The sequence below is a fragment of the Plantibacter sp. RU18 genome (assembly GCF_050613355.1).
In the GTDB taxonomy this organism is placed as follows: domain Bacteria; phylum Actinomycetota; class Actinomycetes; order Actinomycetales; family Microbacteriaceae; genus Plantibacter.
Window position 1 is genome coordinate 1,304,521 of record NZ_CP159618.1, and the last position, 222,420, is coordinate 1,526,940.

Sequence of the window (222,420 nt, forward strand, 5' to 3'; positions counted from 1 at the left end):
GTTCGCATCGTTCGTCGTCAGATGCACCTGCGCCTGCTGGGGGTCGTCTCCCGATGCCGAAGTCAGAGAGGTGGAGAAGTCCGCTGGGATCGTCACGCTGAAGTCGAAGGTGCCATCGTTCACACCACGTGCGGCGTCGGAAGCGCTCACCTCGTGCCAGGCGAACGAACCGTCCTCGATGAGCTGTTCGGCGATGTCGTCGCCATAGTTGTCGGTGGCGCCGGTCGCGTCTCCGGTGTCGTCCGTCGCCGGGGCACCGGTGTCCTCGACGACGAGCGCGACGGGGACCTGGTCGAGCTTCGCGTACGGGTCCTGGTTCGCCCAGAGGTACAGGCCGCCGTACAGCAACGGCACGCACATCAGCGCGATCAGGGCGAGCCGCGACATGGGCGTCGCCCACAACCGTGACAATTCGGCGCGGATCATGGCGAAGATCTTCACAGGAGGTCCTTCTCGGGACGGGTGGTGCTGGGGTGGATGGCAGGAACGGCGTCGCGCTGCATCGATCGGGGAACATGGCCGGCGCGGATCATGGCGAAGATCTTCACAGGAGGTCCTTCTCGGGACGGGTGGTGCTGGACGGGACGGCAGGAGCGGTGTGGCGCACTGTGCGGCGCATCACGACCAGTCCTGCTGGAAGAGGGGGACGAGTTCGTCCGTGGCGTTCTCCGAGACGGGCTCGTCGGCGGTGGCGTTGATCGCCGTGGCGGAGGCGTCGCCGGCGATCACGAGGATGCCGTAGCCGCGCACGGCGAGCTTCCGAGCGATCGTCCACCATTCGAGCGGGTTGCCGCCGTGGCGGTCGGGGGAGACGAGGACGAGGGCGGTGACGCCCTCGCGGAGGATGGCGAGCTCCGTGAGGAGCCGCACCCGGTCGGTCGGGGCCACCGTCGAGATGGGCTGCTTCGACAGGTGTGAGAGGTCGAGCGAGTCGAGCAGCCGTGCCACGGCGAACGGATGGCTCGCGCGACCGGCGAACATGAGTTCCTCGGCGACGACGCCTGCGACGGCGACGCCGCTGGCTGGTTCTGACACGTCGGGAGCGTCGATGAGTGCGATGGAACGACGCATGGTGCGACGGTCTGCCGCCCCGTCGACGAGGACCGTGCCCGTGTCGGGCTGCATCCGACCGGACGCGATGAGGCCGAGGACCGTTGGCCGTTGCTCGGTCTCGGCGCGTGCGAAGGTCGCTTCACCGGTCCGGAAGGAGAGGGAGGTCGGTTCGAGGACGATGCCGCCCTTGCCCTTCGAGACCCCGTTGAGTTCAACGCGCATGGGAGGGCTCCTCATCGGTGGTGGTCGTCGTGGCGACGGCTGTGGCTTGGGAGGCGGCTCGGGTGATGGCGTCGGCTCGCTCGGCGACAGCCGTGGCGTCCTGCCAGGAGAGTCCGACGGCGCCGAGCGTTGCGAGCATGACGAGTCGGCGCCCGGCGCCGGTGGAGAGCTCGGAACGAGTGGCCTCCTCGAGGACGCCGACCGCCGTGCTCTCGACGAGACGGGCGAGGACACCCGCGTCGATGTCGGGGCGGATGGAGCCATTGGCGATGCCTGCCTCGACGGTGTGGAGCAGAAGCGTGCGGACGGGCTGCAGCGCGGCGGCCGTGACCGGGCGGAGCGGGCCGCGGACGGCGAGCGGTGCCATGATGCGGATGTGATCCACCCGTGCCCACAGGACGTCGCCGATGAGGGCGATCGTCGTGAGCGGATCCTCGCCACGGACGGCGGTGATCGAGGATGCGACGCGCTCGGCTCCGGCGACGACGACGGCGTTCACGAGTTCGTCGCGGTTGGCGAAATGCCCGTACACGGCGCGGCGGGTGAGGCCGGCGGTCGCGGCGATGGTCTCGAGGCTTGCGTCCGGGTCGCTGCGCAGCGCCGACTGAGCCGCTTCGAGGAGCGCGACGCGGTTCTCGGTGGCGTCCCGGCGCGGCGCGCGCGAGGCGGTCGAGGGCGGCATGGTGGTGGTCATGGAATCGATCGTACTATCTTGCACACGGCTGTGCAAGATAGTGATCGGAGATGCAGTGAGCTCCCAGCGACCGCTGTCAGCTTCCTCCCACGCCGCTTCCGGACAACGGAGCTATGGTTGAAGGATGACCGGTGAGAATCTGATGGGCGTCCCCCCGACACTGCTGCCGGACGACAGCGCGACCGATGCCGAGTTCCACGCGGCGATCGGATCCATCGAAGCGCTCGCCGAACTCCTCGCCGCGCACCCGCGCTCCTCGCTCGGCTGGGCACTCCTCGCCGACGCCGTCCACGACCCGCAGTCGCCCATCCCCGGCTACGCCGCGGCTCGCGTCGGATACCACCGCGGCCTCGACGCCCTCCGCGCCGCCGGCTGGCGCGGCCAGGGGCCCGTGCCGTGGTCGCACGCGCCGAACCGAGGCGTGCTGCGCTCGCTCTACGCGCTGCGCCGTTCAGCGAAGGCCATCGGCGAGACCGAGGAGGTCGAGCGACTCAACACCTTCCTCACGGAAGCCGACCCGACGGCGTCCGAAGAGATCGAGTACCTCATCGCCGCAGCGGCGCCGCCCACCTCGGCGATCGTCATCCTCGGCTCCGACTGACCACCGGGTCCGCCCGCTCACCGGGTTCCCGCTCGGTCGCCGAGCTTGTCGAGGTGCTACAGCCCGAGCGACTCCAGGTATGCGGCCGTGTCCTGCCAGCCGTGCACGGCGACCGACGGGACCCCGAGCGCGAGCACCGGGTAGTCGTTGCCACCCTCGTCGAGCCGGTCGCCCACGAACACCATCTCGGCCAGCGGGATACCCGTGTGCTCCTCGAGCCGCGTCATGCCGAACGCCTTGTCGACCCCGGCCATCGTGATGTCGACGGAGGTCGAACCGCCCGAGCGCACCTCGAGGTCGGGCAGGAGCGCCTGCACGGCCGCGCGCAGCGATTCCTTCTTGGCGCCGTCGGCGTCCCAAGAGGCCTTCTCGGCGACGGGTGCCGCCTGCCCGAGCGCGGAGAAGGTGATCTGCGAGCCGCGGTCCTCGAGGATCGGGCCCCACGTCTGCTCGGCCCAGAGGCCCAGCCGCTTGGCCTCCGTCTCGAGCGCGCCCATCGCTCGTGACTTCTGATCTTCGGTGAGGTCGTGCTTGTAGACGGTCGTCCAGCCCGTTCCGTCGTACCGGTCGTAGCGTGTGCCGCACGTGGGCATCAGGTGCAGGCGGCCGAGTGCGTCGGCGGAGGCTGCTCCGAGATGGTCGAGCACCTGGTTCTGGAACTGCACGATCTGACCGCCGGAGATGATGCACACCGAGGTGCGCTCCAGGAGGGCGACGAGCAGTTCGGCCATGCGCGGGTCGAGTGCGGATTTCGACTCGGCGAGGGTGTCGTCGAGATCGAAGGCGACGAGGCGTGGCAAGGAGGTCATGGAGTCCGTTCGGTCGGGCGACGATGTCACGGCGGTGATCGGCCTGGAATACCAGCCTCAGCCTGAGCGTCCTCTCATCGTACAGATCGGTCGACACCATCCGCTCCTCCCCTCCACAGCTCTCGATGCCGGTCACACGCCTCCGGTACGATGGACGAGTGCGTGCACGTGACGCCCGCCCGAAGAGGGTGGGCGTCCGGCCTGTCAGGGCGTCGGTTCCAGAGGACCCCGCCTGGCGCACGGGAATCCGGAAGGGGTGGCATCCAGATGCCAGCAATCGTGATCGTCGGCGCCCAGTGGGGCGACGAAGGCAAGGGGAAGGCCACCGACCTGCTCGGTGACCGCATCGACTACGTCGTGAAGTTCAACGGCGGCAACAACGCCGGGCACACGGTCGTCATCGGCGACGAGAAGTACGCACTCCACCTGTTGCCATCGGGCATCCTCACCGACGGCGTCGTACCCGTCATCTCCAACGGTGTCGTCATCGACATCGAGGTACTGTTCCACGAGCTCGAGGCGCTGCAGGCCCGCGGCATCGACGTCTCCCGTCTGCTCGTGAGCGCCAATGCGCACGTCATCACGCAGTACCACCGCACGATCGACAAGGTGACGGAGCGCTTCCTCGGCAAGCGACAGATCGGCACCACCGGCCGTGGGATCGGTCCGGCGTACGCCGACAAGATCAACCGCGTCGGCATCCGCATCCAGGACCTCTTCGACGAGAACATCCTGCGCCAGAAGGTCGAGGGCGCGCTCGACCAGAAGAACCACCTCCTCGTGAAGGTGTTCAACCGCCGCGCGATCACGGTCGACGAGATCGTGAACGACCTCCTCTCCTACGCCGAGCGACTGCGGCCGATGGTGTCCGACACCGCCCTCGTGCTGAACCAGGCGCTCGACGCCGGGAAGATCGTCCTCTTCGAGGGTGGTCAGGCCACGATGCTCGACGTCGATCACGGCACCTACCCGTTCGTCACCTCCTCCAACGCCACCTCGGGTGGAGCGGCCACCGGTTCCGGTGTCGCCCCGAACCGTCTCGAGCGCGTGATCGGCATCGTCAAGGCGTACACGACCCGTGTCGGCGCCGGTCCCTTCCCGACCGAGCTGTTCGACGAATCCGGCGACTACCTGCGCTCGAAGGGCTTCGAGTTCGGCACGACCACCGGCCGTCCGCGTCGTGTCGGCTGGTACGACGCCCCGATCGCCCGGTACTCGGCACGCATCAACGGTGTCACCGACTTCGTCCTCACCAAGCTCGACATCCTCGACGAGCTCGCCACCATCCCCGTGTGCGTCGCGTACGAGGTCGACGGCGTGCGCGTCGACGAGGTGCCGGTGTCGCAGAGCGACTTCCACCACGCCGTTCCCATCTACGAGGAGTTCCCCGGCTGGCAGGAGGACATCACCGGTGTTCGTCGCTTCGAGGACCTCCCGAAGAACGCGCAGGACTACGTGCTCGCGCTCGAGGCGATCAGCGGGTCGCGTATCTCCGCGATCGGTGTGGGGCCGGGCCGCGACGCCATCGTGGTGCGTCACGACCTCGTCGACTGAGGCGCGGCTCGGTGTCGTCGTGAGCGCGGTGCCCGGGTGAACGAGTGGGAGCAGCCGGCGTTGCCGGGCCTGCCTCCGGTGGAGGAACTCTCCACCGGCGACACCCGGCCTCGGGTGGCGAGTCGTGCCGCGCGGGATCCCGCCGCGCTCGACCCGCGTGTCCGGCGTGCGCTCGCGACCCTCGACGAAGACCCGGACCTCTCGCTCGTGACCCTGGCGAACGCGCTCGGGATCACGCGCGCCACGCTCATCCGGATCGTCCGCGAGGCCATCGGCATGTCCCCGAAGGACTACGCCGCAACCGTCCGCTCCCGCCCACCCTCCTGATGGTGGCTCCGGCCAGCGCGGTGCGCTGGTCCGAGCGCGGGGCATTGGCGCGAGCGCTAGTCTCCGGAGGGGCGCGCTCGCGCCAGTAGGGAGCGGCGGACGCTATTGGAGCGCGCTGGGTTCAGCGCACCGCGCTGGCGCAACACGACAGGGGAGGCTTGGACAGGTGTCGGTTAGACGACGCTGAAGCCCGCCGGCAGGGGATCTCGTCCGGTGAGGGCGAGCAGCACCCGCTCACCATCGCCACGGAGCGCAGCGATCCCGGCGGCCAAGGACGCGGCCTCCTCGACGAGCGCCGGCGGGATGGCGGCTTGCTGACCAGTAGCCCTCGCGATGTCGAGCGTGTGCACGACCAGCTCGAAGATCCGAGTGCGCAGATACTCGTCGAGGGGGATACCCATACCGCCGAGGGACACGATGCGACCGGGCTCCTGCGCTGTGATCGCCTCGATCGCGCGTCGGCGCAGCTCCGTGACGTGCCCGACCGGGTCCTCGCCGAGCGCCACGCCGGCGTCGACCCCGCGGAGCGCGATCGCCTCGGGATTCGTGTACGTCAGGTAGATCTGCCCGTAGTAGTCGGCCGCGCTCTCCATCGACACGGTGACCGGTGCATCGAGCTCGAGGTAGTCGATGACCGTGATGATCGCGCGGCTCGTATGCCCGACGAGGGAGCGGACGTCCCACACGCCGAGCCCGGGCTGCGTCCACTGCGGGGTCCGGATGGCTTCGATCGTGCTGATGAACGCACCGCAGGCCTGGTCGTATCGCGCGAGCTGGGTCATGCTCCATCGTGGCACGGCGCTCGGCGCGGGGGAATGCCCGTTCACGATCGGCCGCCCGAACCGTCGTCGTCACCGCGCCGCTCGGCGGGTGCGCACCGCGAGCCGAGCGCAGGTGGGAGACTGTGGAGGTGAGCGACGACAACCCCTACCTCCTGCTCGGCTCGTACACCGAAGAGGCCGACGGCACCGGTGCCGGCATCAGCCTCCTCCGGCAGGACGACTCTGGAACCCTCCGCCTCGTGCAGGCCTCCGAGGCGCAGTCGCCGTCGTTCATCACCCTGCACCCAACGCTCCCGATCGTCTACGCGGCGAGCGAGTCGACCGGCGCCGTCGAAGCCTTCAGACGCTCGGGCGAGTTCGGCCTGGCACCGTTCGGCAAGCCCATCGAGGCCGGCGACTCCGTCTGCCACGTGATGAGCGTGCCAGGGGGCGCGGCACTCATCGCGAGTTGTTACGGCGACGGCCGTGTCGTCTCAGTGCCGCTCGCGGAGAACGCCGCATTCGGCGGAGACCCGAGACTCGGAGAAGCGTCGGTCGACCCCTGGGCGTCGCCCACCGCGCTCGACGCCGAGGCGGCAGACGCCGGCGAGGACGCGCTCACCCTGCTCGCCCTCGAGGCCGCTGTCGGTGAGGCCCTGCCGTCGAGGCCGTCTCGAGCCCACGCCTCCGCCCTCTTGCCCGACGGCCGCATCGCGACGACGGATCTCGGCCATGACTCGGTCCGGATCTGGCAACTGCGCGGCACCCGGCTCGTGCTCGACCACACGGTCGTCTTCCCGCGCGGAACTGGTCCGCGCCACCTGGTCGTGCACCCGAGCGGGCACCTCCACGTCATCACGGAGTACTCGGTCGAGGTGTTCACGCTCGGTATCGACGGAACCGATGGCCACTGGCACCTGCTGTCGGCGGTCGTCGCGCCGTCGGAAGGGGTGTCGGAGGGTGACACCGGGGCGGAGATTAGCCTCGCCGCATCGCGCGAGCAGCTGCACGTCGGGGTCCGCGGGAGCAACCGGATCGCGACGCTGCGGGTGCTCGGAGACGGTTCCCGCGTCGAGGGCGTCGCCGATGTCGAGAGCGGCGGTTCGTGGCCGCGGCATCACCTCGAGTCCGGGCGGTTCCTGCACGTGGCGAATCAGCTGTCCGACGACATCGCGAGCTTCCGTCTCGATGAGCGCACCGGTGTCCCGACGAGCTTCCTCGGCACCCTCGACGCTGGCTCGCCCACCTGTCTCGTCCTGGCGTGAGTCGTCGCAGCACGTGCGGGGGCGAGGAGGAGCGGATACGGTGGAGGGGTGACCGCACGACGCCCTGAACCCAAGCCGATCGACGGCCGGACCATCCGCCTCGAACCCCTCGATCGCGCGCACTTCTCGGAGCTCTTCACGGCGATCGCGCACCCCGAGGTCTTCGCCGGCGGGTACGGCGGCGGAATCGAGGCGCTCCCGACCACGCAGTCGGAGTTCGACGTCTTCGCCCAGGCGTACTTCTTCACGGGGTTCAGGAACACGTATGTGGTCCGGCTCGTCGGCGGCGACCACGACGGACTGCTCGTCGGCACCTCCACCCTTGGCGACTTCGACGAGGCCGGGGAGGCTGCCCACCTCGGCTGGACCGCCTACGACCCACGTGTCTGGGGCACCGCTGTGAACGCCGAGGCGAAGCTCCTGCTCCTCGGCCTGGCCTTCGACGCCGGGTTCGGCCGCGTGAAGATCCAGGCCGACGAGCGCAATGAGCGCTCCCGTACGGCGATCCTGCGTCTCGGGGCGACGTTCGAGGGGCTGGTCCGGCGCGACAAGCGACGCGCGGACGGCACCTGGCGCACTACAGCGCTCTTCTCGGTCATCGCCGACGAGTGGCCCGAGGTGCGCTCCGGCCTCGAGGAGCGCCTCGCCCGGACGCCCGGCCCGGTAGCGCTCCGCAACTGAGTCAAAACGCGATTTCCAGAATTCAGGGAAATCCGGACTGTCGCGGGAGGGATGTCCGTTTCCCGCCAGCGCATGCGGCGTGTCCGTTGCCCGCGACGAACAATCCCTGAATTCTGAATAGGGCACGGAAGGGGTGAGACGGGCGCGGGGCGGACAGTGTTCACCTGTGGGACACCGGGCAGCCGCGATCGCGTTACGCGGCGACCCTAGCTTGTCCTCCAGACGACGGACGCGGTACCACTCAGCCCGACAGCACGGGCGACCGCCGACGTCACTGGAGGAACCGTGAACACCAGGCGCATGACCGCCCTCGCCATCGTCGCGCTCGCAGCGACGGCGCTCACCGCATGCTCGGCCGAGGCGGATACCGCTGGCGGCTCGAGCGTGGACGCGGCAGCCGCGACGTCCGCAGAGGACTTCGGTGGCCTCGACGCCCTGGTGACCGCCGCCCAGGCCGAGGGCGAGCTCAACGTCATCGCGCTCCCCGAGAACTGGGCGAACTACGGCGCGATCATCACCGCGTTCGAGGAGAAGTACGACATCACGGTCAACTCGGCCGACCCTGACGTCTCGAGCGCCGAAGAGATCACGGCTGCCCAGAACCAGAAGGGCCAGGACACCGCTCCCGACGTCTTCGACCTCGGTTCTGCCGTCGCCCTCGCCAACCTCGACCAGTTCGCGCCGTACCAGGTGGAGAACTGGGACGAGATCCCCGCCGACTACAAGGAGAAGACGGGGCTCTGGGTGAACGACTACACCGGCCTCGTCTCGATCGGGTATGACGCCGACGCAGTCAGCGCCCCCAAGTCCATCGACGACCTGCTCGGTTCCGACTACGCCGGCAACGTCGCGCTGAACGGCGACCCGACCCAGGCCGGAGCAGCTGCAGCCGGTGTGTACATGGCAGCCCTGCAGTCGGGTGGTGACGCCTCCGACATCCAGCCCGGCATCGACTTCTTCCAGAAGCTGAACGCCGCCGGCAACTTCCTGCCGCTCGACCCGACCCCGGCGACCATCGCCTCGGGTGAGACCCCGGTCGTCATCGACTGGAGCTACAACAACCTCGCAGCGGCGACCGAGAACGAGGGTCAGCGCAACTGGAAGACGACCATCCTCCCGGGTACGGCCGTCGGCAGCTACTACAACCAGGCCGTGAACGTGGACGCACCGCACCCCGCGGCCGCACGCCTCTGGCAGGAGTTCATCTTCAGCGCCGACGCGCAGAACCTGTACCTCGCCGCCGGTGCGTACCCGGTGACGCTGGCCGCGATGGTCGACGCGGGAACCGTCGACCAGGACGCCCTCGACACCGTCGGTGAGATGCCCGCTGACCTCGTGCAGTTCACGCCGGAGCAGACCGAGCAGGCGACCGCGCTGCTCGCCGAGAAGTGGGCGGCAGCGATCTCCTGATGAGCGTTCCCGCCACCGGGCGGAGCGGGGTCGGCAGTCGCCGGCCCCGCCGTCTCGCTTCCCGCCGCCAGCCCCTCGGAGGGTTCGATCGTCTCAGGGACCTCGCACGCGCCATCCGCCCGCCCGCGTCGGCGCCCGAGCTGGGCACTCCTCGGGCTCACCCCGTTCGCGGCGTACACCATCCTCTTCCTCGCGGTGCCGACGGTCCTCGCGCTCGCCACGGGTTTCTTCGATGGTGACGGCGCCTTCACACTCGACAACCTCACCGCACTCGGCGAACCCGCCGTGCTCGGAGCGTTCGTCAGCTCGTTCTGGGTCTCAGCGGTCACCGCGGTCGCCGGAGCCGTGATCGGTTCGCTCGTCTGTTACGCCCTGCTCGCGGTGCGGCCCGACGGTGTCGTCCGGACGATCGTCGACGCCGCCTCCAGTGTGCTCGCGCAGTTCGGTGGGGTCATGCTCGCCTTCGCGTTCATCGCGACGATCGGTATCCAAGGGCTCGTCACCGTGTTCCTCAAGGACCGACTCGGCGTCGACATCTTCGCGGACGGCGTGTGGCTGTACCAGGTCCCGGGGCTCCTCCTGCCGTACCTGTACTTCCAGGTGCCACTCATGGTGATCACCTTCATGCCTGCGATGGAGGGCCTGAAGCGCACGTGGTCGGAGGCGAACGCGACGCTCGGCGGCACCCGCTTCACCTACTGGACGCGTATCGCGATGCCGGTACTGGCCCCCTCCTTCTTCGGTTCGCTGCTGCTGCTGTTCGCGAACGCGTTCTCCAGCTACGCGACAGCCGCAGCCCTCATCAGCCAGGGTGCGCAGATCGTGCCGCTGCAGATCCGCGGTGCGCTCATCAGCGAGACCGTGCTCGGCCGTGAGAACCTCGCCGGATCGCTCGCGATCGGGATGATCATCGTCATGGTCGTCATGATGACTGGATACTCCGCGCTGCAGGCCCGCACGGAACGGTGGCAGCGATGAGCGCGACGACGATGACTGGGCGGTGCGAGACGACGGCCGCGCCGCAGGCCCGCACGGAACGGTGGCAGCGATGAGCGCGACCGACACCGACGTCACTGACCCTGCCGGACCGGTCGGCCCCCGCCCGACGGTGACGAAGACCGAAGCGCTCGTGCAGGGTGCCGCCTCGGCACCCGGAGGGAAGCAGCAGCGGGTGCGCCCGGCCGTGCGTCGCGACGCTGCGACGCCCTCGAAGCTCACGAGCCGGATCATCCTCGGCGTCGTCGCCCTCGTGTTCGCAGTGCCGATCCTCTCGATGGTCGAGTTCACCCTCCGCGCCGGCATCGACGGCGGCCACGATCTCGGCCACTGGGCGGCGATCTTCGACCCGGAGAACTCCCGCAAGTACCGGGTGCTGTTCCAGGGCATCGGCAACTCCGTCATCCTCGCCGCAGTCACGGTCGTCATCGTCGTCGTGCTGCTGCTGCCGACGATGATCCTCGTGAAACTTCGCTTCCCGAAGCTGCAGCGCGTGCTGGAGTTCGTCTGCATCATCCCCATCACGGTGCCGGCCATCGTGCTCGTCGTGGGTCTCGCGCCGGTGTACTCGGTGGTCGCGCGCGTGCTCGGGAGTTCGCCGTGGACGCTCGCGTTCGCCTACGGGATCACCGTGTTGCCCTACGCCTATCGAGCGATCGCCTCGAACCTGCAAGCGGTCGACGTCGGCACGCTCGCCGAGGCGGCACGCACGCTCGGTGCCGGTTGGGGGACCGTGCTCATCCGGGTACTGCTGCCCAACCTGCGTCGTGGGGTGCTGTCTGCGTCGGTGATCTCGGTCGCCGTCGTGCTCGGCGAGTACACGATCGCGTCGCTGCTCGGCCGGAACACGCTCCAGACCTCGCTCGTGCAGGTCTCGAAGAGCGACCCGTTCGTCGCGGTGATCTTCGCACTGCTGGCGCTCGCGTTCGCGTTCGTCCTGCTCTTCATCATCGGCTGCGTCGGCTCGGGCCGCCGCATCAGGGAGACACCATGACCATCATCGACCAGCAGGGCGCTGCCAGCCCGTCGGACGCGGCACGGGCCGGTGCCGAGGTGCAGTTCCGGAGCGTCGTCAAGGACTACGGCTCCGGCGCCCGCGCGCTCGACGGCGTGAGCCTCACGCTCGCAGCCGGCGAGTTCGTCGCGTTGCTCGGCCCCTCCGGGTGCGGCAAGACCACGGCGCTCCGCAGTCTCGCTGGCCTCGAGGACATCACCTCGGGCAGCGTGCTCATCGACGGCGTCGACGTCGTCCGCGTGCCGACGAACAAGCGCGACCTCGGCATGGTGTTCCAGTCGTACTCGCTGTTCCCGCACCTCACCGTGCTGGAGAACGTCGAGTTCGGACTGCGCATGCGGAAGGTGCGTCCCGCCGAGCGTCGGACGCGCGCAGAGGAGAGCCTCGAACTCGTGGGCCTCGGTCACCTCGGTGCCCGGTACGCCCACCAGCTGTCGGGCGGACAGCAGCAGCGTGTGGCTCTCGCCCGTGCGCTCGTCACCCGACCTCGCGTGCTACTGCTCGACGAGCCGCTCAGCGCGCTCGATGCGAAGGTGCGTGTGCAGCTGCGCGACGAGATCCGCCGCATCCAATCGGAGCTGCGGATCACGACGCTGTTCGTCACGCACGACCAGGAGGAGGCGCTCGCCGTCGCCGACCGCGTCGCCGTCATGCGTGCCGGTGTGATCGAGCAGATCGGGACGCCGGAGGAGCTGTACTCGCGGCCGACATCGTCGTTCGTGGCAGAGTTCATCGGCCTGAGCAACCGCATCGCAGGCGAGCTCGTCGCCGGCGGGGTCGACGTGCTGGGACAGCGTCTGCCGGTGCTCGGGCAGCATGCAGACCGTGGTGCGGTCACGGCGCTCGTGCGTCCCGAGGACATCGTGTTCGTCGATACGCCGCAGGGCGGTGCGGACGCGGTCGTCGTCACCTCGAGTTTCCTCGGCCCGGTGCGTCGCACGACGATCGAGCTGCGGGACGGCACCCTCGTCGCCGTCCAGCACGGTGCGACGGAGCGGATGGACGCCGGTGACGTGGTCCGCATCCGCTTCGCCGGTCGTCCGGTCCCGGTCCAGCCCATGGCCGAGCACTGACGCCGTTCCGCGCGGACGGTGGAACACACCTCGACAAGCTCGGTGACCGGCTGCTGCTCGGTGACCGGGCGCTCGGGCGGCCGCGGTGGTGCTCCGGCGTGCGGCTACGACTTCGCGTTCTGCCTGGGGACGACGACCTGCTTGATGATGAGCAGGATCGACGCTGTCACCGGGATGGAGACGAGTGCGCCGAGCAAGCCGAGCAGTGTGCCACCGACCATCGCGCCGATGACGACGAGCGCTCCAGGCACGGCGACGGCCTTGTTCATCACGCGGGGGGTCAGTACGTACGACTCGATCTGCATGTAGATCAGGTAGTAGACGACGACGATCAGCGCTGTCGCCGGTGAATTGAACAGCCCGACGATCGCGACGATGACGGTGGCGATGATCGACCCCACGAGCGGGATGAGGGTGACGAAGAAGATCACCACAGCCAGGATGCCGGCGTACGGTACACCCACGATCAACATCATGATGAGTCCGAGCACGGCATTGATCCCCGCCAGGATCACCATGCCGTTGACGTACCCACCGATGGACCCGGTGATCTGATCGGTGATCGAGATGACGCGCGGGCGGGCCGGCCGGGGGACGAGCGAGTAGAACGCGTTCTTCATCGCCTGCATCGACGCCAGGAAGTAGAGCGCCAGCACGAGGGCGATGAACCCGCCGAAGAAACCGTTGGCGATGCTCACGCCGATGTTGAGCACACCGCCGGCGAGGACGACCCAGTTCTTCGGATCGGCGGCGAGCCCGTACAGCCAGTCGAGCGCGCCTTCGAGATCGACGCCTGGACCGAGGTAGCTGTTCAGACCGGTGAACCACTCCTGGTCCTGGATGTCGGTGAGGAAGAGCGGCGCATTCGTGACGAGTTCGACCGCCTGCCGGGTGACGATCGGGATGATGATCGCGAGCAGCACCCCCAGCAGCACGGCGAACAGGGCGAAGACGATCGCGATCGCGAGGGGGCGCTTGATGCCCCGCGCCTCGAGTCGGGCCACCACGGGGTCGAGGCCGAGGGCGACGAACAGACCGACCGCGATGTACACGAGGATCGTCGACAGCGAGCCGATCGTCAGGCCCACGACGATCGCCGCGAGGGCACCCAGCGCACCGATGAACCCGATCGCGAACGGTTGCTGCAGCGTCGTCTTCACGATGGACGTGCGCGGCACGGGTCGTCCGCCGCGGAACATGATGCGCGGCGTGCGGGATCCGGCGCGGAGTGCAGCGGTGTTGCGGGGTGCTGTGGGCATGGGCTTAGCGTATTGGTCCGGCGGTCAGCGTGGAATGATCGCCGGGTGGCGGGGTCGTGTACCGCGAACGGACGACGGCTGGAGTGGTACTGCAGGATGACACGGGCGTCGGAGGATCACCCGGCTGCGGGATGCGTGCTCCGGCCTCGGCGAGCACGATTGAACCATGTCATCGATCAGCCGCTCGCACGCCGTCCACCCGTCGGTCACCACGCCCGTCCTGGTCGCGTCGTTGCCGCAGCCGGTCCGTTCGCCCCAGCCTGAGGTCGCCGAGCGCGTGCCGGCCTCGGCGCATGTCGCAGCCGGAGCCGCCGGTGTCGACCTCACGACGTCCGCCGTCCCGCTGCCGGTCGGCGAGCCTGGGCAGTCCGCCTCCGGTATCCGGTTCCTCGGCGCCGGCTGGGCGGCCGACGCCGCCCTCTTCGCGCAGTACCGCCGTCGCGGCAACTGACCACCCGTCGAACCAGCCCGTTCCGCCCCGCGTGCAGCAGACGACAGGACGGGCATTCTCGGCCGCGGCTCAGCCCGTGACGGTCTTCGACGCCGACCGTCGCGCCGGCCGGTGACCCAGGGCCCACGTCGACGTCAGCCTCCGGGATGACGGAGGCCCGCAGGGTTGCATCGTCCGCCCGATGCGGAGGCGGCAGCCCGACGCGGACCATGGAGTCATGACCACATCCCTCCTCTCCGCCCGTTCGCTGACGAAGCAGTACGGGTCGACCTTCGCGCTCGCGGGTGTCGACCTCGACATCGTCGCCGGCGAGTCCATCGCCATCATGGGGGCCTCCGGCTCCGGCAAGACGACCCTGCTGCACACCCTCGCCGGGATCGTCCGGCCCGACTCCGGCGCGATCTCGCTCAGCACACCGACCGGCGTCGTGCGGGTGGACGAGCTCGACGAACGCGGCCGGTCGAAGCTCCGACGCGAGGCCTTCGGCTTCGTGTTCCAGCAGGGCCTCCTCATCCCCGAACTGACCGCCGTCGAGAACGTCGCCGTCGCGCTCATGCTGAACGGTGTCGCGCGGCCCGCCGCTGAGGCGAGCGCTGCTGCCTGGCTCGCCGCACTCGGTCTCGCCGGGCTCGAGGGTCGACGCATCGGCGAACTGAGCGGCGGGCAGGCCCAGCGGGTCGCCATCGCGCGGGCGCAGGTCACCGGTGCCGCGATCGTCTTCGCCGACGAGCCGACCGGTGCGCTGGACTCGCGGACCTCTGCCGACGTGATGGGTGCGCTGCTCCACACCACGACGGGTCAGGGACGGACACTCGTGCTCGTGACCCACGATGAGACGGTGGCCGCGCAGTGCTCCCGGGTGGTCCGCCTCGCCGACGGTCGGGTGATCGGCCAGCAGGCCTCGCCGTCGCCGTCGCCCGCCGCAGCTCCGGTGCCGTTCCAGGCTGCGGCTCCGGCGCTGTTCCAGGCTCCCGCTCCGCAGACCTCGGCCGGGACGCAGGCATGAGCGCCGCCGCCGGCGTTGCACCCGCCTCGCTCTCGATACCGTCGGGTTCCGGACGCAGCCCGGCCCTGCGCCTCACCTGGATGCTCTCGCGTCCCGGGGCGCAGAGCCCGGCGACCATCGTCCTCCCTGCCGTCGCGTTCGCGGTCACGACCGCGCTGGTGCTCACCGTCCTCGGCGGTGCGCTCATGTTCTGGCGCTGGACCGACGAGACGGCCGCGCTCTACCAGATGCTCAGCGTGCTCGCCCTCGCCCTCCTGCTCGTCCCGCTCGGCTCCCTCGGCGGGGCTGCCGCGCGACTCTCCGCGAGGCGCCGCGACGATCGGCTGGCCACCCTCCGACTGCTCGGCGCGACACCCCGGACGGTCACGGCGATGACGGTCCTGGAGTCCGCCGCGGTCGCCCTCCTCGGCGCGCTCGCTGGCGTCGTGCTGTACCTCGGACTCCTTCCACTCGTCGGACTGATCTCGTTCGGCGGCTCGCCGATCGGCGTCGAGGGCGTCTGGGTCGGCGTCCCCGTCATCCTCGGTGTCGTCGTGGGTGTCGCACTGCTCGCGGCGGCGAGTGCGGCGATCGGGCTGCGCGCGGTGAACGTGACGCCGCTCGGCGTGCGCACCAAGCAGCAGGCGCCGACGGTGCACTGGATGCGCATCCTCATCGGCGTGGGCGTTGTGCTCGTCGCCTACGGCGCGCTCTCGGTCCTGACCGGACTGCAGAGTGTGGCGCTGATCCTCGTCGTGCTCGGTCTCGCCTTCGCCGCCGGTGTCGGTGTGCTCGGCCTCATCGGACCGTGGGTGGTAGCGCTCATCGGGCGCGGCTCGGTCAAGCGTGCGAAGACCACCGAGCGTCTGCTCGCTGCCAGGAGCATCCTCGAGTCGCCGAAGGCCGCCTGGCGTCAGGTGAGCGGTGTCGCGATGACGAGCTTCGTGGCCGTGGTGGCCGGGACCGGCGTGGCGCTCATGGACGTCGCGGCCTCCGGTGACATCGACCAGGAGAGCCTCGTACTCGTGGCGGACATCCGCACCGGGGTCATCATCACCCTCGTCGCGTCCTTCCTCATGGTGGCCTGCTCCGTCGGGGTGAACCAGGCGTCGGCGATCCTCGACCGTCGGGACCTCTACGTCAGCCTCGACCGCCTGGGTGTGCCGCGCGAGACGATGGAGCGTGCCCGCACGCGGGCCGTCATGCTGCCGCTGCGGGTCGTCGCGCTCGGCTCGGCCGCGCTCGGTGTCCTGCTCGTGCTGCCGCTCGCAGGGCTCAGCATGATCTTCGCGCCGCTGTCGGTGCTCGTCATCGTCGGGTGCTTCGCGGGTGGGATCGCCCTCGTCTGGGCGGCGCTGCGTGCGACCCGTCCCGTCATGGGCGCCGTGCTCCGTGCGCCGGAACGTGCGTGACGGGCATCAATCGTCCATGACCGTGCCCGCCCGGCGCTCTGGGAATCGCTCCCAGGACCGGACGGGCACGCTCGATGGCCCGGTCTAGCCGGTGACGACGGCGATCTCGTTCGGAACGCCGGGCAGCTCGCCCGTGACGACGTCGCCGGTGGCGAGGTCGACGGCGTGGATCGAGCTGGTCGCGGGGTCCGTCACATAGGCGATGCCGTCGGCGACGACGAGCGCCGGGTGGGCGTCCTGCCACTCGGCCGGCGGCTCCCAGGCGTCGATGACCTCGATGGTGTCGGTGACCTCACCGGTCTGCTCGTCCAGGATGTGGAGCGAACCGTCGTTGCCGAGCACGATCACCTCGTCGCCCGGGCCGCGGGCGACGTCGCGCCAGGTGTAGCCGACGCCATCGGGCAGGTCGGCGATCTTCATCGTCTTGGCGACCGTGTCGATGAGCGCGAGCTGGGTGAGGTCGTATCCCTCGGAGTCCGGGTCGCTGTTGTAGTCGCCGACCGCGATGGTCGAGGTCTCGCTCACGTACTGGTTGCCCGTGCGGCCGTAGGTGTCGGGCGCCTGGATCTTCGTGAAGACGCCGTCGTCGTAGACGAGCACGCCGTCGCTGCAGCCGAAGACGGCGATCTCGCCCTTCGCCGCGCCCTCGCCGTGCACCGAGGGGCACTGCTCGTTGCGGGCGATCTCGGCGCGCGACTCATCGAGCACGCGGACACCAGTGCGGGCATCCGGTGTGCCGAGCGTGGACAGCAGGGTGCCGTCCTCGAGTTCGATCGCGACGCCGTGGTGTGCCGCTTCGGAGGGGATGGTCTCGGTGTCCGGCAGCTCGTCGGTGGCCTCGAGGAGGTCGGCGCTGTCGAAGACCGTCGTGTCACCGGAGCCGTCGGCGAACAGGATCGTCTTGCCGGCGTGGCGGACGACATGGCCGGCGGTGTCGGCCTCGAACACCAGGTCGGTGAGCTTCGGCTCCGCCTGCTGGGAGGCGCCGTCCGCGTCCGTCCACGTCCCGGTGTCGAGCACCTGGAAGCCCGCCGTCGTCGTGACGAGCACGTGACGCCCGTCGCCCGCCGGGTTCACGCGATTGAAGCCGTCGAGTGGGAGGTCGCCCACGACCTCGAGGGTCGCGGCGTCGACCACGAGGAGGCCGCCGTCATATGTGAGTGCGATCCGGCTCTGGGGTCCGTCCGTCGTGCCCGTGCTCGCGTCGGGAGCGGAACCGCTCGCGGTCGCGCACCCGGTGAGGAGGAGGGCGGACGCAGCGCCGACGGCCAGGAACGGGGCCCATCGTCGGCGGGTGGTGCTGCGTGCGGTGCTGGTTCGCACGGTGCTGCTGCGGTGCTGGTGCATGTGTTTCCTTCGGTGTCGTGGACGCCCGCTCAGGGCGAGAGTCCGGTGGCGATGCGCTCGGTGTTCGCGCGCATCATGGAGAGGTAGGTGGGGGCTTCGCCGTCGGCATCGGTCAGCGATTCGGTGAAGAGCGCCACGACGGCGACATCGACACCGGCTTCGTCAGCCAGCACCTGCACGAGGCGGTCCGACTGCGACGAGTCGGCGAAGATCGTGCGGACCCCGGCGTCCTCGATGGCACTCGACAGCTCGTCGAGGTCGGAGGCGCTCGGAGCCGCGAGCGTCGTGCCGCTCGGGATGACCGCACCGATCACCTCGAAGTCGTAGCGTTCCGCCAGATAGCCGAACACGTGGTGGTTGGTGACGAGCTTGCGGTGCTCGGCTGGAATCGCCGCGAAGGCCGAGGCCATCTCCGCGTCCAGGGTCTCGAGATCGGACAGGTACTGCTCGACATTGGTCTCGAGTGTCGACCCGTCGATCCCCGGCACCTCCTCGCGCAGAGCGACGGCGACGCCCTTGACGACCGACACCATCTGCCGCGGATCGGTCCAGAAATGCGGGTCGTCGGTGCCGGACGTCGTCTGCAGGACGTCCACGAGCGATCCGGCCTCGACGATCGGCACGCCTTCGGCCGAAGCCGTCTCGAGATGCTGCGTGAGCCCTTCCTCGAGTCCGACCCCGTTCGACACGACGAGTTCGGCATCGATGATCCGAGCCGCCTCCCGAGCGGAGATCTCGAAGGAGTGCGGGTCGGCGTTCGGTGCCATGAGCGTCATCACGCGCGCTTCGTCGCCGACGAGCTCACCGACGACGTCCCCGAGGATGTTCGTGGTCACGACGATCAGCGGGCGGTCGTCGGCGCTCGCCGCACAGGCGGTGAGGCCGCTGCCGAACACGAGGCCGGCGGTGATGATGGACAGGGCGCGGAGCGGTCGTGCTCGTCGAGCCGGCTGCGTGGTCCGGGAGTGCATGCTCAGCGTCCCGTCTCGGCAAGGAACGCCGGTTCGGTGTCGAAGTCGAAGGTGCGGGCGATGCGGGCGGCGTCCCCGTAGTCGATCTCGGAGACGGTCCGTGCCGTCGGGGAGTTCAGATAGGCGCGGTTCTGGTCCACTTCGAGCTGCACACCGGATTGGAGGTCTGCCGGTGTCACGATCGGGGCTGTGGCGCCCGTGACCGCACCGGTCGTGCCGTCGAGGACGAGGACGCTGCCGTCCGTGGCGAGTGCGACGACGTGGTGGTCGCGGTCGTCGACGGCGGCCACGAGCTGGAGGGGCGAGGGGGTCGGAAGCAGTGACCAGCTCCGCTCCCTGGTGTCGAGCAGCCAGGCGCCCGTCGTCCCGGCCACGGCTGCGACCGTCGGCCGACCTGGTCGTGCATGGAAGGACGTCGCGCGGTCTGTCTCATCGACCGCTTGCGGATACGGGATCGCCTCGAACGAGGGCACCGGGTCTGCGTCGCTCGCCGAGCGGTCGACGACGGCCAGGAGTGCACCCTCTGCGCAGCCGATGACGACCCCGACGTTCGTGGTGATCGCTCCGGCCGCCGCGGTGCAGCCGCCGAGGATGGCGTTCGCCGCAACGACGGAGGAGGAAGCGGCGTCGAGTGGTTCGCCATCGGTGCCGGACAGGACGAGGGAGCCGCCCGCGCCCGTCGCGGCGATCGTCTCGCCGATCGGCACGGCGACGCCGGGGCTGCCCGATACAGCGGCGATCCGGCCGGTCTCGTCGACCTCGCCGGTGCCGAGGGCAGCGGTGTCGAGCAGGATCGTCTCGCCGGAGTCGGCGAAGCGCACCGTGGTGATCACGGACCCCTCGACGATCGTGGCAGCCCCCTGGCCCTCGACCGTGCCGACCACACGGGCGTCGGCCCGGTAGTAGTGCTGGTGGTCCTCGTGGTCGACCGTCCACACGCCCGTGTCGACGACCGTGACGGTCCCGGGCGGCTCGGACTGCGCCGCGACGAATCGACCGGCACCCGACAGCGCCGAGAGCGGACCGAGCGTGGCGACCGTGCTCCGCTGTTCGCTCAGAAGGTCGAGGAGTCGGACCGTCCCGTCGGTGTCGGCTGTCGCGAGATGCAGCTGTGGTTCGGGGAGCTCGGCCGCTCCTTCGACGTACCCGTGGCCGCGCGTGCCCTCGGAAGCCGTCTCACCGGCGGTGTCGGCGGGTGACGCGCACGCGGCGAGGGTCAGTGTGAGGGCTGCGAGGGAGAGTGCGGTGATGCTGGTGCCGCGGCGGCTGCGGGGTCGACGGATGGTTGGCTGGGGGAGTGGGGGCACGGTGCGCTTTCTCGGTGGCTGGGGTGGGTCTGGTCGGTGTGGTGCTGCCGCTGGGGCCCCGTCGGGGGCCGGACAGCGGTGACGAGCGAGCGGACGGCCCAGGAGGTCGCTGCGAGCAGGATCGAGCTCGCGGCGATCGAGGCCCCGGCAGCGGCGTCGCCGTACCAGGAGACGAGCAGTCCGAGGAGGACGGCAAGGCTGCCGAAAGCGGCGGCGACCAGCATGGTGAGCGGGATCCGCTTCGCCCAGTGCGAGGCCGCGACGGCCGGGCCGAGGAGTAACGCGACGACGAGGAGCGTGCCGACCGCGCTGTACGACGCGACGACGGCGAGCGTGACGAGGCCGACGAGGGCGGCATGGGCGAGCCGGGGACGCAGGCCCATCGTCGCACTGATCCGGGCGTCGAAGGCGAGCGCGACGAACGGACGGTGGAACGCCGAGGCCACGAGGACGGTGACCGCGAGAGCGATGGCGAGACCGATCAGGTCCGCCGTCCGGATGGCGAGCACGTCGCCGAAGAGCATCGCCGTGAGGTCGGTTGCGAACGATCTGCTCGCGGAGACGATGATCACTCCGAGGGCGAGCATTCCGACGAAGAGGAGACCGATGGAGGTGTCGTGCGACAGCGTGCCACGTCGCGAGACGAGGCTGATGCCCGCACTCATCACGACGGCGCTGACAGCGGCCCCTGCGACGGGCGGCAGGCCGAGCAACGAGGCTGCGGCGACGCCCGGCAGCATCCCGTGAGCCATCGCCTCGCCGAGGAACGCGAAACCACGGAGCACGACCCACGTGCCGACGACACCGCAGATGCCTGCCACGAGCACGCCGCCGATGAGGGCACGCACGAGGAAGGCCGCGGTGAACGGCTCGGTGATCCAGGTCATGGTCGAGCACTCTACATGAAAATGATTCTCAATATTGATAGGGTCACAGCATGAGCCGTCCTTCGATGCCCGCGACCGCGACCCCGGTCGGAGTGCCCGCCACGACGGCGATCAGCCTGCGACACGTGACGGCTCAGTACGCCGGGCGTCGCGTGTTACACGGGATCTCAGTCGACCTGCCGCGCTCCGCTGTCACCGTCATCGTCGGTCCGAACGGAGCAGGGAAGTCGACGCTCCTCGCCGTGATCGCGGGCCTCCAGGCTCCGTCGAGTGGTCATGTCGACCGACTCGCAGGCCGCTCCCTGGCGTATGTCCCGCAGCGCAGCGCCGTGCCGGAACATTTCCCGGTGACGGCGCACGACGTCGTGTCGATGGGGCGCTGGCCGACCCTCCGCACCTGGTGGTCGAGGGTCGGCTGTGATGACCGGCGGATCGTCGACGAGAGCCTTGCGCGGCTCGGTGTCACCGGCCTCGCCCAGCGCTCGTTCGGTGAGTTGTCGGGCGGGCAGCGGCAGCGGGTGCTCGTCGCGCAGGCGCTGGCCCGGCAGGCCGACGTCCTCCTCCTCGACGAGCCGACCGTCGGCCTGGACCGCGCGTCCGGCGTGGCGATCCGCGGAGTCCTGCGCGCCGAGGCCGAGTGTGGTGCGACGGTCGTCGAAGTGAGTCACGACGCCGTCGCGATCGCCGAGGCGGACGCATGGATCCATCTCGACGCCGGTCGTCTGATCACCGCCCCGAGCGTCGGAGCTGCGGAACGCTAGTCGGCCGGCGCGATCCCTGCCGCGAGGACGTGCTCGATCCCGTCGAGGGTGACGCTCAGTTTGCGGGCGAACCACGCGGAGGGATCGCCGTGCATGGCATCGTGCATGACGGCACGGAGCTCGCCGTCGAAGTGCTCGTGCCAGGCGTCGATCGTGGGCGTCTCGGAGGAATGCGCCGCAAGCACTTCGCGCATGTGGAGGCTGTCGATCGCGAGGTCGATGACCAGGTCGGTCGCGAGCCCGGCGTCCGGAGTGGAGAAGCCGGCTGCGATGAGGTCGAGGCACACGCGGTTGAAGAGGCGCATGAGTGCGCGGTTGGTCATGCCGACCGTCGGCGACGCCGAGGCGAGCCCTGGGTGTGCGCGGACGACATCCCAGAGCGTCCAGGTGGTGCGCTCGAGGAAGTCGCGCCAGCCGTCGTCCATGGACGGCCAGGTGGTCGCGTTCACGAGGTGGGTGACGGCGATGTCGACGAGCTGTTCGTGGCCGGCCGCGTGGCGGTAGAGGGTCGCCGGGTTGACCCCGAGTCTCGCGGCGACCGCAGGAGCGCGCAGGTCGAGGAAGCCGCAGGCGATGACGGCCTCGGCGACACGCTCGTCACTGAGGGATCTCGGTCGGCCGACCGCGCGCTGGACTGCTTCCACCATGCCAACAGTATGGCGGATCGGCCAATTTTGCGAATGGACTTGCAAAACTCTGGCCGCCGATCCTAACCTGGCGTTCCGACCCTGAGAGGACCCCATGCTCCACCCCGAACCGCCGACAGCGACACCCACCGGTACTCCCGCCGCCAGGCCACAGATCGGCCTCGCGCTGGTCGCCGTGCTGCTCATGTACACCGGTCAGATGATTCTCAACCCGCTCATCGCTCCGCTCTCGCGGGAGGTCGGCCTCGCCGAATGGCAGGTGGGGCTCATGATCTCGAGCGCCGCGATCACCATCGTGCTCGCAAGCCAGTTCTGGGGTCGGCGCTCCCAGTCGTGGGGCCGCAAACGCGTCCTCGTCACGACGATGACGAGCGGCGCCGTCGCGATGGCGGTCTTCGCCGTCCTCGCGCAGCTCGGCCTCGCCGGGATCCTCACCGGAGTGGCGCTGTTCGTGCTCTTCGTGCTCAGTCGGGGCCTGCTCTTCGGCCTGTCGATCGCCGCGACGATCCCCACCGTGCAGGTCTACATCGCCGACGTCACCGTCACCGAGCAGTCGCGTGTCAGGGGGATGGCCGGGATCGGCGCCATGCAGGGCCTGGCGATGATCGGCGGGTCCGTCGCGGGCGGTCTGCTCGCCGGTCTCGGACTGATGGTGCCCATCTGGATCGTGCCCGTCGTGCTCGCGGTCGGTGCCGTCGTGATCGGTGTCCGTCTCCGGCCGGAGTCGCGTCACTCGCTCGTCGCGAACCCGCCGAGCGTCAGTCCGTTCGACACCCGCGTCTGGCCGTTCCTCCTCGCTGGTTTCGGTATGTTCACCGCGCTCGGCTTCATCCAGATCATCACAGGCTTCGTCATCCAGGACCGGTTCGCGCTCGGCGCCGAGGCCACCGCGATCGCGTCCGGTGGCTCGCTGCTCGCCGCCGGTGTCGGCATGGTCCTCGCCCAGACGGTGCTCGTGCCGCGGGTGCACTGGCGTCCCCGTCGACTGCTGCGGGTCGGGTCGCTCGTCGCGCTGCTCGGTCTCGTCCTGTTCGTGTTCGACTGGGGGATGCCGCTGCTCATCCTCGCGATCTTCCTCGTCGGACTCGGTCTCGGTATCGCGATGCCCGGGTACTCCGCCGGTGCGTCGCTCGCCGTGTGTTCCGAGGAGCAGGGCGGGGTCGCGGGCCTCCTCGGGGCGAACAATGCGCTCACCTTCGTGGTGGCACCCACCGCCGCCACGGCGCTGTACGCGCTGTCTCCGGTTGCGCCGCTCATCGTCGCTGCGGCCGTGATGGCGGTCGTCGCCGTGTTCCTCATCGTGCACCCGCGCTTCCGCGGAGCAAGCGTGGTCGTGGACGGCGATGTGTTGCTCGCCGCCGAGGCGGCGGACGTCCCGTTGGAGTGAGGCGGTGCCGTCCCGATGGGTACCGGCCGCCACTGCGCTGCCGGTGTCCGGCGCCTCTCCGATTGCTAGAGTTTTCGCATGAGCGCCGCCGAGCAGACCCCAGAGTCCACCGATCGCACCGTTGCGACGGATGTCCCAGCGCCGGCCGAGCGACTCGGTAGCCTGCGCAGCAGTATCGACAACATCGACGCGGCGCTCATCCACCTGCTGGCTGAGCGGTTCAAGTGCACCCAGGAGGTCGGTCGGCTGAAGGCCGAGCACGAGATGCCTGCCAGCGACCCGGCGCGCGAGCAGCGTCAGATCACCCGGCTGCGTGCGCTCGCGGAGGAGTCGCACCTCGACCCGGCGTTCGCCGAGAAGTGGTTCAACTTCGTCGTCGCCGAGGTCATCCACCACCACGAACGTCTCGCGAACAACCACTGACCCCTCCCTCTCGGGCCAGCGCGGTGCGCTGGACCGGCCGCGGGGTATTGGCGCGAGCGCGGGTCTCCGGAGGGTAGCGCTCGCGCCAATGGGCCGCGCTCGTGGCCGCGCGGGCAGACGGGACGCCGGGGCGGCGGGCGTCGGATCAGGGCGGCGGATGTCGAGGAACCGTCCAGCGCCGTGCGCGAAGATGGGACCATGACCTGGAACGCCGACTCCCTGCCCGATCAGACCGGACGGGTCGTGCTCGTCACCGGAGCGAACGCCGGACTCGGCTTCTGGACGAGTCTCGGCCTGGCGGGGGCCGGGGCGGAGGTGATCCTCGGTTGCCGCAGCGCGACGAAGGCGCAGTCGGCGATGCGGGCCATCCGTGTGAAGGTGCCCGAAGCGAAGCTCCGCCACCTGGCGCTCGACACCTCGTCCCTGGACTCGGTGCGTGCAGCCGGCGAGGAGCTCGCATCCTTCGATCGCCTCGACGGGTTGGTCGCCAACGCAGGTATCGTGCATTACCCGAAGGACCGACGCGAGTCCGTCGACCGCAACGAACTGGTCTTCGCGACCAACGTCCTCGGCCACGCGGCTCTCCTCGCTGAGGCTCTGCCGGTGCTGGAGCGGACCGCGACGACGCACGACACCGCCCCGCGCGTCGTACTGCTCGGCAGCCTGGCGACGCTCCTCGTCCGCTTCCGTCTCGACGACCTCCAGCTGCGCGACGACTACAGCGGATGGCAGGCGTACGGGCAGTCGAAGATCGCGCTGTCCTCACTCGGCTTCGAGCTGGACCGACGCCTGACAGCCGCTCACAGCACGGTGCGATCGCTCGTCGCGCATCCGGGCTACTCGGTGAACGGCCTCGACCGTCGGGTGCCAGGTGTGAACGAGCCGACTCGTCAGCGTCGCTTCAACGACACGCTGCAGTCGGTGTACGCGCAGAGCAAGCAGCGTGGCGCGGAGCCGATCCTCCGCGCGATGACCGACGTCGGTGCTGATGGCGGCTGGTTCTTCGGGCCCAGATGGGTGACGAAGGGTGATGCGGTGCGCGCGACGCCCGCCGCCGTGACGACAGACCCGGACATCGCCGCCGGACTGTGGACGCAGCTCGAGATGCTCGTCGGCAAACCGCTCCTGCCGAACGAGGCCTGAGCCAGCCGATCGAGGCCTGAGCCAGCGCGGTGCTGCCGACCGAGCGCGCGCGCATCGCCGCCATCGCGATGCGCTGACCCGAGCGCGGTCCGGTAGCCGCAGCCGCGCGTCATTGGCGCGAGCGCGCCCCTCCGGAGGCCCGCGCTCGCGCCAATGGGGTGCGCTCGGTCCAGCGCACCGCGCTGGCCGGGCCCGGACGGCGGCGGGGGGTCAGGCCGTTCGGCTGGCGGGCGGCTGCAGGACGCGCAACCACTCCTCGGTCTGGGCGACGTGGGCTGAAGCCGCACCGGCCGCACCGACCGGATCGCGCGCGATGATCGCCTCGGTCATCGAACGGTGACCCCGATTGCTGACCCGACGCAGGTCGTCGCCGTCGGGCAGACTGAAGACGTCGTACGCACGCGACCTCGACCGGAACACCTGCAGCAGTGCCGTCAGCGTCGCGTTGCCGGCAGTGCGTGCGATGAGCTCGTGGAAACGATGGTCGAGTTCGCTCGATTCGGCCGGATCCGTCGTCCGCTCCATCGCCTCGACGAGTCCGAGCAGCTCAGCGTGGACCTCGTCGCTCGCCCGCGCTGCAGCCTGCGAGGCGGCATGCGTCTCGAGCACCCGACGCAGCTCGTACATCTGCAGCAGCCCGTCGAGGGGGAGCAGGTCGACGGTCAGCGACAGGCTCCCGATGATCTCCTCTGGCCGCAGCATCGACACGTAGGTGCCGGAGCCGTGCCGCGATTCGATGATGCCGAGTGCGGCGAGCATCCGGACGGCTTCGCGGAGTGAGCCGCGCGAGACGCCGAGTTCATCGCAGAGCTCACTCTCGGCGGGAAAGCGCTGACCGGCCACCAGTCGCCCTGAGGCGATCATGTGCCGCAGCCCGTGGAACGCGGTGTCGACTGCCGACATTCGGCTCCTCCTCAGGACTCTTCCCGCCATCGTAGCGGCTGACCGGGCGTGATCTTGAAGATGACGCCCGGCATCAGACATCCGATGAGTTCGGGGTGTATGACCAAGTCATCCAATGAATCGGGCGGATTACGGTGCTTTCGATCAGTTGTAACACCTCAGAAACCAAAGTCATCAAACGTTGCCCCTATGGTTATCGGACAATCCACTGCATAATCGACTCGGAGGAACGTCACTGTGGACACTCGCACCATCGCATGGCCCGCGCCGCTCACGCTCGGCGACGGCCGCCCGGCTGCTGCTGCCTGGACGCTGGATCCGACCAAGCGTCACATCAACCACGGTTCGTTCGGGGCCGTCCCGATCCTCGCTCAGGAGCATCAGCAGGAGCTGCGTCGCGAGATGGAGGCGGCGCCACTCACCTGGTTCCCCGCCCTGCCGGCCAAGGTCGGTGCGGCACGCATCGGGATCGCCGAGTTCCTCGGAGCGGCCGTCGACCAGCTCGCTCTCGTGCCCAACGCGAGCGCCGGCGCGAGCGTCGTGTTCTCGAGCCTGCCGGTGACGACCGGCCTCGAGATCGTGGTCACCGACCACGGCTACGGCGCTGTCACGATGGGGGCGGAGCGCCTCGCACGTCGATGGGGCGGCACGGTCCGCACCGCACGCGTCCCGCTCGACGCCGACGCGCAGACCGCGCACGACGCCGTCGTCGCCGAGTTCAGCGACCGCACCGCCCTCGTCGTGATGGACCAGATCACCTCGCCGACCGCGCGCCTGCTCCCCGTGCAGCGGATCGCCGCGACGGCCCGTGCCGCAGGCATCCCCACCCTCGTCGACGCCGCGCACGTCCCGGGCCTGTACGCGGACCCCATGGCCGACCTCGACTGCGACTTCTGGGTCGGTAACCTCCACAAGTTCGGTTGCGCCCCTCGAGGTGCCGCGGTGCTCGTCGCCCGCAGCCCCCTCGCGCAGGAGCTGTACCCGCTCATCGACTCCTGGGGCGCCCCGGCACCGTTCCCCGAGCGCTTCGACACCCAGGGCACGGTCGATGTGACGAGCTATCTCGCTGCGTCCACGTCGCTCGGCTTCATCGAGGAGACCTGGGGTTGGGACGCCGCACGCGCCTACATGACCGACCTCGCCGACTCTGCGGTCGAGGTCGTCGCCGACGCCGTCTCCGCGATCACCGGTGAGGACAGCCATGTCGACGTCGGCATGCCGGTCAACGCGCTCCGGCTCGTCAAGCTGCCCACCGGGCTCGCGACGAGCCATGCCACGGCCGACGGACTCCGCGACCGGGTGTCCGCCGAGCTCGGCATCGAGGGCGCGTTCACGAGTCTCGACGGCGTCGGCTACGTCCGACTGTCCACCCACGTCTACAACACCCCCGAGGACTTCGAGTACTTCGCCGAGCACGCCGTACCGGTGCTCGCGCGTTGGGCCGAGGCGGAGCGTGCGGCCACGAGCTGAGCACCCCGCGATCGTCCTACCCGAACAGATCGACCACCACACCACCCCCACCAGCACCACGCCACCCCCACCAGCACCACTCAAAGGAGAAGCGAGCATGAGGAAGTCACGTGCAACGGCCGCCATCGGCCTGTCCGTCGTCACCGGCCTCGCCCTGTCGGCCTGCGCCGGCGGAGCGAGCGACGGCACCGTCACCCTGCAGATGGTCGAGAGCCTGACCAATCCTGCTCGGACCGAGGTCCTGAAGTCGCTCATCGCCGACTTCGAGGCCGAGAACCCGAAGATCACGGTCGAACTGATCTCCCCGCCCACCGACCAGGCCGACCAGAAGATCACCCAGATGCTGCAGTCCGGCTCCGGGGTCGACGTGCTCGAGGTCCGCGACATCACCGTCGGCCCGTTCTCCACCAACGGCTGGCTCGACGACATGAGCGGCGAGCTCGAGGACTGGGCGGGCTGGGACGACCTCACCGACAACGCGACGAAGTACGCGAAGGGCGAGGACGGCAAGGTCTACTACGTGCCATACGGCTTCTACGGGCTGAGCCTCTTCTACCGCACCGACCTCGTGAAGGATGCCGGCTTCGACGGACCGCCCGCGAGCTGGGAGGACCTCCTCGAGCAGGCATCGGCCATCCAGGACCCGTCGAAGAACCAGTTCGGTTACGCCTTCCGTGGCGGTACCAACGCGAACAGCAACGTCGTCGCCGCCATCGAGGCGTACGTCGCCGACGACCTCGACACCGAGAACGCGTTCAAGCTGAAGAACGGCGACACGATCTTCTCCGCGCCCGAGGCGCTCGACGCGTTGAACACCTACTTCGACATCTTCGCGGAGGCCTCGCCGCCGTCGTCCGTCGCCTGGGGCTACCCCGAGATGGTCGAGGGCTTCTCCAACGGCTCGACCGCGTTCCTCCTGCAGGACCCCGAGGTCATCGCCACCGTCGAGCAGTCCGAGGCGATCACCGCTGAGCAGTGGAGCACCGCCCCGCTGCTGACGGGACCGACCGGTAAGGCCGCGCAGCCCATGGCGACCGCCGGCTGGGGGACCGCCGCATCGAGCGAGCACAAGGCCGAAGCGGCGAAGCTCATCGAGTTCCTCTCCGAGGACAAGCAGGCGACGACGTTCGCGCAGGAGAACAGCCTCGTCCCGATCGTGAAGAGCGCCGCCGAGAGCGACTTCTACAAGACCGGACCGTGGGCCAGCTACGTCACGATGAACGAGAACCCGGACACCTACCTGAGCGTCACGCAGCCGCGCGGCTCCTCGTGGTGGACCGAGTGGATTCAGAAGTCCGACTCCGAGATCCAGCAGGTCCTCATCGGACAGCTGACTCCGGAGCAGCTCCTCGAGGGCTGGGACGAGTACTGGACCGAGAAGTGGAAGAGCGAGTAGGGCCCTTCCATGACCACCACCACTGACGAGGCGGGTCGCGGGCAGCAGCTCGCGACCCCGACACCCCCGGCCGGTCCGTCGCGGACCGCCGGCGGGCATCGACGGCGAACCTTCACGGTGCGCCGCGGCTTCGGCCTCCTCGGATTCCTCGCACCCGCCTTCATCTTCGTCGCGATCTTCATCTACTACCCGATGATCGCCGGTTCGCAGATGGCGTTCCGCAACTGGAACCTCGCGAACCTCACCGACACGTCCTGGGTCGGCTTCGGCAACTTCCTCGCGGTGTTCGCCGATCCCGCCTTCGGGAAGGTCGTGTTGAACACGGTCGTCTGGGTGGTCGCCTCGATCGTCCCGCAGTTCGTCATCGGCTTCGGCATCGCCCTGTGGCTGCGCCGCAAGTTCCGGTTCCGTGGCCTCTACCAGGCGATGATCTTCTTCCCGTGGGCCATCTCCGGCTTCCTCATCGGCATCCTGTTCCGTTGGATGTTCAACAGCGAGTTCGGGGTCATCAACGACCTGCTCCAGAAGGTCGGCCTGATCGACACCCCGATCCCATGGCTCGCGGATCCGAACACCGCCATGTTCGCCGTAATCGTCGCGAACGTCTGGTACGGCGTGACCTTCTTCGCGATCATGATCCTCGCCGCCCTGCAGTCCGTGCCGGAGGACCTCTTCGAAGCCGCGGCACTCGACGGCGCAGGCAAGGCGCGCATGCTGTTCCAGATCACCATCCCGTACATCCGCACCACGCTCGCCCTGACGGTGCTGCTGCGCGTCATCTGGATCTTCAACTTCCCCGACATCATCTACGGCATGACCGGTGGTGGGCCCGCGAACCAGACCCACATCCTGACCACGTGGATGATCGCGACAACTCAGCGGGGCGACTACGGACGGGCGTCAGCGATCGGGCTCATCGTCGTCGCGATCCTGCTCGTGTTCACCGCGTTCTACCTCCTGTCCATGCGTGAGAAGAAGGTGAAGGCATGATCGACAAGGAGACCTCCCGCGCCAAGGCGGTCAAGTTCCTGTTCCTCGGGCTCTGGCTCGTCATCACGGTGTTCCCGCTGTACTGGATCGTCGTCACCTCGTTCAAGAAGCCCGGCGCGATCTTCTCCTACCCGCTGACGTACTGGCCGGAGGTGTTCTCGATCGAGAACTACCTCGGACTGTTCGCGAAGGCGCAGTTCGGGACGTACGTGGTGAACAGTCTGATCGTCGCGACCGTTGCCGCGGTGATCGCGACCTTCATCTCGATGCTGTCGGCGTACGTGTTGGCACGCTTCGAGTTCCGCAGTAAGGGCGCGATCCTGCTGGCCTTCCTGGCGACGCAGATGATCCCGTCGTTCATCGCCCTCGGGCCGCTGTACCTGCTGATGACGCAGCTGAAGCTCGTCGACAACCGGTTCGGGCTCATCCTGATCTACATCGCCGTGTGCATCCCGTTCTGCACGGTCATGCTGCGGGGCTTCTTCGAGAACATCCCCGACGCGCTCGAGGAGGCGGCCATGATCGACGGCTGCTCGCGGTTCGGCGCCCTGTTCCGGGTGCTCGTCCCGGTGCTGAAGCCCGGCATCGTCGCGGCGTTCATCTTCAACTTCGTGAACTGTTGGAACGAGCTGTTCCTCTCGGTGACACTCATCAACAGTGACGCGAACAAGACGATCCCGACGGCACTCAACGGCTTCATCACGAGCTACAACATCGACTGGGGTTCCATGTCGGCGGCCGCCGTGCTGACGATCATCCCGACGATGGTGCTGTTCGCCTTCGCGAGCCGGTACATCGTGCAGGGCCTGACCGCCGGAGCGGTGAAGGGCTGAGGATCGCCGCGCCGTCCGGGGTGTTCCGGACGGTTCAGTGTCCGCCCGCCCGCGAACGAACGGGCGGGCACTCTCTGCTGGGGCTGTCAGGTTACGCAAACGAACGCTGGGTAGCGTCGTGAGGTCATCAACCGAGGAGACCTCCCCATGAACTGTCCCATCGACGGCGCCCAGCTCGTCATGTCCGAGCGCAGCGGCATCGAGATCGACTACTGCCCGAGCTGCCGGGGCGTCTGGCTGGATCGCGGCGAGCTCGACAAGATCATCGACCGTTCGATGGCGCTGGCCCCGACCGCGCCTGCAGCCCCGAACCCGCCTGTGCATCCTGCCGCCGCGGCGGGCTTCCCCGGCCGTCCGGTGGCTCCGGGCTCTGGCGAGCAGCGCTACGGCGAGGATCGGTCCCGTGGCGGCTATGGTGACCGCGGGTACGGCGACGACCGCTCGCGGAAGCGGAAGAAGGACAACTGGCTCAGCGAACTCTTCGACTGATCCGGCCGCGGCACCGCCGCTGACGCGACTCCTCGATCCGGCGGGGTCCGGGGCTGCTCTCGTGAAGCTGGAAGCTCGCTGATAGTTAGCTTGTCTAGAGAACGGTTCATCGGCGTCCGGGAGGATGATGAACCATGTTCGGTTCGAAGCAGACGATGAAGTCCATTCGCTACGCACGCTATGGCGGCCCCGACGTGCTCGAGTACGTGGAGTCCGAGATCCCGCGTCCACGATGGGGAGAGGTCGTCGTCGACGTCCTCGCGAGCGGGATCAACCACATCGAGGCGTTCGTCCGCGAGGGGCACCTCGCCGAGACCGTACCGATCGACCTGCCCGCTGGGCAGGGGAGTGACTTCGCGGGCCTCGTCCGCGAGGTCGGTACCGGCGTCGAGGGCTGGAAACGCGGCGACGAGGTCATCGGTCACGCGGTGCGTGGTGCGCATGCGACGCACGTGGTCGTCCCGGCAGCCTCACTCGTCCGGAAGCCGAAGCGGGTGAGCTGGGAGGAGGCCGGAGGGCTGTACCTCGCGGGCATCACGGCGCTCGACACGCTCGACGGCCTGCATCTCGGGGCGGGGGACACGCTCGTCATCTCGGCTGCTGCCGGCGGGGTCGGCAACATCGAGGCGCAGTTGGCGAAGTTCGCAGGCGTGAAGGTGATCGGAACATGCGGCGAACGGAACCACGACTTCCTCCGCGAACAGGGCATCACCCCCGTCGTGTACGGCGACGGCATGGCTGCCCGGATCCGCAAGCTCGCACCGAACGGCGTGACGGCCTTCATCGACAACTTCGGGCAGGACGGGCAGGAGCTCGCGTTCGAACTCGGTGTCGAGCCGAACCGGTATCGCTCGAGCGAGGACCGGAAGGTGATCGAACTCGCGGCGCTCGCCCCCGATGAGGACTTCGCCGAGCACGCGACGAAGCAGCTGCAACGTCTGGCCGAGCTCACTGCGGATCACGCGCTGCACGTCGTCGTCTCGGCGTTCTACCCGTTCGACCTGCTGATCGACGCCTTCGAGGACCTCGAACGGTTGCATGCCCGGGGCAAGATCATCGTCGGTATGCGTCCGGCCAACCCCGAGAAGATCATCAAGCAGCGCGATCTCCACGACGCACGCCCCTGAGCCGCCTCGTCCCGACCCGACACCTGTCTGCTCTGTTGACTCCGTGGGCCAGCGCGGTGCGCTGGACCGAGCGCGCCTGATGAGCCCCGGCCGCGGGGCATCGGCGCGAGCGCGGGCCTCCGGAGACCCGCCCTCGCGCCGGAGGGGCGCGCTGCGTCGAGCGCACCGCGCTGGCTGCGGCCCCGACGGGTGGGTTAGACGGCGGGTGTTGCGTAGGTGTGGGTGCCGGGGCCGACCTCGACCTCGGGGACGCCGGGAAGCGCGACGATGGCGGTCGCCCCGAACGGTACCGTCACCGACGTGGACATCACGCTGTCGGCGATCGACCAGTCGATGGAGGCCTCGCCGTACGGGGTCAGGTGCGTCGCACCCGCCGAGGTGAGGCCACCTCCGGGACGCGGTTCGAACCGGATCGATCGATAGCCCGGAGCCGCTGGCGCGAGACCGGCGACGACCCGATGCAGCCAGTCGGAGACAGCACCCAGCGCGTAGTGGTTGAAGCTCGTCATGTCGCCCGGATTCACCGTGCCGTCCGGCAGCATGCTGTCCCACCGCTCCCAGATCGTCGTCGCGCCCATCGACACCGGGTACAACCACGACGGATTGCCGCCCTGGAGCAACTGCAGGTACGCCTCGACGAGGTTGCCGCCGCGGGTGAGCGCGTCGGAGACGACGGGGGTGCCTGCGAACCCGGTCGCGATGTGCCCGTTCGATTCGCGCACGAGCTCCGCCAGGCGAGCATCGCCGAGCGCGCGGCTGCGGGCATCCGGGTACAGCTCGAGCATGGAGATGAGCGAATACGCCGTCTGCGTGTCGCTCGTCGCGCGGCCGTCCGGCAGCAGGTACCGGGCGACGAACCGCTCGCGCACCTCAGCCGCGAGCTCGGTGTAGCGCGCGGCGTCGTCGGTCTCGCCGAGCAGCCGGGCGATGGCGGCGAGCCGACCGGCGGAGAAGGCGAAGTAGGCGGTCGCCACGAGGTCGGGTGCGGTGAGCGCCTCGAAGGGCTTGTCAGCGGGCGCGGCCGGGTCGAGCCAATCGCCGAGCTGCATCGAGTTGTCGACGATTCGGCTCGGACCGGTCGCCGCCTCCACCTCCTGGAGCCAGGCCACCGCGCTCGTGTACTGCCGCCGGAGCACCCCGACATCGCCGGTGCGCTGGTGCAGTACGTCCGGCGTCAGCACGGCTGCATCGCCCCAGACGGCCATCGGCTGCTTGACCTGCTCGCCCCAGAACCCGAGGGCGATGTACGGCACGAAGACCGGAACGGTGCCGAGGGCGCGTTGTTCCGCCTCGACATCCTGCAACCACGAGCCGAGGAACCCGGACACGTCGTAGAGGAATGACGCCGTCGGTGCGAAGACCTGGATGTCTCCAGTCCATCCGAGTCGTTCGTCGCGCTGCGGGCAGTCGGTCGGAAGGTCGACGAAGTTCCCCCGCAGGCTCCAGACCGTGTTCTCGTGCAGGCGGTTCACCGGGGCGTTCGAACTGCGGAACCAGCCGCGTCGCTCCATGTCCGAGTGGTACACCCGCGAGACGACGTCGCCCTCGGTGAGCTCGTCCGGCCAGTTGTCGACCTCGGCATACCGGTAACCGTGGATGGTGAAGCGCGGTTCCCATTCGATCGGTCCGCCTCCGCTGACGAGCACGTCGGTCGCAGCCGCCTGACGCAGCGTGCGCGTGTACAGCTCGCCGTCCTGCAGGGCCTCGGCATGACGCAGGGTGACGGTGTGGCCCGCTGGTGCGTCGAGCCGGAGCCGCAGCCGACCAGAGTGGTTCTGCCCGAAGTCGAGCACGTACCGGCCGCCGCCCTTCGAAACGACCTCGATCGGCGCGATCTCCTCGATGGCACGCACCGGTGGCCCCATGGGAGTGACGAGGACCGAGGCGTCCACGTCGATCGTGCGGACAGGCGTCCAGCCGGCCGTGTCGAAGCCGACCGTCGACCAGGAGGGGTCGTGGAGCCGGGCGTCGAACGACTCGCCGTCGTAGAGCCCGGTGATCGTGATGGGACCGAACCCTGCCGACCACGACGCGTCGCTCGCGATGACCGTGCGCTCGCCGTCAGCGTTCGTGACCTCGAGCTGCACGAGGGCGGACAGGTCGTCCCCGTACACGTTCCGCTCGCCGCCCTCGAATCCGATGCGTCCGCGATACCAGCCGTCGCCCAGCCAGACGCCGATGGCGTTCGTGCCGACGACGAGGTGTTCGGTGACGTCGAACGCCGCGTACCGCAGCCGATGGTCGTAGCTCGTCCACCCGGGGGTGAGTGCTTCATCGCCGACGCGTTCGCCGTTGAGTTCTGCCTCGGCGACGCCGTGCGCCGTGAGGTAGAGCCGCGCTGAGCGGACGCCCGCCGGGACGTCGAACTCGGCGCGGACACGGCTCGGGCGGCGGTCGGTGTCCCGATCCTCGGGCCAGGCGGCGCCGACGAAGGATGCCTGCCAGTCGTGCGCGTCGAGCAGGCCGAGCTCTGCCCTCGCCGGCGCGCTCCACTCGCCCCAGCCTCCTCCGTCGTCGACGGCGACGCGGACTCGGACACGCTCCCGCGAGGCCAGGGTGCGACCTGGCCAGGGCACGAGGACCTGTTCTCCGCCGGCCGTGCCGACCACCTCGTGCAGGCTGACCTCGGGATCGCCTCCCGGCCGGTCGATGGAGACCTCGACGCGGTACGCCTGCTGCGTGTATCCAGCCTCTGCCGACGTCACGCGCCAGGACAGCCGCGGTGTGGGCTCGCCGATTCCGAGTCGGCCGTCCTCGTGGTGTTCGATGCGCGGGCGGGTGGGCGTGGGCGAGGTGGTCATGTAGTGGTCCTGTTCTCTGCGTCGTTGCGGGGACGAGGGTGCGACTGGATGGTGCGAGGTCGTGGATCAGTGCCGAGGTCTGACGCCCTGGTCGAGTCCGTCCGGAACGGCGGCGGTGGCATCGGCCGATGTGGGGATGGAGGTGGTGGTCGGTGCTCGCTTGATCCGAGCCAACCACAGGATGCCGATGAGGCTCGATGCGATCGTGGTCGTGATGAGGAATGCGAACAGCGCCTGCGGTCCACCGAGGATGATCTGCGGCGTGACGAGTGCGATCGCCGTGGCCACGAGGCGCGTGAAGGCGATCGTGATGCCCTGGGCGCTCGAGCGGAACGCCGTCGGGAACAGCTCCTGAGACCACACCTTGTACATCGGCTCACCGGCGAGTGCGCCGCCGATCGAGTAGAGGATCGACATCAGTACGAGCGTCCAGCTCACGACTCCCAGGCTTGCGGGAACGGCGAACGCGGCGACGGAGATCGCCGACGCGACGATGAACGCTGGCATGCGGTACCTGGTGTCGACGATGCGCATGGTGATGAAGGTCCCACCGAAACTGAACGCGAAGGCGATGAGGTTGAACGTCGACGCGGTCGAGACGTCGACACCGGCGACGTTGACGTACAGGTACGTGCTGAACTGCCCGTTGGTGTTCGCGGCGATGTTCGCGATCGCGTAGAACAGCCCGGTGCCGATGAGCGGCACGACGTAGCGCGAGGTGAAGAGGCTCTTCAAGGACCCGAAGGTCTCGCCGGTCGCGATGCTCTCGGTGCGCGCCTGGGTCCATTCCTTCGATTCCGGGAGGCCGGTGCGCAGGATGAGGACGATGATCGCGACGATGAAGAGGAACCCGTACAGGATGCGGGCGCCGAGGGCGCCGAGGCCGCCGGCGAAGATGCCGATGAGGATCACCGCGAACACTCCGGTCATCCAGAGGACGTGCGAGAAGGTGATCATCTTCCCGCGCTGTCCCTCGGGGGCGCTCTCGGCGATCATCGCCATGGAGACGGGCAGGTCTGCGCCGGCAGCGAAGCCCAGCATGAGGATGCCGACGTAGATCATCGGCGTCGTCACGGCCAGTGCCAGGACGAGTGCGCCGAGCGCGAAGAGGATCATGGTGACTGTGAACACGCGGCGGCGCCCGTAGCGGTCGCCGAGTCGCCCGCCGGTGAACGCACCGACGGCGATCATGACCGTGAGGAGCGCGGAGAGCTGACCGATCTCGACCGGCCCGAGCGCGAACTTCTCTTGGTAGAGCACGAGGGCGGTGGAGGTTCCGGCGATCGCGCCGGCGTCGAGGAAGGATGCCATTCCCGCGACGGTTGTGACGAACCAGGGGCTCCTGGTGCGCTGGGCAAGGGGGGATGCTGACACGTCTTGACTCTCCTATGAATCGTTTCATCTGACCGCGTCGTCAGTGACGTCGCTACGCATCGATGGGGTTCGGGAAGGGGATCCCGGTGATGAAAACCGAGTGTAGTTCGGCATTACGGTTTCCGCAATTCGCCTGCGGCCAGCGCACCGCGCTGACCGGTCCCGCGGGTCACTGGCGCGAGCGCTGCCTTCTGGAGACCCGCGCTCGCGCCAATCGGGTGCGCTCGGTCCAGCGCACCGCGCTGGCAGCAGGGTGGGCAGCAGGGCAGGGCAGGGGCAGGCGGGTCAGTTGAGGATGAGGCCCAGGACGGTGGCTCCGCCGGCACCGAGCACCAGGGCGATCACGAGCACCCAAGCGATCAAGCGCTGACGCCGCTTACGCTGTTCGCCCCACTCGGCCAGTTCGCGGTCTTCGCTCATGGGAGCCAGCCTATCCGTTCACGATTCCCGACGTCTCCGACCGGAGCGACCCTGGTCAGGCGAGGGCCGACGTTCGCACCGGAGCCAGCGCCGGAGCGAGCGCCGGAGCGAGCGCTTTCACCGAGGTCGTGCGCGCACGCGCGACGGCGAACGTGGTCGCCGCGAGCGAACCGACAAGCCAGGCGACGAGCCCGACCACTCCGGCTGCCGCGCCGGTGTCCCCGATCGCGATCGATTGCAGCCCCCCGAGGGCCGGGGCGATCGGGAGGAAGGTGAGCAGCTGATCGAGCACCGGCGGCGTGGTCGCGATGATCCCGGTCGCGAGTCCGACGAGCGCGACGATCATCGAGACGAACCGCCCGGCACCGCCGAACAGTGCGGTGAGTGCCTGGTTGGCGGCGGCGAACGTCGCACCCGCCAAGACGGCGATCCCGGCGAAGCCGAGCCAGCCTGCCGCGTCGAGGTCCAGGAGCGGCGCGGTGATCACGGCGACGAGCAGCCCCTGCAGCATGCCCACGGCGCCGGCCGGGACGAACGCGCCGAGCGCGAGCCGCAGCGAAGACCGGGTCGACCCGAACGTGCGCACCGGTACCGGCCGCAGCACGAGGAAGCTGGCGAGTGCGCCCAACCACAGGGCGAGCACCGCGTAGAACGGCGCACTGTTGGCACCGAAGGAGACCGTCGTCGCATCGCCTGCCGACACCGGATCGGCGACGACGTCGGCGAGGGTCTGGCGGTCCGCCGAGGTGTAGCTCGGCAAACCGTCCACCGCCGTCTGCAGGCCGGAGGCGAGCGAGGTGATGCCGCCCGACAGCGTTCCAGCGCCGGCCGAGAGCGTGGTCGCACCGGCCGCGAGCTGCGTGGTCCCGGCGGAGGCCTGCGTTGCTCCGTCGGCGAGCGACGCTGCGCCGGTCGCGAGCTGGGCCGTGCCGGCGGAGGCCTGCGTTGCTCCGTCTGCGAGTGACGCGGCACCCGCGGCGACCTGAGCCGCTGCTGCGTTGATCTGGGCGATACCCTCGACGAGCGTCGGCATCTGAGCCGAGAACGTCGCGGCTCCCGCAGCGAGCTCGGTCAGGCCGCCTGTACCCGGCCGCCCGGTTCCGTCGCCGCTGCCGATCCCGACGACGGTGTACGCAGCGACCGCGAGCCGGCCACAGAAGTCTGCACCGGAGACGGCCGGGTCGCAGTCCGCGAGGATCTCGAGGAGTTCGGCGCCCTGGGCGTCGACGGCGGTCTTGACCGCGGAGACGCCGGTGGAGAGTCCGTTCGCACCGGCGACGAGCCCTGGATTGCCCGCCGTTCCGTCGCCCTGCGTCCCTGCGTACAGCGCCGATGTCCCGTCGCTGATCCGCGTCGTCCCGTCGCTCAGCTGCGCTGCACCGTCCGCCAGCTGCGCCGCGCCGCCGGCGAGAGCGCTCGTCCCGTCGCTCAGCTGCGTGGCTCCGTCGGCGAGTTGTTTCGCGCCGTCGCCGAGCTGCGTCGTCCCGTTCGCGAGGTCTTGCGCGCCCTGAGCGAGCGAGAGCCCTCCGGCGGCGAGCTGCGTCGCGCCGTCGGCGGCCTCGCCGAGCTGATCGTTCAGGGTGTTGAAGCCCACGTAGACGTTCTCGAGGTAGGTGGTCGTCAGCTGTCGGCCGAGCAGGGTCGCGGCCGTCTGCGTGATCGTCTGCGTGATGGCGTCGTCGACGAGTTTGCTGCGGTCGCTCGTCGTGACGTCGAGGCGGGCCCGCTCGGCGTCGGTCGCGTCGCCGGAGAACGAGGTCGCTGCGGCGGAGAAGTTCTCCGGGATGGTGACGACCGCGGTGTACGAACCGTCGGCGAGGCCGGCCTTCGCATCCGAGGCATCGGTGATGACCCAGGTGTAGTTGATCTGCTGATCGCCGTCGACGAGGCCGGCGGAGAGCTGTCGACCGAGCGGCACCGTCTGGCCGTCGATCTCGACCGGCTCGTCGTTGTTGACGATCGCCGCGGTCACCTGGCCGAGCCGGTCCGCGGGGTTCCACAACGCCCAGACCAGGCCGCCCGCGATGACGAGCGGCACCAGGATCAGGCCGATGATCGACACGAGGGTGACGCGCTTGGAGGAGCGGGCACGCTCCAGTCGGTTGAGGATGGTGCTCATGCGTCGACCTGCGTTTCTGCGATGGCGGGGGATGCGGCGGTGGTGGGGGACGGCTCCGCGATGAGCCGGGTGGCCTGGTTCGTGGCGTCGAGATCGAGGACCTCCGGGGAGGATGTCGGGAGGACGTCCGCGAGGGACGCGGCGTCGTCCGTGCCGATGACGACTGTGAGTGGACGGCCGGCCCGCTCGGCCCCTCGGGTGGCCGTCACGAGGCGTTCGTAGACCGTGCGCCTCGTCGCTTCGTCCGGGACGGTGTCGACGCCGTCGAGCACGACGATCGCCGGGCGTTCGGCGAGGGCGGCGGTGAGCGTCTCTGTCGGGTCGCCGTGGTCGAGTCGGACGTACGCGACTCGTGAGCGGACGGCTCCGGCGCGGACGGGGAGCACCATCCCGGCGACCTTGAGGCGTCCTGCGTCGGGTTCCAGACGTCCGGCGAGCGTGAGGAGGAGCGCGGTGACCTCGATCGGCCGCGCACCCTGTACGGCGAGGACGCCTCCCGCGGCGACCGTCGTCTCCACCTCGGCGTAGAGCGCACCGTCCGGCCCGTCGAGGACGAGTCCGGAGGCCGCGATCGCGACGTCTTTCCCGGCGCGCCAGTCGCGCAGCGCCAGCTCGTGCTGCAGGCCTTCGCCCTCCACGTCGAACGACGGCAGCAGGCGGTCGAGCCACTTCGGCATGTACCAGGCGCGGTCGCCGAGGAGGGCGAGGACGGCAGGGACGAGTGTCATCCGGACGATGAAGGCGTCGACGAACACGCCGACGGCGAGGCCGAGTGCGATGGGTTTGATGTTCGTGTCGCCCTCGGGGACGAACGCGGCGAACACCGCGAACATGATGATCGCTGCGGCGGTCACGACCTTGGCCGAACCGAGGAAGCCTGTCTCGATCGACCGCCTCGCGAGCTTCGTGTGGACGTAGTCCTCCCGCATCCGAGAGACGAGGAACACCTCGTAGTCCATGGCGAGACCGAACAGCACGCCCATGAGGATGATCGGCATGAAGCTGATCACCGGCCCGGTCCGGGCGACGTGCAGTGCCTCGGCGAACACTCCGTGCTCGAACACGAGGGCGACGACGCCGAACGACGCCGCGACCGACAGCAGGTACCCGAGCGTGGCCTTGACCGGCACCCAGATGGAGCGGAACACCATGGTGAGGAGGATGAGCGACAGGCCGACGACGATGAGACCGAATGGCAGGAGCGCCCCGCCGAGCCGGTCGGAGATGTCGATGCCGATCGCGGTGAAGCCGGTGACCTGGAGGTCCACGTCGTACTCGTCGAGGAAGTACTGGTGCAGGCCGCGGATCTCGGCGACCAGGTCCTTGGTCTCCTGCGAATCGGGGCTGCCGGTCGGGATGACCTGGATGATGCCGGTGTCAGCGGTGGCGTTCGGCGTGGCGAGCGGGACTGCAGCGACACCGTCGAGACCCTCGATCTCGGTCTTCAGCTCGGCCATGAGCCCCAGCGGATCCGTACTGCCGACGATGCTGCCGGTGACGATGAGCGGACCGTTGAACCCCTCGCCGAAGTGCTCCGACACGAGGTCGTAGGTGGTGCGTGCGCCGTCGCCCTCGGGGAGCGAGCCGGCGTCGGGCAGTGCCAGGCGGAGCGAGAGCGCAGGTATCGCGAGCGCGCCGAGGACGGCGACGACGGCGATGATGGTGACGATCGGGAGCCGGGTCACACCGCGCACCCAGCCGAGGAAGAAGCGGTTGCCGTGCGCGGCTGCGTGCCCCTCGACAGGCTCGGGGGTCGGCTCTGGGACCGGGGTCTGCTCGGGGGCCGGGGCCTCCCGTGCATCGCGTTCCGCCCGACGCCCGGCGCGACGCGGCTTCGGGCGCAGGCGCTCGCCGGCGAAGCCGAGCATGGCGGGGATGAGGGTGAGGGAGATCAGGACGGCGACCGCGACGCCGACGGCCGCGGCGACGCCCATGGTCGTGAGGAACGGGATGTTCGCGACGGCGAGGCCCAGCAGGGCGATGATGACCGTGAGCCCGGCGAAGATGACCGCGGACCCGGCGGTGGCGGTCGCGCGCGCAGTCGACTCCTCGGGGTCGAGACCCTGCCGGAGTTGGTCCTGGTGTCTGGAGATGATGAACAGCGCGTAGTCGATACCGACCGCGAGACCGAGCATGAGCGCGAGCATCGGGGTGGTCGACGAGATCGGCCCGAAGATCGTCGCGACGAAAATGAGTGCCATGGAGATCGCGACTCCGAGGAGCGCCGTGATGAGCGGCATCCCCGCCGCGAGGAACGACCCGAAGGTCAGGACCAGGACGACGAGGGCGACGACGACGCCGACCAGTTCGACGATGCTGAGCGCGGGCAGACTGTTGCTGAAGAGCTCGCCGCCGAGCGACGACTGCGCGCCGCTCGGGAGGTCGTCGGCCAGTCGGGTGGCGACCTCCTCGACGTCGGAGACGGTGCTGGCCGAGGTGTCGGTCATGGCACCGTCGAACTGGATGGAGATGAGTGCAGCCTGCCGGTCGTCGGAGACCGCTCCGGTGATGTCCTCGTCGAACGGCGAGACGGCCTGCTGGACCTGCGCGATGTCGCCGAGGCTCGCGACCGCGTCGTCGATGGCCGTGCGGGTCGCGCCGTCCTCCACGCTGTCGCCCGTCGGCGCGACCACGATGAGCTGGGCCGACGCCCCGCTCACCTGCGGGAAGGTGTGGTTCAGGGTGTCGAGTGCTTCCTGCGACTCGGTGCCCGGGATCGAGAACGCGTTGTCGGTGCCCTGGTTGAAGAGCAATGCGCCACCCCCGGCGAGCGCGAGGACGGCGATCCAGAGGATCAGCACGAGCTTGCGGGCGCGGAACGCCCACCGGCCGAGGGTGTAGAGCAGTGAGGACACGCGTCGCTCCTTGAAGGATGTCGGGCTCGCTGCGGGCAGACGGGCCGACCATGTGAGAACGGACAGAATCGATACAGCGATGTATCCGATACATGACTGTATTGGATACAGTGGTGTATCGCCAAGGTGGTTCCCAGGGCTTTCAGTAAGGTGTCAGGATGCGCGTTCGAGAAGAGACCGACGTCGACAACGACGACGGACCGGTCGAGTCGGTTAGGCGCCAGCGCACCCGCGAGCGGCTCATCGACTCCGCCTACGAGGTTTTCGCCGAGTACGGTGTCCACGCGGCGTCCGTCGAGCAGATCAGTGAGCGGGCCGGATTCACCCGCGGCGCCTTCTACTCCAACTTCGATTCGAAGGAGGAGCTGTTCTTCGCCCTCGAGTCGCGCGAGAACGCACTGCGCCTCGACCGCCTCGAGACCGGCCTGCAGTCGATCACACCCTCGCTCATCGACGCCGAAGGCAACTACACGGACGGCTCGCTCGAAGCCCTCATCCTCGCCTTCCTCGACCTCCAGCCCGACGATCGCCGCTGGTGCCTCGTCCAGTCCGAGTTCCGGATGCTCGCGATGCGGAATGCCGTGGCCGCCGCGCGGTATCTCGAGCACCAGGAGGGCGCCGGGCGGCAGCTCGCGGCCTGGCTCGATCAGGCCGCCGCTCTCGCCCACCTGCGCTTCACGATCCCGACTCCGGACGTCGCGCACATCGTCGTCGCGCTCTACGAATCGGCCATCCAGACGGCGGTGCTCATGGACCCGGACGGCGACGACGGCTCTCCACGGGACCTCGCGATGCGCACGCTGCCGGCGATCGTGAACGCGCTCACGGAGTCGATCGCCCGCTAGCGAGACCCCGGCGCCCGCCGGTGCCTGGCGGTGCTCAGCTCCGCAGTGCGAGCCGGGTCTGGGAGTGCGCGACGCCGGCGTCCTGCTTGAGGCGACGCAGGAACCGGTCGAGGTCTGCGGAATCCTGGACCCAGAGGTGCACGAGCGAGTCGTAGGGGCCGGTCAGGTGCACGGCGTCGTCGACCTGTCTGATCGCCGACAGCTGCGTCAGGAACGTCTCGTGGTCGGTGCCAGGAGCCAGCCTGATGTCGATGAAGACCTCCAGTCCGCCGCGGCCGGGCAGCTCGTCCTCCGCGAGGCGGGCGGTGTAGCCGAGGATGATCCCGGTCTGTTCGAGCTTGCGGACGCGTGCTGCTGCGGCGTTCGTGCTGAGCCCGATGGTCCGTCCCAGTGCGCTGAAGGAAATCCTCGCGTGATCGCGGAGGATGCCGAGGATTTGTTCGTCCAGCTCGTCCATGCCGCACACTCTACTGCCGCGACGGCGAATCCGGCAGTGGATCTTTCGTCGCGCGGCACACTCGTGGGCATGGAATCCATCAGTCCCTCCGTGCTCGCCGTCGGTGCCGCGGGGATGGCCGCCGGAGTGGCGATCGCCCTCCCGCTCGGCGCTGTCGGCGTACTCGTGATCCGTCGTGGCGTCGTGGCGGGTTGGCGTCCGGCAGCGGCGGCCGCGGGAGGCGTCGCGCTCGTCGACACGGTGTACTGCGCGCTCGCCGTCCTGCTCGGCGCATCGATCGCTCCGGTGATCGATGCGTGGGGTGCTTGGCCGCGCATCGTCGGGGGAGTCGTACTCATCGTGCTCGGCGCGCGATCACTGCTGCGAGCCGTGCGACCGACGCCCCGGGTGGTCCTTGCAGCGCCCGGAGTGGACGGAGCCCTGATCACGGCTCGACGCAGCCTCGCGGAGTTCGTCGGGCTCACGGCGATCAACCCGTTGACGCTGCTGTACTTCGCAGGTGTCGCCGCGGCGCTGGGTGGTGCGCTCGGCAATCCGATCGACGCGCTCGTGTTCACCGCCGGCGTCGGTCTCGCGTCGCTCGGCTGGCAGCTCGTGCTCGCGGCGGTCGGCTCACATCTCGGCCGGGGTCTCGGCCCGCGCGGAGTCCTCGGATTGTCGATCGCGGGCGCCGGCATCGTGCTCGTGCTCGGCATCGCCGCCCTGGCGACGGCCGTACCGGACGTCTGGGACGTCGGCACGGCCGTCTGAGGGCGCGTCAGCCGCTGAGGGCGGAAGTCGGCGGGGTGCGAGCGGCCCGGATCGCCGGGTAGAGACCCGCGATCGCGCCGATCACGAGTGTCGCACCGACTCCCGCGAGCAACACCTCGGGCGGGACGGCCGTCGGCCAGTCGTTCAGGCCGGCGACGACGCTGGTCACGCCCGTCCCGATGATGGCGCCGGCGATCCCGCCCAGGGCGGAGAGCAGCAGTGCCTCCGTCAGGAACTGAGACCGGATGTGGCCCCTCGTCGCTCCCAGCGCACGGCGCAGGCCGATCTCGCGCCGCCGCTCCAGCACCGAGATCACCATGGTGTTGGCCACGCCGATCCCGCCCACGAGGAGTGCGACGGAACCGAGTCCGAGCAGCAGGCCGGTGAACGCCTGGTCCGCAGCGTTCTTGGCGGCGAGTGCGTCGGACGGTCGTGACACACTGACCTCTTCCGGCGCCGACGGGTTCACGGTGCGGGGGAGCAACGCGCGCACGTCGGCGACGCTCTCCTCGGTCGACCGTTCGTAGACGATCGTCGGCTTCCCGTTGAAGCCGAACCGGTCGGTCGCGACCGCCGCCCCGATCATGGCGCTCGTGTCGAGCTCCGGAGCGAGCGGCACGGGATCGAGGATGCCGACGACCGTGAACTGCTGCTCACCGAGCCAGATGATTGAACCGATGGAGACGATGCCGAGGCGCTCGGCGGCCTTCGACCCGAGCACGACGGTCGGGTAGCCGGCGGTGGCGGCGTTCAGCCAGTCACCGGCCGCGAGCGTGCCGCCCACGACGTCGAGCAGCCCCTCGGTGACGACCTCGACCCCCAGGCCACCACTTTGCGCCGGGTCGATGAGGCTGCTGCGGTACACCGCGAGACCTTCCAGGACGGCCGTCGATCCGGCCTGCTCGACGCCGTCGATGAGACCGACCTTCCCCACCGTGTTCTCCGGCAGTGCGGCGTCCTGTCCGAAGAGGTTCTTCCCCGCCTGCACGGTCAGGAGGTTCGTCCCGAGTTCGGCGAGCTGAGCGTTGAGTTTCGCCTGGCTCGACGAGGAGATGCCGACGACGGCGATCATCGCGGCGATGCCGATCGCGATGCCCAGGGCGGAGAGGATCGCCCTGGTGGGGCGTGCCCGGAGCCCGGTCGTGCCGAGATGCAGGACGTCACGACCGAGGAGACGTGACCGGCGCTCGCTCCCGGTGGTGTCGCGCAGCATGTCCGCATTGCGAACCGTACGTGCAGTGCCCATCAGACAGCCCGCCCGGAATCGCTCACGACGAGACCGTCTCGGATGGACACCTGTCGCGGCAGCCGCTGAGCGAGCTCGGCGTCGTGCGTGATGACGACGACGGTCGTCCCCCCACGGTGCAGCTCGTGCAGGAGTTCCACGATGCTCGCGCCGGAGACGGAGTCGAGGTTACCCGTCGGCTCGTCAGCGAGGAGCAATGGAGGATTGCCGACCACCGCACGCGCGATCGCGACCCGCTGGCGTTCACCGCCCGAGAGTTGCGAAGGGCGATGGTCGAGGCGATGCGCGAGCCCGACCCGCTCGAGCGCGAGGACCGCGCGCCGACGTCGCTCGGACCGAGGCACACCGGTGTAGATGAGTCCGTCCGCGACGTTGTCGACTGCGCTGATGCCGTCCGCGAGATGGAACTGCTGGAACACGAAGCCGATCCGGTAGGCCCGAAGTGCCGACAGCCGGGCATCCGACAGGCGTCCGACATCCGCCCCGGCGATGCGGGCGGTCCCGCTCGTCGGCCGGTCGAGCGTACCGATGAGGTTCAGCATCGTCGACTTCCCCGAACCGCTCGGGCCGACGATCGCCACGAACTCGCCCTCGTCGATCACGAGGTCGACCCCGGCGAGCGCGAGCGTCGGTGGTTCGCCGTACTCGCGGGTCACGGCGTCCAGGTGCACGATCGGTTCTGTCTCCGTCCGCGCCGGAACGGGCTGTATCGTCACGAGGTCGGTCATGATGCAGGCACCACGACATCGAGTCCTGCACGGATGCCGTCGCCCGAGATCTCCACCCGACCGTCTGCGAAGAGCCCGGTGGTGACCGGGACCTTCGCGTGCTTGCCCTTCGCATCGACCGTCTCGACGCCGAAGGTCTCATCGTCCAGGGCGATGAGGGCTTCCACCGGAACCGACAGCACGTTCTCGCGCTGCTCCGTCGGGAAGCCGACCGTGACCGTCGCCTGTTGCAGCTCGGCCACAGCGGCCGGGTCATCGACCGCGATGCCGACCGGTACGGTGACCGACTTCTGCCCGTTCGACTCCTGTTCCGTGGGGACGCCGACGTCGGTGATCGTCCCGGTCGTCGTTGCGCCGCCGGGAAGCCGCACCTGGACCTGCGTGCCGACGACGCCGAGGCGCTGGTCGGCGAGCTTCAGTTGCACTTGGATACGCTTCACGAGCGAGGAGACCGTCACGATCGCGGGTCCGGCCGCCGTCCCGACCGCGGTCTCGACGGTCGCGATCCGGACGTCGCCCGGGAGGAACACGACGGAGCCGAGTTCGAGTCGTCCCGTCTGCTCGACGCCGAGCGCTTTCTGCCAGCGCTCGATCGCGCGCTCGGTCGACGAGGCGAACTCCTCATCGGGTTCGCGGTCGAAGTAACCGAGGGCTGCGAGGCTCTGTTCGAGCTGCAGCACGTCGGGTCCGTCGCTCATGCCGGGCGCGAATGCGCGCCAGGCCGGCAGCGTTCCGTGAAGGAGCACCACTGGGACGTTGTCGACCGAGTACAGGGTGCCGCCGAGCGACACTGTGCTCCCGGGGGTGGGCGTGGCGGTCACGATCCCGGCCCCGCCGCCGATGGTGCGCTGGTCGGCGTAGTCGAGGGTGCCGCTGACCTGCGTGGTTCCGGAGAGGTTCCCTGCCGTGATCGGTGTGGTGCCCGTACGGATGCTGCTGCGCAGGTCCTCCTGGCTCGTGTCGGTGCCGCCCGCGAACGCGAATGCGGCCGCGGTGCCCCCGCCAGCGACGAGGAGCGCGCCGACGCAGACGCTGGCGATGATGAGTCGTCGTCTCGTGATCATCGGGTGACCGTGGCGCCGCCGCTGGTCATACCGGCTGGCAGGCCGCAGGCCTCGAGGACGTCTTCAGGGACGTCCGCGGGGATGGTCATGCCTTGTCCCTTGACGGGGTCGGGCGTGTCGATGCCGTTCTCGCGGAAGCACTCGGCCATCTTGAGCTGCTCCTCGAAGAACTCGGCCTCGGTCTTCGTCCCTTCGGGAGGTGCCGGCGGCTCGCCGAGGCGTTCGATACAGGTGTCGGACGCGGTCTGGAAGGCTTCGGCGTTCTCCTCGTCGATCCTCAACGCTGCGCTCGAGCCGTCCTTGCCGGGGTCGGGCATGTCGACGCCCTCGCCTCGCATGCAGGAGGCGAAGTCGACCTGCCAGTCCTCGAAGGTCTGTTCCGCGCCGGACGATGACTTCGGGTCCGGCGTGTTCCCGCTGCACGCGGCGAGGGAGCCGACGAGGAGCGGGAGGGCGAGCAGGACGGCGAACCGGGCGGCGGTGCGACGGCGTGGCCGGGTGGTGGTGGTGGTGAACACGATGACTCCTCGGTGCTGCTGGTCGGGGTGAGAGCTGATGCGATCAGTCCAGTGGGTTCGCCGTTAACCGGTCGTCAATGAAAACGCAGACGTTTTGTTAACGTGGTTCACCGGTTCTCTCCAGCGGACGTTCGGGATCCTCCCCGCTCGCATCAGTACGCTTCGGCCGTCACCGGGTCCCGGACGGCGGCAGAGGTCGACGTTCTTTACGACGTGGTTACCTGTGCTGTGCTGTGCTGGACCGGTACACCGTCGTGGTCGCTCGACCCGGCCCATCGAGAGGGAGACATGCGCGTCCTGGTTGCTGAGGATGAGATCTATCTGGCTGAGGCGATCCGCGCCGGCCTCAGGCAGGAGGCGATCGCCGCCGACCTCGTCCACGACGGCGATGCCGCGCTGGAAGCACTCACGATCACGGACTACGACGTGATCCTGCTCGATCGCGACCTGCCGGGTACCCATGGCGACGAGGTGTGCCGGACCGTCGTGGCCGAGCACCCGGGTGTGCGCGTCATGATGCTCACGGCGGCGAGGCGCCTCGACGACACGATCTCCGGCCTCGGACTCGGCGCCGACGACTACCTCGTGAAGCCGTTCGAGTTTCCTGAACTGGTCGCGAGGCTGCGCGCCCTCGTCCGACGCACGGCCGACGGCCGGCCGCCCGTCCTCGAGCGGGCGGGCGTGAAGCTCGATCCGTTCCGTCGGGAGGTGTACCGCGACGGCGCCTACGTGAAGCTCTCGCGGAAGGAGTTCGCGGTGCTCGAGCAGCTCATGCTCGCCGGTGGGGGTGTGGTCAGCGCCGAGACCCTGCTCGAGAAGGCCTGGGACGAGAACGTGGACCCCTTCACGAACACGATCCGGGTGACCATCTCGAACTTGCGCCGTCGCCTCGGCTCTCCATGGGTCATCACGACCGTCGCGGGTTCCGGCTACCGCATCGAGGGCGACTGATGGCCGCGCGCGTCGATGCGGCAGGTCTCCTCGCCCGGCCGAATCGGCTGACGGTCCGCACGCGACTCACGCTCACCTATGCGGCGCTCTTCACGGGCGCGGGTGCGGTCATGATCGCGCTCATCTACGTCTTCATGCGCTACGTGCCGACGTACGCCATCACGGCCGTCCGGGCCACGTCGGCGGGCGTGGTGCCAGCAGCCACCGAACCCTTGGGCTACGCCACGTCGCCGGACGGAAGCGCGTCGTTCCAGAGGACGGAGGGGCTGACCTCAGCGTCTGGGTCTGCGGCTCTCGTGGTCTCCGATCAGAACGACATCCTCAACACACTGCTCATCTGGTCCCTCATCGTCCTCGTCGTCCTCGCCGGCGTCAGCGCCTGGGTCGGCTGGATCCTGTCGGGCAGGCTGCTGCGACCCCTGCACGAGATCAACCTCGCCGCTCAGCGCGCGGCGACGGGTACCTTCGACCATCGGGTCGCGCTCTCCGGTCCGCGTGACGAGATCACCGAACTCTCCGACACCTTCGACCACATGCTCGAGCGCTTGGGTCGGTCCTTCCGGGCACATCAACGGTTCGCTGCGAACGCGTCGCATGAGCTGCGCACGCCGCTCGCGACGACCCAGGCGATGCTCGACGTGGCAGCGCACACCGACCACCTCGACGATGAGGCGACGCAGCTGCTGATCTCGCGCCTGCGCGAGACGAACACCCGCAGCATCCTGACGGTCGAGGCCATGCTGGATCTTGCCGACGCCGACCGGCTCGACGTCGTCGGTGTCCCGGTGGATCTCGCCCTCATCGTCGAGGAGGCTGTCGATCAACTCGAGCCCGAGCGGCGGTCTCGCGGCATCGAGCTGACGAGCGAGCTGCGGAGTACCCTGGTGGCCGGTGACGCGGCGCTGCTGTCACAGGTGGTCGTGAACCTGCTGGGCAATGCGATCCGCCACAATCACGACGACGGAACGATCTCCGTGCACCTCCGGCAGGCCGGCGGTCCAGCCGGCGGAGGCGCGGTGCTCGTCGTCGAGAATACTGGACCGGTCATCGAGCACGAGGTCGTCCCACGGCTCACGGAGCCGTTCTATCGGGACCGTGGACGGGTGTCGACGGGGGCGGACGGTTCCAGAGGGCTCGGGCTCGCGATCGTCGACGGCATCGTCGCGGCGCACGCCGGTGAGCTGGAACTCCGGCCGCGAGCCGGTGGAGGGCTGCGGGCGACGGTGTCGTTCGCCCGCGTGGAGCGCTGAGGACGGACAGGCCGAAGAACGGGCCGTGTCGATGCTTCATGGCCACGGCTCATCGGGTGTGGTGCGCCGACTACTCGGCGGGAACCGAACCGCCGGCGGCGATGACCTGCTCGAGGAAGGCGTCCGTGGCGAGCGCCTGCTTGCGCACGACGCGCTCTGCATCCTCGGCGCTGCGCTTCTCGGCGGCAGCGACGAGGCCGTCGACGTACGCGGCGAACATGTCCCACTGGAAGTATTCGATCGTCGGCAGAGCGCTGTAGACGACGCGGGTGTTCATCTGGCGGGCCATCTGCTGCAGGAGCGAGTTGCCGGAGCGTTCGACGAGGAAGTCCGCGAAGGCGGCGGAGGAGAGCAGGACTCCCTTGTCGCGTGCCTCGATGTCGGCGAGTACGGCGTCGCCGAGCTCGCGGAAGCCTGCGACGTCCGCGTCGGTGAAGTGGGGAATGCTCCAGCGAGTGCTGAGTTCATGGAAACCGTTGAGCAGTTGCAGTGCCTCTGCGTACTGTTCCGGGGTCGGCTTGGCCACGCGGGTGTACCTCTGCGGCGCGGTCTCGACGAGGCCGATGTCGGCGAGTCTGCTGATGGCTTCGCGGATCGGCGTGCGTGAGACACCGAGCCACTTCTCGAGTTCATCGTCGTTGAGGCGCTCTCCGGGCTCGAGCGTGCCGTCCTCGATCGCCGTCAGCAGCTGCTCGAACACGACGTCGCGGAGGAGCTTCCTCGGGCACGTCTCCACGGTATGAGGAACAGGCATTGAACTCCGATCGTCGAGCTGGGAAATGACCTGTTCAGGATGTCGATCCAAGAAGCGTCGGACACGTTCGCCCGTCATCCGTTGGAGAAGAACGTGGAAAGCCTCGACAGCTACACAGGTATTTGATATATTTCATGCAAGCCTACGTCATCGACCCGAGAAGACGAAGAGCGCAACCCGTGCGTCGCCAGAACCTCCGAGTCGTGCCCGTCTCCTCGGAGCGACTGAGCTCGCCCAATTCGAGGAGTCGTCACCCATGTCCATCGGTCTCGCTGTCAGCGTGCTCGAATGCCCGTCCGTTCCCGAGGTCGCCGGCTTCCACTCCATGCTGGGTGCCCGGATCACCCGGGTGGACACGGCGACTGAGCGGCGGCTCCACGTGGCGATCGGCGGTGGAGAGGTCCTCTATGTCGAGCGGCGCGGGATGACTCCCCGGCCAGTCGACGACACTCGTCTCACCGTCTGCATCCTGGTGGCCGTCAGCCCGCAGGCGCTTTACGTGGAGTTCGCTCGGCGGATGCGTGTCAGCTGCGGTGAGGTGTTCGAGCGCGGGGTGCCATCGCTGCATCCCGAGGATCGGACCGCGACGAGCGGCGATCGCTATCCGGGCGTCGCGCTCGTCGACCCGGCCGGGAACGTCATCCGGTTCGTCCGCATGGGGTACTTCGACCGCTTCCGCCCGGACCTCGACGCCGCGCAGCTGAGCGCGTGAGCCGCGTAGGCTCTGCTGTGGAACGCCAGTGCCTTCTTCGCCTGGCGCGCGGACACTCATTGCATCCACGGCTCCAGGAAAGCAGGCACGATGCCGGTCCCAACGGTGGACACGAGCGCGACCGCGCGTCCCTCGCCGCGACAGAGGGCGATGGATCGGATCCGCTCCGCCATCTATGACGGAACGCTGCAGCCGGGGGAACCGCTCCTCGATCATGAGCTCCAGGCCTGGCTCGGCTGCTCGCGGAAGCCGATCCGTGAAGCGCTGAACGACCTCGAGCGGCTCGGGCTGGTCGAGATGGAGCCGCAGCGGTTCACTCGCGTCGCGACACCGGACGGCGATGACCGCACCTTCGTCTTCCAGACCCTCGGTGCGCTTGTCGGTGGCATCACCCGCGTCCTGGTCCCGAGCCTCGGTGATGCCGATCGTGCAACGCTCGTGAGTGAGGTGGACCGGGTCGTCCGGGTCCTTCCGTCCCGCGATCCGGAACGGTACAACGCGCTCGTGTGGCCGCTCGTCGATCTGTTCGTGGCGCTCTGCCCGAACCGCATCCTCGTCGACACGACGCGGGACATGATCGGTTCGTTGTCGCACCAGCTCCGGATGACCGCCGCGACGGACTGGCTCCGCTGGGAGGAACTGGACGCAGACTTCCCCGTGCTACGGGATGCTGTCGCAGAGGGTGACTCGATCGCGGCCGAGCTGGCGGTCGAGCGGCTCTTCCGATTGGCCGAACCGCTGCGATGACGACGTCGTCCGATCAGTGATCCACGCATGATCCTGATGAATGTCAAATTCTGATATGCTGATCGTGTCGCTTGCGACCACCACTGGAGACGCCGGTCCGGACATTCGGGTTTCGGCCTTGAGCGCCCAGTGGTCAGCCGGGTGGGTGGGTTTCGGGTATCCGCCCACCCGGCGAACACCTCGCACGCCACGCGTCCTGCATTCGCTGCGCCTGCCGGCGTGTGCAACACGTGACGAAGCCCTCCGCCGGATCCGGCAGAGGGCTTCTCCTGTCAGGGGCTTCCCCGGTCAGGGCGCTCAGCCGATGACCGCTCCGAAACGGTCGGGCAGGACGCTCTTCGAGATGCGGCGCAGCTCGGACACCGGGACCGTCAGCACGTCCTGGATCTCGAGGGCCGGCTCGGTGGCATCGCCGACTGCGGAGGCGTCGGTCACGCCGATGCGGAGCACCGGGTAGCCGCGACCCTCGCACAAGCCCTGGAACTTCACGTCGTCCTCGCGCGGCACCGAGACGATGACCCGCCCGGTGGACTCGGAGAACAGCGCCGTCGTGAGGTCGATGTCGTCGCGGACGAGCATCTCGCCGAGGAAGACGCGGGCACCGACGCCGAAACGCATGACGCTCTCGGCGAGAGCCTGCGCGAGGCCACCGTCCGAGAGGTCGTGTGCTGAGGAGACGAGCCCCTCCTTCGCCGCAGCGTGCAGGATCTCGGCGAGCGTCTTCTCGCCGGCGAGGTCGACCTTGGGTGGGAGGCCGCCGAGGTGGTCGTGGATGGTGCCGGCCCACGCGGAGCCGTCGAGCTCGAGCGACGTGGTGCCGAGCAGGTACAGGTTGTCGCCTTCGTCCTGCCAGCCGCTCGGGACGCGGCGTGCGACGTCGTCGATGACGCCGAGGACGCCGACCACCGGCGTCGGGAAGATCGGGACGTCGCCCGTCTGGTTGTAGAACGACACGTTGCCGCCCGTGACGGGGACTCCGAGCTCGAGGCATGCGTCGGACAGACCGGCGACGGCCTCCGAGAACTGCCACATGACCTCGGGGTTCTCCGGGGAGCCGAAGTTCAAGCAGTCCGTGACGGCGGCTGAGACGGCGCCGGTGACGGCGACGTTGCGGTACGCCTCGGCGAGCGCGAGCTGCGCGCCCTGACGCGGGTCGAGCTGGCAGTAGCGGCCGTTGGCGTCGGTCGCGATGGCGAAACCGAGGCCGGACTCCTCGTCGACGCGGATCATGCCGCCGTCGTCGGGGAAGGACAGGGCCGTGTTGCCCATGACGTAGTAGTCGTACTGGTTCGTGATCCAGCTCTTGTCCGCGAGGTTCGCCGAACCCAGCAGTGAGCGGAACTGCGCCTCGAGCTCCGCGGGCGCGTCGGTGCGGGGGAGTGCTGCCGCGGTGTCCGCCTGGAGGGCGTCGATCCAGGTCGGGTATGCGACGGGTCGCTCGTACACCGGGCCGTCGACGGCGACGGTGGAGGGATCGACGTTCACGATCTCTTCGCCGTGCCAGTTGATGACGAGGCGGCCGGTGTCGGTGACCTCACCGAGCACGGAGGTCTCGACGTCCCACTTGTCGGTGACGGCGAGGAAGGCGTCGAGCTTGCTCGGCTCGACGACCGCCATCATGCGCTCCTGCGACTCCGACATGAGGATCTCCTCCGGCGTGAGCGAGGGATCGCGGAGCAGCACGTGGGAGAGCTCGACGAACATGCCGCCGTCGCCGTTCGCGGCGAGCTCGCTCGTCGCGCAGGAGATGCCGGCCGCGCCGAGGTCCTGGATGCCCTCGACGAGGCTGTCGCGGTAGAGCTCGAGGCAGCACTCGATGAGCACCTTCTCGGCGAAGGGGTCGCCGACCTGGACGGCAGGACGCTTGGTCGGGCCGTTCGCGTCGAAGGAGTCGGAGGCGAGGATGGACGCGCCACCGATGCCGTCGCCGCCCGTGCGGGCACCGAAGAGCACGATCTTGTTGCCGACGCCGGAAGCGTTCGCGAGGCGGAGGTCCTCGTGGCGCAGGACGCCCACCGAGAGGGCGTTGACGAGCGGGTTGCCCTGGTACACCTTGTCGAAGTAGGTCTCGCCGCCGATGTTCGGCAGGCCGAGGCAGTTGCCGTACGAGGAGATGCCGGCCGTGACACCGTGCACGACGCGTGCCGTGTCCGGGTGGTCGATGTCGCCGAAGCGGAGCTGGTCCATGATCGCGACGGGACGTGCTCCCATGGAGATGATGTCGCGGACGATGCCGCCGACGCCTGTGGCCGCACCCTGGAAGGGCTCGATGTAGGAGGGGTGGTTGTGGCTCTCCACCTTGAAGGTGACGGCCCAGCCCTCGCCGACGTCGATGACGCCCGCGTTCTCGCCCATGCCGACCATGAGGTTCTTCTTCATGTCGTCGGTGACCTTCTGCCCGAACTGGCGCAGGTAGATCTTGCTCGACTTGTACGAGCAGTGCTCGCTCCACATGACCGAGTACATCGCCAGCTCGCCACTCGTCGGGCGGCGGCCCAGGATCTCGCGGATCTTCGCGTACTCGTCCGCCTTCAACCCGAGAGCGCCGTACGGCTGCTCACGGTCCGGGGTGGCGATCGCGTTGTCGACGGTATCGGCGACGGAAGTGGTGGGATTGGTGGTCGTCACGAGGGCAGGACTCCAAAGGAAGAGGGGGGATGCCGGACCCACCAATCTTAGCGGCGTCCTCGGGCCGGGAGAGCGCTCGGTGCGAGGATGCCGCCGCTCAGGTGAGCGAGACGCGCGGGCGGCGGATGGCGTAGGCCGTGACGGCGCTCAACACGAGCGCGACGGCCACCATGACGGCGAAGCTCGGCGCCCACCGTCCGGTGCCGCTGTGCAGCAGTCCGATGAGCAGGGAACCGATGCCGGCGACGGCGTACCCAGCGCCCTGGGCGATGGCCGACACGACGCCGGCGGTGACCGGATCGGCCGACATCGAGACGATGAGCGCGATCGCCAGTCCGAACGCGGCGCTCTGCACGGCACCCAGCCCGCCGACCACCCAGACGACCTCCGAGGGCTGCGCGAGGAAGAGTGCACAGAGCCCGGCCGCGATGAGCGCACCCAGCGCCGGGGCGACCCAGCGGAGCACTTGCGGTCGACTCGTGAGCAACGGGATCAGCAGGGTCGGCACGAAGCCGGCGACGCTGAACCAGGAGAGCAGCCCGCCGCGCTCGGCTGTACCGTGGCCGTGGCTCGCGAGGAACTGCGGCATCCAGGCGGTCACGGCGAAGTACAGCATCGCCTGCAGCGAGAACACCGCCGTCAGCAGCACGATCGTGGTGACGCTTGCCCGGGTGAACCGCAGCGTGGGCTTCGATCCGGTCCGGGCGTCGCGGCCTCGGACCTGCAAGCGCACGAGCAGCGGCACGGCGGCGAGGACCGCGAGACCCGCCCACAACCCCCAGGGCACTCGGACGTCACCGCCCGTCAGGGTGGAGACCGGCACGACGACGGCCGCGCCGAGCGCTGCACCGACCCCGAACGACATGCTGCTGAGCCCCACCTGCAGCCCCGTCGCTCGGATGGACTTCAGATATTGGGGGAGCAGCGTGCCGGCGGCCATGATCGCCGCACCCGCGAGGAACGTACCGGGCAGGAGCAGGACGGGAACGAGCACTCGCAGGAGCAGGACGGGAACGAGCACTCGCAGGAGCAGTGCGACGGCCAGCGTCAGCATCGACCACAGCAGCACGCGTTCGGCGCCGAAGCTCCGGGCGAGGCGCGGGCCGATCGGTGCCGAAGCGCCGAACGCGATGACCGGCAACGCGGCGAGCACCGTCACCTCGATGGGGCCGAGCCCGAGGACGCGCGCGGCGTCGTCGAGCACGGCAGCGACAGAGGTGACCGCCGGCCGCATGTTGAGTGCCACGAGGATCGCAGCCACCATGGCCACCGCGCGCAACGGGACTGAGGTCCCGAACGGTTCCCGTGCCGGTGCGGGAGCCTCAGCCCGCGAGGACACGGAGGCCGTCGGCGACGACGCGACCGTCGTGGAGCACCGTGCGGTCGGTGCCGCGGTCCATGACCGTGCTGGCGATCGTCTCACCGTCCACGAGCACGAGGTCGGCACGGTCGCCGATCGCGAGGCCCGGTCGGTCATCGACCCCGGCGAGACGCGCGACGCCGTGGTCCATGATGCTCGCACCGCCCATCGTGGCGACCGCGAGCGCGAGGCCGACGTGCTCGTCACGACGGAAGTTGTTGGTGAACGCGAGCTGCCACGTGCGGTCGAGGAGGTCGCAGTTGCCGTAGGGGCTCCAGTAGTCGCGCATGCCGTCCTCACCGAGCCCGACGCGCACGCCAGCTTCGGTGAGAGCGAGGAGCGAGAGCTGGTTCCGCGATGACGGGGCGACCGTGGCCATGGCGACGTCGAGTTCGGCGAACTCGTCGATGAGTCGGCGGCTCACGGCCTCCGACACCCCACCGAGTTCGTAGGCGTGCGACATCGTGACCTTGCCCTGCATCCCGAGGGCCCGTGTCCGTTCGAGGACGAGCTCGGTACTGAAGACGCCGAGTTCACCCGACTCGTGCAGGTGGATGTCGATCTCGACGCCGTACCGGTCGGCGAGGTCGAAGACGATGTCGAGGTGCTTCGCCGGGTCGCGGTCGAGTTGGCTGGGGTCGATGCCGCCCATGACATCGGCGCCCTGTTTGAGTGACTCCTCGAGCAGTTCGACCGTTCCCTCCTCGCGGAGGATGCCCGCCTGCGGGAAGGTCATGATCTGGACCTCGGCGAGATCTGCGAACCGTTCCTTCGCGGCGAGCACGGCATCGAACTTCTCGAGCCGGCAGTCGACGTCGACCTGCGCGTAGCTGCGCACCCGGGTCGTCCCACGAGCGATCATCCGCTCAAGGGTTCCGGCCACCCGTTCGGGAAGCGGCACCTCGGCGTCGCGCCAATTGTCGCGGTCGTTCATCATCATGCCCCACACGCCGGGAGCCCCGGTGTGCTCACGGAACGGCAGACCGATACGCGTCGAGTCGAGGTGCACATGGACGTCGCTGAAGGACGGGATGAGGATGCGGCCGCGGCCGTCGACGACCTCGGTGCTCGCCTTCGGCCGCGTGTCGGCGTCGTGCGTGGTGATCGCGGAGATGACGGCGCCCTCGACGGTGATGTCTGAGGGGGATCCGCCCCAGGGGCGTGCGTTACGGATGAGCAAGGAGTGTCCTTTCTGTGCGGGCTGCGGGCGGCAGCCCGAGGTCCTGCGGCTTTCGCCGGATGGTGGCAGGCGACGCGTCCGGTCGGGATGACATCGATGCACCGCTGTCGCTCGCCGTCCGAGAGGGCGGCGAAGATGGGGCAACGAGTACGGAAGACGCACCCGCTCGGTGGATCGGTGGGTTTCGGCAGGTCCCCGCTCAGCCGGATACGGCCGGCGCGGGAGGCCGTTGGATCGGGGGTCGGTACCGAGGAGAGCAGCGCCTTGGTGTACGGGTGCTGCGGGGCGCCGAAGACCTCATCCCGGGTGCCCTGCTCCATCACCTTGCCGAGGTACATGACCGCGATGGAGTCGGCGAAGTGCTTGACGACGCTCAGGTCGTGGGCGATGAACACGTAGGAGATGCCGGTGTCCGCCTGGATGTCCTGCAGCAGGTTGATCACCTGGGCCTGCACCGAGACGTCCAGCGCGGAGACCGGCTCGTCGCAGATGACGACCTCTGGTTCGAGCGCGAGGGCCCGGGCGATGCCGACGCGCTGCTTCTGCCCGCCGGAGAACTCGTGGGGGAATCGGTTGTAGTGCTCGGGACGGAGTCCGACGCGATCCATGAGGGAGCCGACGCGGCGCTTCATGCCCTCCTTCGGGCTGATGCCCTGCGCGAGCAGCGGCGCAGCGATCGCTGCGCCGACCGACTGACGCGGATTGAGCGAGGAGGAAGGATTCTGGAACACCATCTGCACGCGGCGTCGGAACGCGCTCAGCTCGCGGCGCTTGAGGCTTGCGACGTCGACTCCGTCGAGGAGGATCCGCCCCGCCGTCGGTTCCAGCAGGCGCATGAGCAGTCGGCCGGTCGTCGACTTTCCGCAGCCGGATTCGCCGACGAGACCGAGGGTCTGACCCCGCCTGAGCGTGAACGAGACGCCGTCGACCGCCTTCACGACCGAGGCGGAACGCCCGAGGATCCCGCGGCCGACAGAGAAGTGCTTCCCGAGATCCTGGACGTCGAGCAATGGCGCGGTGGACAGGCTCATGCGGTCGCTCCGATCGTGGTGGGGGAGGGGAGCTCATCAAGGTGGCAGCGGGAGCGGTGCGCACCGGTGCCACGCAGCTCGGGGCGCTCGGTGCGGCAGCGGTCACCTGGCACGAGTGAGGCGACCGGGCATCGATCGGCGAAGAGGCACCCGGCCGGCAGGTCGAGGAGCGACGGCGGGAAACCGGGGATCGGGGTGAGCCGGCCGCTCTCGTCGGCCATCGACGGCATGGAGGCGAGGAGCCCGCGCGTGTACGGGTGCGCCGTGTCGGCGAACAGCTCCCCGACGGGCGCCTGCTCGACGCACTGGCCGCCGTACATCACGACGACCTGCTCGCACACTTCGGCGACGACTCCGAGGTCGTGGGTGACGAGGATGACCGCCGAGTTCGTCTCGGCCTGCAAGGAGGCGATGAGGTCGAGGATCTGGGCCTGCACGGTCACGTCGAGCGCGGTCGTCGGTTCATCGGCGATGAGGAGTTCCGGTTCGCAGATCAGTGCCATGGCGATCATCGCCCGCTGCCGCATGCCGCCGGAGAACTCGTGCGGGTAAGCGTCGTAGCGGCCGACCGGGTCGGGGATGCCGACGCGGGCGAGCATGTCGGTCGCTGCTGTCCGTGCCGCCTTCGCGCCGACGCGGTTGTGCACACGGTACGCCTCGGCGATCTGTCTGCCCACCGTGTAGAAGGGGTGCATCGCGGAGAGCGGGTCTTGGAAGATCATCCCGATCCGCCTCCCGCGGTAGGCGCGCATCCGCTGCTCCGTCAGACCGACGAGGTCGACGCCCTCGAAGCGGATCTCGCCGCTGATCGTGGCGCTCGTGCCCTTCAACAGGCCCATGATCGCCTGGCTCGTGACGGTCTTGCCGGAGCCCGACTCACCCACGATGCCGACGGTCGAACCGCGCTCGAGACGCAGGTCCATGCCGTTGACCGCGCTCACGAGGCCGTCGTCGGTGGGGAAGGTCACACCGAGGCCTCGGATGTCGAGGAAGGGGGTGGTGGTGTCCATCAGCTGACTCTCACTCTCGGGTCGACGGCGGCGTAGAGCAGGTCGACGACGACGTTCGCTGTGATGATGAAGAAGGCGGCGAGCATGGTGAGGGCCATCGTCACGGGGAGGTCACCGGACATGGCGGCGCGGACGGCCGTGAAGCCGAGTCCGGGGACGGAGAAGATCTGCTCGGTGAGCACCGCTCCGCCGAGGAGGGCGCCGATGTCGAGGCCGAGCATCGTGATCACCGGGGTGATCCCTGCGCGGACACCGTGACGGAAGATGATGCTGCGCTGGTCGAGCCCCTTCGCGCGCGCGGTGCGCATGAAGTCCTCACCGAAGGTCTCGATCATCGTGTTGCGAGTGACCCGGATGTATTGGGCGCTGAACAGCACCGCCAGTGCCACCCACGGCAGGAGGTAGTTGAGGAACCAGGCGCCAGGACCGGCGGGTCCGAACGGCGAGGAGATCGAGTTGCTCGTGAACGGGAGCCAGTGCAAGGTGCTCACGAAGATGAGCAAGAGCAGCAGGCCCGTGACAGGGATCGGCATGGAGACACCGACGGAGGCCGCCCCGACGATGAGCTTGTCCGCCCCGCGCCCCTTGCGGAGCGCAGCGAGGAGCCCGAAGCCGACGCCCGCCACCGTCCAGAGGAGCACGGCACCGACGGCCATCGAGAGTGTGTAGGGGAGCGCCCGCATGATGACGTCGGTGACGTTCTCATTCGTTTGGAACGACTTGCCGAGGCACGGCCAGGAACAGAGTGTCTCGGCGCCAGGGGCACCGATCTGTCGCGAGGTGAAGAACCCGCTGAGGTAGTTGAGGTACTGGGCGAAGAACGGCTGGTCCATCCCGAGGGCGACACGGGCCTGGGCGACGCGGTCCGGCGTGCACTCCTGGCCGCACGCTGCGGCGGCCGGGTCGGCCGGGCCGAACTGGAACAGGGTGAAGGTGATGAAGCTGACGACGAGCAGCAGCGCGAGCATCGCGAGCAGCCTGCGGGCCAGGAAGCCGACCATGGGCCGATCCGTCCTCTCGGTGGTTGGGGTGCTGGTCGGCCGTCGTCAGGGGAGGCGACGGCCGACCGGCCTCCGTCGGCAGACGGAGGAGTGCTGGTTACTGCTCGACGGCGACGGTCGAGAGGTCGATCCCGCCGAAGAAGTAGCCCATCTGCGCGTTGTGGATCTTCGATCCGACGACACTGTTCGTGAACGTGCGGATGAGCGGCACGATCGGGTACGTCTGCATGGCCTCGTCGAACAGGGTGGCCCACTGGGTGCCGAGCTCGTCCGAGGAGCCGAGGGTGCCGCGCAGCTCGTACATCTGCTTCGACAGCTCAGGGTCGAAGTATCGCGGGATGTTGCTGAATCCGAAGCTCGTCCCGTCGAGACTCGGGCCGAGGACCGGGTCCGCCGTCGTGCGGACCGAGCTGCTGTCGGCGCCGCCGCACCATCCGGAACGGGCGATGTCGGGCATCTGGTCGCTGGCGAGCACTGTGTAGTAGTTCGCTGCCGGGATCGGGACGAGCTCCAGGTCGATGCCGATCGCCTTCAGGTTCTGCTGGAGCACCGTGCCGACGTTCTTGTACCGCTCGGTCGCGTTGGAGTAACCATAGGTGAGCCTCGCCGGGACGTCCTTGCCCTCGAGCAGTGCCTTCGCCTCGTCGAGCTTGGGCTTGCCGGCCGGGTCGAGGTCGCTGGTCTGCTCCACGTAGCCCGTCATGTCCTCGTTGAGGTACGAGTTCGTGAGCTTGCCGAAACGGAGCCCGCCGTACTGCACCTGGATCGCCTCGCGGTCCATGGCCAGCGCGATGGCCTTCCGGATGTCGGGGTCGGTCACCGTCTCGGTGTTGATGTCGAGCACGTCGGTGCAGCCGAGGAGACCCGCCGCCGTCCGATCCTGGATGCCCGGTTCACTCAGTCGCTTCGTGTCGGAGGCCTGCAGGGCGCCGTTCGAGTCGAGCGTGATCGCCGTCGGGTCGGCATCGGAGAGCAACTGTTGGGAGATGGTGGCTTGCGAGGTTGACAGCGAGAACGTGAAGGTGTCCGGCAGAGCGGTGCGGTTGGGGTCGGTCGTGGCAGTCCAGTTCGGGTTGCGGACGAGCTTCAACTGGCGACCGCGCTCGTAGCTCTCGATCATGTACGGACCAGAGGAGACCGGGTGATTCGTGTAGTCGAGCTTCGTGTCGGCTGCTGCGGGCACCGGTGCGGTGTTCGAGCGCGAGACGAGGGCGGGGAACTCCGCGAACGGCTGCTTCAGGTGGAAGACGATCGTCCGGTCGTCCGGGGTCTCGACGGCGTCGAGCTCACCGCCGGCGTAGGGACCGCGGTAGTCGTCGGCGGCGAGGGCTGAGTTGAGCTCTTGCGGTGCCTGCGTGTACACGTCGCGGGCGAAGGTCCGGGCGACCCCGTACTTCACGTCCGACGAGGTGATGGGCGAGCCGTCCTCGAAGGCGAGCCCGTCCTGGAGCGTGAACGTCCAGGTGAGTCCGTCCTCGGAGGGCGTGCCCGTGTCGGTCGCGAGGTCCGGCACGATCTCGGGTGGCTGGCCCGCGGTCTCCTTGGCCATCGTGAGCGTCCGGTAGTAGAGCTGGCCGACGTTGGCCGTCTGGACGTAGTTGCTGTTGCCAGGGTCGAGCGTCATGAAGTCGGAGGACATCAGGACGTTGACGTTGCCGCCGGGGGTGTCATAGCCGGCTTTCACGACGACCGGCGCGTACGGGTCGGTGCCGCTGGCCTGGCCGGGGGCCTGACCTCCCGCGGTGCAGCCGCTGACGACGAGCGCCAGGACGACGGTGGCCGAGACGGCGAGGGTGGTGCGCAACTTCATGTCTCTCCTTAGAGGCGTGGTGGTGCGGTGGGGTGCAGGTGGTGATGCGGGTGGGACAGCGGTGGACGGCTCAGCCGCGCGAAGCCTTCGGATCGAGCGCATCGCGCACGGCATCACCGAGCAGGTTGAAGGCGAGGACGGTGATGACGAGGAAGAAGCCGGGGACAGCGAGGAACCACGGGTCGCTCAGGTACCAGTTGCCAGCCTGGGCGGCGTTCAACATCTGGCCCCACGACGGTGTCGGGTCCTTGACGCCGACGCCGAGGAAGGAGATCGCGGCCTCCGCGGTGATGTTGGTGGGGATGAGCATCGTCGCGTAGACGAGCACGACACCCGCCACGTTCGGGATGATCTGCTTGAAGATGATCGTGCGGTGCGAGGCGCCGTAGGCTTTCGCCGCCTCGACGTACTCCTGCTCGCGGATGCTGAGCACCTGGCCGCGGACGACACGGGCAAGGTACGCCCAGCCGAAGAAGCCGAGGATGAGGACGAGGGAGGCGATCGGGACGAAACTGCCGCTGCCGAGCGGGGTGTCGCGGAGTCTCGACTGCAGGATCGGCGTGAGCGAGAGCACGAGCAGGAGGTGCGGGAACGCGAGGAACAGGTCCATGATGCGGCTGATGATCATGTCGGTGCGGCCGCCGAAGTACCCCGCCGCCGCGCCGAGGATGGTCCCGAGCACGACCGAGACCACGGTGGAGAGCAGGGCGATGACGAGCGAGACCTGCGCACCGTAGGCGATCCGGGCGAACAGGTCGCGACCGAGACCGGGTTCGATGCCGAGCCAGTGTTCGGCGGACGGGTACATGTACCCGGGCAAGGGCAGACCGGGCGTCATGAAGTTGTCGAGCACGTCCGGGCCGGTGTTCGTCGTGAACGGATCGGTGCCGGCGATGGCTACGAGCACCGGCGCGAGGATGGCGAACAGCATGATCGCGATGACGACGGCGAACGAGGCCAGAGCGATCCGGCTTCGGCGGATGCGCAGCCAAGCGGTTCCGATGAGTGACCTGCCCCCGGCGAGCGGCGCTGGCACTGCGTCCGCCTGTGCCGGAGTGGCGCGGTGCTGCACGGCGTGGTCGGTCTGGAGATCCGTCACGAACGTCCTCGTCTGCTCTGGGGGAAGGTTGGACGAAACTGTATACCAAACTGAAACGATGGCAAGAGGCGGCCCGAAACCCGCTCCGAAGGCGCAGCCCTAAGAGGTGTGCTGAAAGCTGTTCTGATCAGGATGAATAGCCTGATGTTTCCGACGGGTAACAGTTTTTTCGAGAAGGGCCACTTGAGGTGGTCCATGGCCGACCGCTACATTTTGGATACCAAACCCGACGAAGGGACGGACCATCCGCACAGTGATCACCGCAGACCATGTCCTCGCCTTCGACGGCGCATCCCACGTCGAGTTGCGGGCAGGGGCCGTCCTCGTCGTCGACGAGGTCATCGAGTGGGTCGGATCGGCGGCGGCCGCGCCGGTTGACGGCATCGACGAACGAATCGCGCTGGGGGAGGCGGTGCTGCTGCCAGGGCTCATCGACCTCGACGCGCTGGCGGACGTCGACCACCTCATCCTCGACGCCTGGGGCACGCCCGAGCATGCCAGCCGGCTGCAGTGGTCCGAGGACTACTTCGACCGACGACACCACGTCTTCAGCGCGGAAGAGCGTCTCGACGTCCGGGAGTACGCCCTCGTGCAGCTGGCGCTCCACGGCATCACGAGCTACATGCCCATCGCCTCCGAGGTGCACTCGGCTTGGGCGGAGGACTTCGACGACCTCGCCGCCATGGCCGCGCGTTCGAGCGAGCTGGGTCTGCGGGGGTTCCTCGGCCCCTCCTACCGCTCCGGGGTGAACGTCGTCGCCGCTGACGGTACTCGGTCCGTGCACTTCGACGAGGAGGAGGGCCGGCGTGGTCTTGCCGGGGCAGTCCGGTTCCTCGACCATCTCGCTGCGCTCGGCGACCCGCTGCTGACGGGGGTGCTCCTGCCGTGCCGTATCGAGACGCTCACAGAGGAGATCCTCGTCGAGACGGCGCGACTCTCCGCCGAGCGTGATGTGCTCGTCCGGCTCCACGCGTTGCAGGGCGTCTTCGAGCGGGACGACATCGAGCGACGGTTCGACCGGACCCCGCTCGAACACCTGACCGCCTCAGGCCTGTTGACCAACCGCCTCATCGTGCCGCACGGCGTCCTCCTCGACGTGAACCCGCGGGTGCACGGGGAGGACCGCGGTGACCTGGGCCTGCTCGCCGAGGCCGGGGTGTCGCTCGTCCACTGCCCGCTGACGAACGCCCGCTACGGATCCAACCTCGAGACCTTCTCCCGATACCGCGACGCGGGTGTCCGGATCGCCCTCGGCAGCGACTCGTTCCCGCCAGACCTCATCCGCGGGATCGACATCGGCGTACAGGTGGCGAAGGTGCAATACGGCGACCTCTCGAAGGGAGACATCGCCGGCTATCTCGACGCAGCGACGCTCGGCGGTGCTGCCGCGCTGCACCGTACGGACCTCGGACGGATCGCCGTCGGCGCCCAAGCCGACCTCGCGGCGTTCAGGCTCGACGATCTCCGCACCGGTCCGCTCGAGGACCCCCTGCGCACGCTCGTACTGGGCGGCAGCGGACGGGAGGCCTGCCTCACGATGGTCGCCGGACGCGTCGTCATGCGCGATGGCGAGCTGCCCGGGGTCGACAGCGAGACGCTGCGTCGTCAGGGGCAACGACTGTTCGAGCGTCTGCGCGACGCCTATCCCGAGCGTGACCACCGTGGCGGCTCGGTCGCCGAGCTCTTCCCGCCCGTCTACCCGGTCGTCACCGACCTCACGCCCTACAGTTGAACGAGCGCGTCTGGCGCAGGGGAGGACTGCTGTGGAGCTGAGCGGCGAAGGCGTGGCCTCCGAGGCGGAGCGCGAGGCCCTCGCAGAGGGTGTCTATCGTCGCCTGTTGCGCGCGATCGTCGCCGGGGATCCGGCTCCGGGGACCCGGCTGAAGGAACGCGAACTGTCCGAACGGTACGCGGTCTCGCGAGTGCCCGTCCGCCAGGCGATCCAGCGGCTCGAGGCCGAGGGGTTCGTGATGACCGAACCGCACAGGGGTGCCGTGGTCCGCGGTACGACCACGGATGACATCCACGAACTCTTCGACGCTCGCCTGTGCGTCGAGCCGTTCGCGACACGTATCGCCGCCGAACGGCTTGGAACGGGGGTCGGTGACCCGACACGACTCGCCGAGATCCTCGAGGGCTCGCGCGAGGCGTTCGCCGCCGGAGACGAGCCGGAGGGCATCTCGATGAACCTCGCCTTCCACGCCGAGATCGTCCGGCTGAGCGGCAACCGCACCCTCGTGCACTGGCTGCGCCCCATGCTCGGTCGCATGGAGTGGATCTTCCGACTCACCCACGAGGCCCGCGAGGAGGACCAGATCCTCGAGCACCAGCAGCTCTACGATGCGCTCGTCACCGGCAAGGGGGAGCTCGCCTCAGCGCAGGCATACTCGCACATCGAGCTCGGGCGCGACCCGATCCTGCGCTCGCTCGCACCCTACCTGGACTGATCCCGTTCCCGGCCCGGTCGGGCTGCGTCAACAGAGCAATCCCCGTAGCGGGCGGTACCGAAGAGACCCGCAAGGGACGCGTCGGTCGTCGAGTCGCATTCGTCACGCTCCGATGGTGGATTCGCGGCAGCTTCACGAGCTTCGGGATCGACCGTGACGAACGCGCAGACGGTTGCGTCCTATCACCAACGAACCGATCGAATCGCTCGACCGGACAAGCCGAGAAAGGGTCACCCCATGTCGAACACCTCGAACACCCCGAAGCCCACCACCGTCGCCAAGGGCTCGCCCGCCGACGGCAACATCGTCGCCGACTCGACCTCGCACGGGAAGACCGTCATCGACAACGGCGTGATCGCGAAGATCGCCGGCATCGCAGCCCGCGAGGTCCGCGGAGTGCACGCACTCGGTGGTGGAGCAGCCCGTGCCTTCGGCGCCATCCGCGACGCCATCGGCTCGTCGGACCTGTCGCAGGGTATCCGCGTCGAGGTCGGCGAGACCCAGGTCGCCGTCGACGTCGTGATCGTCGCCGATTACCCCGTCGACCTGCAGCTCGTCGCGAGCGAGGTCCGTGCCTCCATCATCCGTGCCATCGAGCAGTTCGTCGGCATGGAGGTCCCCGAGGTCAACGTGACCGTCAGCGACGTCTTCATCCCGTCCGACGACGAGGACCAGGACGCTGAGGCGCGAGTCCAGTGACCACCACCACCACCGGCATCCTCGTCGGAGCCGTCCTGGCCATCAGCTGGGTGGCCTTCGGCTTCTGGGCCTTCGTCTTCGTCGCACTCGCGATGGGCGTCGGAGCGGTCATCGGCCGGATCGTCTCCGGCCAGACCGACTTCAAGGCCATCGTCGACGCGGTCCGTGGGAAGCGCGTGTCGTCATGACCACCGCCGTCCTCGATCGGACAGGGTCGCTGAGGGGCGACTCGCCGGTCGCCGATGCACCCGCCGTGCCCGAGCACGGCGGGCCGGGCCGGACGCGCATCGCCGCGAAGGCCCTCGAGCATGTCGCGGTCGCCATCGCGGCCGAGACGCTCGGGGTCCCGGCGGGACGCGTCTCGGTCCAGCTCGTCGACGACCGGGGCGCTCTCGCCCTCGTCGTCACCTCGCCCATCCGAGCCGTCCCCCTCGCCCGCGTCACCGCCGCCCCGGACGCGCTCGTGCGTTCCGGCGGCACCATCCTGGACCGTGCCTCGGCCGCGACCGCGACCATCGGTACGAAGCTCGAACAGCTGTCCGGTTCGCGTGTCTCCAGGGTGTCCATCCGCGTCAGCGGACTCGAGATCGCACAGGAAGGACGCGTCTCATGACCACGACGACCACTCCGTCTGCCGTCGCGTCACCCAGCACGCGACCGCCGAGCACGGGTCCCTCGGGACTGCTCCGCCGACTCGCCCGCCGAGAGCTGCACTCGCCGCGTTCGACCACCGCGATCACCCTCGCGGTGATCCTCGTGCTCGTTGCGATCTGGATCGCCGTGGAGACGGTGCTCGCCCTCATCGGTGTGCGCCCGCTCCTCGTCGCGCCGGGGGAGATCCCGTCGGCGGCAGCGAGCCTGCCGACCACCCAGCCCGTGTTCCTCGGCGTCGCCGGGGCCGTCGTGCTCGTGCTCGGGATCGTGTTGCTCGCCATCGCGATCGCTCCGGGGCGTCGACACCGGCACCTCCTCGCCACCGACCGCGTCCTGGCGGTCGTCGACGACGAGGTCATCGCGTCGGCGCTGGCGCAGCAGGCGTCGGCCACCGCGTCGACACACCCCGACGGCACGGTCGTCGCCGTCGGACGACGGTCCGCGAACATCCGTATCACGCCGGCGAGCGGCATCGCCGTCGACCGTGAGGCCGTCGATCGCGCGGTCGCCGCAGAGCTCGAGACCTACGCGCTCCAGCCCGGGGTGCGCGCCGTCACCACGATCTCGACGAACGGGAAGGTCGGACAGTGAACTCCACCAATCGCGGACTGAATCGTCTGCTCATCCTCGTCATCGGGCTCGTGCTCACGGGCCTCGGTGCCGCGGCGCTCGCCGCCGTCACTGTGCCGTTCGTCGCCGACTGGTGGCGGGACAACCGCGCCGCAGTGCTCGACACGGTCGCCGGCTGGTTCGCCTGGAACCCGTTCGCGGCCGTCCCCGGCGTCGAGACGGACCGGGGTGCTGCGCCGATCGTCGTTCCGATCGTCGGCATCGTCCTGCTCGTCGTCGCCGCAGCGCTCCTGCTCGCGTTCGTCCTGCGCCAGGGGCGGGGCCGCACGGACGTCGTGCACCGCGCTCCGGCCGACCACGGCGACGTGGTCCTCGAAGCCGACGTCGCGGCCCATGCGCTCGGGGATGCCCTGAACGGCACAGCCGCGTTCTCCGCGGTCCGCGTCTCGGCGTGGCAGGTCGGCCGCGAGCGTGCCCTGAAGGTCGCGGTGACCTGTGCGCGCGGGGTCTCGCCCCGCACGGCGGTGGAGACCGTCAGCGCGGCCGCACGGTCACTCGACAGTCTGCTCGGCGTCGAACTCCCGATCCTCGTCGAGGTGGGTGGCGGCTTCCGTGCGGCGAAACCGAAGCGCGCGCTGCAGTGACCGTCACCCGTTCGGACGGAGGGCGCGAATATCAAGCCCCCGCCCGAATCGGGTGATCCGCAGGCTGCACTTGCAGAATGCAGAAGACAGGTGAACGCCCCACGGCGAATCCGTGGGAGAGGGAGCAGCATCATGGGTAAGAAGATCCTCCTCGTCATCGTCGGCCTCATCGCCTTCGGTGCATACGTCCTCGGCGCGAAGGCCGGCCGGACCCGCTATCGCGAGATCAAGCATGCGGCCGACGAGTTCTGGAACGACCCCCGCGTCGCGAAGGCTCGCAAGAAGGCCGTGAAGAACGCGAAGAAGGCCACCGCGAAGGCTCAGAAGGAAGTCCAGAAGAAGCTCCACTGAGCACATTCGCTCGGAGCGGCCGGTGGCTGATGCGCGCACAACTCCTGCTGGAGGGACCGCGCGGAGCCGAGCAGACGCGGACAGGCCCGGAGCTGATGCTCCGGGCCTGTCGCATGGCAGGAGTTGTGGACGAGTCGTCGGCGCTACAGCACCTTCGACAGGAACGCCCTCGTCCTCGCGTGCTGCGGGTTGGACAGCACCTCGCGTGGATCTCCGGCCTCGACGACCACGCCTCCGTCCATGAACACGAGTGAGTCCGCGACCTCACGGGCGAACCCCATCTCGTGCGTCACCACGATCATGGTCATGCCGTCCTTCGCGAGACCCTTCATGACGTCGAGCACCTCACCGACGAGCTCCGGGTCGAGCGCCGAGGTCGGCTCGTCGAACAGCATGAGCTTCGGATCCATCGCGAGCGCCCGAGCGATCGCGACCCGCTGCTGCTGCCCGCCCGAGAGGTGACCCGGGTACGCGCCGGCCTTGTCGGACAGTCCGACGCGATCGAGCAGTTCCTTCGCACGCTGTTCAGCGGCCGCGCGCCGTTGCCCCTTCACCTGCATGGGTGCCTCGATGATGTTCTCGAGTGCCGTCATGTGTGGGAAGAGGTTGAAGCGCTGGAACACCATGCCGATGTCCCGGCGCTGTTTCGCGGCCTCCTTGGGCTTCAACTCGTAGAGCGTGCCGCCGCGCTCGCGGTAGCCGATCAAGTCGCCCTCGACGAGCAGGCGCCCGCCGTCGACGCGCTCCAGGTGGTTGATGCAGCGGAGGAACGTCGACTTGCCGGAACCCGACGGTCCGACCAGACACATCACCTCGCCGCGCTGCACCGTCAGCGAGATGTCCTTCAGGACGGTGTTCGATCCGAAGGACTTCACGACGCGCTCCGCGCGGACCATCGGCATCGTCGAGCTGTCGGCCGTCATCGTCGTTCTCCACTCGTGCCGTCGACGTCGTCGCCGAGGTGTGCAGCTTGTTCGCGACGCTGTTGTGCTTCCTGCGTCTGGATGGCCTCGGTCGTGGCGGGCGCTCCGGCGTCGATGCGGGTGAGTCCGCGCGCGAAGCGTTTCTCGAGGAAGTACTGCCCGACCATCAGGATCGACGTGAAGAGCAGGTACCAGAGCGACGCGACGATCAGCAGCGGGATCGGGTTGAACGTCTCGGACGAGATGTCCCGCGACCTCGTGTACAGCTCCTGCGTGAACGGCACCGCCGTCACGAGCGAGGTCGTCTTGAGCATGGAGATCACCTCGTTGCCCGTCGGCGGGATGATGATGCGCATCGACTGCGGGAGGATGACCCGTCGCATCGTCTGCGCCCAGCTCATACCGAGGGCTGTGGACGCCTCCTCCTGGCCGCGGTCGACGGAGAGGAGACCGGCACGCACGATCTCCGACATGTAGGCGGCCTCGTTGAGTGCCAGCCCGATGACCGCGATCCAGAACGTGTTCAGTGCGGCATCCGTCGGCAGCTGCGCGATCGGCGGCAGGAACGGGAGCCCGATGTTCAGCGTCGGGTAGATGGTGGCGAGCAGTCCCCAGAAGACGAGCTGCACGTACACCGGAGTGCCACGGAACAACCACACGAATCCCCACGCGATGGCCTTGAGCACCGGGTTCGGCGACAGCCGCATGATCGCGAGCACCACACCGAGGACGATCGCGCCGATCATCGAGTACACCGTCAGCTGGAGGGTGATGAGGGCGGCCATCGTGATCCGTCGGTCGAAGACGTACTTGCCGACGGCAGCCCAGTCGTACGCCGGGCGGGTGGCGGCATCGGCGACGAACGCGACGAGGAGCAGCAGGATGATGACCGCGAACACGTTCCGCCAGGGGTGGCGGAGCTTCACGACCTTGAGCGGTACGGGCGCTCCGGGTTCGCCCGGCGTCCGAGCACTCTCGGACGCCGGGGTGTTGGTGCGGGGATCGCTCATCGTCAGCTCGTCGCGCCGTTGACGTCGATCTTGTCGATGGCGCCGGACTCGACGCCCCACTTGCTGAGGATGTCGCCGTACGTCCCGTCGTCGAGGAGTGACTGCAGCGCGGCCTGCAGCGCCTTGCCGAGGTCGCCGCGGTCCTTCGCGATCGGCATGCCGTAGAGGAACGTCGAGTAGATGTCGCCGGAGAGTTCCAGCTTGCCGTCGCTCTGCTGCACCGCGTACTGCACGACGGGGGAGTCGGCCGTCATCGCATCCGCGCGACCGAGCGTGAGCGCTGCCGTGGCCTCGTCCTGTGTGTCGTAGCCGAGCGCCTCGATGGCCGGCTTCCCCGCGTCGATGCACGCCTGCGACTTCGCCGGTACGTCGTCGAGCGCCTCGGTCGTCCCGTTCTGCACGGCGACCTTCAGCCCGCAGGCGTTGTCGGGATCGACGGTCTTCCCCGCGAGCGTCGCCCACTGGATGCCCGCGGTGAAGTAGTCGACCATGTCGACCTGCTGCTGACGCTCCTTGGTGTCGAAGAACGACGAGAGGCCGACGTCGTACTTCCCGCCGGTGATGCTCGGGATGATGTTGTCGAACTTCGCGACCTGGTAGTCGGTGGTGAGTCCGAGCTTGCCGGCCATCGCGTCGGCGAGCTCGATCTCCCAACCGATCGGGTCACCGTTCGCGTCCTTGAACTCGTTCGGCGCATAGGTGGCGTCGGTGCCGAGGATGAGCTTGCCGGCCTCGCGGATGTCGTCCGGAAGCAGCGCCTCGGCGGCCTTGTCGACGGTGACCGCGGCAGCTGAACCGGTGGCGTCCGGCGTGGCGACCTCGTTGTTGACGCAGCCGGTGAGGAGCAACGCGGCAGTCGCCGTGAGCGCCGCCGGGAGCAGGTATCGGTTCTTCTTCATGGTGTTCCTTGCTCGATCGATGTGGTGTTGGTGGTGGAGGTGAAGACTCGGCGTCCGGCGATCCAGGTGCTGACGGTCCTGGTGCTCACGATCTGGTCTGCGGGACGGGCGAAGGGGTCGCGGTCGACGACGACGAGGTCGGCGATCGCGCCGACCTCGATGCGGCCGGCGTCGTCGCGGTGGTTGATCCGGTTCGAGCCGTCCGTGTAGGCGGCGACGGCCTGACCGAGCGTGAGCGCCTGCCCAGGGTTGAGCGGCACTGGCGAGTGGTCCGGGTCGTCGGCCGGCAGTGTGCGGTTGACGGCGACGTGCAGGGCCTCCCACGGGTCCGGTGTGGTGACCGGCCAATCGGAGCCCGCGCCGAGCATCGCGCCGAGCCTCAGCGCGCCGCCGAACGGGTACTGCCAGCCCGCGCGCTCATCGCCGAGGAGCGGCAGGTTCAGCTCCAGCATCTGAGGCTCCCAGGTCGCCCAGAGCGCCTGGATGTTCATCGCGACATCCAGCTCGGCGAAGCGGGGGAGGTCGTCGGGGTGCACGATCTGGACATGCGCGATGTGGTGGCGGTTCGTCGAGACGCCGTTGCGGGCTCTGGCAGCCTCGAGCGCGTCGAGGCACTCGCGGACCGCACGGTCGCCGATCGCGTGGAAGTGCAGTTGGAAACCGGCGGCGTCGAGCCGGACGACCGCTTCGGTGAGCGCCGCGGGGTCGATGAAGGAGATCCCGCGGTCCTGCACTGCGGCTTCGCCACAGTCGCAGGTGCGCAGGTAGGGGTCGATCATCGCGGCGGTCCGGTTCTCGGGGATGCCGTCCTGCATGATCTTGATCGTGCCGGCGGTGAAGCTCCCAGGCCGGTCGACCGTCGCCGCCTGGCGCTCGGCGATCGTCGCCCGACGTGCGATGAGTTCGTCGATCTGCTCGAGCCCGCGTTCGCGATCCCACCAGAGCGCGCCGACGACCGTGCTCGTGAGCGTGCCGTCCTCGACCGCGGCCAGGTAGGTGGGGCTCGTGTCGGTGTGGCTGCCGTAGTCGCCCACGATGGCGTCCTGCCAACCCGTGACCCCGAACGAATGCAGCGTGTGCTGGGCGGCGAGCAGGGCGGCCGCGACCTCCGCGGTCGTGTCCACCGGGACGAGCTTCGACACGAGGGCTCTCGCCCCCTCGTGGAGCGAGCCGTTCGGGGTGCCGTCGACGCCCCGTTCGATGCGTCCGTCGACCGGGTCGGGCGTCGTGCTGTCGATGCCGGCGAGGTGGAGCGCGGTCGAGTTCACCCAGGCGCCGTGATGGTCCCGGTTCTGCAGGAAGACGGGTCGATCCGGCACGATGCGGTCGAGATCGGCAGCGAGTGGTGTGCCGCCGGGGAACGCCGCCTGCTGCCACCCGCCGCCGACGATCCAACGTCGTTCAGGGTGGGCTGCGGCGTAGGCCGAGATGGCGGCGAGGTAGCCCGCCGGCGTGCGCTCTGCGGAGAGGTCGCACGCCAACTGTTCGAGCCCGGCCTCGACGGGGTGCACGTGCGCGTCGACGAATCCTGGGAGCAGGAGGCCACCGTCGAGGTCGACGAGTTCGGTGTCGGGGCCGATTGAGGCGAGGGCATCGTCGTCGAGGGCGGTGATACGGCCGGCGGTGACGGCGACGGCACCCGGTCGGGGAGCGAGCAGGGCGCTGCGGAAGACGGTGCCCTCTACGAAGACCGTGTCCGCATTGCTCGTCATGTCACCTGCTCGAAGCGTCGGTGGTGCCGTCTGGCCCGCGCGGCGTCCTTGCCGCGCTGGCGGTATCGAGAGCATAACCCGGATCGCGATACCGGATTCGTCCGCCGGATCGCATTTCTGCAACGGAATCCACGGGCCGCCCGTGCTCACAACTCCTGCTCAGCGTGAGTTGAGCGGCCCGGACGTGCGGACGGGCCCGGAGCAGATGCCCCGGACCCGGCGAATTGCAGGAGTTACGAACGTGGACTACGCGGCGAGGGGGCTCAGTCCCTCGACGAGTGGGGTCGTCGGACGACCGATGAGGCGGCTGAGGTCGCCGCTCGTGTCGCCGAGCAGACCGTCACGCGTGTTGCCGTCGAGCGCGACGACGAAGCCGACCGTGCCCTCGTCGAGCCCGGCTGCCGTGAGTGCGGCGGCGTGGTCCTCGGGGGAGAGGTCCTGGTAGACGACCTCGCGGCCGGCGAGTTCACCGATGGTCTGGGCGAGCTGTTCGTGGGTCCAGGCGACGTCACCGGACAGCTCGTAGACCGCGCCCTCGTGGCCCTCGGTGACGAGGACGACGGCTGCAGCCTCGGCGTAGTCGGTGCGCGAGGCGCTCGACACGCGGCCGTTGCCGACACTGCCGACGAACGAGCCGGTCGCAGTCGCCTGCTGGACGGTCTGCGCGTAGTTCTCGGTGTACCAGCCGTTGCGGAGGAAGGTGAACGGGATGCCGGAAGCGCGGATGAGCTCCTCGGTCGCCTTGTGCTCCGGAGCGAGGACGAGCGCGGAGGTGTCGGCCTTGGGAGCGCTCGTGTAGACGATGCGGGCGACGCCGGCACGCTTTGCGGCGTCGATCACGTTGGCGTGCTGGGCGACCCGCTGGCCGACCTCGCTGCCGGAGACGAGCAGCAGCACGTCGCCGCTCTCGAGGACGGCGTCGAGCGTCGCGGGCTCGGTGAAGTCGACCGTGGCGGTCCGGACGCCCTGCTCTGCGAGGTCGGCGAGCGCCTCGGCGCGGCGACCGGTGGCGACGATGGAGGAGGGGTCGGTTCCACGGGCGAGGAGGTGCTCGACGACGAGGTGACCGAGGTGGCCGGTTGCTCCGGTGACGACGACAGACATGTGGTGGTCCTTTCGATGGGTTCGCTCAGGAGGAACCCGCTCCGCGACACATTACTTCCCGATCCGCAGTACCCACTTTCAGGTAAGGTACTTTCATGACGATCAGTTACGCGGAATCCCGGCGCCCCGGCTTCACAGACGGCGTCCTGCCGGCAGCCTGCCCGACGCGCACCGTGCTCGATCACGTGACGAGCAAATGGGGGGTCCTCGTCCTCCTCGCGCTGTCGGACGGGACGCACCGCTGGGGTGAGCTGCGCCGGGTGGTGCAGGGCATCAGCGAGAAGATGCTGGCCCAGACGCTCCGCACCCTCGAGCAGGACGGGCTCGTGGTCCGGGTCGCCTACCCGGAGATCCCGCCGCGCGTCGAATACAGCCTGAGTGACCGTGGGCGCGCGCTCAACGAGCACCTGCTGCCGCTCATGTCCTGGATCGACGACAACGCTGCAGCGATCACCGGCCGCTAGCACCTCGCCCGAGGGCTGCCAGGACGTCGACGAGGGTCGACGGATCGCCCACGTTGCCCGGGACCACGACGTAGAGTTTGTCCTCGCCCTCCGGCGTCACGAGGCTCCAGACCGAGACGCCGGGCAGGACCTGCCCCAACACCCGAGCGCGTCGCGCTCCGAGTCCGAGGCGCGCGACCTCGGCGGAGGTGATGCCGCCCTTCGAGACGACGACCTCGACCGATCCGCGCAGGGCTGCCGTCGCGGTGGTGAGTGCGACCATGACGCGCTCGCCGTGTTCCAGCGTGTTGTGTGCGGCGTCGCGGACACGCTCGGAGGAGATCGACACGAAGCCCGTCTCCAGGAGTCGTCCGCGGGCGGTTGCAGCGACCTCGAGGCCGGTCGTCGCCGCGTCTCGCAGTGCCTCGTCCGTCGCGACGTGGACGGCGGTGCCGAATGCGGCCTCGACCGGTTCGAGCTGCCGTGTCGCCCCGATCGTGTGCGAGCCGCAGACGAGCAGGGTGTTCACGGCCCCGCTGAGCAGCGGACGCTCGAGCAGGCCGACGCTTTCGACGCCGGCGATCGCAGCCGCCAGCGGGGAGGCGGAGCGGACGACGACGTCGGCATCGTCGGCCCAGGCGTCGGTGATCGCGCTCGCGAGAGCGCGGATGTCGGCGGCGGTCTCGGCGTCTGGAAGGAGCACGGTGCCGCGGTGTGCTTCCCGGAGGGCCGCCCGGAACGCGGGGGCGCCGGCACGCACGTCGTCGAGACCGAAGCGCAACGAATCGAGTCCTGCCTGCTCGCGGACGTAGTCGGGCAGGTACCCGGACCGGAACGGGAACACCGGATCCAGGGCGTACTCGGTCTCATGCGCCGGTACCGTCTCGTCGCCGATCCGCACGAGGTGGGTGCCGTCGACCGTCGTACGCCCGCCCTCCGGGAAAGCGGGAACGAACACGACGACGCTGTCCTCGCCCGCGAACACCGCGGTCTCCGGGAACACATGCCCGCGCAGTGTGGAGTCGCCGCGGAGCACGACGTGGATGCGCTCGCCGAGTCGACGTCCGGCCTCTCCGGCCTCATCGCGAGTGCGCTCCAGGAGGCCCACCGCCGCAGACTCCGACACCGCCCGTGTGTTCGTCAGCAGGTAGACGGTGTCTGCCGCGCGAAGGGTGGACTCGAGCAGGTCGGCGTCCCACTCGAGCAGGACGTCCACGCCTGAGGCCGACTGCGTGCCGGTCGGGTCGTCGTCCAGGATGATCGTCTTCACGCGCCGACCCCCTGGTAGGTCTCGATGACCCTGGAATCGTCGCGAGACCCGAGGCCGGCGGTCGCCGCCGCCAGGAACCGCTCGCGCGCCGCGTCGAGGACGGGGGTCGTGGCGCCGGCGGCGCTCGCCGCTTCGGCGACCAGGCCGGTGTCCTTGACGAAGATGTCGACGCGGCTCATGACGGGCGCATCGGTGCCCTCGAGCATCCGTGGGCCGCGGTCCGAGAGCATCCAGGAGGCGGCTGCACCGGACTCGACGAGGGGCAGGACGGTGGCGGGATCGAGGCCGAGCGATGACGCGAGTGCGAGGGCTTCGGCCGCTGCGGCGATGTGCACGGCGCAGAGGTGCTGATTGACGACCTTGATGGCCTGACCGTCGCCGATCGCTTCGCCGACGAGCTTCACCGTGCCGAGCGCCGCGAGCGGTGTCGCAGCCGAGGTGGTGCTCTCGGGTGCACCCGAGACGAACATGGTGAGTTCACCGGTGCTCGCACGGGCGACGCCGCCGGTGACGGGGGCGTCGACGACGGCGGCGCCGGCGCCTTCGAGGCGGGCCGCCTGCTCGATGACGGAGGCGGGCCCGACGGTACTCATGATGATCCAGGTCTGGCTGTCGACAGTGGTGCGCTCGAGAGCGAGGTCGACGAGCGTTGCGAGCTGCTCGGGGGTCGCGACCATCACGACGACGGTTTCGGCCCCTGGTGCGTCGGCGATGGAGTCGACCGCTGGGATGCCGAGTTCGCTCGCCCGCTCGTGCGCTGCGGGGAAGGGGTCGACGCCGGTCACTGCGAACCCGGCCGCAGCGAGCTGTACCGCCATCGGAAGCCCGATCGCGCCGATGCCGACGAAGGTGAGCTTGGGTGCGGGCTGTGGCGTCGATGCCATGGCGTCCTCCAGTACATTGGTTGGACCAATCGTATCCGTCGGGGTGCACCACGACAAGCGGTCTCGCCCCGGTGCGGGCGCGGACCCAGCCCCTCGACAAGCTCGGTGAGCCGGGTCGGGCCTGCGGGCGGGAATGGTCCGCTCGCGGGCGCGCTCCGGTCGCTGAGCTTGTCGAAGAGCCCGCGGGCCGTGTCGGCCATCGCGTCCGCGAACGCCGCCGACCGCGCCAACAACCGCGCCTCCCGAGCATCCGACACCGCACGCTCCCGCGCAATCACCACGAACTCATCCGACAACGCAGCCAACCCCGCCGCGAACACCTCACTCGGATGCGGAAGGCAGGGCTGCTCGGTCATGACACCAGTCCACCATCGACCACTGACATTCAAGATGCTCAGACAAGGGCCCCTCGACAAGCTCGGGGACGGCGTGGACGCGGCGATTGAACGTGGGCCTTCGACAAGCTCGGGGAGCGGGACTGGTCGTCGCAGTCGGATGGCTGCGTGGATCAGCGCGGGTCGTCTTCGCCGAGCCGCAACCAGTCCTCGAAGTGCTGGTGCATCGCGGCGCGGGCGGCGTCCGGGTCGCGGGCCGCGAGTGCGTCGACAACCGCGTGGTGCACGCTGTCGGTCTTCCGTACGCCGTCCATATCCGGCCGCTCGACCTCGATCGCCTGCAGACGCCTTGCCCTGATCGTCTCGCGCAGGACGTGACTGAAACCCTCGTGCATGAGTCTGAGGATCGGATCGTCGACGATGGTGTTCAGTCGGCTGTGGAAGGTGACATCGGCTTCAAGCGCCGCCTCGTGATCCCCCGCGAGCGTGGCGGCGATCATCCGGTCGACATCGTCGCGGAGCAGAGCGATCTCGTCGTCGGTGACCAGCCCGGCGGCGGCCTCCGCGACGGTCACCTCGACCATCATCCGCGATCGCGCGAACTGCTCGTCCGTGAGGTAGCCGAGCTGGCGGGAGACCGTGAACCAGCTGCGGACGAAGCCGTCACCCGGAGCATCGAGGTATGTGCCGCGGCCCTGGGTGCGATACAGGAAGCCGAGCCGTTCCAAGACGGCGAGTTGTTCGCGCAGCGCCCCGCGACTCATCTCGAGTGCTTCGCCGAGTTCGCGCTCCGGTGGCAGCCGCCGCGCAGTCGTGCCGGGTTCCGGGGTGGCGAGCTCGAGGAGTTTGCCGACGAGCGCCTCGAGCGGTTCCGCCATGCTGCCCCCTCGATTGGTCTGACCGGTTTCGATGGTATCCCGTGGGCACCTCGGTCGGCTCAGTGCGTGGCAACCATGCCCATGGGTATGCAGAACGCCCGCCCCGACGGATCGGGACGGGCGTCGAGCACTGCGCGCGGGTCAGACCGCCTGGAGGGCCTGCACGGCGCTCGTGAAGAACGCGAGGCCGTCGACGCCGGAGCGCATGGCATCGCGGGTGTCGGGTCCGAAGCCGGGCTCGATGGCGTGCTCAGGGTGCGGCATGAGACCGACGACGTTTCCAGCCGGGTTGGTGAGGCCGGCGATGTCGTCCAGCGAGCCGTTGGGGTTGACGCCCGCGTAACGGAAGGCGACCAGACCCTCTGCTTCGACGCGCTTGAGCGTCTCGGCATCGGCAATGTAGCCGCCGTCGGCGTTCTTCAGCGGGATGGTGATCTCCTGGCCCTTGGAGAACTGGTGCGTCCAGGCGGTGTCCGCGTTCTCGACGGTGAGGAGCTGGTCGCGACGGATGAACTGCTGGTGCGCGTTGCGGATCAGGCCGCCGGGCAGCAGGTGCGCCTCGACGAGCATCTGGAAGCCGTTGCAGATGCCGAGGATGGGCATGCCCTTGGCAGCGGCTTCCTTCAGCTCCGTCATGATGGGGGCGACGGCCGCGATCGCGCCGGCACGCAGGTAGTCGCCGTAGCTGAAACCGCCGGGGAGGATCACCGCGTCGACACCCTGGAGGTCGTGGTCACCGTGCCAGAGTGCGACCGCCTCGGCGCCTGCCATCGTCACCGCGCGCTGGGCGTCGCGGTCGTCGAGGGAACCGGGGAAGGTGATGACACCGATACGGGTCGTCATGCCTCGGAGCCCTCGGGGTAGTGGATCGCGACGACGTCCTCGATCACGGCGTTCGAGAGGATGTCGTCGGCGATCTGCTGCATCGTGGCGCGGGTGGCGTCGGTGATGGGTCCTTCGACAGTGAGCTCGAAGCGCTTCCCGATGCGGACGTCGGTGAACTCGCTCTGCCCGAGACGGGCGAGGGCGCCGGCGACGGCCTTGCCCTGCGGGTCCAGCAGTTCGGCTTTCGGCATGACTTCTACGACGATGGTCGGCACGGAGATCTCTTTCGTTGCGACGCGGCGGGGACCCGAACAGTCTAGCGGTGAGCGCGCGACGCCCGTCCGACGGGAACGTACGGACGGGCGTCGCGCGATGCGCGCTACTCGGGGAGAGCGGCGTCCGCTTCGTTCGCGTCTCCGGCGATGCCGCGGGCGAGCGTCTTGTTCCGGAAGAAGTCCGGCCGCAACTTCGCCTGGATGAGCATGATGACGATGCCCGCGACGATGATGATCATGCCGAGGATGAACACGAGCCCCACGCCGCCGATGTTCGATCCGCTGCCGTAGTCGGGGTTCGCGCTCTCGATGATCGTGGTGAAGAACAGCACGCCCAAAATGAGCCCGCCGACGAGCGGGGAGAAGAACTGGAAGAAGAAGTTCCGCGCGCTCGAGAACCACTGCTTCCGGAAGTACCAGACGCACGCGAACGCGGTGGGGCCGTAGTAGAAGCAGATCATCATGCCGAGGGTCGTGATCGTGTCCCACAGGACGTCCTCGGAGATGAATCGCATGACCGCGTAGAACACGGATGCGACGATGCTCGAGACGATCGTCGCGTATCCCGGGGTGAAGAACTTCGGGTGCACCTTGGAGAACTTCGGCGACAGCGCACCGTAGTGACCCATTGCGAGCAGGGTGCGCGCGGGCGAGACGAAGGTCGACTGCAGCGAGGCCGCGGAGGACGACAGGACCGCGATCGACACCAGGATGGCGAGCGGCCCGAGGATGGGGCCGGCGAGCGAGAAGAACACGTTGCCCTGGATGTCCTCGTTGCCGAGTCCGAACTCGCCGTCGCCGACACCCGCGTAGTTGATGAGCGCGACCGACAGGAACAGGTAGAGGATGACGATGATGACGACGGTGGCGGTTGCCGCCTTGCCCGGCGTGGAGTTCGAGCCCTTCGTCTCCTCGCTCATCGTCAGCGTCACGTCCCAGCCCCAGAAGATGAAGATGGAGAGCGAGAGCCCGGCTGCGAAGGCGCTGAAGGAGCCGACGGCGAACGGGTTGAACCAGTCGAGCGAGATCGGCAGGGCGTCGAACGCGTCACCACCTGCGACGTGGGCGAACGCGACGATGCCGAACAGCACCATCACGAGGAGCTGGAAGCCGACGAGCACGTACTGCAGCTTCTGCGTCGTCTGCATGTCGCGGTACGAGATGAGCGTCGCGCCGAGCATGAACGCCAGACAGGTGACGACGTTGATGAACGGGTTCGACGTCAGGTTCGCGATGTCGGGGTTCTGGAAGATCTGCGACAGCATCAGGTAGAAGAAGTCCACCGCGATGCCCGCGAGGTTCGACAACACGACGATCGTGGCGGCGATGAGTCCCCACCCGGCCATCCAGCCGACCCACGGCCCGAAGGCACGAGTGGCCCAGGTGAACGAGGTGCCGGAGTCCGGCATGCGGCTGTTGAGCTCGCGGTAACCGAACGCGACGAGCAGCATCGGGATGAAACCGACGAGGAAGATCGCCGGTACATGCGTGCCGACCTCTGCGACCGTCGGGCCGAGCGCGCCCGTCAGCGTGTACGCAGGGGCGATGCAGGAGATGCCGATGACGATCGCACCGACGAGGCCGACGGTCCCGGCGCCGAGTCCCTTCTTGGAGAGCGCGCCGGTTGCGGTCGTCTCGGGGTGCGCGATGTCTCGGGCCGGGGTGGTTTCTGGAGGGGTCATGACGGGTCTCCGATGGTCAGCACGGAGTCGCGGGGTACGACGACCATGGGTACGGGTAGCTCGCGCAGCATCTTCGCTGCGGTGGAGCCGAGGAAGAGGTGCTTCGGGGCTGCCAATCGGCTGGAGCCGACGAGCACGATCTCCGCAGGCTTCCACTCGAGGGTCGCGACAGCGTCCTCGATGCGGGTGCCGCCGGCGATCTCGGTGGTGACGGTGACGTCGTTCGGGAGGTGTTCGCTCGCATAGGCGAGGACTTCGGCTGCGTGCGCCTCGGCGCGTGCCGTCGCTTCGGGGTGCTCTGCGCCTTCGGGCTGGTCGAGTGCGACGAGGGAGACGAGTCGGAGTGGGATGCCGGCGTTCTTCGCAACGACGATCGCGGCATCGAGCAACTGGTGCGCACCGGCCCTGGTGCCGATCGCGCACGTGATGCGGCTGATGGTGCCGCCGGTCGGCTGGGCCTCGAGGAGGTCGCGGCTGCCGACCGGGGCGAGGGCGACGGGGACGACGGCCGAGTGCAGGAGCGTGTTCGCGACACTGCCGAGGGTGAACCGCCCGAGGAAGCCGCCGCGGGCGGCTCCGATGATGATGAGGCCCCCCTCGAGGATGCGGGACGCCTCGAGCAGACCCTCCGCGAAGGACTCGTCGTAGACGAGGTGTGACTTGGCGGTGATGTCGTCGGGGACGGCAGCAAGTGCTTCATCGAGCCAGCGGTCTGCGGTCTCGCGCAGGAAGCGTTCGTAGCCGGGGTCGGCCGGCGTGATCGTCGGGCGCTCCTCGTTGGCGAGCACGAGGACGATGTCGAGTCTGGCGCCGGTGGTCCTCGCGATCCGGATGCCGAGCGCGAGGGCGTCGCGCCCTGCCGAGGTGTCGGTGTAGCCAACGATGTATCTCATCTGATGTTCGCTTTCGATCGGGTGCGACCCTTCGGCACGCGGTTCCTGAGCTGGTCGACGGGCAGGACGGCGGAGCGGAGCGCACAGCGGTGTGCGTAGTTCGTTGGTGCAGGGTATCGACGGGTGGGGGCCCTCGACAAGCTCGGGGAGCGACGCGGGAGCCTCGACAAGCTCGGGGAGCGGCGTCCGGTCACCGAGCTTGTCGAGGTGTGATGCTGGTGCTGCTTACGCCTGGTGGCGGCTGACGATGGCGGCGGCGGTGTCGGCGCCCTTGCGGATCGCGCCGTCGACGTGCTGGTAGCCCTCGGCGGCGAGGTCGCTGGTGGACCAGTAGAGGGGACCGACCGGCGTCGACTGCATCGCACCATAGCGCGAGAGCCCACCGAGGTCGAAGCTCGCAGCGTACGCGCCACGTGTCCATTCCTCGCTGCCCCAGTCGCTCTCGTAGTACACGACCGGGGAGAGCGCCTGCTCGCCGTAGTAGTGCGACAGCGAGGTCAGGATGCGTTCGCGACGCTCCTCGACGCTGAGCTTGAAGACCTCGTCGGCGCGTTCGTCGGAGATGAAACCGACCAGCGTGCCGCGCGGGTCCTCGTGGTTGGTGTTGTCGTATGCCTCGTGGACGATCTCGTACGGGCTGAACGAGGTGCCGGAGAGGCCGTCCTCTCGCCAGAAGGGCGTCTCGTAGACCGCGTGCACCTTGATGACGAGCCCGAGCGACATGTGCTGGTGCATCTGGTGGCTGAGGCGTGGCAGGGGCGGCTGGAAGTCGATGCGCGTGTAGAGGTTCGGCGGGACGGCGACGATCGCGTAGCGGGCGTTCACGGTGACGCCGTCCGCCTCGGCCGAGACGCCGGCGTCGGACCATTCGAGGCGGCGTACCGGTGACGACAGGTGGACGTCGTCGCCGAGGGCTTCCGCGAGCTTGATCGGGACCTGCTGCAGGCCGCCGACGACGCGCTTGTCGAGGATGAAGTCGGCCTCCACGAGGTGCGTGAAGCTGCCGGCCGACGCCGCCATGAGCAGCGCCTGCAGGAGCGAGAAGGAGTGGGAGGGCTTCGTCAGCATCGCAGCACCGATGAAGAGCGCGATGTTGTCGCGGGCCTCCTGATCGTCGGTCTGCTCCAGGAGCCACTGGCTCCAGGAGATGTGGTCGTACTCCTTCGCGCGGGCGTGCGCCCAGGGCTCCTCGACTCCGACCTCTGCGACGAGTTTGTCGAGGAGGACGATGAGTCGCTCCATCTCGGCTGCGGTCGACTCCGCGACAGGGAAGATGTCGCCGGTGAAGCGGGTGCGCTCGCCATCGCCGTTGATGTAGACGCTGTCGCCGTCGCGATAGCGCGAGTAGGTGTCGAGGCCGAGCTCGGCGAGGGTGTCGATGAGGGCGGTCTGGTCGGGGGAGACCCACTGCCCGCCGATCTCGAGCATCGCGCCCTCGATGTCGTTCGTCCAGAGGCGGCCGCCGACGCGGTCGCGTGCTTCGAGGACGGCGACGGACAAGCCGGCCGCTTTCAGTTTCGTCGCGGCCGTCAGGCCCGACGCTCCGGCGCCGATGATGACGACGTCGCGTTCGATGACGCTCATGGTGTGCTCCTGTTCAGGGCCCTTCAGCTCGCCTGGCTCACGACGAGCGACGAGCTGGGGGACCGGGTCATGCGGTTGTCGGTTGTGCCGGATGGTTCAGACGTCGAGGCTCGACATCACGTGCTTGATACGGGTGTAGTCCTCGACGCCGTAGGACGAGAGGTCCTTGCCGTAGCCGGACTTCTTGAAGCCGCCGTGGGGCATCTCGGCCGCGAGGATGATGTGGGTGTTGATCCAGACGCAGCCGAAGTCGAGGTCGCGGGAGACGCGGAGCGCCTGACCGTGGTCTTTCGTCCAGACGCTGGCGGCGAGGGCGAAGTCGACGCCGTTCGCCAGTTCGATCGCCTCCTCCTCGGTGCTGAACGGCTGCACCGTCAGCACGGGGCCGAAGGTCTCCTCCTGGACGCACGCGTCGGTCTGACGCACACCGGTGATGACGGTCGGCGCGAAGAAGAAGCCCTGGTCGCCGACACGCTTCCCGCCGGTCGCGATCGTGGCGTGATCCGGCAGGGCGGCGATGACGCGCTCGACCTGACCGAAGTGGTTCACGTTGTTGAGCGGGCCGTAGAACGCGTCGTCGACGGGCCCCGTGACGGTGGCCTCGGCTGCCGCGACGAGCTCGGTGACGAACTCGTCGTGGATGCTCTCGTGCACGATGACGCGAGTCGCTGCCGTGCAGTCCTGGCCGCCGTTGAAGTAGCCGGCTTCCGCGATCGCGGCTGCCGTCGCGGCGAGGTCGGAACCCGGGAACACGATGACGGGAGCCTTCCCGCCGAGTTCGAGGTGCGCGCGGTGCAGCTGCTTGGCGGCGGAGGTGGCGACGGCCTGACCGGCACGGACAGAACCCGTGATGGCGACAAGGCCGGGCGTCGGGTGCTCGGTGAGCAGCGCCCCCGTCGAGGCGTCGCCCAGGACGACGTTGAACACGCCGTCGGGCAGGATGCCGCGCGTCAGCCCGGCGAGGACGAGCGTCGACTCCGGCGTGGTGTCGCTCGGCTTCAGGACGATCGTGTTGCCGGCGGCGAGCGCCGGACCGATCTTCCAGATGGCCATCATGAACGGATAGTTCCAGGGAGTGACCTGGCCGACGACGCCGATGGGCTCGCGACGCACGTAGGAGGTGAAGCCCTCCACGTATTCACCGGCGGACTTGCCCTCGAGCACGCGTGCGGCTCCCGCGAAGAAGCGGATCTGATCGGCGCCGGCGATGACCTCTTCGGCTTTGACGGTCGGTTTGGGCTGGCCGGTGTTGCGGTGCTGGGCCTCCACGAGGTCGTCCGCCGCGGCCTCGATGGCGTCCGCGAGCTGCAGCAGGGCGGCTTGGCGCTGGCCGGGCGTCGAGCGGTTCCAGCTCTTCGCGGCCGCTGCGGCTGCGGCATAGGCGGCGTCGACGTCCGCCTCGTTCGAGATGGGGGAGACCGCGACGACGGTTTCCGTGGCCGGGTTCACGACCTCGAGGGTGTCGGTTCCCGAGGCGTCGACGAATGCTCCACCGATGAAGTTCTGGAGGATCGAGTCTGGCATGGCCATTCCTTTCGCAGAGATGTGTCGATTATGGCGGTTTCATCAGCGCGATGAAACCGCAGGTGTCGATTTCGTCGGTGAAATCTGCGAAATGCGACGTTTTCGGTTGTTCGGCCCCTCGGGGAGTTCGGGGAACGATGGTGGGACTGATACCCCTCGACAGGCTCGGGGATCGGGACGGCCCGGCGCCGGTGTGCCGGTCGCCGAGCCGGCCGAGGCGCGCTAGCCGATGGGCGTCATCGTGTACTTCGTGTAGAGGTACTCGTGGATGCCCTCGAGACCGCCTTCGCGGCCGATACCGGACTGCTTGACGCCGCCGAACGGAGCCGCCGCGTTCGAGATGACGCCGACGTTCAAGCCCATCATGCCCGTCTGGAGGCGTCCGATCATGCGCTGACCGCGTGCCAGGTCTGTCGTGAACACGTACGAGACGAGGCCGTATTCGGTGTCGTTCGCGAGGCGGACGGCGTCGTCCTCGTCGTCGAACGGGACGATTGCGAGGACCGGACCGAAGATCTCCTCACGGAGGATCTCCGAGCCGGGTGCGACACCCGTGATGACGGTCGGCTCGAAGAAGGCGCCGGGGCCGTCCACGGCGGCACCGCCGGTGAGGACCTCTGCGCCACGCTCGACGGCATCGCCGACGAGCGTCGTCGCCTTGGAGACGGCCCGGTCGTCGATGAGGGGCCCGATCGTCACGCCGTCCTCCGTGCCGCGACCGATCCGGAAGGCGTTCACCCGTTCGGTGACCCGCTTCGCGAACTCGTCGGCGACGTCGCGGTGGACGATGAACCGGTTCGCTGCGGTGCAGGCCTGGCCGATGTTCCGGAACTTCGCCGCGATCGCGCCGTCGACGGCCTTGTCCAGGTCGGCGTCCTCGAAGACGACGAACGGGGCGTTGCCGCCGAGTTCCATCGAGGTGCGCAGGACGTTCTTTGCGGACTGCTCGATGAGCTTCTGGCCGACGGGTGTCGACCCGGTGAAGCTCAGCTTGCGCAGCCGGGAGTCGGCGATGATCGGGCCGGAGACGGCGGACGACGTCGAGGTCGTGATGACGTTGACCACACCCTTCGGCAAGCCCGCCTCTTCGAGCAGCTGCACGAAGTACAGCGTCGTGAGCGGGGTGAGCTCGGCAGGCTTGATGACCACGGTGCAGCCGGCGGCGAGGGCTGGAGCGATCTTGCGGGTGGCCATGGCGAGGGGGAAGTTCCAGGGCGTGATGAGGAAGCATGGGCCGACGGGGTGCTGCGACACGGTCATGACGCCGGTGCCCTCGGGGTTCGTGCCGTACCGACCCGAGATGCGCACGGCCTCCTCGGAGAACCAGCGGAGGAACTCCCCGCCGTAGGTGACCTCACCGTTCGCCTCGGCCAGCGGCTTGCCCATCTCGAGCGTCATGAGCAGTGCGAACTCCTCGCGGCGCTCCTGCAGGAGGTCGAAGGCCTTCCGCAGGATGTCCGAGCGTGTGCGCGGAGCCGTCGCGGCCCAGTCGTCCTGCGCAGCGACGGCGGCGTCGAGGGCGGCAGCACCATCGGCGACCGAGGCGTCCGCGATGGTCTTGATGACATCGCCCGTGGAGGGGTCGCTCACCGTGAGGGTCTTGCCACCCTCGGCGTCACGCCATTCGCCTCCGATGAAGAGGCCGGAGGGGACCTTCGTGAGCAGTTCGGTTTCGCGTGCATCGGTCATGGGTGGTGCTCCTTGCTGGTGTCGGTGACGTCGGTGACAGTGTTTCAGCGGTGCCGCCCCTCGACAAGCTCGGGGAGCAGGGTTGTGCATGCCACACCCCGCTCCCGGGCCTGTGGAGCGGGGTCGACGGTTCAGTTCGTGGCGAGGGCCTCGAGGACGACGTCGAGTCCTTCCTCGAGCAGCTCGAGCGGGATGGTGAGCGGCGGGAGGAAGCGGACGACGTTGCCGTAGGTGCCGCAGGTGAGCACGATCACGCCAGCCTGGTGCGACGCCTTCGCGACGCGCGCCGTGAGGGCGGCATCGGGCTCTCCGGTCGTCGGGTCGACGAACTCGACGGCCATCATGGCGCCGCGGCCGCGGATGTCGCCGATGCGTGGGTCGTTCGCCTGCGCGGCGGTGAACCGATCGACGATGTGCTGTTCGATGGTGCGGGCGGAGGCCGCGAGGTCTTCCTCCTCGTATGCCTCGATGGCGGCGAGCGCGGCGACACACGCGAGCGGGTTGCCGCCGTAGGTGCCGCCGAGGCCGCCCGCGTGCGGGGCGTCCATGATCTCGGCGCGGCCCGTCACGGCGGACAACGGCAGGCCGCCGGCGATGCCCTTCGCGGTGATGATGACGTCGGGGACGATACCGAAGTGCTCGGAGGCGAACATCGCTCCGGTGCGCGCGAAGCCGGTCTGCACTTCGTCGGCGATGAAGACGACATCGTTCGCGCGTGCCCAGTCGAGCAGGGTGGGGAGGAACCCCTCGGCCGGGACGATGAACCCGCCCTCGCCCTGGATGGGCTCGATGATGATCGCGGCGAGGTTGTCGGCGCCGATCTGCTTCTCGATCTGGGTGATGGCGCGCTGAGCTGCGTCGACACCGGAGAGCCCGCCGTCGCGGAAGGGGTAGGAGAGCGGCGCGCGGTACACCTCCGACGCGAACGGGCCGAAGCCGCTCTTGTACGGCATCGACTTCGCGGTGAGCGCCATCGTGAGGTTGGTGCGACCGTGGTACGCGTGGTCGAACGCGACGACAGCCTGCTTCTTCGTGTGGCTGCGAGCGATCTTCACGGCGTTCTCGACGGCCTCGGCGCCCGAATTGAACAGCGCGGTGCGCTTCGCGTGGTCGCCGGGGGTCAGGCGGTTGAGGGCTTCGGCCACCTCGACATAGGAGTCGTACGGCGTGATGGTGAAGCAGGTGTGGGTGAACTCCTGCAACTGACGGGTGACGGCTTCGACGACCCTCGGGTTGCTGTTTCCCACGCCCGTCACGGCGATGCCGGAACCGAGGTCGATGAGCGAGTTGCCGTCGACGTCGACCAGCACGCCTCCACCGGCACCGGCCGCGAAGACGGGCATGGTCGTACCGACACCGGAGGCGACCGCGGCGTGCTTGCGGGCCATGAGTTCTTCCGAGATCGGGCCGGGAATGGCAGTGACGAGGCGTCGCTCCTGCGGGAGCGACGGACCGCCGAGGACGGGATGCGAGCCCTGCGCACGCTCCGCGGTCGGGGTGGCGGTGGCCGTGCTACTGCTGCTCGTCATCGATGCTCCGTCTGTCTGGGGGAGGGTCCTGCGGCGCTCGCCGGGGATCCCTCGCACGTCGTTGGAGCCATGCTAGGCAGGAGCCCCGACCACAACACCCGACAGAATGTCCACCATGCGAGGTATTGATGGACGATCTGGCAGATCGTCGTAGACTCACGCCATGGCTCCATCGCTGCAGCAGCTCCTCGACCACCACGCCCTCGGCCTGAAGCTCGTCGTCGCGGGCGCAGCCGGTGCACTCGCCCGACCCGTCGCCTGGGTGTCGGGCTCCGATCTGCCGGACCCCACGCCGTTCCTCATCGGACAGCAGATCGTCCTCACGACGGGTACCCAGTTCGGCACGGCGGTCTCGGCGACCCAGGTGGAGGCGTACGTGGCACGGCTGGCGGCTGCGGGGGTGTCCGGTATCGGCTTCGGGACCGAGGTCATCACGGCCGGTACCCCGGCGGAGCTCGCCGAGGCATGCGCGGCGCACGGAGTCCCGCTGTTCGAGGTGCCGTACCGCACACCGTTCATCGCCGTCATCCGCTATGCGGCAGATCTCATCGCGGAAGCGGCGAGGGCAAGGGACGCATGGGCACTCGGAGCGCAGCGCGCCATCGCCTTCGCCGCCCTCCGACCCGACGCGACTGCCGCCGTCGTGACCGAACTCGGACGTGCGCTCGGAGCGTGGGTCGTCCTGTTCGATGCGCACGCAGCGATCGTCGCGCGTGGTGGGGCAGCGGTCGCCGACCCCGCGGAGGCCGATCCGATCGCCGCACGCGTGGCGTCGGAGGCGACGCGGCTGCTGCAACGTGGACAGCGGTCGGGGGCCACGCTGGCTGGACGCAGCGGCACGGTCTCCCTGCAGACCCTCGGCCGACGAGGCGACCTCCGCGGGGTGCTCGCGATCGGGGGGACCGACGGGCCGCTCGACGCTGCGGCTCAGAGCGTCGTGACCTCCGTCGTCGCGATCGCCGGGCTCACCCTCGAACAGCGGGGAGCGCTCGGGCGGGCCGGCCGCTCGCTCCGATCCGGCGTCTGGCGACTGCTGCTCGCCGGTCAGGGGCAGGCCGCACGTGGCGTCGCCGACGAGCTGGGCACGCCACTGCCGACCGGCGCCGTCAGGGTGGGCGTCTGCTCCGCTCCCGGTGAAGCCCGGGAATCGCTGTTGACCGAGCTGGAACGCGCCGACCCTCCGCCTGCCGGCGCACTGTTCGTCGCCGAACACGACGGCCGCATCGTGCTGCTCACGGCCGACGCCGGTGACGGATCAGGTGGGAGCGACGATCCATGGACGACACTGGACGCGATGATCGGCTCAGTCCCCGACCGTCGTCTCGGCCTTTCCCGACCGATCGCGCTCGCCGAACTCAGCGTCGGCCTGGACCAGGCGGTCTCCGCCCATGAACAGGCGACGGCCTCCGGACAGGCAGTGGTGCGGTTCGGTGCGCTCGCCGCAGCAGGGATGGCCGGCCTGCTCGATCCGGTCCGGGCAGCCGCGGTGGCCGAGGAACTCCTGCAACCGGTGCTCCGCGTCGATCGGGAGGAGGGCACGGCGCTGGTCGAGAGCCTGCTCGGATGGCTCGAGTCGAACGGGCAGTGGGACCCGGCGGCGAAACGCCTCGGCATCCATCGGCACACGCTTCGCAACCGGATCACGCGTGTCGAGCAGCTGCTGGGGCGTCCGCTCGACACCTTCGCCGCTCGCGCAGAGCTGTGGCTCGCGCTCGGTGCGCTTCGACAGGCTCAGTGAGCGGGAGGAATCTCCTCGTGGAGGGAGCGCAGCGCGGTGACCACGTCATCGTGCCAACGGCGTGAGGCGGGCAGGACCCCGCCGAAGATCGGGGTGTCATGGGTCGCGCCGAGGTACATCACGCCGCTCGCGTCGACACCGTCGGCGCGGAGGGCCGCGAGGTAGGCGGCCCCGTCACCGCGGAGGGGGTCGTATTCGGCCGTGAGGATCACCGCGCGCGGCAGGCCGGCGTGCGACCGAGCCAGCAGGGGGGACGCGTGAGCCTCCTTCGCCTGCCGACGATCGAGCAGGTAGGTCTTCGCGACGGAGCGCAGCTCCCTGATCGCGAAGATGCGGGGGATCCCCATCTCGCGCACCGGGCGGAGGTCGATGTGTCCACCGGTCAGGTCGGTGACGGGGACCTCGAGCAGCTGGAGGCTGATCGGGAGACCGTTGCGCTCGCGGTTCACGATCGTCAGTGCCGCAGCGATGCTTCCACCCGCGGACACCCCGGCGACGGCGATCCGCCCGCGATCGACTCCGAGCGTCGCGGCCTCGGCGAACAACCACTCCAGCGCGGCATGTGCCTGTTCCAGTTGGGTCGGGTAGCGGTGTTCGGGGGCGAGGGCGTAGTCGACGGCGGCGATGACGACACCGGCGTCGGCCGCACGGCGTCTGAAGCCCGCGTCCGTCGTCGGATAGTCGATGCCGCCGATGCGATAGGCGCCGCCGAAGAACGACAGGACCGCGGGTACCGGCGCATCCGAGGTGTCGGACGGCGGGTAGTAGAGCCGCACGCGGACGTCCGGGAACTGGTCGACCGGGACCGTGTGCTCCTCGATGCGCAGCTCCGGTCCCGCGACACCGACGGTCGTCAGCTCCTTCTTGTCCCAGTTGAGCGCAGCCTTCCGGTGCTGCGCACGGGTCTTCTTCCTCCGAGGCGCTCCCGTGGTCGCCTTCGCCGTCGGCTTCGCGGTCGTCTTGGACGCAGTCGTCGTCGCGCTCCCGCCCGACGGTTTCGGCCGGGGCACCGTCTTCGTCCGCGGGCGCAGGAAGAACGCCTTCGCCTGCTCGAGTGCCGTGGAGATGAGATAGGCGCGGTGCGTCCGTGCTCGTTCGGCGAAGATCGGGTCGAGGGGCAAACGACTCACCTGCTCTGCTACTCGGATGGGCGGTTCACAGCAGTCTAGGCGCGTGCGCAGAGCACCAGCTGTCGGGCAGATGCCGCATCCTTCCGCGGCGCTTCACCCGCTGTTCACCGACCGGCCCAGCCCCGTTCGAGTGCCGCTCGTAGCGTGATCGCACGTACGGCACACAGCAGTGCCCGCGTCGATCACCCGCTGCACTCCGGGGGGAGCGGGCGGGTGCATCGATCCTTCTGAAAGGTACGTCCCAGCACATGAACCTCTCCCTGACCCGCGTCGCAGCGCTCGGCGCCGCAGCGCTCCTCTCGATCGGCCTCGCCGCCTGCTCGAGCGCCACCGCCAGTGACACCGGTTCCGCTGGGTCCGGCACGTTCGCCGTCGACGACCAGACGCTCGTCTTCGGGGTCGTGCCCGACAGCGTCGACACCCAGACCAACTACCAGCCGCTCATGGACTACATCGCTCAGGAGACCGGCAAGACCGTCGAGTACCACGAGTCGACCGACTACGCCGCGCTCATCGAGGCGGCTGTCGCCGGGAAGATCGACGTCGCGTCCTTCTCCGGATTCACGTACGTGACCGCGCTCAATAACGGCGCGAAGATCACCCCGGTGTCATCGATCATCACCGAGGAGGGGCAGGAGCCCGGCTACTACTCGGAGGCCATCGTCCCGAAGGGGTCCTCGATCAAGACCATCGCGGACATGGCCGGCAAGAAGGTCTGCTTCGTCGATCCGTCATCGACCTCCGGCTACCTGTTCCCGAGCTACAACCTGCTGAACGCCGGCATCGACCCCGAGACCGGCGTGACGCCGGTGTTCGCGGGCAAGCACGATGTGTCCGTGACGAAGGTCGGCGAGGGGGTCGAGTGCGAGGCGGGCTTCGCAGAGGACTCCGAGGTCGAGAAGAGCGACAAGGTCGAGGTCATCGACCGCACGATGGTTCCCGGAGCGCCGATCGTCGTCTCCGACGTCCTGCCGACCGATGTGAAGGACTCGCTGACGAAGGCGCTGTCCGAGGTCACCATCGACCAGATCATCGACTCGGGTGTGAAGAGCGCCGACAGCGACGCCTTCCGCGCCACCTTCTGGGGGACCTCGCCCGTCGACGACGCGTACTACGACACCATCCGCGACATCTGCAAGAAGACCGACGCCAAGCAGTGCCAGGCCTGAGCTGAGGCCGTTGCCTGCACCTCGACAGGCTCGGTGAGCGGTGTTCCGTCCTCCGGTCGCTGAGCCTGTCGAGGTGCCCCACCACCATGATCACCGCCACGGAAGGCAGCCGTCCATGAGCGTCACCGAGCAGCAGGTGCGACGCACCACCGCCGACGGGCGCGAACCACTCGTCCGCCTCCGCGGCGTCACGAAGCGCTTCGATCGCACCGTCGCCCTGCAACGCGTCGACCTCGACATCCGCCGCGGGGAGATCGTCGTGCTCCTCGGTCTGTCCGGCTCCGGCAAGTCGACCCTCCTCCGCCACCTCGACGGTCTCGAACTCCCGACGTCCGGTAGCGTGACCGTGCTCGGCGACGAGGTGCCGACGCTCGGCCAACGAGCGCTCCGTCGCCTGCGTGCGAGGGTCGGCTTCGTGTTCCAACAGTTCGAACTCGTCCCGTCGTTGACGGTCCTCGAGAACGTCCTCACCGGATCGCTGGCAGGGGTCCGCGGTCCTCGCCTCGGTGTCTTCGGCTACGGCCGTGCTCTGAAGCTCGTGGCGCTCGGACACCTCGACCGCGTCGGTCTGCTCGAACGGGCCTACCAGCGTGCGGACACACTCTCCGGGGGCCAGCAGCAGCGGGTGGCCATAGCCCGCGCGCTCATGCAGGACCCGGAGATCCTGCTCGCCGACGAGCCCGTCGCGTCGCTCGACCCGGAGTCGAGCGAGCAGGTCATGGCTCTCATCCGCGAGATCGCAGTGGACCGGGGACTGACCGTCGTCTGCAGCCTGCACCAGGTGGATCTCGCCCTGTCCTGGGGTGACCGCATCGTCGGACTCCGACACGGCGAGGTCGTCCTCGACACCCCGACCACCGGACTGTCGAAGGCGGAGGTCATGGAGATCTACGGCCGCGTCACGACGAGCACGCGAGAGCTGCAGGCCATCGAGGTCGAGCTCGGCCCGGACGAACTGCTCGGTGACCCGGACGACGACCTCCGAGGCCTCCTCGGCATCGAGGAGCGCGTCGGTGACGACGAGCTCCCGGACGACCCGGAGTGGGAGTTCGACGGGGACGACGACGGCCGCGAACCCCGCGACGTGCGGCGCCCCGGCGGGAAGCGCTGATGGCCGTCGCCTCGTCCGGCACGACGCAGACGACCGGTGGTCGAGCGCGGGTGCTCTCCGGGCCGGTCCCGGTCCGCAGGCCACGTCCGCAGATGGTCGCGGCGATCCTCACGCTCGTCGCGCTCCTCGGTTTCTCCGTGTACTCGCTCGTCGAGGTGGACATCTCGCTCCCGAGGATGATCGCGAGCTGGGGGAACGCCGTCAACTTCTTCGGTCGGGTGGGCACCATCACCTTCCCGCCCATGGACGAGCTGCTGTCACTGACCGCACTCACCCTCGGGATCGTCATCACCGGAACCGTCCTCGCCGCCGTGATCTCGATCCCCGTCGCCTACCTCGCTGCCGCGAACACGACGCCGGGACCCGCATGGCGCGCCCTCGGACGGTTCATCGGCGTGCTCAGTCGAGCCGTCCCGGACGTCGTGATCGCGATGATCCTCGTCCTCATGTTCTCGCTCGGCTCGTTGCCCGGCATCATCGCGATCGGGCTGCACTCCATCGGCATGATCTCGAAACTGTTCGCCGACGCGATCGAGCAGATCGACGAGGGGCCCCGGCTCGCGATCCGGGCTGCCGGCGGGTCGAAGCTGCAGCAGTTCGTCTCGGGCGTCCTGCCCCAGGTGATGCCGTCTTGGGTCGCGACGGTGCTCCACCGCGGCGACATCAACCTCCGTGGGTCGGTGCTCCTCGGTTACGTCGGTGTCCTCGGGCTCGGCCGGGAGCTCTCGCTCGCGTTCAAATCGCTCGACTACTCGCTCGGCATCGGGCTGGCGATCGTGATCTTCGCCCTGTGCGTCGTGATGGAGATCGTGTCGAGTGCCGTTCGGACGGGGATGCTCGGCGTCCAACCCACCGGTCGTGGACTCGGTGACCGCGTCGTCCGCCGGGTGAGGGCAGCACGGTACGGTCGTCGCCCGACGACGGCGCGGACCATGCCGACGTCGGTCGCCTCGCCGGACGAGCGCATCGCCGCTGCGGCACGGCGTCCGTGGACACCGGCTCGTCTCCGCGACACCGCCGGTGCGTGGACTGCCGCCGCCGTGGTGGTGTGGGCGATCGTCGTGTCGGACATCCAGTGGGGCGACCTGGTCACCTTCTGGGCCAAAGCGCCCGCTGTCCTCGCGCGCCTCTGGCCGCCCTCGTTCGGCATGCGGACCATGGAGCAGATGCTCGGAGCGATGTTCGAGACGATCGCCATCGCGTTCGCGGCGACATTCATCGCCCTCGTCTGCTCGATCGTCGTCGGCTCGTTCGCCGCCCGCAACGTCGCCCCGAACCAGGCTGTGCGGACGGGGGCCAGGTTCGCGCTCGTCGGCATCCGCGGCATCCCCGAGCTCATCCTCGCCATCCTGCTCATCGTCGTCACCGGCCTGGGGGCGCAAGCGGGCACGCTGGCACTCGGCATCTGCGGTATCGGGCTGTTGGGCAAGTTGATCGCGGACTCCTTGGAGGAGGTCTCGTCCGGCCCCGAACGCGCGCTCACCGCCGTCGGCGCGACGAGGTCCCAGGTCTACGCGTCGGCGACCCTGCCGCAGGGTGCCCGCGCGCTCGTCGGCCACACCTTCTACACGCTCGACACGAACATCCGGGCGGCGACCATGCTCGGCATCGTCGGCGGAGGCGGGATCGGCTACTACCTGATCCAGGCCGATCAGGGCGGCAACTACGACCAGGTGACGGCCATCGTGCTGATGATCCTCGCCGTGGTGCTGATCGTCGAGGGCATCGCGATGTGGATGCGGAAGGTGTTCGGATGAGCATGGATCGGATGAGCATGGGGCGTGTGAGCCAGGGGCGGCCGGACGGTGGTGCCGCGAGTGCGCTCGGCCTCGGCGTCAGCGCTCTGGGGGCCTCGGCCGATCGCGCGGACGTCGTGGTCGTCGGCGCGGGCATCGTCGGCCTGTCGGCGGCTCTCGCGGCTGTCGACGCCGGGGCCGAGGTCATCGTGGTCGATCGTTCGGCCGAGGCGCAGGGGGCGTCGATCCGCAACTTCGGACACCTCGCCGCGACGCCGCAGGCGGGCCTCGCCGGTCGCCTCGCGATCCGGTCGTCGGAGATCTGGCAACGGCTCGAGCAGGACGCGGGGATCTGGTTGCGGCGCTCGGGGACCCATGTCGTCGCCCGCCACGACGACGAGCTGCGGGTGCTCACGGACTTCGCCGAAGCCCGCGCGGGGGCGGGAGCGTCGGAGGATGTCCGGCTGCTCGATGCCGCCGAGTTCCTGCAGCAGGTACCGATCCGACCGGACGACGTCGTCGGCGGCGCCTGGCTCCCGAGGGACCTGCAGGTCAATCCGCGGCAAGCGACCGCGGCGATCACCGCGTACCTCCAGCGCCGAGGGGTCGAGTTCCGGCTCCGCACCGCGGTCACGGGACTCCGCACCGGGTTCGTCGAGACGAGCCGCGGACTGATCGCCGCCGGACTGACCGTTGTGGCGGTGAACCACGACATCGATCAACTCCTGCCGGACGTCGCCGAGCGCGCAAAGGTCCGCCGCTGCGCCCTCGACATGCTGCGGGTCCGCGCCGAGTTGCCCAGACCGCTCCCGGCACCCGTCCTCACCGGCTGGTCGCTGTTGCGCTATGCGGGTTTCGCGTCCTCGACCGCCATCCCGGCCCTCCGCGAGCGGCTGCACCACGATCATCCGGGGCTCGCGTCACTGGACGTCAACCTCATGGCGACGCAGCTTCCAGACGGCTCGATCATCCTCGGCGACACGCACAGCCGCGGTGAGGCCGTCTCACCCTTCCAACCGGAGCACGCGTTCGACGAGCTGCTGCGGGCGGGCCGAGACCTCTTCGGCTCGCGCCTCGATGTGCTCGAGCGCTGGCAGGGCGTCTATGCCAGCGCGCCGGAGGAGCTGCTCATCGACGAACCGACGCCTGGCGTCCGTGTCGTCGCGGCGACCACGGGCATCGGGATGACCACCGGGCCGGCGCTCGGCGAACTCGCCGTCGCGCAGCACCTCGGTCCGACCTTCTCGCCGGCTCAGCCGGCTCTCGTCCGCACGACATCAGCCCATCGCCAGAAAGGTCTCTCGTGACCAGCATCGACCACACCCCCAAGGACAGCACCGAGGCGACGTCGCTCGAGGTCGCGCCCGACGACCGCCCCGAGGACGTGGAGGGCGCGTTCGAGGACCACGAGGACGACCTGCTCCTCGAGCTGGTGGTCCTCGACCTCGCAGGCACCACGGTGTCGGACGACGGCGTGGTGGAGGACGCGTTCAGAGCTGCGGCTGCCACGATCGGCATCGACACCGAGGACGCGCTCGAAGCAGCCATCGGGCTCGTCCGCGACACGATGGGCCAGTCGAAGCTCGACGTCTTCGTCATCCTGACCGATGGAGACGAGGCTCGCGCCGCGGTCGGCAACGCCGCCTTCGAGGAGGCCTACGAACGGCTCGTCGCCGACGGTCGGGTCGAAGCGATCCCGGGTGCCGAGGACGTCGTCCGTCTGCTCCGTGAGCTCGGCGTCGGCGTCGTCTTCACGACCGGCTTCGCCCCCGCGACCCGCGACGCCCTGCTCGCGAGCCTCGGCTGGTCCGACCTCGCCGACGCCGCACTGTCCCCGGTCGACGCAGGACGTGGTCGTCCGGCTCCCGACCTGCCCCTCACCGCCCTGCTCCGCGTCGGCGCGAGCGCGGTCGACACCGTGGTGGTCGTCGGCGACACCGCGAGTGACATGCTCTCCGGCGTGAACGCCGGCGCGGGTCTCGTCGTCGGCGTGCTCACGGGCGCGCACGACGAGGAGACGCTGCGTGACGCCGGTGCCGACGAGATCATCACGAGCATCGCCGAGCTGCCTGCGCTCCTCGGCCTCGACTGAACCACCACCGGGGGAATCATGCACACCACACTCACCGCGCACGCGGGCAACGACGTCTTCATCAGACCGTCCCCGGTCGCCATGGTCTGGCAGGGTCCTGGCCATCCGCACCAGGCGATGGCGGTTCCTGGAGTGCCCCTCGGGCCAGGTGACGTCCTGGTCGAGGTCGAGCTCGCGACGGTCTGCGGGTCCGACGTGCACACCGTGCTCGGGCATCGCGACGCGACGACCCCGCTGGTGTTCGGTCACGAGCAGGTCGGGCGGGTGGTCGCGGTCGGGGGGCCGGTGACGGCCGTCGACGGGACAGCGCTCGTCGCCGGCATGCGGGTCGTGTGGTCGGTCATCGTCAGTTGTGGCGCGTGCGACCGGTGCGCGGCCGGGCTCGAGCAGAAGCGCCGCAGGCTCGCGAAGTACGGGCACGACCGGGTGCATCGGGGTTGGGAGCTGAGTGGCAGCTTCGCGACGCACGTCGAGCTGCTCGCGGGGACGGCGATCGTGATCGTGGGGGAGACGCCTCCGGCGGCCGTGTTCGCCCCTGCTTCATGCGCGACCGCGACTGCCGTGGCGGCACTCGACGTCGCCGGGTGCGAGCTCGCGGGGACGGCGATCATGGTCACTGGTGCCGGAATGCTGGGCCTCACCGTGGCAGCGATGGCTGCGGATGCGGGCGCCCGCGTCGTCGTCAGCGACCCCGATCCTGCACGGCGGGCACTCGCCACGCGCTTCGGGGCCATCGCCGCGGTGGATCCGGGACTCGGCGCCGCCGAGCATCTGGAGGCCGCACACCTGGCCGCGGGCGTCGAAGGCTTCCCCGTCGCGATCGAGATGTCCGGCAACGCCCAGGCCGTCGACGCCGCGATCGGTTCCCTGTCCGTCGGCGGGACGGCGGTGCTCGTCGGCAGCGTCTCACCGGGGGTCCCCCTCGGCATCGATGCCGAGCGGATCGTCCGCGGTCTGCTCACCGTGCGGGGTGTGCACAACTATCGGCCACGGGACCTCGCCCGGGCCGTCGACTTCCTGACGGGCGCCTGGCGTCGGTATCCGTTCACCGAGCTCGTCGGCCCGGAGTTCCGGCTCGCCGACGTCGACGATGCGCTCGCCGCAGCCGCATCGGGGGCGTTTCCACGAGTGGCCGTGCGCCCGTGAGGGGTCCTCGGAGGTGTCGGCGGATCGACGAGGCGCCTGGCGCGGAATGGTCGTCGCCGCGAGGCCACCGGACCACCAGTGATGTCACCCCTTCGAGCGCCCCCCATTACGGGGGTCAGCGCCCCTGGTTTTCCGCGGAATTCGGGCGATCCTCCGAATTCATTCCTGCCAAATGACCCACCTTGTGGGGTATCCTCGGGCCATGACGGTCACGACTCGCCACCCGGGGGTGGTTCGTGTGGGTGGCCGCCTCATGGTCGTGGATCCATTCGCGGACCGAGGCGTGCTCACCGAGGGGCAACAGCGCGTCCACCGTCTGCGGCGGAGGATCGCGGTCCTGCTCGGCGGGTTCCTGCTCCTCGCAGGCTTCGTCATCGGTGCGTTCGCCGGCGTACTCGTGCAATGGGCAATGTCGCCCGAACGTACCGGGGAGGTCTCGCTCCCCGTGATCGACCGCGATTGGACACCGGGGCTCGACGTCGCCGGAGCGGTCCTCGGCGTCATCCTCGTCGTGGTATTCCTCGTCGTGTCGGCCGAACGCCGCAATCGCCGTCGGCGACTGGACGGCCGGCATCAGCCGTCGCGCTGGATCGACCCCGTGAACGACCATCTGATCGGCGTGGACGACGACACCTCCTGGCCGGCGCTCTGGACACTGACGCGCATGTATGCGTCGGCGGAGCGCGCGCAGCGGGAACTCGTGCATCGCAGTGCCGCCCGCGGCGAGGTCGGTAGCGGCGACGAGTGCGAGCTCGCTGAGCTTCGCTTCGCCGCCGACGATGCCCGTGAAGCACTCGAGAAGACCGCACAGGCGATGGGTGTCAGCGTGCCGGAGGGGCCGTTGCCCGATGCGCAGGCGATCCTCGCCAGCTCCGCTCGCCAGCGGGTCCGCCGGAAGACGCTCTAGCTGGAGTTCCCTGTCAGCTCGTGAGACGCTCGAGCAGCTCGCGGTATCGGGCGGCCGTCTGCGTCACGATCTCCGACGGCAGGGTGGGCGGAACAGGAGTCGCCTCGTCGCCCTGGTCCCAGTTGCGCGCGAGCCAGTCGCGGACGATCTGCTTGTCGAAGCTCGCCATGCGCTCGCGGTCGCTGCTACCCGCCAGATAGACGTCGCGGTCCCAGTAGCGGCTGGAGTCGGAGGTGAGGACCTCGTCCCCGAGCGTGATGACGCCCGTCGAGGGGTTCCGCCCGAACTCGAACTTCGTGTCGGCGAGGATGACGCCGTGGCGTTCGGCGATCGCCGACGCGGTCTCGTAGATGCTGAGCGACAGGTCCTTGAGCGCGATCGCGTCGTCCTCGCCGATCAGCTCCATCATGCGGCCGAAGGTGATGTTCTCGTCGTGCTCGCCGAGGGGTGCCTTGTACGCCGGGGTGAACAGCGGTTCGGGGAGGCGGTCGCCGTCGCGGAGCCCAGCGGGGAGGGGGATGCCGCAGACCGTACGGTGCGCGACATACTCCTTCCAGCCGGATCCCGTCAGATAGCCGCGCACGACGCATTCGACGGGGAACATGTCGAGCTTGCGGACGAGCATGGCGCGACCGGCGAACTCGTCCGGGATGCTCCGGACGACGGTGCCGTCGGCTGCGAGCTCGTGGTCGGGCACGAGATGGTTCGGAACCGCGCGCAGTTGGTCGAACCACCAGAGGCTGAGGCTCGTGAGCAGTTCGCCCTTGCCGGGGATGCCGGGCTCGAGCACGTGGTCGAAGGCGCTGACCCGGTCGCTCGCGACGACGAGCAGGCGGTCGTCCTCACCCGCGGCGGATTCGTACAGGTCGCGGACCTTGCCTGAGTAGACGTGGTTCCAGGCGTTGGTCTCCGAGGATGCGCTCACCGGATCATTATCCCGTATGCCGGCGCACGAGGGTGGTGGACTGACGTTGCGCCGTTGCATTCCGCATTGTATATTCCATGTGGAATAGTTCGGAAGGAGGATCCAGATGCGCGCCACCAAACCGCTCGGCAAGCTCGGTGTCGGGGCACTCGGGTTCCTCATCGAACGACCCATGCACCCCTACGAGATGTACCAGCTCGCGGTCCAACGCGGGGAGGACCGGGTGGTCAAGGCGAGCCCCGGTTCCCTGTACCGAGCCGTGTACTCGCTCGAGGCCGAGGGACTCGTCAGAGCCACCGGCACCGATCGGGACGGCGCACGACCGGAGCGCACCACCTTCGAGATCACCGAGGCGGGCCGCGATCGGCTCGTCGACCGCATCGTCGACATGCTCCGCACCCCGATCAACGAGTTCCCCGAGTTCGCGCTGGCCATCTCCGAGGCGCACAACCTCCAGGTGGGGCAGGCCTGCGACCTCCTGCGCGAGCGGGTCGTCGCGCTCCGCGCGCAACTGGACGAGCTCGACGAGATCAAGCGCGGTGTCGCCGAACGCGGAGTCCCTCGCATCTATTGGATCAACGCCGACTACACCTCCGCCATGACGACGGCCGAGATCCGCTGGATCGAGACGACCGTCGCCGAACTCGAGTCGGGCGAGTTGCCCTGGCACGACCCCGGCTGGAAGGCCCGCAAACAGGCTCAGCACCTCGCCGCACAACAGCACCATCACACAACGAGCGTCACGACGCCCGGCCAGTAGACCCCATCGTCCGTCGACGCTCGTCGACCAACTCATCTCGGTCCACCCGCAGTCCTCGATCCACCCACGCTTCGACGCGGCATCGCGCGCCGGCCCCCACGCAGAAAGCCTCCTCATGTCCAACATCACCAGTACCGTCCGTCCGTGGCCGGCCCTCTGGTCGCTCGTCATCGGGTTCTTCATGATCCTGATCGACACGACCATCGTGTCCGTCGCCAACCCCGCCATCATGCGCGGACTCGATACCGACATCAACAACGTCATCTGGGTGACGAGCGCCTACCTGCTCGCCTACGCGGTGCCGCTGCTCATCACCGGGCGTCTCGGCGACCGGTTCGGTCCGAAGAACCTGTACCTGATCGGCCTCGTCATCTTCACCCTCGCCTCGCTGTGGTGCGGCCTGTCCGGCACGATCGAGATGCTGATCGTCGCGCGCGTCGTGCAGGGCATCGGTGCAGCACTCATGACACCGCAGACGATGGCTGTCATCACCCGCATCTTCCCGCCCGATCGTCGCGGTGCGGCGATGGGGCTCTGGGGTGCGACGGCCGGCGTCGCCACGCTCGTCGGCCCGATCCTCGGCGGTGTGCTCGTCGACGGCTTCGGCTGGGAGTGGATCTTCTTCATCAACGTCCCGGTCGGTATCGTCGGGTTCATCATGGTCTGGCGGAACGTCCCGTCCCTGGCCACGCATCCGCACCGGTTCGACATCCTCGGCGTCGTCCTGAGCGGCGTCGGCATGTTCCTGCTCGTGTTCGGCATCCAGGAGGGCCAGAGCTACGACTGGGGAACCATCACCGGCCCCATCACCGTGTGGGGCCTGATCGTCGCCGGAGTGGTCGTGCTGGCACTGTTCGTCGTCTGGCAGGCGGTCATGAAGGGCGAGCCGCTGCTGCCGCTCGCGCTGTTCCGCGACCGGAACTTCTCCGTCGGCAACCTCGCGATCTCCACGATCGGCTTCACCGTCACGAGCATGTCGTTGCCCCTGGTGTTCTTCTATCAGACGGTCCGCGGTCTCACCCCGACGCAGTCGGCGCTCATGCTCGTGCCGATGGCCGTGCTGTCGGCTGGACTCGCACCGGTCGTCGGCCGCGCCATCGACCGCGTCAACCCGAAGTGGTTCGCGCTCGCCGGTCTCGTGCTGCTGTCGGCGTCCCTCGGGTGGTACTCGGTCCTCCTCACGCCGGATCAGCCGATCCTCATGCTGCTGCTCCCGAGCGCCGTGCTCGGTCTCGCCAACGGGTTCATGTGGGGGCCGGTCTCGAACCTCACCACGCGTGGTCTCCCGCAGCACCAGGCCGGCGCCGGCTCAGGTGTCTTCAACACGACCCGTCAGATCGGTGCCGTGCTCGGCAGCGCGGCGATCGCGGCGCTCATCCAGTCGCGCCTCGCAGCTGAGCTGCCCGCTGCTCCCGGAGGGTCCGCGGGTGGCGTCAGCGAGGTGACGGGTGGCGAGCTGCCAGAGGCGCTCCACGCCGGCTTCACCGCAGCCATGTCGCAGTCCCTGCTGCTTCCGGCGGGGCTCGCGCTTGTCGGAGCGATCGTCGTGCTCTTCTTCCAGAAGCCGAAGGCCGCGGCCTGGTCGAGCCCCGAGACGCGCCACGGACAGGCAGCCGCGGCGGCAGCCGCGACCACGTCCGAAAGCGCCTAGCCGCGGGAGGGAATCTGCACGAGGGCGGGAGATATTCGAGGGAGGTCTCCTGCCCTCGTTCGGCTCTCCTGCCCTGGCGCCCGAAGGCCCAGTGCGTGGGGGCGTCAGCTGGCGGGGAAGAACGGCGTCACCGCAGCGGCGAACGACGCCGGTGCCTCGACCCAGGGGTAGTGTCCGCAGCCGTCGAGCACCACGGCCTGGCCGAGTGGGAAGCGCCTCGCGAGGTCGACGACCGGGGCGAGACCCGTGAGGCCGTCCTCCGCGCCTGCGATCACCAGGACCGGAGCGGTGAGCATGCGGAGTGCGTCGCGGATGTCCTCGACCTCGTCGATCGACGGGGCGTGCACGAAGGCGTCCTGCGCGGCGGGGTGCCAGGCGCCGAGCCGCTCGTGCTCACGGGCCGTATCGTCCCAGCGGGCCCATGCGATCGGTGCGACGAACGGAAACTGCCGGTTGCCGCTCGCGGAGTCCGGGGCTGCGAGGAGTGCCGGTACGGCCTCGAGGAACCCCTGGTACCAGTCCTCGCCCGCGTGACGCGCGATGATCCCAGCGCTGTCGTCGTCCGCATCGACGAGCCAGGTCGCCGGGGGTGTCACCAGGCACAGGCGGTCGAGTCGTTGCGGGTACCGAGCGGCGTAGCTGATCGCGACCCTGGTGCCGGCGGAGTGCGCGAGCAGTTCGATGCGTTCGCTGCCGAGCCACTGTCGGAGCGATTCGACGTCCTCGGCCAGTGCCGGCCAGCTCGCTGCCGCCTCGGTGGCGCCTTCGTCGGATTCGCCCACGCCGCGCTGGTGCAGGATGACGAGGCGTCGCCTGCTGCTCAGCCCGCCGAGGTCACCGAGGTACACCGGATGGCGTGCGGGGCCTCCGGCGAGGACGACGAGGTCCGGCAACGAGTCGTCGCCGCGGAGGTCGACATGCAGGCGTGTGCCGTCGTGGCTGGTGAAGCTCGTCATCGCGGCGTCGAGGACCGGTCGTCAGGAGACGCGGGCGGCGATGTCGGTGCGGTACTGGCCGCCCTCGAGTTCGATGCGGGACAGTGCCTCGTACGCGCGGCTGCGCGCCTCCGTGAAGGTCGTGCCGAGAGCGACGACGTTGAGGACCCGGCCGCCGGTGGCGACGAGGCCTCCGTCGACGTCCGCCGTCGCAGCATGGACGACGTGAACGCCTTCGACGGCCACGGCAGCGTCGAGGCCGGTGATGCCTCGGCCGGTGACCGGCGTCTCGGGGTAGTTCTGGCTTGCGAGGACGACCGTCACCGCGCTCGCCTCGGCGAACGCCGGTCGTGGCTGTTCGGCGAGCGTCCCCGTGGCCGAGCCCAGCAGGAGGGCGGACAGGGGCGTGAGGAGACGCGGGAGGACCACCTGGGTCTCGGGGTCGCCGAAGCGGGCGTTGAACTCGATCACGCGGACGCCGCGCTCGGTCAGGATGAGGCCCGCGTACAGCAGACCCTGGAAGGGATTGCCCTCAGCGGCGAGCTGGCGGACGACGGGGATCGCGACCGACTCGAGCACCTCGTCGACGAAGGCCCTCTCGCTGCCGAAGCGGTTGTCGAGCCATGGGAGCGGCGAGTACGCGCCCATGCCACCGGTGTTCGGACCGGCGTCGCCGTCGAGCAGCCGCTTGTAGTCCTGGGCGGGGGAGAGGGGGAGGACCGTCTCGCCGTCGGTGATGAAGAAGAGGGAGACCTCGGGTCCGTCGAGGAACTCCTCGACGAGGACGCCGCCGTACCCGAGCCAGTACGTGGCGTGCTGGATGGCGGCCTCGCGGTCGTGGGTGACGAGGACGCCCTTCCCGGCGGCGAGACCGTCGGCCTTGACGACGTAGGGGGCGCCGAACTCGTCGAGCGCGCTGATGGCGGCGTCGAGCTCTTCGGCGCGGACGGCGCGACCGGTCGGGACGCCGGCCTCGTCCATGATGCGCTTGGCGAAGGACTTCGAGCCCTCGAGTGCCGCGGCTGCACGGTTCGGGCCGAAGACGGGGATACCCGCCGCTCGCAGCTTGTCGGCGACGCCGGCGACGAGTGGCGCTTCGGGGCCGATGACGACGAGGTCGACGGCTTCGTCGCGGGCGAAGTCGCGCACGATCGACGGGTTCTCCTGGTCGATGCCGACCGTGGTCACCTCGCCGGCGATCCCCGCGTTGCCGGGAGCGGCGATGATGTGGTGCCCGGCCTCCTCGGACAGGAGGGCCTTGACGATGGCGTGCTCGCGGGCACCGGAACCGAGGACGAGGATCTTCACACCGTCTAGCCTAAGGTGCGCGGCCCTGCTGCGGATCGCAGATGTGGATGACGGTCCGTCGTGCACGAGGATCCGGATCCGAGCAGATGGCCTACCCTCGATGCATGGCCAGACCGAGGATCACCGACGCCGTCGGGCGTGCAGCCCTCACCGAGGCGCTGGGCGATGCACCGGCATCACGGTCGGACACCGCAACCGCCGTCCGCTACCTCCTGGAGCTCCTCGTCGAGCGGGCGCCGGGCAACACCGTCGAGGTGCGCGTTCCGCCGTTCGGCGCCGTGCAGTGCATCGAGGGCCCCCGGCACACCCGGGGCACGCCGCCGAACGTCGTGGAGATGGACGCGGCCACCTGGCTCGCCCTCGCCTCCGGGCGCCTCGACTGGAGTGCTGCGATGGCGGGTGGCACCGTGCACGCCTCCGGCCAGCGGGCAGACCTCTCGAACCTCGTCCCGCTCCTGCTGCCGCGCTGAGCCTCGCGGTCGGGCTCCGATCAGTACGCCCGCAGCACGCTCCGGGTACATTGGTGCGGTGACCTCCAGCGCGAACGCCTCCTCACCCAGCACCGAGCCGTCGGCCGCACAGCCGCTCGACACCCCGGAGGAGACGACGCTCGACGCGACGATCGTCATCCCGACCTTCAACGGCGAGATCTACCTCGAGCAGATCCTGGCCGCGATCGAGGCGCAGGACTACGACGGGACCTTCGAGACGCTCGTCATCGACTCCGGCTCCACCGACCGGACGCTCGCGATCGTCGCCGCGCACCCGGACGTCCGCCTGCACGTCATCCCGAACAGCGAGTTCGGGCACGGCAGGACGCGGCAGCTCGCGGCGAGGCTCGCGCGCGGCAAGTACGTCGTCTACCTGACGCACGACGCGATCCCCGGCGACTCCCGTTGGCTGCACGAGATCACCGCTCCGCTCGACCCGGACGGCATGGACGTCGTCGCCGTCATGGGCAAGCAGATCGCGCGTCCCACCTGCTTCCCGCTGCTGAAGTACGAGATCCACGACGTCTTCCACAACTTCGGTCCCGACTTCGGGACGACGGTGTTCGCGAACGACGGCTTCGCCGACGGCAACGGTGGCCTGCTCGATGCGCTCGCCTTCTACTCCGACGTCAACTCGGCCACGCGTCGTGAACTCCTCCTCGGCGACATCCCGTACCGCGATCTCCCGTACTCCGAGGACATGGCGTTCGGGGCCGACATCATCGCTGCGGGGCTGCGCAAGGCGTATGCGCCGCGCGGTTGGGTCATCCACTCCAACGACCTCACGCTCGACGAGTACCGGAAGCGCATCTTCGACGAGACGACGGCCCTGCGCCGTATCGGTAAGCCCGTCGCCCGGCTGCGTCGTTCGCGCCAGATCGGCTACACGGTCTTCGGAGCCCTCCGCGACGCCAAGCGGATCGTGCGCGACCGTCAGTACGGCTGGAAGCGTCGCCTCTACTGGTTCGTGGTGAACCCCGCGTACCACGCGGCGAAGTGGAGCAGCTACTACGTCGCGTCCCGCGTCGATCTGAACGACGAGGCCGCGATGCGCGCCGGCTCCCTGGAACACAGCCGCAAGTAGGCGAGCGGCGTCCTTCCCTCTGCTTTCGGCGAACGCACTGGTGGATCACGGCCGGCTGCGCTGTGATGGAGGTATGAGCGCGAACAGGGTGTTGGTCCTCGGCGGCAGCGAGTTCGTCGGACGTGCGGTGGTCGACGAGGCGGTCGCCGCGGGCTGGGACGTCACCGTCTTCAACCGCGGGACGAGCCGCGCGGTCCCGTCCGACGGCATCACCGTGCTGCACGGAGACCGGACGCTGCCGGGTGGCCTCGACGCATTGCGCCTCGGTTCCTGGGATGTGGTCGTCGACACCTGGTCCTGGGCACCGTCGGCAGTGCGGGATACGGCGACCCTGCTCGCCGACCGTGTCGCGCGGTACGTGTACGTGTCGAGTCGCTCGGTCTACAGCTACCCGTCGGCCGCCGGAGCCGCAGAGGACGCCGCCCTGGTGGACGGGTCACCGCACGACGACGGGTTCGATGACTATGCGCGGGCGAAGCGTGGCGGCGAACTCGCTGCGGTCCAGGCCTTCGGCGACCGGGCCGTCCTCGCACGTGCCGGGCTCATCCTCGGGCCGCACGAGAACATCGGACGCCTCCCGTGGTGGCTGACCCGCATCGCCGAGGGTGGCGACGTCCTCGCGCCAGGCGCACCGACGGACCCCATCCAGTACATCGATGCGCGTGACCTCGCCGCGTTCCTCCTCACTGCGGGCTCGATCGGCGCAAGTGGTCCGTTCAACGTCGTCGGCGAGCGCGGTGCGGTCTCGCTGGGTGACCTCCTCGACGCCTGCATCGCCGCCACAGCCTCGGATGCCGTCCTGCGGTGGACCGACCAGGACCGGGTCCTCGCCGCCGGCATCGAACCGTGGACGCAGCTGCCGGTGTGGCTGCCGACCGGTGAGGCGGCCGACTCGATGCATCACGGGGACGTCTCGCGGGCGATCGAGGCAGGACTGCAGCGGCGTCCCGTGACCGAGACGGTCGTCGACACGTGGAGCTGGTTGCAGAGCATCGGCGGTGTCGCACCGCAGCGTCCGGACCGACCGATCCTCGGCCTTCACCGTGACGTCGAGCGGGACTTCCTCGCGCGGAGCTGAGGCTCCGGCGTCATCCGATGGTCCGCAGCAGGGCCAGCCTGCTCCGCGTCCGGAACGCGTCGCGGGCGAAACCGGTCCGGCCGACTGCCTCTGCGCTCATGAAGGTGTCCCGGTCGGTCGCGGCGATCACATGCAATTCGACGTCGAGGTCGCACAGCGCGTCGACCAGGTGCACGAAGCGTGCGCGCGCCTCGCGGGTGAGGCGCTCGGGCGTGGGAAGGGCGTCGAGTACCCAGCGGTCGTAGTCGGCGGCCCAGGCGAGGTAGTCGCCCACCGATGTCGGGCGCTCCAGCAGTTCCGCGCTGGTGAACCAGAGCGTGCCCTCACCTGCTGCGACCGCGTGGAACTCGTGCCCGCTGATCGCCATCGTGACCGCGTCGGAGGAGGCTGGGCGGGGGAGTCCCAACGCCGCCAGCTCGTCGTCGGCGCCCGGGCCGGCGAGCAGCCAGCTCCCGCGCGAGAATCCCTGACGTTGCCGCACCGCGGAACTCCGGCGGTGGTCGGTGTCGCCGGCGAGTTCGACGACAGTCATGTTCGCCTCGATGATCGTGATGCCCGGCACGAAGATGTGGTGGTAGACGGGATCGGGGAGGAGTCCGCTCGGCGGATAGTTCGAACTCGTGATGAGCGACACCTCGCGGGAGAACAGCGCCTGGAGGAGTCGGATCATGAGCGTGCCGTCGCCGGGGTCGTGCACGTGGAACTCGTCGAACAGCACCAGGTCGACGCCGTCGAGCAGATCGTCGACGGCCCGGTCGACCGCGTTCGTGACCGCACCGGCGGCAGCCCTCGCGCCGGCGCCCGGCTCGCCCGTCGCCCGTGCAGACTCGGCTGCCGCCGTCCGGTGTTCGTGGATCGAGCGGTGCAGCTGACGGAAGAAGGAGTGGAAGTGCACCCGACGTTTGCGCTCGGTCGGCAGCGCCTGGAAGTACGCGTCGAGGAGCCAGGTCTTGCCACGCCCGGCGGCTCCCCAGAGGTACAGATGCTCCGCCGGGGCGTCATCGTGTCCGATCGCCAGCGCTGCCAACCGCTCGGCGACGTCGGCCTGTTCGGGCTCGAGGACGAAGCCGGAACGAGCCGCCGCATCCTGCATGGCCTCGACGACCGCAGCGGTGGACGCAGCGCGCCGGGTCTCGTCCGTCAGTTCCCGGGCGTCGATCGAGCTCTCTGTCAGCGTCACGTCCACCGGTCGATCGTACCCTCGCGCGGCGGGGAGCCGTCCGTTCACCGACGGTTCACGGCGCTCAGGATCGTGGGGGAGAATAGAGCCATGACAGACGCCACCGGGCAGCCAGCACCGGAAGCACAGCACCCAGCCGAACCGACGCCGATTCCGCCGGCCGAGGGAGCGCCCGCCGCCCCCGCGGTGCCGGGCAACCCTGAGGTCCCCGGCGCACCTGAAGCCGACACCGAGGTCGCGACCGTGTACACCTCCGGCAAGGTCTCCGTCCGGCGCTCGCCGCGGTACTGGCGCTTCCTCATCATCGGCGTGTTCGTCGGCATCGTCGCGGCCCTCATCCTCACCTTCGCCTTCCCCGCGAACCCCGACTACTCGCTGACGCAGGTGTTCGGCTTCCTCCTGCTCGTGAGCGGCGTGTTCTTCGGCGCGCTCGCGCTGTTCATCGGCCTCATCATCGACCGCTCGATGACGAAGCGGATGAAGATCGTCGCAGCGGATAGAGTTGACGTGCATCCAGCCGGTCCCCACCCGACGGACGCGGCCCCGGCAGACGCCGATGCCGCCGAACCAGGCGAATCCGGCCCCCCGAATCCACCCCTCGCAGAAGGTTCAGGACGGTCATGACCTCATCCACCAGCTACCGGGAAGCGGGCGTCGACACGGCCGCCGGTGATCGCGCCGTCGACCTGATGAAGGCCGCAGTCGCCGACACACACGGGCCCGAGGTGTTCGGTGGTTTCGGTGGCTTCGCCGGCCTGTTCGACGCTTCCGCGCTCACGTCCTTCCGGCGCCCGCTGCTCGCGACCTCGACCGACGGGGTCGGAACGAAGGTCGCCATCGCCCAGGCCATCGACAAGCACGACACCATCGGCCAGGACCTCGTCGGCATGGTCGTCGACGACATCGTCGTGGTCGGCGCGAAGCCGCTCTTCATGACCGACTACATCGCCTGCGGGAAGGTGCATCCCGAGCGCATCGCGTCGATCGTCTCAGGCATCGCGCGCGCCTGCTCCGACACCGGTACGGCGCTCATCGGCGGCGAGACGGCGGAGCACCCGGGCCTCCTCGGTGTCGACGACTACGACGTCGCGGGTGCCTGCACCGGTGCGGTCGAAGCCGACGCGATCCTCGGCGAGCACCGTGTCGAGGACGGCGACGTCATCCTCGCGCTCGCCTCCTCGGGGCTGCACTCCAACGGCTTCTCGCTCGTCCGTCACATCCTCGCGCAGGCGGGCGTCGAGTACGGCGACCACAGCGAAGAACTGGGTACCACCTTCGGCGAGGCGCTCCTCGAGCCGACGCGTCTGTACACCCTCCCGCTGCTGCGACTGCTCGACGACCCGGCCTTCGCCGGCGCGGTGCACTCCCTCAGCCATGTCACCGGCGGCGGCATCGCCGCGAACCTTGCCCGGGTGCTCCCCAAGGGGTCCTGGGCGGAGGTCGACCGCTCGACCTGGAGCCCGTCCCCGGTGTTCCGCACGCTGAGTGAACTCGCAGGCTCCTCGCTGGAGTCGAGCGAGGGCACCTGGAACCTCGGTGTCGGCTTCTTCGCCGTCGTGGCCCCGTCGGTCGCCGTGAGCATCACCGCTGCCCTCGAAGCCGACGGCATCGCCACCTGGCAGGTCGGCACCGTCCACCACGATGCCACCGCTTCGAGCCACGACCTCGCCGGCTTCGAGCAGGGTGCCAAGGGGGTCGACGGCGGTGCCGTCCGCCTCGTCGGTGCCTACCGCGACTGACCCACCTCAGCGCTCCCCGCTTCGCCCGTTTCCTGTTTCGTCATTCGCCCAGCACGAACCACAAGGAGTTCCCACGCATGTGCGGCATCGTCGGCATCGTCTCAACCGAGCCCGCCAACCAACAGGTCTACGACAGCCTGTTGCTCCTCCAGCACCGCGGTCAGGACTCCACCGGGATCGCCACGGCCGACGGCAGCACGTTCCACATGGTCAAGGCCAAGGGACAGGTCCGCGAGGCCTTCCGCACTCGCGACATGCGCTCACTGCTTGGCAACATGGGGCTCGGCCACGTCCGATACGCCACGAAGGGTGATGCGGGCAACGAGAGCGAAGCGCAGCCGTTCTACGTGAACGCGCCCTACGGCATCACCCTGATCCACAACGGCAATCTCACCAACACCCGTGAGCTCAGCAAGGACCTCTTCCACGTCGACCGCCGCCACGTGAACTCCACGAGCGACACCGAACTGCTGCTCAACGTGCTCGCCACCGAGTTGCAAGGCCAGATCAGTGGGCTGGAGCTCGACCCCGACCAGGTGTTCAACGCCGTGGAGCACGTCCACGAGCGAGTCGAAGGCTCGTACGCGACGATCGCCCTCATCGCGGGTCATGGACTGCTCGCGTTCCGAGACCCCTTCGGCATCCGCCCGCTCATCCTCGGCAAGCGCCAGACGGGCATGGTCGGCAACGACTGGATCGTCGCATCAGAGTCACTCGTCCTCGAGGCCGGCGGGTATGAGATCGTCCGCGAGATCGCGCCGGGCGAAGCCGTCTTCATCACGACCTCGGGCGAGCTGTACTCGCGTCAGTGCGCGAAGAACCCGCGTCTCGTTCCGTGCTCGTTCGAGTACGTGTACCTCGCCCGCCCCGACTCGGTCATGAACGGCATCTCCGTCTACGAGGCCCGTCTGCGTCTCGGCAACCGCCTCGCGGACACGATCGCGGAGTACACGCCCATGGGCGACATCGACGTGGTCATGCCCATCCCGGACTCCTCGCGCCCGGCGGCCATGCAGGTCGCGCAGAAGCTCGGTATCGAGTACCGCGAAGGCTTCTACAAGAACCGCTACGTCGGCCGCACGTTCATCATGCCGGGCCAGGCGCAGCGCAAGAAGAGCGTGCGCCAGAAGCTCAATGCGATGGGCTCGGAGTTCAAGGGCAAGAACATCCTCATCGTCGACGACTCGATCGTGCGCGGCACCACCTCGAAGGAGATCGTCGACATGGCTCGCGCCGCCGGTGCGAACAAGGTCACCTTCACCTCGGCGGCGCCGCCGGTCCGCTTCCCGCACGTGTACGGCATCAACATGCCTTCCCGGCAGGAGCTCGTCGCCCACGGCAAGAAGATCCCCGACATCGCACGCGAGCTCGGTGCGGACAACCTGATCTACCAGGAGGTCGCCGACATGAAGGCCGCGATCCTCGAAGGCTCTGGGATCAGTGAGCTCGAGATGAGCTGCTTCACCGGTGAGTACGTGACGGGCACGGTCACGCCGGAGTACCTCGAGTGGGTGGAGCGCTCGCAGCTGTCCTGAGCCTGCCTCGGCCCCGACCGCAGGCGCATCTCGCGAACCACCATCCGTCTCCCTCACTCAGGAGTGGCGCGGCGTGTCGTGCGGCCCGGTCGTGGGTCAGCGGCGACACGCCGACGCCCTCCTGAGTCAGGGCGGGTGTTACGGGTGTTGCGGGAGATTCGGGCTACTCGGTGGGGGTGTCCGTCGTCGGAGCAGCCTTCGGCGTGCGCGGCTTGGCCGGAGCCTTGACCGTCGGAGCCTTGACCGCCGAGGCCTTGACGGTCGGTGCCTTCGGAGCCGCAGCGACCTTCGGCGCAACCGGAGTCTTCGGGGCCGCGGCGACCTTCGGCGCAACCGGAGTCTTCGCCGCGGCGGGCTTCCTCCCAGCCGCCGCCCGCGGAGCAGCTGCCTTGGCCGCTGGGGTCTTCGCGGAAGCCGGTGCCTTCGTGGCGGGTGTCGCACCAGTAGTGCGGGTCGCTGTCGTCTTCGCAGTGGAGGGCTTCGCCGCGGCGGTCTTCGCGGTCGTGGCCGTCGTCGTCGATGCCTTGGCCGTACTGGCCTTGGCCTTCGTGGTGCTGCGCGGCGCCGTGAGCACGGCGTCGGACTGGGCCGCTGGCGCGGACGCCTCAGCGCGCTTCGCCTCGGTCACGTCGGCAGCGGTGGCCTCTGCGGCCGTCACTGGCGCGTCGAGCTTCGCCTGCGTCTCGTCGGCCGCAGCGGCGATCGTCACGGCGTCACCCTGAGCAGTCGAATCGAGGACGAGCGACTCTGCGGCTTCCGTCGACGGTTCGGTGACCGGTGCCTGCTCGGCGACCGGTGCCTGCTCGCCGGTGGTCGGCTGGGCCTGCTGCTGGTCCTGCCAGTAGGCGCCGGGCTCGTAGGCCGGCTGCTGCTGGGCATAGCCGCCCGCGGGGTACTGCGTGGTCGGCTGTGCGTAGCCACCGGTCGGGTAGGACCCCGTCGCCTGCTGCTCGTACCCGGGAGCCTGCTGGTAGCCGGCTTGGTACGCGCCCGGGTCGTAGGTACCCGGCTGAGCTGTCGGCTGCTGTGCTGCGGCCTTCGCTGCCGCACGCTGCTCCTGCTGGCCGGCGAGACGTGCGACCTCCGCGTCGATAGCGTCCTCGGTGATGTGCTTCGACGGGCCGTACGCATCGAGGCCGACGAACAACGCGGCGATACCCATGCCGAAGATGGGCCAGATCGGCCAGAAGTACCCCCACGCGCCGGTCAGGAGCCAGATGACGATCAGGAGCACGGAGACCGCGCCCCAGACGCCGAGGTACTGCTTGAAATCGTGCTGGGCTTTCAGGCGCTTCTTAGCGGCAGCGCGGAGCTCGTCGGTGTTCATCCGTCCAGGGTAGTCTCCGGTCCGCGAGAACACCATTTGCAGACCGCTGTCGTCGATCCGGCGTGAGCCGGTTGTGGAGGATGGCAGAGGAAGGAAGCGACTACGCTCCCTTCGCCTCGCCATCGGCGTATTTGTCGGCGTACTCAGCCCACTTGGCGATCTCGTCGTCGTAGCTCTCGTCGACGCCCGAACCCGGAGCGTCGCCGGAGTGCCCTGTGAGCTCGCGCTCGAGCGCGTTGTAGTTCACATCGGGGCTGAATGACTTGAGCTCACGAGCGATCTTCGTGTGCTTTGCCTTCTGACGGCCACGACCCATGCGAGACCCCCTCATGATTTTCTGACCGGCCGCACTTGCGGGGCGTCCGGGGCTTTCGCCTACCAGGGAACGATAAAGACTAGCGTTCAGCTTACCATGCTGGTCGTGCGCCAGGCGCGTCCAGGGTGCGAGCCGCGTCGATTGCGATGGGACCGGTCTGGACGCAAGGGCTGGGCGTCGCGGACGAGTGGTGGGACGATGGGGACATGATCGGAACCCTGCACATCACCGGAGATCCGAACGCCGACGAGCTGTTGTCGTCAGACCCGCTCGCCCTGCTGATCGGCATGCTGCTCGACCAACAGGTCCCCATGGAGACGGCGTTCGCGGGTCCGCTGAAGATCCGTGAGCGACTCGGTGCCTTCGATGCCGCGACCATCGCGAAGGAATCCCCTGAGGCGTTCGTCGAGATCTTCAAGACGTCTCCGGCCGTGCATCGGTTCCCGGGCTCGATGGCGGAACGCGTGCAGGGGTTGTGCGCGGCGCTCGTCGAGCGGTGGGACGGCGATGCGGCAGCGGTCTGGACGCGCGACGCTCCGGACGGCCCCGAGATCCTGACGCGGCTGCTCGCACTCCCGGGTTTCGGCGCCCAGAAGGCGAAGATCTTCCTGGCGCTCCTGGGCAAGCAGTACGGTCTCGATGCCACGGGCTGGCGTGAGGCGGCGGGTCCCTACGGCGAGGAGGGCAGCCTCCGATCGGTCGCCGACATCGTGGATCCGGAGTCGCTCGCGCAGGTGCGTGCGGCGAAGCAGGCCGTCAAAGCGGCGGCCAAGCGCGCGAAAGCGGGATGACGATGAGTGACCAGGACCCCGGAGACGTGAAGCCTGAACGCAGCGAACCACACGGCGCGATCGTCGTCGGGGTGACACCGCGTCAACCCGACGCCGTCCTCCTCGAAGCGATCTCGTTCGCGCGGGCGTTCGGATGCTCGCTCCTGCTCGCCCACGTCGACGCGAGCCGTTTCGTCGTCGTGGAGAATGCCGACGGCTCGGTCACCTCCCTGCCCTTCGACGCCGATCTGCACGACTTCGAACCCGAGCCACCCGACCCGACCATCGAGACGACGGCGCATCGTCTGCTCGACGACGCGGATGTCTCGTGGGAGCTCCTGCAGTTGGCCGGTGATCCGGCGCGTGCCCTCGGCCGACTCGCGGACTCCGTCTCCGCCCGCGCGATCATCGTCGGGACCCGTGAACGCGGGCTGCGGAAGGGGATCCTCGAGTTCTTCAACGGCTCGGTCGCCGCGTCGCTCGCGCACCGGCAGGCACGACCGGTGATCGTCGTCCCGCTCGCCCCGACCGGGTCCGACGGACCGCTCTGGGACGCGCCCGCGGATGAAGCCCGGTGACGGCCGCACCCTCTGCGCCTCCCGCGCCGCATCTCCGACCGTCGACGATCGCCATGGTCGCCCTCGGCGGCGCGCTGGGAACCGCAGCGCGTGAAGCGGTCTCCTTCCTGATCCCGCCGGTCGGCGGCGTGCCGATCGCGATCCTCGGGATCAACGTCCTCGGCGCGTTCCTCCTCGGAGTGCTGCTCGAATCGTTGCTGCTCCGCGGACCGGACGCCGGTCGCCGCCGGTCGATGCGGCTCCTCCTCGGCACGGGCATCCTCGGCGGATTCACGACCTATAGCGCGCTTGCGGCCGACAGCGGCGTGCTCCTGCTCGACGGGCGAGCGGTGATCGGTGTCGCGTACGCCCTCGGCACGGTCCTGCTCGGTGGTGCGGCCAGCTGGCTGGGCATCCTGGTGGCTCGGCGGATCCGCGGTGCGCAGTGGGCCGAGGGCCCCGAGCTTCCCGACGTGGGCGGTGGCGCTGCATGACGCCGGTGCTGTTCCTCATGATCGCCGTCGCCGGGGGTGTCGGTGCCGCGGCCCGTTTCGTCCTCGACGGTGTCATCCGTGCCCGGCTCGGCGGTCGCTACCCGTTGGGGACGACGATCATCAACGTCAGCGGTTCGCTCCTGCTCGGCTTCGTGACGGCGCTCGCGCTCTCGGGTGTCGTCGACGACTCCTGGCGGTTGGTGCTCGGCGGTGGATTCCTCGGCGGGTACACGACCTTCAGCACCGCGAGCATCGAGACGGTGCGACTCCTGCACGAGGGGAGATCCCGGGCCGGGCTGGCGAACGCCTTCGGCATGCTCGTCGCGTCCGTGCTGGCGGCGATCCTCGGCTACTGGCTCGGCGCGCTCGTCGGCTAGCACGACCGCTCGACCGAAGATGGGTGGGCCGCTAGCCCTCGTCGCTGAACCGGCGATTGTGCCTGAGGTTCAGGACGATGGGGATGCCGAGGGCGACGACGAGGAGGAGTACGCTCCAGTACCGGATCTCGGACCACAGGAGGAAGACGCCGAAGACGCCGAGGCCGCCGGAGAGTCCGCGGAGGATGATGGTGAAGAACGGGAGATGCTGCGGTCGCCCACGCCACATCGGCAGCGGTGTGTCGGGGTTCGCCGAGATCAGTCGGACCATCGACAGCGTGCCGAAGACGGCGGCGATGAACAGCAGCGACAGACCCCAGGTGAGCATGACCCCAGTCTGTCAGGCCACCTGCGTCCCTCAGGCTGCAGGTGCCCCCGAGCGCTCCTCAGCCGGCTCCGTCGGCGCAGCTCCCGACGACGACTGCTCTGCGGCCCACTCGGCTACGCGCGAGGCGCTCTCCTCCTCTGAGAGGTCCTCGACGCGGGACATGACCGACCAGCGCACGCCGAAGGGGTCGCGGATCGACGCGAAGCGATCACCCGAGACGAAGTCGGTCACCGCTTCGCGAATCGTGGACCCGGCCAGCTCGGCTCGTGAGACGACAGCGTCGACATCGGCGCAGTAGAGACCCATCGAGTAGCAGTCGGACTCGCCTCCGGGCGATTCGATGAGGCCGTAGTCGGGGTTGGGTTCGCCCAGCTGCAGCCGACCCTGTCCGAATTCGAGTTCGGCATGCACGACCACGCCGCCCATCTCGGTCGCATCGACGAGCCGTGCGCCGAACACCGATCGGTAGAATTCGATCGCCTCCGCTGCGCGCGGTACGACGAGGAACGGCGTCAAGCTCGTGGAGCCGTGCGGGACGCCGTCGGTGGTGTGTGCGCCGGTGATTCCTGGTCTGGGTGTCGTCGTGTCGTTCATGCTTCGACGCTACGCACACCGATGCCAGGTGTCTTGAAGATTCACGACGAGGACGAGGGAGACGATGCCGATGACCGTTGGTCCCGACGCCACACCAGACCCTCGTGGCGTCCTCTATCCCGCGCGTCTGCCGAGCTTCCATCGCGAGGCTGCTCCCGCCGCGCTGGACGGTCTCGTGCGATGGTTCTGGATCCCCCGCTGGCAGCTCGGTGCGGGCCGGACGTCGCGCCAGGAGATCCTGCCCTTCCCCGCGTCGAACCTCGTGGTCGCCTCCTCCGGGGTATCGCTCGCCGGACCGACGAGCGCGGCCTCCCACCGCGACCTCCGCGGGAGCGGCTGGGCGGTCGGCATGCTGCTGCGCCCTGCGGCGCTTTCGTCACTCGGCCACGATCCGCAGACCATCCGGGACACGGAGGTGCCCGTCGACGCACCCGATCTGCTGTAAGCGGTCGCCGGTGCGATGGCGGACGACGACGAGGCGGCCGGACGCCGGGAGGCGGTCGCGCTCTGCGCGGCATGGTGCGCGGAGCATCTCGACCGGCCGGACGAGGACGGTCTGCTGGCGAACGCGCTCGAAGACCTCGTCGCAGCCGATCGCGACATCATCCGGGTCGAGCAGCTGGCCGAGCGCCTCGGCCTGACGGTCCGCGGCGTGCAACGGCTCGCCCAGCGGCACATCGGTCTGCCTCCCCTCGCGGTCATCCGTCGCTACCGGCTGCAGGAGGCCGCACAGCGTTTGCGCGCCGACCCCCGGATCACGATCGCGCAGGTGGCTGCGGAACTCGGCTATGCCGACCACGCCCACCTGGACGCCGACTTCCGCACGGTGCTCGGGCTCACCCCGAACCGGTATCGGCATGACCCCGACAACCGCGTCGTGGAGTGACGGCATCGGAGCGGTACCCACCGCTCGTGAACCGTCGTCAGTTGCGCGTTCGCTCCGTGTTGCGGTCGATGTGCGGCTTGCGCTCGACCGGCTTCTTGACGCGGACGATCTCACCGCGGCGGTCCTGCCCGGGCAGCGGCCGCGACCGGCGTCCGTAGATGAGCTCGGAGGAATCGAGCAGCCACGGCACGAGCGCGACGGTGACCCCGTGGACGAGCATGATCTGATTTCGGATGCGTGATGCCCGACGGTTGTGGAGGAGGCTCTCCCACCAGTGACCGACGATGTACTGCGGCATGTAGACCGTGACGACCTCGGACCCGTGCGCCGCGCGGTGCGCCTTGATGTACTTCGCGAGTGGCAGCGCGAATTCGCGGTAGGGCGACTCGAGGATCACGAGCGGCACGTGGATGTTCTGCTCGATCCATTGCTGCTCGAGCAGTTTCGTCGATTCGGCGTCGATCGACATGTGCACCGCTTCGAGGCTGTCGTGCTTCGCAGCGATGGCGTAGTCGAGGGCCTTGAGGATCGGCTTCTGCATCTTGCCGACGAGCACGATGGCGTGGTCACCCGTCGCGCCGAAGGTCGTGGTCGGGTCGACCTCGACCTCCTTCTCGACGTCGCGGTAGTACCGGTTCACCCCGAGCATGAGGACGAAGAGGATCGGCATGAGCACGAACACGAGCCAGGCACCGTGGGTGAACTTCGTGATCGTGACGACGATGAGGACGCTGGCCGTCAGCACGGCGCCGAAGGCGTTGATCGCGAGCCCTCGCCAGACCGCCCCGCGGTCGTCGCAGCCCTCACGCAACATCCGCAGCCAGTGCTTCACCATGCCCGTCTGCCCGAGTGTGAAGGAGACGAAGACGCCGATGATGTACAGCTGGATGAGCTGTGTCAGGTTTGCCTGGTACACGACGAGGATCGCGCAGGCGGCCAGCCCGAGGATGATCATGCCGTTCGAGAACACGAGGCGGTCGCCTCGGGTGTTGAGCGACTTCGGCGCGTAGGAGTCGCGGGCGAGCACGGCACCGAGCAGCGGGAAGCCGTTGAACGCCGTGTTCGCGGCGAGGAGGAGGACACAGGCCGTCCCCGCCTGGATGAGGAAGAACGGGATGCTGTTCGCACCGAAGACGGCTGTCGCGACCTGGGCCATGAGGCTCGGTTGCGGCGTCGTCTCGCAGTTCGCGAAGCCCTCGAGATGACAGGCGTTCTCGGCGTAGTGCACCTGTGAGATCAGCGCGAGGGCGACGAGTCCGACGAACAGGACGATGGCGGTGCCGCCCATGAGGACGAGCGTCTTCTGCGCGTTCTTGATCTGCGGACGACGGAACGCAGGCACGCCGTTCGACACGGCCTCGACTCCGGTCAGCGCGGAACACCCCGAGGAGAACGCACGGAGGAGGAGCAGGATGAACGCCGCCTGCGTGAGACTCTCACCCTGCACGGTGAACTCGGCGCTCGAGGCGACTGGAGCGTCGCCCATGAACGTCCGTACGAGACCGGCGACGATCATGACGAGCACGCTCGCGATGAAGAAGTAGGTGGGGATCGCGAAGGCCTTGCTCGACTCGCGGACCCCTCGCAGGTTCACGGCCATGAGCACGAGGACGAAGCCGACGGCGAGCTCGACGCGCCACGGGTTCAGGCCGGGGATCGCGGAGATGATGTTGTCCACGCCCGATGCGACCGACACGGCGACGGTGAGGACGTAGTCGACGAGCAGTGCGGAGGCGACGACGAGGCCGGCCTTCTCGCCGAGGTTGCGGTGCGCGACCTCGTAGTCCCCGCCGCCGGACGGGTAGGCCTTGATCAGCTGACGGTACGACGCGACGACGACGACGAGCAGGATCACGACGCACGCCGCGACCCACGGAGCGAAGCTCAGGAACGCGAGTCCGCCGAGCGTCAGGATCATCAGCAGCTCCTGCGGCGCGTACGCGACACTCGACAGCGCGTCGCTCGCGAAGATGGGGAGCGCGAGGCGCTTGGGGAGGAGCTGGCCCTCTAGGTTCTCGGTCGGCAGCGGGTCCCCGATCAACCAGCGTTTTGCCGATCGTGGTTCTGTCCCGGGCTCTCGACCCTCAGTTGTCACGAGCGGCGATATTACTCCTTCGATACCCGGAGTCAAGCCGGTAGCGGTGGGCGCGATCCGCATCGTCATCCGACCGTGATGAGCTCTGTTCACCGATTGGGGAGTGGCGAAACGAGACGGTTGACCAATATCCTGATCGGCGACTGTCCGACAACTGTTCGTTGGGCGCCCCACTCATGACCGACCACCCACGCCAAGGACACCCATCGTGACTGCTCGTCGCCTGTATCCACTCGCCATCGCCGCTGTCGTCGCCGCGCTCACCCTGTCGGGGTGCAGTCTCATCGGCGACATCCTGCCGAAGCCGTCGGAGACCCGTGACTCGCAGTCGGGCGAGATCGTCGGCGGGGGCACCACCGACGTGTTCACGCTCGCGGTCGGCGACTGCCTGAACGATGAATCCTCCTCAGAGGAGGTCTCGGAGGTACCGACCATCCCATGCACCGAGGCGCACCAGTACGAGGTCTACGGCGAGGTCACGATCCCGGGCGACGAGTGGCCGGGCGACGAGTCACTCACGCAACAGGCCGACGACGGCTGCTACGCGCAGTTCCAGCCCTTCGCGGGCATCGCCTACGAGGACTCGACGCTCGAGTTCAACTACTACACGCCGACGCAGGGCAGCTGGGAGGAGATGGGCGACCGCCTCGTCACCTGCGTGATCTATGACTCCGGAGCGACCACCGGCTCCCTCGCGGGCGCCGCGCGGTAGCCGCATACACGTCGGACCGCCCACCTCCCTCGCGGGTGGCGGGCGGTCCGACGGTCGCGAGCTGCGACCGTGCCGCGTCAGACCTGCAGTCGCTCGCGGAGGCGGTCGCGCACGGCCACGAGGTCCGCACGGAGTGTCGAGACCGCGTCGTCGTCGAGCACGCCGCCCTGGGAGACGTGCTCACGCAGCTCGGCGCGGATCGCCTGACGGAACTCGTTGATCGAGACGTCCGCCTCGTGGAGGGCGAGTCGTCCCTGCACCTTCGCATCGACCGACGCCTCGGCGCTCGCGGTCCAGCTCGGGCCGGGCTTCGACGACTGCTTCGCCTCGCGGGCGGCCGACGCGAGATCGGCCCGCAGGCTCTTCATGGCGGCGGTCACGCCACTGCGGACCTCGTCGGCGATGCGTCGGACGGAGTCGGTGAGCTGGTCCTCGATGCCGTCGAGCTCGTCGGCACGTGCCGCGAGTTCCGCCCGACCGGCCTCGGTGATCTCGTAGACCGTCTTCCGGCCGTCGCTCGTCTTCGTGACGAGGCCCTCCTCCTCGAGCTTCGCGAGGCGTGGGTAGATGGTGCCGGCGCTGGGGCTGTAGGTACCGCCGCTGCGATCGGTGAGTGCCTGGATGAGCTCGTAGCCGTGCTTCGGCGACTCGTCGAGCAGGCTCAGCAGATACAGTCGCAGGCTGCCGTGCGCGAAGACGGGGCTCATGCGCCTGCCTCGCTCCCGGTGGTCGGGGCGCCGGCTGTGGTGGCCGAGTCCGCAGCTGCGGTCGCCGGACGACGCAGCACGGTGACGGCGCCGCCGACGGTGTTGATGCGTACCTCCGCGAACTGTCCGGAGAGTGCCCCGGTGTGGGAGGTGTAGCCGCCGCCACGGAGTCCCTTCAGGACGACGCCGTCGATGGTGAGGCGGCCGCCGACGGAGTTCGCCGTGTACCGTGCGGCGAGGTCCTCGTCGAAACGGACCGTCACGGCGCCGCTCACGGTGTTGAGGTCGAGCTGGTCGCACGGGCCGTGGACGTCGAGGGTGACGTCCGAGGAGACGCCGTCGACCGAGGCCCGCGAGATCGTGCCGGAGGCGGTGACGTCGCCCGAGACCGTGTGGGCGGCGATGCGCCCCGTGTGGTTCTGGACGGTGATCTCGCCGCTGACGGAGTTGAGCTCGAGTCGACCGGTCATGTGGTCTGCGACCAGGTCGCCCGAGACGGTGTTGAGCTTCGCGTCGTTCGTGAGCCCCGATACGAGACCGCTCGCGCTCACCACGCCGAAGGTGAGCGCGACGTCGCGGGGGACGAGGACGCTGACCTGTGCCGTCGCGCGGTTCGAACCGAAGTTCGAGAAGACCTCGAGGAAGTTGTCCCAGCGCAGCTGTGGGTGATCGATCTCGGCGACGTCGCCGTCGATGGTGATCTTGAGGTCTTTGCCGGTGACGGCACCGACCTCGATACGGGCGCCGGGCTCGTCGTGGCCGATGATGTCGACCTGGCCACCGATGAGACCGACCTTCAGTCGTCTGACCAGCTCGAGGTCGATGATGCGGCTCTCGCCGGGAGCGATGATCCACTTCTCCTGTGCCATGGTGCGTTTCCTTTCGGGGTGAACACGATATATCGCGTTGAAGTGGTATTCACGATATATCGCGTTCCGGACCGTGGCAACCGCAGAACCTCCGGGATCACCCTGAGTCGACCCTGAGATCGCGCTTGACCTTGACGCAACGTCAAGTTCTACGCTGAATCCAGCACCGGGAACGTCCCGGACGAGGAGGTGGACACGATGGACTGGTCGATCCAGGAGATCGCGAAGCTGGCCGGCACGACGAGTCGCACGCTGCGTCACTACGACGCCGTCGGCCTCCTGCCGGTGACGCGGGTGGGCGTCAACGGCTACCGCTACTACGACGAGCACGCGCTCGTCCGCCTGCAACGCATCCTGCTGCTCCGCGAGTTGGGCCTCAGCCTGCCCGCGGTGGGCGAGGTCCTGGCGGCTCAGGAGGCCGCCGGGCACGGTGCGACGGACGCACTCCGCGAGCACCTCGTGTGGCTGCGGGCCGAGCAGGACCGACTCGAAGCGCAGATCGCATCCGTCGAGGACACGATCACGAACATGGAAGGAGGCGGACCCCTCATGGCGGAGCACATGTTCGACGGGTTCGATCACACGCAGCACCAAGCAGAGGTCGAGGAACGCTGGGGCGAACACGCCTTCGCGTCGGGCGATCGCTGGTGGCGGGGCAAGACCCCGGCAGAACGCGCGGACTGGCAGGCGAGGGCTGCGGCGCTCGCAGCCGACTGGGCCGACGCGGCGTCACGCGGCGTCGACGCATCCGGCGAGGAGGCGCAGGTGCTCGCCCGGCGGCAGTACGACTGGCTGTCCGGCATCCCCGGCACCCCGCAGACGGCCGACGGGCATCCGACGCGCGAATACTTCACCGGACTCGGCGAGATGTACGTCGGCGACCGCCGGTTCAGCGCGAACTACGGCGGAGAGACCGGGGCGCGCTTCGTCAGCGACGCGATGGCGCTGTTCGCCGAGCGCGAGCTGTAACGCGGCCCGCGCGACCGCAGGACGTCCGCGCGAGGGGAGGAGATCCCCCTCGCGCGTCCTGCTGCCGGCCTGATCTCCTGCTGCAGGGCGGACGGATCAGTACCAGCGCTCGACGCGGAGATCGTCAGGCAACGGCACGTCGTCGCTCGGCGGGCCGTCGCCGTCCAAGCAGCTCTCACCCGGCCCGATCACAACAGACGGCGTCCAGGGGGACGGGTCCTCGGCATGGAACGGGACGTAGCCGACGAGGCTCGAATCGCTGACCGAGACCCGCGACTCGAGTGCTGCCGTGAAACCGCCGAAGTCCTTCGTCGCGTAGACGACCGCCTCGCCGAGCGACCCTGCTTGTTCGAGCTCGCAACCGACGGCGATCGGCTCCCACCCCGTATCGCGCAGTGTGGCGAGCATCGACCGCGCGGTGGACCAGGTGGTGTCGGATGCCGCGGCCGCCTCGTCCGGCGACCCGGTCGGCCACGGATCGGCGAGCGAGACCGAGCCTCGCTCCACGGTCACGTTCGCCGAGGTGTCAGGGGACCTCGCCTCGGTCGCGGTCCCGCCGGCGAGCACCGGGTCCGACGACAACGACACCAGACGAGCGTCATCCACGGCGTTCGGTTCGACCGCCGGTTTCGGCGCGCACGCCGTGCAGAGGGCTGCGACAGCCAGGCCCGCCAGGAGCGCGCGCAGACCCCGCGTTCTGGTCGACGGCATGCGGCCTCCTCTGGCAGGGTCTGGCAGGTCCCTGCAACGGTAGCCGACCTCGGGCACCGACGCCTCGATCCGGGCACGGCAGCTCATGGGGAGCGCTGCCCATCGCCAACCGGGCGACACCAGGCCACCCTGGGGGAGACGGTCGCCGACGAGCGACCACGGAGGGTGGACGATGAGCGGGGATCTCCAGGTCGACGACGCGGGATTGGCCAGCGTCATCCAGACGGTCGCACAAGCGGCGACGAGTGGTCGGGGCGTGTTCACGAGTTGCGCCGACACCTCGTTCCTCGACGAGCAGGTGTCGACCCAAGCCGGGACCTTCGAATCGACCTGGCGACAGGAACTCACTGCAGCGGCCACGACGATCGACGAGTTCGCCGCATGGATGCAGCAGGTCGCCGACACCATGACGGCGACCGACACCGACCTCGCCGGAGGTGCTTCGTGACCGCGCCGACCCAGACCAGGTCCGCTGCATCGGGACGACGCATCGCCGAACTCGCGGCCGAGCTCCGCGGCGCCGGTGTCCCGGCGGGCGTGACCGACCAGCTGGCCGGCGTCGTCCGCACCGCAGGACTCGCGGCCGTCATCGGACTCGGTCCCGGCATGCTGAGTGACGAACAAGCCGGAGCCGTCGTGCTCGCCGCCCTTCGCGACGCCGACCGACGCGGCGCCACCGCTTCAGACGTCGCCGACGAGCTGCACGCCGTCGCCAGACTCCAGACCATCGTCCTCGACCTGCTCTCAGGGCTCCGACGACAGGAAGGCGCATCATGACGCTCTCGGAATTGCGTGCGAAGAGCTCCGCCGAGCTCGATGTGCTGGCGACCTTCCTCGACTCCCTCGGCGGCAACCCGCTGGCGCTCGCCGCATCGATCGGGTCCTTCGTCGAACGCGCCCTCGGCCTCCTCCCACGCTCGGGCATCTTCGCCGATTCGCCGCCGCCCGGTGATCCGGACGCCATCGACGCCTTCGCCGACACCTACGACGACGCCGCACTGGTCGCCGACGACATCGAGACGACGCTGTCCACCGTGTCGGCGTCGAGTCTGCCTGCGGCGCTCGCCGGAGTGACCGGCGCAAGCGCGACGCACGTGCTCACCGCGGTGAAGACGCTCGTCTCCAGCGAGGCGGAAGGACTGCGCACCGGCGGCACCGCGTTCCACGCCTATGCGGAGGGCATCCGCGACGCCCGATCAGCGCACGAGCCCGGAGCGGGAACGATCCGGGACGGGCACCGCACGCTGGGCAGCATCTCGGTCGACCCGTGGCGGATGCTCAATCCGCTCACCACGGCGGATGAGGTCGCGGGGGTCGTCACCGCGCTCGGGAGTGGCGTGCGACAGATCCTCGACGGCGTCTCGGTCTGCCACGCGTCATACGACTCGGCCTGGGAGGCGGGGGAGGCGTTGCGGCGGGCGATCTCGGACTCCGAGGGGTACGCGCGGCTGGCCGGTGTCGAGGTCCCGGTCGGGCAGACCAGGATCGACGTGCTCGTGGCGAGGGTCGCCTACGCCGGAGACGGCCCCGATTCCGCGGTGCTCTCGGAGCACGAGTGGGCCGCATACCAGCAGCAGTGGGCGACGCTCGACGACGACGAGCGCGAGCGTATCCTCGCCGCCATGCAGGATGCGAACGACCCGCAGGTCAGTGCGCTCCTCATGAGCGCCCTCGCGACCGGTGCCGGGGCAGCGGCAGTCCTCGCGCTGGCCGCGGCCATCGCGAACGCGTCGGACGGGGACCGTCCACAGCTCATCGAGGAACTCTCGGGTCTCGGTGTCGGTGGCTACGGCACGGCGACCGTGAACGGCGAGATCTTCGACCAGTACAACAACAAGACCTGCGGAACCACGACGCTCATCACCCTCGCTGCCCAGTCGGACCCCTTCCTCGCCTACTGGCTCCGGACGGGCGAGATCCTCGACGGGCATGTGCCCGCCTACCTGAGCGGCATCGACCCGTCGGGTGGCGGGTCGTCGACCGAGGACCGCATGACCTACCTCCAGCAGGAGGTCCAGGATCGTGCGAACGACCTGCCTGGCGTGCTCGACTATCCGAACGTCGCAGGCACCGCCCCCGGCGGGGCGGGGCGGGACGCCGGGTTGAGCGGCACCGACTACCGGCTCGACTGGACCAACCTGCTCGGAGGCGACAGCGGCCGCGGCGAAGCCCTCACGGCCGCCGCCGAAGCGGCCAACGACGGCACACCCGTGCCGCTGCTCGTCGGCGACAACGACAACACCATCCCGCAGCACTACGTCCTCATCATCGGCTTCCACGACGGGGAGTACGAGATCTACGACCCGTCGACCGGCGAGACGAACCAGGTCACCGAGGACATCATGCTGAACGGCTCCGACGAACAGGTGGAGGGGTTCGCGTACTGGAAGCAGGTCTACGCGGTCGTCAACCCCAACTGACCGCCCTTCGACAGGCTCAGGGACCGGGTGGTGGCTCAGGGACGGGGTGGTGGCTCAGGGATCGGTCGGGCCGAGGGGCCGCGGTCAGGGACCGCGGGCTCGGACCGTCGGGCTCATCGCCAGCGGTACTCGAGTTCCGGCCTGCCCGGGGCGCCGTACCGGGGAGAACGCTCGACCACACCGGTCTCGGCGAGGTACTCCAGGTAACGCCTCGCCGTCACCCTGGACAGCGAACCTGCGGCAGCGGCCTCACTCGCCGACAGCGGTCCGGGCGCTCGGCGCAGCAGCTCCGAGACGAGCCGTAGCGTGTCCTCCGAGAGCCCCTTCGCGAGCTGCGGCCGCGACGAGGGAGTGCGGAGCGTGGCGAGGGTCAGGTCGACCTCGTGCTGGCTCGCGACCGCGCCGTCGGCCGTCATGGTGCGTCGGAACGACCGGTACGCCTCAAGCTTGTCCGCGAACGCCGGGAAGGCGAACGGCTTGATGAGGTACTGGACGACACCAGCCGAGACCGCGGCACGGACGATGCTGAGGTCCCGGGCGGCGGTGATCGCGATGACGTCGACGTCGATCCCGGCGGTCCTGATGCGCCTGCACAGCTCGAGCCCGTGCGCGTCCGGCAGGTTCAGGTCGAGGAGGACGAGGTCGATGTGATCGACGGGGGAGCGATGCGCCTCCGCAGCGCGGAGGGCGTGCATCGCGCTCGCTGCGTCGCCGGCGACCGCGGCGAGCTCGAAGCCCTCGAGCCGACGCAGGTAGCTCGCGTGGGCCTGCTGGGCGATCGGCTCGTCCTCGACGACCAGCACACGGATGGACTCGCTCATGTCGTCGCACCGTCCCGGATGCCCACCGCGGCCGGCAGTGTCACGACGAAGGCCGACGACGGCTCACGGACGACCTCGATCGTCCCACCGAGGCGCGTCACCGCCTGCTGGACGAGCGCGAGCCCGAACCCCCGGCCGTACCGTCCGGGCTCCTTCGTGGACCAGCCGCGCTCGAACGCGAGGTCGAGCACCCGCGGGTCGAGTCCTGGACCACTGTCGCTGACCTGGAGGACGAGCTCCGTGCGGTCGGATCCGCCCTCGCTCCGGGCACCGCCAGGCAGCCCTTGGCCAAGATAGACCTCCACCCAGGGCTGCTCGCCCGCTGCGGCGTCGATCGCGTTGTCGATGAGGTTGCCGAGGATGGTGACGATCACCGCGGGATCGACCTGCACGCGCCCGAGCCCCGGATCGCTCTCGAGGTGGAGTTCGACGCCGAGCTCTGCCGCCTGCGCGGTCTTGCCGAGGAGCAGTGCGGAGATCACCGGTTCCCGATCGGCCGCGAGCACCCGGTCCGTCAGGCGCTGGCTCGCCCCGAGTCCTTGCGCAGCGAGTTCGAGCGCCTCCTCACGCCGGTCCAGCTCGATGAGCGACACGATCGTGTGCAGCCGGTTCGCGAACTCGTGCGTCTGCGCGCGGAGGGCGTCGCTCATCGTCCGCATCGACTGCAGCTCGCCGCTCAGGTGTTCGACCTCGGTGTGATCGCGCAGGGTCATGACCCATCCGCGTCCCTGCGCGCCACTCGCCTCGCCGGGCGCGATCGCCGACTCCTGGTTGACCACGAGCACGTGGTCGCGGGTGAGATGGATCTCGTCGACCGCTTGTCGGCCGCTCGCGAGGAGGTCGCGGATTCCGTGGTCGATGTCCAGCTCGCCGACCGGCGCAGCGACGGGTGCACGATCGCCGAGCGGGAGTCCGAGCAACTCGGCGGCCTGGTCGTTGACGAGCACGAGCCGGTGCTGCCGGTCGACGAGCACGAGCCCCTCGCGGACCGAGTGCAGGACCGACTCGTAGTAGTCGAACATGCGCGCCAGATCCTCCGGGCCGCGGGATCCGGTGACGCGCTCGAGATACCGGCGGAGTGTCCAGGACGCGATGGCGCCGATCACGAGGACGAGCAGCGCGGTGGCGAGCAACCACGGCACCCGCGCCTCGAACGTCTCGGCGACGTTGCTGACGGTGACCCCGGCGGCGACCAGTGCGACGACGGTTCCCGAGTCGTCGATGATCGGTGCGACGGCGCGCACCGACGGCCCGAGCGTGCCGGCATAGGTCTCGGTGAAGGTCGTCCCGCCCAGAGCCGGGGCGATGGTGCCGATGAACGGTTTGCCGATCTGATCGCGATCGCGATGGGTGTACCTCGTGCGGTCGGTCGCCATGATCGTCACGAAGTCCACGCCGGTGTCACGCATGAGCGCCTCGGCATAGGGCTGCAGAGCGTCGGACGGACGATCGGTGGCGAGCTGCGTCAGGACGAACGGGTTGTCCGCGATGCCGTTCGCGACGTCGAGGCACTTCGCCACCGCGCGGTCCTCCGTCTCGGTGCGCGCTTGGAACCAGAGCAGGACTCCGGCGACGAGGGTCAAGACGACGACCGCGACGAGCTGGACGAGGAAGAGTCGTGAAGCGATGCTCCTGGAGCCACCGGCCACCCGTACCACCTCCGTCTGCTCCGTCGCGTCGACCCCTCCAGTATCGGGGTTGGCGGTCCGGCCGCGCGCCGCTGCCCGCGACCACTACGACCACAAGCGGTCACTACGACCACAACGGTCCCACCGGTCGCAGCCGGTTGCAGGGTTGGCCAATCGACCACCGCTGCCGCACTGACGCGACGCACGACGAAACGGATCCGGCATGGCAATGACGCTCTCCTCCCTCAAACGGTTGGACAAGACCCACTACCTGTACATCGCGGTGATCGTCGCGGTCCTCGCCGGCATCATCGTCGGACTCACGGCGCCCGAGTTCGCCAAGGGGCTGAAGCCCGTCGGTGACGCATTCGTGGCGTTGATCAAGATGATGATCGCACCGGTCATCTTCTGCACGATCGTCATCGGTGTCGGCTCCATCGCCAAGGCTGCGACGGTCGGCAAGGTCGGTGGCCTCGCGATGCTCTACTTCATCGTCATGTCGACCTTCGCGCTCGGTATCGGTCTCGTCGTCGGCAACATCATCCAGCCGGGCGCCGGTCTGAACCTCGCCGAGACGAGCTACCAGGTCGAGGGCGAGGCGAAGAGCACGACCGAGTTCATCCTCGGCATCATCCCGACCACGCTCGTCTCGTCGCTGACCGGCGGGAACATCCTGCAGGTGCTGTTCGTCGCACTGCTCGTCGGGTTCGGGCTGCAGAAGATGGGTGCCACGGGCGAGCCGATCCTCCGCGGCGTGAAGCTGTTGCAGGCGCTCGTCTTCCGCGTGCTCGCGATGATCATGTGGATGGCTCCGATCGGTGCGTTCGGTGCCATCGCGGCAGTGACCGGATCGGCCGGCGCGAGTGCGCTCGTCGGGCTCGCGACCCTCATGGTCGCGTTCTACATCACCTGCGCGTTGTTCATCGTCATCGTCCTCGGCGGCGTCCTGCGGCTGACGACGGGGTTCAACATCTTCGCGCTGATGAAGTACCTCGGCCGCGAGTACCTGCTCATCGTCGGGACCTCGTCGTCCGAGGCGGCGCTGCCCCGACTCATCGCGAAGATGGAGCACCTCGGTGTCTCAAAGCCCGTCGTGGGCATCACCGTCCCGACCGGCTACTCCTTCAACCTCGACGGCACGGCGATCTACCTGACGATGGCGTCCATCTTCATCGCCGACGTCATGGGCGTGCCGATGAACATCGGTGAGCAGATCTCGCTCCTCGCGTTCATGATCATCGCGTCGAAGGGTGCAGCCGGTGTCACGGGTGCAGGACTCGCCACCCTCGCGGGAGGGCTCCAGGCCAACCGGCCCGACCTCGTCGACGGTGTCGGGCTCATCGTCGGCATCGACCGGTTCATGTCGGAGGCGCGCGCGCTCACGAACTTCACCGGCAACGCCGTCGCGACGATCATCATCGGCACGTGGGTGAAGGAGGTCGACCGGACGCAGGTGGTCGAGGTCCTCGCCGGCCGCGACCGGTTCGACGAGGCGACGATGAGCGTCGACGACCACACGGGTGCCGTGGCGGTGCCGGTCCCGGTTGACGCGGACCAGCCGGCGGCATCGGCGGGGCTGAACCGATAACACTTCGACACACCTGGCGACCGCACATCCGTGTGGTCGCCAGGTGTGTCGAGGTGGCTGGCGCACCAGCGAGGTCGGACCGTGGGGCCTCCCAACAAACTCCGAGGGCGGTGAATGATCATGGACGAGCCCTAGAATCGGGGCATTCCCTGCAGGCCCTTCGCACCGCTGACGAGGAGCCTGCACAACCCCTAGGATGAGATGCCCTCTACATCAGTTGTCACGGACATGCTTGTATCTGGTTGCACACGCTGTCACGTCGGAGTGGGAACGGTTCTGGCTGCTTGCGGTCGCCATTTTGAAGATCCTCGCCAGCTGAGGGCGGGTGGTATTGCATCCAGGGGCCAAACTCCTCGTTCGTTGTGGGCGAAACCCTGGGAGATGAGGTCTTCAGTTACACCAAAGGGAGTGCTGTCATGACCGCGATCGAGTTTGCTCTTGGGGTCGTGGCCTTCGTGGTAATCCTGCTGGCCTCCATCGCTCTGCACGAGTTGGGGCACTTCGTGTTCGCGCGGCGATTCCAGGTCCCCGTGCGACAGTTCATGGTGGGCTTCGGTCCCACATTGTGGTCGCGCCGTGTGCGTGGCACGGAATTCGGCGTGAAGCTCTTGCCCCTGGGGGGGTACATCAGCATGAAAGGGATGTACCCGGATGCCGACGACCCGGAGGAGTACCCGTCGATTCCGGAGGAGCCGGCGTTCTGGAAGCTGCGGGCGCTGAAGAAAATCACGATCATGGCGGCAGGGCCGGCCGTCAACCTCGTGCTCGCCGTCGGTCTGATGCTTGGCGCATTCTGGGGAATGGGAGCCACCGCGATAACCGCCGGAAAGATCGCGGAGTGCACTCCGTCGACTTCTTCGCAAGAATGTTCTGCAGCGAACGCGCCATCCCCCGCGAGTGCGGCGGTGCACAAGGGTGACGTCATCGTCGCCATAGACGGGCACAAGATCGCACAGTGGGATCAGGCGGTGGAGATCATCCGATCCCACCCTGACCAGGTCACGACTTTTACGTTGCTCCGTGACGGGAGACAGTTCGAACAAGAGATCACCCTCGCCAGCATCGACTCTGATGGCATCGAGGTCGGATACCTGGGGGTGACGCCGGGAGTGACACTCATTCCTCAGTCGCTCGCTGATGCATCGGGCCAGGCGCTTGCGACGATCGGTACCACGGTCACGACTCTGGTGAAGCTGCCCGTATCCGCGGTGACGACGGTGACTGGATTGTTCACAGGTACAGCGGTGCCGGACCGGCCTGTCAGCCTTGTCGGCGTGGGGCAGGTCGCTGGAACGATCTCGTCTTCGGAGCAGCTCTCTGGAGACCTGAAGCTACAGGCGCTGCTACTTCTGGGAGCGCAGTTGAATCTTGCCCTGTTCCTCATCAACATGGTCCCGCTGCCACCATTCGACGGCGGGCATATTGCTGTCAGCGTGTACCAGTCGGTGCGAGATCGGATCGCATCGTCGCGGGGGAAGGCTGTGTCGCCGCCAGTGAGTGTCGCGCGGCTGATTCCGGTGACGTTGGCAACCTTCGCCACATTGGCCGCGATCTCGCTCGTATTCATCGTCGCGGACATTTTCGCACCGGTGCTCTAAATGATGAGAGAGGAGAAGTGATCATGGCCGAACGCGCGGCCGACGGGTACTCCTTGGCGCCGTTGACCGCTGTGCTACAAGGGCAACTTGTAGAGCGCCTCAACGACCCTGAGACGTGGAAGCCGTACAACTGGTTCGGTTACGAGTACGGCGGCACCCCTGGCGGCAGTCTTCAAGGGATTCCATTCGGTGAGGGTGGGATGCTCGCGGTTCTCGACGAGAGATCGAATTTCGTCGGCCAGGTGCAATGGATGCCGGGCTTCTGGTACGGAGGCGCCAATCGGAACCGCGCCTGGAATTTCGGACTCATCATCTTTCCGGAATACCAGCGCACGCGCGCAACTCGAGCAGCGATGCTTCTCCTCTTCGACTATCTGTTCACACACACCACCGCCCACCGTATTGAGGCAACAACGCCCGCAGCAGCGGTGAAACATCCCCAAGGAATCGAATCAACCGGGCTTCGCCAAGAGGGTGTGATGGACAGGCGCAGTGGCGCGAGGGCAGGTGGCATGATGTGACACTGCTGGCTATCCTGCGGGAGGATTGGGAACACCGACGCTCCGTCGGGCGAGACGCAGTAGGCGACGCCTGAGGAATCGGACAGCCCGGGAGTGCTCCGATTCGAGACGGACGGTCTCGAACCTCGATGACGCTGCGTGACACGCGTCGAGCACGAGCATTCGTTGTGGCACGAGGTCGCAGGACGTGACGCGATGCTCACGACGGGTGAACCGCGATGACGAAGCACAGAGCGCCGACAAAGGGGTAGAAGAACCGTCCTAGCCCCATGAGCACGGCAATCGTCGCATGCATCATCGCCAAAAGGACTCCGGCGACAAGTGCCACCCACCCGCCGAAGAGCAAAGCAGGTGCAGCCGAAAGCTCGAGAAGAATCACGCCCCAGCTTGCGAATGCCGCGAAACGCGGGCGAGAGAGGAGTATTCGAGCCGTGATCTTGTTACCGAATTCCTTCATGTTCAGTGCGAGGGCGAGTTGGCGGCCGGCGCGCCAGCCGCGATGCCGGACCTTCGACAGTCCGCCGTCAAGGTATGCAATCGACAGGAGGATGGTCAAACCAGCCCAGGCCGCCAGCCCGAGCCAGTGCGATTGAAGGTGGAGGTTCGCCCAACACGCCGTCCCGAGCGCGGCACAGAGCAACATCCGGTCGGAGCCGTCGAGTCCCTGAACGATGAAGGTGCGCAGCAAGAGCCCTAGGGCCAGAATCAACAACGCGCCTGCGATGGACGGGGCCTCTGGCTCGCGTGTGAGCCAGGTGACCGCGAGGAGGAGGACGCTCGCGACGAGCAGGAACAACGACGTCGCGATCGTGCACGCAGAACGAGCTCGCGTCTGCGCAAGCACGACCCGGGAGCGCCGGTGAGAGACGAGTTCCTCGATCGAAGACGTCGCTGCGCCGATCGCGACGAGCGTGTAGGAGATGAGGATCCACATCAGCTAGACGGTGAACGGGCCGAGAGAGACCTGTGCTTCGGGCGCGTCCTTCGCGTAGAAACCTCGGTCGACAACGATGTAGAGATGTGCGATGCGCGCCCGGGTATCGCCGGAGTGCTGACGGCGAACTTCATCTCGCGTCGCTCGTTCGAGAAGACTCACGGCAGCCGTGGTTGCCGGGTCCGATGAACGTTGACGCATGTAACGGTACATCGTGGACTGCATGAGTTCACGATGGAGATAGCGGTACCGGCTGTACGGGTTGATGAACGGGTGAAACCAACGACGGGTATTTCCGTATGAGGAGTGGAAGTGCTCCTCGTCGTGATCGTCTAGCCTGTCTCCAATGACCTCATACAGGTCGAATATCGCGCCTTTTTGGCCGAACAATCTCCACGATGGCGCCCGTCTGATCAGTACTGCGAACCACGGAGGTCGGAACTTCGGCCTCAGAACCAGCATTGCGGCGATGAAGGCCCGCGCCGCGATCGCGAGCCAGAGAAGCAGGAGCATTGCGATGCTGAGTGCGATCGCGACGTCGGTCATGTCTGATAGCTCAGGTCATGGAGGGAGAACGTCGCGCCGTCCCGGAACGCACACAGCGATACGAGAACACCGGCGACCCCGGTGAACAAGCCCGCGTCTCGGGCGAACAGGGGCGCATTCGCGCGAGCCCTGGGTCGCGCACGCAACGAGCTCGCCCAGGATGGGACACTCGCTGCATCCCTGTTCCCAAACCGTCGCGTATACGCGGATGCTCGCAGGAGGAGCGCGGGCCCGGCAACGCCGTGGCAGATGCCGACCTGATCGCTCCGTGTCGTTCGGACGATGTCGCGCAGAGCATCGATACGAGGTGAATCTGGATCGCATGCCAGCCGTGCGGTCAGTTGACCTGTGGCGCCCCAGCACCAGGAACTGGAGGAGCCGGCTTCCCGTGCCCTGCCGGATGCCATCAACTCGTCCTCCAGTTCGAGGCACAACTGTGCGCTCACGTGGAGATCCGGGAGGTCGAGATCAGTCGCGGCGTGATGCAGTGCCAGGGCGAATCCTGATAAGCCGTGCGCCAGCCCAACGGCGGGCGTCTCCTCGGTCAGCACTTCCGGCATCGCCTCGACGAGGTCCTCCACGGCACGTGACTGGGCGGCCAGGTATCCGTCTCCCCGAGTGAGTGTGGCGAGACGTCTCATCCCGATGGCCACACCGCTTGCCCCGTCGATGAGATCCAGTCCGCGAGGGGGAGCGGCAGCAGCGGACAGCGGTCCGGCTAGGGCCGATATCGCGTCCAGTGTCCCATGATCACCTTCGAGCGCCGCGATGGAGGCGAGGGCGACGAGCGGTCCAAGACACCCGGGGCCGGTGAGTGTCAGCGGATCACCGCTCCCGGGTTGCCGGCGCTCCTTCAGGGTCTCATGGATACTCTCCAGGAATCGGCCGGACAGCGTTCGAAAGGCTCGTTCGGCGCTCGTGTGTGCAAGTCCGGCGATTCCGAGCGCAAAGGTTGCTCCGATAGGACCCGCGTACAAGCCTGCGGGAGCACTGTGGAGGGTGAAGAAGTCCGGATCAGGTTCCGTGGAGGTGACCATCCATGGCGCACCCTCGTGATCATGCACCGCACCGGAAACGGTCGAAACCAGATCGTCGATCTGGTTGGAAAGTGCACCTGTCGCCGGCATTGCGAGAGCGACGGTTCGCGCATCGCGAGGGTTGAACGCACCCAGCTCGAGGCTCAGCGAGAGCAGCCCCGCCTGGTCGTTTTTGTCGGCTGAAGAGAGCCCCGACAGGTGTTCGGTGAGTTTCGTGAGCGGCGAAGAGCTCGGGCTGTCAAGAATTCTTCCGTTGTCGAGGACAAGCGCACCATCGCCGATTCGCTGCTCGATCAGAGGCACCACACCATGGTCGAGAGCGAACTGTTCGCTGTCGAAAAGTTCCTTCTGAGTTCGGGAGACTGCTGACGATGAAGGTGGAGATGAGGTTCGAGTCGACTGCAACAACGTGTCGTATGCCGCCGAGTCTGCGATCACGATACGGGTCCGGGCATCGGCGTTCGCCTCGACCAGGCTCACAACTTCGGCGACAATATCGTCCTCCAGCAAGACGTCATAGGTGGCGTGAAAACCTCGCTTCACGTCGTCCAGGTACGGTCCGGCTGGGAAAGAACCGAACGTCTCGTGGGGCTGATGGGGCATGGAGCCCGGCTTCGACTCTCGCTCGTGGACATATCGGGGGTCGCCATCGACGCTCTGGATGGATCTCACCGTCGGCAACCGATCTGGATGCGCATAGTACCCGAGAGCAGTCACCTCTCTCGGTGTTGCAGAACGAAACGTCTTCCGCCAATTGGGCAAGAGTCCGGAATCCAACACCTGGGGCCGTGCTCCGTGTAGGAGATCGACATGTGCTGGATGGGTGGATACCGTGGAGAAGTTGAGCAAGCATTCCGCGTCGAGCACGATTGGCCCCTGCGCTGTAGAGAGTAGGTTCTCGCAATGCAGGTCGTTGATGTTGACGCCGAAGTAGAACGGACCCTGTAGCGCCAGGTTGGATTGGACCCCCTAGCTCAAGCTAGGAGGATGATTTCAGTGGATACGTGGGCAGAGATTCGGCGGTTGCATCGTTCTGAGAAGGTTCCGATCAAGCAGATCGCGAGGGATCTTGGGATCGGGCGGAACACGGTCCGTCGGGCGTTGCGGGGTGAGGATCCGCCGGATCGGTCGCGGGGTCCGCGGGGTTCGAAGATCGATGTCTTCGTGCCGCAGATCCGTGCGCTGTTGATGGAGTATCCGAAGATGCCGGCGACGGTGATCGCGGAGCGTGTCGGTTGGACGTTCTCGCCGTCGTTGTTTCGGGAGCGGGTGTCTGAGCTGCGGCCGGAGTATCAAGGCATCGATCCCGCGGATCGGCTCTCGTATCAGGCGGGTGAGGTGATCCAGTGTGATCTGTGGTTCCCTGAGGCGCGAGTTCCCGTCGGCGGGGGCCAGGATCGTGTCTTGCCGGTGTTGGTGATGGTGTCCGGCTTCTCCAGGCGGATCGAGGCGATTATGCTGCCGTCTCGGCAGGGCGGTGATCTCACTGCGGGTATGTGGTCGCTGCTGCAGAGGTTCGGCGGGGTGCCGAAATCGTTGCTCTGGGATCGAGAGGCTGCGATCGGCGGGTTGGGCAAGCCCACCGTCCTCGCGGCGACGTTCGTGGGGACGCTGGCGACCAGGCTGCGTTTGGCCCCGCCACGAGACCCGGAGACGAAGGGCATCGTCGAGCGCGCGAACCGCTTTCTGGAGACCTCGTTCCTGCCCGGCCGGATTTTCCAAGACCGAGATGACTTCAACGCCCAGATGACGACCTGGTTGGAGACCAGAGCGAATCAGCGGAAGGTCCGTGCGATCGCTGCCCGTCCCGTCGAGCTCGCTGTCCCTGACCGGGCGGCGATGCTCCCACTTCCGGCGAAGCCCCCTGTCACTGGTCTCACGCATCGGATCAGACTGGCCCGGGATTATTACGTCCGTCTCGATGGGAACGACTATTCCGTCGATCCTCGGTTCATCGGCCGATTCGTCGATGTTCGCGCGACGCTTGATGACGTCACGATCTCCTGCGCCGGACAGGCCGCGGGACGGCATGCCCGGTCGTTGCGCAACGGGATGACGATCACCGATCCCGGGCACGTCACCGCGGCGGCGAAGCTACGCGCCCACTACCAACGGCCCAAGCCCTCCGGGGTTCGTGAGCACCCGGACGGGCATCGGGTCCAACTTCGGGCGCTGTCCGACTACGACGCCTTATTCGGCGTCGATTTCACCACCAAAACCGAATACGAGAAAGAAGCACGATGACCTCCAAGAGCAGCACGATCGACGCTCCTATTCCGAAGACCACCGAGCAGGTTGCATCCAAGATCGCCTATCTCGCCAGAGCTCTCAAGACCCCGACGATCGGGCGGGTCTGGGAAGACCTCGCGGACCGCGCCAGGGTCGAGAACTGGGCGCATGAGGAATATCTCGCAGCCGTCCTTGAACGCCAGCTCGCGGACCGTGAATCCGCCGGGACGACGATGCGGATCCGGACCGCGCACTTCCCCGCAGTCAAGACCCTCGAGGACTTCAATCTCGATCACCTCCCGTCTCTGCGTAAAGACGTCCTCGCGCACCTCGCGACGTCGACGTTCGTCGCGAAAGCAGAGAACGTGATCCTGCTCGGCCCGCCCGGGATCGGGAAGACGCACCTCGCGATCGGGCTCGGCGTCAAAGCCACCCACGCCGGATACTCCGTCCTCTTCGACACCGCGAACAACTGGATCGCGAGACTCGCGGCCGCCCACCACCAGGGGCAGCTCGAGGCCGAGCTGAAGAAGATCCGCCGCTACAAACTCATCATCATCGACGAAATTGGCTACATCCCCTTCGACCAGGACGCCGCGAACCTGTTCTTCCAACTCGTCGCATCTCGCTACGAGCAAGGCTCGATCATGGTCACCTCGAACCTCCCGTTCAGCCGCTGGGGTGAGACGTTCGGCGACGACGTCGTCGCGGCAGCGATGATCGACCGCCTCGTCCACCACTCCGAAGTCCTTACCCTCTCCGGCGACTCCTACCGCACCCACGGCCGCCGCGACCTCATCAAGCAGACAGAGAAGAACTAAGCTCAACCAACGAAGAGGGGTCCACCCCAGACCGGCGCAAAGGGGTCCGTTCTAGCTCGGCGCTAACACGTCGCGGGAAGCTTGGAAGAGGTCTTGATCAGGCACCCGCAGAGTGTACCGGAGCACGGGCCGACCCCGTATGGCACGTGCGCCTGCTATCAGGCCACGTGTGGTTGGGCGCGGGCTGCCGAGTCGGACGGACGCAGCGCGTGACTGTGAACACTCGTCCCCGTCCCGTCCGCACAGCCGCCCCGGACGCCAGTGTGCTGCCGAAGTGGCGCGTGTACCGGTCTGGTGCGTCCACAGGCCAGTACGGCCGGGGATGGATCGCGCAGCGCGGGTCTGGTCTGACGGCTACCGGTGCCTGGTTGCCGTCCTGGTCCGCCGCGCTCATGGTCGCGTTGACAGCTACTGCACGCGAGCGTGCCGCAGCGCATGCCACCACGGAACTGCTCGTCGGGACGGAGCCGAGCGCATGAGTCGCCTATTGGCCGGACGCACGCTGTCGGAGGTCGAAGTCGTGTTGCCGCAGCGCGGACAGCACGGCGGAGCGCATGAGCGCCCACAGCACCCACAGCACGATCACGAGGCCAAGGATGTAGCTGCACGCGAGGACGAGCAGCACGCCCATCGCCCACGTCTCATTGATAGTCATATCGGTCACGCTACTGAACGTGTCATGACGAGACGACTTGTCGCGTCCGGGTGGGTGCATCCAGGTCGCCCCGCGATCGGGGTGGGTGACCATGCCGACCGGTGATGTGGGGGAGGTGTGGGGTGGTCGGAAGGCGCAGGAGTACGTCGCTGGGACGCTTGAACGGTACGGGACGATCTGCCGGTTGTGTGGCTTGCCTGGTGCTGATTCGGCTGATCACATCATCGCTCGAAGTCATGGTGGTGCGGTGTATGACTACGCGAATCTTCGTCCTGCTCATCAGCGGTGTAACGAGTCGCGAGGGAACCGCGATCTGACCGCCCCGGTGGAGTCCGGTCTCGGGTTTTTTGTTTCGGGCTAGGCCAGGACACCCCGCGCCAGCATGTCCATATCTCCCCCATCTCTCACAAAAAAAGTGCGGAATTCCGCACCCGATTGGAGCCACGACCGTGACCGCACTTGACGCTGAGAACGTCGCCTTTCTGCCCGGAATGGGACCATCCGAGCCGAATGCGGACAAGGCCGGCTATGTGGAGCGGGAAACCCGGAAACAGATCGAGGCGTTGCGCACGCAGGGGTTCATCGAGGACCACCACGCCGGTCAGGTCGCCCTCGCGATCGTCACCGCCCAATCGTTGGACCGTGCCTCAACTCGGGATGCGGCGTCGGGGCGGGCGAACTTGACGCGGGCGATGAAGGAAGTGTTCGAGATGCTCCCGCAGCCTGCCGCAGTGTCCGCGTCGTTGCTCGAGAAGGCTCTCGCGGTGATCCTCGACCCTGACGATGTTTGAATTCGCACCGCCACCGCATCCGGCGACGACGAAGCGCGACCCGTCGTGGCGGACCGAGGGATGCGAGGTGGCTCGGGTTGCCCGGCTGATGGGCATCGAGCTGATGCCCTGGCAGCAGTACGTGGTGGACGTCGCGACCGAGTACCGGATCTTCGGGCCGGGGGAATCGGAGAACGACATCCACCTCGGGAAACGCTGCTACCACTACGCATCGGTGGTCATCACGGTGCCGCGTCAGTCGGGGAAAACGACGGTGCTTGGGCCTGTGCGGGTGCACCGCATGATGACCCGCCCTGGGCTGAGCGCGTTCTCGACCGCTCAGACCGGCAATGACGCTGGGAAGCGGATGAAGGCGCTGATCGAGCAGGTGACAATGTCACCCCTGTCGGGCATGTTCCGCCCTCGCTACTCCATTGGTTCGGAGGGTTTGTTGTTGCCCGCGAATGGGGCATCGCTGACCCGGTTCAGCCCGCTGCCGTCCGCGATCCACGGCGAGACCCCGCACTGGGTCGACTACGACGAAATCTGGAAGTACTCCAAAGCCCTCGGGGACTCCCTCGTCGGCGCGGTGTCGCCCGCGATGATCACCCTCGCAGGGGTCGCGCAGAAGTGGTTCGTCAGCACCCAGGGCACCGCCCTGTCGGGGTTCATGAACGACCTTGTGGAGCGCGGCCGGAACGGCGAAGCAGGCATTGCGTATTTCGAGTGGTCGATGCCCGACGGCCTCGACCCCTATGACCCCCTCACCTGGTGGGCGTTTCATCCGGCGCTGGGGAACACGATCGGTGAAGACGCACTGCGCGCCGAAATCAACATTCCGTATGCGGAGTGGATGCGCGGCTACATGAACCGCCGCACCATGTCCGTCGACGCCCTGATCGAGGCCGAAGCATTCGCCGCGCTCACCGCACAGTTCGATCCGGCACCGAAGCGCTCGGAGGTGGTCCTGGCGTACGAGGTCGCTGCAGGTAACGAGTCCGCTGTCGTGTATGGGGTGTGGCGTGACGCGGACGGGAACCCGTGCACCCATGTCGTGCACGCAGCCCCCGGCGTGGTCTGGCTCGCCGACCTCATCGAACACCTCCACACGGCGTGGAAGCCCCTCGCGATTGCCGCGGATGACGGTGGGGACACCCGGGTCATCAACGACGAGTTGGAACGCCGCGGCGTGCCGCTGTACAAGATCGGGATGCGTGACTTCGGCACCGCATGCATGGGCCTGCTGAACGCCGCCCGCGACGACAAAACCCTCCGGCACGACGGCTCCCAAACTCTCACCCTCGCCGTCATGCACGCGGTCCTGCGGCCCTCGGGCGACATGTGGCGATTCAGCCGCAAACACTCCACCGGCCCCATCGCCGCACTCATCGCGGTCGCCGTGGGCCTCTGGGCATACGACCACCGCGAAACACCCATCGGTTCCCCGTTCGTCTACTGAAAGGCCCCACCTATGAGCATCCACCTGGACGCGTCCACGTCACGAACTGTCAAGCCCCGGGTTTGGTAGAGGCTCGGTTAGACCCGTTCCATCACGGTGATGGTGGGTAGTTGCGTGTAGAAGTTGTTCTCGGCTTCGACGGGTGGGATGTGTCCGATCTCGCCGTGGAGTCGGCGGTGGTTGTACCAGTCGATGTATTCCGCGACCGCGATCTCGAGCTCGTCGATCCCCTTCCACGGGCCGAGGTTGCGGATCAGTTCGGCCTTGAATAGAGAGTTCAGCGCCTCGGCCATCGCGTTGTCGTAGCTGTCGCCCTTGGACCCAACCGAGGCGACTGCTTCTGCCTCAGCGAGGCGGTCGGTGTAGCGCACGGCACGATATTGGACTCCGCGATCCGAGTGGTGGACAAGTTGTGACAGGTCCCGGCCGGCACGCTGCCGCGTCCAGACGCCCATCTCGAGAGCATCGAGGGCAAGCTCGGTGTGCATGGTTGTGGAGAGCTGCCAGCCCACGATCCGGCGGGAGAACACGTCCAATACGAACGCGGCATACACCCAGCCGGAGAACGTCCGAATGTAGGTGATGTCCGCAACCCAGAGGCAGTCCGGTGCAGGTGCGGTGAACCGTCGGTCAACGAGGTCCCCCGGACGATCCGTGAATGGCCCAGGGATCGTCGTGCGTGGCCCCTTGGCCCGCGAGATCCCGCGGAGACCCTCCCGACGCATGAGCCGCTCGATCGTGCACCTGGCCACCCGGTGGCCATCGCGACGCAGCTGCGCATGGACCTTCCGGACGCCATAGACGCCATAGTTCGCTTGGTGCACGGCACGGACCTTCACCACGGTGTCCTCGTCACTGACGGACCGCTGCGAGGGCGGCCGAGACCGCGCGGCATAGTACGTCTGCGGGGCAATCGGCAGTTCCCTGCAGATCGGCTCGACCCCGAACTCTTCCTTGTGTTCATCGATGTAGGCGATCATCTGCTGTGTGGGCGGTCGAGCTCCGCCGCGAAGAAAACCGACGCGCTCCGCAAAATCGCGTTCGCCCGCCGCAACTCCCTCACCTCACGCTCCACCTCGACCAGGCGAACCGCAGTATCAGTGGACGTCCCCGAACGCAGACCCCCATCGACCTCGGCGCGCTGGACCCAGCCACGCAACGTGTCCGACGGGACACCAAGCTGCCGGCCGATCCTGGTACACACACCACGGCGGCCCCCATCCGCATCACGCGCCTCGAACACAAGGCGCACTGCACGCTCTCTCAATTCCGCCGGGTACTTCCTCAAAGCTGGCATACTCCTCATCCTTTCAGGACGATCAGAGTCTCCATCAAACCAAGGGCAAGACACAGTCGATGACGAAGTGGTTCCCGCCGGAGAAGAAGGACGGCTCCTATTGGGTGTTCCCGAAACTCTCCGACGCAACCGTCGCGAATGACTTCCCCGTCCCGGGTGTTGCGGACAAGCGCCGCACCCTGTCGGTGCGCACCAGCCACCGCAGGTCTGCTGCGGATCAGGTGTCCGGGATGGCGGTGCATGATTCCGGGGTGAACGCCCTCGGGGCAGCGCTTCGCCCGCTGGTCGCAGCGTTGAACGGCCGCACCGTCCCCGAGGGCCTCTTATGACATCGAACGCCACCCGCAACTCACGCCAGCGCAGGTGCGGGTGTTGTTCACCACGTTCGACACCCCCGCCCCGGTGTTCTTCCCCGGCGCATACACGGCAGGGCTCCCGAACCACGGGCCGCTGTTCCAGATCATCGGCGGCACCCTGACCTTCGACAGCGGGTGGATCATCACCCCAACCCTTGCCCCCGCGCGGACCTCGCCCGGGGAGCCGGTGACGTTCACCACCTGGGTGAGCAACGACACCGCCACCTATGCGGATTTCGACGATGCCATCACGTGGGCTGATTTCGCAGCCGTGACCCAAGGAGCAGCATGACCATCCAACGAACACCCATCTTCGGCATCAAGTGGCCCGACAGTCGGGAGAAGCCCAAAGACCACGGCACGAACCAGGAGGCCATGGCGCTGTCGATCGAGGCCGCGCTGCTGGCGGCGTCGATCCCGCCCACCAGTAACCCGGACGTACGGGTCGCACCGTCGGAGGCTGCACGTGATGCGCACTTCGGTAAACCCGCCACCGCAGCGGCGCAGCTTGCGTTGCAAGCGCGCGGGCCGATGGTGATCCGCACGGACACCGGCCACACCGAACGGTACTTCGCCGCATACAACGCCGCCACGAACAAGGCAGGCCGTGCGGTTGCCGGTTGGTATCCCGCGGGACAGATGAGCGCGCAGTATGCGGTCGCGTTCTCGTCCTCCGGCACCGGCGTGGACCCCATCGGTGCACTCACCCTGAAACCTGCCGTGTCGTCCTCTCGTGCGGCCGACCTGTTCGCCCCGATCCCGGCAGGATTGACGCTCCGAAACCCCGGCGTGTACCGGTTCGGGTTCGACCTCCTCGCCTCCCCGGCCAAGCTCGGCACCCGCTCGTTCGTGGACCTCACCGTCGGCGGTGAAGCGTTCCGGTTCGGCCTCGCCGCCGGTGCCGGTACCGAAGACCACGGCGCAGCCACCACGCCGGACGTGGTCATCGCAACCCCGGGGCCGGTGACGTTCGGGTTCTACCGCAACGTCGGAGCAGCCGCACCGATCACCGGCCGCATCTTCGCCACCTATCTCGGACCCAACACCTAGGAGCACATCATGCAGATCATTCGCGCGGCTCGCGGCCGCATCACCACCCGCCACGGCGAAGACATCGGCCGACCCTTCCTGCACGTCGGCATCGACATCGGCCACGGGGACAAGACCCCCGCGGACCTCGAAGTGCTCGCCCCGGCTGACGGCACGGTTACCGCGTCCGGTTGGTACGGGTCCTACGGGTACCGGGTCCTCATCGACCATGCAGGCGGCTGGTGGTCACTCCTCGCCCATCTGAAGGACGGCACCGCACCCCGCACGGGCACCGCTGTCGCCATCGGCCGCCCCATCGCGGTCATGGGCGACACAGGCACCCAGTTCGTGCACCTGCACCAAGAACTCCACCAGCCCGACGGAACCGCCGTCGATCCCCTCACCCATCTCATCACCAGTCTGGAAGGAATCACCATGCCCAAAATCCTCAGCGTCCCCCGAGGCACCATCGCGTTCGTGTCTGAAACCCACGGCTACACCTACAACCACCCCGGCGACTTCTCCCTCGCAGCCAACCGCCTCGTCTATGGCGAAATCCCAAACCTCACCGAAGACATCGTGACAACCCTCGTCGGCGAGGCAAACCATCGCGGTGATCTCCTCGCGGACAAGGTCGCAAAGCGTGTGGGGCGGTAGGGCCTGGTGGCGGCGGGCGCGGTGCGCGCTCGGCCGCTGCCCACGGGCGCGTGCGGGCTGGTACTGCGACGGCCGCCCAGGGAGGTGCGGGTGGTGATGCCTGAATGGATACCCGAAGCGCTCCTCGCGCTCATCGCGGCCGCATGCACGTGGATCGTCGCCCGCACCGCTTCCCTCGAACGACGCATCCACGCCGTCGAACGACGCGAACGCTCGTTGTGGCTGTACTGCCGCACCCTCATCGACCACATCTACCGCGGCCGGGGCGCACCCCCACCCCCACCACCGGCAGGCCTGTTCAAGGAAGACACATGACCATCAGCAAACCATCCCGCAACGCCCGCGCCTACCTCTACCGCATCCTCCTCGCAGCAACACCCCTCGCCACCGGATACGGACTCCTCACCCACGAACAAGCCGCCCTCTGGCTCGGCCTCGCCACCGCGATCCTCGGACTCAGCCTCGCAGCCGCCAACACCACACCCACACACGGCAGACACGCAAAACGATGACACACGAAAGGGCGTCCGACCGAGATGATCGGACGCCCCTCGAGCGTCATGGCTTTAGACGTGCTGTCAGTCAGCCCCCAGGCGGGGCGACTCGATTGGCACATCTTCACCGTTGAATTCGATGTCGAATCCAGCTTCGGAGCACTGGCGAGCGATGTAGTCTCGCCCGTTGATCCACGACTGTTGGTAGGCCTTGCGATCGAAACTGGAACTTGCGGTCCAGGCCGACATGAAACTCGACTCAGCTATGCCCACCATGTTGCGGGCGTATGAGGGTACGTCTTCGTCGGCGGAGAGCTTGGCCCATCGATCCCGCATTGTCTTGCTTGCATCGATCACCTCCTGAGCCGTGGCTGAGCTGCCGTCGCGCACTTCCGCGAAGTCGTTCCATGCCGATGCGTATTCGTTGCAGAAGGAGTCATCGATCTGCGCGCAAGCGGTGAGAGCCAGCATGGAGGTTGCGAGAATCGTTCCCAGGAGGACGGTGCTCCGGGAGCTGCGCGCTTCCATCAGGGCCAGACTGTGACGATCCCGACCGTGGCGTAGATCGAGCACGCCTTGCGCTTCTCATAGTTAGTGGTGATCTGGAAGATGTTCTTGCAGGTGTAGTCGTTCGTCACCCAGGTCACGCATCGTGAGCCGTACTCGTACAGGCATGGCTTGCGCTCGTCGGGTTGCACGTCTGTCGAATTCGCAGAGGCAGGCGTTCCCGATGCGACGTTGCGTCCGTCAGATTGACTCTGAGAGACGGAAACGGTCGCGACCTGGTCCGCATGGGCGGCTGCCGGGATTCCAGCGGTCAGGAGCAACGCGAGAAGCCCGGAAGCGAATACGGATTTGAGCATTTTGGACATCGTTGTCGCCTTCTCTTGGTTGAGGACACCGTTTGGGCCTCTTGTGGTGACGATATTGAATGCCGGGAGGGTCGCGTCTATTGATGTTGGATTAAGCGTTCTTTCGGAGACAAGCCGGGATCCGGTAGCCGGAGGGGCGGAGCGCGACGGCGCGTTCCGCCCGAGCGGTTACGCGGCGCGGGGCAGTTCGAGCATGTTGATGCCCTCGCGTTCCTTGCGGAGGCTGACCTCCGTATAGATAGCTGTGGTATCGAGCGACTGATGGCGCATCAGGCGTTGAACGACGCGAACGTCGACGCCGCAGTCGAGCAGGCTTGTTCCGTACCAGTGCCGCAACTGGTGTGGTGTCCCTTCCACCCCAGCCCGATCCATGACGCCTTTGATCGCGGCATACACACCCTGCCGTGTTACGTGCTCGCTGCTGGTCTGTGCGGCGTACGCGGGGAACCAGAAGTCATTCTCCGGGTATGAGAGAGCCTCAGCGACGAGTTCGTCATGGAGGGGGACCATTTGTGTGAGTCCGCCCTTGCCAGTGATTCGAAGGACGCCGTTGGCGCGGTCGATGTGACTGCCATGGATTTTCGCGATCTCGTGCACGCGCATACCGGCAAGGGCCGCGAGGAGGATCATCGTGCGAGTGCGCCGACGGTTGACGATCGCCAGCATGAGCAGCAGTTGATTGCTGAACACGGGACGCGGCTTGCCCTTCACTCGTTTAGGTGTCGGGGTCTTCGTGGACGGGTCATCGACGCGCTGGTCGGTCTTCACGAGCCAGCTACAGTAGGCGCGAATCGACGCATGGTAGGTGCCGCGCGTATTCGTCGACAGTGTCTTGCGAGCCACGAACGTCATGATCGCCATGGGCGTTAACGCCAACGGCTCGACGTTTGCATGCTCCATCAGTCGGGTGACGACATCAGCGCGCTCTTGGATCGTGCGTTCAGAAAGTCCTTGGGACTCCTGCCACACCCGCCAGTAAGCGAGGACGGACTGCAAGTCTGGTGTTTCATGGTTCATATTCACGCAGAAGACCCTATTTTGGGTCACCTTGTCGCAGGACGCGGCGCGCGCCACCGGTCGCCTGAGCGATGATGCAGCCGATCAGCAGGTACCCGGCCTCCAGCGAACCCTGAACCTTGTAATGAGAAGGTCAAGGGTTCGATTCCCTTGGGCGGCTCCATCTGCATCACCCGGCCGTTGCCCTGGAAAACCCAGGTCAGCGGCTATTTTTCGGCCTGCTGACCTCATTGTGATGACGCAGGAACCGCGCGATAAATGTCGCATGGCGTCGAAAGTACAGCAACGCATACAGCAACGGCCCCACGAGCGGCCCTGAATCTCAGCGGACGACAGTGCACGATTCCGGTTCACGCCATCCCTTCGTGCGGTCCACTCAGCGCGCTGTTCATCGCTTCCGAGGCCTTCTCAGAGTCGTCGGCGCGACGTGTGAGTAGATGTCTGAGGTGATGGCCATGTTCGCGTGCCCGAGGACCTCCATGACGACTCGCATCTGGACGCCCTCGGCGAGGAGGAGCGATGCGCAGGTGTGTCTCATATCGTGGAATCGGATGCGCCTGACGTTTGCAGTAAGGATGTCGCGGTCGAAGCTGCGGCGGAGGTGCTCGGCTCGATGGGAGTGCCGAGGGTCGTATTGAAGACGAGTCCGCTGTCCACCATGTGTCGCCCGCCGCACGCGTGTCGGCGCGCTGTGACGATTACCGCCTCCGAAAGGCATCCACCGTGCGCTGGGGCAGGGGGAGTGTCCGCTTGGATCGAGCCGTCTTAGTGGGGCAGATGGTGATTCCTTGCCCCACACCGGCCCTGGGGGCTGTCTGTCGGACGCGCAGCGGAGTTCGTTCTGCGCTGATATCGGACCAGCGGAGCCCGAGGAGCTCGCTGCGTCGGAGCCCGAGGGTGAGGGCGACGGTGTACAACTCGGCGAATTGGGATCCCTTGCTCGAATCGACGAAGGTCGAGGCCTCGGTTGCGGTCCAGGGTTCGACCTCGTGATGCTCGATCTTTGGTGTGCGCACCAGGGACGCGACGTTGCGTGCGATGTGCTGCTCGCGCGCCGCCTCGCTGAGCACGCTCCGCAGTACGGCGTGTGCAAGTCGAACGGTGTGTGCCGAGACGCCGGTGCGACCGATCAACGTATGCATCTCCCGCACGTGTTGCGGCGTCAGTTGTTCGAGCTTCTTCGAGCCCACGGCGGGCAGAATGTGCTTCCTCAGTACTCATTCGTAGTTCGTGCGGGTTGTTGGGCGCAGACTGCTCGGCGCGATGTGCTCGAGCCAATAGCCCGCATAGGACTGCACCGTCCAACCCGATACCGCTGCGGGAACTCCGCTCTCGGTCTGAGAGATGAGGTCTCGGAGCTTACCCGTCACTTCGGCTTTCGTATGCCCGTAGACGGTCCGCCGCTTACGTGCTCCGTCGGCGGCGAGCACGAACGCAACTCCGCACCATTTGCCGTTGCTCCGTTTGTAGATCGAACCCTCACCATTGGCTCGCTGCGTCATCACGGAGTGGAGTCGGTGAGACGCTCGGCGAACTCGCGAAGTGCTGTCGCGGGGATGCGGCGAGACCGCCCGATCCTGACGCTGTTGAGCCGCTTCAGCCGCATGAGGTCGTAGATCGTGGAGCGTCCGACGCCGAGCGACTCCGCCGCTTCCTCCGGGGTGAACATGAGTTCCTCGATAGGCATTTTGGTCCGTTCGGCAATGTGCCCGGGTTGGGCATCCTCAGTTGCTCTTGCAATCGACCTTTCGAACGTGCGGACTTCTGCGGACTGACGGCGTGAGAACTCGTCTCGCGGAGCACCAGAGGCACGCTCACGCGGGATATCGGCTTGGGAAGCTGAAGTTACCAACTGTCGTGCAACGGTGGCTCACTGGAGCGAACTTCCGCGTGATTCCAGGAGGGTGTGTGCCGAGATGACGCATGGTGCACTCGCGTTAGAGTGAAAAAGTGTGAGTCGCTTGGCCTAAGCGAGTCCGCACAGTCTCGGCTGAGCGCCGGGGCGGCATCCTGAGCTAGCGACCTCCGCCTGCGGCAGTTCATGGAGCTGGTGGTCGTGGCGACGGTGCGCTAACGACTGCATCTGAACACCATGACTCCGTCGCGCGGCCTCGAGTGCCGTCTCTCGGACCCAGGCGGATGTCCACCTCGGCAGTCGCCGCGGCTTCCGCTATCAGGTCCGGCTCGGCCCTGGATCGCAGCGGCAGGGCTAGCCCCGTGGACGCTGTCGCTCGCCAGTGTCAGGATGAGCACCTGACTAACGCCAACGCTGCGCCCAACGCAACCGCCGCACGATGAAGGGAAACCCATGTCGAACTCAATCTTTGTAAATCCGGGAGCGCTGTACGAGAAAGCAGCGGAAGCTGCAGAGCGGGCTCTCGTGGTCGATGCTGGCCAGGGGTATGGGCTAGAAGACATTGCCGATGAAGACACGCTCGTGGCGGCATTCAGCAGCTCGCTCGTAGCCCCTCTCCTTGTGGAGGGAACCCTGACAGGGTGCCTGGCCGCCTTCACGCATACGCCCAACGCTGTTATTCCACCACTTGGCCCGAACGCTGTCGGCCCGAACGCTGTCAACCACGACGACATGAGTCACGCACACGCCCTCCTGTCGGCGTCGGTCGGCAAACAGCTCGACGATTCTCAGCGCAGCGGACTGATCCGTGCGCAGCTCCCCAGCGGTTATTTCGGAGATCCCACCCGCATGACCTCAGTCGTTCTCGCACTCGTCACGCTGGCCGATGAAATCGTCACCCACGCCCGTCAGTAGCTGACCCCTTACCGCAACGCCCCCCCGGCTAACCTCTCTCCCTGCCGGGGTGTTGCTAGCAGGTCACTTGACGGTGACCTCTCCACCGTGCATGAGCTCCTCGAGGAGCGGAGGGTCCGTACGGTTACCCTGCGCGAGGGGCGCTGGCCGATCGCGAGCCGCGTCAACCTGCCCCTCAGCAGCGAGCATTGAGCGAAGACTCCGGGTATGCCGCTGATCTCGGCAACCTATGTGGCTCAGATGGCTCGATACTGAGGGCGTCGACGCCTGACCACGGCGATGATGACGGCGGCGAGGAGGCACGCCACTTCTCCTGTGAACAACAGGCCGTCCTGCGCTCGCGCCTGTATCAACCCCACAGTGCGCCAACGCATCAGTGAGCGGTGCGTACATACACCGATCCTGGGTCGATCACGAAGACTGGTCGCGGCCGTCGACGAGAGGGGCGCCAGTGCATCGAGTAACTTCAGATCCTGTGCTTTCCGGCGCCGATCTCGGGAGCTTGATTGACTTCCGTCGACGGTTGCACCGTCTTCCAGAGCTCGCTGGCACAGAGGCAAAGACGGCGTCCGCAGTCGTGGAGTTTCTCGACGGCTCCGCGCCTGACAGCATCGTGACTGGTCTCGGCGGTCACGGAGTTGCCGTGACCTATGGTGCTCATCCCGGACCGACGCTGCTGCTGCGCGCTGAGCTCGACGCCCTTCCGATCATCGAAGTGACCAACGTGTCATACCGCTCAGAAAATAGCGGCATAGGCCATCACTGTGGTCACGACGGGCACATGGCCATCCTTGCGGGGGTGGGGTTGATGTTCGGGCGTCGCCGGCCTAAGCGCGGGCGAGTGGTGCTGATGTTCCAGCCGGCTGAGGAGAACGCGTTGGGTGCTGCCGCCGTCTTGGCGGATCCGGCGTTTGAAAGTATGCGGCCCGATATGGCTCTCGCATTGCATAACCTTTCGTCCCAGCCACTCGGTCGGGTCGTGCTCGACGAGGGGGTGGTCAATTGTGCATCGCGCGGTCTGCGAATCATCCTTGACGGCCAGACTGCGCATGCATCCGCGCCTGAAGACGGTATCTCGCCGACGGCGTCGGTCGCGGCGCTGCTCGATTCGCTCCCCGCCCTGGGGTTCGGGGGTGTGCCTGGTCCTGGTTACCGCCTCGTCACCGTGACACACGCCGTTCTCGGGGAGGAGGCATTCGGTGTCGCGCCCGGGCACGCAGAAGTCTGGGTCACCTTGCGCACGATGAGCGACGACGGAATGGATGCTCTTCGTGTCGACGCCGAGCGTGTGACGCGCAGCGTAGCCGAGCGCGATGGCCTCACCGCATCGTTCGAGGAACACGACGTCTTTCGCCACTGCGAGAATGATCCGGATGCCGTCGCGCTCCTGCGACGCGCCTTCGACAAGGATGGCATCGCCCATACGACGGGTGTAGTTGAGCGCGGGTCGGAGGATTTCGGCCTGTTCCGCGCTGTCGCTCCTTCCGCCATGTTCTTTCTCGGCTCTGACCGCGGCCAGGGTTCACCACAGCTGCACAATCCGGATTTTGATTTCCCTGACGAACTCATCGACATTGGGGTGCGGACGCTCACGAGTGCGGCCACCGAGTTTTTCCGGTGAGGCGTTAGCGCCTCACCGGATCGGCAATGCGCCTCCTCGGCAATGCGCTGGTCCAGGACGGGCTCGACACGTAGGAGGACTCCGTCGTCATCGTCCGCTCCTGACACCCCTACCGGTCCCGATAACCCGCCACGGCCATGGCCCCTACATCACACACTCACGAACCCTCCGAGCCCACTCTCAGCGAACCGGCAGTCCAAGAGTTCGCAGCCCCGGCGGCGACACTCGGGGGAGGGGGGCAGGAGGAGCACCTTCAGGAGAAGGAGCGTCGTCGGCTGGCGCGGTTTCGGATTACGGGGCTCCCAGACCTTCCGAGTACGGTCGCAGGGCGGATCCGGGATAGTGCGAGTACGGGGGGCATTGGGATTAGCTCATGCTGTGGGGGTTCGCAAGAGTCGTGGAGTTTGGCGCTCTATGGCGGTGTTTTGTGATTGCTCTGTGTCGTTTCAATGCCGATAACGAGGATGCGGATGGCGGCTCCGAACAGCCGGTCGCGGGTGGCCGAGCGCACCCCCGTTTTCGTGTAGGAGTCAGAGCAGGGCGATGCTGAAGCTCGTCGGACCCTCGTCGCGGACGCGGACGATCGAATCGCTCGCGCCATTCGCAGTTGACCGTAGGTACCGCACGTCGGCGTCGCGTCCCAAACTCGTGGGTTCGCGCCGGCCTGGCGGCCTCAATTACAGAGAGCGTTGGTACGCAGTAGGAGTGTGGCCGGTTAGGCGGGCGAAGGTGGTGCTGAATGCGCTGGGTGTTGCCCACCCGTAGGCAATTGCAGTCTCGGTTATTGTTCGCCCCTCGGTCAGCGCGATGGAGGCGTGGAACACTCTGCAAACCGACCGCCACTGTGGGTAGGTCAAGCAGAACTGGGTGTGAAAGAGGCGACTGAGAGTGCGTTCACTTGCACCGCACCGCGCTGCCAGCTCGCTCAGGGAAGGGCTTTCGCTGAGGTTCGCCTCGACGATGGAGCAGGCTCTGGCCAGGCGGGCATCCGTGGGTTTGGGGAGGTGGAGCCCTTTCGTCGAGGATCCCGCAGCGAGGATGACGAGTAGAGACTTCGCTATTACGCTCGCGTCCGGGTGGAGTTCTTTCCTTGTGAGTGCGAGTAGCAACTCGCGGTGCAGGGCGGGCATGTGGAGGATGACAGGAGTACCACCGTGTGCAGAGGCGGGGGTGCCGCTGCCAAGGCCTAGAGTGTGCACGCTGCTCCGCCCGAGCACGCGGTGTTCGTGCCAGGCACCGGCGGGGATGAGTACTGCCCGCTCCGGGGTCACCGCCCACGCTCCCAGCCGTGTCGTCACTGCGAGAACGCCCGAGTTTACATAGACGATCTGGTCGTCGTCGTGCACGTGCGCCGGGATCAGGGCCCCGCCCTCGTGCTGTTCCACGCCGGTGCCCGCAATTGGTTCGTGGCTGATTTCCCGCATAGTGCATCAGATTATCGGAAGCCGTCACCGGGCAAGACTGCGAACGTCGGAGTATGAGTAAATTCCAGCGCCCTAGGCGGGGCCTTCTAATGCGTACCGCGGGCGGGTTCCTGGTCGATGTGAGCCCGCTGCGCGAGTCTCCCGCTTTCGCTCGTCTGTGGTCCGGGATGCTGGTGTCCGGCCTCGGTGTCCAGCTGACCGTGATCGCGGTCGGCTTGCAGGTATGGGAGCTGAGTCATTCCACCCTCGCAGTGTCACTTGTGGGCGTCCTGGGGTTGGCACCCTTGATCGTCGCCGGCCTCTACGGCGGAATGCTCGTGGATGCCTTCGACCGGCGGCGGGTTCTGCTTGCTGCGTCGCTTGTGGCGTGGGCATCCACGATCGGGCTCGCGGTGTTCGCGTGGATGGGCGGGCAGTCGTTGTGGGTGCTGTACATGCTTACGGTCGTGAATTCCGTCGCGGGAGCGGTGGTGAACATTGCCCGCACCTCTGTGATTGCGCAACTCGTGCGGCCAGAGCTTCTCCCCGCCGCTGCGGCACTTGGCGGCATCTCGGCCGGGTTGTTTGTCACAGCAGGTCCCGCCCTCGCCGGGGTCCTCGTCGCGACCGTCGGGTTCAATTGGACCTACACGATCGATGCCGTCCTGTTTTTGGGCGCGTTGGCTGCCGCTTACACCCTCCCCGCACTGATTCCCGAAGGCGAACGGCATGCCCCCGGCATCCGGTCGATCAAAGCAGGGTTCGCCTTCCTCCGAGGCTCTCCCGTCGTCCGTGCGTCGTTTCTCGTCGATATCGCGGCCATGACACTGGCCAGACCGAATGCCCTCTTCCCTGCCGTGGGCGCGACGATCATCGGAGGAGGGGCCGCGACCGTGGGTGCTTTCACGGCAGCGTTCGCCGTCGGAGCTCTCCTCCTTAGCGTGCTGAGCGGCCGGCTAGTGCGGATCTCTCGGCAGGGCCTCGCAGTCAGCTGGTCCATCGCCATCTACGCGGCCAGCATCGGTGCGTTCGGGCTCGTACTCCTTGCAACGGGCCACCGCGGCATGGACGCCGCAGTCGCTCCCTCCTCCCTCGTCTTCGCACTGCTGTTCCTCGCGGTGGCCGGAGCGAGTGATGAGACCAGCGCCATATTCCGCACCACGATCCTGCAGAGCGCAGCGCCGGACAACATGCGTGGTCGCCTCCAAGGTGTCTTCACCGTTGTCATCAACGGCGGTCCCCGCCTTGGAGACCTCTTCGTCGGAACGCTTGCCACCGTCGGTGCCCTCTGGTTGCCGCCCGTGCTCGGCGGCGTCCTCCTGCTCGTCACCATCGCCGTCCTCGCCCGCAGCTACAGCTCTTTCACCAACTATCGATCTTCTCGTTCGCACCTTTCGCGACCGCCGCAATGCGACCAGGAGTGACAGGGGTCGAGGATTCTCGATGTCATTTCTCGACTGCCAGGTGATCCACCGCAGAGATCCGACTTGCTGCACATCTGTAGAAACCCTCCAACTCATGAAAGCAATCCCCGACTGGTTGGGGCTGGTTATTAGCGGCCAAGTCTCCCAGACGAAGCTTGCGACCATTAGACGGGCACCGAGATGTCTCGAAAATCTAAAGTTTTCGAGACATGGGAAGCCTCCCTCGCGCCTCAGGAAAACGGCGGAATTTGGGGACGCGATCTGTCTTGGACACTCGTCTCACCGCGAAGTGAGTTCGCTCCGACGCTTCTAGCCATTTCCAAGACGGAATGGATCCGTGAGACATCTTGGATATACGCGGGTCAGCATCAGGAGCCAAGACGCGAGGTTGCAGGTTGAGGCTCCGGTCGATCGGGCGTGCATGGGCGGGACTTTTTCGCCGACGTCACCTCAAGCAGTCGGACCGCGATCTCACGCCCCGGGATGAAGAAGCTCCTCGAGCAGGCCCAGCCTGGTGACACCGTCGTCGTGTGGCGGGTCGATCGCCTCGGAAGATCCTTGATCGATGTGCTGAACAATGTGAAGCTGCTCCGGGAGCGTGACATACCGGTGAAGAGCATCTCGGACGGGATCGACCCGTCGACGACGTCGGGCCGGCTGATGCTGAATATGCTCGCCACCTTGGCCGAGTATGAACGCGAGCTGATCACCGAGCGGGTGAACGCAGGGATCACAGCTGATCGACCGCCTGCGGTTCCGGTACGTGTTCGGACCGGCCAATAACCAGCTCAAGGCGACCAGCCAGGGCGAGGAGGAGCGTCTCGCGCGCCGACTCGCTGAGCGCGCATCCCCTTCCAGACCGAACGGTGGCACAACACCGCCGGGGTTAGGAGCGCCGCCGAGGAATACGCCTGGGGTGCCGGCGCATCGCAGGAACGGCTGCGTGAGACCATCGAACGGACCGTCCCCACCCGGACAAGCGAGAACCCGGAGCAAGCGGCGCTGCGAGGAATCACACCTACCGAGAGCGCCTACCGAAGCTCCGCAGAGGCCATCTACGGTCGTAACGTGGGCTGAGTCGCCGACCAGAAGTCGTGGGCGATCTCGTTTCGGATTGCCCATCCCGCTTCGCGGCCGTCGCCCCGACGGAGTGCCGAAGCCGAGGCCGCGGGTGATCTTATCGACGGCATGCCGACGAGGACTTCCAAGCCGGGATGTCACCGTGACATCAAGCTGCTGTTCGCTCGTGGCTCGAATCGCAGGTCGAAGTGATGTCGTCGCACGATTGTGGCGTCGATCGCGAGACCGCTTGTGGCCGGCAAACGCTTGTCTAGAGCGAGCACGTTGTCCGCGCGTTCTGTTGCCATCCAAGATCGTGCGTGACGGCCAACGCCGCCAATCGCTCACTCTCGCTCAGGTAGCCGATAGCGTCTCGGTCATCCGCGGGTCGGGCGCGAGGTGCTGCGCTCGGGTTCTCGCCACCTTGTCGAGTGGCGCTTCCAGACCGGCGCGGGCTTGGGCGAGGTGATTTGACATGGCCTGTGAGGCGTCGGATGCGTTTCCGGCGCGGATGGCTTCCAGGATGATGGTGTGGGCGTCGATGATGCTGTCCAGGCTTCCGCCGGCTGCGACCCACCCGCTCCACACCCTGCGGCGAAGTCGCCACAGGACGGGCTCGAGCGCCTCGAGCGTGAGTTCGCAGAGATCGTTGGCTGTGGCGCGGGCCATAGCTGCGTGAAAGTCGACGTCTGCGGCATGCAGGTCTTCTGCGGTCGTGACCGTGCGCATCTGGTCCATTGCCGCGTCCATCGAGGCGAGGTCGTCGGGCGTTCGGTGGAGGGCGGCGAGGCGAGCATTGCCCACCTCGACGATCTCGCGGAACTGCTGCAGACGTTCGTCTTCGACCTCGGCTCCGACGACTCGGAGTGTCAGGAGTCTGGCCATGTGAGACGAATCGGGAACGGAGACTGTGCTCTCGCGGCCCTGGTGGCGCTTGAGTAGGCCGATGGCGGCGAGTCCCGCTACCGCCTCTCTGATGACGGGGATGCTGACGTCGAGCATCTCGGCGAGATCCGCAGTTGCGGGGAGGGGGTCTCCATCGCGGAGTTGCTGGTCATCGATGATCTCGATGATTGCTTCGGCAGCTTGCTCGGCGAGAGAGTTGCGCTTGAGCGAGATCGGCATGGGTCCCCTTTGCACTCGACTCGTCAGACTATAGCGAACTCGTCATCATGTTGACTACCTCATTACTTCTATTATAAGTTAGAGCCGCCGCTCCGAGCGGCACGCAAGGAGGCGTGTAATGTCCAGAATCAGGTCAGTATCGACGGCCGTGGTTGCAGCGAACTTTGATTGGACAATCGTCCGGATCGAAGCAGAGTCAGGTGCGGTCGGGTGGGGCGAGGCGTTCTTCGCTCCGGGCCTCCCGGAGATCATCGGCGAGATGGGTCGCCTAATCGAGGGTGATGACGCGACAGATGTCGAGGTCATCGGCGCCAGGCTTCGCGCGGCGACGTCAGGCGCGGGATCGGTGGGCGGAATCGTGCACAACGCCCTGTCGGCAATCGACGGCGCCCTCTGGGACCTGAACGCCCGCGAGCTCGGCGTTCCACTCTGGCGGCTGCTTGGTGGCGCGTTCCACCGATCCGTCCGCGTCTACGCCGACTGCCATGGAGGGGCGGGACTGATGAGCCTCGGGCCGATGCTCGACATCCGTCCCGTTCCCTGGTTGGACGCCAGCGGCCAGGTGGCTGACGGGACGGTGGGCAAGAGCCTCTTCGACATCGACGCCGAGACCGAACCGGTCGACCTCGACCTGCTCGCCGAGCGCGCCCGCGCTGCGGTCGATGCGGGGTTCGACGCGCTCAAATTCGATCTCGACGTGCCGGGTCTGGTTCCGACGAAACGGGGGTCACGGACTCTGCCGCCAGGCGCTGAATCGCTTGCGCATGATATGGCCGACGCGATCGCTGAGGGTGCTGGGCCGGGTGTCGAGCTCTCCTTCGACCTGCATTGGCGCTACGACATGGCTTCGGCTGTGCGACTTGCCGCGGCCGTCGAGCATCAGCCGATCATGTGGCTTGAAGACCCCTTGCCGCCTGAAAACGTGAGCGGGCTCATCGCTCTGTCGCAGTCCACCCGTGTCCCGCTTGGCGGGGGCGAGAACCTCATCGGTCATCGCTCGTTCGAGCCTGTGATCTCGGCGGGAGCGCTTGCGGTCGTCACACCCGACCTCGGTAAGGTCGGTGGCGTTTCCGAGGCCAGGCGGATCGCGGCGAGTAGTGCGGATCGTGGCCTCTCGATCGCGCCCCACAACATCGCTGGTCCTATCGGCACGGCGTTCGCCGCGCAGGTGTCGGCGACCTGGCCGAACTTCCTCGCTCTCGAGTACCACGCGCAGGACGTTCCCTTCTTCGCCGACCTTGTCGATGTCCCCCTCATCGAGCACGGACAGATTGCTATGACCGATCGACCGGGCATCGGAGTCGAACCGGTGCTCGAGGTCGTCGAGCGCTGGGCGAAGCCCGGCACCACGGTCTTCGCCCGCTGAAGTGACCCGACCGAGAATGAGAGAGAACATGACCAGCCCCGACGCACGAGCCTCCGACCTGGTTGAGGCGATGACCCTCGACGAGAAGATCCAGCTCGTCACTGGCTACTTGGGGATGCCGGTCGATTCCGCCGCCCATGTTGTCCCTGGCGGAGTATTCGGTCTGACCGAGGAGATGACCCCACCGCCCGGCGCCGTGGGATCCGACGGCTTCGTGCCGGGCGTGCCGCGGCTCGGCATTCCGGGTCTTCAGCTCGCGGGGGCCGGTATGGGCGTCACGAGCCTCGTCCCCCGTGAAGGAGGTGAAAGCGTCTCGTTTCCGTCCGCCATGGCGCAGGCATCGACATGGGACGTTCCGCTGATCCGGGAGTTCGGTCGTCGAGTGGGGCGGGAGGCGCGCGCCCAGGGCATCAACGTCATGCTGGGTGCCGCCTGCAATCTCACGATCGAGCCTCGTTCCGGACGCGCGTTCGAGTACCACGGAGAGGACCCGATTCTCGCCGGAACCATCACCCGTCAAGAGATGCTCGGCACGCAGGACGAGGGTGTCGTCGCCTCGGTGAAGCACTTTGCAGCGAACTTTCAGGAGACCGGCCGATTCGTCGTCAACTCGGTGGTGGGGGAGCGGGCTCTGCGCGAAGGCGAGCTGCTCGCATTCGAGGTGGCACTCACCGGGCCGGCCGACGAAACCGACGAGGTCGGTGTGGGGGCGGTGATGACGTCGTACAACAAGCTCAACGGGACATATGCCTCGGAGAACCACTACCTTCTCACGGAGGTACTCAAGGACGAATGGGGCTTCAGCGGCTGGGTGATGTCGGACTGGGGTGCCGCGCACAGCACAGTGGCGTCGGCGCTGGCCGGGCTCGACCAGGAGTTTCCGCACGCCCACTGGTATGGATCGCGTCTCAGAACCGCTATCGAGAACGGCGAGGTGCCCGAGTCGCGACTTGACGACATGAACCTCCGCATCCTGAGGAGCCTCATCGCGGTCGGAGCTCTGGACTCGTCCGGACGTCCTGCTCGGGAGATCGACGCCTGTCTGAATACAGCGCAGCGGGTCGCCGAAGAGGGCATTGTGCTGCTGCAGAACGATGGCGTCCTTCCGCTCTCTCGCAGCTTCTCCGGTGTGGTTGGGGTCATCGGGTCGCATGCGGACATCGCGGTCCCATCCGGCGGGGGCTCCGGGGCGGTGCGCCCGATCGGCGGCGACCCTGTCTCCGACGCCCAGGGTAACTTGCCACGATACTGGCTTCCGTCTTCGCCCGTCGGGGCTCTTCGCGAGGCTCTTCCCAAAGCTGAGGTCCGCTTCGACGCAGGGACGGACCATGCCGCAGCTGCGATCCTCGCCGCGGAGTGCGACGTCGTCGTGGTGATTGCGCACCAGCTCACCATGGAGCACTTCGACGTGCCCGACCTGCACCTGCCCGACGCCCAGGACGAACTCATCACAGCCGTCGCGTCCACAGGCACACCGACTGTCGTCGTCCTCGAGACTGGAGGCGTCGTCCTGACCCCGTGGCGGAACGACGTCGCCGCACTGCTCGCCGCATGGTATCCCGGGCATCGGGGAGGAGAGGCGCTGGCGGCCATCCTGTCGGGCGCTGTCGCTCCTTCGGGGAAGCTGCCCGCGACATTCCCCGACAGCGAGGACGACCTTCCCCACCGCGAGGTGTTTCCCCTGCCACCGCTGCGTGGAAAGGGCGGACCGGTGGAACTCACTCTGGTGAACATCCTCGCTGAGAAGCAGGGTGAGTATTTCGATGCCGTCTACGACGAGGGCCTGCTGCTCGGCTACAAGTGGTTTGACGCCACCGGCAAGCGCGTCGCCTTCCCGTTCGGGCATGGACTGTCGTACGCGCGGTTCTCGTATGACGGCGCATCCGTCGTCTCCGAGCGCACAGGAGGGGCCGTCATCACGGTCTCGCTCACCAATACGGGTGTGGTCGCCGGGCGGGAGGTCGCGCAGGTATATGCGACCTTGCCCGAAGCTGCAGCGACCCCGCGTCGGTTGGTGGGCTGGGTGTCGGCGGAGCTCGAGCCGGGCGAGAATCGGGAGGCTATCATCAGGATTCCGGCAATCTATCTGTCCGTCTGGTCGGTTGCGGAGAGTCGGTGGGTCCGCGCGCCGGGTGTCGTTCGCTTCGACATCGCAGCGTCGTCACGCGACGTCCGTCTCGTTCGGGAGCTCGACGCGGAGCAGCCCGTATGATCGAGCCCGAGCTCGCGGGCGCGGCGCTCGTCGCGGCGCTCCGTGGGGCGCGTCCTTCGGAGGGGAGCGCCGTCGTGTGGCGGCTCGGACAGTCCGGGGTCCTCTTGCGCTTCCCTCGCGCCACGGTGCTGGTCGACCCCTACCTCAGCAACCATTGCGAGGCTGTCCTCGGCGACCCGTTCGACCACCGAAGGCTCACGCGCTCTCCACTGGACCCGGTCGATCTGGATATGCTGGATCTTGTCATCTGCAGCCATGACCACCTCGATCACCTCGACCCGCCGACGATTCGATCCCTCGCGAAACAGAGCCCGGGTGCGATGATCGCCGTTCCGAGATCCTGCGCGGGCCTCGTCGGCGAACTCGGCTGGGCGCAAGAACGCATCGTGTCCTGCGACGACGGGACCAGCGCGGAGATCTCCGGTTTGCGGCTGCGCTCGTTCGCGGTGCCGCACGATGACTTCGACGATGGGCCCCGCGGCCACCCCTACCTCGGCTGGCTCGTCGGGGACGGCCGAACCACCGTGGCTCACCTCGGTGATGCTCGCGTACATCCGCGGATCGTCTCGGCTCTCGCAACGGCTTCCGTCGACCTGCTTGCTGTGCCGATCAACGGGCGAAGTCCGAAGCGGGCCGCGGCAGGCTTTGCGGGCAACATGGATGCGGAGGAGGCGGTGCAGCTGGCGCAGTCGAGCGGGGCGCACCTCACGCTCCCCATGCACTACGACATGTTCGCGCAGAACATCGATGCGGATGCGCTGGGGCGCTTCGAGGCCGCGGCCGAGGCATGGGGCGTACCCGCGGTCACACTTCCTGTGGGCCGTGCCCTCACGATTGTCGGCGCCGCCACGTGACGACGACGCTCGAGAAGCTCCGTCAGCCGAAATCATCCCCGTCTTCACGATCGACGATCTGGACGAATTCGACCCGATCGCGGCGGGGTCCGCCGGCGGAGGCCTGCGAGCGATTGAGGTGACGCCGAGGACCGCGCAGGGGAGGGCTAGCGTCGAGACGCCCTCCCCAGACTCCGCGCGATCGCGGTCAAGCTGGGGTCCGGAGGGGCCGTCTCGCTTGTGGATGGCTCGACGGCCTCCTGCCCACGGCGGGGCGCTCGACGGCGCAGACATCGTCTCGCGTGAGCTCGGCGAAGAGCATGTTCTCAGCCGATCCCTTGCTTAACAGCTTTCCATATAGCAACATATCTTATAAGATAAGAACTCGGGGAAACCCGCTCTGCACAACTTCAAGGAGGATGCTGTGTTTTCACGATTTCCGAGATCGCTCATAGGCGGACTCGCAACCGCAGCCATACTGATGGCCGCGCTGACCGGATGCACGACGGGCGGCGGCAGCAGCGACGACCAAGCGTCGCTCGACCTCGGCTCGTTCGTCGACGCTGCGTCACTCGACCCTGCACAGTCAGACGTCGGGCATTACATGCCGTTTCTGCAGCCTGCCTACGACACCCTCATAAAGCTGAATGATCAGGGCGATCTGGTTCCCATGCTCGCGACCAGTTGGGACTACGTCGACGAGGCGAAGACGACCATGGAGTTGAAGCTCCGCGACGACGTGAAGTTCTCGGATGGAACGCCCCTCACCGCCGAGGCCGTGGTCTCCTCCTTGGGGCGCTTCAAGGCGTCGAACGGGCCGCGCTCGACGGCCCTTGCATCGGTGGAGTCAGTGAACGGGCTCGACGACACAACGGTTCAGCTGCACCTCGGCGCCCCCGATCCGGCGCTCGCGCACAATTTGGCCCTGGTCGCCGGCATGATCACCAATCCCGCCGTCGCCGATACCGATCTAGCGAGTGTTCCCGCGGGTACCGGCCCCTACGTCCTCGACACGAAAGCCACGCGACGCGGCGACGTGTACGTATTCGAGCGCAATGAGAACTACTACGACCCCGAGGCGTTCCCGTTCGATTCGATCAGCATTCGGGTGCTGACCGATCCCACCGCGCGTTTGAACGCCGCCAAGACGGGGCAGGTCGATGCGGTCTACGGTGCTCCGTCGCAGCTGTCTGAAGCCCGATCGTCCGGGCTCACGGTCGTCTCGACGCCGGGTGACTGGCAGGGCCTGTTCCTCATCGATCGAAAGGGCGCCGCTACGCCCGCGCTCGGCGACGTCCGCGTTCGTCAGGCTCTGAACTATGCAATCGATGGAGACGCGATCCTGAAGTCGGTCGCGTTCGAGCAGGGGACACCCACCACTCAAGTGTTCTACCCGAACACCCCAGCATTCGAGCCGAAGCTCGACGACAGGTACCCCTACGACCCCGACAAAGCTAAGGAGCTTCTCCAGGAGGCGGGCTACGCGGATGGGTTCACTTTGAGGATGCCATCCTCAGACGCCTTCCTTCCCGAGGTGTATCCGATCATTGAACAGCAGCTGGCGGACGTTGGCATCACCATCGAATACGACCCGCAGACCCCGGCGGCGGGCCTGGGACCATACCTCAGTGGACAGTACTCATCGTTCTTCTTCAGCTGGGGTGCTTCTCAGAACTGGCTCGACGCGAGCCTGCTCCTCAGTGAAGGCGGAGCATGGAACCCGTACCACGTCGCCGATCCGAAGATCACCGAGCTCATGACGAAGATCGCTGCCGCTGACGGGGAGGCACAAGACGCGCTCTACAAGGAGTTGTCCGCCTACATCGTCGATCAGGCATGGTTCGACCCCTTCTACGTCGTCAGCAACCTGATGTTCGTCGGCGCCGACGTGACGGTGACACCCCAACCGCAGCAGATCGTTCCGTCGATCTACAACTACCGGCCCGCCAAATAGGCGGATCGCTCGCGGGGGGCGGCCGACATTCGGCCGCCCCTCGACCCGGAGGTCATCATGTTCCCTTTCTTGCTGAAACGCATCGCCTCAGCGGTCGTGCTCATTATCGTGGTGTCATTCATCTCATTCGCGCTCACCTGGCTCACGCCCGGAGACCCAGCTCGCGCGATCCTGGGGGTCAGCGCGACCGGCGCCCAGGTGGAGGCGAAGCGGACCGCGCTAGGGCTCGACCAAAACGTATTCGCGGCCTACTTCGGCTGGGTCCGCAAGATGCTCACCGGTGACCTCGGTACCTCATGGTTCACGAATCAGTCAGTGGCCGACTCGATAGCCATGCGCCTGCCTGTCACCTTGTCGATCACGATCATCGCCATCGTTCTCGCCGGTGTGGTCGGCGTCGGCATTGGTCTTCTCGCCGCGGCGCGACGTGGCCCCGTCGACAGCGCGATACAGCCGTTCGCCGTACTCGGCTTCGCCGTCCCGAACTTCATCGTCGCGATCCTGCTCATCACGGTGTTCGCGATCAACCTCCGCGTCGTCCCAGCGACCGGATGGGTCGACTTCGGATCCGACCCGGGCCTCTGGGCCAAGTCGATCGTGCTGCCCGTGATCGCACTGGCGATCGCAGCCACCGCCGCGGTGGCACAGCAGACGAGGAACGCGGCCATCGCGACCATGCAGCAGGACTACGTCCGCACACTCCGCAGTCGGGGACTGGGAACGGGGTCCATCTACTTCAAACATGTCCTCCGGAACTCGGCGCCCGTCGCGCTCACCGTCCTGTCTCTCCAGTTCATCGGACTGCTCAGCGGCGCCGTGGTCATCGAGTACATGTTCGCCTTGCCCGGTCTCGGCGCGCTGACCGTCGGGGCCGCGACGCAGCAGGATCAGCCTGTCATCCAGGGCGCAGTGATCACCGTCGTCGTCGCTGTCGTCGTCGTCAACCTCGTCATGGATCTCGCCTATGCATGGCTCAACCCGAAAGTCCGCTCGTGACCGTTCCTCCCACAACTCTCGCTCTGGCGACCGCCACCCTTCTCGATCGACGGTCGACGCTTCACCGTCTGCTTCGCAGCCCCGCCATGCTCATCCCCGCGGTCGTGCTGCTCGTGATCGTGCTGATCTGCGCGCTCGCTCCCGTCTTCGGTCTCCCGTCGCCCGGCTTTGCCGATGTGACGGCCGTACGGCAGCCTCCCGGGGCTGGGCATCTTCTCGGAACGGACTCCTCGGGCCGCGACGTCCTCAGCCGTCTCCTGTTCGGCGGCCAAGTAACCCTGCTCGCCGGCCTCACCGCCACCGCGGTCACGTTCCTGCTCGGCGTGCCGATGGGTCTCGCCGCCGGCTACTACAGCGGCAGGCTCGATTCAGCCGCAAGTTGGTTGTCGGATCTGATCCAAGCGCTCCCCGCGATCGTCGCGTTGCTCGCCGTCTCCGTCCTCATCGGCTCCAACCCCGTCGCCGTGATGGCCGTCTTCGGGATCCTCATGATTCCCGCCATGTTCCGCCCCGTTCGGGCGGCAGTCATCGATGTTCGGCGCGAGCTGTACATCGACGCCGCGAAAGTGTCGGGCATCGGCGACCTCGCGATCATGGGCCGACACATCTTGGGCGTGGTGCTCCCGGTCGCGCTCATCCAGATCGGCTTCATCTTCGGACTCGCGCTCATCGTGCAGGCCGGCCTCGAGTTCATCGGCATCGGCGAACAGGGGGCCGCAAGCTGGGGTGGCATGCTCGGTGACGCGTTCAAGGACATCTACAACACCCCGCTCCTGCTCCTGCCCCCGGCGCTGGCCATCACCCTCACAGTGGTCTGCCTCATCCTGCTCGCCTCGGTGGGGCGCGACCTCATCAGCGACGGAACGACGCCGACGAAGAGGCGCCGCCGCAAGCGCGTCGTCGCCGAGACGGTCGCCGTACGGCCGCCTTCAGAACACTTGCTCGAGGTGACCGACCTCAAGATCGAGTACCGACTCGATGGCCGCGACCGCCGAGTCGTCGACGGCGTGAGCTTCTCTGTCGACCGAGGCCGCGTGCTCGGGCTGGTCGGCGAATCCGGCTCAGGCAAGACCCAGACAGTTCTCGGCGTGCTCGGACTGCTCTCCGCCGGCGGCGCAGTGGTCGCCGGTTCGGCCGTCTTCAACGGTCGAGACCTGGTGCAGCTCGGCGCAGCCGACCTCAAGGGCGTTCTCGGCCGCGAGATCGGCTACATTCCTCAGGAGCCGATGTCGAATCTCGATCCGAGCTTTACGATCGGCAGCCAGCTCATCGAACCGATGCGTCGTCATCTCGGGCTTTCCCGCCGTGAGGCCCGCAGGAGAGCGAACGACTTGCTGGCCCGGGTGGGCATCGCCGACCCCGGCCGCACTCTCGACAGCTTCCCGCACCAGATCTCCGGTGGCATGGCGCAGCGCGTGCTGATCGCCGGCGCGGTCTCCTGCGACCCGAAGCTCATCATCGCCGACGAGCCGACCACCGCTCTCGACGTGACGGTGCAGGCAGAGGTCCTCGATCTGCTTCGCTCGATCATCGTGGAGCGCGATATCGCGGTCGTCCTCGTCACCCACGACTTCGGCGTCGTCGCTGATATCTGCGACGACGTTGCGGTGATGAGGTCCGGGAATGTACTCGAGTCCGCGCCCGTCCGGACCCTCTTCGCCGAGCCAGATCACAGCTACACCCGAGCGCTGCTTGCGGCCGCTCCGGCGCACCTTTCACCCCGCACGCCCACGCAGCTGGACGGCGCAGCAGAGATCCTCCGCGTAGAGAAGCTCAAGGTGACATACCCAGGTCGGCGCGGCCACGAATTCGTCGCGGTGAAGGACGTCTCGTTCTCGATTCGCGAGGGCGAGACCTTAGGCCTCGTCGGCGAGTCCGGTTCAGGCAAGTCGACCATCGGACGTGCCATCCTGGGGCTCGCCCCCGTTACCGAGGGGGACATCCTCTGGGACGGAACGAGCATCGCCTTCGCCTCCAAGAGGACGCGGAGGGCGCTGAGCTCCGACATCCAGGTCGTGTTCCAAGATCCGTACAGCTCGCTCAACCCGGCGATGGCGGTTGAGGACATCCTGGTCGAACCGCTGCTCATCGATCCGACGGTCAGCCGCGCCGGCGCGATCAAGCGGGTTCAGAGCCTTCTCGATGCCGTGCATCTTCCGGCGGATGCGGGACGACGCCGCGCAAACGAGTTCTCTGGCGGCCAGAGGCAGAGGATAGCCATCGCGCGGGCGCTGTCGCGCTCGCCGCGGCTCATCATCTGCGATGAAGCAGTGAGCGCGCTCGACCTCTCGACCCAAGCCAGCGTCCTCGATCTGTTCGCAGAGCTGCAACAGCGCACCCGGGTCGCATACCTGTTCATCTCCCACGACCTCGACGTCGTGCGACATATCGGTGACCGGACAGCCGTTCTCCAACACGGCTCGCTCGTTGAGGTGGGTGCGAGTGAAGTCGTCGCGACAGAGCCCCATGACCCGTACACGCGCCGACTGGCGGCGGCATCTCCTTATCCCGACCCCGTCGTGCAAGCCGAGCGCCGCGAGCGGCGCAGAGCCGAGCCCGCCATCGAGCCTCGACTCCTTAACGGAACACACCCCTCTTCAAGAAAGGCACACCATGACTGAACCCTTCGCCACTGTCACCATCGGCTCGGATGAACCAGGACAGCTCATATCCCCCTTGATCTTCGGGGGGATGATCGAACACTTCGGCCGCACCGTCGACCCCGGCATCTGGGACGCGGAGCATGACATCCCGCGATCGGATACGAAGGCTGCCATCGAGGCGATGGGCGTTCGCGCTCTCCGCTACCCGGGCGGCTGCTTCTCGGATGACTATCACTGGCGCGATGGCGTCGGCCCGAAGTCCGAGCGTCCACTCGTGGAGGAGACGTTCTGGACGACGGTGACCCAGCGGCTCGGCGGATTCGGCACCAACTCGACCTTCGCGTCGACCCCGGAAGACATCGGGCGGCTTATCGGACCTCCCGAACCCAACCTCCTCGGCACCGACGAGTTCCTCCAGTACTGTCTCGACGTCGACGCAGAACCGTTCCTCGTCGTCAACATGGGCACGGGGACTCCCGAAGAGGCTGCGGACTGGGTGCGATACTGCAACGTGGACCGACGCTCGCCCCGCCCGGTGACGTGGTGGTCACTCGGCAATGAAGCCTGGGGGATCCAGGAGTACGCACATGCCGAACCTACGGTGTACGGCCGCCGAGTGGTTGAGTTCGCGCGCGCCATGAGGGCCGTCGACCCGGACATCAAGTTCGTCGCGGTCGGGCTGCCCGTCAACAACACCCACGAGAGCATGCCGGCCGGCATGGCCCCGTATCCCGCCAAGGTGTGGAACGCCGGCGTGCTCCAGGAGTGCAAGGACGACATCGATCTGCTGTCGGTCCACTGGTACTTCCCCGGCATGATCGAGCGACCGCTCCGCACGACGGGCGACCTCCGCCAACTGTCGACTTCCCCGCAGCTTCTCGAGGATGCATTCGCCACAACTATTGGGTTCGTCGACGACCTGACCGGGCCTGACCGCCGCATCGACATCTCCTTCGACGAGTGGAACCGGATGGTGCAGTTCGACGACCACCTCGCGACGAATCATCCGCTGGGCAACGCCGCGTTCTTCGCCGGATGCTACAACGCGATCCTCGCCCATGCCGACCGCATCCCGATGGCGTTCATCAGCCACCTGGTCAACTGTCTGGCGCCGATCCAGACCGACGACAAGCGCCTATTTGTCACCGTGTCCTTCCTCGTCGCGCGCCTGTACTCCCACCATGCCCGTGGCCGCAGCCTCTCGACCAGAGTGGAAAGTCCCTCGATGCACGTCCAGCCCTTCGAAGGTCTCGACCCCGCAGCCATGAGCGGGAGCATCCTCATCGAGCCGCGCGAGGCTCGCGTGATCACGGCGGCAGCAACCCGCGAGGGCGATCGGAGCGCGGTGTTCCTGGTGAACGCCGACCCTGAGGCCGCGCACGACGTCGAGGTGATCAGTTGGGCAGACGGTCCCGCGAAGGTTCAATGGATTGCTGGGCCCGATGTGTGGGCGCAGAATGACTTCGATCACCCGGACGTCCTTCAGCTACGCGAGAAGGTGGTGCACGTCGACGATGGGCGACTGGTCGTGACGGTTCCCCCCGCTGGCGTTGCAGTCGTCAGCCGATGACCATGAATGAGCAGATGACGAGAGGTGGCGCAATGGCCGCATCCAAAGACGCAGAGCGCATGAACGCGATCCGTGGCGAGCTGTACACGCCCGTGGTCGGTGACATTCTGGATGAACTTGGTTATCGGCGGCAGTTCCTTCCGCCGGAGATCCACGGCATCAAGAACGAGATGGTGGTCGTCGGCAGGGCGATGCCCGTGCTCGTCGCCGATGTGACGGGGCCGCAGACGAAGCCGTTCGGCAGGCTCACCGAAGCGCTCGACCAGCTCGAGCCGGGAGAGGTCTACGTCGCGCAGAACGCCACGATCCCGTGCTCCGCATGGGGAGAGATTCTCACCGCCACGGCCCGACAGCGTGGTGCGGTGGGGGCCGTGGTCGATGGCTACCACCGCGATACTCCCCGGGTGCTGCAGCAGGAGTTCCCGGTATTCAGTCGCGGTGGCTACGCGCAGGATGCCGCCGTGCGGTCATCGGTGATCGACTTCCGATGCCAGGTGCGTATCGGCGACGTCGAGATCGCACCTGGCGACCTCATCTTCGGTGATATCGATGGTGTGATCGTCATCCCGGCGGCGGTGGAGGACGAAGTGATCGAACGTGCGCTGGCGAAGGCGCGGACCGAGAACACCGTGCGCAGCGCAATCGAGGCGGGGATGAGTTCGACCGAAGCCCTCCGCACCTACGGAGTACTGTGAGTTCGCCGACGTTCCCGGGCCTGGAAGGTGCAACAGCACTCGTCACAGGTAGCAGCCGGGGAATCGGCGCCGGTATCGCGGATGCGCTGCAGGCTGCGGGTGCCCGGGTGCTCCGGCACGGCTCCCCGGCGCACGCCTCCCAGGTCCAGGACGACTCGATGATCCTGGCCGATCTGTCCACCGAGCAGGGCATCGGTGAGCTGACCGCCGCTGTCCACGCCCGGATCGAGCAGCTCGACATCCTCGTCAACAACGCGGGTGTCGAGCTACCCGCACCGCTCACCGCGATGGACGGGGCCTCGCTGAGGCAAACGTTCGACGTCAACGTCGTCGCTCCGATCCTGATCACTGGATCACTCGTCCCGCTGCTGCGTCAGGGGAGACCAGGGACTGTGATCAACGTTACGAGTATCCACGACAGCGTGCCGTATGCAGGCAACGTCGCCTACGTCGCTTCCAAGGCCGCTCTTGACGCTGCTGGGCGGACGATGGCACTCGAGCTGGCTGCGTCGGGCATCCGCGTCAACTCCATCGCCCCGGGCGCGATCGAGACTGACATCAACCGCGACGTCATCGAAGAGATGGGACGCGACCGATTCGAATCGTGGATCCCGCTCGGACGCGTCGGCGCGATCGACGACCTCGTCGGTGCAGTGCTGTTCCTCGCGTCCGATGCTTCGCGCTACGTGACGGGATCCCGCATCCTGATCGACGGAGGCTACAGTCAGGCGCTGCTTCGCTACGGTCTCACTGGAGAGGAAGTCGCTCGGAATTCGGCGAGGGAGCCGCCGGCTGATCGCCGCTCCTGATGGACTCCTCGAGTCCGATGCGCGCCTGGCCGAGGTTGTCCGCCATCGCCCGTGCTGCTTGGTCCTCGTCTCCGGCGGCGATCGCCGCGAGGATCGCACGGTGCGCTTCGATGACCGGATCGAACTCGCCACCCTGCTGTACCCATCCGCTCCGCACCCGGCGGCGCAGCCGCCACAGCAGCGGCTCGAGCGATTCCAGCGTGAGCTGGCAGAGGTCGTTGTCGGCAGCATCCGCGACCGCCGAGTGGAACGCGACGTCCGCGTCATGCAGCTCTTCTGCGGTTCGGGCGCTCGCCAAGATCGCCATCGCGGCCTCGAGCGCAGCCAGACTCTCGGGATTGCGATTGCGTGCGGCGAGACGCGCGTTCCCCACCTCTACGATCTCGCGGAACTGCTGAACCTGCTCATCATCGACTGCGCTGCCGATCACGCGCAGACTGAACAGTCGACCGAGATGCGATGAGTTGGGAGTGGCAATCGTGCTCTCTCGTCCCTGCTGCCGTTCTACGAGCCCGATGGCCGCTAGACCGGCTACCGCCTCACGGACGACCGGCACGCTCACGTCGAGCATCTTCGCCAGCTCGCCGCTGGCGGGAAGTCGATCGCCAGGCTTCAGGCTCCGTTCCGAGATCAATTCGATGATGGCCTCGGTGACCTGATCAGTAAGCGACGTCCTCTTCAGGGAACGTGGCATAGACACTCTCCGGTTTCCTTGCTGCGACCGACGGCCATCGTTAAAAGGCTATCAACTAATCGAAGAAGTGGATGACTGACAAGAGAAAGAGGTGGGCCTCGGCGCTACTGAATCTTCGTGCGGGTGGGGCCGAGCAGTGTGAGAGCGAGGGAGGCCACGCCGAGCAGTTCCTCGCGACTTGCCCCGAGATCCGCGCGTGCCGAAAGCCCTTGCCAGAGGGTCTGCACCAGTTCTGTCAGCACTGTGACGTTCGTCGTTGCGGCAAGATCGCCCTCCACGACCGCGCGCTGAAGGCGGGCGCCGAGGCGCGCCTCGTCAGCGTCTTGCAGGTCAGCGACATACTTTCGGACGTTGAGAGTGGCGGAAGTGTCGGCCATGACGGCACTGCCCGTCAGGCAGCCGGGATGCCCTTCAGTGGATCGGGTGAACTCAGTGACGGAGTCCATGAGCAGTCGCTCAATCACGCGCTCGACCGTGGGCTCGGCCACCGCACTGTCATAGATCGCGCTGTACCGAAGCGCGTAGGTGCGGATTGCTTCTTCGAACAGGTCGGCCTTCGTTCCGAACGCGGCGTACAGGCTGGAACTCGAGATCCCGAGAGCGGAACTCAGCACCCGTGTGGAGGTGCCCGAGAATCCATGGCGCCAAAACAACCGCGCCGCCTCGCGCAGGGCAATCTCGCGATCGAAGGACGGAGGCCGCCCAGCCCGTTTCGTCTGCATATTGACGATTCTAAATCAGATGGCCCACAATGGCTTGTGGAGCGATCGATTCAGAAAGTTCCCTAAAAGATGTCCGATCCGACGCCACCGCAACTCCGCGGCATAACTCGCCGCAGATCTGCGCCAACACCGTGCCGTGCGCTCACCACTCGCGCCAACTGGAGGTATGCATGCCGCTCGCAGCAGTTCGACGACTCACCGCAACCACCGCCCTCATCCTCGTCAGCCTGTCTGCTCTGGCAGGATGCTCTGTCACCACCGGCGCTGAGCCGCGAACAGCCGCTAGCGCGTCGGCGACGGAGGCAGAGGAAAGACCGCTTGCGCTGGTCTATAACGGGCCGCAGGGATGTGACGATTGCGCCCCGACGATCGCTTCGGTTCTGAGGAAGGCGAAACGACCCTTCCGGGTCTTGTACGTCGGCCCCGGCACTGGTCGGGAGCTGAACGCCGCGATCCTGAAGGAGGCGACGCTCTACGTCCAGCCGGGAGGAGGTTCCGACCTCGAGGCGACGTGGAACGACCTGGAACCGGCTGCGGATGATCTGCGGGCTTGGGTGGAGGCCGGGGGCTCCTACCTCGGTCTCTGCTTCGGCGCCTACCTTGCAGGCTCCAACCCGGGACTCGGTCTCCTGCCCGGCGACACGTTCGGCTGGGCCGGCTCTGAGGGCGCGACCGTGCCCGATGACCGCGACACCGTGATCCCAGTCATCTGGCGAACTCGAGAACGACACCTGTACTTCCAAGACGGCCCCGGATTCACGCTCAAGGAGACCGCCGATGCGACCGTGCTGGCCACCTATCCGAACGGTGTACCTGCCGCGCTCGTGGCCAAGTACGGCAAGGGACGCGTCGGAGTCTCCGGGCCCCACCCCGAAGCGACCCGGACCTGGTATGAGAACGCCGACCTGGAGAACCCCGACGGTTACCAGCTCGATCTCGCCTACGACCTCATCACTGCGACGGTCGGAAAGAGATGACCGGAATCTTCGCGCGGCCATCCGCCGCGTTCGCCCCGCACCCTCGTCAGGGCCGGCCCGGCACCCCGGCCATCCGCAGCACCACGCGAAAGGGACCGCGTCATGAAGTCCGACGATGAACTCCATGCGTTCTTGAACGGTCGCGGTTGGTGGTCCCGGCGCGAACATGCGCGGTCCAACGGTTATCGACCGACTTTCGATGCGTGGGGCTGGGGCGGGCACTACCCCGGAAGCATCGACATCAGGTGCGTCGATACTGAGCAGTACGAGGTGAGTTGGAAACGTGCAAGCACCAACGAGCCGGTGCTCGAGATCGTGTCGGGACGCCGCCAGCTGCAGGATCGGATACCAGCCTTGGAATCGATGCCCGACGTCTTCGTGAACTGACCGAGCCACACCCACTCATGGCGAGACCTGCCGTGGAGAACCACCATGAAGGATGTCATCGGCACCTTACTGATCGCCGCCGCCGCTGCTGTGCCGCCCACCGGCGGTGCAGATCAGTCCGCTCCCGCACCCAGTCTGCCCGCCGGCCACTGGCTCCCGCAGGGGAGGAGTGACGAGCTCGGCGAGGCGAGCCGAACGCGGTTGCGAGCGTCCGATCTGGAGCGATGAGCCGACCACCACAGAGGTTCATAAGGCCCTGACAAACCGGCTTTTGTCACCTCAAATAGACTTGAGGCATGAGCGCACTGACCGAATACATCGAAGCCTGGAAAAGCAACGATACGGATAGCATCCTTGCCGCGGTGACGGCAGATGTGGTGATCACCGAGAGCTTCGGCCCGATTTATCGCGGTCGGGACCGTGTCCGAGAATGGTGCGAGAAGTGGAACGCTCAGGGCTCGCGCGTGCACGACTGGGTCGTCACCAACGAGCTTGCCATCGGAGACACGCTCGTCGCCGAATGGCGTTTCGACTACCACCAGGACGGGCGAGACCGGTCCTTTCTCGGCGCGACGATCGCGACCGTTCGAGACGGCAGGATTGCTGAGCTGCGAGAGTACGCCGTCACTGCTGATCTCTATACGTGGGAAGGCGAATGGCAGGAGCCTCCCCTCATCGCTCAGACGAGCGCGAACCTCGACGACTAGCCTGGAGCCAACCGTTTCGCTCGAGGGGGACCTCTCGAAGGACTGCAGCGAGTCACCTGATCGGGCCGAGCGACCAGCGCGGAACAGCACATTGGAGGATGCAGTGGCGAAATCAGAGTTCAACCACTTCCGCAATACGCGGCACGAACGGTGGACCATCATCGGCGTGGTCGGGGAAGACTCCGATTCGGGCGACGTCGATACGGTCGAGATCTTCGCGGAAGACGCGAATGAACCTATCTTCACGATCGCCGTCCCGGATATTCCGCAGTTCATCGCCGGATTGGTCGCTTCAACGATCCCGGGCGACCTCACGAAAGAGTAGGCGCGCTCGCGGAATGGAGCCGCTGGTGACGGCGAACAGCGACTCGAGTCAAGGTTGGAGTCGCTCGACCTCGAACCGGGCGCCGTCGCCGGAGACGCTCGTCTCGTACGACTGCTCGCCGATAATCTGCTCGGCAACGCAGAGCAAGCGTTCGCACTGACCGAACCGTTCGTCCGTTTACACGGGCGAGCCGCCGTCGAACGAGACCGCGACCGCGGCCACGGGCTCGGCCTCGCCATCGTCGCCGCAATCGCACGACGCCACCGTGCCGAACTCCGCCTCGAGCCCCGAGCGAGCGGCGGGCTCGAGGTGAGTGTGATCTTCCCAGCTTGGACTGCCCCATAGCACGCCCCTGATGCTCTGATGAATACCATGCCGCGTGATCGGCAGGCTCCTCAAGGAGATTCCTGTAGTCCGGCAGATCCCCATGTGGCGCGGGCCAGGTTCCGCTGTGCTGAGCGCATGATTCGCGGCCGAATCTACCGACACTTCCCTCTAAATCAGACCCGCTGCATCAGACTGCGCCAGTGGCTCGGTGAGGATCTTGTCCCACGTTCCGTCACCTCTGAAACGGCGGTGACGCTTCCACGCCGTTTTCCAGGACCCGAACCTCGCGGGCATATCCCGCCACGCGATCCCGGTCCTGCACCGATAGATGATCCCCTCCGTCGCCCCACGGTGATGCTGGAACAGACGCCCGCCTTTCGCCGTCGCCGCGATCCGAGCCCACAGGAAGGCCATAAGTCAAAACAGAAGTATGACCACCTTGAAAGCACCTCAACCGAAAGCACATACCGTTAGGAGATACGCCTTGGGCATATCCGGCCTGCGACGTGGTCCCTATGCCGGCCACCCTCGGCCTGATCGCGGCCACCGTAGCGGACCTTGACCACCCCGCCGTCAGGCGGAGCGAGCTCCGTATCCGCGGATGAACAGATGGACGCCGTCGACGATCGTCTGCCGTACTCGACCGAGGTCGATACTTCCGCGGTTGGGTTGCTGGTTGAAGGCACGCAACATGGTCAGGGCGATGAAGTGATCGGCGGCCAGCCGCGGGTCGTCGGCATCGAGAAGTCCGGCGTCGACGAAATGTGCGATGCGTTCGGCGAAGGCTTCCTCCGTCGCTTCGGTTGACACGTCGCCTTGGGGCTCCGACGAATCCCAGCGTTGCTGAGCGACGAGTGCGAACAGGGCCGCGTAGTCTGCCGAGCCGACCATCGTCGTGCCAAGGTCGACCGTGACCGCCGTGAGCGCTCGCTCCAGCTGCTCGATGTTCCTGATCCCAGCGTCGTCGGCGAGGCGTTCCTCAAGCACCTGCCGCGCGGACGCGTTAAGCGATTCCGAGGCGTCGGCGAGAACGGCGAGAAACAAGCGCTGTTTGTCGCCGAAATAGTCGTAGACGGTGGCCTTCGAGACGTTGGCGCGAGCCGAGACAGCATCCATACTGACCCGGTCCACGCCGTCGCGCACGAACAGGTCCCTGGCTGCACCGAGGATTGCTGCTCTCTTCGCGGCGGAACCCTCTCGGGCAGGTTTGGTGTTGGTCGCGGCGGTCATGGGTTCTTCCTTCCGTGCCAGCAGGACGATTCGTTGAACTATACCGTACAGTCTTGCGGAACTGAACTGAACGGTTTAGTCTGATCCGCATGACTTCGACTGCAACTCACCCGGTGGCCGCTTCCGTGACGGACCGCCACCTGACCTGGCTCAGCCTCGTGTTGGCCCTCGGGATGTTCATCACACTGCTCGACACCACGATCGTGAACATTGCGCTCGACCATTTGCGCATAGCGTTCGACGCCACGGTGACACAGACCCAATGGGTCTCGACCGGCTACCTCCTGGCGTTCGTCGCCGTGATCCCAGTGAGCGGGTGGCTATCGGAGCGGTTCGGTGCCAAACGCATCTGGATGATCGCGATCGCCGTCTTTCTCATCGGATCGGCGCTCTGCGGATTCGCCACGTCTCTACCCGAGCTGATCGGATTCCGCGTCTTCCAAGGCATCGGGGGCGGCATGGTGATGCCGATCACGATGTCGATCGCGCTGCGGGCGGCTGGCCCGGTGCGGGTCCACCGCGCTACGGCGGTCGTTGCGCTGCCAGGCCTGCTCGGCCCGGTACTGGGCTCGGTGGCCGGGGGTGCGATTGTCGAGTTCTGGACCTGGCCGTGGCTGTTCTTCGTGAATGTTCCCGTCTGCGTCGCTGCGCTCGCGTTCGGCGCGATCCTGCTCCCGAAGGTGCCGAGCGTGCGCGTTCATCGCTTCGATGTCCTCGGATTCCTGCTGCTGACACCCGGCGTCGTCGCTATCGCCTACGGCATCAGCGAGGCGGTCGGCGCGAACGGTTTCGCAGCAATAGAGTCATGGTTGCCGGTCGCCGCCGGCGTCGTACTGCTCACGGCATTCACCACGCACTCGCTGGCGACCCGTCGCCCTGCACTCATCGACGTCCGCGTCTTCGCCCGGCGCAGCTTCGGAGTCGGAAGCCTCATCACCTTCATGAGCGGCTTCTCCACCTACGCCCTGGCCTTCCTGCTGCCGTTGTTCTACCAGCAGATCCGCGGTGAGACCGTCTTCCATACCGGCCTGCTACTCATCCCCACCGGCATCGGCACGATGTTCTTCTTCCTCGTCGTGCGCCCCCTCGCCACCCGTTTGGACGGCCGTATCGTTGTCGTCGGCGGCGTCGCCCTGACCATGCTCGGCACCCTCCCGTTCGCCCTCGCCGGCACCACCGGCGACGCGCTCCTCCTGCTGCTCGGGCAGTTCGCTCAGGGCCTCGGGTTCGCCGCCACCACCTTCCCCGTGCTCGCGCTCGCGCTCTCCGGCCTCGGCCATGACGAGGCACCACACGGCAGCGCCGCGTTCAGCGTCGTGCAGCGCGTCGGCGCCCCATTCGGTGTCGCCGTGATCGCCGTCATCCTGCAGCGCCTCGCCTCCGACGCCAGGTCGCCCGAAGACGCCCTCGACGCCTTCACTGGCACGTTCTGGTGGACATTCGGGCTGGCTACAATCCCTCTTCTCCTTGCTTTCCTATTGCCCGGTAAAAAGTCAGCCGAGCCCGAAGCGCAGGCCACCCAGGCTTGAAACACAACATGCCCAAAGCTCCCGCACTCATCGGTAACCTCGTCGAATCAGCCATAGGACGCCGCGGCCATGTGCGCGGCATCACCGAGCCCGCTCTCGGGTTCATCGAGCTGGAACTCCACGCCGCCCCGCCGCTCGGGGGATGGCGTCCGGGACACGAGATACAGTTCCGCGTGGCACCGACCCTCAGCCGTCGCTATAGTGTCCACGCCGTGAGCGGCGACGGGAACAGGATTCGCCTCCTCGCTGCCGTCGACACATCCGGGCCCGGAACTGCCTGGATACGACGTCTGCACGCCGGGGCCGAAGTGACGCTCCTGGCAGGCCCCCATCAACCCCTCCGACAACACGGGACCCGACGGCTCTACCTCGGCGACAGCTCAGCACTAGGAACAATCGACGCCTATGCCGGCACGAGCAACGAATCCATCGTCGCGCTCGAGGTTCACGAGCAAGCCATCCCTGAACTCAGCGCGAACTGGCACGGCTACTGCTTCATTCCTCGCACAGACCGCTCCGGCGACGCCCTGCAAGCCTGGCTCGAATCCCATCTGGACTCACTTCGAAACATTGATGGCGCGCTCCTGCTCGGCCATGCGCAGTCGATCCAACGACAGCGGCACGCACTGATTGAACACCAGGTCCTCATTCGTCGCGAGATCGCGTCAAAACCATACTGGGCAACCGGCAGACAAGGCCTGTGATGACGAATGAGAAGGATCAACGCGTGCCGATTCTCGGATCGATCCGCTTCGAACTCGAATGAATCGCCCCCGGTTCAGTGTAGAGCGAGTTCTCCCAGCACTGACTGGTGCTCGGCGCGACCTCACGGTAGTGCTCGTTTTCCTTCTCGACGGGCGTGAGGTATCCGATCGATGAGTGCAGCCGAACGTACTTGGCCGCACGTGTGGAATCGTCGACCGGATCCATTGACATTTCTGAAGCAAACGATCCATAATGGGATTATGGAGCGATCGATTCAGAAAAGTGTTAGCGGCCGGGGAAGTTGGGTGACAGTGGACGTGTACGGCGACCCGGACGGACCGTCAATCGTGCTCATCCCCGGCGTCCTCTCCGATGCAAATGCGTGGGGAGCAGCGGCTCGGCGCCTCAGCGGATGGGAGACCGTTGCCGTCGTCAACCGGCGTGGACGGCGCCCTTCCGGACCGTTGACCGATACCTACGACCTGGTAGCTGAGGTCGAGGACGCTACCGCGGTCCTCGGCGAATTCGCTGAAGTGCGTACAGTTTTCGGGTGGAGCTATGGTGGCCTGATCGCGCTCCACCTTGCGAACACGGTCGCCGTGCCACATGTGATTGCCTATGAGCCGGTCATAGTGCCGTTCGGAGCGTCAGCCTTGCCCGGCTTGCGGCAGGCACGAGACAACGCTGACTCCGACGCCAGCGTGGAGGTCGCGCTGCGGCAAGCCGCGGGCATGCGGGACAACGGGATCGCCTCGCTGAGATCTGACGACGAGCTGTGGGCAGAGCTGCGGCGCCTGAGTGCTCCGGTTTATGCCGAGACGCTGGCGATCAACGAGGCTTTGCAGCCGGAGCAGCTCGCAGTCGAGGCTGAACGAGTCGACCTAATCGTGGGCGAACTGAACCGAGAGGGGACGCTGTATGGGAAGTCGTTCGATGACGTCGCCCGCCGTGTTCCTGCCGCAGTCGTGCATGAACTCAGCGGCCAAGGTCACCTGGCGCACCTGGAAGCGCCCGAACAGCTCGCGGCACTCGTGACCAGTCTTCAAGTGCCTGCATCCGATTGACTCCACCCGAGGCTGTGATGAATCACCGCTCGTTCGGACGGCGCGGATTGTGGGAGTGCCTTGCAGCGCTCCGTGTGGAAGGCCGCGCCGCGCCGCCTACTGGTAAACGAGGGGCGCTGGGGTGACGCTGACCCCGGAGACCGGTGCGACACTCGGAGCGCAACCCTCCGCATGCACGCCTGCGATGCCGAAGTCTACGTAGCGGTTGTCTGCGAACTCCTCGTTGTCTAGCAAGCAGACAGATTTATTTGCCGGTGACCTCTCCCACGTTTGGCAGCACCACAATCGCCGAGGCCGGGGCCGGGCGGCCCCGTGCCGCAAAGTCGTCAACATCTCCTCCATCGCAGGCCTCGGCGGTAACGCCGGCCAGACGGCCTATGCGACCGCGAGGGCAGGCGTCGTCGGCCTCACCAGGACCCTCGCGAAGGAGTGGGGGCGCTACAATGTGACGGTCAACACCGTGGCGTTCGGGCTCATCACCACCCGGCTGACCGACACCGCGGGCTTTGAACATATCGATGTGGCCGGCCACCGCATCGCGGTTGGGCTCAGTGCCGAACTTCGAGCCATGACCGAGCAGCTGATCCCGCTAGGGCGTCCAGGCACTCCACAAGACGCGGCGCGTGCCGTCTACCTCCTGTGCCCGCCCGAATCTGACTACGCCAGCGGCCAGACCATCGTCTGCGGAGGCGGACTAGAACTCTGACTCCGAAGAGCGGGATCGGCATCATCGCAGTTCTCGCACTCCGGCACTTCTCACAGCCATGTGGGGTGTGGCGGCCAGCGTCTCGATGCCGCTGGTCGGCAAGCTTGGCGACCTTTTGGCGCGAAGCGTACGCTCCTCGCGGCTGTCGCCGTGGCTGCAGGCGGGGCGATCGCCTGCTCTGTCGCCGCTTCCCTTCCCTTGGCACTCATCGGGTTCGCACTGCTCGGTCTCGGTGCGAGCGGAACCGTGACGGCCGCCGTCATCGTGCGGGAGCTGTGTGCGGAGGAATGCCGTCCGTCGGCGACCGAGTACGTGGTCGGAGCGATCGTGGTCGGCGGCGTTGCCGGGACGTTCCTGGCCAGCCCCACAGTGGATGCCTTCTCCCGCTTCGCGATGTACGTCATGCCGGCGGCGGTACTCGCGCTATGTGCTGCGGTCACCGGTTTCCTTGTCCCGAACCGCGCTCCGTCGAAACCCGACACCTCACGGTTCGACCGGATCGGGTTGCTCGCGTTCTGTACCGCCCTGGTCGCCTTGCAACTTGCACTGTTAGCTTGCTGGCAGGCTAGACCTTGCGGATACTGACGAACACTGCGAGTGCGATTGTCGTGAGGACCAGGGCTGCGCCGCCCCAGGCGACGGTCGCGGAGATACCGATCGCAGCTCCGAGGGCGGCGAGGGTGATGCCGTTACCGGTACTGAGGCCGCTCGAGGCCATCCCGTACGCGCCGAGCACGTGCCCGCGCTCCGCTGTCGGTGCCTCCAGCTGCACCACGCTCTGCGCGATCGACGCGGATGCCATGTCCGCGACGCCGCCGAGGAACAGCGCCACGAGTGCGAGGACGTAGTTCTGCGTCAGTGCGAAGACGACGATGGTCGCTCCGAACACCGCGGTGCTGATGAAGGCGGCTCGGGCGTTGGGCCTGATTGCCCCCGTCGCTTCCAGCAAGAACCCGCCGAGAACGCCGCCGGCGCCGTTTGCGAACAGGAGTGCCCCATAGGACAGGCCGCTGTTGCCGGTTCCGAGGATCGCCGCGAAGTGCGGCATCGACGCCTGCAGCGAGCCGCCGACGCACACCGCGCTCGCTCCAGCGAGCAGGATCATGCTGGTGAGGAGCTTGTGTGACCAGAGACGCTTCAGAACACGCAGCGTGTCGAGGAAGGAGGTCCGGCCCCGGGCGACCATGCCGTCACGGACGTGGCCGGTGAACGGTGTGCGCAACAGGAAGACGCTCAGGGGCAAGTAGAAGAGCACGTTCGTGAAAATGCCCGCGACTGGACCAAGGCCGAGCAGGAGTAAGGAGCCGACGACCGGGCCGAAGAGGACGCCGAGGCTGCGGAAGGTCGCGTTCATCCGAACGGTCCCGGGGAGGTTTTCCCGCGCCGCGAAGTCATGCAGCATCATCTGCTCGGCCGGACGCCAGAGTGCGCCCGCGAATCCGTGTGCGAGGAGCAGGATGCAGGCGAGCCAGATCTGGAGCGTGCCGGTCGCGATGAGCACGCCCCAGGTCACAGAGACGAGGATGAAGGTGAGCTGGGCGATTTGAATGAGTCGACGGCAGTCGAATCGTTGGGCGAGTGCGCCGAACTGCACGGAGAACAGCAGCGAGGGAAGCCAATGGCTGATCACCTGGAAACCGACGAGGGCGGGGGAGTGGAAGGTCTCCCAGAGGATCCAATAGGTGATGACGTGCTCGATGTTGTCGCCCATCATCGCGAGGCCCCCGCCGATGAGATACATGCGGGACTGCTTGTTACGGAGCGCTACGAAGCGGGCGGGCCGTGATAGACGGTTCTGGGTGGTGTTCGATGCGGTCATGGGGCTCCTCTGGATAAGAGAGAATGAAGCATAATTGCGAGACACGATGCCCCGTTATACTTCAACCTAATACGAGCCGCCGTGTCTCGCAATTAATTGAAAGTGTTGCGTCGTCTTTACGTCCAGGCGCGCAGTAGCGTGTCGACGTGCTCGGAAAGGAAGTTGTCATCGGGGGGTGACGGCCGCGTCAATACGCGAATGAGAAGCGGGCCGGTGAGCTGGTCGCCCGCCAAGTCGAGGCTCGGCAGGCCGGGTAGTTCGGTCGCGATGGAGTCGAGAAGTCGTCGGGATGCCGTGCCGAGGAGATCTGCATTCTGAATGAGCTCCCTTACGGCAGCGTCGTGCTGTGCCTCGCCAATCAGAGCGCGATACGCCAGCCCTGACGGGCCGTCACAGAGGAAGCTCCGCCACTGTGTCAGGAACCCAAGCAAGGCACTCGGGGCACCTTCGGCAGGGTCGACTTGGAGAGCTTCGGCCGCGTCGATCGTCATTGCCTCCATCAAGATTTCAGCCTTTGTCGTCCACCACCGATACACGGTCTGGCGTCCCACCCCGGCTCGCTCGGAAATGCCCTTCATAGTCATGGCTGCGTAGCCCTCTTCTGCAAGCATGTCGTCAACGGCATGCAGGACCGCGTCGCGTGCTTCGGCGCTGCGCGGCCGCCCCGCCTTCGGGCGATGCGGCGCTGGGTTCGCTGGGCTACTCATTCCCGCACTATATCGAGGCATTTGGCATCGGAATAATGCAGCTGCTCAGTCGCTGTTCCGCGTCTTGAACGGGAGCCAGCGACGAGTTCAGGAGAACACCACTGGGCAGCGCGAATGAGCCATCGGACCGAAGGGGACTGAGCCGCCTCCCGGGAGTGCTGACCTCGCTCACGATGCGGCATGGTATTCATCAGAGCATCAGGGGCGTGCTATGGGGCAGTCCAAGCTGGGAAGATCACACTCACCTCGAGCCCGCCGCTCGCTCGGGGCTCGAGGCGGAGTTCGGCACGGTGGCGTCGTGCGATTGCGGCGACGATGGCGAGGCCGAGCCCGTGGCCGCGGTCGCGGTCTCGTTCGACGGCGGCTCGCCCGTGTAGACGGACGAACGGTTCGGTCAGTGCGAACGCTTGCTCTGGGCTGATCGTCATTCCGCTGTTCTCGATACGCAGAACGACCTGTCCATCCGCTTTGCAAGTGCGTACTGTGATGAACCCTTCTGCAAGGTTGTGCCGCACCGCGTTGCCGAGCAGATTATCGGCGAGCAGTCGTATGAGACGAGCGTCTCCGGCGACAGCGCCCGGTTCGAGGTCGAGCGACATTGTGACCTGACGGTCGGCAGCGGGGTCGGCGAGCTCGCTCGCGCTCGATCTCGCGATGAGCGCGATGTCGCATCGCGCGTCCGTCGCTCCTGATGCTGATTCGATGTCGGCCAGCGCGAGCAGGGCGTCAACAGTGTCTAGGCTGCGTTCATTCATCTCGCGGAGACCGGCGAGAACCTCTCGTCGAGGTGCGCCGCCCGATGCGAGCGCGACGTCGATCAGCGCCCGCGTCGTGGCAAGTGGTGTGCGCAACTCGTGCGAGGCGTTGGCGGCGAAGCGCTGATGGCTGTGGAACGAGGTCTCCAGGCTGCTGAGCATGTCGTCGAACGTGGTGGCGAGTTCGGTGATCTCGTCGTGGGGGTTCCCCAGGCCGATGCGGTGGTCCAGGCGGCCGGTGGCCGCCTGTTTCGCGGCGACGCTCACTTCGTGCAGGGGCCGCAGCATGCGGCCGGCGATCTTCCAACCGATCCCTCCCCCGAGGAGTGCGACGACGAGAAGAAGGATCACTCCGACCACGAGGAAGAGTTGCATGAGGTCGTCGCGGCTGGAGACGACCACCTGCAGTGGCGCCGAGTTCAGGTTGTCCGAGACCGCCGTCTCCGAGGGAGATGCCGTGTCAGTGAGCGGACCAGGGATGCCGGGTACTGTCGGGGCCAGCGCGAAGGTGTAGTCGGGGAGCCAGACGATGACGATTGCCATCAGCGTGAGCAGCAGCGCCCCGGACGCGGTGAGCAAGGCTGCGTAGGTCAGGGCGAGCCGCAACCGGAAGGTCAGGCGGTGGGGCCGACCGGCACTGGTTGTTGCGGGCGCCATCGGGTTGTCGTTCATGGCCTGATCCTCATCGTGTAGCAGGCGCCGGTAATGGTCCGGATGGGCCAGGGGTCGCCGAGCTTGCGGCGAAGGGCGGAGATGGTGACCTTGACGGTGTTGGTGAACGGGTTCGCGTTCTCGTCCCACGCACGAGTCAGCAGCTGCTCGGCGCTGACGACGGCGTTGGGGTCGCGCATGAGCACCTCGAGCACGGCGAATTCCTTCCGAGTCAGGAGCACGAAATGTCCGTCGCGGACGACCTCGTGGCGGATCGGGTCCAGGCGCATGTCTCTGACCTCCAGCACGGCCGGCTGTGCGGCGAAGGGGCGGCGGGCTAGGGCATGCAGTCGCGCGACCAGCTCGGGAAACTCGAACGGCTTCGTGAGGTAGTCGTCTGCTCCGATCGCCAGTCCGTCGACCCTGGACTGTAGCGAGTGCGCGGCCGTAAGCATGATAACCGCGGGGCGGGGCGAGCGCGCGGCGATCCTTCGGCACACCTCGTCGCCGTGCACGACTGGGATGTCGCGGTCGAGTATGACGACGTTGTAGGTGGTGAGGTCGACCGCGATGAGGGCGGACTCGCCGTCGCCCGTCACATCGGCCGCGATCGACTGGAGCGCGAGGCCCGCCCGGATCGCCTCAGCCAGCAGAGGTTCGTCCTCGACAATCAGTACTCGCACCTGGTCCTTGCATCTCTCGTCCGTTCGTGCCGGTTCTACGCGATTCCCATTTCACTCGATGACGGGTAAAGGCGACGTAAAGCACCCGGCTTACCGCAGCGTAACCATATTTGCGATGTCCTCTCTGTGCGTCGTCCAGGCGTTGCAAACGAAAGGAACACCATGATAACTACACGATCGAGGACCGGCCGGTTTATTGTGGCCCTGGTGGGAGCCGCCCTGATGTCTGCCACCGTGCTCACCGCGTGCGCCTCGACTGGCGGCGCGGAGAAGCCGTCCGGCGAGCCGACATCTCTCGAAGGCGGAGGCGGCGTGAGCAACTCCACGTTCGACCAGGAGGTCGCCGCCTGGAATGAGAAGTTCGACTCGTGCTTGCGGGACCAGGGCATCGATGTCCCGAAGCGCACGCCTGGCGAGACGCCCAACTTCGCAGATTTCGGCGTCGACGAGAAGACGTATAAGGCCGCGGCCGCTGTCTGCTCGAAGGAGGTCGGCCCGGTTCCGGTCGACCCCAGCGTCCCAAGCAATGACGAGCAATACCAGATGCAGCTCACCTTCGCGAAGTGTATGCGGGACGCCGGCTACGAGTGGGACGACCCGGCTCCGCCGTCTGAGGCGGGTTCGGCCGGCGTCAAGCCGCTCGATCCGGGCAAGTTCGATCAGAAGGACCTGGATGCGTGTGCCGTCAAGGCGGGGTTGGATTCGGGGTCGGGCAATGGATGATCGCGCCCCCGGTGACGCCTTGGATGCGGTGGCCGCGAGCGAGGAGATGCGAGCAGAGGAGGACACCGGACGGGTTGCTCATCCACGACGTCGTCTGGTGATCGGTATAGCCGCTGTGGCGCTCTTGGCTGTGCTCGGGGGCGTCGCGGCTGTCGTCGTCCCTTCTCTAACACAGCCGCGCGACGAGGAGAGCACGCAGCGCGTTCACACCGCGACCGATGTGGTGAGCCGCGGAGACATCGCGGAACGGGTGCGAACCGCGGGCAAGCTGGGATACGGAAACAGTCGTCCACTCAGATCGACATTGACGGGGACGGTGACCTCGGTCCCCGCCGTCGGCACCGTGATCGGGCGCGGCGAGGAGCTTTTTCGGATCGACGACCAGCCCGTGGCGCTGCTGTTCGGCGTTCTCCCCGCGTGGCGTGGATTCTCGACCGGAATGAGTAACGGGCGCGACGTGCGCCAGTTCGAGGAGAACCTGCGCGACCTCGGTTTGTCAAGCCCCGGGTTTGGTAGAGGCTCGGTTAGACCCGTTCCATCACGGTGATGGTGGGCAGTTGCGTGTAGAAGTTGTTCTCGGCTTCGACGGGTGGGATGTGTCCGATCTCGCCGTGGAGTCGGCGGTGGTTGTACCAGTCGATGTATTCCGCGACCGCGATCTCGAGCTCGTCGATCCCCTTCCACGGGCCGAGGTTGCGGATCAGTTCGGCCTTGAATAGAGAGTTCAGCGCCTCGGCCATCGCGTTGTCGTAGCTGTCGCCCTTGGACCCAACCGAGGCGACTGCTTCTGCCTCAGCGAGGCGGTCGGTGTAGCGCACGGCACGATATTGGACTCCGCGATCCGAGTGGTGGACAAGTTGTGACAGGTCCCGGCCGGCACGCTGCCGCGTCCAGATGCCCATCTCGAGAGCATCGAGGGCAAGCTCGGTGTGCATGGTTGTGGAGAGCTGCCAGCCCACGATCCGGCGGGAGAACACGTCCAATACGAACGCGGCATACACCCAGCCGGAGAACGTCCGAATGTAGGTGATGTCCGCAACCCAGAGGCAGTCCGGTGCCGGTGCGGTGAACCGTCGGTCAACGAGGTCCCCCGGACGATCCGTGAATGGCCCAGGGATCGTCGTGCGTGGCCCCTTGGCCCGCGAGATCCCGCGGAGACCCTCCCGACGCATGAGCCGCTCGATCGTGCACCTGGCCACCCGGTGGCCGTCGCGACGCAGCTGCGCATGGACCTTCCGGACGCCATAGACGCCATAGTTCGCTTGGTGCACGGCACGGACCTTCACCACGGTGTCCTCGTCACTGACGGACCGCTGCGAGGGCGGCCGAGACCGCGCGGCATAGTACGTCTGCGGGGCAATCGGCAGTTCCCTGCAGATCGGCTCGACCCCGAACTCTTCCTTGTGTTCATCGATGTAGGCGATCATCTGCTGTGTGGGCGGTCGAGCTCCGCCGCGAAGAAAGCCGACGCGCTCCGCAAAATCGCGTTCGCCCGCCGCAACTCCCTCACCTCACGCTCCACCTCGACCAGGCGAACCGCAGTATCAGTGGACGTCCCCGAACGCAGACCCCCATCGACCTCGGCGCGCTGGACCCAGCCACGCAACGTGTCCGACGGGACACCAAGCTGCCGGCCGATCCTGGTACACACACCACGGCGGCCCCCATCCGCATCACGCGCCTCGAACACAAGGCGCACTGCACGCTCTCTCAATTCCGCCGGGTACTTCCTCAAAGCTGGCATACTCCTCATCCTTTCAGGACGATCAGAGTCTCCATCAAACCAAGGGCAAGACAGTTTCTTCGACCGAGAACCTGACGAGGAGTTCACCTGGTGGACGGCCGAGGCCATCCGGGACTGGCAGGAAGCCCGAGGACTGCCACGCACCGGGGAGCTGGCTCTGGGGAGTTTCGTGTTCGAGCCTGCTGCCGTGCGGGTGGGATCCGTCGATGCCGGTCCGGGGTCACCGAGCGGCGGTGCGGTGCTGACGGTCACGGACACCGGCAAGCAGATCACGATCGACCTCGATGCCGATATGGCGTCAGTCGCCGCGAAGGATACCAAGGTGCAGGTGTCGGTCCCGGACGGCACGATCATCGATGCGACGGTCACCAGCGTCGGCGCCGCGGTCGAGAAGGAGGACGAAAACAAAGAGAAAATCATGAAGGTGCCGATAGTGCTCACACCTGACGATCCCGCGGCTGGCGGTGACGTCGTCGACGTGACACTATCTGCTACCTTCACTCGAACTCTCGCCACCGGCGTGCTTCGGGTTCCGATCCTCGCTCTGCTCGCCGGTCCTGACGGCATCACTCAGGTCGAGGTCGTCGATGGCAAGAAGTCCCGACTGGTCACCATCGCCACCGGGACATTCGGTGATGGTCTCGTCGAGGTCGTCAAGGTTGTCGATGGCAGGCTGGTCGAGGGCAATGAAGTGGTGGTGGCGCAATGACCTCCGTCCTTGAACTCCACGACGTCACGCGCTCATACGGGTCCCCGCCGACGCAGGCACTCCGAGGCGTCGATCTCCGTGTTGATGAAGGCGAGTTCGTGGCCATTGTCGGCCCTTCGGGGTCGGGAAAGTCCACCCTGCTGAACCTCATCGGCACGCTCGACCGCGCCACCACCGGGGAGGTGCTCATCACGGGAGAGCGGGTGGACGACCTCTCCGACGGCCGACTCAGCGCCCTGCGGGCGCACACCATCGGATTCGTTTTCCAGCAGTTCCATCTCACAGAGGGCGAGACCGCGGTCGACAACGTGGGATCGGGGCTGCTCTACACGGGGATGAGTCGCGGGCTGCGTCGCGAGAGGGCGAGGGAAGCGCTCGTTTCGGTCGGTCTTGGGCACCGTCTGAATCACAAGCCCAAGCAGCTCTCCGGAGGCGAGCGTCAGCGTGTCGCGATCGCCAGGGCGATCGTACGTCGCCCCGCACTCCTTCTGGCAGACGAGCCCACGGGAAGCCTCGATTCCGTGTCGGGGGAAACCGTCGTGCAGCTGCTGCGCGAGCTCAATGAGAACGGGACCACCATCGTGTTGATCACGCACGATCGTGACCTGGCCGAACGGCTGCCGAGGCAGGTCTCGATTCGTGACGGGCTCATCGTGTCGGACTCGCGCGATCCCGCGATCGCTGTGCGGGCGAAATCAGGGGTCACGGCATGAGCGTTCCTCAATCCCGCCTACGGGCGTCAGACCTCATAGGACTGGCTTTTCATGGTGTTCGAGCCCACCCCATGCGCGCCGTCCTGTCGGGATTGGGAATCGCCATCGGCATCGCTGCGATGATCGCGGTGATCGGTATCTCCACTTCGAGTCAGGCGCTCGTGCAGCAGAAGCTCGCAGAGATCGGCACGAACATGCTCACCATCACAGCGGGCAAGGACTTCCTCGGCCAAGAGACCAAGCTCAGCCCTGACGCCTTAGCGCGGATCCGTCATCTCGACGGCGTCGAAGAGGCGTCCTGGACGAGCGACGTGGACAAGCATGTTTACCGCAACCCCAACGTTGCGACAGGTGCGACAGGGGGGCTGGTGGTGCGGGTCGCCGAGGAACGGCTGCCCGAAACCGTGGGTGCCAACGTGGCGCTGGGCTCCTGGTTCACAACCGCGACGCGAGAACTCGACACGGTCGTGCTAGGCAGCACGACGGCGGAGAAGCTGGGTATCACCGAGGTCGGGATGCAGGTGTGGCTGGGGGAGCGCCTGTTCACCGTCGTCGGCATCCTCGACCCTGTGCTGCTTGCACCAGAGCTGAACACATCGGTGATGGTGTCACCGGAACGCGCGACCGCGATTCTCGGATTCGACGGCATCCCCACCACCATCTACGAGAGATCCGAGGATGCCGACGTGCTTCGCATCCGCGACCGACTACCACAGACGGTCAACCCAGCATCGCCAGGCGACGTCAAGATCTCCCGCCCTTCCGATGCGCTTGCAGCGAAGAACACGGTCGATCAAGTGTTCACCGGGCTGTTGGTCGGTGTCGGTTCGATCGCTCTACTGGTCGGTGGGATCGGGGTCGCGAACACTATGGTGATCACGGTTCTCGAACGGCGGCGGGAAATCGGCCTCCGCCGCTCCCTGGGCGCGACGCGCCCGCACATCCGCGCACAGTTCCTCGCGGAAGCCATCCTGCTCGCCTTCCTTGGCGGGCTCGCCGGAGCACTGATCGGAGTCGCCGCCACTGCGGTGGTCGCTGTGGCCAACGGGTGGCCGCTCGCAGTGCCGTTGCTGATCCCCGTCGGCGGGCTCATAGCGACGATCGCTGTCGGTGCGATCGCCGGGGTCCTGCCCGCCGTACGCGCCTCGCATACCCCGCCGACGGCCGCGCTGAGCGCGTGACACACTCGACGGAGCATACTCGTGCGCGACATCGCTCTCGCGCACCTCGGGGTCAGGCGCTGTGGCCATCCTGTGATCCAACCGACCGCGGCGGCGTGACAACTTCTGGAGAACGAATGAAGCGCTCAGTGTTTTTTGAAGTGTTGCCGATCATTGGTGACGACCTCATGCTGCGCCCTCTGGAGGCCCGTGACGCGCAACGATACGTTGAAGGTTCGAAGGATCCCGCAGTGCGGGCGTTCGGGCAGCTCCCTCTGCCGGAGTACACCACTTCGATCGTCCATGACATGTCGCTGACGGAAGTCCCGGAAGGACTTCACGCCGGCAGGCTGGCCATCTTGACAATCGCGGACAAACTTGATGACACCTTCCTCGGGAGTCTCGTGCTGTTCGACGTCGACATGGACGATTCCAGCGCGGAGGTTGGCTTCTGGGTGCACCCGGGAGCAAGAGGGGCCAAAGTCGCCCTTCGTTCCCTGGGGTTGGCGAAGCTCTACGCGTTGAAACTGGACTTGAGCGCGCTGCGGGCCGCGGCGGCGATCGACAACCTCGCATCCCAGGCCGTCCTGCTGTCCGCAGGTTTTTCTGCTGTGGGGCACGAGCCGACCATCGCTCCGAACGGCTTGGAACTGCCGATGCTGAACTACCGGATCGATCTGTCATGAAGTCGTGAGCGGGAGAGTGCTGAAGGGATGACGTCCCAGCGTCCGCGCCGCGAACGAGTGGGCGGGAAGTCTCGCTCCGCGACCACACCGACTTCATGCGATCGACGAGGGCTGCGTTGCAGGAAGGCGTCGCCCGCTCAGATAGAGCACAGAGGCGGCGATGGACGTCATGACGATCAGCAGGCCGTCCAAGACGACAGGGGTGAACTCGCTCGTGGTGCCCGGGCCCGCCAAGAAGACGACATCGAGGCGTCGGCGGGCAGCAACCGACTCGAGGACCGTCAGAGCCCTTCATGACCCTCTTCGGGACTGCTGACGATTCAGTTGACTCGTCTTGTTTGGGATTTTCAGGCCGCGTGAGCGGCCTCTGTGTTGATTGTCTCGAACTCGATCGGTGTGAGTCGTCCGAGGCGTCGTTGTCGGCGTCGGCGGTGATAGCTCCGTTCGATCCAGGTCACGATCTCGAGACGGAGTTCCTGTCTCGAATGCCACCGCTTTTTGTTCAGCACGTTCTTCTGCAGTAGCGCGAAGAACGACTCCATCGCGGCGTTGTCCGCGCACGCTCCGACCCGGCCCATCGATCCGGTGATCCCAGTGTCTCGGAGCAGTTCGACGAACGTCCGAGACCGAAAATGGGACCCTCGATCCGAGTGCAGCGTCGTCCCGACGGGCTCACGGAGCGCGCCCGCGTTGCGCAGCGCCGCGACAGCGAGCTCTGCCGTCATCCGTGAGTCGAGCGAGTAACCGACGATCCGGTTCGAGTGGACGTCCTTGATCGCACAGAGATACAGCTTGCCCTCGTCGGTCCAATGTTCGGTGATAGCGGTCAACCACAGCTGATCCGGCCTTATCGCGGTGAAGTCGCGGAGCACAAGATCGTCATGCACCGGTGGTCCCGCTTTCCGGTTCAAGCCACGCTTCTTCGAGAACACGCTCCAGAGCCGCTGCTCTGAGCACAGCCGCCACACACGCCGCTCCGACGCGGTCAAGCCGGCCTCGGTTTCGATCTCATCGGAGATGAACCGATACCCTGCGACAGATATGCGGCCGCGCGGCGGAGGATCTCGTTCTCCTGCTCGAGCAACCGGATGCGTTTGGGCGCCTCTGTTGACGCCGAAGTAGAACGGACCCTGTAGCGCCAGGTTGGATTGGACCCCCTAGCTCAAGCTAGGAGGATGATTTCAGTGGATACGTGGGCAGAGATTCGGCGGTTGCATCGTTCTGAGAAGGTTCCGATCAAGCAGATCGCGAGGGATCTTGGGATCGGGCGGAACACGGTCCGTCGGGCGTTGCGGGGTGAGGATCCGCCGGATCGGTCGCGGGGTCCGCGGGGTTCGAAGATCGATGTCTTCGTGCCGCAGATCCGTGCGCTGTTGATGGAGTATCCGAAGATGCCGGCGACGGTGATCGCGGAGCGTGTCGGTTGGACGTTCTCGCCGTCGTTGTTTCGGGAGCGGGTGTCTGAGCTGCGGCCGGAGTATCAAGGCATCGATCCCGCGGATCGGCTCTCGTATCAGGCGGGTGAGGTGATCCAGTGTGATCTGTGGTTCCCTGAGGCGCGAGTTCCCGTCGGCGGGGGCCAGGATCGTGTCTTGCCGGTGTTGGTGATGGTGTCCGGCTTCTCCAGGCGGATCGAGGCGATTATGCTGCCGTCTCGGCAGGGCGGTGATCTCACTGCGGGTATGTGGTCGCTGCTGCAGAGGTTCGGCGGGGTGCCGAAATCGTTGCTCTGGGATCGAGAGGCTGCGATCGGCGGGTTGGGCAAGCCCACCGTCCTCGCGGCGACGTTCGTGGGGACGCTGGCGACCAGGCTGCGTTTGGCCCCGCCACGAGACCCGGAGACGAAGGGCATCGTCGAGCGCGCGAACCGCTTTCTGGAGACCTCGTTCCTGCCCGGCCGGATTTTCCAAGACCGAGATGACTTCAACGCCCAGATGACGACCTGGTTGGAGACCAGAGCGAATCAGCGGAAGGTCCGTGCGATCGCTGCCCGTCCCGTCGAGCTCGCTGTCCCTGACCGGGCGGCGATGCTCCCACTTCCGGCGAAGCCCCCTGTCACTGGTCTCACGCATCGGATCAGACTGGCCCGGGATTATTACGTCCGTCTCGATGGGAACGACTATTCCGTCGATCCTCGGTTCATCGGCCGATTCGTCGATGTTCGCGCGACGCTTGATGACGTCACGATCTCCTGCGCCGGACAGGCCGCGGGACGGCATGCCCGGTCGTTGCGCAACGGGATGACGATCACCGATCCCGGGCACGTCACCGCGGCGGCGAAGCTACGCGCCCACTACCAACGGCCCAAGCCCTCCGGGGTTCGTGAGCACCCGGACGGGCATCGGGTCCAACTTCGGGCGCTGTCCGACTACGACGCCTTATTCGGCGTCGATTTCACCACCAAAACCGAATACGAGAAAGAAGCACGATGACCTCCAAGAGCAGCACGATCGACGCTCCTATTCCGAAGACCACCGAGCAGGTTGCATCCAAGATCGCCTATCTCGCCAGAGCTCTCAAGACCCCGACGATCGGGCGGGTCTGGGAAGACCTCGCGGACCGCGCCAGGGTCGAGAACTGGGCGCATGAGGAATATCTCGCAGCCGTCCTTGAACGCCAGCTCGCGGACCGTGAATCCGCCGGGACGACGATGCGGATCCGGACCGCGCACTTCCCCGCAGTCAAGACCCTCGAGGACTTCAATCTCGATCACCTCCCGTCTCTGCGTAAAGACGTCCTCGCGCACCTCGCGACGTCGACGTTCGTCGCGAAAGCAGAGAACGTGATCCTGCTCGGCCCGCCCGGGATCGGGAAGACGCACCTCGCGATCGGGCTCGGCGTCAAAGCCACCCACGCCGGATACTCCGTCCTCTTCGACACCGCGAACAACTGGATCGCGAGACTCGCGGCCGCCCACCACCAGGGGCAGCTCGAGGCCGAGCTGAAGAAGATCCGCCGCTACAAACTCATCATCATCGACGAAATTGGCTACATCCCCTTCGACCAGGACGCCGCGAACCTGTTCTTCCAACTCGTCGCATCTCGCTACGAGCAAGGCTCGATCATGGTCACCTCGAACCTCCCGTTCAGCCGCTGGGGTGAGACGTTCGGCGACGACGTCGTCGCGGCAGCGATGATCGACCGCCTCGTCCACCACTCCGAAGTCCTTACCCTCTCCGGCGACTCCTACCGCACCCACGGCCGCCGCGACCTCATCAAGCAGACAGAGAAGAACTAAGCTCAACCAACGAAGAGGGGTCCACCCCAGACCGGCGCAAAGGGGTCCGTTCTAGCTCGGCGCTAACAGCCTCGCGCAGCTCGGCCGCGTCAGCCCGCGTCACACCGGGTTTGACGCCATCTTCGACGTCCGCGATCTTCAGCCACCGCTGCAGGCACGACTCGGACACACCGAAGTCTTTCGCGATCCGGCTGATCGGGGCCTCGCCCCGACGCGCGACCGCGACGACATCGTTCCGGAACTCTTTGGGAAATGCATCGGGCACGTTGACCATCCTTCCGTGAGAACCGAAATCCTCACAGCGCTGGAGTCAACCAAACCGACAGCAGACCCATGGCATACCTAGGCGCGGTCAATTGCATCGTCGGTTGCACCAACTCCGCGCGAGAAGCTACAGCTAGGGCGTGTCTGACAGAAGGTTCCGTGTCCGAGCTACTGGGCGGAGGAACACCTGTGCGATCCATCAGTGGAAGCTTCAGCAGAGATGAGAAGCTTGACCTGTGATTGAATTTCGGACTGCCGACCCGACTGACGCCGAGGACATGGCTGAGGTGCAGAATGCGATCTATCGCGCGGGACTTCGGGCGAACCCTGTGGATGTCGCACTCATCACAGAGCGTTACCTCGATGTGGAGCACACTGTCGCGTGCACGGTTGCTGATCGGGACGGCCGCATCGTCGGTTTCCAGTCGGTCAAACGGGCGTGGCCGGGCAACCCCTACGACGTACCAGCGGGGTGGGGGATCATCGGCACGCACATCCACGGTTGCGTCCAATAGCGTGGTGTAACCCCGGCCCTGATGGGCGTGTTGCACCGATGTGAGGCGGCCACCGCGTGATTCTTGGAAAGACCGATCAAGTCTTTTCCGAAGGAGTACACGCGATGACCGCACCCCATTTTATTGACCCTGCCCGTTTCCTGTCCGAACAACTCGAGCAAGCCTCGCCGGACCTGATGCGGCAGATGCTGACCACGTTCATCAACGCGCTGATGAGCGCCGAGGCCGAAGCCGTCTGCGGGGCCGAATACGGCCAGATCTCCGCCGACCGGACCAACTCCCGCAACGGCTACCGGCACCGGGATTTCGACACCCGCACCGGCACTCTCGACGTCGCGATCCCGAAGCTGCGCACCGGAACGTACTTCCCGGACTGGCTCCTCGAGCGGCGCCGCCGTGCCGAGGCCGCCCTGACCAGCGTCGTGGCGACCTGCTACCTGCTCGGGGTCTCGACCAGGCGGATGGAGAAACTCGTCGAGTCCCTCGGCATCACTCGTCTGTCCAAGTCGCAGGTGTCGATCATGGCCACCGACCTCGACGAGCAGGTCGAGCAGTTCCGCACCCGGCCCCTCGACGCTGGCCCCTACACGTTCGTCGCCGCCGACGCCCTGGTGCTGAAGGTGCGCGAGGGCGGCCGTGTCGCTAACGTCCACGCGCTCCTCGCGACGGGCGTGAACAAGGACGGGCACCGTGAGATCCTGGGCTTGCAGGTCACCAGCGCCGAAGACGGCGCCGGCTGGCTGGGCTTTTTCCGCGACCTGACTGCCCGCGGCCTCACCGGGGTGAAGCTCGTCACCAGCGACGCTCACGCCGGCCTCGTCGCGGCGATCGGGGCGACGCTGCCCGGCGCGACCTGGCAGCGCTGTCGCACCCACTACGCCGCGAATCTGATGTCCGCGACCCCGAAGTCCAGCTGGCCGTGGGTGAAGACCCTGCTCCACTCGGTCTATGACCAGCCCGACAAGGACGCCGTCCACGCACAGTTCGACCGGGTCCTGAACGCCCTGGAAGAGAAGCTCCCCGCAGTCGCCACCCACCTCGAGACCGCCCGGGCGGACGTGCTCGCGTTCACCGGCTTCCCGAAGGAGATCTGGCGCCAGCTCTGGTCCAACAACCCGCAGGAGCGCCTCAATCGCGAGATCCGCCGCCGCACCGACGTCGTGGGTATCTTCCCCGACCGCGGCTCCCTGATCCGCCTCGTCGGAGCGGTCCTGGCCGAACAACACGACGAGTGGATCGAAGGCCGCCGCTATCTCGGCCTCGACGTCCTCAGCCGCTCACGCCTCACCCTCGTCCCGACCGACAAGGAGGAACAAACAACCGAACTCGGCGCCCTCAGCGCCTAGAAATCCAAGAATCACGCGGCAATCCCGTTACACTGTCTTGCCCTTGGTTTGATGGAGACTCTGATCGTCCTGAAAGGATGAGGAGTATGCCAGCTTTGAGGAAGTACCCGGCGGAATTGAGAGAGCGTGCAGTGCGCCTTGTGTTCGAGGCGCGTGATGCGGATGGGGGCCGCCGTGGTGTGTGTACCAGGATCGGCCGGCAGCTTGGTGTCCCGTCGGACACGTTGCGTGGCTGGGTCCAGCGCGCCGAGGTCGATGGGGGTCTGCGTTCGGGGACGTCCACTGATACTGCGGTTCGCCTGGTCGAGGTGGAGCGTGAGGTGAGGGAGTTGCGGCGGGCGAACGCGATTTTGCGGAGCGCGTCGGCTTTCTTCGCGGCGGAGCTCGACCGCCCACACAGCAGATGATCGCCTACATCGATGAACACAAGGAAGAGTTCGGGGTCGAGCCGATCTGCAGGGAACTGCCGATTGCCCCGCAGACGTACTATGCCGCGCGGTCTCGGCCGCCCTCGCAGCGGTCCGTCAGTGACGAGGACACCGTGGTGAAGGTCCGTGCCGTGCACCAAGCGAACTATGGCGTCTATGGCGTCCGGAAGGTCCATGCGCAGCTGCGTCGCGACGGCCACCGGGTGGCCAGGTGCACGATCGAGCGGCTCATGCGTCGGGAGGGTCTCCGCGGGATCTCGCGGGCCAAGGGGCCACGCACGACGATCCCTGGGCCATTCACGGATCGTCCGGGGGACCTCGTTGACCGACGGTTCACCGCACCGGCACCGGACTGCCTCTGGGTTGCGGACATCACCTACATTCGGACGTTCTCCGGCTGGGTGTATGCCGCGTTCGTATTGGACGTGTTCTCCCGCCGGATCGTGGGCTGGCAGCTCTCCACAACCATGCACACCGAGCTTGCCCTCGATGCTCTCGAGATGGGCATCTGGACGCGGCAGCGTGCCGGCCGGGACCTGTCACAACTTGTCCACCACTCGGATCGCGGAGTCCAATATCGTGCCGTGCGCTACACCGACCGCCTCGCTGAGGCAGAAGCAGTCGCCTCGGTTGGGTCCAAGGGCGACAGCTACGACAACGCGATGGCCGAGGCGCTGAACTCTCTATTCAAGGCCGAACTGATCCGCAACCTCGGCCCGTGGAAGGGGATCGACGAGCTCGAGATCGCGGTCGCGGAATACATCGACTGGTACAACCACCGCCGACTCCACGGCGAGATCGGACACATCCCACCCGTCGAAGCCGAGAACAACTTCTACACGCAACTGCCCACCATCACCGTGATGGAACGGGTCTAACCGAGCCTCTACCAAACCCGGGGCTTGACACACCACGCGTTTGGACTTGACCACATCCACCCCGACGCTGGGCGGAGCGGCATAGGGCGACGACTTTTCGACATCTCGTTGTCAGTCGCGAAGGCCGCGGGATTGCGACACATCGACGCAAGTATCGGTGCCGACAGTGTGGGAGCGCTGGCCTATTACTCGGCCATGGGCTTCACTCCGTACCGAGAGGGAGATGGCGTCATCATCCCGCATCGCTTTGATCTCTAGATGTGCTGACAGTTCCTTCGCCCAAGCGACGATGGTGGGCGACCCACCGCTGGACGGAGCCGAGCGCTACCTCATGGAGATTGACATCCTGCCGACCGACGCGGCGTAGAGACGGCCCAACCCGGCCGTCCGGTCGCTGGGGGGTTCTGGGACTGAATGGCGCGTCGTCTGGACCTGGCCGTCTTCGCCCACACTTCCCCTCCTGGCCTCGTTCATGATCCGCACGCCGACCGCTGAGACGTCCATTCAGCTCGACTGACTGTCGACCGCGCTCCCACCAGCTGGCAATCGGCGAGTCCTCGCCGTGCTGCGCTACCTCGAGAATCAAGCGCGCGCATGACATCGTAGGCGTCGTCGATTCGATCTCGGCATGGCCTTCCTCATTGAGAGCCCCGAGATCATCTGACGCCTCGGCGCGACGTCGTCCTGGGGTTTCAGGCCCGAGGGTCCCGCTCGATTTCGGGGACAGACACCAGGCAGTCACCGAGCAGCATGCAGTCCAAACCGTGTGTTTCGCACGCTTGCGCGGTGAGCCTCGTGGAGCCGCCATCCTTGCGGGTGTGCTCCCGTCTTCCTAGAAATCGTCAGAGGGTCGGCTCGTTCCTTCGTGTCGGAGCGCCGGCAGCGCCCTCCACAGGCGAGCGCCTGCGAGGAATCCGACAGCGACGATGATGAGGGGAACGACGAGCCACGCCCATCCGCCAGTCCAACCGATGCCGAAACCATCCGCCGAAGAGAAGGCTCTGACCTGAATGGACAGGAAGTGCGAGTGTGCTGTCGCAGGGGCAAAACTGTCGACGGCCGCGAGCATCCCGGCCGTGTACGTCAAGAAGACCGCCCAGTAGATGGATAGGGCAAGCCCTCCGATAACAACGCCCAAAGACCATAGGGGGCGACGCACACCTTCGTCGGCGTAGCGCCGCGCGAGCGACCGGGGTGATCCGAGACCGTCGAGCGCCTGGCTTAACTCACGCGGCTCGGTTGCGAGTTCCTGGCGGAGGGATTCGATGATGGCTTTGCGGTCGCTGCCCGGCAGGCTTCCCTCCAAATGCCAGTCAACGCGCAGGAGGAAGGCATCCATTCGAAACCGATCAAGGAGAGATCGATGGGAAAAGGTTGTCGGGGAGGAAGTGTCAGGCATTGTTCTCTCCTTCAGTGGTGAGGGTATGAGCGACGGCCGATGAAACGAGCTGCCACTGATCCAGTGCTGAATTGCGTGCATCCCGCCCGGCGGGAGTGAGGGCGAAGTACTTTCGGGGAGGGCCGTTTGATGACGCCACGGACCACGTTGTCACCAGCGCGTCTCGCTCAAGCCTGCTGAGCACGGGGTAGACGAGACCTGTGCTGACACTCAACCCGAGGTCGGAGAGACGCTCGACGATCTCGTACCCATAGGACTCCCGGTTCCCGATCAAGGTGAGCGTGAGGAGCGGGAGGGCCGCGCGGATGACCTGAGCGTTCTGTTGTGCCTGTATTCGACTCACGGTATTAGTAAACTACGAATAGCGTCACATTGCTACCCGGTCCGTGATGCACGTACTCGACGATGGCCGATGGTGGCTCGGTGAACTGTTCAGGTTGTTCGTGGGGCGACAGCGAACGGCAGCAATCCGTACGCAAGCGAGGCGATCGCGGCCAAGCCGAGAGCGCCGATGGCGCTGGCTCCGCCGTCTGCAGCCGTTCGCGCGATCGAAGCGCTGATGAGCCACCCCGCTGCCGCGATTCCGGCCGCACTGCCGGCAATGAGGAAACTGCGGCGAGGGTGGTCGTCGTCATCGGGCGACAATGCGGCGTGCACAGCGAACGCTGCGGCGCCCAGCGCGATGGTGCCGGTCACGATCGCGAAGAGCAAGGTTGGCTGAGTTGAAACCACTTCATCGCCTGACCACTGGGTCGGCAAGCTTTGCGGCAGAACACGGTGCCACGCGAGCCATGTCACGACGATCAGGACGAACGGGACCGAGACGAGCGTGGCGCTGATACTGCGTCGCAGTGTGCCGGCTGTAGTTCGTGTCGGGCTCATTCTGGGGTTCCTTCCGTGAGCAGTGCGAGCTGCTTGGGCGTGATGTGATGCGTTGCGGCGAGCACACTCGTCATATGCGCGTTGATTTTCGAAGGGAGAAGTATGCGCCTTCCACCCGGATGACCACGAGAGTGATCCCAGTGCGAGTGCCGGCACAGGGAAGGCGCGAGGACTCCGGCGATCTGATCGCCCCTATCGCCGACTGTGAGGCTTGCTTGGTTGCTGATTGAGCTCAGAGGTTTCCCCTTGGTCACAGTCGTGATACGTACAGCGTGAAATCAAGAGGGCCCTCCGAGGAGTTCACCAGCGCTGATGGGCTGGCCTTGAGACCGGAACTTGTCAGGACGTAGGAGATCAGATCGAGGATGTCATCGCGCTTTGACGGGGCCATCACGGAATATGAATCTGCGGCGATAACTGTGTCAGGGCTGTTTGCGAGCAACTCCAGCTCCCAACTCTCCGTCTCTGTGTCAGCTATGACCTGAACGGCTCGGATACGAGTGGCGAGCTCGCGGTCTGCATCCTGGATCAGCGTTATCGGCTTCGTCATCTCCGCGTCCTTCGTCGGGTGTTCTGCACTGTAACCCACTCGTCTATCTCCATGTGGGAAGGGTGTCGTCAACGAGAGGCGATCGCTGATCAATCAGCTCGCCTGCTGGTGAGGATGTAGGCTATCGGCGCGTCGCCTGACCCCGGGTCGGGTTGGCGCTCGACGAAGGCGGATATCGATGAAAGCTCGTACCGACACAGCCGCGTGAGCGACATCCCAAGGCTGGTCGCTTGGCGCCGTCAGCTTCTCGAGGCACACGCACGCCTCCGTCTGGCACTTGCGACCGCCCAGGACGCAGCCCGCGTCGGCGCCGATCTGCCGGGCGCCTCACGAGATCTCCTGCTCTTCTGCCACGGATTCTGCGTGGCCCTCGACGGGCACCATCGGGGCGAGGACGCACTTCTCTTTCCTGCGCTCATCGGGCAGTATCCGAAGGCGGCGGGCGTCGTCAGTATGCTGAGACAGGATCACGAGATGATCTCCACACTCCTGGCGCGCTTCGACGATGCAGTGCAGGCCGCGGAATCGCCCGCGATCCTCGCGCGGCACCTGCAGGGCTTCGCCGCAATCATGGAGTCGCACTTCCGCTTCGAGGAACGCGAGCTGGAGCCTTTGCTCGACCAGCTCGAACTCCAGGCCGACCCCGACGCCGTCTTCGGCCCTCTGTGAGTCCGCCAGACCGAGCTGATTCAGCTCCCGATGACAGGGACGGCGTAACCCGAAGACGTCGTCCCTGTCCACTCATCACACCCGAAGTGAGAGCACCGACTTGTTTCACCCTGGACGCTAGACCTTTGGGCGGGGAATCGCAAGAGGCGATGTACAGGTTCCGTCATTCGTCGCCGGGACGGAGGAGGCGCCCCGCGGTGATGGGTGCTCTGACGGGAGCGTCTGTCGCGTTCAGTGGGGGAAGAAGTCGATGAGGGCGTGGACGAGTTCCGCGGGTGCTTCCTCGGCGATGTGGTGTCCGGAGTCGATGCCGAATCCTCGAAGGTCGGTAGCCCATTCCTTCCAGATCGTCCGTGGGTCGCCGTAGAGCTCTTCGAGGTCGTCGCGGAGTGACCAGAGGAGCAGGAGCGGCACGTCCAGGCGGCGGCCGGCGGCCCTGTCGGCTTCTTCATGGGCACGGTCGATCGTCATTCCCGCCCGGTAGTCCTCGAGCATCGCCCGAACGACTCGCGGATTGTGGACGGCCTGGCGCCACTCGGCGTGATTCTCGGCTCCCATCGCTTCGGGATCGCCCTCGTACCAGCTGTCGGGGTCGGCAGTGATGACACGTTCCGGGGTGTCGGGCTGGGCGAAGAAGAACCAGTGCCACCACATGGTCGCGAAACGGGCGTCCGCGCGAGCCAGGTGCTCACTGATCGGTATGCAGTCGATGAGGACGAGGTGGTCGATCCGGGGTTCGTGGTCGAGCGCCAGGCGAAGCGCGACGTAGCTGCCTCTGTCGTGGCCGACCAGGTGGAACCGCTCATGACCGAGGGCGGTCATCAGCCGAACCATGTCGTCGGCGACCGCCCGCTTCGAGTGGGCGCTGTGGTCAGCTTTCGGCTCCGGGCTGGTGGATCGACCGTATCCACGCAGATCCGGGCAGATCACGGTGAAGCCCGCGTCGACCAACCGGGGTGCGACGCGATGCCAGGTCGCTCCCGTGCGCGGGTGCCCGTGCAGCAAGAGGACGGGCGGTCCCTCACCTCCGAGACGGACGTGCACTGTCTCATCGCCGACGGCGACGTCCTCGATGGTGAAATCCTCGAACATCACCCCATCATGCCGGGCGAGCCGCCCCGAGCACAGCGCTCTGCGGTGTGCTCGGGGAGCCATGGCGTGCGGTCCTTGCCTTCAGGCGATGATGTTCAGCGGTTGTTCCACGAGCTTGGTGAGTGCGGCGAGGAACCGCGCGGCGAGCGCGCCGTCGATGATCCGGTGGTCGGCGGAAAGGGTGTAGCGCATCCTGTGTCGGATCTGCACGGCGCCATCGATGACGACGGGTTCGAGTTGCGCTGCGCCGACGGCGAGGATCGCGCCCTGGGGTGGGTTGATGATGGCGGTGAACTGTTCGACGCCGTACATACCGAGGTTGCTGATCGTGAAGGTACCGCCGCTCATGTCAGCGGTGCCCAAGCTGCGTTCCTTCGCGAGTCCGGCCAGCCTCCTGGATTCGGTGGCGATCTGTGACGCGGTCTTCTGATCCGCGTCGGTGATGACGGGGACGACGAGTCCGGTGTCGGAGGCGACGGCGATGCCGATGTTCACCCGTTCGTGCAGGAGGGTCTGTCCGCGCCCTTCCGGAGAGTAGGACGCATTGACCTCTGGGTGTTCGCGGAGTGCGATCGCGCAGGCACGCACGAGGAGGTCGTTGACGCTGATCTTGGGTCGCTCCGAAGACGCCAGGTGCGCGTTGAGATCGACCCGGAGCGCCAGCAGGTCTTCGACGTCGGCAGCCGCGGTGACAGTGAACTGGGGAGTGGTGGTGGCGCTCTCGGTGAGGCGTCGACTGATCACCTGCCGGCTCTTGTCGAACGGTACTGCGGTGGACTGCCGGCCGTCATCGAGGGCGGTCGGCACGGTGGTCGGCTGCGGCGCGTCGACCCCGGTGGTCGTCGACGCGCCAGCTGTGGAGCTCGGACGGGCTAGTGCGTCGTCGATGTCGGCGCGGACGATCCGGCCGCCGGGTCCCGACCCGGTCACCTCCGTGAGATCGATCGCGTGCTCGCGGGCGAGTCTGCGCACGAGCGGTGTCGCGAGCAGGCGCTGGTCGGCAGCGATGGGAACCTCAGGAGGCGACGTGTGTGTCGCTGCTGCTGCAGTGGATCCGCCTCCTTCCTCCGCTGCTTGTGCTCTCGCCGCTGGGGCTGGTTGGAATGTCGGTTCTGTGGAGCTGCCATCGTCAAGTTGGGCGATGGCCATGCCGATGGTGGCTTGCTCCCCTTCGGGAACAAGGATTGTGTGGAGTACTCCGGCATCGTAGGCCTCGTACTCCATCGTGGTCTTGTCGGTCTCGATCTCGACGAGGATGTCTCCGATTGCGACGGTGTCACCAGGCTTTTTGTGCCAGATGGCGATGGCGCCCTCTTCCATGGTGTCGGAGAGGCGTGGCATGAGGATGTCGATCATGGGGTGTCCTTTCAGGCGCGGCGGGCGACGGCGGCGAGCGTCTGACGGATGGCGGTGGCCGCGTCTTCGGCGGAGGGAAGCGCGGCAGTCTCCAGCGGTTTGGAATAGGGCATGGGGACTTCGGCCATGGCGACGCGGCGCACGGGTGCGTCGAGCCAGTCGAAGGCGCCATCGGAGATCGTCGCGGCGATCTCTGCGCCGATGCCGTAGGTGAGCCAGTCGTCTTCGAGCACGACGGCGCAGTGGGTCTTCTTGACGGAGGCGATGACCGTGTCACGATCGAGCGGCCGTAGGCTCCGCAGATCGACCACCTCGACGTCGATCCCATCGGCCTCGGCGAGCTGCTCTGCGACCTCGAGCGCGATCGCGGCCATGCGGGAGTACGCGACGACAGTGATGTCGGCGCCCTCGCGCGTGATGGCGGCGCGTCCGATCTCAGCTGGGGTGTCGTCGTCGGGGACCTCGCCCTTCGTGTTGTACAGGGCGAGGTTCTCGAGGAACAGGACGGGGTCGTCGTCACGAATAGCCGCCAGCAGGAGTGCTTTGGCGTCAGCGGGGCTGGACGGAGCGACGACCTTCATCCCGGGCACGAAGGCGTAGTACAGCTCGATGTTCTGGGAATGAGTGGCGCCGAGCTGCTGTCCGCCGCCTCCGGGGGTGCGAATGACGAGCGGCACGCGCGCCTGCCCGCCGAACATGCCGTAGATCTTCGCGGCATGGTTCACGATCTGGTCGAGAGCAAGCAACGAGAAGTTGATGGTCATGAGCTCCACAACCGGCCGCAAGCCCAGCATGGCGGCGCCGATCGCGGCTCCGGTGAAGCCCTCCTCGGCGATCGGGGTGTCTCGTACACGCTTCTCGCCGAACTCCGCGAGAAGTCCCGCCGTGATCTTGTACGAGCCCTCGAAGACGCCGATCTCCTCGCCGATGAGCAGGACGTTCTCGTCGCGCAGCATCTCGGAGCGCAGTGTGTCGTTCAGGGCCTGCCGGTAGGTCATGATGCTCATGCTGATGCTCCGATCGTGGGGAAGGGTGCCGGTTCGAACAGCGGCTGCCCGGGGAGGCGTCGGGAGTCGTTGGGCACTGCGGTGGCGTAGGTGTAGTCGAAGAGCGTGTCGACGGAGGGGTGGGGGCTCGCCTCGGCGAAGGCGACCGCTTCCGCCACTTCGTGTCGTGCATCCGCGTCGATCTGGGCGATTGCCTCGTCGGTCAGCAGCCCATCCTCCGCGAGGCGGACGGCGAAGGCCGCGACGGGATCGCCGGCCTTGAGCGCTTCCGCTTCCTCCTTCGTGCGGTACCTCGCAGGGTCGACCACCGAGTGCCCTTTCAGACGTTCACTGACCGCCTCCAAGAGGAAGGGCTTTCCAGCGCGCGCGCTGGCGAGCGCCGCGAGAGCGGCATCGCGGACGGCGACGGGGTCGTTGCCGTCGACTCGGGCGGATGCCATCCGATACGAGGCTGCGCGCTTGTACAGCTCGGGCTCGCCGGAGGCCTTCTCAACGGTCGTACCCATGCCGAGCCCGTTGTTGACGACCAGGTAGACGATCGGCAGATCCCAGAGGGCTGCGATGTTCAGCGACTCGTGTAACGCCCCGATATTGGTCGTGCCGTCACCCATCACGCAGACGACCGCCTCCGGACCCTCCCGGTAGTCGATCGCGAGTGCCGCGCCCGTCGCGAGCGGCACCTGGCCGCCGACGATCCCGTACCCACCGAGCAGCCGGGACTCGAAATCGAACAGGTGCATCGACCCGCCCCAGCCTTTGGAGACACCGCCGCTCCGGCCGTAGAGCTCGGCCATGATCCGCCCGGGCGCGATGCCCCGCCCGATCGCATAGCCGTGCTCTCGATAGTTCGTGAAGAGGTAGTCGGTGGACTCCATCGCCGACATGAGGCCGACGACTGTAGCCTCCTCGCCAAGGTTGAGGTGACAGTATCCGCCGATCTCGGCCTGCGTGTACGAGCGGGCCGCCCGCTCCTCGAATCGGCGGATCATCACCATCTGCCGGTAGAAACCGAGCAGCATCCCGCTATCCGGATTCGCGGTGTTCTCCGGAGGTGAGGCCACCCCGGCCTTCTGAGGCGTTGTGGATCTGCGTGCGGCCATCGGGGCTCCTCACGCCGTGCTCGTGTGGAGCTCGGCTTGCTCGATCGCGTGGCGGGAGGACCACACGAATAATGAAACGTATTCGTGTCATTATAGAATGGTTGTTGCGAGGCGTTGACCCGCGAAGCCAAGCGGCAGGAAGGTCACTTATGAGCGACACGTCGATACGTAAACGGGGCCGTCCGACCGCGGAGGAGCGTGAGGAGCGCAGAGACCAGGTCCTCGACGCTGCGGTGGAACTGTTCGTCTCGAACGGCTACGGACAGGTCACCATCGACGAGATCGCCGCCGCATCCCGGGTCACGAAGCGGACCGTCTACACCTACTTCGGCGATAAAGCAGAGGTCTTCACTGCCGCCATCGAACGATTCCGCGGACGAGACCTTCTGGGCCCGGAGGCGAACGCGAACACCCTTCTCGATGTCTCGACTCGTCTCGTGTCAGTTCTGCACTCAGACGACGCGGTCGGGCTGCACCGTCTCATGATCGGTGAATCAGCGCAGTTCCCCGAGCTGGCAGCTGACTTCTATGCCAGTGGTCCGCGGGGATACATCGCCCTCCTCGCGCAGTACCTCCCCCTCGCGGACGACAATGCGAATGCGGAGGCGCTCTTCGGGCTGCTGCTCGGTGAACCGCACAGACGTCGAATTCTCGGCCTGACGCCGGCGCCGACGCAGGATGCTGCGCAGAAGCACGCCGAGCGCGTCATCACCCTGCTCGGACTGTCGGGATCTTCGCCGGCCCGTACTTGACCTGGCACTGCGTCGCGTCGAGGCTCAGACCCCGCCCTCCCGGATGACGACGACTGCCCCGGCAACGACGTCCACGACGTCGACGAAGATCTTCCCCGTGAGGATGTCCTCGCCGGAGGCCTCTGCCCAGCCGTCTGCGTCCGAGTGATTGATCAGGAAGAGATAGGAGCGATCCCCATCTCGCCGTCGCACTGCTTCGACCCCAGCAGATGTGGCTGCTGTCGCGGTGACTCCCGCCTCCTCGAGGATGCGCCCGAGCAACGCGTCCAGCCCGCTCGTCTCGAGTTCGGTGGACAGATACCACACGGTGCCGTGGCCGACCGATCGACGCGTGATCGCGGGATGCCCCGAATACGGCCCCGTCGAGTACGCGGCGACCACCTCGGCGTCTCCGACGCGCATCAGCTCCGTCCACCGTTTCGCGCGCCAGCCCTGATCGAGCTCAACCGTCTCGTCATCCGTCAGCGGGTGGAGCTGCTCGCTGCTCGCTCCGACCAGCTCGCGGAAGGCACCGGGGTAACCGCCGAGCCGGACGGTGTTGCTCTCGTCCACGATGCCGGAGAACCAGGTGACCAGCACTGACCCGCCGCCGGCAACATAGGCCGCGATCGCTGCGGCGTGTTCGTCCGTCACGAGGAACAGACCCGGGACGATCACACATGCGTACGGATCAAGATCCGCCCAGGGTGGAATCACATCGGCCGTGACGGCGCGATCGAACAACGCACTGTGGATCGCCCGAGCGGTGTCCGCATATTCGATGCGGTTGTTGGGTTTCAACCCGCTTCGCAGAGCCCAGCCCGCTTCGTTGTCATGGAGGAGGGCTACCCGGACATCCGCCACCCGAGTGCCGCGCACCTCGCGCAGTCGCTGCACGATCCCGCCCAATCGGACGACGTCTTCGAAGACCCTCGTCTCGGCTCCGGCGTGCGGCAGCATCGCCGAGTGGAACTGCTCGATGCCGGCACGCGATGCCCGCCACTGGAAGAACATGACGCTGTCGGACCCGCGTGCCACATGTCCGATGGCATGCCGAATCATCTCGCCCGGCAGTTTCGGTTGATTGATCGCGTGCCAGCTCGAGGCGCCGGTCGCGTGCTCCATCAGCATCCACGGCCCGCCGTTCGAGATCCCGCGCATGCGGTCGCCGCTGAATGCCAGCTCCTGGTGTCGGCGCGGATCGGGGCCGTACGTGTAGTGGTCGTTGCCGACGACATCCATCTCCGGCGCCCATCTGGCGTAGTCGACGACATCGGGACCCAGACCGACGATGAAGTTGGTGGTGACGGGGATGTCCGGCGTCCAGCGCTTCAGGACTGCCCGCTCTGCCCGGTACTGATCGAGGAGTTCGTCTGAGGAGAAGCGTTCGTAGTCGAGGAGCTGTCCAGGGTTGTGATTGGTCCCGCCGCGCGGGGTCTGGATCTCGTCGAAGGCGGAGTAGTCGTTACCCCAGAACGCCATGCCCCAGGCGTCGTTCACGGCGCCGATCGTTCCGTACCGTCCAGCGACCCACTCCTGGAATCGTCGGGTCGAATCTGCGCAGTGGCATCGGCCGTTCCCCCCTCCGAGTTCATTGCTCACATGCCAGAGGCGCACCGCGGGGTGTCCGGCGACGTGCTCTGCCAGACGCTCGACGACGCGCATCGCATAGTGCCGGAAGACCGGGGATGACGCGCACCACCCCAGTCGTCCGCCCGGAGCCCGTCGCCTGCCCCACTCGTCTTCGGGGAGGATCTCGGGGTGCGCTCCCTGCAGCCACATCGGAGGGGCGGCCGTCGGGGTGGCGAGGTCGACGACGATGCCGTTCTCATGGAGGAGGTCGAGTATGCGATCGAGCCAGGTGAAGTCGAACTCTCCATCACGGGGTTCATGGACGACCCAGGAGAAGACCCCGAGGGTGACGAGCGTGATGCCGGCGCGCCGCATCAGCTCCATGTCCTCGTGGATGACCTCCCAGCTCCACTGCTCGGGATTGTAATCGCCGCCATAGGACAGCCCATCGGTCGGCCAGGGGACCTCGCTCGCGTGCGCTGCGCCGGTCATCCCTTCAGCCCCCCAGCGAGGAGGTCGGTTCGCCAGTAGCGCTGCAGCCAGAGGAACACGAGGATGAGCGGAACGACGGAGACGGCGGAGCCGATGATGACGAGCGCGTACAGGTCGGTGTCACCCGAGCCCTTCGAGAGGAACGTGTACAGCCCGAGCGTCAGCGGATACTTGTCCTGGTCGGAGAGCATGATGAACGGCAGCAGGAAGTTGTTCCAGATGCCGACGAATTGCAGCACGAACACGGTGACGAGTCCTTGGACCATCATGGGCAGCACCATCGAGACGAAGATGCGCGCCTCGCTCGCGCCGTCGATGCGCGCCGCCTCGATCGTCTCGTCCGGCACCGCTGCAGTCGCGAAGACCCTGCAGAGGAAGATACCGAAGGGGTTGATGATGACGGGGAGCAGCACGGACCAATAGGTGCCCGCGAGTCCCGCCCAGGCGAGGAGCAGGTACTGCGGAACGGCGAGCACGATGCCAGGGACGAGTACCCCGGCGAGCAGGATGCCGAAGAGTGTGTCGCGCCCCCGGAAACGGAACTTCGCCAGTGCGTACCCCGCCATCGCGGAGACGATCGTCGACAGGACGGAGCCGACTCCCGCGTACAGGACGCTGTTGAGACACCACTGCCAGAACTGGCCACCGCCGTAGGCGTTCAGGGCGGCGAGGTTCTCGAGGAAGGCAGTGCCGGGAGCAAACGAGAAGGTGGAGAAGAGCTCGCGCGGCGACTTGGACGAGGCGATGATCACCCAGACGACCGGGACGAGGCAGTACACCGCGCCGAGGAGGAGGACGATGGTCGCCACACGCGATCCCGGCGTGCCACGGCGACCCGCTCCGGATCGGCGTCGGCGAGGGTCAGGAGCCGACAGTGGTCCGGTGTCGCGTTCTGCTGTCGTCAGTGTGGTCGTCGTCATGATCGGCCTCCGAAGGTGCGGCGGTTGAAGAAGGTCAGCACGGCGAGCGAGAAACCGAGGATGCCGAGTGCGAGGACGACGGAGGCGGCTGCCGCTGCACCGAGGTTGTCGTTCATGAAGGCGTCCTGGTAGATCTTCATGAGCGGAACCCACGTGGAGGAGATGGTCGACGTCATCGGGCGCAGCGTCGCGGGCTCGCTGTACAGCTGGAGCGTCCCGATCACCGAGAACAGGCTCGTCAGCACCAGCGCGGGCGCGACGAGAGGCACCTTGATCCGCAGGGCGATCTGCAATTCGCTCGCTCCATCGATCCGGGCGGCCTCGTAGATCTCGGTGGGGATGGCCCGCAGCGAGGTGTAGATGATGATCATGTTGAACCCGACGCCCGACCACAATGCGATGTTCGCCAGCGAGAAGTACAGCACCGGGTAGCTGAAGAAGTCGAGCGAGTCCTGCCCCAGTGACCGTGCGATCGAGCTGATCGGACTCGTGCTGGGGAGATACAGGAATCCCCACAGGAGACTCGCGATCACGCCCGGCACTGCGTACGGGATGAAGATCGCCGTCCGAGAGAAGGCCGTGAACCGCGCTCTCGGCGTGTCGAGCAGGAGCGAGAAGAGCAGGGCGAGTCCGAGGACACTCGGCACCGCGATGGCGCCGTAGGTGAGGGCGCGCCCGAGGCCGGCGAGGAATTCCGCGTCGGTGAGGGCCGCCACGTAGTTCTCGAATCCGATGAACGTCTCCACCCGCCGCCCGAAGGCGCCGCCGCTCTCGACGCGCTGGCCCCGGAAACTCAGATAGATGGCGTAGACGATGGGGATCACCATGAACGCGATGAAGAAGACCATCGCCGGCGCGAGGAAGAACCACGGAGCGCGAGTCGATCGACGCTTCCGTCGGCGGGAATGCGCGGTCGGGGTCGCCGATGGTGCCGCGGCGGGTCCGCGAGGAGCGGTCGCAGTGGGTGTGAGTGACATGTTCCGTCCTGTTCTCGAAGTCGTCCGTGTGGGGTGGGACCGAGCCGGTCCCACCCCGATCGCTACTTCGCGACCGTGTAGCCGGACTTCGCGAGGTCGTCGATGATCGCCTGCTGCGCCGTCGCGAACGCATCGGCGAACGGTGTCCCGTCCAGCGCGGCCTGTTGGAGGGCGTCACCGAGGGCCGTCTGCGCGACGTTGACGTTCGGACCCCACGTCAGCGGGATCGTCGAGTCCGAGATGATCTGGTCCGTCAGCTCATAGAAGTCGGTCTGCTCCGGCATGAGGAGCGGGGGTGCCGCGGACTTCGTCGCCTCGCGACCGGCCGTCGCGCCCGGGTACAGGTCGAGGCCGAGCAACAGCTTCGCTCCCTCATCGGATCCGGCCAGCCAGGAGGCGAACTTCGTGGCTTCCTCGGCGTGCTTCGACTTCTCGGGGATCAGATAGGTCGATCCGCCGAGGAACGGCACCGCGGGATCGCCGGCGCTCCACTGGGGGAGCGGTGCTCCCTGCCACGCCCCGGCGGTGTCCGGGGCGACAGCGTAGATGACGCTCGGAGCCCAGGAAGCGGCCGCCCAGCTGAGGATCTTGCCGTCGTTCACCTGAGCGTTCCACTCGGGCGTGAGCAGGGGCTCCACCTTGACGAGGTCGCGGTCGACCAGGTCCTGCCAGTAGTTCGCGACGGCGATCGATTCGTCATCGTCGACGCCGACTGTCCATTCCTCACCGTCCGACTCCCACCAGCTGGCCCCGGCCTGCGCGGCCTGGCTGGCGAAGAAGGCGAACTCCGTGGGCGCGAACGACGCGATGTAGGCGGTCGGGTCGGCGGCACGGATCTGTTCCGCGGCCGTTGCGTACTCCTCCCAGGTGGTGGGGACGGCGACGCCGAGCTCCGCGAAGCGGTCGGCACGGTACGTGAGCATCATCGGACCGATGTCCTGCGGAAGACCGTAGACCTCGCCGTTCAGGGTTGTGAGATCCCAGATGTTGTCGGCGAAGGCGTCCTTGACCGGCCCGACGCCTTCGGTGATGTCCTTCACCACGCCGGCGACGACGAGCGAGGGCAGCGCGCGGTACTCGACCTGGACGACGTCCGGCACTTCGTTCGCACGATCAGCGGCCAGGAGTTTCGAGGATGTGTCGGCGGTGCCGCCGACCTCGGAGAGTTTGATGGTCACTCCCGGGTTGGCCTTCTCGTAGGCGTCGATGATCGCTTCAGCGCGTTCATCGCCACCCTTGAGGGACCAGGTCCAGAAGTTCAGCGTGACGTCGCCGCCCTCACTCCAGTCGGCGGAGCAGCCGGTGAGGGCACCGACGAGGAGGGCGCTCCCGAGCAGCCCTCCCACAACCGCGCGTCTGGAACGCGGCCCCGTCCGTGAGGTGATTCGTGGTGCGGTCATGTCACATCTCCTTCGACGTGTATCGGCCCGGACGGGTACCGGATCTGGTCCGCCGCCGCGGCTTGTGCTCCAACGGGGGCGATCTCCATGATGATGTTAACGTTGTCATTCGTCAAGTAAAAAGTTGTTCCATCCAACAAAACGGAGTTCGTATGGCCGTCGTCAGCAATCCGATCCTGCCCGGGTTCCATCCCGACCCCTCCGTGTGCCGACGCGGAGACGACTACTTCCTCGTTGTCTCGTCCTTCGCCTACTGGCCGGCGATTCCGGTGTTCCGGTCGACGAACCTTGCAGACTGGACGCTGATCGGGCACGTCGCGGATCGGCTCGAACAACTCGATCTGCACGATGCGGAGTCGTCGGACGGCGTGTGGGCGCCGACGATCAGGTACCACGACGGGGAGTTCTTCGTCGTCGTCTCCATCGCGAGAGGGCGTCGCGGCGAACGCACGCTGCTGTTCACCGCATCGGACCCCGCTGGGCCGTGGAGCACGCCGATCGAACTCGATGCCGAAGGGATCGATCCCTCCCTGTTCTTCGATGATGACGGGCGTGCATGGTTCACGGCCTGCCGGGATGCGCACGAACCGGAGCACGGACCGGCGGAGATCTTCCTCCAGGAGTTCGACCCGCGGACTCGGACCCTGGTCGGACCGATTCGGATGATCTGGCGCGGCTTCGCCCGCGACACGTGGATCGAGGCGCCGCATCTGTACCGAAGCGCGAGCGGCTATCAGCTGGTCGGGGCGGAGGGCGGCACCGAACGACACCATTCGGTGACGGCTGCCTCGGCGGCGCATGTCACCGGCCCATACCGGTCCGACCCCCGAAGCCCGCTGCTCACCCACCGTCACCTGGGGGCGGACGCTCCTATCCAGAACATCGGGCACATGGATCTCGTCGACACCCCGAGCGGTGAGGTCTGGGCGGTCGTCCTCGGCACTCGGCCGATCGATGGTCATCACGTGCTGGGCAGGGAGACGTTCCTGGTTCCGGCGACCTGGGACGAAGGCGGCCTCGTGCTCGCGCCGGGGATCGGCCACGTCACCGACATCGTGAACGTTTCAGGCCCGAGCGGGTCGTCGGCGGCCGTCTGCCAGGATGACCGATTCGACGACGTGGCCCTCGGCTGCGACTGGATCTCCCTGCGTGGCCCGCTCGATTCCATCGCCGCTCCTCGGGCCGTCGCGAACTCCGGCCTGCTCGTGCGAGCCGGCATTGAGCTGCACGCACCCGCAGGCACGCCCTCGTTCCTCGGTCGCCGGCAGCAACACCATCGGTTCACGGCAACGGTCTCGCTCCGCCTCGATCACGTGCGTGACGCCGCCGCGGGGATCGCGATCGTCCAGAGCGAGCATCGGTACGTGAGTGCTCTGTTCGAGCGCCGCACCACCGGCGAATTCCAGCTGCGGGTCACGCTCCGCATCGACGGGGAGCAGCGTGTGCTCTGCGTCGAGCCCCTCGACCCGCGGGCCACCGTCGGTCGCGTCACGGTCGAGGGGGACGCGGGGGGATACCGCATCCGGTTCGACGGTGACGGGCGCGCGGCGGCCCGGGGTGCTGCGCCGTCGGTCGCGATTGCGACCACGACGCTCAGCACCGAAGCAGGTGGAGGCTTCATCGGCGTCGTCATCGGCCCGTATGTCGAAGGGCGGGGGTCGCAGGGTGAGGCGGTGATCGACCGGTTCACCTACCGCGGTGGTACCGCTGGTGTTCCAGCGTTCACCGACGAGGGGTCGATGTACTCCGCCGTATCTTGAGTTCGGGCAGGAGCTTCGTCACCTTCGCGTCCCCGCCGTCGATCCGATCGAGGACGTCGCGGATCGATTCCGTGCCGAGCCTGGTGAAGTCCTGCCGAACCGTCGTCAGCGCCGGCACGGTGAACTCGACACCGGCCTGGTCGTCGTAGCCGACCAGTGAGACGTCCTCCGGTACGCGAACATGATGCTGCGCAAAGGCCGCCAGTGCACCCATCGCGATCTGGTCGTTGGCTGCGAACACGGCCGTCGGCGGCCCTTCGGGCCTCGTGGCCAGAAACGAGCCCCAACGGTAGCCGCTCGTCGCCTGGAAGTCGCCTTCGTAGCGCTCGGTGTCGGTGATGCCGTGACTGCGCAGCTCCTCCTGCCACCCGAGGAGCCGTGCGTTCGCGTCGAACGTGTCGAGGTTGCCCGTGATGTGCGCAACCGAGCGGTGCCCGAGGTCCAACAGATGGCGAACGGCCAGCCGGGCACCGTACACGTGGTCGTACTCGACGTAGCCGAGCCCTTCGGTGCCTTCGACCTGGCCGGACAGCATCATCGTCGTCGGCACCCGGGGGCGGAGCGATGGCAGCTCGGCGACCACGACCGGACGGTCGGCGATGATCAGCACCCCTTGGACCGCGCGGTCGCCCATTCGATCGACGGTCTCGGCGAGCGAGTCACCTGCGATGCCCTGCCAGCTCGCCAGGTTCAACCCGTAGCCGGCTTCGCGCGCAGTGGTCTCGACGCCGAACAACGTGTGTGGCAGCTCGAACAGCTGTGCTCCGGCGAGCACCACGCCGATCGTCAGCGACTTCCGGCTCTTGAGTTCTCTGGCGATCTCGTTGCGCCGGTAGCCCAGTTCTGCGATCGCGTCCTCGACACGCTTCCGAGTCTCCGGTCTGACGAGTTCACGGTTGTTGAGCACTCTCGAGACGGTCACGTGAGAGACGCCGGCCAGTTTGGCGACGTCGACCATGCCGGGCGGACGGGACAAACGATCTCCAGGGAAGACGGGACGAGGTGCAGTCGAATCCTCCCACACTCCTCACGCCGTGTCGGTGACTCGACGGGTTCGCGCCGATGGGGCGCGATGTGTGGGGCGACCGGCTCGCATCTTGAGCTATTAACCTAGTACAAGATTGTGCTAATATCGCAGCACAAAGTGCATCCTGTGTCGACTGACCCGAGGGGTTTCCATGCTGACGTCGTTCCTGGCATTCCTGTTCGCGGTGAAGCAGCTCCTCCCTCTTGAGGTCGCTCTGACATTCGGGGTGGCCCTGTTCGCGCTGTCGTGGTTGCGCCCGCGGCGCATCGTCTCACTGCCGGGACCCGGCCTCCGCCGTACAGTCCTCGTCTGGGTCGGGACAGTGGGAGCCATTGCGGTCGCCGCAGCCGCGACGGTGGCGAGTGCGCTCAACGTCGTGATCTCTGACGCATCTGGATTCGACGGTTGGTGGCGTCGGCCAGCTCCTGTCGCCACTGCTGCGCTGGTACTCGTCGCGGCTGCTCTCATGATGCGTCGAGTCCCGCTGCCCGCCCCGGGTGAGCGTGCCATCTCGCCGCGACGCGGCTGGACCGAATTCGCGCCTCGTATGGCACTCCGGATTGCGGCTGTCGCTGCATCGCTCGTCATCCTCACTGCCGCCTGGCAGATCGCGATCGCGACAACCGCTCCGAGCAGCGGTCCGTTCTTCGGGCACGTCCCTGACTACTCGCCGCTCCCGATCTACACGAGCTTCAACAGCGGATTCGGCTACGTGTCCGGTGCCGGATGGCCGAACCATCTCGCAACCATCGTTGTCGTGGTCCTCGCAGCTCTCGTGCTCGTTCTCGCGCTGCGCGCGGACGCCAACCGTCCGATCCTCGCCCGGCCCACCGCCCCGAGCGTCAGGCCGGAACGGGAATCGACCGCGCGACTCTTCACCCTCGTGATGCTGTCCGGTATCGCGGCGACATTCGGCGCGGTGTGGATGCATGTCGGCTCGTCGGGTACCTCTCTTGTCGGACTCGATGAGTATTGGGTGTCCGAGAACGTCTCGAACACGCGCCTGTTCATCAACGGTGGGTACAGTGCCATTGCGCAACCGATGAACCTTGCGGGCTACGTCCTCCAAGGAACTGGAGTCGCGCTGGCGCTCAGGACCGCGGTGGACACCGTGCGAGCCGTGTTCGCATCCCGGAAGAGTTCGAAGATGAGCGCTGAGTTGACCGGTGCGGCGCGATGAGCCACCCGTCGGCCGACGAGATCACCGCGCTGTTCCGCGGCGCAATCCGCTCCGGTCTGCTGGGAGATGGCGAGCGCCTCCCGACGGTGCGTCAGACTGCCCGGGATTTCGCCGTCGCCCAGGCCACTGCAGCCAAGGCGTACAGAGCTCTCGAGCAGGATGGACTCGTCGTCACTCGCACTGCGGCCGGCACCCGGGTTGCACCGGGAGCTTCCCGTGCGCCTCAGTCCGTCATCGAACGAGCTCGTTCGCTTGTCGAAGCAGGTGAGGCGGCCGGTGTCGACGTCGAGGACCTCCTGGCCATCGTGCGGGCGATCGCTGATCGGCAGATCGACCCGAACACGGTGAGCGACGGCACGTCCGATCCCGCCCGGTGAGGTGCCGTTCGTCGGTTCGTCGGTTCGTCGGTTGTCGGCGCCACGGCGCGCGCTCACCGCACGGCAGAGCTCACTGGCGCTGGTCCAGTGCAGGGTCGTCAGAGAACAGCGGCTTCTGGAAGCGCCGCTCGAAACGGATGATGCAGCCCGTGCCTCGGACCAGCTCGTAGGCCTCGATGCACTCCGGGTCCGTCTCCGCGGTGATGCGGTACTGCTCGTAGGCGGCGAGGGACGGGAAGCTGAACAGCGCGAACGCCTCGTCGTTGTCGCCTTCGGCCGGAAGGAAATACCCGTGGTGTGTGCCGCCGAGGCGATTCACCAGACGGATCCAGCGCTTCCCATACTCGACGAACGTGTCGAGCTGCTCGGGGTCGATCTGATAGCGGAGATGGATGGTGATCATGGGTCAATTGTGGTGGTCAACGCCGCGATTGTCGTCACGCGGGACGCGCCACGGCAACCGAGCCGTCCAGCAGACCTCACCGAGGATCGACGAGACTTGCCCGGATGCCCCACAGCACGGCCTGCAGGCGGTCGCGCGCCCCGATCTTCTGCAGCAGTCCGGCGAGGTGGTACTTGACGGTCGTCGGCTCGACGAAGAGCTGGTTCGCGATCTCGGCGTTCGACAGGCCCTGCGCCAGGAGCTCCAGGACGTCGAACTCACGGTCGGTGAGCGGAGAGTCGGCCGGTGCCGTGGTCGACCTCTCCCGTCGGCGCTCGGAGAACTCCCGGAGGATGCGTCGCGTGAGGCGCTGATCGAGTGTTCCCTCACCGGCTGCGACTGAGCGGATGGCGGCGAGGAGGGTCGCCTCGTCCGCCCCTTTGAGGAGGAAACCGGCCGCGCCGGCCTCGAGCGCGGCGAACACGTCGGCGTCGACGTCGAAGGTGGTGAGGATGAGGACGTCGACGTCGAGTTCCGGGTCGGCCATGAGTGTGCGGGTCGCCGCGATCCCGTCGGTACCCGGCATGCGGATGTCCATGCAGACCAGATCGGGATGCAGCTCCCTCGTCAGCCGCACCGCATCGGCGCCATCGATGGCTTCGCCCACGACGTCGATGTCGTCCTCGGCCCCGAGGATGACCGACAGGCCGGCGCGGACGACGGCCTGGTCATCGGCGATGAGGATGCGGATCATGCGTCGCTCCGGTGATCGTCCGGTATCCGGAGGTGATTGCGCCATCCGCCGTCATCGGTGGCAGCTGTGGTCAGTCGAGCGCCGATCAGCTCAGCGCGCTCCCGCATGCCCCAGAGTCCGTAGCCGTCCCGGGATGCAGCCGCCGGAGGATCAGATGGAGGCTGATGCGGCGGGCGCGCGTTCGCGACGGTCAACTCAAGCCCACTCGCCATGAATCCGACGCTGACCGAGCAACTCGCCCCCGGCGCGTGCCTGCCGGCGTTCGCCAGCGACTCCTGCACCATGCGGTACGCGGCCGTCTCCGCGAGCGGGCCGAGCGTGCGCGGCGCGCCGGTCACGATGTACCCGACCTGCTGACCCCGTGTTCGGGCTGCCTCCACGAGCTCGGGGATCGCCGCGATCGCCGGGACGGTGGTGGGCGAGCCTGCCACACCGCTCTGGGAGTCGGCGTCGTCGCTCCGGAGGAGCCCGACGGTCCGGCGCAGGTCGACGAGGGTGGTGCGCGCGTCGACCTGCACGGTCTGGAGCATCGCGCGGGCACGCTCCGGGTCGCGCTCCATCAACGCGGCGGCCGCTTGCGCGCTGACGATGATGCCGGACAGGTGGTGCCCGGCGATGTCGTGCAGCTCCCGGGCGAGGGCGGTACGTTCGGCGCGGAGATCGTCGAGCGCGCGCGCTCGACGCTCGTTCTCCGCCATACGAGCCTGGTCCTCGATGGCTGACAGGAGGCGCTCGCGTCCGAGCGTGTACTCGGCGATACCTGCCGGCAGCACGTACAGCAGCCCGATGCGGGCGATCACCGCGAGGAGCAGGACGATCACCTGCTCAGACGAGCCGAGGGCCATCGCGACGACGCCGACGATCGTCGTCGCGACGGCACCCGCCACGAGCGCGATCAGCGCCGTCGGCCGAGCCTGACGACGCACGAGAGCGTAGCTCGCGAAGACCACCCCGAGCGCGCCGATCCCGAGTTCGCCTGCTGTGGTGCCGAGGATCACGAGGTCGAGGAGCACGACGATCCCGAACACGATCGTCGGATGCCTGAGACGCTGGAGCAGGGCGAGGGCTTGCAGGACGACCAGCCCTGCGTGGAACCACGGCGGCACAGTGCCGGGCACAGCGTGGGGCACGTCCTCCACCCAGAGGTCGACACCGAGGTAGCCGAGCGCTCCGGCGAACACGAGGGCCGGTGGGAGCGCCGCGCGGAGTCGCTCCACGACGGATTCAGGCCGTGCCGATGGCGTCATGGGTCGAGTCAACCATGTCAGGTGCCGACCCCGGTGGGAGTCGGCACCCGGCGATGCGGGAGAAGAGGTCACTCGTCGCACAACGTCTCGTCCAGCGCGTCGACGACGATGCGGTATTGCTCCAGGAGCTTCTCGTCGTCATCCGGCGAGACGACCGCCCACGGCAGCGAGGTCACTGCGATGGAGACGGCTGTGCCGTCGGGGCCGACCGCGTTGCGCGTCTGCGTCCCGGGGATGTCGCCGCCGTGACCCCAGGCCACGCCACCGCAGCTGAGCGGGTAACTCTGCAACCCGAGCCCGTAGCTCGCTTCCGGCCACAGCTCGTCACCGGCCGGCACTGTGGTCTGCATCTCAGCGAGACTCTGTGCGTTCAGGAGTTCGCCGTCGAGCAACGCCTTCATGAAGACGTTCATCTCGTGCGGCGTCGAGACGAGGGCGCCGGCCGACCAGGCGAAGGAGGTGTCGAGCGCAGTGATGTCCCGGAGGTCACCGACCTTCTTCGCGTGATACCCGTGCGGGTGGTCGCCGCGCAGCTGGCGCTCGCCCGGTGCCGGGAAGTAGGTGTGTTCGAGGTCGAGCGGGTGCACGATCCTCTCGTCGATCTGCTGGGCGAGCGCCCGATCCGTCACGCCCTCGATCAGCAGCCCCAGGACGAGGTAGTTCGTGTTGCTGTACTCCCATCGTTGGCCTGGCGCGAACACGGCAGGCTTCGCGAGTGCGACGTCGAGCATGTCGTGGGGCGAGATGTAGAGCTCCTGAGCGCCGAAGGCATCGGCCGCGATCTGGTCGGCGTACTCGGGGAGCCCGGCGGTGTGCTGCAACAGCTGGCGGACCGTGATGCGGGTGCCGTCGATCCCGTCACCCGTGATGAGCCCCGGGAGATAGGTGTCGACCGGTGCGTCGAGTGCGACCTTCCCCTCCTCGACGAGCTGCAGGACGAGGGTTGCGACGAACATCTTCGTGTTGCTCGCGATCCGCACCTCGCCGTCCACGGGCGGTTTCTCGCCGGTCGAGATGTCGCCCGTTCCCACCGCGATGTCGACGACCGTGCCGTCGGGTTCGGTCACGGAGGCCAGTGCTGCCGGGTAGCCGGCATCGACGAGCGACTGCATTCGCTGCTGCACCGGACGCGCCTCGGAGGACCGTTCGACCGTTCGTGACCAGGCGCCGAGCGAGACGGTCCCGGCGAGGAGCGCGGCGGCGACGGAGACGGCGACCACCGTGCGCGTTCGGCGACGCTTGGCGGGCTGGGGTTGCGTCGTGTCAGAAGGAGATGTGTTCATGACGGGTTGTCCTTTCGGTCGTCGTGGATCAGATGTCACGGCGCGTGAGCGCCGCGGAAGCCGCCGCCGAAGCCACGACGGTGAGAGCAAGGAGGGCGCCGATGGCGACTGATGCGCTGAGCGGACCGGTCCCGGCGTGGATGACGTTCTGTGCGAGCGCGATCGGGAGGAACTGCGTCCACAGCGGCGGGGTGGCGGCGGTCACGAGCTGGACCGACGACACGACGATCGGTTCGAGGACGAGGATTCCAAGCATCGTCAAGACCCCGGCGAGCTGGGTGCGGACGATCAGACCGACAGCCAGACCGATGACGGCGAGGGTCGTGACGGCGAGGATGCCGAGCCCGACACGCGAGGCGATGTCGCCGAAGCCGAGGACGAACGGGGTCCCCGCGGCCACCAGGGTGATCACCAGTGCGGCGAGGCTCGTCAGGGCGAGGATCAGGCCGAGGGTCGCCCCGACCAGCGCGACGGCTCCGGCCTTCCCGATCACGATGCGGGAGCGCTTCGGCGAGGCGAGGGCCGCGCCGACGATACCGCCGTACCGGTCGTCACTGGTGCCCGCGAGCACTCCGAGGAGCGCGACGGCCAGGAGTGCGACACCGATCGACCCGTTCCCCATCGATGCTCCGAGCGGGTTGAGCGCGTCGAGCTGCACAGCCCGGGACGCGAGGTCGACGACGGGGAAGTCGCTTCCGAGTGCTTCGGCGCCAGGGCCGATCTCCCCGCTGGCGAGGGCCGGGATGAGGGTCACGAACGCGAGTTGCGTGATGACGAGTCCGGCGACGGCGACCACCGCGGAGACTTTGGTGGCAGTGGTGGTGACGAGGCTGAGAAGTTCGGCGCGGAACATCAGCGCACCTCCGTGGTTCCGGTGATCTGGAGGTAGTAGGCCTCGAGGTCACCGCTCGACGCGGAGAGCACGTCATCGATCGACGTCTGCGCGAGCACTCGTCCGTCGGTGACGACGACGACGTCGTCCGCGATGTCCTGGACGTCGGACAGGAGGTGCGAGGAGAGCAGCACCGTCCCACCCGCATCGGCGAAGGCGCGCAGTCGGAGTCGCAACCACTGCATGCCAGCGGGGTCCAGTCCGTTGGAGGGTTCGTCGAGGATGAGCACGGTCGGTTCTCCGAGGAGCGCCGCCGCGATCGCGACACGCTGGCGCATTCCGAGCGAGTATCCGTTCGCCCGCCGGTCCGCGTCGCGTGTCATTCCCACCTCGTCGAGGACGACGTCCACGCGGGACGCGTCGACACCGATCCGTGCGGCCGCGATGCGGAGGTGCTGTCGCCCTGTCCGAGCAGGATGCAGTCCACCCGCGTCGAGTACGGCTCCGACCGAGCGGGCGGGGTGCTGGAGGTCGCGGTACCGGCGCCCGAGGATCAGGCCGTCGCCGGCGTCCGCGTGGGCGAGTCCGAGGAGCAACCGGATGGTCGTGGTCTTGCCGGCGCCGTTCGGTCCGAGCAATCCGACCACTCGCCCTGCGGCGACAGTGAACGAGACGTCGTCGACGCGAGGGCGACCATGGAAGGTCTTCCGGAGCCCGCGAGCCTCGATGGGATGAGGGGTTGAGAGGTTCATGACTTCAGCCTCGGCGCAGACCCATCGGAGCGCCCCGGCCCGTCGTACAGTCCTCGACTGACCGAATGGACAGGATCTGGTGATCCTAGGCGTGTCCCGCGGGGTCTCCCTGGGGCGGCAGTGCGGCGACCAGCGGGTGGTCGCGCTGGATGAGGCCCGTTCTGGCCGCGCCGCCGGGTGAACCGATCTCGTCGAAGAACTCGACGTTCGCCTTGTAGTAGTCGGCCCATTCCTCGGGCAGGTCGTCCTCGTAGTAGATCGCCTCGACTGGGCAGACCGGCTCGCATGCACCGCAGTCGACGCATTCGTCGGGGTGGATGTAGAGCGAGCGTTCACCCTCGTAGATGCAGTCGACGGGGCATTCGTCGATGCAGGCACGGTCCTTGAGGTCGACGCAGGGCAGCGCGATGACGTAGGTCATCGGGGACTTCTCGTTCGGGTCATACGCTTCACGGTACGACCTGAACCGTGGTTGAGGTCAAGTCGCGTCCTGGGGCTCGGACCGACAGGTCTGCGCCGCGTGCAGCGCGATGACATCGCTCCAGGACCAGCGCACGTCGATGCCGCGGACAGGTTTCTTCACGCGTGGTTCGGACACCCAGCTGACCGGGACGACGTGCAACGCCAACGACTCCGTGCCCGCGTCGCTCGCGCCCGCCCAGACGAGGGAGACACCGATGGTCTCGGAGTACGTCCAGCAGTCCGTCCTCGTCGCCCCGGCCGTGCGAAGGGCAGCGGCGTATGACCCGATGCTGTCATCCCGTCGCTCCCCGAGATCGAGCACCCTCCAGTTCCCCGCCCACTGCAGTCCCGCGGCCTGCATCTGCGACGCGAACGCGGCGATCTCCTCCGGCGCGACGCCTGAGTCGCTTCCGCCTCGCTGGTCACCCTGCCACGCGAGCGGCAGGATCTTCGCCAGTCCGCGCACGAGGATCGGGTTGTCCGGAGCGAGCAGCCCGTCCTCGGTCGCGTCGAGCGCAGCCTGGGGGAGCCCCTCAGCTCGTCTCATGAGGGACCGGCCTTCGAACGGCAGGATCGAACCCTCGCGTGCGGATGCCGGGCCGAAAGCGACGGCGGCGTTCCTGCGCAGATCCCTGGCGATGTCCATCCGTGAGTCCCCTCGTCGCAGAGATCCTATACGCCGTCGACTGCCTCAGTGGCTGAACGCGTCCTCGCGGATTCGGGTCGCTGCAGCGCGGCCGGAGACGGGCACGATCGCATCGATCGTCAGCTTCCACATCCGGTTCACGGATGCTGCGATGTCCGCACGGCCCGTCGTCGCCTGCGCGGTCAGTTGCACGCCCGTGAAGAATCCGATGAGTGTGCGCGCGAGGTCGGGAGCGGACATCGAGCTCAGGAGTTCGCCGTTCTGCAACGCGCCGTCCAGCTCGGCAGCGGTGCCGGCGATCCAGTCCTCGTAGAAGCTTCCGGTCGGCGCGCTCAGCGAGCCGTCGTCGAGTGCCAGTCGGATGCCGGCACGAACCACCGGGTCATGTTCGAGCTGGTCGGCGATGGCTCTCGACGCACGGATGAGGCGTTCGAGAACGCTGTCGCACTGCTCGATCGCCTGACCCATGACGGGAAGCGACCGGGCGTGCTGCTCATGGACGACCGCGAGCGCGATCTGCTCCTTCGATTGGAAGTGGAAGTACATCGACCCCTGCGAGATTCCGGAGGCCTCGGCGATCATGGACAGGGTCGCGTTCCCGAATCCGACGCGGTCGAACACCTGGGCGGCGCCCTCGACGACCGCCTGTTGTGTCACCTGCCCGCGCTCCTGCGTCGGTGTCCGTCGTGTGGCTTGCATTCCGGCCTCCTTCATCGACGCGCGACTGCTGTCGATGCGGTCCGCTCTGCGCTCCCGGCCATGGTGCGTTGTCGTGGGTCCAGCCTAGGTCTGTCGGTGTCGCTCCGAGCGCACACCCGTCGACGACCCGAGGTAGCGGCCCGAGCGATGGTTCAGCGCGAGGATCAGGTTCAACAGCACGGCGCCGACCCCCGAGACGAGGGCCGTGGCGGGGAGACCACCGCGAGTGCTGAGACGATCACGGCGGTGTCGAGCGCCATGAGGACGTAGCCGGCGCGGAGTCCGAAGCGGTCCTGCAGGATGAGGGCGACGATGTTGAAACCGCCGAGGCTGGAACCGTGGCGGAACAGGATGAGGAGGCCGACGCCGCACAGGATGTTCCCGAGAACTGCCGCGTAGACGGGGGACAGCTCGACCACGCCGAACCCGATCGCTGACGGGTGGAGGGTCGCGAGCGCTGAGACCAGGATGATCGCGGCGGCGCTCTTCAGGGTGAAGCTCCACCCCTTGCCCCGCACCGCGATGATGAAGAACGGCAGGTTCACGGCCCCGAAGAGCACGCCGAACGGTACCGGGAACGCATAGCTCAGGAGGAGGGCGACGCCCGCGGTGCCGCCGGTCACCGCCCCGCCGCTGCGCAGGACGAAGAGGCCGAAGGAGACGACGAGCGCGCCGAGCAGGAGGCTGAAGAGGTCCTCGAAGCGACCATGGCGGAGGATGGTCACGCCTGGCGCGGGTGGTTCCGGAGCGGTCGTGCCGGTCAGGGGTGTGCTGTGGTCGATCACGCCGTCTAGAGTGTGGGTGCAGCGGCGATTGAGCAACCGAGAGCGCGTCAGCTGTGCAGAATGTGGACCATTCTCGATGTAGGGATGCAAAGTGACCAATGAATCAGCCTTCGGTGCTCTCGACGCAGAGATCCTTCGCGCACTCGATGCCGACCCGACCCTGTCGGTGCTCGGCCTCTCCAGGACTCTCGGCGTCTCGCGGAACACCGTGCACGCGCACCTGCGCCGCCTCGAGATGAGCGGCGCGCTCGGCGACGTCAGCCGACGTCTCGACCCCTCCGCGATGGGCTACGACCTGACGGCGTTCGTGCAGATCTCGATCAGCCAGAGCGCTGCGGACGAGGTGTTCGCGGGTCTCGCAGCCATCCCCGAGGTCGTCGAGGTGCATTCGACGACGGGTGACGCGGACCTCCTCGCGAAGGTCGTCGCGCGAGATGCCGCGGGCCTGCGCGATGTCACCAGCCGTCTCCACTCCGTCGGCGGGGTCGTCCGGACGAGTACTGTCGTGTCGCTCGGAGAGGTCGTGGCGTATCGGATGTCGGGGCTGCTGGATCGCGCTCGCAGCAGTGCCGACTGACTGAGACGACTCGCGGAGACGACTCACCGTGACACTAATTGGTGCGATCGCCTTATTTGTGAAACGATGTGCATGTGTGCTCGTCCCGGCACGATTGCGACACCCGATCCGCTCTTCCTGCGTGCAGGAGTGCGCCGGATCCGGGGCTGCGGTCGGGTCTGACGCGATGGGGGTCGCGGCGACGGCCACGCGGATCCGGTGGGTCACGCAGCGGTTGGGGGCAACGGGCTGCGTGACCGCCGGGTCCGGCAGATGGAGCGTCGCCACGAACACATGAGTGCGGCTCGTCGACCAGGTCGACGAGCCGCAACTCATGGTG

General features: G+C 67.2%; 227 protein-coding genes, 4 pseudogenes and 3 other annotated features (2 of these 234 cut by a window edge). Of the genes and pseudogenes, 120 read left to right on the forward strand and 111 right to left on the reverse strand.

The window, feature by feature from the left end; all coding sequences use genetic code 11:
* From ABMA10_RS06355 to ABMA10_RS06365, 3 genes are all read right to left on the reverse strand, one after another.
* A protein-coding gene (locus tag ABMA10_RS06355) for a YhgE/Pip family protein (RefSeq protein WP_347866996.1) crosses the window boundary here: on the reverse strand, positions 1–441 show its beginning. The gene continues 1,422 nt to the left of window position 1, outside the view; 441 of the gene's 1,863 nt are visible here — the first part of the coding sequence; the start codon lies at positions 439–441; its stop codon lies off the left edge, out of view.
* Between the two features lie 177 nt (positions 442–618).
* Complete coding sequence (locus ABMA10_RS06360) at positions 619–1,275, reverse strand: hypothetical protein (RefSeq protein ID WP_347866995.1); 657 nt, start codon at positions 1,273–1,275, stop codon at positions 619–621.
* Complete coding sequence (locus ABMA10_RS06365; protein WP_347866994.1) at positions 1,265–1,969, reverse strand: TetR/AcrR family transcriptional regulator; 705 nt, start codon at positions 1,967–1,969, stop codon at positions 1,265–1,267. The genes ABMA10_RS06360 and ABMA10_RS06365 overlap by 11 nt, the downstream gene beginning before the upstream one ends.
* Before the next feature lie 124 nt (positions 1,970–2,093).
* Between ABMA10_RS06365 and ABMA10_RS06370 the strand changes: the two genes are divergently transcribed.
* Positions 2,094–2,570: a DUF3151 domain-containing protein gene (locus ABMA10_RS06370; RefSeq protein ID WP_347866993.1), complete on the forward strand. Its 477-nt coding sequence runs from the start codon at positions 2,094–2,096 to the stop codon at positions 2,568–2,570.
* 56 nt (positions 2,571–2,626) lie between these two features.
* Here ABMA10_RS06370 and ABMA10_RS06375 read toward each other — a convergent pair whose 3' ends face one another.
* On the reverse strand, positions 2,627–3,379 hold the full coding sequence (locus ABMA10_RS06375; protein ID WP_347866992.1) for an HAD-IIB family hydrolase: 753 nt from the start codon (positions 3,377–3,379) through the stop codon (positions 2,627–2,629).
* A 267-nt stretch (positions 3,380–3,646) separates the two neighbouring features.
* Here ABMA10_RS06375 and ABMA10_RS06380 point away from each other — a divergent pair, with 267 nt between their 5' ends.
* Positions 3,647–4,933, forward strand: a complete 1,287-nt coding sequence (locus ABMA10_RS06380; RefSeq protein ID WP_347866991.1) for an adenylosuccinate synthase — start codon at positions 3,647–3,649, stop codon at positions 4,931–4,933.
* A 36-nt stretch (positions 4,934–4,969) separates the two neighbouring features.
* Positions 4,970–5,260: a winged helix-turn-helix transcriptional regulator gene (locus tag ABMA10_RS06385; RefSeq protein ID WP_347866990.1), complete on the forward strand. Its 291-nt coding sequence runs from the start codon at positions 4,970–4,972 to the stop codon at positions 5,258–5,260.
* Between the two features lie 173 nt (positions 5,261–5,433).
* Here the strand turns inward: ABMA10_RS06385 and ABMA10_RS06390 are convergent, their stop codons facing one another.
* Entirely contained in the window at positions 5,434–6,042 is a 609-nt protein-coding gene (locus ABMA10_RS06390; protein WP_347866989.1) for a maleylpyruvate isomerase family mycothiol-dependent enzyme, read from the reverse strand.
* Between the two features lie 128 nt (positions 6,043–6,170).
* Here ABMA10_RS06390 and ABMA10_RS06395 point away from each other — a divergent pair, with 128 nt between their 5' ends.
* The 6 genes from ABMA10_RS06395 to ABMA10_RS06420 all read left to right on the forward strand — a co-directional run bounded on the left by ABMA10_RS06395 (position 6,171) and on the right by ABMA10_RS06420 (position 12,461).
* The gene (locus tag ABMA10_RS06395; RefSeq protein ID WP_347866988.1) at positions 6,171–7,286 is read left to right on the forward strand and encodes a lactonase family protein; all 1,116 of its coding nucleotides are present in this window, start codon (positions 6,171–6,173) and stop codon (positions 7,284–7,286) included.
* A gap of 48 nt (positions 7,287–7,334) precedes the next feature.
* Entirely contained in the window at positions 7,335–7,967 is a 633-nt protein-coding gene (locus tag ABMA10_RS06400) for a GNAT family N-acetyltransferase (RefSeq protein ID WP_347866987.1), read from the forward strand.
* A 300-nt stretch (positions 7,968–8,267) separates the two neighbouring features.
* Positions 8,268–9,377, forward strand: a complete 1,110-nt coding sequence (locus ABMA10_RS06405) for an ABC transporter substrate-binding protein (protein WP_347867047.1) — start codon at positions 8,268–8,270, stop codon at positions 9,375–9,377.
* Positions 9,378–9,464: 87 nt separating this feature from the next.
* A complete protein-coding gene (locus tag ABMA10_RS06410) occupies positions 9,465–10,355 on the forward strand; it encodes an ABC transporter permease (protein ID WP_347867046.1) in 891 nt (296 codons plus the stop codon).
* A gap of 70 nt (positions 10,356–10,425) precedes the next feature.
* The gene (locus ABMA10_RS06415) at positions 10,426–11,367 is read left to right on the forward strand and encodes an ABC transporter permease subunit (protein WP_431031305.1); all 942 of its coding nucleotides are present in this window, start codon (positions 10,426–10,428) and stop codon (positions 11,365–11,367) included.
* A complete protein-coding gene (locus ABMA10_RS06420; protein WP_347866985.1) occupies positions 11,364–12,461 on the forward strand; it encodes an ABC transporter ATP-binding protein in 1,098 nt (365 codons plus the stop codon). Before ABMA10_RS06415 ends, ABMA10_RS06420 begins: the two co-directional genes overlap by 4 nt.
* 104 nt (positions 12,462–12,565) lie before the next feature.
* Here ABMA10_RS06420 and ABMA10_RS06425 read toward each other — a convergent pair whose 3' ends face one another.
* A complete protein-coding gene (locus ABMA10_RS06425) occupies positions 12,566–13,720 on the reverse strand; it encodes an AI-2E family transporter (protein WP_347866984.1) in 1,155 nt (384 codons plus the stop codon).
* Between the two features lie 166 nt (positions 13,721–13,886).
* On the opposite strand from ABMA10_RS06425, the gene ABMA10_RS06430 reads away from it, so the two are divergent.
* From ABMA10_RS06430 to ABMA10_RS06440, 3 genes are all read left to right on the forward strand, one after another.
* Complete coding sequence (locus ABMA10_RS06430) at positions 13,887–14,171, forward strand: hypothetical protein (protein WP_347866983.1); 285 nt, start codon at positions 13,887–13,889, stop codon at positions 14,169–14,171.
* Between the two features lie 217 nt (positions 14,172–14,388).
* The gene (locus tag ABMA10_RS06435) at positions 14,389–15,177 is read left to right on the forward strand and encodes an ABC transporter ATP-binding protein (protein ID WP_347866982.1); all 789 of its coding nucleotides are present in this window, start codon (positions 14,389–14,391) and stop codon (positions 15,175–15,177) included.
* Complete coding sequence (locus tag ABMA10_RS06440) at positions 15,174–16,568, forward strand: FtsX-like permease family protein (RefSeq protein WP_347866981.1); 1,395 nt, start codon at positions 15,174–15,176, stop codon at positions 16,566–16,568. The genes ABMA10_RS06435 and ABMA10_RS06440 overlap by 4 nt, the downstream gene beginning before the upstream one ends.
* Positions 16,569–16,652: 84 nt before the next feature.
* On the opposite strand, the gene aztD is transcribed toward ABMA10_RS06440, so the two are convergent.
* The 4 genes from aztD to aztB are packed head-to-tail and all read right to left on the reverse strand — an operon-like array spanning position 16,653 to position 21,080.
* On the reverse strand, positions 16,653–17,915 hold the full coding sequence (gene aztD, locus ABMA10_RS06445; protein WP_431031306.1) for a zinc metallochaperone AztD: 1,263 nt from the start codon (positions 17,913–17,915) through the stop codon (positions 16,653–16,655).
* A gap of 29 nt (positions 17,916–17,944) precedes the next feature.
* Entirely contained in the window at positions 17,945–18,886 is a 942-nt protein-coding gene (gene aztC, locus ABMA10_RS06450) for a zinc ABC transporter substrate-binding protein AztC (RefSeq protein WP_347866978.1), read from the reverse strand.
* Between the two features lie 2 nt (positions 18,887–18,888).
* A complete protein-coding gene (locus ABMA10_RS06455; RefSeq protein WP_431031307.1) occupies positions 18,889–20,193 on the reverse strand; it encodes an ABC transporter in 1,305 nt (434 codons plus the stop codon).
* Positions 20,103–21,080 carry a zinc ABC transporter permease AztB gene (gene aztB / locus ABMA10_RS06460; RefSeq protein ID WP_347866976.1) on the reverse strand — a complete coding sequence of 326 codons (978 nt, stop codon included), beginning with the start codon at positions 21,078–21,080 and terminating at the stop codon, positions 20,103–20,105. Before aztB ends, ABMA10_RS06455 begins: the two co-directional genes overlap by 91 nt.
* Positions 21,081–21,130: 50 nt before the next feature.
* On the opposite strand from aztB, the gene aztA reads away from it, so the two are divergent.
* Complete coding sequence (gene aztA, locus ABMA10_RS06465) at positions 21,131–21,841, forward strand: zinc ABC transporter ATP-binding protein AztA (protein ID WP_347866975.1); 711 nt, start codon at positions 21,131–21,133, stop codon at positions 21,839–21,841.
* Here aztA and ABMA10_RS06470 read toward each other — a convergent pair.
* A complete protein-coding gene (locus ABMA10_RS06470) occupies positions 21,838–22,488 on the reverse strand; it encodes a hypothetical protein (RefSeq protein ID WP_347866974.1) in 651 nt (216 codons plus the stop codon). The genes aztA and ABMA10_RS06470 overlap by 4 nt on opposite strands.
* Positions 22,489–22,582: 94 nt before the next feature.
* On the opposite strand from ABMA10_RS06470, the gene ABMA10_RS06475 reads away from it, so the two are divergent.
* The 3 genes from ABMA10_RS06475 (at position 22,583) to ABMA10_RS06485 (ending at position 25,441) form a co-directional block, all read left to right on the forward strand.
* Positions 22,583–23,875: an MFS transporter gene (locus tag ABMA10_RS06475; protein WP_347866973.1), complete on the forward strand. Its 1,293-nt coding sequence runs from the start codon at positions 22,583–22,585 to the stop codon at positions 23,873–23,875.
* 78 nt (positions 23,876–23,953) lie between these two features.
* Positions 23,954–24,298, forward strand: a complete 345-nt coding sequence (locus tag ABMA10_RS06480; protein ID WP_347866972.1) for a chorismate mutase — start codon at positions 23,954–23,956, stop codon at positions 24,296–24,298.
* Positions 24,299–24,496: 198 nt separating this feature from the next.
* Positions 24,497–25,441, forward strand: a complete 945-nt coding sequence (locus ABMA10_RS06485) for an SDR family NAD(P)-dependent oxidoreductase (RefSeq protein WP_347868426.1) — start codon at positions 24,497–24,499, stop codon at positions 25,439–25,441.
* A 210-nt stretch (positions 25,442–25,651) separates the two neighbouring features.
* On the opposite strand, the gene ABMA10_RS06490 is transcribed toward ABMA10_RS06485, so the two are convergent.
* Positions 25,652–26,344, reverse strand: a complete 693-nt coding sequence (locus ABMA10_RS06490; protein ID WP_347868427.1) for a FadR/GntR family transcriptional regulator — start codon at positions 26,342–26,344, stop codon at positions 25,652–25,654.
* A 237-nt stretch (positions 26,345–26,581) separates the two neighbouring features.
* Here ABMA10_RS06490 and ABMA10_RS06495 point away from each other — a divergent pair, with 237 nt between their 5' ends.
* From ABMA10_RS06495 to ABMA10_RS06520, 6 genes are all read left to right on the forward strand, one after another.
* Entirely contained in the window at positions 26,582–27,814 is a 1,233-nt protein-coding gene (locus tag ABMA10_RS06495) for an aminotransferase class V-fold PLP-dependent enzyme (protein ID WP_347868428.1), read from the forward strand.
* 97 nt (positions 27,815–27,911) lie between these two features.
* Entirely contained in the window at positions 27,912–29,210 is a 1,299-nt protein-coding gene (locus tag ABMA10_RS06500; RefSeq protein WP_347868429.1) for an ABC transporter substrate-binding protein, read from the forward strand.
* Positions 29,211–29,219: 9 nt separating this feature from the next.
* Positions 29,220–30,200, forward strand: a complete 981-nt coding sequence (locus ABMA10_RS06505; protein WP_347868430.1) for a carbohydrate ABC transporter permease — start codon at positions 29,220–29,222, stop codon at positions 30,198–30,200.
* Positions 30,197–31,033 carry a carbohydrate ABC transporter permease gene (locus tag ABMA10_RS06510; RefSeq protein ID WP_347868431.1) on the forward strand — a complete coding sequence of 279 codons (837 nt, stop codon included), beginning with the start codon at positions 30,197–30,199 and terminating at the stop codon, positions 31,031–31,033. Before ABMA10_RS06505 ends, ABMA10_RS06510 begins: the two co-directional genes overlap by 4 nt.
* 147 nt (positions 31,034–31,180) lie before the next feature.
* Positions 31,181–31,522, forward strand: a complete 342-nt coding sequence (locus ABMA10_RS06515) for a zf-TFIIB domain-containing protein (protein ID WP_347868432.1) — start codon at positions 31,181–31,183, stop codon at positions 31,520–31,522.
* A 134-nt stretch (positions 31,523–31,656) separates the two neighbouring features.
* A complete protein-coding gene (locus tag ABMA10_RS06520) occupies positions 31,657–32,649 on the forward strand; it encodes an NADP-dependent oxidoreductase (protein WP_347868433.1) in 993 nt (330 codons plus the stop codon).
* Positions 32,650–32,843: 194 nt separating this feature from the next.
* On the opposite strand, the gene ABMA10_RS06525 is transcribed toward ABMA10_RS06520, so the two are convergent.
* The 5 genes from ABMA10_RS06525 to ABMA10_RS06545 form a co-directional block, all read right to left on the reverse strand.
* Positions 32,844–35,450 carry a family 78 glycoside hydrolase catalytic domain gene (locus tag ABMA10_RS06525; RefSeq protein ID WP_431031308.1) on the reverse strand — a complete coding sequence of 869 codons (2,607 nt, stop codon included), beginning with the start codon at positions 35,448–35,450 and terminating at the stop codon, positions 32,844–32,846.
* A gap of 66 nt (positions 35,451–35,516) precedes the next feature.
* The gene (locus ABMA10_RS06530) at positions 35,517–36,824 is read right to left on the reverse strand and encodes an MFS transporter (RefSeq protein WP_431031309.1); all 1,308 of its coding nucleotides are present in this window, start codon (positions 36,822–36,824) and stop codon (positions 35,517–35,519) included.
* A 285-nt stretch (positions 36,825–37,109) separates the two neighbouring features.
* Positions 37,110–37,244: a hypothetical protein gene (locus ABMA10_RS06535; protein WP_347868436.1), complete on the reverse strand. Its 135-nt coding sequence runs from the start codon at positions 37,242–37,244 to the stop codon at positions 37,110–37,112.
* Positions 37,245–37,299: 55 nt separating this feature from the next.
* Positions 37,300–39,363: a YhgE/Pip family protein gene (locus ABMA10_RS06540; protein WP_431031310.1), complete on the reverse strand. Its 2,064-nt coding sequence runs from the start codon at positions 39,361–39,363 to the stop codon at positions 37,300–37,302.
* Positions 39,360–42,218 carry an MMPL family transporter gene (locus ABMA10_RS06545; RefSeq protein ID WP_347868438.1) on the reverse strand — a complete coding sequence of 953 codons (2,859 nt, stop codon included), beginning with the start codon at positions 42,216–42,218 and terminating at the stop codon, positions 39,360–39,362. Before ABMA10_RS06545 ends, ABMA10_RS06540 begins: the two co-directional genes overlap by 4 nt.
* 158 nt (positions 42,219–42,376) lie before the next feature.
* On the opposite strand from ABMA10_RS06545, the gene ABMA10_RS06550 reads away from it, so the two are divergent.
* Positions 42,377–43,063, forward strand: coding sequence for a TetR/AcrR family transcriptional regulator (locus ABMA10_RS06550; RefSeq protein WP_431031311.1), 687 nt, complete (start codon positions 42,377–42,379; stop codon positions 43,061–43,063).
* 34 nt (positions 43,064–43,097) lie between these two features.
* Here ABMA10_RS06550 and ABMA10_RS06555 read toward each other — a convergent pair whose 3' ends face one another.
* Positions 43,098–43,520 (reverse strand): Lrp/AsnC family transcriptional regulator, encoded by a 423-nt coding sequence (locus ABMA10_RS06555; RefSeq protein WP_347868440.1) that lies wholly within the window; start codon positions 43,518–43,520, stop codon positions 43,098–43,100.
* Between the two features lie 69 nt (positions 43,521–43,589).
* On the opposite strand from ABMA10_RS06555, the gene ABMA10_RS06560 reads away from it, so the two are divergent.
* Positions 43,590–44,270, forward strand: a complete 681-nt coding sequence (locus ABMA10_RS06560; protein WP_347868441.1) for a LysE family transporter — start codon at positions 43,590–43,592, stop codon at positions 44,268–44,270.
* A gap of 7 nt (positions 44,271–44,277) precedes the next feature.
* Here the strand turns inward: ABMA10_RS06560 and ABMA10_RS06565 are convergent, their stop codons facing one another.
* Genes ABMA10_RS06565 through ABMA10_RS06580 form a run of 4 tightly spaced genes read right to left on the reverse strand, consistent with a single transcriptional unit; the run spans position 44,278 to position 47,826 of the window.
* A complete protein-coding gene (locus tag ABMA10_RS06565) occupies positions 44,278–45,483 on the reverse strand; it encodes an ABC transporter permease (protein ID WP_431031312.1) in 1,206 nt (401 codons plus the stop codon).
* Between the two features lie 32 nt (positions 45,484–45,515).
* Positions 45,516–46,244, reverse strand: coding sequence for an ABC transporter ATP-binding protein (locus tag ABMA10_RS06570; protein WP_347868443.1), 729 nt, complete (start codon positions 46,242–46,244; stop codon positions 45,516–45,518).
* Positions 46,241–47,308, reverse strand: coding sequence for a peptidoglycan-binding protein (locus tag ABMA10_RS06575; protein WP_347868444.1), 1,068 nt, complete (start codon positions 47,306–47,308; stop codon positions 46,241–46,243). Before ABMA10_RS06575 ends, ABMA10_RS06570 begins: the two co-directional genes overlap by 4 nt.
* The gene (locus tag ABMA10_RS06580) at positions 47,305–47,826 is read right to left on the reverse strand and encodes a hypothetical protein (RefSeq protein WP_431031313.1); all 522 of its coding nucleotides are present in this window, start codon (positions 47,824–47,826) and stop codon (positions 47,305–47,307) included. The genes ABMA10_RS06575 and ABMA10_RS06580 overlap by 4 nt, the downstream gene beginning before the upstream one ends.
* Positions 47,827–48,114: 288 nt before the next feature.
* On the opposite strand from ABMA10_RS06580, the gene ABMA10_RS06585 reads away from it, so the two are divergent.
* Positions 48,115–48,777, forward strand: a complete 663-nt coding sequence (locus tag ABMA10_RS06585; protein ID WP_347868446.1) for a response regulator transcription factor — start codon at positions 48,115–48,117, stop codon at positions 48,775–48,777.
* Positions 48,777–50,027: a sensor histidine kinase gene (locus ABMA10_RS06590; protein ID WP_347868447.1), complete on the forward strand. Its 1,251-nt coding sequence runs from the start codon at positions 48,777–48,779 to the stop codon at positions 50,025–50,027. Before ABMA10_RS06585 ends, ABMA10_RS06590 begins: the two co-directional genes overlap by 1 nt.
* 70 nt (positions 50,028–50,097) lie before the next feature.
* Here the strand turns inward: ABMA10_RS06590 and ABMA10_RS06595 are convergent, their stop codons facing one another.
* Positions 50,098–50,781, reverse strand: coding sequence for a GntR family transcriptional regulator (locus tag ABMA10_RS06595; RefSeq protein ID WP_347868448.1), 684 nt, complete (start codon positions 50,779–50,781; stop codon positions 50,098–50,100).
* 256 nt (positions 50,782–51,037) lie between these two features.
* Between ABMA10_RS06595 and ABMA10_RS06600 the strand changes: the two genes are divergently transcribed.
* Complete coding sequence (locus ABMA10_RS06600; RefSeq protein ID WP_431031314.1) at positions 51,038–51,493, forward strand: hypothetical protein; 456 nt, start codon at positions 51,038–51,040, stop codon at positions 51,491–51,493.
* Positions 51,494–51,643: 150 nt separating this feature from the next.
* On the forward strand, positions 51,644–52,240 hold the full coding sequence (locus ABMA10_RS06605) for a GntR family transcriptional regulator (protein WP_347868450.1): 597 nt from the start codon (positions 51,644–51,646) through the stop codon (positions 52,238–52,240).
* Positions 52,241–52,537: 297 nt separating this feature from the next.
* Here the strand turns inward: ABMA10_RS06605 and purL are convergent, their stop codons facing one another.
* The 8 genes and pseudogenes from purL to ABMA10_RS06645 form a co-directional block, all read right to left on the reverse strand.
* Positions 52,538–54,868 carry a phosphoribosylformylglycinamidine synthase subunit PurL gene (purL, locus tag ABMA10_RS06610; RefSeq protein ID WP_431031315.1) on the reverse strand — a complete coding sequence of 777 codons (2,331 nt, stop codon included), beginning with the start codon at positions 54,866–54,868 and terminating at the stop codon, positions 52,538–52,540.
* Between the two features lie 97 nt (positions 54,869–54,965).
* Positions 54,966–56,132, reverse strand: a complete 1,167-nt coding sequence (locus ABMA10_RS06615; RefSeq protein ID WP_431031316.1) for an MFS transporter — start codon at positions 56,130–56,132, stop codon at positions 54,966–54,968.
* Positions 56,133–56,190: 58 nt separating this feature from the next.
* Positions 56,191–57,408: an amidohydrolase gene (locus ABMA10_RS06620; protein ID WP_347868453.1), complete on the reverse strand. Its 1,218-nt coding sequence runs from the start codon at positions 57,406–57,408 to the stop codon at positions 56,191–56,193.
* Positions 57,409–57,524: 116 nt separating this feature from the next.
* Positions 57,525–58,439: pseudogene (locus ABMA10_RS06625) on the reverse strand (ABC transporter ATP-binding protein); the annotation flags it as partial.
* Positions 58,436–59,449, reverse strand: coding sequence for an ABC transporter ATP-binding protein (locus ABMA10_RS06630; RefSeq protein WP_347868455.1), 1,014 nt, complete (start codon positions 59,447–59,449; stop codon positions 58,436–58,438). The pseudogene ABMA10_RS06625 and the gene ABMA10_RS06630, both read right to left, overlap by 4 nt.
* The gene (locus tag ABMA10_RS06635; protein ID WP_347868456.1) at positions 59,449–60,450 is read right to left on the reverse strand and encodes an ABC transporter permease; all 1,002 of its coding nucleotides are present in this window, start codon (positions 60,448–60,450) and stop codon (positions 59,449–59,451) included. Before ABMA10_RS06635 ends, ABMA10_RS06630 begins: the two co-directional genes overlap by 1 nt.
* A gap of 97 nt (positions 60,451–60,547) precedes the next feature.
* Positions 60,548–62,260 (reverse strand): ABC transporter substrate-binding protein, encoded by a 1,713-nt coding sequence (locus ABMA10_RS06640; RefSeq protein ID WP_347868457.1) that lies wholly within the window; start codon positions 62,258–62,260, stop codon positions 60,548–60,550.
* A 70-nt stretch (positions 62,261–62,330) separates the two neighbouring features.
* Positions 62,331–63,359 (reverse strand): ABC transporter permease, encoded by a 1,029-nt coding sequence (locus ABMA10_RS06645; protein WP_431031317.1) that lies wholly within the window; start codon positions 63,357–63,359, stop codon positions 62,331–62,333.
* A 253-nt stretch (positions 63,360–63,612) separates the two neighbouring features.
* Here ABMA10_RS06645 and ABMA10_RS06650 point away from each other — a divergent pair, with 253 nt between their 5' ends.
* From ABMA10_RS06650 to ABMA10_RS06685, 8 genes are all read left to right on the forward strand, one after another.
* The gene (locus ABMA10_RS06650; protein WP_347868459.1) at positions 63,613–65,091 is read left to right on the forward strand and encodes a chlorohydrolase family protein; all 1,479 of its coding nucleotides are present in this window, start codon (positions 63,613–63,615) and stop codon (positions 65,089–65,091) included.
* A gap of 31 nt (positions 65,092–65,122) precedes the next feature.
* Positions 65,123–65,806 (forward strand): GntR family transcriptional regulator, encoded by a 684-nt coding sequence (locus tag ABMA10_RS06655; RefSeq protein ID WP_347868460.1) that lies wholly within the window; start codon positions 65,123–65,125, stop codon positions 65,804–65,806.
* A gap of 237 nt (positions 65,807–66,043) precedes the next feature.
* A complete protein-coding gene (locus tag ABMA10_RS06660; RefSeq protein ID WP_347868461.1) occupies positions 66,044–66,505 on the forward strand; it encodes an Asp23/Gls24 family envelope stress response protein in 462 nt (153 codons plus the stop codon).
* Positions 66,502–66,693, forward strand: a complete 192-nt coding sequence (locus ABMA10_RS06665) for a DUF2273 domain-containing protein (protein ID WP_347868462.1) — start codon at positions 66,502–66,504, stop codon at positions 66,691–66,693. The genes ABMA10_RS06660 and ABMA10_RS06665 overlap by 4 nt, the downstream gene beginning before the upstream one ends.
* On the forward strand, positions 66,690–67,118 hold the full coding sequence (locus tag ABMA10_RS06670; protein ID WP_347868463.1) for a hypothetical protein: 429 nt from the start codon (positions 66,690–66,692) through the stop codon (positions 67,116–67,118). The genes ABMA10_RS06665 and ABMA10_RS06670 overlap by 4 nt, the downstream gene beginning before the upstream one ends.
* Positions 67,115–67,750 (forward strand): hypothetical protein, encoded by a 636-nt coding sequence (locus tag ABMA10_RS06675; RefSeq protein WP_347868464.1) that lies wholly within the window; start codon positions 67,115–67,117, stop codon positions 67,748–67,750. The genes ABMA10_RS06670 and ABMA10_RS06675 overlap by 4 nt, the downstream gene beginning before the upstream one ends.
* Entirely contained in the window at positions 67,747–68,373 is a 627-nt protein-coding gene (locus ABMA10_RS06680) for a hypothetical protein (protein ID WP_347868465.1), read from the forward strand. Before ABMA10_RS06675 ends, ABMA10_RS06680 begins: the two co-directional genes overlap by 4 nt.
* Positions 68,374–68,505: 132 nt before the next feature.
* Positions 68,506–68,724, forward strand: a complete 219-nt coding sequence (locus ABMA10_RS06685; RefSeq protein ID WP_347868466.1) for a hypothetical protein — start codon at positions 68,506–68,508, stop codon at positions 68,722–68,724.
* Between the two features lie 143 nt (positions 68,725–68,867).
* Here ABMA10_RS06685 and ABMA10_RS06690 read toward each other — a convergent pair whose 3' ends face one another.
* From ABMA10_RS06690 to ABMA10_RS06710, 5 genes are all read right to left on the reverse strand, one after another.
* On the reverse strand, positions 68,868–69,647 hold the full coding sequence (locus ABMA10_RS06690) for an amino acid ABC transporter ATP-binding protein (RefSeq protein WP_347868467.1): 780 nt from the start codon (positions 69,645–69,647) through the stop codon (positions 68,868–68,870).
* Positions 69,644–70,657, reverse strand: coding sequence for an amino acid ABC transporter permease (locus ABMA10_RS06695; protein WP_347868468.1), 1,014 nt, complete (start codon positions 70,655–70,657; stop codon positions 69,644–69,646). Before ABMA10_RS06695 ends, ABMA10_RS06690 begins: the two co-directional genes overlap by 4 nt.
* 2 nt (positions 70,658–70,659) lie before the next feature.
* Positions 70,660–71,556, reverse strand: coding sequence for an ABC transporter substrate-binding protein (locus tag ABMA10_RS06700; RefSeq protein WP_347868469.1), 897 nt, complete (start codon positions 71,554–71,556; stop codon positions 70,660–70,662).
* On the reverse strand, positions 71,553–73,268 hold the full coding sequence (locus ABMA10_RS06705; RefSeq protein ID WP_431031318.1) for an amidohydrolase: 1,716 nt from the start codon (positions 73,266–73,268) through the stop codon (positions 71,553–71,555). Before ABMA10_RS06705 ends, ABMA10_RS06700 begins: the two co-directional genes overlap by 4 nt.
* A 246-nt stretch (positions 73,269–73,514) precedes the next feature.
* Positions 73,515–74,372 carry an SDR family oxidoreductase gene (locus ABMA10_RS06710; RefSeq protein WP_347868471.1) on the reverse strand — a complete coding sequence of 286 codons (858 nt, stop codon included), beginning with the start codon at positions 74,370–74,372 and terminating at the stop codon, positions 73,515–73,517.
* Positions 74,373–74,467: 95 nt separating this feature from the next.
* Between ABMA10_RS06710 and ABMA10_RS06715 the strand changes: the two genes are divergently transcribed.
* On the forward strand, positions 74,468–74,836 hold the full coding sequence (locus tag ABMA10_RS06715) for a winged helix-turn-helix transcriptional regulator (protein WP_347868472.1): 369 nt from the start codon (positions 74,468–74,470) through the stop codon (positions 74,834–74,836).
* Here the strand turns inward: ABMA10_RS06715 and ABMA10_RS06720 are convergent.
* From ABMA10_RS06720 to gabT, 11 genes are all read right to left on the reverse strand, one after another.
* Positions 74,823–76,085, reverse strand: coding sequence for a four-carbon acid sugar kinase family protein (locus tag ABMA10_RS06720; RefSeq protein WP_431031319.1), 1,263 nt, complete (start codon positions 76,083–76,085; stop codon positions 74,823–74,825). The genes ABMA10_RS06715 and ABMA10_RS06720 overlap by 14 nt on opposite strands.
* A complete protein-coding gene (locus ABMA10_RS06725; protein ID WP_347868475.1) occupies positions 76,082–76,969 on the reverse strand; it encodes an NAD(P)-dependent oxidoreductase in 888 nt (295 codons plus the stop codon). Before ABMA10_RS06725 ends, ABMA10_RS06720 begins: the two co-directional genes overlap by 4 nt.
* 508 nt (positions 76,970–77,477) lie before the next feature.
* Entirely contained in the window at positions 77,478–78,182 is a 705-nt protein-coding gene (locus ABMA10_RS06730) for a FadR/GntR family transcriptional regulator (RefSeq protein ID WP_347868476.1), read from the reverse strand.
* Positions 78,183–78,323: 141 nt separating this feature from the next.
* A complete protein-coding gene (gene purQ, locus ABMA10_RS06735; protein ID WP_347868477.1) occupies positions 78,324–79,025 on the reverse strand; it encodes a phosphoribosylformylglycinamidine synthase subunit PurQ in 702 nt (233 codons plus the stop codon).
* Positions 79,022–79,282: a phosphoribosylformylglycinamidine synthase subunit PurS gene (gene purS, locus ABMA10_RS06740; protein WP_431031320.1), complete on the reverse strand. Its 261-nt coding sequence runs from the start codon at positions 79,280–79,282 to the stop codon at positions 79,022–79,024. Before purS ends, purQ begins: the two co-directional genes overlap by 4 nt.
* 104 nt (positions 79,283–79,386) lie before the next feature.
* A complete protein-coding gene (locus ABMA10_RS06745) occupies positions 79,387–80,964 on the reverse strand; it encodes an APC family permease (RefSeq protein ID WP_431031321.1) in 1,578 nt (525 codons plus the stop codon).
* Complete coding sequence (locus ABMA10_RS06750; protein ID WP_431031322.1) at positions 80,961–81,857, reverse strand: universal stress protein; 897 nt, start codon at positions 81,855–81,857, stop codon at positions 80,961–80,963. The genes ABMA10_RS06745 and ABMA10_RS06750 overlap by 4 nt, the downstream gene beginning before the upstream one ends.
* A gap of 225 nt (positions 81,858–82,082) precedes the next feature.
* The gene (locus ABMA10_RS06755) at positions 82,083–83,441 is read right to left on the reverse strand and encodes a flavin monoamine oxidase family protein (RefSeq protein ID WP_347868481.1); all 1,359 of its coding nucleotides are present in this window, start codon (positions 83,439–83,441) and stop codon (positions 82,083–82,085) included.
* Positions 83,442–83,537: 96 nt separating this feature from the next.
* Positions 83,538–84,965: an aminobutyraldehyde dehydrogenase gene (locus ABMA10_RS06760; protein WP_347868482.1), complete on the reverse strand. Its 1,428-nt coding sequence runs from the start codon at positions 84,963–84,965 to the stop codon at positions 83,538–83,540.
* A 222-nt stretch (positions 84,966–85,187) separates the two neighbouring features.
* A complete protein-coding gene (locus ABMA10_RS06765; protein WP_347868483.1) occupies positions 85,188–86,654 on the reverse strand; it encodes an NAD-dependent succinate-semialdehyde dehydrogenase in 1,467 nt (488 codons plus the stop codon).
* 131 nt (positions 86,655–86,785) lie between these two features.
* On the reverse strand, positions 86,786–88,183 hold the full coding sequence (gene gabT / locus ABMA10_RS06770) for a 4-aminobutyrate--2-oxoglutarate transaminase (RefSeq protein WP_347868484.1): 1,398 nt from the start codon (positions 88,181–88,183) through the stop codon (positions 86,786–86,788).
* Between the two features lie 163 nt (positions 88,184–88,346).
* Between gabT and ABMA10_RS06775 the strand changes: the two genes are divergently transcribed.
* Positions 88,347–89,921, forward strand: a complete 1,575-nt coding sequence (locus ABMA10_RS06775; protein WP_347868485.1) for a PucR family transcriptional regulator — start codon at positions 88,347–88,349, stop codon at positions 89,919–89,921.
* Here ABMA10_RS06775 and ABMA10_RS06780 read toward each other — a convergent pair.
* On the reverse strand, positions 89,915–91,051 hold the full coding sequence (locus ABMA10_RS06780) for an alpha/beta hydrolase (protein ID WP_347868486.1): 1,137 nt from the start codon (positions 91,049–91,051) through the stop codon (positions 89,915–89,917). The genes ABMA10_RS06775 and ABMA10_RS06780 overlap by 7 nt on opposite strands.
* 248 nt (positions 91,052–91,299) lie before the next feature.
* Between ABMA10_RS06780 and ABMA10_RS06785 the strand changes: the two genes are divergently transcribed.
* The 7 genes from ABMA10_RS06785 to ABMA10_RS06815 all read left to right on the forward strand — a co-directional run bounded on the left by ABMA10_RS06785 (position 91,300) and on the right by ABMA10_RS06815 (position 99,212).
* The gene (locus ABMA10_RS06785; RefSeq protein ID WP_347868487.1) at positions 91,300–92,220 is read left to right on the forward strand and encodes a phosphate/phosphite/phosphonate ABC transporter substrate-binding protein; all 921 of its coding nucleotides are present in this window, start codon (positions 91,300–91,302) and stop codon (positions 92,218–92,220) included.
* A 115-nt stretch (positions 92,221–92,335) separates the two neighbouring features.
* Positions 92,336–93,331, forward strand: coding sequence for a phosphonate ABC transporter ATP-binding protein (phnC, locus tag ABMA10_RS06790; protein ID WP_347868488.1), 996 nt, complete (start codon positions 92,336–92,338; stop codon positions 93,329–93,331).
* Positions 93,331–95,088: a phosphonate ABC transporter, permease protein PhnE gene (phnE, locus tag ABMA10_RS06795; RefSeq protein WP_347868489.1), complete on the forward strand. Its 1,758-nt coding sequence runs from the start codon at positions 93,331–93,333 to the stop codon at positions 95,086–95,088. Before phnC ends, phnE begins: the two co-directional genes overlap by 1 nt.
* On the forward strand, positions 95,085–96,374 hold the full coding sequence (locus ABMA10_RS06800) for a TIGR03364 family FAD-dependent oxidoreductase (RefSeq protein ID WP_431031323.1): 1,290 nt from the start codon (positions 95,085–95,087) through the stop codon (positions 96,372–96,374). Before phnE ends, ABMA10_RS06800 begins: the two co-directional genes overlap by 4 nt.
* A complete protein-coding gene (locus ABMA10_RS06805; protein ID WP_347868491.1) occupies positions 96,371–97,159 on the forward strand; it encodes an HAD family hydrolase in 789 nt (262 codons plus the stop codon). The genes ABMA10_RS06800 and ABMA10_RS06805 overlap by 4 nt, the downstream gene beginning before the upstream one ends.
* Before the next feature lie 18 nt (positions 97,160–97,177).
* Entirely contained in the window at positions 97,178–98,305 is a 1,128-nt protein-coding gene (locus tag ABMA10_RS06810; RefSeq protein WP_431031324.1) for a zinc-binding dehydrogenase, read from the forward strand.
* Positions 98,306–98,507: 202 nt separating this feature from the next.
* Positions 98,508–99,212 carry a hypothetical protein gene (locus ABMA10_RS06815; RefSeq protein ID WP_347868493.1) on the forward strand — a complete coding sequence of 235 codons (705 nt, stop codon included), beginning with the start codon at positions 98,508–98,510 and terminating at the stop codon, positions 99,210–99,212.
* A gap of 13 nt (positions 99,213–99,225) precedes the next feature.
* Here ABMA10_RS06815 and ABMA10_RS06820 read toward each other — a convergent pair whose 3' ends face one another.
* On the reverse strand, positions 99,226–100,197 hold the full coding sequence (locus ABMA10_RS06820; protein ID WP_414693661.1) for a phosphoribosylaminoimidazolesuccinocarboxamide synthase: 972 nt from the start codon (positions 100,195–100,197) through the stop codon (positions 99,226–99,228).
* Positions 100,198–100,243: 46 nt separating this feature from the next.
* On the opposite strand from ABMA10_RS06820, the gene ABMA10_RS06825 reads away from it, so the two are divergent.
* Entirely contained in the window at positions 100,244–100,897 is a 654-nt protein-coding gene (locus tag ABMA10_RS06825; RefSeq protein ID WP_347868494.1) for a PadR family transcriptional regulator, read from the forward strand.
* A gap of 115 nt (positions 100,898–101,012) precedes the next feature.
* The gene (locus tag ABMA10_RS06830) at positions 101,013–102,548 is read left to right on the forward strand and encodes a DHA2 family efflux MFS transporter permease subunit (RefSeq protein WP_347868495.1); all 1,536 of its coding nucleotides are present in this window, start codon (positions 101,013–101,015) and stop codon (positions 102,546–102,548) included.
* Positions 102,549–102,652: 104 nt separating this feature from the next.
* Here ABMA10_RS06830 and ABMA10_RS06835 read toward each other — a convergent pair whose 3' ends face one another.
* The gene (locus ABMA10_RS06835; RefSeq protein ID WP_347868496.1) at positions 102,653–103,504 is read right to left on the reverse strand and encodes an alpha/beta fold hydrolase; all 852 of its coding nucleotides are present in this window, start codon (positions 103,502–103,504) and stop codon (positions 102,653–102,655) included.
* A 21-nt stretch (positions 103,505–103,525) separates the two neighbouring features.
* Positions 103,526–104,791 carry a phosphoribosylamine--glycine ligase gene (gene purD / locus ABMA10_RS06840; RefSeq protein WP_347868497.1) on the reverse strand — a complete coding sequence of 422 codons (1,266 nt, stop codon included), beginning with the start codon at positions 104,789–104,791 and terminating at the stop codon, positions 103,526–103,528.
* 104 nt (positions 104,792–104,895) lie between these two features.
* Between purD and ABMA10_RS06845 the strand changes: the two genes are divergently transcribed.
* The 3 genes from ABMA10_RS06845 to ABMA10_RS06855 all read left to right on the forward strand — a co-directional run bounded on the left by ABMA10_RS06845 (position 104,896) and on the right by ABMA10_RS06855 (position 107,444).
* On the forward strand, positions 104,896–105,261 hold the full coding sequence (locus tag ABMA10_RS06845) for a sterol carrier family protein (protein ID WP_347868498.1): 366 nt from the start codon (positions 104,896–104,898) through the stop codon (positions 105,259–105,261).
* Positions 105,262–105,319: 58 nt separating this feature from the next.
* Positions 105,320–106,366: a glycosyltransferase family 2 protein gene (locus ABMA10_RS06850; RefSeq protein ID WP_347868499.1), complete on the forward strand. Its 1,047-nt coding sequence runs from the start codon at positions 105,320–105,322 to the stop codon at positions 106,364–106,366.
* Positions 106,367–106,439: 73 nt separating this feature from the next.
* A complete protein-coding gene (locus tag ABMA10_RS06855; RefSeq protein ID WP_347868500.1) occupies positions 106,440–107,444 on the forward strand; it encodes an NAD-dependent epimerase/dehydratase family protein in 1,005 nt (334 codons plus the stop codon).
* A gap of 10 nt (positions 107,445–107,454) precedes the next feature.
* Here the strand turns inward: ABMA10_RS06855 and zapE are convergent, their stop codons facing one another.
* Complete coding sequence (zapE, locus tag ABMA10_RS06860; RefSeq protein ID WP_347868501.1) at positions 107,455–108,630, reverse strand: cell division protein ZapE; 1,176 nt, start codon at positions 108,628–108,630, stop codon at positions 107,455–107,457.
* Between the two features lie 84 nt (positions 108,631–108,714).
* On the opposite strand from zapE, the gene ABMA10_RS06865 reads away from it, so the two are divergent.
* The 3 genes from ABMA10_RS06865 to purF all read left to right on the forward strand — a co-directional run bounded on the left by ABMA10_RS06865 (position 108,715) and on the right by purF (position 111,898).
* A complete protein-coding gene (locus tag ABMA10_RS06865; protein ID WP_347868502.1) occupies positions 108,715–109,248 on the forward strand; it encodes a hypothetical protein in 534 nt (177 codons plus the stop codon).
* Entirely contained in the window at positions 109,245–110,363 is a 1,119-nt protein-coding gene (gene purM, locus ABMA10_RS06870) for a phosphoribosylformylglycinamidine cyclo-ligase (RefSeq protein WP_347868503.1), read from the forward strand. Before ABMA10_RS06865 ends, purM begins: the two co-directional genes overlap by 4 nt.
* A gap of 77 nt (positions 110,364–110,440) precedes the next feature.
* Entirely contained in the window at positions 110,441–111,898 is a 1,458-nt protein-coding gene (gene purF / locus ABMA10_RS06875) for an amidophosphoribosyltransferase (protein ID WP_347868504.1), read from the forward strand.
* Positions 111,899–112,061: 163 nt separating this feature from the next.
* On the opposite strand, the gene ABMA10_RS06880 is transcribed toward purF, so the two are convergent.
* On the reverse strand, positions 112,062–113,225 hold the full coding sequence (locus ABMA10_RS06880) for a 2TM domain-containing protein (protein WP_347868505.1): 1,164 nt from the start codon (positions 113,223–113,225) through the stop codon (positions 112,062–112,064).
* A 100-nt stretch (positions 113,226–113,325) separates the two neighbouring features.
* A complete protein-coding gene (locus tag ABMA10_RS06885; protein ID WP_347868506.1) occupies positions 113,326–113,541 on the reverse strand; it encodes a DUF3073 domain-containing protein in 216 nt (71 codons plus the stop codon).
* A gap of 206 nt (positions 113,542–113,747) precedes the next feature.
* On the opposite strand from ABMA10_RS06885, the gene ABMA10_RS06890 reads away from it, so the two are divergent.
* Genes ABMA10_RS06890 through crcB form a run of 4 tightly spaced genes read left to right on the forward strand, consistent with a single transcriptional unit; the run spans position 113,748 to position 115,739 of the window.
* Complete coding sequence (locus ABMA10_RS06890) at positions 113,748–114,332, forward strand: HhH-GPD-type base excision DNA repair protein (protein WP_431031325.1); 585 nt, start codon at positions 113,748–113,750, stop codon at positions 114,330–114,332.
* A 2-nt stretch (positions 114,333–114,334) separates the two neighbouring features.
* Positions 114,335–114,889 carry a universal stress protein gene (locus tag ABMA10_RS06895; protein WP_347868508.1) on the forward strand — a complete coding sequence of 185 codons (555 nt, stop codon included), beginning with the start codon at positions 114,335–114,337 and terminating at the stop codon, positions 114,887–114,889.
* Positions 114,886–115,362, forward strand: coding sequence for a fluoride efflux transporter FluC (locus tag ABMA10_RS06900; protein ID WP_347868509.1), 477 nt, complete (start codon positions 114,886–114,888; stop codon positions 115,360–115,362). The genes ABMA10_RS06895 and ABMA10_RS06900 overlap by 4 nt, the downstream gene beginning before the upstream one ends.
* Positions 115,359–115,739: a fluoride efflux transporter CrcB gene (crcB, locus tag ABMA10_RS06905; RefSeq protein ID WP_431031326.1), complete on the forward strand. Its 381-nt coding sequence runs from the start codon at positions 115,359–115,361 to the stop codon at positions 115,737–115,739. The genes ABMA10_RS06900 and crcB overlap by 4 nt, the downstream gene beginning before the upstream one ends.
* A gap of 31 nt (positions 115,740–115,770) precedes the next feature.
* On the opposite strand, the gene ABMA10_RS06910 is transcribed toward crcB, so the two are convergent.
* Both ABMA10_RS06910 and ABMA10_RS06915 read right to left on the reverse strand, forming a co-directional pair.
* The gene (locus tag ABMA10_RS06910) at positions 115,771–116,067 is read right to left on the reverse strand and encodes a hypothetical protein (protein ID WP_431031327.1); all 297 of its coding nucleotides are present in this window, start codon (positions 116,065–116,067) and stop codon (positions 115,771–115,773) included.
* A 30-nt stretch (positions 116,068–116,097) separates the two neighbouring features.
* Complete coding sequence (locus ABMA10_RS06915; protein WP_347868512.1) at positions 116,098–116,661, reverse strand: VOC family protein; 564 nt, start codon at positions 116,659–116,661, stop codon at positions 116,098–116,100.
* A 70-nt stretch (positions 116,662–116,731) separates the two neighbouring features.
* Between ABMA10_RS06915 and ABMA10_RS06920 the strand changes: the two genes are divergently transcribed.
* On the forward strand, positions 116,732–117,106 hold the full coding sequence (locus tag ABMA10_RS06920) for a DUF6597 domain-containing transcriptional factor (RefSeq protein WP_431031328.1): 375 nt from the start codon (positions 116,732–116,734) through the stop codon (positions 117,104–117,106).
* A 15-nt stretch (positions 117,107–117,121) separates the two neighbouring features.
* Complete coding sequence (locus ABMA10_RS06925) at positions 117,122–117,547, forward strand: helix-turn-helix domain-containing protein (protein ID WP_431031329.1); 426 nt, start codon at positions 117,122–117,124, stop codon at positions 117,545–117,547.
* A gap of 37 nt (positions 117,548–117,584) precedes the next feature.
* Here the strand turns inward: ABMA10_RS06925 and ABMA10_RS06930 are convergent, their stop codons facing one another.
* Complete coding sequence (locus tag ABMA10_RS06930; RefSeq protein WP_414693662.1) at positions 117,585–119,588, reverse strand: APC family permease; 2,004 nt, start codon at positions 119,586–119,588, stop codon at positions 117,585–117,587.
* 262 nt (positions 119,589–119,850) lie between these two features.
* Between ABMA10_RS06930 and ABMA10_RS06935 the strand changes: the two genes are divergently transcribed.
* On the forward strand, positions 119,851–120,354 hold the full coding sequence (locus ABMA10_RS06935; RefSeq protein ID WP_347868515.1) for a septum formation family protein: 504 nt from the start codon (positions 119,851–119,853) through the stop codon (positions 120,352–120,354).
* Between the two features lie 77 nt (positions 120,355–120,431).
* Here ABMA10_RS06935 and ABMA10_RS06940 read toward each other — a convergent pair whose 3' ends face one another.
* Positions 120,432–121,061: a PadR family transcriptional regulator gene (locus ABMA10_RS06940; RefSeq protein WP_347868516.1), complete on the reverse strand. Its 630-nt coding sequence runs from the start codon at positions 121,059–121,061 to the stop codon at positions 120,432–120,434.
* A complete protein-coding gene (locus tag ABMA10_RS06945; RefSeq protein ID WP_347868517.1) occupies positions 121,058–121,930 on the reverse strand; it encodes a DUF4097 family beta strand repeat-containing protein in 873 nt (290 codons plus the stop codon). The genes ABMA10_RS06940 and ABMA10_RS06945 overlap by 4 nt, the downstream gene beginning before the upstream one ends.
* A 198-nt stretch (positions 121,931–122,128) precedes the next feature.
* Between ABMA10_RS06945 and ABMA10_RS06950 the strand changes: the two genes are divergently transcribed.
* The gene (locus ABMA10_RS06950) at positions 122,129–122,899 is read left to right on the forward strand and encodes a MerR family transcriptional regulator (protein ID WP_431031330.1); all 771 of its coding nucleotides are present in this window, start codon (positions 122,129–122,131) and stop codon (positions 122,897–122,899) included.
* Between the two features lie 96 nt (positions 122,900–122,995).
* On the opposite strand, the gene ABMA10_RS06955 is transcribed toward ABMA10_RS06950, so the two are convergent.
* Complete coding sequence (locus tag ABMA10_RS06955; RefSeq protein ID WP_347868519.1) at positions 122,996–123,610, reverse strand: hypothetical protein; 615 nt, start codon at positions 123,608–123,610, stop codon at positions 122,996–122,998.
* Between the two features lie 172 nt (positions 123,611–123,782).
* Between ABMA10_RS06955 and ABMA10_RS06960 the strand changes: the two genes are divergently transcribed.
* The 3 genes from ABMA10_RS06960 to ABMA10_RS06970 are packed head-to-tail and all read left to right on the forward strand — an operon-like array spanning position 123,783 to position 126,030.
* Positions 123,783–124,058 (forward strand): hypothetical protein, encoded by a 276-nt coding sequence (locus ABMA10_RS06960; RefSeq protein ID WP_347868520.1) that lies wholly within the window; start codon positions 123,783–123,785, stop codon positions 124,056–124,058.
* Positions 124,055–124,387 carry a hypothetical protein gene (locus ABMA10_RS06965; protein WP_347868521.1) on the forward strand — a complete coding sequence of 111 codons (333 nt, stop codon included), beginning with the start codon at positions 124,055–124,057 and terminating at the stop codon, positions 124,385–124,387. Before ABMA10_RS06960 ends, ABMA10_RS06965 begins: the two co-directional genes overlap by 4 nt.
* Positions 124,384–126,030, forward strand: a complete 1,647-nt coding sequence (locus ABMA10_RS06970; RefSeq protein WP_347868522.1) for a hypothetical protein — start codon at positions 124,384–124,386, stop codon at positions 126,028–126,030. Before ABMA10_RS06965 ends, ABMA10_RS06970 begins: the two co-directional genes overlap by 4 nt.
* Before the next feature lie 113 nt (positions 126,031–126,143).
* On the opposite strand, the gene ABMA10_RS06975 is transcribed toward ABMA10_RS06970, so the two are convergent.
* Positions 126,144–126,851: a response regulator gene (locus tag ABMA10_RS06975; protein ID WP_347868523.1), complete on the reverse strand. Its 708-nt coding sequence runs from the start codon at positions 126,849–126,851 to the stop codon at positions 126,144–126,146.
* Complete coding sequence (locus ABMA10_RS06980) at positions 126,848–128,500, reverse strand: sensor histidine kinase (protein WP_347868524.1); 1,653 nt, start codon at positions 128,498–128,500, stop codon at positions 126,848–126,850. Before ABMA10_RS06980 ends, ABMA10_RS06975 begins: the two co-directional genes overlap by 4 nt.
* Positions 128,501–128,702: 202 nt before the next feature.
* Between ABMA10_RS06980 and ABMA10_RS06985 the strand changes: the two genes are divergently transcribed.
* From ABMA10_RS06985 to ABMA10_RS06995, 3 genes are all read left to right on the forward strand, one after another.
* Complete coding sequence (locus ABMA10_RS06985; RefSeq protein ID WP_347868525.1) at positions 128,703–130,067, forward strand: cation:dicarboxylate symporter family transporter; 1,365 nt, start codon at positions 128,703–128,705, stop codon at positions 130,065–130,067.
* A 416-nt stretch (positions 130,068–130,483) separates the two neighbouring features.
* Positions 130,484–131,665, forward strand: a complete 1,182-nt coding sequence (locus ABMA10_RS06990) for a M50 family metallopeptidase (RefSeq protein WP_347868526.1) — start codon at positions 130,484–130,486, stop codon at positions 131,663–131,665.
* A 23-nt stretch (positions 131,666–131,688) separates the two neighbouring features.
* Positions 131,689–132,186, forward strand: a complete 498-nt coding sequence (locus tag ABMA10_RS06995) for a GNAT family N-acetyltransferase (protein ID WP_347868527.1) — start codon at positions 131,689–131,691, stop codon at positions 132,184–132,186.
* Between the two features lie 199 nt (positions 132,187–132,385).
* Here ABMA10_RS06995 and ABMA10_RS07000 read toward each other — a convergent pair whose 3' ends face one another.
* The 3 genes from ABMA10_RS07000 to ABMA10_RS07010 form a co-directional block, all read right to left on the reverse strand.
* Positions 132,386–132,982 (reverse strand): hypothetical protein, encoded by a 597-nt coding sequence (locus ABMA10_RS07000; protein ID WP_347868528.1) that lies wholly within the window; start codon positions 132,980–132,982, stop codon positions 132,386–132,388.
* A gap of 141 nt (positions 132,983–133,123) precedes the next feature.
* Positions 133,124–133,666, reverse strand: a complete 543-nt coding sequence (locus tag ABMA10_RS07005; RefSeq protein WP_347868529.1) for a hypothetical protein — start codon at positions 133,664–133,666, stop codon at positions 133,124–133,126.
* The gene (locus ABMA10_RS07010) at positions 133,663–135,657 is read right to left on the reverse strand and encodes a lanthionine synthetase LanC family protein (RefSeq protein WP_347868531.1); all 1,995 of its coding nucleotides are present in this window, start codon (positions 135,655–135,657) and stop codon (positions 133,663–133,665) included. Before ABMA10_RS07010 ends, ABMA10_RS07005 begins: the two co-directional genes overlap by 4 nt.
* Positions 135,658–135,690: 33 nt before the next feature.
* Here ABMA10_RS07010 and istA (ABMA10_RS07015) point away from each other — a divergent pair, with 33 nt between their 5' ends.
* The 3 genes from istA (ABMA10_RS07015) to ABMA10_RS07025 all read left to right on the forward strand — a co-directional run bounded on the left by istA (ABMA10_RS07015) (position 135,691) and on the right by ABMA10_RS07025 (position 138,232).
* Positions 135,691–136,947, forward strand: a complete 1,257-nt coding sequence (gene istA / locus ABMA10_RS07015) for an IS21 family transposase (protein ID WP_347868913.1) — start codon at positions 135,691–135,693, stop codon at positions 136,945–136,947.
* A complete protein-coding gene (istB, locus tag ABMA10_RS07020; protein WP_347868871.1) occupies positions 136,944–137,753 on the forward strand; it encodes an IS21-like element helper ATPase IstB in 810 nt (269 codons plus the stop codon). The genes istA (ABMA10_RS07015) and istB (ABMA10_RS07020) overlap by 4 nt, the downstream gene beginning before the upstream one ends.
* A 209-nt stretch (positions 137,754–137,962) precedes the next feature.
* A complete protein-coding gene (locus tag ABMA10_RS07025) occupies positions 137,963–138,232 on the forward strand; it encodes a hypothetical protein (RefSeq protein WP_431031331.1) in 270 nt (89 codons plus the stop codon).
* A gap of 5 nt (positions 138,233–138,237) precedes the next feature.
* Here ABMA10_RS07025 and ABMA10_RS07030 read toward each other — a convergent pair whose 3' ends face one another.
* Positions 138,238–138,408: a hypothetical protein gene (locus tag ABMA10_RS07030; RefSeq protein WP_431031332.1), complete on the reverse strand. Its 171-nt coding sequence runs from the start codon at positions 138,406–138,408 to the stop codon at positions 138,238–138,240.
* Between the two features lie 91 nt (positions 138,409–138,499).
* Between ABMA10_RS07030 and ABMA10_RS07035 the strand changes: the two genes are divergently transcribed.
* From ABMA10_RS07035 to ABMA10_RS07045, 3 genes are all read left to right on the forward strand, one after another.
* Positions 138,500–138,769 carry an HNH endonuclease gene (locus ABMA10_RS07035; RefSeq protein WP_431031517.1) on the forward strand — a complete coding sequence of 90 codons (270 nt, stop codon included), beginning with the start codon at positions 138,500–138,502 and terminating at the stop codon, positions 138,767–138,769.
* Positions 138,770–138,857: 88 nt separating this feature from the next.
* Entirely contained in the window at positions 138,858–139,199 is a 342-nt protein-coding gene (locus ABMA10_RS07040; protein ID WP_431031333.1) for a hypothetical protein, read from the forward strand.
* Positions 139,200–139,287: 88 nt separating this feature from the next.
* Positions 139,288–140,637 (forward strand): hypothetical protein, encoded by a 1,350-nt coding sequence (locus ABMA10_RS07045; protein WP_431031334.1) that lies wholly within the window; start codon positions 139,288–139,290, stop codon positions 140,635–140,637.
* A 77-nt stretch (positions 140,638–140,714) separates the two neighbouring features.
* On the opposite strand, the gene ABMA10_RS07050 is transcribed toward ABMA10_RS07045, so the two are convergent.
* Positions 140,715–141,934 (reverse strand): IS3 family transposase gene (locus tag ABMA10_RS07050; protein ID WP_431031001.1). Its coding sequence is split into 2 segments (ribosomal slippage): positions 140,715–141,655 and positions 141,655–141,934, totalling 1,221 coding nucleotides; the frame shifts between segments, so codons are not numbered across the junction.
* Positions 141,543–141,656 (reverse strand) — a sequence feature (AL1L pseudoknot). (Overlaps the previous gene by 114 nt.)
* Positions 141,935–141,993: 59 nt before the next feature.
* Here ABMA10_RS07050 and ABMA10_RS07055 point away from each other — a divergent pair.
* From ABMA10_RS07055 to ABMA10_RS07080, 6 genes are all read left to right on the forward strand, one after another.
* Positions 141,994–142,263 (forward strand): hypothetical protein, encoded by a 270-nt coding sequence (locus ABMA10_RS07055; protein ID WP_431031335.1) that lies wholly within the window; start codon positions 141,994–141,996, stop codon positions 142,261–142,263.
* 43 nt (positions 142,264–142,306) lie between these two features.
* Positions 142,307–142,582 (forward strand): hypothetical protein, encoded by a 276-nt coding sequence (locus ABMA10_RS07060; protein WP_431031336.1) that lies wholly within the window; start codon positions 142,307–142,309, stop codon positions 142,580–142,582.
* Positions 142,579–143,340 (forward strand): hypothetical protein, encoded by a 762-nt coding sequence (locus tag ABMA10_RS07065; RefSeq protein ID WP_431031337.1) that lies wholly within the window; start codon positions 142,579–142,581, stop codon positions 143,338–143,340. The genes ABMA10_RS07060 and ABMA10_RS07065 overlap by 4 nt, the downstream gene beginning before the upstream one ends.
* 9 nt (positions 143,341–143,349) lie before the next feature.
* A complete protein-coding gene (locus ABMA10_RS07070) occupies positions 143,350–143,976 on the forward strand; it encodes a murein hydrolase activator EnvC family protein (RefSeq protein ID WP_431031338.1) in 627 nt (208 codons plus the stop codon).
* A gap of 96 nt (positions 143,977–144,072) precedes the next feature.
* Positions 144,073–144,291 (forward strand): hypothetical protein, encoded by a 219-nt coding sequence (locus ABMA10_RS07075; RefSeq protein ID WP_431031339.1) that lies wholly within the window; start codon positions 144,073–144,075, stop codon positions 144,289–144,291.
* Positions 144,288–144,488 carry a phage holin gene (locus ABMA10_RS07080; RefSeq protein ID WP_431031340.1) on the forward strand — a complete coding sequence of 67 codons (201 nt, stop codon included), beginning with the start codon at positions 144,288–144,290 and terminating at the stop codon, positions 144,486–144,488. The genes ABMA10_RS07075 and ABMA10_RS07080 overlap by 4 nt, the downstream gene beginning before the upstream one ends.
* Positions 144,489–144,554: 66 nt before the next feature.
* Here ABMA10_RS07080 and ABMA10_RS07085 read toward each other — a convergent pair whose 3' ends face one another.
* From ABMA10_RS07085 to ABMA10_RS07110, 6 genes are all read right to left on the reverse strand, one after another.
* A complete protein-coding gene (locus tag ABMA10_RS07085; protein WP_431031341.1) occupies positions 144,555–144,941 on the reverse strand; it encodes a hypothetical protein in 387 nt (128 codons plus the stop codon).
* 56 nt (positions 144,942–144,997) lie between these two features.
* On the reverse strand, positions 144,998–145,342 hold the full coding sequence (locus ABMA10_RS07090; protein WP_431031342.1) for a hypothetical protein: 345 nt from the start codon (positions 145,340–145,342) through the stop codon (positions 144,998–145,000).
* A gap of 168 nt (positions 145,343–145,510) precedes the next feature.
* Positions 145,511–146,359 (reverse strand): tyrosine-type recombinase/integrase, encoded by an 849-nt coding sequence (locus ABMA10_RS07095; protein WP_431031518.1) that lies wholly within the window; start codon positions 146,357–146,359, stop codon positions 145,511–145,513.
* Positions 146,360–146,747: 388 nt separating this feature from the next.
* A complete protein-coding gene (locus tag ABMA10_RS07100) occupies positions 146,748–147,077 on the reverse strand; it encodes a tyrosine-type recombinase/integrase (protein WP_431031343.1) in 330 nt (109 codons plus the stop codon).
* A 499-nt stretch (positions 147,078–147,576) separates the two neighbouring features.
* Positions 147,577–147,864, reverse strand: coding sequence for a hypothetical protein (locus ABMA10_RS07105; RefSeq protein ID WP_431031344.1), 288 nt, complete (start codon positions 147,862–147,864; stop codon positions 147,577–147,579).
* Positions 147,861–148,046 (reverse strand): helix-turn-helix domain-containing protein, encoded by a 186-nt coding sequence (locus tag ABMA10_RS07110; RefSeq protein ID WP_431031345.1) that lies wholly within the window; start codon positions 148,044–148,046, stop codon positions 147,861–147,863. Before ABMA10_RS07110 ends, ABMA10_RS07105 begins: the two co-directional genes overlap by 4 nt.
* 621 nt (positions 148,047–148,667) lie before the next feature.
* On the opposite strand from ABMA10_RS07110, the gene ABMA10_RS07115 reads away from it, so the two are divergent.
* Both ABMA10_RS07115 and ABMA10_RS07120 read left to right on the forward strand, forming a co-directional pair.
* The gene (locus tag ABMA10_RS07115) at positions 148,668–149,129 is read left to right on the forward strand and encodes a hypothetical protein (RefSeq protein WP_431031346.1); all 462 of its coding nucleotides are present in this window, start codon (positions 148,668–148,670) and stop codon (positions 149,127–149,129) included.
* Positions 149,130–149,604: 475 nt separating this feature from the next.
* Positions 149,605–150,750, forward strand: coding sequence for an amidohydrolase (locus ABMA10_RS07120; RefSeq protein ID WP_431031347.1), 1,146 nt, complete (start codon positions 149,605–149,607; stop codon positions 150,748–150,750).
* 677 nt (positions 150,751–151,427) lie between these two features.
* On the opposite strand, the gene ABMA10_RS07125 is transcribed toward ABMA10_RS07120, so the two are convergent.
* Positions 151,428–152,174 (reverse strand): helix-turn-helix domain-containing protein, encoded by a 747-nt coding sequence (locus ABMA10_RS07125; protein WP_431031348.1) that lies wholly within the window; start codon positions 152,172–152,174, stop codon positions 151,428–151,430.
* Positions 152,175–152,263: 89 nt separating this feature from the next.
* Here ABMA10_RS07125 and ABMA10_RS07130 point away from each other — a divergent pair, with 89 nt between their 5' ends.
* Together ABMA10_RS07130 and ABMA10_RS07135 are read left to right on the forward strand one after the other, a co-directional pair.
* Complete coding sequence (locus ABMA10_RS07130) at positions 152,264–153,577, forward strand: MFS transporter (protein WP_431031349.1); 1,314 nt, start codon at positions 152,264–152,266, stop codon at positions 153,575–153,577.
* Positions 153,578–153,914: 337 nt separating this feature from the next.
* A pseudogene (locus ABMA10_RS07135) lies at positions 153,915–154,321 on the forward strand (recombinase family protein); the annotation flags it as partial.
* 669 nt (positions 154,322–154,990) lie between these two features.
* Here ABMA10_RS07135 and ABMA10_RS07140 read toward each other — a convergent pair.
* Positions 154,991–155,761 carry a FadR/GntR family transcriptional regulator gene (locus ABMA10_RS07140; RefSeq protein ID WP_431031350.1) on the reverse strand — a complete coding sequence of 257 codons (771 nt, stop codon included), beginning with the start codon at positions 155,759–155,761 and terminating at the stop codon, positions 154,991–154,993.
* Between the two features lie 118 nt (positions 155,762–155,879).
* On the opposite strand from ABMA10_RS07140, the gene ABMA10_RS07145 reads away from it, so the two are divergent.
* The 9 genes from ABMA10_RS07145 to ABMA10_RS07185 all read left to right on the forward strand — a co-directional run bounded on the left by ABMA10_RS07145 (position 155,880) and on the right by ABMA10_RS07185 (position 168,799).
* Positions 155,880–157,127, forward strand: coding sequence for a mandelate racemase/muconate lactonizing enzyme family protein (locus tag ABMA10_RS07145; protein ID WP_431031351.1), 1,248 nt, complete (start codon positions 155,880–155,882; stop codon positions 157,125–157,127).
* Positions 157,128–157,155: 28 nt separating this feature from the next.
* Positions 157,156–159,339, forward strand: a complete 2,184-nt coding sequence (locus ABMA10_RS07150; protein WP_431031352.1) for a glycoside hydrolase family 3 C-terminal domain-containing protein — start codon at positions 157,156–157,158, stop codon at positions 159,337–159,339.
* Positions 159,336–160,193, forward strand: coding sequence for an MBL fold metallo-hydrolase (locus ABMA10_RS07155; protein ID WP_431031353.1), 858 nt, complete (start codon positions 159,336–159,338; stop codon positions 160,191–160,193). The genes ABMA10_RS07150 and ABMA10_RS07155 overlap by 4 nt, the downstream gene beginning before the upstream one ends.
* Positions 160,194–160,596: 403 nt before the next feature.
* A complete protein-coding gene (locus ABMA10_RS07160; RefSeq protein WP_431031354.1) occupies positions 160,597–162,126 on the forward strand; it encodes an ABC transporter substrate-binding protein in 1,530 nt (509 codons plus the stop codon).
* A 57-nt stretch (positions 162,127–162,183) separates the two neighbouring features.
* Positions 162,184–163,122: an ABC transporter permease gene (locus ABMA10_RS07165; protein ID WP_431031355.1), complete on the forward strand. Its 939-nt coding sequence runs from the start codon at positions 162,184–162,186 to the stop codon at positions 163,120–163,122.
* The gene (locus tag ABMA10_RS07170) at positions 163,119–165,743 is read left to right on the forward strand and encodes a dipeptide ABC transporter ATP-binding protein (RefSeq protein WP_431031356.1); all 2,625 of its coding nucleotides are present in this window, start codon (positions 163,119–163,121) and stop codon (positions 165,741–165,743) included. Before ABMA10_RS07165 ends, ABMA10_RS07170 begins: the two co-directional genes overlap by 4 nt.
* A complete protein-coding gene (locus ABMA10_RS07175) occupies positions 165,736–167,295 on the forward strand; it encodes an alpha-L-arabinofuranosidase C-terminal domain-containing protein (protein WP_431031357.1) in 1,560 nt (519 codons plus the stop codon). Before ABMA10_RS07170 ends, ABMA10_RS07175 begins: the two co-directional genes overlap by 8 nt.
* 32 nt (positions 167,296–167,327) lie before the next feature.
* On the forward strand, positions 167,328–167,990 hold the full coding sequence (locus tag ABMA10_RS07180) for an RraA family protein (RefSeq protein WP_431031358.1): 663 nt from the start codon (positions 167,328–167,330) through the stop codon (positions 167,988–167,990).
* The gene (locus tag ABMA10_RS07185) at positions 167,987–168,799 is read left to right on the forward strand and encodes an SDR family NAD(P)-dependent oxidoreductase (RefSeq protein ID WP_431031359.1); all 813 of its coding nucleotides are present in this window, start codon (positions 167,987–167,989) and stop codon (positions 168,797–168,799) included. The genes ABMA10_RS07180 and ABMA10_RS07185 overlap by 4 nt, the downstream gene beginning before the upstream one ends.
* Here ABMA10_RS07185 and ABMA10_RS07190 read toward each other — a convergent pair.
* Positions 168,738–169,493, reverse strand: a complete 756-nt coding sequence (locus tag ABMA10_RS07190) for a FadR/GntR family transcriptional regulator (protein ID WP_431031360.1) — start codon at positions 169,491–169,493, stop codon at positions 168,738–168,740. The two genes, ABMA10_RS07185 and ABMA10_RS07190, sit on opposite strands and share 62 nt — an antisense overlap.
* A gap of 104 nt (positions 169,494–169,597) precedes the next feature.
* Entirely contained in the window at positions 169,598–170,215 is a 618-nt protein-coding gene (locus ABMA10_RS07195; protein ID WP_431031361.1) for a TetR/AcrR family transcriptional regulator, read from the reverse strand.
* A 170-nt stretch (positions 170,216–170,385) separates the two neighbouring features.
* On the opposite strand from ABMA10_RS07195, the gene ABMA10_RS07200 reads away from it, so the two are divergent.
* The 5 genes from ABMA10_RS07200 (at position 170,386) to ABMA10_RS07220 (ending at position 172,956) form a co-directional block, all read left to right on the forward strand.
* Positions 170,386–171,192, forward strand: a complete 807-nt coding sequence (locus ABMA10_RS07200) for a BPL-N domain-containing protein (protein ID WP_431031362.1) — start codon at positions 170,386–170,388, stop codon at positions 171,190–171,192.
* 102 nt (positions 171,193–171,294) lie between these two features.
* Positions 171,295–171,579 carry a hypothetical protein gene (locus ABMA10_RS07205; RefSeq protein ID WP_431031363.1) on the forward strand — a complete coding sequence of 95 codons (285 nt, stop codon included), beginning with the start codon at positions 171,295–171,297 and terminating at the stop codon, positions 171,577–171,579.
* Positions 171,580–171,875: 296 nt separating this feature from the next.
* Entirely contained in the window at positions 171,876–172,286 is a 411-nt protein-coding gene (locus tag ABMA10_RS07210; RefSeq protein WP_431031364.1) for a nuclear transport factor 2 family protein, read from the forward strand.
* A 103-nt stretch (positions 172,287–172,389) separates the two neighbouring features.
* Positions 172,390–172,611 carry a hypothetical protein gene (locus tag ABMA10_RS07215; RefSeq protein ID WP_431031365.1) on the forward strand — a complete coding sequence of 74 codons (222 nt, stop codon included), beginning with the start codon at positions 172,390–172,392 and terminating at the stop codon, positions 172,609–172,611.
* Between the two features lie 54 nt (positions 172,612–172,665).
* A complete protein-coding gene (locus ABMA10_RS07220; RefSeq protein WP_431031366.1) occupies positions 172,666–172,956 on the forward strand; it encodes an ATP-binding protein in 291 nt (96 codons plus the stop codon).
* A gap of 150 nt (positions 172,957–173,106) precedes the next feature.
* On the opposite strand, the gene ABMA10_RS07225 is transcribed toward ABMA10_RS07220, so the two are convergent.
* Both ABMA10_RS07225 and ABMA10_RS07230 read right to left on the reverse strand, forming a co-directional pair.
* Complete coding sequence (locus ABMA10_RS07225) at positions 173,107–173,352, reverse strand: transposase (protein ID WP_431031367.1); 246 nt, start codon at positions 173,350–173,352, stop codon at positions 173,107–173,109.
* A 159-nt stretch (positions 173,353–173,511) separates the two neighbouring features.
* Positions 173,512–174,168: a TetR/AcrR family transcriptional regulator gene (locus tag ABMA10_RS07230; protein WP_431031368.1), complete on the reverse strand. Its 657-nt coding sequence runs from the start codon at positions 174,166–174,168 to the stop codon at positions 173,512–173,514.
* Positions 174,169–174,257: 89 nt separating this feature from the next.
* Here ABMA10_RS07230 and ABMA10_RS07235 point away from each other — a divergent pair, with 89 nt between their 5' ends.
* Together ABMA10_RS07235 and ABMA10_RS07240 are read left to right on the forward strand one after the other, a co-directional pair.
* Positions 174,258–175,697 (forward strand): MDR family MFS transporter, encoded by a 1,440-nt coding sequence (locus tag ABMA10_RS07235; protein WP_431031369.1) that lies wholly within the window; start codon positions 174,258–174,260, stop codon positions 175,695–175,697.
* A gap of 8 nt (positions 175,698–175,705) precedes the next feature.
* Entirely contained in the window at positions 175,706–176,401 is a 696-nt protein-coding gene (locus ABMA10_RS07240; RefSeq protein WP_431031370.1) for a hypothetical protein, read from the forward strand.
* Positions 176,402–176,417: 16 nt separating this feature from the next.
* Here ABMA10_RS07240 and ABMA10_RS07245 read toward each other — a convergent pair whose 3' ends face one another.
* Positions 176,418–176,627 carry a hypothetical protein gene (locus ABMA10_RS07245; protein WP_431031371.1) on the reverse strand — a complete coding sequence of 70 codons (210 nt, stop codon included), beginning with the start codon at positions 176,625–176,627 and terminating at the stop codon, positions 176,418–176,420.
* A gap of 92 nt (positions 176,628–176,719) precedes the next feature.
* Here ABMA10_RS07245 and ABMA10_RS07250 point away from each other — a divergent pair, with 92 nt between their 5' ends.
* The 3 genes from ABMA10_RS07250 (at position 176,720) to ABMA10_RS07260 (ending at position 178,757) form a co-directional block, all read left to right on the forward strand.
* On the forward strand, positions 176,720–177,466 hold the full coding sequence (locus ABMA10_RS07250) for an alpha/beta fold hydrolase (protein ID WP_431031372.1): 747 nt from the start codon (positions 176,720–176,722) through the stop codon (positions 177,464–177,466).
* Between the two features lie 223 nt (positions 177,467–177,689).
* Positions 177,690–178,172, forward strand: a complete 483-nt coding sequence (locus tag ABMA10_RS07255; protein WP_431031373.1) for an SDR family oxidoreductase — start codon at positions 177,690–177,692, stop codon at positions 178,170–178,172.
* Between the two features lie 60 nt (positions 178,173–178,232).
* On the forward strand, positions 178,233–178,757 hold the full coding sequence (locus ABMA10_RS07260; RefSeq protein WP_431031374.1) for an MFS transporter: 525 nt from the start codon (positions 178,233–178,235) through the stop codon (positions 178,755–178,757).
* On the opposite strand, the gene ABMA10_RS07265 is transcribed toward ABMA10_RS07260, so the two are convergent.
* From ABMA10_RS07265 to ABMA10_RS07280, 4 genes are all read right to left on the reverse strand, one after another.
* A complete protein-coding gene (locus ABMA10_RS07265) occupies positions 178,738–179,991 on the reverse strand; it encodes an MFS transporter (protein ID WP_431031375.1) in 1,254 nt (417 codons plus the stop codon). The genes ABMA10_RS07260 and ABMA10_RS07265 overlap by 20 nt on opposite strands.
* A 116-nt stretch (positions 179,992–180,107) precedes the next feature.
* Positions 180,108–180,698, reverse strand: coding sequence for a TetR/AcrR family transcriptional regulator (locus ABMA10_RS07270; RefSeq protein ID WP_431031376.1), 591 nt, complete (start codon positions 180,696–180,698; stop codon positions 180,108–180,110).
* Positions 180,699–180,907: 209 nt separating this feature from the next.
* Positions 180,908–182,125: an ATP-binding protein gene (locus tag ABMA10_RS07275; RefSeq protein WP_431031377.1), complete on the reverse strand. Its 1,218-nt coding sequence runs from the start codon at positions 182,123–182,125 to the stop codon at positions 180,908–180,910.
* Positions 182,122–182,787: a response regulator transcription factor gene (locus tag ABMA10_RS07280; protein ID WP_347868143.1), complete on the reverse strand. Its 666-nt coding sequence runs from the start codon at positions 182,785–182,787 to the stop codon at positions 182,122–182,124. Before ABMA10_RS07280 ends, ABMA10_RS07275 begins: the two co-directional genes overlap by 4 nt.
* Before the next feature lie 222 nt (positions 182,788–183,009).
* Here ABMA10_RS07280 and ABMA10_RS07285 point away from each other — a divergent pair, with 222 nt between their 5' ends.
* Positions 183,010–183,510, forward strand: a complete 501-nt coding sequence (locus ABMA10_RS07285) for a hypothetical protein (RefSeq protein WP_347868144.1) — start codon at positions 183,010–183,012, stop codon at positions 183,508–183,510.
* On the forward strand, positions 183,503–184,057 hold the full coding sequence (locus tag ABMA10_RS07290; protein WP_431031378.1) for a hypothetical protein: 555 nt from the start codon (positions 183,503–183,505) through the stop codon (positions 184,055–184,057). The genes ABMA10_RS07285 and ABMA10_RS07290 overlap by 8 nt, the downstream gene beginning before the upstream one ends.
* On the opposite strand, the gene ABMA10_RS07295 is transcribed toward ABMA10_RS07290, so the two are convergent.
* Positions 184,035–185,254 (reverse strand): IS3 family transposase gene (locus ABMA10_RS07295; protein ID WP_431030710.1). Its coding sequence is split into 2 segments (ribosomal slippage): positions 184,035–184,975 and positions 184,975–185,254, totalling 1,221 coding nucleotides; the frame shifts between segments, so codons are not numbered across the junction. The genes ABMA10_RS07290 and ABMA10_RS07295 overlap by 23 nt on opposite strands.
* Positions 184,863–184,976: a sequence feature (AL1L pseudoknot), on the reverse strand. It overlaps the preceding gene by 114 nt.
* A 169-nt stretch (positions 185,255–185,423) precedes the next feature.
* On the opposite strand from ABMA10_RS07295, the gene ABMA10_RS07300 reads away from it, so the two are divergent.
* The 4 genes from ABMA10_RS07300 (at position 185,424) to ABMA10_RS07315 (ending at position 188,522) form a co-directional block, all read left to right on the forward strand.
* Positions 185,424–185,963 carry a hypothetical protein gene (locus tag ABMA10_RS07300; RefSeq protein ID WP_431031379.1) on the forward strand — a complete coding sequence of 180 codons (540 nt, stop codon included), beginning with the start codon at positions 185,424–185,426 and terminating at the stop codon, positions 185,961–185,963.
* Positions 185,960–186,676, forward strand: coding sequence for an ABC transporter ATP-binding protein (locus ABMA10_RS07305; RefSeq protein WP_347868146.1), 717 nt, complete (start codon positions 185,960–185,962; stop codon positions 186,674–186,676). Before ABMA10_RS07300 ends, ABMA10_RS07305 begins: the two co-directional genes overlap by 4 nt.
* A gap of 71 nt (positions 186,677–186,747) precedes the next feature.
* Positions 186,748–187,857, forward strand: coding sequence for an ABC transporter permease (locus ABMA10_RS07310; protein WP_347868147.1), 1,110 nt, complete (start codon positions 186,748–186,750; stop codon positions 187,855–187,857).
* Positions 187,858–187,973: 116 nt separating this feature from the next.
* Positions 187,974–188,522 (forward strand): GNAT family N-acetyltransferase, encoded by a 549-nt coding sequence (locus tag ABMA10_RS07315; RefSeq protein WP_347868148.1) that lies wholly within the window; start codon positions 187,974–187,976, stop codon positions 188,520–188,522.
* A gap of 347 nt (positions 188,523–188,869) precedes the next feature.
* Here ABMA10_RS07315 and ABMA10_RS07320 read toward each other — a convergent pair.
* A pseudogene (locus ABMA10_RS07320) lies at positions 188,870–189,553 on the reverse strand (IS3 family transposase); the annotation flags it as partial.
* A 144-nt stretch (positions 189,554–189,697) separates the two neighbouring features.
* Between ABMA10_RS07320 and istA (ABMA10_RS07325) the strand changes: the two are divergent.
* The gene (istA, locus tag ABMA10_RS07325; RefSeq protein ID WP_347868913.1) at positions 189,698–190,954 is read left to right on the forward strand and encodes an IS21 family transposase; all 1,257 of its coding nucleotides are present in this window, start codon (positions 189,698–189,700) and stop codon (positions 190,952–190,954) included.
* Entirely contained in the window at positions 190,951–191,760 is an 810-nt protein-coding gene (gene istB / locus ABMA10_RS07330) for an IS21-like element helper ATPase IstB (protein WP_347868871.1), read from the forward strand. The genes istA (ABMA10_RS07325) and istB (ABMA10_RS07330) overlap by 4 nt, the downstream gene beginning before the upstream one ends.
* A 67-nt stretch (positions 191,761–191,827) precedes the next feature.
* On the opposite strand, the pseudogene ABMA10_RS07335 reads toward istB (ABMA10_RS07330), so the two are convergent.
* Positions 191,828–192,025, reverse strand: a pseudogene (locus ABMA10_RS07335) (transposase); the annotation flags it as partial.
* Between the two features lie 235 nt (positions 192,026–192,260).
* On the opposite strand from ABMA10_RS07335, the gene ABMA10_RS07340 reads away from it, so the two are divergent.
* From ABMA10_RS07340 to ABMA10_RS07355, 4 genes are all read left to right on the forward strand, one after another.
* Positions 192,261–192,539 carry a GNAT family N-acetyltransferase gene (locus tag ABMA10_RS07340; protein WP_431031380.1) on the forward strand — a complete coding sequence of 93 codons (279 nt, stop codon included), beginning with the start codon at positions 192,261–192,263 and terminating at the stop codon, positions 192,537–192,539.
* A 104-nt stretch (positions 192,540–192,643) separates the two neighbouring features.
* The gene (locus tag ABMA10_RS07345) at positions 192,644–193,885 is read left to right on the forward strand and encodes an IS256 family transposase (protein ID WP_431030684.1); all 1,242 of its coding nucleotides are present in this window, start codon (positions 192,644–192,646) and stop codon (positions 193,883–193,885) included.
* Between the two features lie 86 nt (positions 193,886–193,971).
* Positions 193,972–195,191 (forward strand): IS3 family transposase gene (locus ABMA10_RS07350; RefSeq protein WP_431030710.1). Its coding sequence is split into 2 segments (ribosomal slippage): positions 193,972–194,251 and positions 194,251–195,191, totalling 1,221 coding nucleotides; the frame shifts between segments, so codons are not numbered across the junction.
* Positions 194,250–194,363, forward strand: a sequence feature (AL1L pseudoknot). Its footprint overlaps the gene before it by 114 nt.
* A gap of 24 nt (positions 195,192–195,215) precedes the next feature.
* On the forward strand, positions 195,216–195,449 hold the full coding sequence (locus tag ABMA10_RS07355) for a GNAT family N-acetyltransferase (protein WP_431031381.1): 234 nt from the start codon (positions 195,216–195,218) through the stop codon (positions 195,447–195,449).
* A gap of 574 nt (positions 195,450–196,023) precedes the next feature.
* Here ABMA10_RS07355 and ABMA10_RS07360 read toward each other — a convergent pair.
* The 4 genes from ABMA10_RS07360 to ABMA10_RS07375 all read right to left on the reverse strand — a co-directional run bounded on the left by ABMA10_RS07360 (position 196,024) and on the right by ABMA10_RS07375 (position 198,022).
* The gene (locus ABMA10_RS07360; protein ID WP_347868150.1) at positions 196,024–196,590 is read right to left on the reverse strand and encodes a hypothetical protein; all 567 of its coding nucleotides are present in this window, start codon (positions 196,588–196,590) and stop codon (positions 196,024–196,026) included.
* Positions 196,583–196,933: a PadR family transcriptional regulator gene (locus ABMA10_RS07365; RefSeq protein ID WP_347868151.1), complete on the reverse strand. Its 351-nt coding sequence runs from the start codon at positions 196,931–196,933 to the stop codon at positions 196,583–196,585. Before ABMA10_RS07365 ends, ABMA10_RS07360 begins: the two co-directional genes overlap by 8 nt.
* An 89-nt stretch (positions 196,934–197,022) precedes the next feature.
* A complete protein-coding gene (locus tag ABMA10_RS07370) occupies positions 197,023–197,286 on the reverse strand; it encodes a hypothetical protein (protein WP_347868152.1) in 264 nt (87 codons plus the stop codon).
* Between the two features lie 436 nt (positions 197,287–197,722).
* Positions 197,723–198,022: a hypothetical protein gene (locus ABMA10_RS07375; protein WP_347868153.1), complete on the reverse strand. Its 300-nt coding sequence runs from the start codon at positions 198,020–198,022 to the stop codon at positions 197,723–197,725.
* Positions 198,023–198,226: 204 nt separating this feature from the next.
* Between ABMA10_RS07375 and ABMA10_RS07380 the strand changes: the two genes are divergently transcribed.
* The gene (locus ABMA10_RS07380) at positions 198,227–198,691 is read left to right on the forward strand and encodes a hemerythrin domain-containing protein (RefSeq protein WP_347868154.1); all 465 of its coding nucleotides are present in this window, start codon (positions 198,227–198,229) and stop codon (positions 198,689–198,691) included.
* A 231-nt stretch (positions 198,692–198,922) separates the two neighbouring features.
* Here the strand turns inward: ABMA10_RS07380 and ABMA10_RS07385 are convergent, their stop codons facing one another.
* From ABMA10_RS07385 to pdhA, 4 genes are all read right to left on the reverse strand, one after another.
* Entirely contained in the window at positions 198,923–199,783 is an 861-nt protein-coding gene (locus tag ABMA10_RS07385) for an alpha/beta fold hydrolase (RefSeq protein ID WP_347868155.1), read from the reverse strand.
* Between the two features lie 81 nt (positions 199,784–199,864).
* Complete coding sequence (locus ABMA10_RS07390) at positions 199,865–201,139, reverse strand: dihydrolipoamide acetyltransferase family protein (RefSeq protein WP_347868156.1); 1,275 nt, start codon at positions 201,137–201,139, stop codon at positions 199,865–199,867.
* Positions 201,140–201,150: 11 nt separating this feature from the next.
* Positions 201,151–202,146, reverse strand: a complete 996-nt coding sequence (locus ABMA10_RS07395; protein WP_347868157.1) for an alpha-ketoacid dehydrogenase subunit beta — start codon at positions 202,144–202,146, stop codon at positions 201,151–201,153.
* Complete coding sequence (gene pdhA / locus ABMA10_RS07400; protein ID WP_431031382.1) at positions 202,143–203,246, reverse strand: pyruvate dehydrogenase (acetyl-transferring) E1 component subunit alpha; 1,104 nt, start codon at positions 203,244–203,246, stop codon at positions 202,143–202,145. The genes ABMA10_RS07395 and pdhA overlap by 4 nt, the downstream gene beginning before the upstream one ends.
* A 149-nt stretch (positions 203,247–203,395) precedes the next feature.
* On the opposite strand from pdhA, the gene ABMA10_RS07405 reads away from it, so the two are divergent.
* Positions 203,396–203,998: a TetR/AcrR family transcriptional regulator gene (locus ABMA10_RS07405; RefSeq protein ID WP_347868159.1), complete on the forward strand. Its 603-nt coding sequence runs from the start codon at positions 203,396–203,398 to the stop codon at positions 203,996–203,998.
* A 24-nt stretch (positions 203,999–204,022) separates the two neighbouring features.
* Here ABMA10_RS07405 and ABMA10_RS07410 read toward each other — a convergent pair whose 3' ends face one another.
* From ABMA10_RS07410 to ABMA10_RS07425, 4 genes are all read right to left on the reverse strand, one after another.
* On the reverse strand, positions 204,023–206,041 hold the full coding sequence (locus ABMA10_RS07410; protein ID WP_347868160.1) for a beta-galactosidase: 2,019 nt from the start codon (positions 206,039–206,041) through the stop codon (positions 204,023–204,025).
* Positions 206,038–206,961, reverse strand: coding sequence for a carbohydrate ABC transporter permease (locus ABMA10_RS07415; protein WP_347868161.1), 924 nt, complete (start codon positions 206,959–206,961; stop codon positions 206,038–206,040). Before ABMA10_RS07415 ends, ABMA10_RS07410 begins: the two co-directional genes overlap by 4 nt.
* On the reverse strand, positions 206,958–207,938 hold the full coding sequence (locus ABMA10_RS07420) for a carbohydrate ABC transporter permease (RefSeq protein ID WP_347868162.1): 981 nt from the start codon (positions 207,936–207,938) through the stop codon (positions 206,958–206,960). Before ABMA10_RS07420 ends, ABMA10_RS07415 begins: the two co-directional genes overlap by 4 nt.
* 62 nt (positions 207,939–208,000) lie before the next feature.
* Positions 208,001–209,338 carry an ABC transporter substrate-binding protein gene (locus tag ABMA10_RS07425; protein WP_347868163.1) on the reverse strand — a complete coding sequence of 446 codons (1,338 nt, stop codon included), beginning with the start codon at positions 209,336–209,338 and terminating at the stop codon, positions 208,001–208,003.
* Between the two features lie 17 nt (positions 209,339–209,355).
* Between ABMA10_RS07425 and ABMA10_RS07430 the strand changes: the two genes are divergently transcribed.
* Positions 209,356–211,098 carry a family 43 glycosylhydrolase gene (locus ABMA10_RS07430; protein ID WP_431031383.1) on the forward strand — a complete coding sequence of 581 codons (1,743 nt, stop codon included), beginning with the start codon at positions 209,356–209,358 and terminating at the stop codon, positions 211,096–211,098.
* Here the strand turns inward: ABMA10_RS07430 and ABMA10_RS07435 are convergent.
* Entirely contained in the window at positions 211,061–212,074 is a 1,014-nt protein-coding gene (locus ABMA10_RS07435; protein WP_347868165.1) for a LacI family DNA-binding transcriptional regulator, read from the reverse strand. The genes ABMA10_RS07430 and ABMA10_RS07435 overlap by 38 nt on opposite strands.
* A 202-nt stretch (positions 212,075–212,276) precedes the next feature.
* On the opposite strand from ABMA10_RS07435, the gene ABMA10_RS07440 reads away from it, so the two are divergent.
* Both ABMA10_RS07440 and ABMA10_RS07445 read left to right on the forward strand, forming a co-directional pair.
* A complete protein-coding gene (locus ABMA10_RS07440; RefSeq protein ID WP_347868166.1) occupies positions 212,277–213,305 on the forward strand; it encodes a hypothetical protein in 1,029 nt (342 codons plus the stop codon).
* Positions 213,302–213,682: a GntR family transcriptional regulator gene (locus ABMA10_RS07445; RefSeq protein WP_431031384.1), complete on the forward strand. Its 381-nt coding sequence runs from the start codon at positions 213,302–213,304 to the stop codon at positions 213,680–213,682. The genes ABMA10_RS07440 and ABMA10_RS07445 overlap by 4 nt, the downstream gene beginning before the upstream one ends.
* Positions 213,683–213,752: 70 nt before the next feature.
* Here ABMA10_RS07445 and ABMA10_RS07450 read toward each other — a convergent pair whose 3' ends face one another.
* The 10 genes from ABMA10_RS07450 to ABMA10_RS07495 form a co-directional block, all read right to left on the reverse strand.
* Complete coding sequence (locus ABMA10_RS07450) at positions 213,753–214,085, reverse strand: NIPSNAP family protein (protein WP_431031385.1); 333 nt, start codon at positions 214,083–214,085, stop codon at positions 213,753–213,755.
* Positions 214,086–214,161: 76 nt separating this feature from the next.
* A complete protein-coding gene (locus ABMA10_RS07455; protein ID WP_431031386.1) occupies positions 214,162–214,818 on the reverse strand; it encodes a response regulator in 657 nt (218 codons plus the stop codon).
* Positions 214,815–216,065: a sensor histidine kinase gene (locus ABMA10_RS07460; protein WP_347868170.1), complete on the reverse strand. Its 1,251-nt coding sequence runs from the start codon at positions 216,063–216,065 to the stop codon at positions 214,815–214,817. The genes ABMA10_RS07455 and ABMA10_RS07460 overlap by 4 nt, the downstream gene beginning before the upstream one ends.
* A 68-nt stretch (positions 216,066–216,133) precedes the next feature.
* A complete protein-coding gene (locus tag ABMA10_RS07465; protein ID WP_347868171.1) occupies positions 216,134–217,348 on the reverse strand; it encodes a serine hydrolase domain-containing protein in 1,215 nt (404 codons plus the stop codon).
* A 28-nt stretch (positions 217,349–217,376) separates the two neighbouring features.
* Positions 217,377–218,201 carry a hypothetical protein gene (locus tag ABMA10_RS07470; protein WP_347868172.1) on the reverse strand — a complete coding sequence of 275 codons (825 nt, stop codon included), beginning with the start codon at positions 218,199–218,201 and terminating at the stop codon, positions 217,377–217,379.
* Positions 218,201–218,932 (reverse strand): ABC transporter ATP-binding protein, encoded by a 732-nt coding sequence (locus ABMA10_RS07475; protein ID WP_347868173.1) that lies wholly within the window; start codon positions 218,930–218,932, stop codon positions 218,201–218,203. Before ABMA10_RS07475 ends, ABMA10_RS07470 begins: the two co-directional genes overlap by 1 nt.
* 85 nt (positions 218,933–219,017) lie before the next feature.
* Positions 219,018–219,353: a ferredoxin gene (gene fdxA / locus ABMA10_RS07480; RefSeq protein WP_431031387.1), complete on the reverse strand. Its 336-nt coding sequence runs from the start codon at positions 219,351–219,353 to the stop codon at positions 219,018–219,020.
* A 57-nt stretch (positions 219,354–219,410) separates the two neighbouring features.
* The gene (locus ABMA10_RS07485) at positions 219,411–220,040 is read right to left on the reverse strand and encodes a hypothetical protein (protein WP_347867085.1); all 630 of its coding nucleotides are present in this window, start codon (positions 220,038–220,040) and stop codon (positions 219,411–219,413) included.
* A 45-nt stretch (positions 220,041–220,085) separates the two neighbouring features.
* On the reverse strand, positions 220,086–220,739 hold the full coding sequence (locus ABMA10_RS07490; RefSeq protein WP_347867084.1) for a ScbR family autoregulator-binding transcription factor: 654 nt from the start codon (positions 220,737–220,739) through the stop codon (positions 220,086–220,088).
* A gap of 170 nt (positions 220,740–220,909) precedes the next feature.
* Positions 220,910–221,524, reverse strand: a complete 615-nt coding sequence (locus tag ABMA10_RS07495) for a YitT family protein (RefSeq protein ID WP_347867083.1) — start codon at positions 221,522–221,524, stop codon at positions 220,910–220,912.
* Between the two features lie 91 nt (positions 221,525–221,615).
* Between ABMA10_RS07495 and ABMA10_RS07500 the strand changes: the two genes are divergently transcribed.
* Positions 221,616–222,101 (forward strand): Lrp/AsnC family transcriptional regulator, encoded by a 486-nt coding sequence (locus tag ABMA10_RS07500; RefSeq protein ID WP_347867082.1) that lies wholly within the window; start codon positions 221,616–221,618, stop codon positions 222,099–222,101.
* A 311-nt stretch (positions 222,102–222,412) separates the two neighbouring features.
* Here ABMA10_RS07500 and ABMA10_RS07505 read toward each other — a convergent pair whose 3' ends face one another.
* A protein-coding gene (locus tag ABMA10_RS07505; protein WP_347867081.1) for a helix-turn-helix transcriptional regulator crosses the window boundary here: on the reverse strand, positions 222,413–222,420 show its 3' end. Its footprint extends 838 nt past the window's final position; 8 of the gene's 846 nt are visible here — the last part of the coding sequence; its start codon lies beyond the right edge, outside the window; it ends in the stop codon at positions 222,413–222,415.

Coding starts and splice junctions, on each gene's coding strand:
- ABMA10_RS07200 (WP_431031362.1), top strand. CDS start 170,386: ATGCCGCTCGCAGCAGTTCGACGACTCACCGCAACCACCGCCCTCATC.
- ABMA10_RS06960 (WP_347868520.1), top strand. CDS start 123,783: ATGAGCGGGGATCTCCAGGTCGACGACGCGGGATTGGCCAGCGTCATC.
- ABMA10_RS06660 (WP_347868461.1), top strand. CDS start 66,044: ATGTCGAACACCTCGAACACCCCGAAGCCCACCACCGTCGCCAAGGGC.
- ABMA10_RS07315 (WP_347868148.1), top strand. CDS start 187,974: ATGAAGCGCTCAGTGTTTTTTGAAGTGTTGCCGATCATTGGTGACGAC.
- ABMA10_RS06700 (WP_347868469.1), bottom strand. CDS start 71,556: ATGAAGAAGAACCGATACCTGCTCCCGGCGGCGCTCACGGCGACTGCC.
- ABMA10_RS06380 (WP_347866991.1), top strand. CDS start 3,647: ATGCCAGCAATCGTGATCGTCGGCGCCCAGTGGGGCGACGAAGGCAAG.
- ABMA10_RS06760 (WP_347868482.1), bottom strand. CDS start 84,965: ATGCCAGACTCGATCCTCCAGAACTTCATCGGTGGAGCATTCGTCGAC.
- ABMA10_RS06555 (WP_347868440.1), bottom strand. CDS start 43,520: ATGGACGAGCTGGACGAACAAATCCTCGGCATCCTCCGCGATCACGCG.
- ABMA10_RS07425 (WP_347868163.1), bottom strand. CDS start 209,338: ATGACCGCACCACGAATCACCTCACGGACGGGGCCGCGTTCCAGACGC.
- ABMA10_RS07115 (WP_431031346.1), top strand. CDS start 148,668: ATGTCGAACTCAATCTTTGTAAATCCGGGAGCGCTGTACGAGAAAGCA.
- ABMA10_RS06435 (WP_347866982.1), top strand. CDS start 14,389: ATGACCACATCCCTCCTCTCCGCCCGTTCGCTGACGAAGCAGTACGGG.
- ABMA10_RS07415 (WP_347868161.1), bottom strand. CDS start 206,961: ATGACGACGACCACACTGACGACAGCAGAACGCGACACCGGACCACTG.
- ABMA10_RS07235 (WP_431031369.1), top strand. CDS start 174,258: ATGACTTCGACTGCAACTCACCCGGTGGCCGCTTCCGTGACGGACCGC.
- ABMA10_RS06890 (WP_431031325.1), top strand. CDS start 113,748: ATGATCGGAACCCTGCACATCACCGGAGATCCGAACGCCGACGAGCTG.
- ABMA10_RS07450 (WP_431031385.1), bottom strand. CDS start 214,085: ATGATCACCATCCATCTCCGCTATCAGATCGACCCCGAGCAGCTCGAC.
- purF (WP_347868504.1), top strand. CDS start 110,441: ATGTGCGGCATCGTCGGCATCGTCTCAACCGAGCCCGCCAACCAACAG.
- ABMA10_RS06510 (WP_347868431.1), top strand. CDS start 30,197: ATGATCGACAAGGAGACCTCCCGCGCCAAGGCGGTCAAGTTCCTGTTC.
- ABMA10_RS07130 (WP_431031349.1), top strand. CDS start 152,264: ATGCGTACCGCGGGCGGGTTCCTGGTCGATGTGAGCCCGCTGCGCGAG.
- ABMA10_RS06970 (WP_347868522.1), top strand. CDS start 124,384: ATGACGCTCTCGGAATTGCGTGCGAAGAGCTCCGCCGAGCTCGATGTG.
- ABMA10_RS07485 (WP_347867085.1), bottom strand. CDS start 220,040: ATGGACATCGCCAGGGATCTGCGCAGGAACGCCGCCGTCGCTTTCGGC.
- ABMA10_RS06480 (WP_347866972.1), top strand. CDS start 23,954: ATGAGCGCCGCCGAGCAGACCCCAGAGTCCACCGATCGCACCGTTGCG.
- ABMA10_RS06880 (WP_347868505.1), bottom strand. CDS start 113,225: ATGAACACCGACGAGCTCCGCGCTGCCGCTAAGAAGCGCCTGAAAGCC.
- ABMA10_RS07305 (WP_347868146.1), top strand. CDS start 185,960: ATGACCTCCGTCCTTGAACTCCACGACGTCACGCGCTCATACGGGTCC.
- ABMA10_RS07180 (WP_431031358.1), top strand. CDS start 167,328: ATGGCCGCATCCAAAGACGCAGAGCGCATGAACGCGATCCGTGGCGAG.
- ABMA10_RS06475 (WP_347866973.1), top strand. CDS start 22,583: ATGCTCCACCCCGAACCGCCGACAGCGACACCCACCGGTACTCCCGCC.
- ABMA10_RS06820 (WP_414693661.1), bottom strand. CDS start 100,197: ATGCAACGGCGCAACGTCAGTCCACCACCCTCGTGCGCCGGCATACGG.
- ABMA10_RS07490 (WP_347867084.1), bottom strand. CDS start 220,739: ATGCAAGCCACACGACGGACACCGACGCAGGAGCGCGGGCAGGTGACA.
- ABMA10_RS07145 (WP_431031351.1), top strand. CDS start 155,880: ATGTCCAGAATCAGGTCAGTATCGACGGCCGTGGTTGCAGCGAACTTT.
- ABMA10_RS06830 (WP_347868495.1), top strand. CDS start 101,013: ATGTCCAACATCACCAGTACCGTCCGTCCGTGGCCGGCCCTCTGGTCG.
- ABMA10_RS06775 (WP_347868485.1), top strand. CDS start 88,347: ATGGCTCCATCGCTGCAGCAGCTCCTCGACCACCACGCCCTCGGCCTG.
- ABMA10_RS07240 (WP_431031370.1), top strand. CDS start 175,706: ATGCCCAAAGCTCCCGCACTCATCGGTAACCTCGTCGAATCAGCCATA.
- ABMA10_RS06375 (WP_347866992.1), bottom strand. CDS start 3,379: ATGACCTCCTTGCCACGCCTCGTCGCCTTCGATCTCGACGACACCCTC.
- ABMA10_RS07110 (WP_431031345.1), bottom strand. CDS start 148,046: ATGCCTATCGAGGAACTCATGTTCACCCCGGAGGAAGCGGCGGAGTCG.
- ABMA10_RS06695 (WP_347868468.1), bottom strand. CDS start 70,657: ATGAGCGATCCCCGCACCAACACCCCGGCGTCCGAGAGTGCTCGGACG.
- ABMA10_RS07475 (WP_347868173.1), bottom strand. CDS start 218,932: ATGAACCTCTCAACCCCTCATCCCATCGAGGCTCGCGGGCTCCGGAAG.
- ABMA10_RS06640 (WP_347868457.1), bottom strand. CDS start 62,260: ATGAAGTTGCGCACCACCCTCGCCGTCTCGGCCACCGTCGTCCTGGCG.
- ABMA10_RS07470 (WP_347868172.1), bottom strand. CDS start 218,201: ATGTTCCGCGCCGAACTTCTCAGCCTCGTCACCACCACTGCCACCAAA.
- ABMA10_RS07165 (WP_431031355.1), top strand. CDS start 162,184: ATGTTCCCTTTCTTGCTGAAACGCATCGCCTCAGCGGTCGTGCTCATT.
- ABMA10_RS06565 (WP_431031312.1), bottom strand. CDS start 45,483: ATGCTGCGCGACACCACCGGGAGCGAGCGCCGGTCACGTCTCCTCGGT.
- ABMA10_RS07230 (WP_431031368.1), bottom strand. CDS start 174,168: ATGACCGCCGCGACCAACACCAAACCTGCCCGAGAGGGTTCCGCCGCG.
- aztC (WP_347866978.1), bottom strand. CDS start 18,886: ATGCACTCCCGGACCACGCAGCCGGCTCGACGAGCACGACCGCTCCGC.
- ABMA10_RS06540 (WP_431031310.1), bottom strand. CDS start 39,363: ATGAGCACCATCCTCAACCGACTGGAGCGTGCCCGCTCCTCCAAGCGC.
- ABMA10_RS07245 (WP_431031371.1), bottom strand. CDS start 176,627: ATGGATCCGGTCGACGATTCCACACGTGCGGCCAAGTACGTTCGGCTG.
- ABMA10_RS06800 (WP_431031323.1), top strand. CDS start 95,085: ATGAGCATGGATCGGATGAGCATGGGGCGTGTGAGCCAGGGGCGGCCG.
- ABMA10_RS07345 (WP_431030684.1), top strand. CDS start 192,644: ATGACCGCACCCCATTTTATTGACCCTGCCCGTTTCCTGTCCGAACAA.
- ABMA10_RS06990 (WP_347868526.1), top strand. CDS start 130,484: ATGACCGCGATCGAGTTTGCTCTTGGGGTCGTGGCCTTCGTGGTAATC.
- ABMA10_RS07055 (WP_431031335.1), top strand. CDS start 141,994: ATGACGAAGTGGTTCCCGCCGGAGAAGAAGGACGGCTCCTATTGGGTG.
- ABMA10_RS06675 (WP_347868464.1), top strand. CDS start 67,115: ATGACCACGACGACCACTCCGTCTGCCGTCGCGTCACCCAGCACGCGA.
- ABMA10_RS07065 (WP_431031337.1), top strand. CDS start 142,579: ATGACCATCCAACGAACACCCATCTTCGGCATCAAGTGGCCCGACAGT.
- ABMA10_RS06520 (WP_347868433.1), top strand. CDS start 31,657: ATGTTCGGTTCGAAGCAGACGATGAAGTCCATTCGCTACGCACGCTAT.
- aztA (WP_347866975.1), top strand. CDS start 21,131: ATGAGCCGTCCTTCGATGCCCGCGACCGCGACCCCGGTCGGAGTGCCC.
- phnE (WP_347868489.1), top strand. CDS start 93,331: ATGGCCGTCGCCTCGTCCGGCACGACGCAGACGACCGGTGGTCGAGCG.
- ABMA10_RS06715 (WP_347868472.1), top strand. CDS start 74,468: ATGACGATCAGTTACGCGGAATCCCGGCGCCCCGGCTTCACAGACGGC.
- ABMA10_RS06485 (WP_347868426.1), top strand. CDS start 24,497: ATGACCTGGAACGCCGACTCCCTGCCCGATCAGACCGGACGGGTCGTG.
- ABMA10_RS07150 (WP_431031352.1), top strand. CDS start 157,156: ATGACCAGCCCCGACGCACGAGCCTCCGACCTGGTTGAGGCGATGACC.
- ABMA10_RS06370 (WP_347866993.1), top strand. CDS start 2,094: ATGACCGGTGAGAATCTGATGGGCGTCCCCCCGACACTGCTGCCGGAC.
- ABMA10_RS06600 (WP_431031314.1), top strand. CDS start 51,038: ATGTCCATCGGTCTCGCTGTCAGCGTGCTCGAATGCCCGTCCGTTCCC.
- ABMA10_RS06535 (WP_347868436.1), bottom strand. CDS start 37,244: ATGAGCGAAGACCGCGAACTGGCCGAGTGGGGCGAACAGCGTAAGCGG.
- ABMA10_RS07270 (WP_431031376.1), bottom strand. CDS start 180,698: ATGAGTAGCCCAGCGAACCCAGCGCCGCATCGCCCGAAGGCGGGGCGG.
- aztD (WP_431031306.1), bottom strand. CDS start 17,915: ATGCACCAGCACCGCAGCAGCACCGTGCGAACCAGCACCGCACGCAGC.
- ABMA10_RS06415 (WP_431031305.1), top strand. CDS start 10,426: ATGAGCGCGACCGACACCGACGTCACTGACCCTGCCGGACCGGTCGGC.
- ABMA10_RS06725 (WP_347868475.1), bottom strand. CDS start 76,969: ATGGCATCGACGCCACAGCCCGCACCCAAGCTCACCTTCGTCGGCATC.
- ABMA10_RS06575 (WP_347868444.1), bottom strand. CDS start 47,308: ATGATCACGAGACGACGACTCATCATCGCCAGCGTCTGCGTCGGCGCG.
- ABMA10_RS06515 (WP_347868432.1), top strand. CDS start 31,181: ATGAACTGTCCCATCGACGGCGCCCAGCTCGTCATGTCCGAGCGCAGC.
- ABMA10_RS07090 (WP_431031342.1), bottom strand. CDS start 145,342: ATGTCCAAAATGCTCAAATCCGTATTCGCTTCCGGGCTTCTCGCGTTG.
- ABMA10_RS07265 (WP_431031375.1), bottom strand. CDS start 179,991: ATGACCGCATCGAACACCACCCAGAACCGTCTATCACGGCCCGCCCGC.
- ABMA10_RS06940 (WP_347868516.1), bottom strand. CDS start 121,061: ATGAGCCCCGTCTTCGCGCACGGCAGCCTGCGACTGTATCTGCTGAGC.
- ABMA10_RS06995 (WP_347868527.1), top strand. CDS start 131,689: ATGGCCGAACGCGCGGCCGACGGGTACTCCTTGGCGCCGTTGACCGCT.
- ABMA10_RS06685 (WP_347868466.1), top strand. CDS start 68,506: ATGGGTAAGAAGATCCTCCTCGTCATCGTCGGCCTCATCGCCTTCGGT.
- ABMA10_RS06570 (WP_347868443.1), bottom strand. CDS start 46,244: ATGACCGACCTCGTGACGATACAGCCCGTTCCGGCGCGGACGGAGACA.
- ABMA10_RS07375 (WP_347868153.1), bottom strand. CDS start 198,022: ATGACGAAGCCGATAACGCTGATCCAGGATGCAGACCGCGAGCTCGCC.
- aztB (WP_347866976.1), bottom strand. CDS start 21,080: ATGACCTGGATCACCGAGCCGTTCACCGCGGCCTTCCTCGTGCGTGCC.
- ABMA10_RS07080 (WP_431031340.1), top strand. CDS start 144,288: ATGACCATCAGCAAACCATCCCGCAACGCCCGCGCCTACCTCTACCGC.
- ABMA10_RS07030 (WP_431031332.1), bottom strand. CDS start 138,408: ATGACTATCAATGAGACGTGGGCGATGGGCGTGCTGCTCGTCCTCGCG.
- ABMA10_RS06755 (WP_347868481.1), bottom strand. CDS start 83,441: ATGAGCGTCATCGAACGCGACGTCGTCATCATCGGCGCCGGAGCGTCG.
- ABMA10_RS06730 (WP_347868476.1), bottom strand. CDS start 78,182: ATGGCGGAACCGCTCGAGGCGCTCGTCGGCAAACTCCTCGAGCTCGCC.
- ABMA10_RS06955 (WP_347868519.1), bottom strand. CDS start 123,610: ATGCCGTCGACCAGAACGCGGGGTCTGCGCGCGCTCCTGGCGGGCCTG.
- pdhA (WP_431031382.1), bottom strand. CDS start 203,246: ATGGCCGCACGCAGATCCACAACGCCTCAGAAGGCCGGGGTGGCCTCA.
- ABMA10_RS06430 (WP_347866983.1), top strand. CDS start 13,887: ATGTCATCGATCAGCCGCTCGCACGCCGTCCACCCGTCGGTCACCACG.
- ABMA10_RS06910 (WP_431031327.1), bottom strand. CDS start 116,067: ATGCTCACCTGGGGTCTGTCGCTGCTGTTCATCGCCGCCGTCTTCGGC.
- ABMA10_RS07045 (WP_431031334.1), top strand. CDS start 139,288: ATGGGCATCGAGCTGATGCCCTGGCAGCAGTACGTGGTGGACGTCGCG.
- ABMA10_RS07405 (WP_347868159.1), top strand. CDS start 203,396: ATGAGCGACACGTCGATACGTAAACGGGGCCGTCCGACCGCGGAGGAG.
- ABMA10_RS06615 (WP_431031316.1), bottom strand. CDS start 56,132: ATGGTGGCTGCGATCCTCGTGGCACTCAACATGCGGCCGGCGGTCACC.
- ABMA10_RS06885 (WP_347868506.1), bottom strand. CDS start 113,541: ATGGGTCGTGGCCGTCAGAAGGCAAAGCACACGAAGATCGCTCGTGAG.
- ABMA10_RS06390 (WP_347866989.1), bottom strand. CDS start 6,042: ATGACCCAGCTCGCGCGATACGACCAGGCCTGCGGTGCGTTCATCAGC.
- ABMA10_RS07310 (WP_347868147.1), top strand. CDS start 186,748: ATGCGCGCCGTCCTGTCGGGATTGGGAATCGCCATCGGCATCGCTGCG.
- ABMA10_RS07455 (WP_431031386.1), bottom strand. CDS start 214,818: ATGATCCGCATCCTCATCGCCGATGACCAGGCCGTCGTCCGCGCCGGC.
- ABMA10_RS07140 (WP_431031350.1), bottom strand. CDS start 155,761: ATGCCGATCTCGCTCAAGCGCAACTCTCTCGCCGAGCAAGCTGCCGAA.
- ABMA10_RS06505 (WP_347868430.1), top strand. CDS start 29,220: ATGACCACCACCACTGACGAGGCGGGTCGCGGGCAGCAGCTCGCGACC.
- ABMA10_RS06605 (WP_347868450.1), top strand. CDS start 51,644: ATGGATCGGATCCGCTCCGCCATCTATGACGGAACGCTGCAGCCGGGG.
- ABMA10_RS07210 (WP_431031364.1), top strand. CDS start 171,876: ATGAGCGCACTGACCGAATACATCGAAGCCTGGAAAAGCAACGATACG.
- ABMA10_RS06845 (WP_347868498.1), top strand. CDS start 104,896: ATGGCCAGACCGAGGATCACCGACGCCGTCGGGCGTGCAGCCCTCACC.
- ABMA10_RS06815 (WP_347868493.1), top strand. CDS start 98,508: ATGACGGTCACGACTCGCCACCCGGGGGTGGTTCGTGTGGGTGGCCGC.
- ABMA10_RS06420 (WP_347866985.1), top strand. CDS start 11,364: ATGACCATCATCGACCAGCAGGGCGCTGCCAGCCCGTCGGACGCGGCA.
- purM (WP_347868503.1), top strand. CDS start 109,245: ATGACCTCATCCACCAGCTACCGGGAAGCGGGCGTCGACACGGCCGCC.
- istB (WP_347868871.1), top strand. CDS start 190,951: ATGACCTCCAAGAGCAGCACGATCGACGCTCCTATTCCGAAGACCACC.
- ABMA10_RS06945 (WP_347868517.1), bottom strand. CDS start 121,930: ATGGCACAGGAGAAGTGGATCATCGCTCCCGGCGAGAGCCGCATCATC.
- ABMA10_RS07205 (WP_431031363.1), top strand. CDS start 171,295: ATGAAGTCCGACGATGAACTCCATGCGTTCTTGAACGGTCGCGGTTGG.
- ABMA10_RS06440 (WP_347866981.1), top strand. CDS start 15,174: ATGAGCGCCGCCGCCGGCGTTGCACCCGCCTCGCTCTCGATACCGTCG.
- ABMA10_RS07285 (WP_347868144.1), top strand. CDS start 183,010: ATGTCTGCCACCGTGCTCACCGCGTGCGCCTCGACTGGCGGCGCGGAG.
- ABMA10_RS06560 (WP_347868441.1), top strand. CDS start 43,590: ATGGAATCCATCAGTCCCTCCGTGCTCGCCGTCGGTGCCGCGGGGATG.
- ABMA10_RS06705 (WP_431031318.1), bottom strand. CDS start 73,268: ATGACGAGCAATGCGGACACGGTCTTCGTAGAGGGCACCGTCTTCCGC.
- ABMA10_RS07190 (WP_431031360.1), bottom strand. CDS start 169,493: ATGCCACGTTCCCTGAAGAGGACGTCGCTTACTGATCAGGTCACCGAG.
- ABMA10_RS06490 (WP_347868427.1), bottom strand. CDS start 26,344: ATGTCGGCAGTCGACACCGCGTTCCACGGGCTGCGGCACATGATCGCC.
- ABMA10_RS06550 (WP_431031311.1), top strand. CDS start 42,377: ATGCGCGTTCGAGAAGAGACCGACGTCGACAACGACGACGGACCGGTC.
- ABMA10_RS06630 (WP_347868455.1), bottom strand. CDS start 59,449: ATGGACACCACCACCCCCTTCCTCGACATCCGAGGCCTCGGTGTGACC.
- ABMA10_RS06585 (WP_347868446.1), top strand. CDS start 48,115: ATGCGCGTCCTGGTTGCTGAGGATGAGATCTATCTGGCTGAGGCGATC.
- ABMA10_RS07085 (WP_431031341.1), bottom strand. CDS start 144,941: ATGCTGGCTCTCACCGCTTGCGCGCAGATCGATGACTCCTTCTGCAAC.
- ABMA10_RS06895 (WP_347868508.1), top strand. CDS start 114,335: ATGAGTGACCAGGACCCCGGAGACGTGAAGCCTGAACGCAGCGAACCA.
- ABMA10_RS07385 (WP_347868155.1), bottom strand. CDS start 199,783: ATGTTCGAGGATTTCACCATCGAGGACGTCGCCGTCGGCGATGAGACA.
- ABMA10_RS07360 (WP_347868150.1), bottom strand. CDS start 196,590: ATGCCTGACACTTCCTCCCCGACAACCTTTTCCCATCGATCTCTCCTT.
- ABMA10_RS06865 (WP_347868502.1), top strand. CDS start 108,715: ATGACAGACGCCACCGGGCAGCCAGCACCGGAAGCACAGCACCCAGCC.
- ABMA10_RS06590 (WP_347868447.1), top strand. CDS start 48,777: ATGGCCGCGCGCGTCGATGCGGCAGGTCTCCTCGCCCGGCCGAATCGG.
- ABMA10_RS06915 (WP_347868512.1), bottom strand. CDS start 116,661: ATGAACGACACGACGACACCCAGACCAGGAATCACCGGCGCACACACC.
- ABMA10_RS07070 (WP_431031338.1), top strand. CDS start 143,350: ATGCAGATCATTCGCGCGGCTCGCGGCCGCATCACCACCCGCCACGGC.
- ABMA10_RS06405 (WP_347867047.1), top strand. CDS start 8,268: ATGACCGCCCTCGCCATCGTCGCGCTCGCAGCGACGGCGCTCACCGCA.
- ABMA10_RS07465 (WP_347868171.1), bottom strand. CDS start 217,348: ATGAACACATCTCCTTCTGACACGACGCAACCCCAGCCCGCCAAGCGT.
- ABMA10_RS06710 (WP_347868471.1), bottom strand. CDS start 74,372: ATGTCTGTCGTCGTCACCGGAGCAACCGGCCACCTCGGTCACCTCGTC.
- ABMA10_RS06975 (WP_347868523.1), bottom strand. CDS start 126,851: ATGAGCGAGTCCATCCGTGTGCTGGTCGTCGAGGACGAGCCGATCGCC.
- ABMA10_RS06920 (WP_431031328.1), top strand. CDS start 116,732: ATGACCGTTGGTCCCGACGCCACACCAGACCCTCGTGGCGTCCTCTAT.
- ABMA10_RS07445 (WP_431031384.1), top strand. CDS start 213,302: ATGAGCCACCCGTCGGCCGACGAGATCACCGCGCTGTTCCGCGGCGCA.
- ABMA10_RS06595 (WP_347868448.1), bottom strand. CDS start 50,781: ATGCCTGTTCCTCATACCGTGGAGACGTGCCCGAGGAAGCTCCTCCGC.
- ABMA10_RS07005 (WP_347868529.1), bottom strand. CDS start 133,666: ATGACCGACGTCGCGATCGCACTCAGCATCGCAATGCTCCTGCTTCTC.
- ABMA10_RS06360 (WP_347866995.1), bottom strand. CDS start 1,275: ATGCGCGTTGAACTCAACGGGGTCTCGAAGGGCAAGGGCGGCATCGTC.
- crcB (WP_431031326.1), top strand. CDS start 115,359: ATGACGCCGGTGCTGTTCCTCATGATCGCCGTCGCCGGGGGTGTCGGT.
- ABMA10_RS07290 (WP_431031378.1), top strand. CDS start 183,503: ATGGATGATCGCGCCCCCGGTGACGCCTTGGATGCGGTGGCCGCGAGC.
- purQ (WP_347868477.1), bottom strand. CDS start 79,025: ATGACGACCCGTATCGGTGTCATCACCTTCCCCGGTTCCCTCGACGAC.
- ABMA10_RS06810 (WP_431031324.1), top strand. CDS start 97,178: ATGCACACCACACTCACCGCGCACGCGGGCAACGACGTCTTCATCAGA.
- ABMA10_RS06365 (WP_347866994.1), bottom strand. CDS start 1,969: ATGACCACCACCATGCCGCCCTCGACCGCCTCGCGCGCGCCGCGCCGG.
- ABMA10_RS07390 (WP_347868156.1), bottom strand. CDS start 201,139: ATGATCGACATCCTCATGCCACGCCTCTCCGACACCATGGAAGAGGGC.
- ABMA10_RS07395 (WP_347868157.1), bottom strand. CDS start 202,146: ATGAGCATCATGACCTACCGGCAGGCCCTGAACGACACACTGCGCTCC.
- ABMA10_RS06765 (WP_347868483.1), bottom strand. CDS start 86,654: ATGACCGATGCACGCGAAACCGAACTGCTCACGAAGGTCCCCTCCGGC.
- ABMA10_RS06635 (WP_347868456.1), bottom strand. CDS start 60,450: ATGGTCGGCTTCCTGGCCCGCAGGCTGCTCGCGATGCTCGCGCTGCTG.
- ABMA10_RS07075 (WP_431031339.1), top strand. CDS start 144,073: ATGCCTGAATGGATACCCGAAGCGCTCCTCGCGCTCATCGCGGCCGCA.
- ABMA10_RS06470 (WP_347866974.1), bottom strand. CDS start 22,488: ATGGTGGAAGCAGTCCAGCGCGCGGTCGGCCGACCGAGATCCCTCAGT.
- istA (WP_347868913.1), top strand. CDS start 135,691: ATGATTTCAGTGGATACGTGGGCAGAGATTCGGCGGTTGCATCGTTCT.
- ABMA10_RS07195 (WP_431031361.1), bottom strand. CDS start 170,215: ATGCAGACGAAACGGGCTGGGCGGCCTCCGTCCTTCGATCGCGAGATT.
- gabT (WP_347868484.1), bottom strand. CDS start 88,183: ATGACGAGCAGCAGTAGCACGGCCACCGCCACCCCGACCGCGGAGCGT.
- ABMA10_RS07275 (WP_431031377.1), bottom strand. CDS start 182,125: ATGAACGACAACCCGATGGCGCCCGCAACAACCAGTGCCGGTCGGCCC.
- ABMA10_RS06690 (WP_347868467.1), bottom strand. CDS start 69,647: ATGACGGCCGACAGCTCGACGATGCCGATGGTCCGCGCGGAGCGCGTC.
- ABMA10_RS07440 (WP_347868166.1), top strand. CDS start 212,277: ATGCTGACGTCGTTCCTGGCATTCCTGTTCGCGGTGAAGCAGCTCCTC.
- ABMA10_RS06835 (WP_347868496.1), bottom strand. CDS start 103,504: ATGACGAGCTTCACCAGCCACGACGGCACACGCCTGCATGTCGACCTC.
- ABMA10_RS06525 (WP_431031308.1), bottom strand. CDS start 35,450: ATGACCACCTCGCCCACGCCCACCCGCCCGCGCATCGAACACCACGAG.
- ABMA10_RS06985 (WP_347868525.1), top strand. CDS start 128,703: ATGGCAATGACGCTCTCCTCCCTCAAACGGTTGGACAAGACCCACTAC.
- phnC (WP_347868488.1), top strand. CDS start 92,336: ATGAGCGTCACCGAGCAGCAGGTGCGACGCACCACCGCCGACGGGCGC.
- ABMA10_RS06745 (WP_431031321.1), bottom strand. CDS start 80,964: ATGACCCCTCCAGAAACCACCCCGGCCCGAGACATCGCGCACCCCGAG.
- ABMA10_RS07420 (WP_347868162.1), bottom strand. CDS start 207,938: ATGTCACTCACACCCACTGCGACCGCTCCTCGCGGACCCGCCGCGGCA.
- ABMA10_RS06925 (WP_431031329.1), top strand. CDS start 117,122: ATGGCGGACGACGACGAGGCGGCCGGACGCCGGGAGGCGGTCGCGCTC.
- ABMA10_RS06500 (WP_347868429.1), top strand. CDS start 27,912: ATGAGGAAGTCACGTGCAACGGCCGCCATCGGCCTGTCCGTCGTCACC.
- ABMA10_RS06825 (WP_347868494.1), top strand. CDS start 100,244: ATGCGCGCCACCAAACCGCTCGGCAAGCTCGGTGTCGGGGCACTCGGG.
- ABMA10_RS07225 (WP_431031367.1), bottom strand. CDS start 173,352: ATGGCCTTCCTGTGGGCTCGGATCGCGGCGACGGCGAAAGGCGGGCGT.
- ABMA10_RS07460 (WP_347868170.1), bottom strand. CDS start 216,065: ATGACGCCATCGGCACGGCCTGAATCCGTCGTGGAGCGACTCCGCGCG.
- istA (WP_347868913.1), top strand. CDS start 189,698: ATGATTTCAGTGGATACGTGGGCAGAGATTCGGCGGTTGCATCGTTCT.
- ABMA10_RS06425 (WP_347866984.1), bottom strand. CDS start 13,720: ATGCCCACAGCACCCCGCAACACCGCTGCACTCCGCGCCGGATCCCGC.
- ABMA10_RS06750 (WP_431031322.1), bottom strand. CDS start 81,857: ATGAGATACATCGTTGGCTACACCGACACCTCGGCAGGGCGCGACGCC.
- ABMA10_RS07410 (WP_347868160.1), bottom strand. CDS start 206,041: ATGACCGGCGCAGCGCACGCGAGCGAGGTCCCCTGGCCGACCGATGGG.
- ABMA10_RS07155 (WP_431031353.1), top strand. CDS start 159,336: ATGATCGAGCCCGAGCTCGCGGGCGCGGCGCTCGTCGCGGCGCTCCGT.
- ABMA10_RS06785 (WP_347868487.1), top strand. CDS start 91,300: ATGAACCTCTCCCTGACCCGCGTCGCAGCGCTCGGCGCCGCAGCGCTC.
- ABMA10_RS06670 (WP_347868463.1), top strand. CDS start 66,690: ATGACCACCGCCGTCCTCGATCGGACAGGGTCGCTGAGGGGCGACTCG.
- ABMA10_RS07125 (WP_431031348.1), bottom strand. CDS start 152,174: ATGCGGGAAATCAGCCACGAACCAATTGCGGGCACCGGCGTGGAACAG.
- ABMA10_RS07035 (WP_431031517.1), top strand. CDS start 138,500: ATGCCGACCGGTGATGTGGGGGAGGTGTGGGGTGGTCGGAAGGCGCAG.
- ABMA10_RS07095 (WP_431031518.1), bottom strand. CDS start 146,359: ATGAACCATGAAACACCAGACTTGCAGTCCGTCCTCGCTTACTGGCGG.
- ABMA10_RS07100 (WP_431031343.1), bottom strand. CDS start 147,077: ATGCCTTTCGGAGGCGGTAATCGTCACAGCGCGCCGACACGCGTGCGG.
- istB (WP_347868871.1), top strand. CDS start 136,944: ATGACCTCCAAGAGCAGCACGATCGACGCTCCTATTCCGAAGACCACC.
- ABMA10_RS06855 (WP_347868500.1), top strand. CDS start 106,440: ATGAGCGCGAACAGGGTGTTGGTCCTCGGCGGCAGCGAGTTCGTCGGA.
- ABMA10_RS07175 (WP_431031357.1), top strand. CDS start 165,736: ATGACTGAACCCTTCGCCACTGTCACCATCGGCTCGGATGAACCAGGA.
- fdxA (WP_431031387.1), bottom strand. CDS start 219,353: ATGACCTACGTCATCGCGCTGCCCTGCGTCGACCTCAAGGACCGTGCC.
- ABMA10_RS06950 (WP_431031330.1), top strand. CDS start 122,129: ATGGACTGGTCGATCCAGGAGATCGCGAAGCTGGCCGGCACGACGAGT.